Origin of the sequence: Kitasatospora sp. HPM-01-4 (assembly GCF_051374625.1) — a bacterium.
Classification (GTDB): domain Bacteria; phylum Actinomycetota; class Actinomycetes; order Streptomycetales; family Streptomycetaceae; genus Kitasatospora.
On record NZ_JBPQGP010000005.1, the window covers coordinates 7544572 to 7773289 of the forward strand.

General features: G+C 72.9%; 192 protein-coding genes and 3 pseudogenes (2 of these 195 running past the window's edge). 95 read left to right on the plus strand and 100 right to left on the minus strand.

The annotated features are described in order from the left end of the window. A protein-coding gene (locus ACSMTC_RS32700) for an NsdA family TPR-like regulatory protein (protein WP_436563348.1) crosses the window boundary here: on the plus strand, nucleotides 1-724 show its 3' portion. The gene continues 398 nt to the left of window position 1, outside the view; 724 of the gene's 1122 nt are visible here — the last part of the coding sequence; the start codon falls outside the window, past its left edge; its stop codon occupies nucleotides 722-724. Between the two features lie 184 nt (nucleotides 725-908). Here ACSMTC_RS32700 and ACSMTC_RS32705 read toward each other — a convergent pair. Further along, a pseudogene (locus tag ACSMTC_RS32705) lies at nucleotides 909-1330 on the minus strand (IS110 family transposase); the annotation flags it as partial. 230 nt (nucleotides 1331-1560) lie between these two features. Then, complete coding sequence (locus ACSMTC_RS32710; RefSeq protein WP_436563349.1) at nucleotides 1561-3555, minus strand: Ig domain-containing protein; 1995 nt, start codon at nucleotides 3553-3555, stop codon at nucleotides 1561-1563. 906 nt (nucleotides 3556-4461) lie between these two features. On the opposite strand from ACSMTC_RS32710, the gene lanKC reads away from it, so the two are divergent. Both lanKC and ACSMTC_RS32720 read left to right on the plus strand, forming a co-directional pair. After that, on the plus strand, nucleotides 4462-7044 hold the full coding sequence (lanKC, locus tag ACSMTC_RS32715; protein ID WP_436564881.1) for a class III lanthionine synthetase LanKC: 2583 nt from the start codon (nucleotides 4462-4464) through the stop codon (nucleotides 7042-7044). A 132-nt stretch (nucleotides 7045-7176) separates the two neighbouring features. Further along, nucleotides 7177-7314 (plus strand): SapB/AmfS family lanthipeptide, encoded by a 138-nt coding sequence (locus tag ACSMTC_RS32720; RefSeq protein ID WP_436563350.1) that lies wholly within the window; start codon nucleotides 7177-7179, stop codon nucleotides 7312-7314. 222 nt (nucleotides 7315-7536) lie between these two features. Here the strand turns inward: ACSMTC_RS32720 and ACSMTC_RS32725 are convergent, their stop codons facing one another. From ACSMTC_RS32725 to ACSMTC_RS32750, 6 genes are all read right to left on the minus strand, one after another. After that, nucleotides 7537-8196 carry a response regulator gene (locus ACSMTC_RS32725; RefSeq protein ID WP_436563351.1) on the minus strand — a complete coding sequence of 220 codons (660 nt, stop codon included), beginning with the start codon at nucleotides 8194-8196 and terminating at the stop codon, nucleotides 7537-7539. Between the two features lie 79 nt (nucleotides 8197-8275). Then, the gene (locus tag ACSMTC_RS32730; RefSeq protein ID WP_436563352.1) at nucleotides 8276-9868 is read right to left on the minus strand and encodes an ABC transporter permease; all 1593 of its coding nucleotides are present in this window, start codon (nucleotides 9866-9868) and stop codon (nucleotides 8276-8278) included. Further along, nucleotides 9868-10812 (minus strand): ATP-binding cassette domain-containing protein, encoded by a 945-nt coding sequence (locus ACSMTC_RS32735; protein WP_436563353.1) that lies wholly within the window; start codon nucleotides 10810-10812, stop codon nucleotides 9868-9870. The genes ACSMTC_RS32730 and ACSMTC_RS32735 overlap by 1 nt, the downstream gene beginning before the upstream one ends. Before the next feature lie 36 nt (nucleotides 10813-10848). Beyond that, nucleotides 10849-12207: a sensor histidine kinase gene (locus ACSMTC_RS32740; RefSeq protein WP_436563354.1), complete on the minus strand. Its 1359-nt coding sequence runs from the start codon at nucleotides 12205-12207 to the stop codon at nucleotides 10849-10851. A 164-nt stretch (nucleotides 12208-12371) separates the two neighbouring features. After that, nucleotides 12372-13094, minus strand: a complete 723-nt coding sequence (locus ACSMTC_RS32745; protein WP_436563355.1) for a hypothetical protein — start codon at nucleotides 13092-13094, stop codon at nucleotides 12372-12374. A 175-nt stretch (nucleotides 13095-13269) separates the two neighbouring features. Continuing rightward, nucleotides 13270-14166 (minus strand): universal stress protein, encoded by an 897-nt coding sequence (locus ACSMTC_RS32750; RefSeq protein ID WP_436563356.1) that lies wholly within the window; start codon nucleotides 14164-14166, stop codon nucleotides 13270-13272. Between the two features lie 630 nt (nucleotides 14167-14796). On the opposite strand from ACSMTC_RS32750, the gene ACSMTC_RS32755 reads away from it, so the two are divergent. Continuing rightward, nucleotides 14797-15147 (plus strand): SHOCT domain-containing protein, encoded by a 351-nt coding sequence (locus ACSMTC_RS32755; RefSeq protein WP_436563357.1) that lies wholly within the window; start codon nucleotides 14797-14799, stop codon nucleotides 15145-15147. A gap of 70 nt (nucleotides 15148-15217) precedes the next feature. On the opposite strand, the gene ACSMTC_RS32760 is transcribed toward ACSMTC_RS32755, so the two are convergent. Then, nucleotides 15218-16894: a serine/threonine-protein kinase gene (locus ACSMTC_RS32760; RefSeq protein ID WP_436563358.1), complete on the minus strand. Its 1677-nt coding sequence runs from the start codon at nucleotides 16892-16894 to the stop codon at nucleotides 15218-15220. 521 nt (nucleotides 16895-17415) lie between these two features. On the opposite strand from ACSMTC_RS32760, the gene ACSMTC_RS32765 reads away from it, so the two are divergent. From ACSMTC_RS32765 to ACSMTC_RS32800, 8 genes are all read left to right on the plus strand, one after another. Further along, nucleotides 17416-17616, plus strand: a complete 201-nt coding sequence (locus tag ACSMTC_RS32765; protein ID WP_436563359.1) for a hypothetical protein — start codon at nucleotides 17416-17418, stop codon at nucleotides 17614-17616. A 136-nt stretch (nucleotides 17617-17752) separates the two neighbouring features. After that, a complete protein-coding gene (locus ACSMTC_RS32770; RefSeq protein ID WP_436563360.1) occupies nucleotides 17753-19636 on the plus strand; it encodes an alpha/beta fold hydrolase in 1884 nt (627 codons plus the stop codon). Beyond that, a complete protein-coding gene (locus ACSMTC_RS32775) occupies nucleotides 19620-20219 on the plus strand; it encodes a hypothetical protein (RefSeq protein WP_436563361.1) in 600 nt (199 codons plus the stop codon). The genes ACSMTC_RS32770 and ACSMTC_RS32775 overlap by 17 nt, the downstream gene beginning before the upstream one ends. Further along, nucleotides 20216-21712, plus strand: a complete 1497-nt coding sequence (locus tag ACSMTC_RS32780; protein WP_436563362.1) for a phytoene desaturase family protein — start codon at nucleotides 20216-20218, stop codon at nucleotides 21710-21712. Before ACSMTC_RS32775 ends, ACSMTC_RS32780 begins: the two co-directional genes overlap by 4 nt. A 199-nt stretch (nucleotides 21713-21911) precedes the next feature. Next, on the plus strand, nucleotides 21912-23414 hold the full coding sequence (locus ACSMTC_RS32785; protein ID WP_436563363.1) for an MFS transporter: 1503 nt from the start codon (nucleotides 21912-21914) through the stop codon (nucleotides 23412-23414). Continuing rightward, nucleotides 23411-24031: a TetR/AcrR family transcriptional regulator gene (locus ACSMTC_RS32790; RefSeq protein ID WP_436563364.1), complete on the plus strand. Its 621-nt coding sequence runs from the start codon at nucleotides 23411-23413 to the stop codon at nucleotides 24029-24031. Before ACSMTC_RS32785 ends, ACSMTC_RS32790 begins: the two co-directional genes overlap by 4 nt. Before the next feature lie 283 nt (nucleotides 24032-24314). Next, the gene (locus ACSMTC_RS32795) at nucleotides 24315-24722 is read left to right on the plus strand and encodes a universal stress protein (RefSeq protein ID WP_436564882.1); all 408 of its coding nucleotides are present in this window, start codon (nucleotides 24315-24317) and stop codon (nucleotides 24720-24722) included. A 106-nt stretch (nucleotides 24723-24828) separates the two neighbouring features. Continuing rightward, a complete protein-coding gene (locus ACSMTC_RS32800) occupies nucleotides 24829-25509 on the plus strand; it encodes a helix-turn-helix domain-containing protein (RefSeq protein ID WP_436563365.1) in 681 nt (226 codons plus the stop codon). A 113-nt stretch (nucleotides 25510-25622) separates the two neighbouring features. Here ACSMTC_RS32800 and ACSMTC_RS32805 read toward each other — a convergent pair whose 3' ends face one another. The 3 genes from ACSMTC_RS32805 to ACSMTC_RS32815 all read right to left on the minus strand — a co-directional run bounded on the left by ACSMTC_RS32805 (nucleotide 25623) and on the right by ACSMTC_RS32815 (nucleotide 30472). Then, entirely contained in the window at nucleotides 25623-28433 is a 2811-nt protein-coding gene (locus ACSMTC_RS32805) for a SpoIIE family protein phosphatase (RefSeq protein ID WP_436563366.1), read from the minus strand. 101 nt (nucleotides 28434-28534) lie between these two features. After that, entirely contained in the window at nucleotides 28535-29242 is a 708-nt protein-coding gene (locus tag ACSMTC_RS32810) for a YoaK family protein (protein WP_436563367.1), read from the minus strand. A 336-nt stretch (nucleotides 29243-29578) separates the two neighbouring features. Next, nucleotides 29579-30472, minus strand: coding sequence for a sigma-70 family RNA polymerase sigma factor (locus ACSMTC_RS32815; RefSeq protein WP_436563368.1), 894 nt, complete (start codon nucleotides 30470-30472; stop codon nucleotides 29579-29581). Nucleotides 30473-30587: 115 nt separating this feature from the next. Here ACSMTC_RS32815 and ACSMTC_RS32820 point away from each other — a divergent pair, with 115 nt between their 5' ends. Next, nucleotides 30588-31718 (plus strand): alkene reductase, encoded by a 1131-nt coding sequence (locus ACSMTC_RS32820; RefSeq protein WP_436563369.1) that lies wholly within the window; start codon nucleotides 30588-30590, stop codon nucleotides 31716-31718. A gap of 36 nt (nucleotides 31719-31754) precedes the next feature. Here the strand turns inward: ACSMTC_RS32820 and ACSMTC_RS32825 are convergent, their stop codons facing one another. Then, a complete protein-coding gene (locus ACSMTC_RS32825) occupies nucleotides 31755-33164 on the minus strand; it encodes an amidase (protein ID WP_436563370.1) in 1410 nt (469 codons plus the stop codon). A 327-nt stretch (nucleotides 33165-33491) separates the two neighbouring features. Between ACSMTC_RS32825 and ACSMTC_RS32830 the strand changes: the two genes are divergently transcribed. Both ACSMTC_RS32830 and ACSMTC_RS32835 read left to right on the plus strand, forming a co-directional pair. Further along, nucleotides 33492-34322, plus strand: a complete 831-nt coding sequence (locus ACSMTC_RS32830) for a class I SAM-dependent methyltransferase (RefSeq protein ID WP_436563371.1) — start codon at nucleotides 33492-33494, stop codon at nucleotides 34320-34322. Between the two features lie 173 nt (nucleotides 34323-34495). Continuing rightward, nucleotides 34496-35701, plus strand: a complete 1206-nt coding sequence (locus tag ACSMTC_RS32835) for an MFS transporter (protein WP_436563372.1) — start codon at nucleotides 34496-34498, stop codon at nucleotides 35699-35701. On the opposite strand, the gene ACSMTC_RS32840 is transcribed toward ACSMTC_RS32835, so the two are convergent. Continuing rightward, nucleotides 35641-37242: an Nramp family divalent metal transporter gene (locus ACSMTC_RS32840; RefSeq protein WP_436563373.1), complete on the minus strand. Its 1602-nt coding sequence runs from the start codon at nucleotides 37240-37242 to the stop codon at nucleotides 35641-35643. The genes ACSMTC_RS32835 and ACSMTC_RS32840 overlap by 61 nt on opposite strands. Nucleotides 37243-37499: 257 nt before the next feature. Continuing rightward, a complete protein-coding gene (locus tag ACSMTC_RS32845) occupies nucleotides 37500-38780 on the minus strand; it encodes a magnesium transporter MgtE N-terminal domain-containing protein (RefSeq protein ID WP_436563374.1) in 1281 nt (426 codons plus the stop codon). Between the two features lie 39 nt (nucleotides 38781-38819). Between ACSMTC_RS32845 and ACSMTC_RS32850 the strand changes: the two genes are divergently transcribed. After that, nucleotides 38820-39008 (plus strand): hypothetical protein, encoded by a 189-nt coding sequence (locus ACSMTC_RS32850; RefSeq protein WP_436563375.1) that lies wholly within the window; start codon nucleotides 38820-38822, stop codon nucleotides 39006-39008. A 71-nt stretch (nucleotides 39009-39079) separates the two neighbouring features. Here the strand turns inward: ACSMTC_RS32850 and ACSMTC_RS32855 are convergent, their stop codons facing one another. Beyond that, nucleotides 39080-39811 (minus strand): DUF4097 family beta strand repeat-containing protein, encoded by a 732-nt coding sequence (locus ACSMTC_RS32855; protein WP_436563376.1) that lies wholly within the window; start codon nucleotides 39809-39811, stop codon nucleotides 39080-39082. A gap of 226 nt (nucleotides 39812-40037) precedes the next feature. Beyond that, on the minus strand, nucleotides 40038-43307 hold the full coding sequence (locus ACSMTC_RS32860) for a bifunctional cytochrome P450/NADPH--P450 reductase (protein WP_436563377.1): 3270 nt from the start codon (nucleotides 43305-43307) through the stop codon (nucleotides 40038-40040). 230 nt (nucleotides 43308-43537) lie between these two features. Between ACSMTC_RS32860 and ACSMTC_RS32865 the strand changes: the two genes are divergently transcribed. Beyond that, a complete protein-coding gene (locus ACSMTC_RS32865) occupies nucleotides 43538-44266 on the plus strand; it encodes a helix-turn-helix transcriptional regulator (protein ID WP_436563378.1) in 729 nt (242 codons plus the stop codon). Here ACSMTC_RS32865 and ACSMTC_RS32870 read toward each other — a convergent pair. The 4 genes from ACSMTC_RS32870 to ACSMTC_RS32885 all read right to left on the minus strand — a co-directional run bounded on the left by ACSMTC_RS32870 (nucleotide 44255) and on the right by ACSMTC_RS32885 (nucleotide 51099). Further along, nucleotides 44255-47173: an FAD-binding and (Fe-S)-binding domain-containing protein gene (locus tag ACSMTC_RS32870; protein ID WP_436563379.1), complete on the minus strand. Its 2919-nt coding sequence runs from the start codon at nucleotides 47171-47173 to the stop codon at nucleotides 44255-44257. The two genes, ACSMTC_RS32865 and ACSMTC_RS32870, sit on opposite strands and share 12 nt — an antisense overlap. Nucleotides 47174-47424: 251 nt before the next feature. Continuing rightward, nucleotides 47425-48417 carry a glycosyltransferase family 2 protein gene (locus tag ACSMTC_RS32875; RefSeq protein WP_436563380.1) on the minus strand — a complete coding sequence of 331 codons (993 nt, stop codon included), beginning with the start codon at nucleotides 48415-48417 and terminating at the stop codon, nucleotides 47425-47427. Nucleotides 48418-48720: 303 nt separating this feature from the next. Further along, nucleotides 48721-49404 (minus strand): aggregation-promoting factor C-terminal-like domain-containing protein, encoded by a 684-nt coding sequence (locus tag ACSMTC_RS32880; RefSeq protein ID WP_436563381.1) that lies wholly within the window; start codon nucleotides 49402-49404, stop codon nucleotides 48721-48723. 720 nt (nucleotides 49405-50124) lie between these two features. Further along, entirely contained in the window at nucleotides 50125-51099 is a 975-nt protein-coding gene (locus ACSMTC_RS32885; protein ID WP_436563382.1) for a quinone oxidoreductase family protein, read from the minus strand. 105 nt (nucleotides 51100-51204) lie between these two features. On the opposite strand from ACSMTC_RS32885, the gene ACSMTC_RS32890 reads away from it, so the two are divergent. From ACSMTC_RS32890 to ACSMTC_RS32900, 3 genes are all read left to right on the plus strand, one after another. After that, on the plus strand, nucleotides 51205-51810 hold the full coding sequence (locus ACSMTC_RS32890; protein WP_436563383.1) for a TetR/AcrR family transcriptional regulator: 606 nt from the start codon (nucleotides 51205-51207) through the stop codon (nucleotides 51808-51810). A 101-nt stretch (nucleotides 51811-51911) separates the two neighbouring features. After that, on the plus strand, nucleotides 51912-53498 hold the full coding sequence (locus tag ACSMTC_RS32895) for a phosphoribosyltransferase family protein (protein ID WP_436563384.1): 1587 nt from the start codon (nucleotides 51912-51914) through the stop codon (nucleotides 53496-53498). A 120-nt stretch (nucleotides 53499-53618) separates the two neighbouring features. Beyond that, a complete protein-coding gene (locus tag ACSMTC_RS32900) occupies nucleotides 53619-54473 on the plus strand; it encodes an SAM-dependent methyltransferase (protein WP_436563385.1) in 855 nt (284 codons plus the stop codon). Nucleotides 54474-54573: 100 nt separating this feature from the next. Here the strand turns inward: ACSMTC_RS32900 and ACSMTC_RS32905 are convergent, their stop codons facing one another. Together ACSMTC_RS32905 and ACSMTC_RS32910 are read right to left on the minus strand one after the other, a co-directional pair. Continuing rightward, the gene (locus ACSMTC_RS32905; protein WP_436564883.1) at nucleotides 54574-56037 is read right to left on the minus strand and encodes an amino acid permease; all 1464 of its coding nucleotides are present in this window, start codon (nucleotides 56035-56037) and stop codon (nucleotides 54574-54576) included. Between the two features lie 180 nt (nucleotides 56038-56217). Beyond that, nucleotides 56218-56952 carry a (2Fe-2S)-binding protein gene (locus ACSMTC_RS32910; protein WP_436563386.1) on the minus strand — a complete coding sequence of 245 codons (735 nt, stop codon included), beginning with the start codon at nucleotides 56950-56952 and terminating at the stop codon, nucleotides 56218-56220. 132 nt (nucleotides 56953-57084) lie between these two features. On the opposite strand from ACSMTC_RS32910, the gene ACSMTC_RS32915 reads away from it, so the two are divergent. Beyond that, entirely contained in the window at nucleotides 57085-58023 is a 939-nt protein-coding gene (locus ACSMTC_RS32915; RefSeq protein WP_436563387.1) for a pseudouridine-5'-phosphate glycosidase, read from the plus strand. Further along, the gene (locus ACSMTC_RS32920) at nucleotides 58020-58928 is read left to right on the plus strand and encodes a carbohydrate kinase family protein (RefSeq protein ID WP_436563388.1); all 909 of its coding nucleotides are present in this window, start codon (nucleotides 58020-58022) and stop codon (nucleotides 58926-58928) included. The genes ACSMTC_RS32915 and ACSMTC_RS32920 overlap by 4 nt, the downstream gene beginning before the upstream one ends. A 38-nt stretch (nucleotides 58929-58966) precedes the next feature. Here ACSMTC_RS32920 and ACSMTC_RS32925 read toward each other — a convergent pair whose 3' ends face one another. Beyond that, a complete protein-coding gene (locus ACSMTC_RS32925; RefSeq protein WP_436563389.1) occupies nucleotides 58967-59638 on the minus strand; it encodes a thiaminase II/PqqC family protein in 672 nt (223 codons plus the stop codon). A gap of 289 nt (nucleotides 59639-59927) precedes the next feature. Here ACSMTC_RS32925 and ACSMTC_RS32930 point away from each other — a divergent pair, with 289 nt between their 5' ends. Further along, entirely contained in the window at nucleotides 59928-61529 is a 1602-nt protein-coding gene (locus ACSMTC_RS32930; RefSeq protein ID WP_436563390.1) for an N-acyl-D-amino-acid deacylase family protein, read from the plus strand. A gap of 97 nt (nucleotides 61530-61626) precedes the next feature. On the opposite strand, the gene ACSMTC_RS32935 is transcribed toward ACSMTC_RS32930, so the two are convergent. Next, the gene (locus ACSMTC_RS32935) at nucleotides 61627-61944 is read right to left on the minus strand and encodes a hypothetical protein (RefSeq protein WP_436563391.1); all 318 of its coding nucleotides are present in this window, start codon (nucleotides 61942-61944) and stop codon (nucleotides 61627-61629) included. Between the two features lie 100 nt (nucleotides 61945-62044). Further along, nucleotides 62045-63310 (minus strand): Mu transposase domain-containing protein, encoded by a 1266-nt coding sequence (locus ACSMTC_RS32940; protein WP_436563392.1) that lies wholly within the window; start codon nucleotides 63308-63310, stop codon nucleotides 62045-62047. 494 nt (nucleotides 63311-63804) lie between these two features. Between ACSMTC_RS32940 and ACSMTC_RS32945 the strand changes: the two genes are divergently transcribed. Together ACSMTC_RS32945 and ACSMTC_RS32950 are read left to right on the plus strand one after the other, a co-directional pair. Then, entirely contained in the window at nucleotides 63805-64017 is a 213-nt protein-coding gene (locus ACSMTC_RS32945) for a hypothetical protein (RefSeq protein WP_436563393.1), read from the plus strand. Further along, nucleotides 64010-64735 (plus strand): DUF2637 domain-containing protein, encoded by a 726-nt coding sequence (locus ACSMTC_RS32950; protein ID WP_436563394.1) that lies wholly within the window; start codon nucleotides 64010-64012, stop codon nucleotides 64733-64735. Before ACSMTC_RS32945 ends, ACSMTC_RS32950 begins: the two co-directional genes overlap by 8 nt. 86 nt (nucleotides 64736-64821) lie before the next feature. On the opposite strand, the gene ACSMTC_RS32955 is transcribed toward ACSMTC_RS32950, so the two are convergent. Next, a complete protein-coding gene (locus ACSMTC_RS32955) occupies nucleotides 64822-66570 on the minus strand; it encodes a TIGR03767 family metallophosphoesterase (RefSeq protein WP_436563395.1) in 1749 nt (582 codons plus the stop codon). A 511-nt stretch (nucleotides 66571-67081) separates the two neighbouring features. Beyond that, a complete protein-coding gene (locus tag ACSMTC_RS32960) occupies nucleotides 67082-67708 on the minus strand; it encodes a TetR/AcrR family transcriptional regulator (protein ID WP_436563396.1) in 627 nt (208 codons plus the stop codon). Between the two features lie 276 nt (nucleotides 67709-67984). Here ACSMTC_RS32960 and ACSMTC_RS32965 point away from each other — a divergent pair, with 276 nt between their 5' ends. Further along, nucleotides 67985-69598 carry an MFS transporter gene (locus ACSMTC_RS32965; protein ID WP_436563397.1) on the plus strand — a complete coding sequence of 538 codons (1614 nt, stop codon included), beginning with the start codon at nucleotides 67985-67987 and terminating at the stop codon, nucleotides 69596-69598. 151 nt (nucleotides 69599-69749) lie between these two features. Beyond that, a complete protein-coding gene (locus tag ACSMTC_RS32970; RefSeq protein ID WP_436563398.1) occupies nucleotides 69750-69971 on the plus strand; it encodes a delta-aminolevulinic acid dehydratase in 222 nt (73 codons plus the stop codon). On the opposite strand, the gene hemC is transcribed toward ACSMTC_RS32970, so the two are convergent. After that, a complete protein-coding gene (hemC, locus tag ACSMTC_RS32975; RefSeq protein ID WP_436563399.1) occupies nucleotides 69968-70894 on the minus strand; it encodes a hydroxymethylbilane synthase in 927 nt (308 codons plus the stop codon). The genes ACSMTC_RS32970 and hemC overlap by 4 nt on opposite strands. A 230-nt stretch (nucleotides 70895-71124) precedes the next feature. Between hemC and ACSMTC_RS32980 the strand changes: the two genes are divergently transcribed. Next, nucleotides 71125-71268, plus strand: coding sequence for a hypothetical protein (locus ACSMTC_RS32980; protein WP_436563400.1), 144 nt, complete (start codon nucleotides 71125-71127; stop codon nucleotides 71266-71268). Between the two features lie 236 nt (nucleotides 71269-71504). Next, a complete protein-coding gene (locus ACSMTC_RS32985) occupies nucleotides 71505-72218 on the plus strand; it encodes an alpha/beta fold hydrolase (protein ID WP_436563401.1) in 714 nt (237 codons plus the stop codon). A 162-nt stretch (nucleotides 72219-72380) separates the two neighbouring features. On the opposite strand, the gene ACSMTC_RS32990 is transcribed toward ACSMTC_RS32985, so the two are convergent. From ACSMTC_RS32990 to ACSMTC_RS33010, 5 genes are all read right to left on the minus strand, one after another. Beyond that, nucleotides 72381-72983, minus strand: coding sequence for a GNAT family N-acetyltransferase (locus ACSMTC_RS32990; RefSeq protein ID WP_436563402.1), 603 nt, complete (start codon nucleotides 72981-72983; stop codon nucleotides 72381-72383). After that, nucleotides 72973-75090 (minus strand): penicillin acylase family protein, encoded by a 2118-nt coding sequence (locus tag ACSMTC_RS32995; RefSeq protein WP_436563403.1) that lies wholly within the window; start codon nucleotides 75088-75090, stop codon nucleotides 72973-72975. Before ACSMTC_RS32995 ends, ACSMTC_RS32990 begins: the two co-directional genes overlap by 11 nt. 63 nt (nucleotides 75091-75153) lie before the next feature. Next, nucleotides 75154-75933, minus strand: a complete 780-nt coding sequence (locus ACSMTC_RS33000; RefSeq protein ID WP_436564884.1) for an ABC transporter ATP-binding protein — start codon at nucleotides 75931-75933, stop codon at nucleotides 75154-75156. A gap of 83 nt (nucleotides 75934-76016) precedes the next feature. Further along, nucleotides 76017-77114, minus strand: coding sequence for a FecCD family ABC transporter permease (locus ACSMTC_RS33005; protein ID WP_436563404.1), 1098 nt, complete (start codon nucleotides 77112-77114; stop codon nucleotides 76017-76019). After that, entirely contained in the window at nucleotides 77111-78133 is a 1023-nt protein-coding gene (locus ACSMTC_RS33010) for a FecCD family ABC transporter permease (RefSeq protein WP_436564885.1), read from the minus strand. Before ACSMTC_RS33010 ends, ACSMTC_RS33005 begins: the two co-directional genes overlap by 4 nt. 167 nt (nucleotides 78134-78300) lie before the next feature. On the opposite strand from ACSMTC_RS33010, the gene ACSMTC_RS33015 reads away from it, so the two are divergent. From ACSMTC_RS33015 to ACSMTC_RS33045, 7 genes are all read left to right on the plus strand, one after another. After that, the gene (locus ACSMTC_RS33015; protein WP_436563405.1) at nucleotides 78301-79338 is read left to right on the plus strand and encodes an ABC transporter substrate-binding protein; all 1038 of its coding nucleotides are present in this window, start codon (nucleotides 78301-78303) and stop codon (nucleotides 79336-79338) included. Between the two features lie 4 nt (nucleotides 79339-79342). Beyond that, nucleotides 79343-80197, plus strand: coding sequence for a siderophore-interacting protein (locus tag ACSMTC_RS33020; RefSeq protein WP_436563406.1), 855 nt, complete (start codon nucleotides 79343-79345; stop codon nucleotides 80195-80197). Between the two features lie 222 nt (nucleotides 80198-80419). Next, entirely contained in the window at nucleotides 80420-81958 is a 1539-nt protein-coding gene (locus ACSMTC_RS33025; RefSeq protein ID WP_436563407.1) for a pyridoxal phosphate-dependent decarboxylase family protein, read from the plus strand. 42 nt (nucleotides 81959-82000) lie between these two features. Then, nucleotides 82001-83299: a lysine N(6)-hydroxylase/L-ornithine N(5)-oxygenase family protein gene (locus ACSMTC_RS33030; protein WP_436563408.1), complete on the plus strand. Its 1299-nt coding sequence runs from the start codon at nucleotides 82001-82003 to the stop codon at nucleotides 83297-83299. Beyond that, nucleotides 83296-83871, plus strand: a complete 576-nt coding sequence (locus ACSMTC_RS33035) for a GNAT family N-acetyltransferase (protein WP_436563409.1) — start codon at nucleotides 83296-83298, stop codon at nucleotides 83869-83871. The genes ACSMTC_RS33030 and ACSMTC_RS33035 overlap by 4 nt, the downstream gene beginning before the upstream one ends. Nucleotides 83872-83921: 50 nt before the next feature. Next, nucleotides 83922-85721 carry an IucA/IucC family protein gene (locus ACSMTC_RS33040; RefSeq protein ID WP_436564886.1) on the plus strand — a complete coding sequence of 600 codons (1800 nt, stop codon included), beginning with the start codon at nucleotides 83922-83924 and terminating at the stop codon, nucleotides 85719-85721. Beyond that, nucleotides 85718-87232, plus strand: a complete 1515-nt coding sequence (locus ACSMTC_RS33045; RefSeq protein WP_436563410.1) for an MFS transporter — start codon at nucleotides 85718-85720, stop codon at nucleotides 87230-87232. Before ACSMTC_RS33040 ends, ACSMTC_RS33045 begins: the two co-directional genes overlap by 4 nt. A 17-nt stretch (nucleotides 87233-87249) precedes the next feature. On the opposite strand, the gene ACSMTC_RS33050 is transcribed toward ACSMTC_RS33045, so the two are convergent. Further along, nucleotides 87250-88845: an FAD-dependent monooxygenase gene (locus ACSMTC_RS33050; protein ID WP_436563411.1), complete on the minus strand. Its 1596-nt coding sequence runs from the start codon at nucleotides 88843-88845 to the stop codon at nucleotides 87250-87252. Nucleotides 88846-88947: 102 nt separating this feature from the next. On the opposite strand from ACSMTC_RS33050, the gene ACSMTC_RS33055 reads away from it, so the two are divergent. After that, nucleotides 88948-89565, plus strand: coding sequence for a TetR/AcrR family transcriptional regulator (locus ACSMTC_RS33055; RefSeq protein ID WP_436563412.1), 618 nt, complete (start codon nucleotides 88948-88950; stop codon nucleotides 89563-89565). 43 nt (nucleotides 89566-89608) lie between these two features. On the opposite strand, the gene ACSMTC_RS33060 is transcribed toward ACSMTC_RS33055, so the two are convergent. The 6 genes from ACSMTC_RS33060 to ACSMTC_RS33085 all read right to left on the minus strand — a co-directional run bounded on the left by ACSMTC_RS33060 (nucleotide 89609) and on the right by ACSMTC_RS33085 (nucleotide 97039). Further along, the gene (locus ACSMTC_RS33060; RefSeq protein ID WP_436563413.1) at nucleotides 89609-90376 is read right to left on the minus strand and encodes a VOC family protein; all 768 of its coding nucleotides are present in this window, start codon (nucleotides 90374-90376) and stop codon (nucleotides 89609-89611) included. A 261-nt stretch (nucleotides 90377-90637) separates the two neighbouring features. After that, nucleotides 90638-92272: an FAD-dependent monooxygenase gene (locus tag ACSMTC_RS33065; protein ID WP_436563414.1), complete on the minus strand. Its 1635-nt coding sequence runs from the start codon at nucleotides 92270-92272 to the stop codon at nucleotides 90638-90640. Next, complete coding sequence (locus tag ACSMTC_RS33070) at nucleotides 92265-92864, minus strand: PadR family transcriptional regulator (protein ID WP_436563415.1); 600 nt, start codon at nucleotides 92862-92864, stop codon at nucleotides 92265-92267. The genes ACSMTC_RS33065 and ACSMTC_RS33070 overlap by 8 nt, the downstream gene beginning before the upstream one ends. A gap of 278 nt (nucleotides 92865-93142) precedes the next feature. After that, a complete protein-coding gene (locus ACSMTC_RS33075) occupies nucleotides 93143-94156 on the minus strand; it encodes a DUF1259 domain-containing protein (RefSeq protein ID WP_436563416.1) in 1014 nt (337 codons plus the stop codon). A gap of 225 nt (nucleotides 94157-94381) precedes the next feature. Further along, nucleotides 94382-95437, minus strand: a complete 1056-nt coding sequence (locus tag ACSMTC_RS33080; protein ID WP_436563417.1) for a type III polyketide synthase — start codon at nucleotides 95435-95437, stop codon at nucleotides 94382-94384. Between the two features lie 396 nt (nucleotides 95438-95833). Continuing rightward, nucleotides 95834-97039, minus strand: a complete 1206-nt coding sequence (locus ACSMTC_RS33085) for a cytochrome P450 (RefSeq protein WP_436563418.1) — start codon at nucleotides 97037-97039, stop codon at nucleotides 95834-95836. 323 nt (nucleotides 97040-97362) lie between these two features. Between ACSMTC_RS33085 and ACSMTC_RS33090 the strand changes: the two genes are divergently transcribed. Further along, the gene (locus tag ACSMTC_RS33090; RefSeq protein ID WP_436563419.1) at nucleotides 97363-98070 is read left to right on the plus strand and encodes an MBL fold metallo-hydrolase; all 708 of its coding nucleotides are present in this window, start codon (nucleotides 97363-97365) and stop codon (nucleotides 98068-98070) included. A gap of 197 nt (nucleotides 98071-98267) precedes the next feature. On the opposite strand, the gene ACSMTC_RS33095 is transcribed toward ACSMTC_RS33090, so the two are convergent. After that, nucleotides 98268-99287: an LppU/SCO3897 family protein gene (locus ACSMTC_RS33095; RefSeq protein WP_436563420.1), complete on the minus strand. Its 1020-nt coding sequence runs from the start codon at nucleotides 99285-99287 to the stop codon at nucleotides 98268-98270. A 365-nt stretch (nucleotides 99288-99652) separates the two neighbouring features. Here ACSMTC_RS33095 and dacB point away from each other — a divergent pair, with 365 nt between their 5' ends. The 5 genes from dacB to ACSMTC_RS33120 all read left to right on the plus strand — a co-directional run bounded on the left by dacB (nucleotide 99653) and on the right by ACSMTC_RS33120 (nucleotide 106324). Further along, nucleotides 99653-101191, plus strand: coding sequence for a D-alanyl-D-alanine carboxypeptidase/D-alanyl-D-alanine endopeptidase (gene dacB / locus ACSMTC_RS33100; protein ID WP_436563421.1), 1539 nt, complete (start codon nucleotides 99653-99655; stop codon nucleotides 101189-101191). A 115-nt stretch (nucleotides 101192-101306) separates the two neighbouring features. Then, complete coding sequence (locus ACSMTC_RS33105) at nucleotides 101307-102938, plus strand: peptide ABC transporter substrate-binding protein (RefSeq protein ID WP_436563422.1); 1632 nt, start codon at nucleotides 101307-101309, stop codon at nucleotides 102936-102938. 33 nt (nucleotides 102939-102971) lie between these two features. Continuing rightward, nucleotides 102972-103898, plus strand: coding sequence for an ABC transporter permease (locus tag ACSMTC_RS33110; RefSeq protein ID WP_436563423.1), 927 nt, complete (start codon nucleotides 102972-102974; stop codon nucleotides 103896-103898). Then, nucleotides 103891-104913: an ABC transporter permease gene (locus ACSMTC_RS33115; RefSeq protein WP_436563424.1), complete on the plus strand. Its 1023-nt coding sequence runs from the start codon at nucleotides 103891-103893 to the stop codon at nucleotides 104911-104913. The genes ACSMTC_RS33110 and ACSMTC_RS33115 overlap by 8 nt, the downstream gene beginning before the upstream one ends. A gap of 67 nt (nucleotides 104914-104980) precedes the next feature. Then, a complete protein-coding gene (locus ACSMTC_RS33120) occupies nucleotides 104981-106324 on the plus strand; it encodes a M20/M25/M40 family metallo-hydrolase (protein ID WP_436564887.1) in 1344 nt (447 codons plus the stop codon). 104 nt (nucleotides 106325-106428) lie between these two features. On the opposite strand, the gene ACSMTC_RS33125 is transcribed toward ACSMTC_RS33120, so the two are convergent. After that, nucleotides 106429-107166 (minus strand): hypothetical protein, encoded by a 738-nt coding sequence (locus ACSMTC_RS33125; RefSeq protein ID WP_436563425.1) that lies wholly within the window; start codon nucleotides 107164-107166, stop codon nucleotides 106429-106431. Between the two features lie 177 nt (nucleotides 107167-107343). Between ACSMTC_RS33125 and ACSMTC_RS33130 the strand changes: the two genes are divergently transcribed. After that, a complete protein-coding gene (locus tag ACSMTC_RS33130; protein WP_436563426.1) occupies nucleotides 107344-108180 on the plus strand; it encodes a poly-gamma-glutamate hydrolase family protein in 837 nt (278 codons plus the stop codon). 27 nt (nucleotides 108181-108207) lie between these two features. On the opposite strand, the gene ACSMTC_RS33135 is transcribed toward ACSMTC_RS33130, so the two are convergent. Beyond that, a complete protein-coding gene (locus ACSMTC_RS33135; protein ID WP_436563427.1) occupies nucleotides 108208-108939 on the minus strand; it encodes a VC0807 family protein in 732 nt (243 codons plus the stop codon). A 184-nt stretch (nucleotides 108940-109123) separates the two neighbouring features. Between ACSMTC_RS33135 and ACSMTC_RS33140 the strand changes: the two genes are divergently transcribed. Then, nucleotides 109124-110836 carry an FUSC family protein gene (locus ACSMTC_RS33140; RefSeq protein WP_436563428.1) on the plus strand — a complete coding sequence of 571 codons (1713 nt, stop codon included), beginning with the start codon at nucleotides 109124-109126 and terminating at the stop codon, nucleotides 110834-110836. A 107-nt stretch (nucleotides 110837-110943) separates the two neighbouring features. Beyond that, nucleotides 110944-111447: a MarR family winged helix-turn-helix transcriptional regulator gene (locus ACSMTC_RS33145; RefSeq protein ID WP_436563429.1), complete on the plus strand. Its 504-nt coding sequence runs from the start codon at nucleotides 110944-110946 to the stop codon at nucleotides 111445-111447. A 71-nt stretch (nucleotides 111448-111518) separates the two neighbouring features. Here the strand turns inward: ACSMTC_RS33145 and ACSMTC_RS33150 are convergent, their stop codons facing one another. Then, entirely contained in the window at nucleotides 111519-112226 is a 708-nt protein-coding gene (locus tag ACSMTC_RS33150; RefSeq protein ID WP_436563430.1) for an RraA family protein, read from the minus strand. 298 nt (nucleotides 112227-112524) lie between these two features. Between ACSMTC_RS33150 and ACSMTC_RS33155 the strand changes: the two genes are divergently transcribed. Next, a complete protein-coding gene (locus tag ACSMTC_RS33155; RefSeq protein ID WP_436563431.1) occupies nucleotides 112525-113037 on the plus strand; it encodes a mycothiol transferase in 513 nt (170 codons plus the stop codon). A gap of 102 nt (nucleotides 113038-113139) precedes the next feature. Continuing rightward, nucleotides 113140-113904, plus strand: coding sequence for a serine hydrolase (locus tag ACSMTC_RS33160; protein WP_436563432.1), 765 nt, complete (start codon nucleotides 113140-113142; stop codon nucleotides 113902-113904). Between the two features lie 63 nt (nucleotides 113905-113967). On the opposite strand, the gene ACSMTC_RS33165 is transcribed toward ACSMTC_RS33160, so the two are convergent. Continuing rightward, entirely contained in the window at nucleotides 113968-114930 is a 963-nt protein-coding gene (locus ACSMTC_RS33165; RefSeq protein ID WP_436563433.1) for a D-2-hydroxyacid dehydrogenase family protein, read from the minus strand. Between the two features lie 334 nt (nucleotides 114931-115264). Here ACSMTC_RS33165 and ACSMTC_RS33170 point away from each other — a divergent pair, with 334 nt between their 5' ends. Both ACSMTC_RS33170 and ACSMTC_RS33175 read left to right on the plus strand, forming a co-directional pair. Beyond that, nucleotides 115265-117484, plus strand: coding sequence for an NADP-dependent isocitrate dehydrogenase (locus ACSMTC_RS33170; RefSeq protein WP_436563434.1), 2220 nt, complete (start codon nucleotides 115265-115267; stop codon nucleotides 117482-117484). 123 nt (nucleotides 117485-117607) lie between these two features. Beyond that, nucleotides 117608-118546: a patatin-like phospholipase family protein gene (locus ACSMTC_RS33175; protein WP_436563435.1), complete on the plus strand. Its 939-nt coding sequence runs from the start codon at nucleotides 117608-117610 to the stop codon at nucleotides 118544-118546. Between the two features lie 83 nt (nucleotides 118547-118629). Here ACSMTC_RS33175 and ACSMTC_RS33180 read toward each other — a convergent pair whose 3' ends face one another. After that, a complete protein-coding gene (locus ACSMTC_RS33180; RefSeq protein WP_436563436.1) occupies nucleotides 118630-120495 on the minus strand; it encodes a hypothetical protein in 1866 nt (621 codons plus the stop codon). Between the two features lie 109 nt (nucleotides 120496-120604). Here ACSMTC_RS33180 and ACSMTC_RS33185 point away from each other — a divergent pair, with 109 nt between their 5' ends. Continuing rightward, nucleotides 120605-120793, plus strand: coding sequence for a hypothetical protein (locus ACSMTC_RS33185; RefSeq protein WP_436563437.1), 189 nt, complete (start codon nucleotides 120605-120607; stop codon nucleotides 120791-120793). 177 nt (nucleotides 120794-120970) lie between these two features. Here ACSMTC_RS33185 and ACSMTC_RS33190 read toward each other — a convergent pair whose 3' ends face one another. Further along, nucleotides 120971-121756 (minus strand): HAD family acid phosphatase, encoded by a 786-nt coding sequence (locus ACSMTC_RS33190; protein WP_436563438.1) that lies wholly within the window; start codon nucleotides 121754-121756, stop codon nucleotides 120971-120973. 434 nt (nucleotides 121757-122190) lie between these two features. Between ACSMTC_RS33190 and ACSMTC_RS33195 the strand changes: the two genes are divergently transcribed. Next, nucleotides 122191-123372: a PP2C family protein-serine/threonine phosphatase gene (locus ACSMTC_RS33195; protein ID WP_436563439.1), complete on the plus strand. Its 1182-nt coding sequence runs from the start codon at nucleotides 122191-122193 to the stop codon at nucleotides 123370-123372. Between the two features lie 53 nt (nucleotides 123373-123425). Here the strand turns inward: ACSMTC_RS33195 and ACSMTC_RS33200 are convergent, their stop codons facing one another. Together ACSMTC_RS33200 and ACSMTC_RS33205 are read right to left on the minus strand one after the other, a co-directional pair. Beyond that, nucleotides 123426-125063 (minus strand): amidohydrolase, encoded by a 1638-nt coding sequence (locus ACSMTC_RS33200; RefSeq protein ID WP_436563440.1) that lies wholly within the window; start codon nucleotides 125061-125063, stop codon nucleotides 123426-123428. A 51-nt stretch (nucleotides 125064-125114) separates the two neighbouring features. After that, nucleotides 125115-126611 carry an APC family permease gene (locus ACSMTC_RS33205; protein WP_436563441.1) on the minus strand — a complete coding sequence of 499 codons (1497 nt, stop codon included), beginning with the start codon at nucleotides 126609-126611 and terminating at the stop codon, nucleotides 125115-125117. 149 nt (nucleotides 126612-126760) lie between these two features. Between ACSMTC_RS33205 and ACSMTC_RS33210 the strand changes: the two genes are divergently transcribed. Beyond that, complete coding sequence (locus ACSMTC_RS33210; protein ID WP_436563442.1) at nucleotides 126761-127474, plus strand: TetR/AcrR family transcriptional regulator; 714 nt, start codon at nucleotides 126761-126763, stop codon at nucleotides 127472-127474. A gap of 261 nt (nucleotides 127475-127735) precedes the next feature. Beyond that, nucleotides 127736-129703: a glycoside hydrolase family 5 protein gene (locus tag ACSMTC_RS33215; RefSeq protein ID WP_436563443.1), complete on the plus strand. Its 1968-nt coding sequence runs from the start codon at nucleotides 127736-127738 to the stop codon at nucleotides 129701-129703. A gap of 109 nt (nucleotides 129704-129812) precedes the next feature. Here ACSMTC_RS33215 and ACSMTC_RS33220 read toward each other — a convergent pair whose 3' ends face one another. Further along, complete coding sequence (locus ACSMTC_RS33220) at nucleotides 129813-131162, minus strand: N-acetylmuramoyl-L-alanine amidase (protein WP_436563444.1); 1350 nt, start codon at nucleotides 131160-131162, stop codon at nucleotides 129813-129815. 168 nt (nucleotides 131163-131330) lie between these two features. On the opposite strand from ACSMTC_RS33220, the gene ACSMTC_RS33225 reads away from it, so the two are divergent. Beyond that, nucleotides 131331-131918 (plus strand): replication initiator, encoded by a 588-nt coding sequence (locus ACSMTC_RS33225; protein ID WP_436563445.1) that lies wholly within the window; start codon nucleotides 131331-131333, stop codon nucleotides 131916-131918. Between the two features lie 457 nt (nucleotides 131919-132375). Here the strand turns inward: ACSMTC_RS33225 and ACSMTC_RS33230 are convergent, their stop codons facing one another. From ACSMTC_RS33230 to ACSMTC_RS33245, 4 genes are all read right to left on the minus strand, one after another. Continuing rightward, a complete protein-coding gene (locus tag ACSMTC_RS33230) occupies nucleotides 132376-133779 on the minus strand; it encodes an IS1380 family transposase (RefSeq protein ID WP_436563446.1) in 1404 nt (467 codons plus the stop codon). 121 nt (nucleotides 133780-133900) lie between these two features. After that, nucleotides 133901-135313, minus strand: coding sequence for an alkaline phosphatase family protein (locus tag ACSMTC_RS33235; protein WP_436563447.1), 1413 nt, complete (start codon nucleotides 135311-135313; stop codon nucleotides 133901-133903). Further along, nucleotides 135313-136038, minus strand: a complete 726-nt coding sequence (locus ACSMTC_RS33240; RefSeq protein ID WP_436563448.1) for a hypothetical protein — start codon at nucleotides 136036-136038, stop codon at nucleotides 135313-135315. The genes ACSMTC_RS33235 and ACSMTC_RS33240 overlap by 1 nt, the downstream gene beginning before the upstream one ends. A gap of 71 nt (nucleotides 136039-136109) precedes the next feature. Next, on the minus strand, nucleotides 136110-136949 hold the full coding sequence (locus ACSMTC_RS33245) for an AfsR/SARP family transcriptional regulator (protein WP_436563449.1): 840 nt from the start codon (nucleotides 136947-136949) through the stop codon (nucleotides 136110-136112). Between the two features lie 267 nt (nucleotides 136950-137216). On the opposite strand from ACSMTC_RS33245, the gene ACSMTC_RS33250 reads away from it, so the two are divergent. Beyond that, nucleotides 137217-140678, plus strand: coding sequence for a patatin-like protein (locus ACSMTC_RS33250; RefSeq protein ID WP_436563450.1), 3462 nt, complete (start codon nucleotides 137217-137219; stop codon nucleotides 140676-140678). Between the two features lie 54 nt (nucleotides 140679-140732). Here the strand turns inward: ACSMTC_RS33250 and ACSMTC_RS33255 are convergent, their stop codons facing one another. Next, nucleotides 140733-141329: a TlpA family protein disulfide reductase gene (locus tag ACSMTC_RS33255; RefSeq protein ID WP_436563451.1), complete on the minus strand. Its 597-nt coding sequence runs from the start codon at nucleotides 141327-141329 to the stop codon at nucleotides 140733-140735. 369 nt (nucleotides 141330-141698) lie between these two features. Between ACSMTC_RS33255 and ACSMTC_RS33260 the strand changes: the two genes are divergently transcribed. Further along, nucleotides 141699-142001, plus strand: a complete 303-nt coding sequence (locus ACSMTC_RS33260) for a hypothetical protein (protein WP_436563452.1) — start codon at nucleotides 141699-141701, stop codon at nucleotides 141999-142001. 133 nt (nucleotides 142002-142134) lie between these two features. Here ACSMTC_RS33260 and ACSMTC_RS33265 read toward each other — a convergent pair whose 3' ends face one another. Next, nucleotides 142135-142977 carry an IS5 family transposase gene (locus ACSMTC_RS33265; RefSeq protein WP_436557603.1) on the minus strand — a complete coding sequence of 281 codons (843 nt, stop codon included), beginning with the start codon at nucleotides 142975-142977 and terminating at the stop codon, nucleotides 142135-142137. Nucleotides 142978-143086: 109 nt separating this feature from the next. On the opposite strand from ACSMTC_RS33265, the gene ACSMTC_RS33270 reads away from it, so the two are divergent. Beyond that, on the plus strand, nucleotides 143087-143401 hold the full coding sequence (locus tag ACSMTC_RS33270) for an ArsR/SmtB family transcription factor (RefSeq protein WP_436563453.1): 315 nt from the start codon (nucleotides 143087-143089) through the stop codon (nucleotides 143399-143401). A 28-nt stretch (nucleotides 143402-143429) separates the two neighbouring features. Here ACSMTC_RS33270 and ACSMTC_RS33275 read toward each other — a convergent pair whose 3' ends face one another. The 3 genes from ACSMTC_RS33275 to rpmG all read right to left on the minus strand — a co-directional run bounded on the left by ACSMTC_RS33275 (nucleotide 143430) and on the right by rpmG (nucleotide 145255). Then, nucleotides 143430-144719 (minus strand): GTP-binding protein, encoded by a 1290-nt coding sequence (locus ACSMTC_RS33275; protein WP_436563454.1) that lies wholly within the window; start codon nucleotides 144717-144719, stop codon nucleotides 143430-143432. Nucleotides 144720-144808: 89 nt separating this feature from the next. Continuing rightward, on the minus strand, nucleotides 144809-145060 hold the full coding sequence (locus tag ACSMTC_RS33280; RefSeq protein WP_436563455.1) for a type B 50S ribosomal protein L31: 252 nt from the start codon (nucleotides 145058-145060) through the stop codon (nucleotides 144809-144811). A 30-nt stretch (nucleotides 145061-145090) separates the two neighbouring features. Beyond that, nucleotides 145091-145255 carry a 50S ribosomal protein L33 gene (rpmG, locus tag ACSMTC_RS33285; RefSeq protein ID WP_436563456.1) on the minus strand — a complete coding sequence of 55 codons (165 nt, stop codon included), beginning with the start codon at nucleotides 145253-145255 and terminating at the stop codon, nucleotides 145091-145093. A gap of 149 nt (nucleotides 145256-145404) precedes the next feature. Between rpmG and rpmB the strand changes: the two genes are divergently transcribed. From rpmB to ACSMTC_RS33315, 6 genes are all read left to right on the plus strand, one after another. Continuing rightward, on the plus strand, nucleotides 145405-145641 hold the full coding sequence (gene rpmB, locus ACSMTC_RS33290; RefSeq protein ID WP_436563457.1) for a 50S ribosomal protein L28: 237 nt from the start codon (nucleotides 145405-145407) through the stop codon (nucleotides 145639-145641). After that, nucleotides 145641-145946: a 30S ribosomal protein S14 gene (rpsN, locus tag ACSMTC_RS33295; RefSeq protein WP_436563458.1), complete on the plus strand. Its 306-nt coding sequence runs from the start codon at nucleotides 145641-145643 to the stop codon at nucleotides 145944-145946. The genes rpmB and rpsN overlap by 1 nt, the downstream gene beginning before the upstream one ends. A 10-nt stretch (nucleotides 145947-145956) precedes the next feature. Beyond that, nucleotides 145957-147153, plus strand: coding sequence for a CobW family GTP-binding protein (locus ACSMTC_RS33300; protein WP_436563459.1), 1197 nt, complete (start codon nucleotides 145957-145959; stop codon nucleotides 147151-147153). 58 nt (nucleotides 147154-147211) lie between these two features. Next, a complete protein-coding gene (gene rpsR, locus ACSMTC_RS33305; protein ID WP_436563460.1) occupies nucleotides 147212-147454 on the plus strand; it encodes a 30S ribosomal protein S18 in 243 nt (80 codons plus the stop codon). A 42-nt stretch (nucleotides 147455-147496) separates the two neighbouring features. Beyond that, nucleotides 147497-147661, plus strand: coding sequence for a 50S ribosomal protein L32 (rpmF, locus tag ACSMTC_RS33310; protein ID WP_436563461.1), 165 nt, complete (start codon nucleotides 147497-147499; stop codon nucleotides 147659-147661). Between the two features lie 71 nt (nucleotides 147662-147732). After that, the gene (locus ACSMTC_RS33315; protein ID WP_436563462.1) at nucleotides 147733-148275 is read left to right on the plus strand and encodes an MOSC domain-containing protein; all 543 of its coding nucleotides are present in this window, start codon (nucleotides 147733-147735) and stop codon (nucleotides 148273-148275) included. Between the two features lie 106 nt (nucleotides 148276-148381). On the opposite strand, the gene ACSMTC_RS33320 is transcribed toward ACSMTC_RS33315, so the two are convergent. After that, nucleotides 148382-149716: a hypothetical protein gene (locus ACSMTC_RS33320; protein ID WP_436563463.1), complete on the minus strand. Its 1335-nt coding sequence runs from the start codon at nucleotides 149714-149716 to the stop codon at nucleotides 148382-148384. A gap of 360 nt (nucleotides 149717-150076) precedes the next feature. Between ACSMTC_RS33320 and ACSMTC_RS33325 the strand changes: the two genes are divergently transcribed. After that, on the plus strand, nucleotides 150077-150571 hold the full coding sequence (locus ACSMTC_RS33325) for an SRPBCC family protein (RefSeq protein WP_436563464.1): 495 nt from the start codon (nucleotides 150077-150079) through the stop codon (nucleotides 150569-150571). Between the two features lie 191 nt (nucleotides 150572-150762). On the opposite strand, the gene ACSMTC_RS33330 is transcribed toward ACSMTC_RS33325, so the two are convergent. The 3 genes from ACSMTC_RS33330 to ACSMTC_RS33340 all read right to left on the minus strand — a co-directional run bounded on the left by ACSMTC_RS33330 (nucleotide 150763) and on the right by ACSMTC_RS33340 (nucleotide 155600). Further along, entirely contained in the window at nucleotides 150763-151812 is a 1050-nt protein-coding gene (locus ACSMTC_RS33330; protein WP_436563465.1) for a TIGR03617 family F420-dependent LLM class oxidoreductase, read from the minus strand. 288 nt (nucleotides 151813-152100) lie between these two features. Continuing rightward, a complete protein-coding gene (locus ACSMTC_RS33335) occupies nucleotides 152101-154839 on the minus strand; it encodes an FtsX-like permease family protein (protein WP_436563466.1) in 2739 nt (912 codons plus the stop codon). Next, nucleotides 154836-155600 (minus strand): ABC transporter ATP-binding protein, encoded by a 765-nt coding sequence (locus tag ACSMTC_RS33340; protein WP_436563467.1) that lies wholly within the window; start codon nucleotides 155598-155600, stop codon nucleotides 154836-154838. Before ACSMTC_RS33340 ends, ACSMTC_RS33335 begins: the two co-directional genes overlap by 4 nt. A 284-nt stretch (nucleotides 155601-155884) precedes the next feature. On the opposite strand from ACSMTC_RS33340, the gene ACSMTC_RS33345 reads away from it, so the two are divergent. Beyond that, complete coding sequence (locus tag ACSMTC_RS33345) at nucleotides 155885-156295, plus strand: DUF3052 domain-containing protein (RefSeq protein ID WP_436563468.1); 411 nt, start codon at nucleotides 155885-155887, stop codon at nucleotides 156293-156295. Nucleotides 156296-156474: 179 nt separating this feature from the next. Here ACSMTC_RS33345 and ACSMTC_RS33350 read toward each other — a convergent pair whose 3' ends face one another. The 9 genes from ACSMTC_RS33350 to ACSMTC_RS33390 form a co-directional block, all read right to left on the minus strand. After that, nucleotides 156475-157812, minus strand: coding sequence for a hypothetical protein (locus ACSMTC_RS33350; RefSeq protein WP_436563469.1), 1338 nt, complete (start codon nucleotides 157810-157812; stop codon nucleotides 156475-156477). Between the two features lie 100 nt (nucleotides 157813-157912). Continuing rightward, nucleotides 157913-158371 carry a cupin domain-containing protein gene (locus ACSMTC_RS33355; RefSeq protein WP_436563470.1) on the minus strand — a complete coding sequence of 153 codons (459 nt, stop codon included), beginning with the start codon at nucleotides 158369-158371 and terminating at the stop codon, nucleotides 157913-157915. Nucleotides 158372-158588: 217 nt separating this feature from the next. Further along, nucleotides 158589-159035, minus strand: coding sequence for a Pycsar system effector family protein (locus tag ACSMTC_RS33360; RefSeq protein ID WP_436563471.1), 447 nt, complete (start codon nucleotides 159033-159035; stop codon nucleotides 158589-158591). Between the two features lie 182 nt (nucleotides 159036-159217). Beyond that, nucleotides 159218-160186: a hypothetical protein gene (locus ACSMTC_RS33365; protein WP_436563472.1), complete on the minus strand. Its 969-nt coding sequence runs from the start codon at nucleotides 160184-160186 to the stop codon at nucleotides 159218-159220. Next, on the minus strand, nucleotides 160170-162389 hold the full coding sequence (locus ACSMTC_RS33370) for a hypothetical protein (RefSeq protein WP_436563473.1): 2220 nt from the start codon (nucleotides 162387-162389) through the stop codon (nucleotides 160170-160172). The genes ACSMTC_RS33365 and ACSMTC_RS33370 overlap by 17 nt, the downstream gene beginning before the upstream one ends. Further along, a complete protein-coding gene (locus tag ACSMTC_RS33375) occupies nucleotides 162386-163330 on the minus strand; it encodes a hypothetical protein (protein ID WP_436563474.1) in 945 nt (314 codons plus the stop codon). Before ACSMTC_RS33375 ends, ACSMTC_RS33370 begins: the two co-directional genes overlap by 4 nt. A gap of 117 nt (nucleotides 163331-163447) precedes the next feature. Beyond that, nucleotides 163448-164140: a Crp/Fnr family transcriptional regulator gene (locus ACSMTC_RS33380; protein ID WP_436563475.1), complete on the minus strand. Its 693-nt coding sequence runs from the start codon at nucleotides 164138-164140 to the stop codon at nucleotides 163448-163450. A 125-nt stretch (nucleotides 164141-164265) separates the two neighbouring features. Further along, nucleotides 164266-164742: a (2Fe-2S)-binding protein gene (locus ACSMTC_RS33385; protein ID WP_436563476.1), complete on the minus strand. Its 477-nt coding sequence runs from the start codon at nucleotides 164740-164742 to the stop codon at nucleotides 164266-164268. A 19-nt stretch (nucleotides 164743-164761) separates the two neighbouring features. Continuing rightward, nucleotides 164762-167065 carry a molybdopterin cofactor-binding domain-containing protein gene (locus tag ACSMTC_RS33390; protein ID WP_436563477.1) on the minus strand — a complete coding sequence of 768 codons (2304 nt, stop codon included), beginning with the start codon at nucleotides 167063-167065 and terminating at the stop codon, nucleotides 164762-164764. Nucleotides 167066-167677: 612 nt separating this feature from the next. Here ACSMTC_RS33390 and ACSMTC_RS33395 point away from each other — a divergent pair. Together ACSMTC_RS33395 and ACSMTC_RS33400 are read left to right on the plus strand one after the other, a co-directional pair. After that, a complete protein-coding gene (locus ACSMTC_RS33395; RefSeq protein ID WP_436563478.1) occupies nucleotides 167678-168460 on the plus strand; it encodes a maleylpyruvate isomerase family mycothiol-dependent enzyme in 783 nt (260 codons plus the stop codon). A 202-nt stretch (nucleotides 168461-168662) separates the two neighbouring features. Continuing rightward, nucleotides 168663-168824: pseudogene (locus tag ACSMTC_RS33400) on the plus strand (IS982 family transposase); the annotation flags it as partial. Between the two features lie 18 nt (nucleotides 168825-168842). Here the strand turns inward: ACSMTC_RS33400 and ACSMTC_RS33405 are convergent. Then, on the minus strand, nucleotides 168843-169343 hold the full coding sequence (locus ACSMTC_RS33405; RefSeq protein WP_436563479.1) for an HIT family protein: 501 nt from the start codon (nucleotides 169341-169343) through the stop codon (nucleotides 168843-168845). Then, nucleotides 169340-169672 carry a nucleoside triphosphate pyrophosphohydrolase family protein gene (locus ACSMTC_RS33410; protein WP_436563480.1) on the minus strand — a complete coding sequence of 111 codons (333 nt, stop codon included), beginning with the start codon at nucleotides 169670-169672 and terminating at the stop codon, nucleotides 169340-169342. Before ACSMTC_RS33410 ends, ACSMTC_RS33405 begins: the two co-directional genes overlap by 4 nt. A 425-nt stretch (nucleotides 169673-170097) precedes the next feature. Here ACSMTC_RS33410 and ACSMTC_RS33415 point away from each other — a divergent pair, with 425 nt between their 5' ends. The 4 genes from ACSMTC_RS33415 to ACSMTC_RS33430 all read left to right on the plus strand — a co-directional run bounded on the left by ACSMTC_RS33415 (nucleotide 170098) and on the right by ACSMTC_RS33430 (nucleotide 174883). Continuing rightward, on the plus strand, nucleotides 170098-171726 hold the full coding sequence (locus ACSMTC_RS33415) for a glycoside hydrolase family 18 protein (protein WP_436563481.1): 1629 nt from the start codon (nucleotides 170098-170100) through the stop codon (nucleotides 171724-171726). Nucleotides 171727-171955: 229 nt separating this feature from the next. After that, nucleotides 171956-172381, plus strand: coding sequence for a hypothetical protein (locus tag ACSMTC_RS33420; RefSeq protein WP_436563482.1), 426 nt, complete (start codon nucleotides 171956-171958; stop codon nucleotides 172379-172381). Nucleotides 172382-172484: 103 nt separating this feature from the next. Beyond that, nucleotides 172485-173420 carry a hypothetical protein gene (locus tag ACSMTC_RS33425; RefSeq protein WP_436563483.1) on the plus strand — a complete coding sequence of 312 codons (936 nt, stop codon included), beginning with the start codon at nucleotides 172485-172487 and terminating at the stop codon, nucleotides 173418-173420. Between the two features lie 170 nt (nucleotides 173421-173590). After that, complete coding sequence (locus ACSMTC_RS33430; protein WP_436563484.1) at nucleotides 173591-174883, plus strand: permease; 1293 nt, start codon at nucleotides 173591-173593, stop codon at nucleotides 174881-174883. Between the two features lie 68 nt (nucleotides 174884-174951). Here the strand turns inward: ACSMTC_RS33430 and ACSMTC_RS33435 are convergent, their stop codons facing one another. Continuing rightward, complete coding sequence (locus ACSMTC_RS33435; protein ID WP_436563485.1) at nucleotides 174952-176208, minus strand: APC family permease; 1257 nt, start codon at nucleotides 176206-176208, stop codon at nucleotides 174952-174954. Between the two features lie 304 nt (nucleotides 176209-176512). Here ACSMTC_RS33435 and ACSMTC_RS33440 point away from each other — a divergent pair, with 304 nt between their 5' ends. The 3 genes and pseudogenes from ACSMTC_RS33440 to ACSMTC_RS33450 all read left to right on the plus strand — a co-directional run. Continuing rightward, nucleotides 176513-177226 (plus strand): VIT1/CCC1 transporter family protein, encoded by a 714-nt coding sequence (locus tag ACSMTC_RS33440; RefSeq protein WP_436563486.1) that lies wholly within the window; start codon nucleotides 176513-176515, stop codon nucleotides 177224-177226. Between the two features lie 363 nt (nucleotides 177227-177589). Beyond that, the gene (locus tag ACSMTC_RS33445) at nucleotides 177590-178033 is read left to right on the plus strand and encodes a hypothetical protein (protein WP_436563487.1); all 444 of its coding nucleotides are present in this window, start codon (nucleotides 177590-177592) and stop codon (nucleotides 178031-178033) included. 93 nt (nucleotides 178034-178126) lie between these two features. Next, nucleotides 178127-178246, plus strand: a pseudogene (locus ACSMTC_RS33450) (threonine aldolase); the annotation flags it as partial. Between the two features lie 39 nt (nucleotides 178247-178285). Here ACSMTC_RS33450 and ACSMTC_RS33455 read toward each other — a convergent pair. Continuing rightward, nucleotides 178286-179014 carry a hypothetical protein gene (locus tag ACSMTC_RS33455; protein ID WP_436563488.1) on the minus strand — a complete coding sequence of 243 codons (729 nt, stop codon included), beginning with the start codon at nucleotides 179012-179014 and terminating at the stop codon, nucleotides 178286-178288. Nucleotides 179015-179333: 319 nt separating this feature from the next. Here ACSMTC_RS33455 and ACSMTC_RS33460 point away from each other — a divergent pair, with 319 nt between their 5' ends. The 5 genes from ACSMTC_RS33460 to ACSMTC_RS33480 are packed head-to-tail and all read left to right on the plus strand — an operon-like array spanning nucleotide 179334 to nucleotide 183686. Next, complete coding sequence (locus ACSMTC_RS33460) at nucleotides 179334-180311, plus strand: metal ABC transporter solute-binding protein, Zn/Mn family (RefSeq protein WP_436563489.1); 978 nt, start codon at nucleotides 179334-179336, stop codon at nucleotides 180309-180311. Nucleotides 180312-180337: 26 nt separating this feature from the next. Further along, nucleotides 180338-181324, plus strand: coding sequence for a metal ABC transporter ATP-binding protein (locus ACSMTC_RS33465; protein ID WP_436563490.1), 987 nt, complete (start codon nucleotides 180338-180340; stop codon nucleotides 181322-181324). Next, the gene (locus ACSMTC_RS33470; RefSeq protein ID WP_436563491.1) at nucleotides 181311-182222 is read left to right on the plus strand and encodes a metal ABC transporter permease; all 912 of its coding nucleotides are present in this window, start codon (nucleotides 181311-181313) and stop codon (nucleotides 182220-182222) included. Before ACSMTC_RS33465 ends, ACSMTC_RS33470 begins: the two co-directional genes overlap by 14 nt. After that, nucleotides 182219-183166 (plus strand): metal ABC transporter permease, encoded by a 948-nt coding sequence (locus ACSMTC_RS33475; protein WP_436563492.1) that lies wholly within the window; start codon nucleotides 182219-182221, stop codon nucleotides 183164-183166. Before ACSMTC_RS33470 ends, ACSMTC_RS33475 begins: the two co-directional genes overlap by 4 nt. A 28-nt stretch (nucleotides 183167-183194) precedes the next feature. Continuing rightward, nucleotides 183195-183686 carry a Fur family transcriptional regulator gene (locus ACSMTC_RS33480; RefSeq protein ID WP_436563493.1) on the plus strand — a complete coding sequence of 164 codons (492 nt, stop codon included), beginning with the start codon at nucleotides 183195-183197 and terminating at the stop codon, nucleotides 183684-183686. Nucleotides 183687-183828: 142 nt separating this feature from the next. Here the strand turns inward: ACSMTC_RS33480 and ACSMTC_RS33485 are convergent, their stop codons facing one another. Further along, nucleotides 183829-184137 carry an AzlD domain-containing protein gene (locus tag ACSMTC_RS33485; RefSeq protein WP_436563494.1) on the minus strand — a complete coding sequence of 103 codons (309 nt, stop codon included), beginning with the start codon at nucleotides 184135-184137 and terminating at the stop codon, nucleotides 183829-183831. Next, complete coding sequence (locus ACSMTC_RS33490; RefSeq protein WP_436563495.1) at nucleotides 184137-184823, minus strand: AzlC family ABC transporter permease; 687 nt, start codon at nucleotides 184821-184823, stop codon at nucleotides 184137-184139. The genes ACSMTC_RS33485 and ACSMTC_RS33490 overlap by 1 nt, the downstream gene beginning before the upstream one ends. A gap of 66 nt (nucleotides 184824-184889) precedes the next feature. Here ACSMTC_RS33490 and ACSMTC_RS33495 point away from each other — a divergent pair, with 66 nt between their 5' ends. After that, nucleotides 184890-185453: a helix-turn-helix domain-containing protein gene (locus ACSMTC_RS33495; protein WP_436563496.1), complete on the plus strand. Its 564-nt coding sequence runs from the start codon at nucleotides 184890-184892 to the stop codon at nucleotides 185451-185453. A gap of 105 nt (nucleotides 185454-185558) precedes the next feature. Here ACSMTC_RS33495 and ACSMTC_RS33500 read toward each other — a convergent pair whose 3' ends face one another. Beyond that, nucleotides 185559-186488, minus strand: coding sequence for a LysR family transcriptional regulator (locus tag ACSMTC_RS33500; RefSeq protein ID WP_436563497.1), 930 nt, complete (start codon nucleotides 186486-186488; stop codon nucleotides 185559-185561). A 231-nt stretch (nucleotides 186489-186719) separates the two neighbouring features. On the opposite strand from ACSMTC_RS33500, the gene ACSMTC_RS33505 reads away from it, so the two are divergent. The 3 genes from ACSMTC_RS33505 (at nucleotide 186720) to ACSMTC_RS33515 (ending at nucleotide 191672) form a co-directional block, all read left to right on the plus strand. After that, on the plus strand, nucleotides 186720-189446 hold the full coding sequence (locus ACSMTC_RS33505; RefSeq protein ID WP_436563498.1) for an AAA family ATPase: 2727 nt from the start codon (nucleotides 186720-186722) through the stop codon (nucleotides 189444-189446). A 161-nt stretch (nucleotides 189447-189607) separates the two neighbouring features. Continuing rightward, the gene (locus ACSMTC_RS33510; protein WP_436563499.1) at nucleotides 189608-190567 is read left to right on the plus strand and encodes an AraC-like ligand-binding domain-containing protein; all 960 of its coding nucleotides are present in this window, start codon (nucleotides 189608-189610) and stop codon (nucleotides 190565-190567) included. Nucleotides 190568-190631: 64 nt separating this feature from the next. Further along, nucleotides 190632-191672: an AraC-like ligand-binding domain-containing protein gene (locus ACSMTC_RS33515; protein ID WP_436563500.1), complete on the plus strand. Its 1041-nt coding sequence runs from the start codon at nucleotides 190632-190634 to the stop codon at nucleotides 191670-191672. Nucleotides 191673-191791: 119 nt separating this feature from the next. On the opposite strand, the gene ACSMTC_RS33520 is transcribed toward ACSMTC_RS33515, so the two are convergent. The 9 genes from ACSMTC_RS33520 to ACSMTC_RS33560 form a co-directional block, all read right to left on the minus strand. Continuing rightward, on the minus strand, nucleotides 191792-192715 hold the full coding sequence (locus tag ACSMTC_RS33520) for a glyoxalase (protein ID WP_436563501.1): 924 nt from the start codon (nucleotides 192713-192715) through the stop codon (nucleotides 191792-191794). A gap of 104 nt (nucleotides 192716-192819) precedes the next feature. Then, nucleotides 192820-193545, minus strand: coding sequence for a YoaK family protein (locus ACSMTC_RS33525; protein ID WP_436563502.1), 726 nt, complete (start codon nucleotides 193543-193545; stop codon nucleotides 192820-192822). Beyond that, nucleotides 193526-194050, minus strand: coding sequence for a DoxX family protein (locus tag ACSMTC_RS33530; RefSeq protein ID WP_436563503.1), 525 nt, complete (start codon nucleotides 194048-194050; stop codon nucleotides 193526-193528). Before ACSMTC_RS33530 ends, ACSMTC_RS33525 begins: the two co-directional genes overlap by 20 nt. A 52-nt stretch (nucleotides 194051-194102) precedes the next feature. Continuing rightward, the gene (locus ACSMTC_RS33535; protein ID WP_436563504.1) at nucleotides 194103-194765 is read right to left on the minus strand and encodes a hydrolase; all 663 of its coding nucleotides are present in this window, start codon (nucleotides 194763-194765) and stop codon (nucleotides 194103-194105) included. Nucleotides 194766-194998: 233 nt separating this feature from the next. Further along, entirely contained in the window at nucleotides 194999-196873 is a 1875-nt protein-coding gene (locus ACSMTC_RS33540) for an amidohydrolase (RefSeq protein WP_436564888.1), read from the minus strand. Nucleotides 196874-197213: 340 nt separating this feature from the next. Continuing rightward, on the minus strand, nucleotides 197214-197783 hold the full coding sequence (locus ACSMTC_RS33545; RefSeq protein ID WP_436563505.1) for a (2Fe-2S)-binding protein: 570 nt from the start codon (nucleotides 197781-197783) through the stop codon (nucleotides 197214-197216). After that, nucleotides 197780-198712, minus strand: coding sequence for an FAD binding domain-containing protein (locus ACSMTC_RS33550; protein ID WP_436563506.1), 933 nt, complete (start codon nucleotides 198710-198712; stop codon nucleotides 197780-197782). The genes ACSMTC_RS33545 and ACSMTC_RS33550 overlap by 4 nt, the downstream gene beginning before the upstream one ends. Continuing rightward, entirely contained in the window at nucleotides 198709-201018 is a 2310-nt protein-coding gene (locus tag ACSMTC_RS33555; RefSeq protein WP_436563507.1) for a xanthine dehydrogenase family protein molybdopterin-binding subunit, read from the minus strand. Before ACSMTC_RS33555 ends, ACSMTC_RS33550 begins: the two co-directional genes overlap by 4 nt. A gap of 217 nt (nucleotides 201019-201235) precedes the next feature. After that, entirely contained in the window at nucleotides 201236-201919 is a 684-nt protein-coding gene (locus tag ACSMTC_RS33560; RefSeq protein WP_436563508.1) for a TetR/AcrR family transcriptional regulator, read from the minus strand. A gap of 59 nt (nucleotides 201920-201978) precedes the next feature. On the opposite strand from ACSMTC_RS33560, the gene ACSMTC_RS33565 reads away from it, so the two are divergent. Next, the gene (locus ACSMTC_RS33565) at nucleotides 201979-202866 is read left to right on the plus strand and encodes an SDR family NAD(P)-dependent oxidoreductase (RefSeq protein ID WP_436563509.1); all 888 of its coding nucleotides are present in this window, start codon (nucleotides 201979-201981) and stop codon (nucleotides 202864-202866) included. Between the two features lie 174 nt (nucleotides 202867-203040). Here the strand turns inward: ACSMTC_RS33565 and ACSMTC_RS33570 are convergent, their stop codons facing one another. The 3 genes from ACSMTC_RS33570 to tnpA all read right to left on the minus strand — a co-directional run bounded on the left by ACSMTC_RS33570 (nucleotide 203041) and on the right by tnpA (nucleotide 204858). After that, entirely contained in the window at nucleotides 203041-203886 is an 846-nt protein-coding gene (locus ACSMTC_RS33570; RefSeq protein WP_436563510.1) for a fumarylacetoacetate hydrolase family protein, read from the minus strand. Nucleotides 203887-204115: 229 nt separating this feature from the next. Beyond that, nucleotides 204116-204322 (minus strand): hypothetical protein, encoded by a 207-nt coding sequence (locus ACSMTC_RS33575; RefSeq protein ID WP_436563511.1) that lies wholly within the window; start codon nucleotides 204320-204322, stop codon nucleotides 204116-204118. A 107-nt stretch (nucleotides 204323-204429) separates the two neighbouring features. Next, nucleotides 204430-204858 (minus strand): IS200/IS605 family transposase, encoded by a 429-nt coding sequence (tnpA, locus tag ACSMTC_RS33580; RefSeq protein ID WP_436563512.1) that lies wholly within the window; start codon nucleotides 204856-204858, stop codon nucleotides 204430-204432. A 51-nt stretch (nucleotides 204859-204909) separates the two neighbouring features. On the opposite strand from tnpA, the gene ACSMTC_RS33585 reads away from it, so the two are divergent. After that, nucleotides 204910-206106 (plus strand): RNA-guided endonuclease InsQ/TnpB family protein, encoded by a 1197-nt coding sequence (locus ACSMTC_RS33585; RefSeq protein ID WP_436563513.1) that lies wholly within the window; start codon nucleotides 204910-204912, stop codon nucleotides 206104-206106. Between the two features lie 72 nt (nucleotides 206107-206178). Beyond that, nucleotides 206179-206703 (plus strand): LysR family substrate-binding domain-containing protein, encoded by a 525-nt coding sequence (locus ACSMTC_RS33590; RefSeq protein ID WP_436563514.1) that lies wholly within the window; start codon nucleotides 206179-206181, stop codon nucleotides 206701-206703. Between the two features lie 252 nt (nucleotides 206704-206955). On the opposite strand, the gene ACSMTC_RS33595 is transcribed toward ACSMTC_RS33590, so the two are convergent. From ACSMTC_RS33595 to ACSMTC_RS33605, 3 genes are all read right to left on the minus strand, one after another. Further along, nucleotides 206956-207261 carry a GNAT family N-acetyltransferase gene (locus tag ACSMTC_RS33595; RefSeq protein ID WP_436563515.1) on the minus strand — a complete coding sequence of 102 codons (306 nt, stop codon included), beginning with the start codon at nucleotides 207259-207261 and terminating at the stop codon, nucleotides 206956-206958. Between the two features lie 184 nt (nucleotides 207262-207445). Next, on the minus strand, nucleotides 207446-208795 hold the full coding sequence (locus ACSMTC_RS33600; protein WP_436563516.1) for a cytochrome P450: 1350 nt from the start codon (nucleotides 208793-208795) through the stop codon (nucleotides 207446-207448). Continuing rightward, the gene (locus ACSMTC_RS33605) at nucleotides 208795-209790 is read right to left on the minus strand and encodes a terpene synthase family protein (RefSeq protein ID WP_436563517.1); all 996 of its coding nucleotides are present in this window, start codon (nucleotides 209788-209790) and stop codon (nucleotides 208795-208797) included. Before ACSMTC_RS33605 ends, ACSMTC_RS33600 begins: the two co-directional genes overlap by 1 nt. 269 nt (nucleotides 209791-210059) lie before the next feature. On the opposite strand from ACSMTC_RS33605, the gene ACSMTC_RS33610 reads away from it, so the two are divergent. Then, complete coding sequence (locus ACSMTC_RS33610; protein WP_436563518.1) at nucleotides 210060-210662, plus strand: GNAT family N-acetyltransferase; 603 nt, start codon at nucleotides 210060-210062, stop codon at nucleotides 210660-210662. A gap of 221 nt (nucleotides 210663-210883) precedes the next feature. After that, nucleotides 210884-212608: a serine/threonine protein kinase gene (locus ACSMTC_RS33615; RefSeq protein WP_436563519.1), complete on the plus strand. Its 1725-nt coding sequence runs from the start codon at nucleotides 210884-210886 to the stop codon at nucleotides 212606-212608. Between the two features lie 42 nt (nucleotides 212609-212650). Here the strand turns inward: ACSMTC_RS33615 and ACSMTC_RS33620 are convergent, their stop codons facing one another. Both ACSMTC_RS33620 and ACSMTC_RS33625 read right to left on the minus strand, forming a co-directional pair. Then, nucleotides 212651-215581 (minus strand): AfsR/SARP family transcriptional regulator, encoded by a 2931-nt coding sequence (locus ACSMTC_RS33620; protein WP_436563520.1) that lies wholly within the window; start codon nucleotides 215579-215581, stop codon nucleotides 212651-212653. Nucleotides 215582-215799: 218 nt separating this feature from the next. Then, nucleotides 215800-218334: a collagenase gene (locus ACSMTC_RS33625; protein WP_436563521.1), complete on the minus strand. Its 2535-nt coding sequence runs from the start codon at nucleotides 218332-218334 to the stop codon at nucleotides 215800-215802. A 243-nt stretch (nucleotides 218335-218577) separates the two neighbouring features. On the opposite strand from ACSMTC_RS33625, the gene cpt reads away from it, so the two are divergent. The 6 genes from cpt (at nucleotide 218578) to tsaD (ending at nucleotide 226390) form a co-directional block, all read left to right on the plus strand. Beyond that, nucleotides 218578-219135 (plus strand): chloramphenicol phosphotransferase CPT, encoded by a 558-nt coding sequence (cpt, locus tag ACSMTC_RS33630; RefSeq protein ID WP_436563522.1) that lies wholly within the window; start codon nucleotides 218578-218580, stop codon nucleotides 219133-219135. A 282-nt stretch (nucleotides 219136-219417) separates the two neighbouring features. Next, nucleotides 219418-222162 (plus strand): CHAT domain-containing protein, encoded by a 2745-nt coding sequence (locus ACSMTC_RS33635; protein ID WP_436563523.1) that lies wholly within the window; start codon nucleotides 219418-219420, stop codon nucleotides 222160-222162. 51 nt (nucleotides 222163-222213) lie between these two features. Next, nucleotides 222214-222639, plus strand: coding sequence for a helix-turn-helix domain-containing protein (locus ACSMTC_RS33640; protein WP_436563524.1), 426 nt, complete (start codon nucleotides 222214-222216; stop codon nucleotides 222637-222639). Between the two features lie 67 nt (nucleotides 222640-222706). Further along, complete coding sequence (locus ACSMTC_RS33645; protein ID WP_436563525.1) at nucleotides 222707-223678, plus strand: hypothetical protein; 972 nt, start codon at nucleotides 222707-222709, stop codon at nucleotides 223676-223678. Between the two features lie 284 nt (nucleotides 223679-223962). Further along, complete coding sequence (locus ACSMTC_RS33650; RefSeq protein WP_436563526.1) at nucleotides 223963-225102, plus strand: ferritin-like domain-containing protein; 1140 nt, start codon at nucleotides 223963-223965, stop codon at nucleotides 225100-225102. Between the two features lie 229 nt (nucleotides 225103-225331). Continuing rightward, nucleotides 225332-226390: a tRNA (adenosine(37)-N6)-threonylcarbamoyltransferase complex transferase subunit TsaD gene (gene tsaD / locus ACSMTC_RS33655; protein WP_436564889.1), complete on the plus strand. Its 1059-nt coding sequence runs from the start codon at nucleotides 225332-225334 to the stop codon at nucleotides 226388-226390. A gap of 189 nt (nucleotides 226391-226579) precedes the next feature. Here the strand turns inward: tsaD and ACSMTC_RS33660 are convergent, their stop codons facing one another. The 3 genes from ACSMTC_RS33660 to ACSMTC_RS33670 form a co-directional block, all read right to left on the minus strand. After that, nucleotides 226580-226804, minus strand: coding sequence for a ferredoxin (locus ACSMTC_RS33660; RefSeq protein ID WP_436563527.1), 225 nt, complete (start codon nucleotides 226802-226804; stop codon nucleotides 226580-226582). A 26-nt stretch (nucleotides 226805-226830) separates the two neighbouring features. Then, nucleotides 226831-228072 (minus strand): cytochrome P450, encoded by a 1242-nt coding sequence (locus tag ACSMTC_RS33665; protein ID WP_436563528.1) that lies wholly within the window; start codon nucleotides 228070-228072, stop codon nucleotides 226831-226833. A 163-nt stretch (nucleotides 228073-228235) separates the two neighbouring features. Then, on the minus strand, nucleotides 228236-228718 hold the 3' portion of the coding sequence (locus ACSMTC_RS33670) for a TetR/AcrR family transcriptional regulator (protein WP_436563529.1). It continues 132 nt past the right edge of the window; 483 of the gene's 615 nt are visible here — the last part of the coding sequence; its start codon lies beyond the right edge, outside the window; it ends in the stop codon at nucleotides 228236-228238.

The following is a 228718-nucleotide window of genomic DNA, read 5'->3' on the forward strand; positions in this document are numbered from 1 at the left end:
CGAGCTCGCCCGGGTCGTCGGCTGGGCCGCGCTGGACATGGGCCAGCACGACGCCGCGCAGCGGCACTTCATCCAGGCCCTCGCGCTCGCCCGCGCGGCCGGCGACACCGAGGTCGGCAGCCACGTGATGTCCACGATGGCGCTGCAGGCCATGCTGCGCGGCTACCCGAGCGAGGCCATCGACATGGTCCAGGGCGGCTACGAGCGCGCGAAGGGGTCGGCGAGCCCGCGGGTGCTGGCGTTCGCGAAGATGGTCGAGGCCCGGGCACACGGCCGGTCACGGGACCCGCGGGCGGCGTCGCGCGCCCTGTCGGAGGCGGAGACGCTCCTCGGCCGCGCACGGCCCGGCGACGATCCGGAGTGGATCAGCTACATGAGCCACACCCGGCTCGCATCGGATGCGGTCGAGGTGTGGCGGGACCTCGGCAACCCGAAGGCGGCGTTCACGTGGAATCGGCACGCCGACGCGATGCCTGAGGGCTCGTTCGCCCGCTCGGTCGGGCTGCGCCTCACGGTGCTCGGGACGGTGCACCTGCAGGGCGGCAATCTCCTGGAAGGCATCGCGATGGGACACCGGGCGGTCGACATCCTCGCGCGGGTGCAGTCGACACGGGCGCGGGACTACGTGCGGGACTACACGACGGAGTTGCGGCGCTGGCCGAAGGAGCCGGCGGTTCGGGACCTGCTGCAGCGGGCACGCACGGAGCTGGCCATGGCCAGCTGAGCGGCCAGGCACGCCGACCTGAGGTCAGCCGGTCCAGATGGTGTCGCGCTGCCCACCCGGAAGAGTTTCGGCCGAAACTCTTCCGAGTGGGCAGCGCGCGATCGGATCATCAGGCGGTCGGCCTGCTGGGACGCCGTGACGATCTTCAAGAAACCTTTGGCGAGCTCAAGCGATCAGTGCATCACTGCCGGATGCTCCTATAGACTCGCACCGCCTCGACCACGCCGTCGCGGCTCTTGGGGATGCCGGTGGCTCGACCGGAGGCCACGGCTGTAGCGGCGGCGCAGGCGTCGATCGGGTCGGACTTGCCCTTCATCCGACGGGTCTTGCGGTCGGGCCGGTCGACGTCCACGACCGTGACACCGGCCGCAGTCAGCACCCGGGCGAGCTCGGCACCGTAGGCACCGCTGCCTTCGACGCCGACCGCGGTCACCTTGCCGTGCGAGCGCATCCAGTCCAGCAGGGCCCGATAGCCGACGATCGTGGCGGGAAAATCTGGTCGGCCAGGTGTCGGCCGAGCCGATCGATCACGGCCGCGTGGTGAGTCAGGCCGTGGGCGTCGACTCCGCCGGTGATCTCCGGGCTGTCATGCGTCATGCTGGTCATGTCCGTCCTTGCCGCTTGTCCGAGCCGAGGGCGGCACGCGCCGGTCGGGCGGGTGGACAAGACAGTGACGGGGCCTCTGGGCCAAGCTCCTGTGAAGTCACAAGCGTCCGTCCGGCCGCGTGCGTGGCGGTCCTGCCGACGAGCCGACAAATCCCAAACAGGACAGTCAGTGACGTCAGTCAGTAGGCGAGTCAGGCTCATCAGCAGGACCACCAGTCACATCTTCACTGTCAGTAGAGCTTCACCGAGGCGTCGTCGATCAGGAAGGCGGTCCTGCCGCTGGTCGAGTGCGCGACCAGCTTGATGCCCACCGTGGAGCCGAACTCAGGGGCCACGTAGGGGGTCAGGTCGAACCTCTGGAGCCGGTAGCCGTCGGTGGCGTCGAGGTTGCTCCAGGTCCGCACGGTGGCGAGGTGGTTGCCGCTCCACTGGTCGTAGAGCTCCAGGGAGAGGGTGTCGACCGGGGTGCCGGCGGGCGCCGAGGCGCCCTGGGCGCTGCCCGTGATGTCCAGCCAGAAGGAGAGGTACTCCTTGCTGTACCCGGGGGTGGTCTCCACCCACTGGGTGATCGAGTCGTCGTTCGCGGTGCTTTGGCCCAGCCAGGCGTAGCCGGTCCCGCTGTGCGGCCGGTGCGCGCTGGACGGGGTGACCACGTTGTAGCCCGAGGGGTTCCAGGCACCGTGGTCGGCGGTTCCGTTCTCGAAGCCCGGGTCGGTCAGCTGCTCGATCGCGCTGCAGCCGAGCTGCGGGCCGGCGAAGAAGCCGGCCCTGAAGGTGCGGCTCTGGGTGTTGCCCCGGTCGTCCCTGCCGGTGACCGTGATGCTCCGCCAGCCGGTCGCATGCGTGGTGCCGGTGATGTGGCCGGTGGCGGCATCGATCCGCAGGCCGGCGGGAAGTCCCCTGGCGCTGTAGGTGATCGGGCGGCCGGCGCTGTCCGAGGCGAGCACGGGGATGTCGACCGGACCGCCGCTCGGGACGGTCTGCTCGCACGGCTGGGTCACCAGCAGCGGTGCGTTGGCGAAGAGCGGGCCGTCACCCGTGCACAGGTGGTCGTAGTTGGACCACATCGTCTGCACCGGGAAACTGCCGGTCGACAGCTGCAGGTTGAACATCCCGCCGTTGGAACCGACCGGGATCCAGGAGCACTTGTCGCCGATCTCCTGGCCGGTGGCGTCCGTCCAGGCACCCGAGGCGTTCTGGTCGGTGATGGTCTCGGCGTACTCGTGGCCGCCGATGATGCCGTAGCCGTCCAGGCGGCCGCGCGGGCCCGGGTTGATCCAGTTGGTGCCGCACGGGCCGACGTCGGTCAGGTACGGCATCAGGGTGTAGGCCAGGGTGCCGGCCGGGCTCCGCATGAAGGTGTGCCAGGCGCAGTAGCCGAGTTCCTTCCACTTGTCGGAGTCCTCGCCCTGCGGGGTGTTGATGACGTACTGGACGTCGCGGTTCTGGTTCGGGTCGGTGTTGCCGAAGTGCCTGGAGGCGGCGAGCGCTTCGGCCGCGATCTGCGGCTCGGTGGCGGCCTGGGGGGACGGCGCCGAGTTGTCCACCCAGACACCGGCCAGGGTCTGGCCCGCGGCCGGCATGCCGACGTGGTTGGCGTCGGCCGGGCAGTAGTCGGAGCCGGGGGCGATGCCCTCGCAGTACTGCGTCATCACCTTGGACCAGGTGTCGGTGCTGCTGCCGAGGCCCTTGAAGAACTCCTGCTGGTAGGGCGCGGCCCGGTCCGGGTCACCGGAGAGTGTGACGTCGCCGGTGGCCGGGTCGGTGCCCGGGGTGCCCCACTGGCTGCCCCAGTAGATCAGGTAGACCCTGGGCCGGCCGGTGGTGACGCCGATGGAGTCCTGGCCGCCCCGGTAGGTCATCTGCAGGTCGTAGTTGTTGTGCGGGACGGCCCTGCCGCTCCCGCCGTCGGCGGTGGCGTTCTGTGGGCCGGTGCCGCCGCCTCCGTGGGCCTTCGCGGCCTGCTGGCGGGCGAAGGTGGTGGCGTTGGGCATCGCGTGCGGGTGGGTGGCGCCGAGTTGCACCCAGGTGCCGTCGATCTGCTGCCAGCCCTGGTCGGCCGGGTGGGTGTCCGTGCCGGAGCTCGCGCTCGGGGGCGTCATGGGCTTCGGCTCGGGCCGCGCGGCGGCGGTGCCGGCCAGGCCGGCGGTGGCGACGCCGAATGCCAGGCCGGTCAGCAGCAGATTTCGCAGTGCCGATCCGGCGCGTAAGCGTGCTGTGGGCACAGGGATCTGACTCTCTGTGAGGGGCGTGGGGACGGCGGCGGTCGTCGATGGGGCGTCCGGGGTCGGACAGGACGGCTCGCCGTGTGAAATAACACATGTCACCCATCACATGGGTCAAGAGCAACGACTGATGTTTCATGTTCGGTTCCGTTGGATGCTGTGAACCCGGCGGCCGTCACCCCGTCTTCGTGCGGCCGCTGAACGGCTCTCGCGCCGCGCCGAGTCGACGGTGCGTCGGGTGGTCCGGCGCTTCGCGGGCGATCCGGGGTCGCCGCCTGGGGGTGCCCTGCGGGCGCAGAAGCGGTGCAGGTAGCTCGTTACCGGCGCGCGCGTCAGGTTGCGCGCCGGGTCTCAGGCTTGCGCGCCGGTTGGAGGGCGTCGGTGTCGGTGCCGGGGGTGTGGCTGTGAGGGGCGGTATCCGGTCATGTAGGCCAAGCCTCGCCGGGTCCGAGGTGGGAAGCGGATACCGCCAACCGGGTGAACGGCCCGGGGCGGGCGGGTGGCGGCCGGAGCGGTGCACGCCCGCCCTGGTATCGCCGGTCCGGTTCCGTCGTGTGTCCGTCCGACCTGCGTTCTCCTGCTCGAACCCGGGCCGATCGGCGACGGAACGGAATCATCCGCATACATCAGGTGATCTTCGCTGGTCCCGGGCGGCGCCGGCCGTCCAGCGGAACGTGCCGGTGGGATATTCAGCCAACCATCTCGAAGTCCCTGGCCCCCCACGGGGATACCGCTGCAGACTCTCCACAGGTCGCTCACCAGTCGGCCCCAGCGGCGCCCGGTAACGGCCGCAGTCTTCCGCATCTCGCCCTTTTTCGCAGGCATCCCCTCGCCCGGCACTGCCGTGCGCCCCCACGCGGCGCAGGCTCTCCGCCGCTCCGCGCCCTCTGGAGGGTTCCGTTGGACATGCGCTACGAGGCGTACTCCTACGCCGACCAGCTCTTCTACGAGTCGCCGGTGAGGTGGGCCGCGCTGGAGGAGTTCCCCGCCACGACGGAGCCGGCGCCGCCCGGCTGGGTGCGCACCGCCAGGGACATCTGGGTCGGCTGCCAGCCGGCCGGCCTCCAACTGCCGGAGCAGGGCTGGAAGATCCACGTCTCGGCGAGAATCGACAACGCCGAGCGGATCCTGGACGTCGTACGGGCGTACTGCTTCGAGAACCGGGTGGCGTTCAAGTTCCTGCGCAGTCCGGCCCTGGTGCGGACACAGAACGCGAAGTACGCCTCACGCGGATCGAGCGGGAAGTTCCTGACGCTCTACCCGGTCGGCGACGAAGCGCTGGAGCGATGTCTGCTCGAACTCGACGCCGCGCTCGACGGCGCGCCCGGCCCGTACATCCTGAGCGACCTGCGGTGGCGGAAGGGACCGCTGCACCTGCGGTACGGCGGCTTCACCGAGCAGTTCTGCCGCTCGGAGACCGGCGAGCTGGTGCTCGCCTTCCGCGAGCCGTCGGGCAGACTGCGCCCGGACGTGCGGCGGGCCGTCTTCGAAGTCCCGGAGTGGGCACCGGTACCCGCCGTGCTCACCCAGGCCCTCGCCGACTCGGCACAGACCAGCGTGGACGCCTTCCCCTACACGGTGGAGCGGGCGCTGCACTTCTCCAACGGCGGCGGGATCTACCTCGCCCGCCCCGCCGAGGGCGGGGAGCAGGTGGTGCTCAAGGAGGCCAGGCCGTACGCCGGACTGGACCAGCGCGGCGAGGACGCCGTCCAGCGCCTGGGCCGCGAGTACGAGGCGCTGCGCCGCCTCGAAGGCGTGGACGCCGTCCCGGCCGTCCTCGGCCGGCTCACCGCCTGGGAGCACCACTTCCTGGTGCAGGAGTACGTGGAGGGCGAGCCGCTGAACCGCTGGCTGGCGCGGAACTACCCGCTGGTCCACCCCGATCCGGACGCCGGGGTCATCGCCGAGTACCGCGAGAAGGCGCTGCGGATCCTCGACGGCGTGGCGCAGGGCCTGCGGGCGATCCACGAGCGGGGTGTGGTCTTCGGCGACCTCCATCCGCGCAACCTGATCGTCCGTCCGGACGGCCGGGTCGCCTTCGTCGACTTCGAACTCGCCTCACCCGTCGACGAGTTCCTCAGGCCCGCACTCGGGGCGGCGGGCTTCGCCGCACCCGCCGGACTGACCGGCTTCGCCGTGGACGAGCACGCGCTGGCCGCGCTGCGCCTGTGGATCTTCATGCCGCTGGTGCAGCTCACCGTCCTCAGCCCCGGCAAGGGGGACGCGCTGGTCCGCGCCGCCCGGCAGCGGTTCGCACTGCCGCCGCAGGCGCTGCCGAACCCTCCCGCCGCACCGGGAGTGCGCAGCGCCGAGCCCTCCGGCGAGGCGTTCGAGGAGCTGCTCAGCGGCGACCCGGCGGCATGGCCGCGCCTGCGCGGGGAACTCGCCGCCGCGATCACGGCCAGCGCCACCCCGACCCGCACCGACCGCCTCTTCCCGGGCGACCCTAACCAGTTCACCCACGACGGGCTCGGCCTGTCCTACGGCGCGGCGGGCGTGCTGTGGGCCCTGCACGCCACGGGCGCGGCCGTCGACCCCGGGCACACCGAGTGGCTGCTGGACGCGGTGGCCCGGGAGGCCTGCCGGCCAGGGCTGTTCATCGGCGCCCACGGAGTGGCGTACGTCCTGGACCAGCTCGGGCGGCGGCCGGAGGCACTCGACCTGCTGGACCGGCTGGGCAAGGACGACCCGGACGGCTACGGCGCGGACCTGTCCGGCGGCCTGGCCGGAATCGGCCTGACGCTGCTCCACTTCGCTGACGCGACCCAAGACCGGGACCTGCGTGCCGCCGCGGTCGACGCCGCCGAGCGCGCCGTGGCGAGGCTCGGCCTGCACGGGCCCGACGGCGGCAGCGCGCCCGCGGGGGCCCGCGTCGGCCTCATGCACGGCGCCAGCGGAACCGCGTTGCTGCTGCTGCGCCTGTACCAGGACTCCGGTGAAGGCGCCCTGCTCGATCTTGCCGGACAGGCCCTCGACCGCGACCTGTCCCGCTGCGTGCCGTCCGCGGACGGCACCCTCCAGGTGGACGACGGCCCCCGGGTGCTGCCCTATCTGGAGTCCGGCAGCGCGGGCATCGCCGCAGTCCTCCAGGAGTACCTGCGGCACCGGCCCGATCCCGTGCTGTCGGAGCAGCTGGAGAAGATCCGCGCCGCCGCCGAGCCCGAGTTCATCGTCCAGTCGGGCCTGTTCAACGGCCGGGCCGGCCTGATCGCGCTGCTGCGGCTGCTGCAGGGGGAGGGCGAGGCGCACGCGGGACTGATCCGGCGCCACATCCGGCGGCTGGCCTGGCACGTCATCCCGTACCAGGGCCACCCCGCCTTCCCCGGCGAGCAGTTGCTGCGGCTGTCGATGGACCTGGCCACCGGCACGGCCGGTGTGCTGGCCGCCCTCGGGACGGCCTTCGCCGGTACCCCCGCCCTGCCGTTCTGGCCCACGGCCGGGCTCGCCCAGGACCGGCCCGCCACCTCGCCGGCCGGCAACCGGAGCTGACCTCTCGCCCCACCCGCCCGGCGCGCCTTCGCGCCGCCGGCGGCCCACCACCGCGGCCGGGAGAACCCGCCGCCCACGAGTTCCGGCACCGCGCCGGATGAACCGCACCGCAACCCCCGAATGGAGTGCATCATGTCGATCCTTAGCCTGCAGGCGCTGGAGACCCCCGAGGAGACCGCCGAGGAGACCGTCGAGTGCGGGGCGAACCCCAGCACGCTGAGCGCCCTCAACTGCGGCGTCAGCACCGTCAGCACCCTCGTCTGCCTCTGAGTATGCGGTCGACCGCACGGCATACCGGCGGTTGACACCCGGTAGGCGGCCGGCCCGGGACCGTACGGGCCGGCTCGCCGCGGGTGACTCCGGGCCCCGGCCTCGCGGCCGGGGCCCGGTCGTCGTCCGCGCCGGCCGGCCCGCGGGGCCGAAGGCCGGGCTCACCCCGAGAACAGCGCGGCCGAGGACGGACCGGACCGCGTCCGCCCCCGGGCCTCGGGGCTACCGCCCGGCATAGCCCATCTCCCAGGCGTGCACCGCGATCCCGACCCGGTTCCGGACGCCCAACTTGCGCTGGATGCTGGCGACATGGGTCTTGACGGTGCCCGCCGAGATGAACAGCTGGGCGGCGATGTCGGCATTGGTCCGGCCCGCCGCGACCTGGCCGGCGATCTCGATCTCCCGCTCGGTCAGCGCTCCGCCCGGCGAGGTCCGGCGGGCGGCGGACGCCCGGCCGGGCGTGAGGTGGCTCAGCAGTCTCACCGTGACCGACGGGCTGATCAGGCTGTCCCCGGCCACCGCCGCGCGGACCGCCTCCACCAGCAGGGCCGGCCCAGAGCGCTTCAGCAGGAAGCCGGACGCGCCGTGGCGCAGCGCCGGGTAGACGTACTCGTCGAGGTCGAAGGTGGTCAGCACGACGACCCGGACGGGATCCACGGCGGTCGGCCCGGCCAGCCTGCGGGTCACCTCCAGGCCGTCCAGCCGGGGCATCCGGATGTCCACCAGGGCGACGTCCGGCCTTAGCCGGCCGGCCAGTTCGAGTGCTGCGGCGCCGTCGGCCGCCTCGCCGACGACCTCGATGTCCGGCTGGGTCTCCAGGATGCGGCGTACCCCTCGGCGGACCATCTCCTGATCGTCGGCGATCAGCACACGTATCGTCACAGGAGGGGAGTCTGCCATGGCCCGCAGGGGCCGTCGGGCCGCAGCGGCCGACCGGCGTCCGCGGTGGACCGTCCGAAGGTCAGCGGCGGACCGTCCGGCGGGTGGTGGCGGCGACGAGGGCGACGGTCAGCAGGGCGGCGGTCAGCGCGGTGACGGCCAGCGGACCCGGCCCGGCGAGGTGGCCGTGCCGCCGGACCACACCCATGTAGTCGAGCGCCGCCGTGCCGTTGACCACCAGGTACCAGAGCGGGAGGTAGAGCATCTGGAAGAGCCGGTGGGTGCGGCCGACCAGGCCGAGGGCGAGGGCGAGGGCGGGCACGAACAGCGCCCCGGCGAGCCAGCCGGCCAGCGCCGGCCAGTCCGCGGCCAGCGTCATCCGGAGCGCCGGGCCGGCGCCGGTCAGTGCGCTGAGCACCACCCCGGCCGCCCACTCCGCCAGCACCCGGCCGCGCGCCGCCGGGTACGCGCCGAGCAGCGTGTCGACGCCGTACTCCACCCGCTGGGTGCCGAGCCGCGACCAGAGCAGCACCGGCAGCAGCCAGGCGACCGGGAGTAGCGCGGCCCTGCCACCCGCCGCGTACGGCAGGGCGAAGGCGGCCGGCACCAGCGCCGCGAACAGCGGCCACCACCAGCGCGGCAGGCCCTGGAGCAGGATGCGCACCTCGCCCGCCAGCAGCCGGCCGAAGCTCCGGCCGGGGACCAGGGCGGTGGGCGGCAGCGGGGTCAGGGGGGTGTACGCCGGCCCGGACCGGCGGGGCGTGGGTTCGGCGACCTGCTCCGGGGCGGGGTCGGTGCGCCGGGCGGGCACGGCGCCGCGCGAGGGGTCGAAGCGGTGGAACCAGAGTGCCGGCAGCACGGCCAGCACCACCGCGCCGAGGACGAGCAGCAGCCGGTCGCCGACGAAGGCCGGGTCCACCGCCGGACCGTTCCAGCGGACGGTCTGCAGCGGGTGGGCGTGGGCGGTCAGGCCGAGGCTGAAGTCGGCCGGGCCCAGGTCCAGGTGGCGGGCGGTCAGGGCGTCGCGCATGGCGTCGGCGAACGGCCGCACCCCGAGCCCGCCGAGCGGAGCCTTCGGCGACTGGCCGCCGAGCGCCACCGCCAGCGCCACGAAGAACCACAGCACGTTCCCCAGGCCGCCGCGCAGTCCGGGGACCGTCTCGAACAGCAGCGCCGCACCGGCCGTGACCGCCAGCAGTGGCAGCGTGACCAGCACGTACGGGGTCAGCAGCGCGACCGGATCGAGGCCGGTCGACTCACCCCGGGTCAGCTGCAGCACCACCGCGGTGCCGGCCAGCACGGCCGCCATCGAGCCCAGGACCAGCAGGTTGCCGAGGAACTTGGCGGCCAGATAGCCGGAGGAGCGCAGCGGGGTGGTGGCCAGCAGCCGGCCGACCCCGGTGCTCTCGTCACGGGCCACGGCGCCGCGCACGGCGTAGAAGCCGGCCAGGGTCAGCCAGAGCGCGCCGGCCAGTGCGGTCGACCAGCCGACGTACGCGCTGTCGTAGACGCCCCGGTAGTCGCCGACGTTGAGTACCGACCAGTGGCTGCCGACGGCCGGAACCGTCAGGTAGCCGAGGCCGACGGCGGCCAGCAGCGTCATCGCGTAGGCGGGCCGGCGGGCCCGGTAGCGGAAGTCGCCGAGGGCCAGCGTCAGCAGTGCGCGGGGTGTCATCACCGCACCGTCCAAGTGCCGTTGTCCACAGGCTGGTTGACGACGGCGAGATAGGTGTCCTCCAGGCCGGGGGCCACCTGCACCGCACCCGGGTACGGCTGCACGGGTGCGATCAGCCGTACCCGGACGCCGTCGGCGGTGCGCACCTGGCGGCTCACCGGGTGGCCGGCCTGGACGGCGGCGACCCCGGCCGGATCGACCTCGACCTCCCAGACCCGGCCGGCCTGCTCGCGCAGCAGCTGGTCGGGGGTGCCCCGGCGCCGCAGCCGGCCCTGGGCCATGATCGCGATGTCCCCGGCCACCGACTCGATGTCGGAGACGATGTGCGTGGAGAAGATCACCACACGGTCCGTCGCGAGGGTGCTGAGCAGGTTGCGGACCCGGACCCGTTCCTCCGGGTCGAGCCCGGCGGTCGGCTCGTCGACGATCACCACCCGGGGATCGGCCAGCAGGGCCTGGGCGATGCCCACCCGGCGCAGCATGCCGCCGGAGTAGGCGCGCAGCGGGCGCCGGACGGCCTCGGTGAGGTTGACCAGTTCGAGCAGCTCGTCGATCCGGGTCCGGGCCGCCCGGGCCGCGACGCCCTTGGCGGCGGCCAGGTAGCCGAGGAACTCGCGTGAGGTGAGGTTCGGGTAGACCCCGAAGTCCTGCGGGAGGTAGCCGAGCGAGCGGCGGAGCAGGTCGGGGCGGGCCAGCGCGTCCTCGCCCGCGAAGCGCAGCTGCCCGGAGGTCGGACGGGTGACGGTCGAGGCGATGCCCAGCAGTGAGGACTTGCCCGCGCCGTTGGGGCCGAGCAGGCCCAGCATGCCGGGGCCGAGCCGCAGCGTGACACCGTCGACGGCCCGCTTGCCGCCGCGGTAGACCTTGGTGATGTCGGACAGTTCGAGCGCGGTACCCGTCGCGGTGGGCGAAGGCTGCCGCGCGGTGGTGATGGGGTGAGGCATGCCCCTCAGCCTGGTCCGCCGCGGGCGTCCTGCCATCTACCGTTCGGCAGATATCGGCGACCGGTCTCCCCGGGCGGCCGTCCGCAGCGGAAGGACACAGCCGACCTGCCAGCCCGTCCGCTGAGGCCCGGTGGCCCGGCCCGGCGTGGCCGGCCGGACCCCGGTGTGGCCGGCCTGGTCGGCCTGGTCGGCCTGACCTGCCGCAGTCCGAGCCGCGGGACCGGCCGCGAAGGTGCCGCCGAGGGCGGAGATCCGTTCCGCCACGGCAGCCAGTCCGGTACCGCCGCCGCTGCGCGGGCGGTGGGTGAGCGCGCCGGGGCCGCCGTCGTCGGTGACGCTCACCGCGATCGCGGCACCGCCGTCGGCGCCGGTGGCCCGCCCGACCCGGACGGCCACCCGCCGCGAACCGGCGGCGTGCCGGCGGACGTTGGTCAACGCCTCCAGGACCACGGCGTACACGGCACCCTCGATCTCGCGAGGGAGCGAGCCGGCCAGCCCGGTGCCGAGGTCGAGGCTCGCGTGCGTGGTGCCGGTGGTGGAGAACCGGCCCGTCAGGTCGGCCAGGTCGGCCAGCCCGTAGACGCGGGTGGGCGGCGGTTCCTCCGCCGCCGTGCCCGTCGCGCCCTCCGCGCTCTGCGTGCCGGTCCCGTCAGCCGGTTCGCGCAGCGCCCTCACGGTGTCGTCCATCGCGTCCAGGGCACGCAGTCCGGCCTCCTCCAGCCGTCGGAGCAGCGCGCGTGTCTCCGCCGGGTCGTCGCCGGAGAGCTGGGCGGCCTGCGCCTCCAGCACGATGCCGGTGATCTCATGGGCGACGAAGTCGTGCAGATCGCGGGCGACTTCGAGGCGCTGCTCGCGCCGGGCCCGCGCCACCGCGCGCACCCGCCGCCCGTCCAGGGACCGCAGATAGGCGCCGATCCCGGCCGCACAGGCGACGCCCAGCAGGGACAGGGCGACCGCGACCACCGACGGCCCGGGACGCGGATCGGGTGCCCTGAGCGTGAACCGCAGCGGAAGCACGGCGGCCGCCGCCCCGGTGAGCAGCGCGAGCGCGGCCACCCGGCGGTTCGGCACCCGCCGGATCACCCGTGCGAGCAGTATCAGCAGGGCGGTCCACTCGAACGGCAGCCAGACCAGCTCCAGACCGGACTGCCCGATGTACCCCAGGTCGATCAGCAGCGACACCGCGGCGATCGCACCCGCCACCGCGGCCAGCCGCACCCGCCCCGCCGGCCAGGGCAGCAGCGCGCCGGCCACCGTCACGCCGCACGCCGCCGCGAGCGGCAGCGCGCCGAGCGGGGCGGCCACCGCGGGCAGCAGCATCGTCAGGGCGGCCGCACCGCTCCAGAAGCGGCGGTGGCGCCGCCAGCGGCGGGCTGACGGGAAGTCACTGCGCATGGGCCCGAGCCTAGACCGACCGGTCCCGAACGGCTGCGGTGGCCGGCGCCAGCCAGGACCCCCGTGGATTCAACTCTCGTCCGGGGTGGACAAGTTGACTGCCATGCGATGCCTGCTCGCCGTGCGGCTGCGGGATGGTCGCCGGGGTGCCGCCGGCTCGGCCGTCAGTCGGAGTCGACCGGCCCGTCGGAGGCGCCGCCGTCCTTGATGCCGAGCTTGGCCTCCGCGGTCGTCCAGTCCGTGGCGATGGCCTGCTGGGCCGCGGCGAGTGTCGTCTGCCCCTTGCAGATGGCCGTGTGCAGGTGGGTCTCGACGCTGTCCTTCGGGTTGTTGGGACCCTTGCCCGGGACATGGCCGGGCGACGGCGGCTCGACCCAGAGATTTCTCGGGTCGTTCGGGTCGCCGCCGAGCTGAAGGCTGATCAGGTGGTCGTACTCAGCGTCGCCCATCGGCCCGGTGTACCCGTACGACTGGGCGTTGGCGGCCTTCTCCTTGTTGGTTATGTTAACCGGTGGCCGGATCGTGGAGGTGTACCCACCCGGCTTGCATATCGTCTCCTTGATGTTCGCCTGCGTGACGGCGGGGCTGACCGCGCCCGGGGTGCACGACGGATCCGGCAGCGGCTGGCCGTCCTTGGTGTACCGGTAGTGGCACCGGCCCGCCGCGGGCTGCGCGGCGACCGCGTACGTCGTCTGCGGCCCGGCCCCGACCGCGATCCGTCCCGCGGCCTGGGTGCCCGGGGCGCTCCCGGGCACCGAGGCCGAGGTCGGGGGCGGCGCGGTGTGGCTACCGGACTTGGTGCCGTGCCCGGAGTCCGAGGAGCATCCGGCGGTGGTGAACAACACGAGAGCGGCGGCGGCCAGGGCGGTGCGGCCCGGATACCTCATCAGTCCTCCATGGGAACGTTTGACTTTCGGTCAGCAGTGCGCGGCGATTCTGCCAGGCGCTCTCCCATGGGGCCGCAGGCGGTCTTCCGCACACGGCCGCGGTGTTGTCCGAGGTCGTGCCGCGGTCAGCCGGGGGCGTGGTGTGGACGGATGGGCCGGCTCCGGTGGCGGGTCGTCAGCCGCGCGGGACGATCGCGACCGGGCAGCGCGCATGGTGGATCACGGCGTGCGCGACCGGGCCCAGACGCGGTCCGATCGGCGCGCGCCGCGAGCGGCGGCCGATCACCAGGAGCCCGGCCTGCGGGGTCTCCTCCAGCAGGGTGACCGCGGCGCTGCCGAGCGCCACGGCCGTCACGACCTCCACCTTCGGATACCGCTGGCGCCAGGGCGCCAGCTGACGTTCGAGCGTGTCGTGCTCGATCATCGCCAGGTCCTTCTCCACGCCGCCGATGGAGCCGAAGGCCAGGTACTCGGTGCCGCTCGGCGGGCCCCAGGCACGGACCACCCGCAGCGGCGCCGAACGGACCGAGGCGGCCTCGAAGGCGAAACCCAGCGCCTCGTCGTTCGGATGCCCGGTGTCCAGGCCGAGCGCGACCTCGCGGTACGGGGCGTCGGCCGGGGCCAGGGGCCCGGGGGCCGCCGGGTGCTCGTCGGTCGCGGTGGTGCCCGCCCGGACGAGCACCACCGGGCAGGCGGCCCTGGCCAGCACCTCCTGGCTCACCGAACCGACCAGGAACCCGCGGAGCGCGCCGAGGCCGCGCGAGCCGAGCACGAGCATCGCGGCGTTCCGGCCGGCCGCCTCCAGTACGTCGGCCGGCACACCTCCGGGGATGTGAGCGGCGGTCACCTCCAAGCCGGGGAGCAGCGCGCGGAGTTCGACCTCCCGCTGGGCCAGCTGCTGCTTGCCCCACCGCTTCGCCTCCTCGCTGCCCAGCGGCTGGCCGGGCTGCCACGGCCAGGCCTGGAGCAGCTCCAGCGGCAGCCTGCGGCGCTGCGCCTCCCGGGCCGCCCAGTCGACGGCGGCCGCACTCTCCGGCGACCCGTCATAGCCGACGACGATGGGTCCGGTCACGATCTCCTCCAGAGTTCCTGCGACGGCCGGGCCGTACGGCCCAAGCCGCCGTCCCGGGGACGGAAGGCCGACGGCAGCCGGTTGGGGCGGTCGGCCAGGTCCATGGTGTCGACGGTGCGGCCCGTGACGGTGGAGGCGCTGCGGCCGTGGCACCCGGCCGGGTGGCCGCCGAGGAGCGGACAACGTCCGAAGGCCCTCCCGGGCAGGGCGGAGCGGGCCGGGCTCGCGCGGGTATCCGGACTCCTCCACTCGCCCCGCTCCGGCCGAGCGGGCCATGCGGTGGTCCGGCGCGCCGCGCTCAGCGGTTCGGCGCGCAGTGCTCCGTACCCGCCGTTCGGCGGATCAGGACCCGCTCGCCGGAGCGCGGGACGACGGCGGTCCGGCCCGGTTCGCGGTCGATCCGGTCGCGCGGGGCCTGCGATCCTGCCCGGCCTCCGGCCGGGAGGCGCCCCCCGGCCAGCCGTGTACCAGGTGGGTGGTGCTCGGCGGAGGGGCGGTGCGCACCTGCTCGATCGGGCCCGCCCCATGGGGCCGGACTCCTGTGGTCGGACGGCCCGAGCACCCTCGGCGAATCAGTCGCACGATGGGGGTGGGGCATTCACCCACCGCGCACGAGCGAGGAGGCCCGCGATGACGTACTGGTACGGCCACGGCCCACACCTTCTGGGGTTCGGTGTGATGGTCGTCGGCATGCTGCTCGTGTGGGCGCTCCTGGTCCTCGGCATCGTCGCCCTGATCCGCTATCTCGGCCGCAGCGCGCAGCACCGCCCCGACGCCTGGACCCAGGCCCCGCCGACCACCCGGCCCGGGCCGGAGCAGCTGCTCGCCGAACGCTTCGCCAGGGGCGAGATCGACGCCGACGAGTACCGCCGCCGCCTGGAGGTCCTGCGCTCCGACGTGGGGCCGACCGGTTCGCCCGGGCGGCCTGGATCAACCGGTCCGACCGGCCCGCCCGGATCGACCGGGCCGACCCCTGGCTGACCGAACCACCCGGCGGCGGCCGTGGCCGCCTCCGGGGGTGTCCGGATACCCCGGGGAAGGGGGTGCCGGGTCAACTACCGGCCCGGTAGCGGTCGATGGAGACCTTGACGGGGCCGTCGTCGGTGGTGGTCGAGAGTACCCGGACGATCGCGACGTCATGGTCGGCCTGGGAACGGACGCAGAAGGACCGGCCCGAGGGCAGGGCGCTGAACGGCAGCCGGGTGACCGGCTGGGTCTCGATGCCCGTGATGCAGCCGGCGAGGGTGAGCCGGTCGTCCCGGGCTATGTAGGCGTCGTTGTTGTCCGGGAGGGCGAACTCGGCGGCGGTGCGGCCGAGGTACCAGGTGGCGGTGTCCGCGGGCAGGACCCTGCCGGTCTTGAGGTCGAACTCGTAGGTGTGGTCCGGCGTGGTCAGCTCGACTCCGCTGTAGTCCTCGGCGTAGCCCGGTACTTCGGCGGGATCGCTGTCCGGGGAGGTGGCCGAGTCGCCGGGGGAGGGCTGCGCGGGAGCGTCCGCGGAGTCGCTGGCGTCACTGCCGGTGTCGGCCGGGTCGAGCAGGTAGTACGCGCCGCCGGCACCGAGCAGCAGTGCCGCGGCGGCGGTCAGCGCGATCCGGCGGCCGCCCCTGCGCCTGGGCCGGCCCGGCTCGGCAGGGGGTGTCTTGGGGGTGGCGGCCGGCTGCGGGGCGGCCGCGAGGGTCGGCGCCCCGGCGATGGCCTGCGCGGCGTCGAGGACGGTGGGCGCGGCGTCGAGGACGGTGGGCGATGCGTGCTGGACGGTGGGCGCGGCGTCGAGGACGGTGGGCGATGCGTGCTGGACGGTGGGTGGGGCCGGGTGGTGGGCGAGCTCGGTGCTGACCTGCCGGGGCAGCCAGTCCTCGGTGAACAGGAGCTGCCCGGCGAGCGCGGGGTGGCTGCGCGCGGCCTCGATCACCTGGGCGGCGGTCGGCCGGTGCTCCGGGCGCTTGGCCAGGCAGTGCCCGAGCAGCGGGTGCAGCGAGGCCGGGACCCCGGTGAGATCGGGCTCCTCGTGCACCGCCCGGTACAGGGAGACGGAGGCCGGACCACTGCCGAACGGCGGTGTGCCGCTGGCGATGTGGACGGCCAGCGCACCCAGGGCGAAGATGTCGGTCGCGGGGGTCGCCGGTTCGCCCATGGCCTGTTCGGGAGCCATGAAGCCGGGCGATCCGATCTGGAGGCCGGTGCCGGTGAGCGCGCTGGCGTCGGCGGCCCGGGCGATGCCGAAGTCGATCACGCGCGGGCCGTCGGCGGCGATCAGGACGTTGGCGGGCTTCAGGTCGCGGTGCACCACTCCGGCGTCGTGGATCACCTGGAGCGCCTCGGCGACACCGGCCATCAGCAGCAGCACCGTCCGCTCCGGGAGGGGGCCGTGCCGCTGCACCACCTGCTGCAGCGAGGGGCCGGGCACGTACGCGGTGGCCAGCCACGGGGTGGCCGCGTCGACACCGGCGTCCACGACCTGGGCGGTGTAGAGCCCGTGGATCCGCCGGGCGTTGGCGACCTCCTGGGCGAACCGGCGGCGGAACTCGGCGTCCTCCGCGAGTTCCGGGCGCACCACCTTGAGTGCGATGGGCCGTCCGCCCGGCGTGTGGGCCAGGTAGACCCGGCCCATACCTCCCGAGCCCAGCTTGGCGGTCAGGCGGTAGCCGCCGACCTCGGACGGGTCGTCCGCGGAGAGCGGCTGGAAGGCCGGCGGCGGCGAGGCCTGGGGTATGGGTGTGTACATGCGCTTGCTTCCTCGGCGGGCCGGACATCGTACGGCGGGCTGACCGGCTCCTCAGGGCACCCCGAAAGGCAGTCACATGGTGTGACCGACCGCTGATGGCCTCAAGCAGTGTAGGGCGGTCGGTGGTGACGCTCCGCGCCGGACCGTAGCACCGGCTGACGGAGCCGGGGAAGTCGAGCCGTGGTCAGGCCGGCTCCGGCGGAACCTCGGGGACGTCCCGACGGGCTGCCGTCCGCCGCCCACTGCCCACGGCCTGCGGTCCGCCGCCCGTTGCCTTCCGTCCGTCGTGGAGGCTTCCCGGGCGGCCGACCCTTCGGATCATCAGCCAAAATAAATGGCAAGAGTCACTCCATTCACACTAGTTGACACCCTGTCCGGCCCGTTCGCATACTCGACGCAGGCCGGATCCGGGGCGGGGGTGCTCCGGCGTCCATGGCGGACCTTGTGTCGCGCGTCCGCGTCCGACCGGCCGCACGTACCGATCCGTATCGTCGAAAAATGCGAATGCGAGGTAATTGATCATGTCCATGCTCCTGGAGAAGGTGAACAGCGACCCGGCGCTGGCGGCGCTTCCGATCGACACCGCCGTGGCCCAGCACGGTGCGGCGGTCTCGCCGGTGCTGACCACGCCGGCCGGCCTGCTGGTGATCGCCGCCAACGTGGGGCTCGCCGCGGCGGGGATCGGCCTCACGATGGCCCTGGGCCACTTCCAGAACAAGTGACGCGGACCGCGGGCCGGTGCGCGGATCACCCTGCCCCGGCCCGCGGCATCCCGGCACGGTGGTAGTCGCAGGCAGCGGCTCGGCCCGGTGTGCGCCGGGCGGGAGCCGGAAGTGGAACCGAGGAGTCGCTACGGTCATGCGCCGTCCCGTAATGAACCAACGCCCGCGCCTGGCAACGGCGTTCGACCGCTCACGGGCACTGACCGCGATGGAGCGGATCAGCGCCGTGACGCATCTGGTGTCGAGCCTGGAGTACCTGGCCAAGGAGAGCGACCGCGAGGCCGGCGGCCTCAACAACTGGGCCGTCACCCGCCGGGCGGTCAAGGTGAAGTCCCCGCTGCTGGGAAGGGTGCTCGACGTCGTGGGCCGGCCGGGCACCACTCGTGCCCTGCACGCGACGCGGGTGGCGGCCGCGGCCTCGCTGTGGCTTCCGCTGCCGCGCCGGGCCAGGGCGGTGGCCGACACGGTGCTCGTCGGCACCGAACTCGCCCTGCATCCCCGGCAGATCTTCGGCAGCGACGGCGCGGACCAGCTCTCCTTCCTGGTGCAGTCGCTGGCGGCGGTGGCCCGCGCCGGCGAGCGGCGGCCCCGGCTGGTGGACGCCTGCCTGTGGGCGGTGGCGCTGCAGTCCGTGATGTCGTACACCGTGTCGGGTCTGGCCAAACTCCCCAGCCTCACCTGGCGCAGCGGCGACGCGCTGCCCGGGGTCACCCGTACGCTGACCTACGGCGACCGGCGGGTCTGGCAGTTCCTCAACGGCCACCCCCGGGTCAACCGGGCGCTGGCGCACGCGGTCCTGGCGCTGGAGACCGGGTTTCCCGCCGTGTTCCTGCGCGGTGGCCGGCCGGCTCCGCTGATGGTCGCCTCGGTGGGCGCCTTCCACCTGGTCAACGCCCGGGTCATGGGCCTCGGCCGGTTCTTCTGGGCCTTCTGCTCGACCTACCCCGCCGTGCTGTACGCGACCGGGCCGAAGGTCAGGGCCGCCCCGGACGGGCGGGTGGAGCGGCGCAGCGACGCCCTGCCCGTCGCCTTCGCGGCTCTGGCGGCGGCGGGCTTCGCCGCGGCGCAGGCCGCCCGGGCCCGGGGACGGCGCACGGTGGACCGGGGGCTGGGCGGTGAACGGCTGATGACCACCACTGCGGGCAGCACCCTGTCGTACCGCCGTACCGGGGGTGCCGCGCGAGCGGCTGATCCGGTCCTGGTGCTGGAGAGCGGACTCGGCACCTCACCCGCGCACTGGGCCTGGCTGGCCGGTGAGCTGGGCGGTCGCTGGGAGACCGTCAGCTACCAGCGCGCCGGGTACGGCCCGAGCCGCCCGGCCGACGGTGCCGGGTTCAGCTCGGCCGGCGCGGCCGCCGACCTCGCCGACCTCGCGCTGCACGCCGCGGGCGACCGCCCGATCGTCCTGGTCGGGCACTCGGTCGGGGGGTACCTGGCACTGCTGGCCGCCGAGCGGCTCGGCGAGCGAGTCCAGGCCGTGGTCCTGCTGGACACCAGCCACCCCGCCGAGTTGCAGCGGTCGCCGAACCAGGCGCTGGGCGCCAGGCAGCTCTCCGACGTACTGGCCCTGCTGCCCGAGTCGCTGCGAGCCGGGTTCGGACCGCTGCTGGAGCGGCCGGACTGGCTGCCGCAACTCCCCGAGCAGGAGCGTACGTTCGCTCTCGCGCACTACCGGGACACGCGTACCTGGGCGACGGCCCGGCGTGAATGGCAGGCCGTACGGCAGGAGTTCACCCACTTCGACGGCCGCATGCCGAGGACGGACGCACCGCTGCTGGTGCTCACGGCCGGCCGCACGGCCGCCAAGCTGCCCGAACACGCGGACCTGCACCGTGAGCTGGCCGAATCGGCGGCGCTCTCCGAGCTGCATCTGATCCACGAGGCCGACCACGACGGAATTCTGACGGGGCGTCAGACAAGCCGGGAAGCCGCCGGACTGGTCACCGCCTTCCTTGACCGGCTCTCCCACGGCGGCGGAACCCATCGGACGGAGGCGACGACACATGCCCGCATCTCGTGACGGGAGGGCACTGGCGCTGGAGGGGGCCGTCATCGGCACCCTCGCGGTCTGGCTCGGCGCCACCCTGATCAGCCAGCACCCCAACCGGGTGTTCGACCGCATCCGCGCCAGGGACCGGTTCGGCCTGGTCATCCCCAACTGGCGCTTCTTCGCCCCCGAACCGGCGCGGCAGGACATGCACCTGCTGCACCGGGTGCTGACCGCGGACGGGGAGCAGAGTGCCTGGTCCGAGACCAACCGGATCAGCGAACGCAGCTGGCGCCAGGCGGTGTGGTTCCCCGAACGGCGGCGCGACAAGGCCCTGTTCGACCTCTCCTCGCAACTGCTGCCGATGCTCGGCTCGGCCGAGCTCGACCTGCACTCCGTCCCCGCCTACCGGGTGCTGAGGGAGTTCGTCGAGGCCGAGGTGCGGCGGGAGCACACCGGTGGCGCGTGCCCGCGCGGGTTCCAGTTCGTCCTCGCCAGGGGCAGCGGCTACGACGAGAGCGGTGCCCCGGAGTACCTGCTGGTCTCGCCGTTCCATCCGCTGGAGGACGGCGGGCGGACCGGCGCGGCGAGCGGCGAGCCGGGCGGGACGCGGTGACCGGCGCGCGGCCCCGGGCGGGCGGTCGCGGAGCCGTCGACGCGGTCGTCGTCGGCTCCGGGCCGAACGGCCTGGCGGCCGCGCTGCTGCTGGCCCGGGCCGGACTCGAGGTCCAGGTCCACGAGGCCGCAACGACTGTGGGGGGCGGCAGCCGCACGGCCGAGACACTGCCGGGCTTCCGGTTCGACGTGTGCTCGGCGGTCCATCCGATGGCGCTCGCCTCGCCCTTCTTCCGCGCCTTCGACCTGGCCGCGCACGGGGTCGGGATGCTGCAGCCCGAGGTCGCCTACGCGCACCCGCTGGACGGCGGACGCGCCGGTATCGCCTGGCGCGACCTCGACCGCACGGCGGACGGGCTGGGCCCGGACGGCCCGGCATGGCGGGCCCTGGTCGGGCCGCTGGCCCGGCGGTGGCGGGGTACGGTCGCGGCCGCGCTCTCGGACTTCCGCACCGTGCCCGGCGATCTGCTCACCGCGGGGCGGCTGGGCCTGCGGGCCATGGAACAGGGATCCGCGCTGTGGGGGGCGAGGTTCGCGGGGGAGGTCGCGCCCGCCATGTTCAGCGGCGTCGCCGCCCACGCCCTGGTACCGCCGCGCGCCCCGGCCCCGGCCGGCGTCGCCCTGGTGCTGGCCTCGCTCGCGCACGCGGTCGGCTGGCCGCTGCCCCGCGGCGGCAGTCAGGCGATCGCGGATGCGCTGGCGGCGGCCATCCGGCACGGCGGCGGCGTCATCCTCACCGGTCAGCCGGTCGAGCACCTCGACCAGTTGCCCAGGGCCCGCGCCGTGCTGCTGGACCTCGGCCCGCACGGCCTGCTGCGACTCGCCGCCGGACGGCTCCCGGCCCGCTACGCGCGGCAGTTGCGCGGCTTCCGCTACGGCTCGGCGGCCTGCAAGGTGGACTACGCCCTCTCCGGGCCGGTCCCGTGGGCCGCGCCCGGCTGCGAACTGGCCGGCACCCTGCACCTGGTGGGCAGCCGCGGGGAGGCCGTGGCCGCGGAACGGGCCGTCGCGTCCGGGCGGCATGCGGAACGCCCGTACGTGCTGGCGGTCCAACCGGGGGTCGTGGACCCCGGCAGGGCGCCGGCGGGCCGGCACACGCTCTCCACCTACGCCCATGTGCCGCGCGGTTCCCGGCAGGACGTCGGCGACGCCGTCACCGCGCAGATCGAGCGGTTCGCGCCGGGCTTCCGCGACCTGGTGCTGGCCCGGCACGTCACCACCGCGGCCGAGGCCGAGCGGTACAACCCCAACAACGTCGGCGGTGACATCGCGGCCGGCGCGCTGACCCTGCGCCAGTCCGTGCTTCGACCGGTGGCCCGCCGGGACCCGTACCGCACCCCGCTCCCCGGGGTGTACCTGTGCTCGGCCTCGACGCCGCCGGGGCCGGGCGTGCACGGCATGTGCGGCCTGCACGCCGCCCGGCGCGCCCTGCGCGACGTCTTCGGCATCACCGCCGACCCGCTGGAGCTGCTGCGCGGCCCGGCCGCCGGCTGAACTCCGGTGCCGGAAGCGGCCGACGCCCGAACGGGCGTCGGCCGCTTCCGCGTCGCCCCGGCTCTTCGCCCCGGACCGGATGCGGAGCGCGCCCGCCCGGCTGTCGACCGCGGTGGCTTCCGGCTGATGGCGCGAGTATGTCATCATCTGATGACATCACCTGATGACAAATGATCTCCGACAAGGGAGGGCGCATCCCATGCACACCCCGACGGGGCGGTCGGCGCGTCGGCAGCGGGCCCTGGTACCGGTCCTGGTCTTCCTCGGCATGGTGGTGGCGGTGATCAGCAGCCTCGGTGCCCCGCTGATCCCGACCATCGCCACCACCGATCACGTCTCACTCGCCGAGGCCCAGTGGTCGCTGACCATCACGATGCTGGTCGGGGCGGTCTCCACACCGGTGCTCGGCCGCCTGGGCGACGGCCCGGGGCGCCGTACGGTCACGCTCGCCGCCGCCGCCGTGGTGGTCGTCGGCAGCGTGCTGGCCGCGCTGCCGCTCGGCTTCGGGTGGCTGGTGGCGGGGCGCGCACTGCAGGGCGTCGGGCTCGGACTGACCCCGCTGGCCATCGCCACCGCGCGGGACAGCCTGCCCGCCGCGGCCTCCCGTTCGGCGGTCGCGCTGCTCTCGATCACCACCGTCGCCGGCGTCGGCCTCGGCTACCCGCTCACCGGGCTGATCGCCCAGTCCTTCGGCATCCACGCGGGCTTCTGGTTCGGTGCCGTGATCAGCGCCCTGGCCTTGGTGCTGGCCGCCCTGGTCCTGCCCCCGACCACCGACCGCGAACGGCACCCGCTGGACACGCTCGGCGCGGTGCTGCTCGGCCTGGCCCTGGCCGGGCTGCTGCTGGTGCTCAGCGAAGGGGAGACCTGGGGCTGGTCCAGCGGCCGGCTGTGGGTGCTGGCGGCCGCCTCGGTACTGCTGCTCGCCGGCTGGATCCGGCACGAGCTGCGCACCGCCCACCCGCTGGTGGAGCTGCGCACCCTGACCAACCGGGTGGTGCTCACCGCCGACGTGGCCGGCCTGGTCGCGGGCGTCGGGATGTACCTGCTGATGTCGCTGGTGATCCGCTATGTGCAGACCCCCACCGGTACCGGCTACGGCCTGGGTGCCTCGGTGGTGGTCGCGGGCCTGGTGCTGCTGCCGTTCTCGGTGGTCAGCGTGATGTCCAGCAAGGTGGTCCCGGTGCTGATACGGCGCACCTCGACCGCCGTGGTGCTGCCGCTGGGCTGCGCGGTCTCGCTGGTTTCGGTGCTGCTCTTCCTGGTCGCCCGCGACCGCCTGTGGGAACTCCTGGTGGTGATGGCGATCGCCGGGCTGGGCGTCGGCTGCACCTTCGCGGTGATGCCGGGACTGATCGTCGGCTCGGTGCCCGCCCGTGAGGTCGGCAGCGCGGTCAGCTTCAACCAGGTGCTGCGCTACGTCGGCTACTCCACCGGCAGTGCGCTCTGCGGCGCCGTGCTCCAGGCGCACACCGCGCCGGGGCAGCTGCTGCCCACGGACGGCGGCTACCGGGATGCCGCGCTGATCGGCTGCGCGGTGTGGGTGGTGATCGGGCTGGTTACCATCGTCCTGCCGCGGCGCAGCGCCCCGGTTGCCGGCCGGGCCGGCGTGGACGAGGAGCTGATGGTGGACGAGAGCATCGCCGACATCGCGCCGGGCGAGGCCGAGGTGCCCCTCCTGGGTGCCCGGGCCGAGCGGTGACCGAGACGGGGGCCCCGGCCGGCGGGTCGGCCCCGGACGACGGTACGCCGCCCGCGCCGCCCCGGCGCCGGGACGCCGCCCGCAGCCGGGAGCTCCTGGTCCAGGCGGCGATGGAGCTCTTCGCCGACCGCGGCTTCGAGCGCACCACCACCCGGGAGATCGGTGAACGGGCGGGTGTGGACCCGGCGTTGATCGCCCGGTACTTCGGCAGCAAGATGCAGCTCTACCTGGCCGCGGTGCGGGTCGAGGTGGGTGACGCGGTGCCGGCCGACCTGCTGGACGAGGACCGGCTGCGCGGCCTGCTGGAGCGGTTCTCCCGGCGCGGCCCCGGCCCGTCCTTCCAGGCCGCGGTGCTGCCCGGCGACAACACCGAGGTGCAGCAGGCCGCCCGCACCCACCTCCACGAGCGACTGGTGCACCCGCTGTGCGAGCGGTTCACCGACGAGCAGGCGGACCGGCCGCAGCTTCGGGCCGAGCTGGCGGCGGCGGCCTTCGCCGGGGTGGTCCTGGCCCGCTCCAGCGGGGCGTTCCCCGAGCTGGCCGAGGCGGAGCCGGAGGAGCTGCTGCCGATGCTGCACGACCTGCTGGCCGCGAGCCGCCCGGCACAGTCACGGTGAGGCGCCGGGCGCGGTGAGGCGCCCGACACAGTGATGTGCCGGGCCCGGTGAGGCGCCGCGCCCGGTGATGTGCCTGCCACGGTGACGCCACGGTGGTCTGCCCGCCCCGGCGGCGCCGGATCGACACCGGACGGGCGGCACCGCTCGCGGATCCGGCGCCGGGGGAGCAGCGTGGAAGGTGATCGCGAGTGCGGTGAGGTGGTGCGCTGTGGACCGGAACGAATCGGCTGCCCGGGAATCGGCCGCCCGTGACCCGGCTGCCCCTGCCCCCGCTCCCCGCGTCGTGGTCGGCGTCGACGGTTCGCCGTCGTCGGGTGCCGCGCTGCGCTGGGCGGTCCGGCAGGCCGCGCTGATCGGTGGGACCGTGGAGGCCGTGAGCGCCTGGGAGCCGCCGGTGGCGTACGGCTGGAACGCGCCGGTGGTCGACACCAGTCTCGACGAGGAGAACGCCCGTCGGCTGCTCACCACGGAGCTGCGCGAGGTGCTCGGGGACCGGTGCCCGGTGGAGCTGAAGCCGCGCCTGGTGCTCGGAAACCCGGCCGCCGTACTGCTCGACGCGGCGGTCGGCGCCGAACTGCTGGTGGTGGGCAGCCGGGGGCGCGGCGGCTTCGCCCGGGCGCTGCTGGGTTCGGTGAGCCAGCAGTGCGCACTGCACGCGACCTGTCCGGTGGTGATCGTCCGCCCGGACTGAGCCCGATCGCGACTGAGCCCGATCGCGGACCGAGCCCGGCCGACCGGAGCGGACCCGAGCGCCCACCGCCCCGAACGCGTCCCGGCACAGAGGGAGAGAAGCCACGGTGAACGAGAACGCCGAGCCCGCAGCGGCCGCCGTCCGGCATCCGGATCCGCGCGCCATCGCGCAGCGCATCGCCGATCGAAGGCGCCAACTCAATCTCACCGAGGAGGAGTTGGCGAATCACGCCGCGATGTCGACCGGCTACCTGCGGCATCTGATCGAGTGGGGGCCCGAGTTCGACCGCGGTGGCTTCCTCCGGATCGCCGCCGCACTGCGGTGGACCTACCGGGAGCTGGTCCAGGGGCGGAGCGACCCCCCGCCCGGGCAGACCGGGCCGGCGCCGCGCCCGGTCCTCATCCACCTCACCGAGCCCGAGTGCTGGGAGAAGCTCGGCACCCACGGCATCGGCCGGGTCGCCCTGCCGGTCCAGCCCGGCCCGGAGGTGTTCCCCGTCAACTACACCGTCGACGCCGGAACCGTCGTCTACCGTACGGACCCGCGGGGCGCCGCGGCCGCGGGCGAGGCCTCGGCGCTGTCCTTCGAAGCGGACCGCATCGACGACCGCCTGAGCCGGGGGTGGAGCGTACTGATCACCGGTACGGCCGAGCGCATCGTGGATCCCCAGGTGGTGGAGCGCCTCGCGCAGCTGCCCGGTGCCGAGTCATGGGCCGGCGGGAGTCGCCCGCTGTGGATCCGGATCCGGCCGGAACAGATCACCGGCCGGCGCATCGGGACCATGTGAGCGGCGCCGGGTGCGGCCGTGCTCGGGGAGCTCCGGGCCTTGAGTTCCATCGGCCGGGCTCGGGCGGTGCGTGACCACGGGCCCGCCGGCGCAACCGCCGGGCGGACGGCCCGCTACCGCTGGGGAACCGCCTCGGGCACCTCCCGGGGCAGCGCCTGCGAGGCCCAGATGACCTTGCCGGTGGCGGTGTAGCGGGTGCCCCAGTGCTCGGCGAACTGGGCGACCAGGAACAGTCCGCGGCCCCCTTCGTCCGTGCTGGCCGCGTAGCGGAGATGGGGTGAGGTGCTGCTGGTGTCCGAGACCTCGCAGGTCAGCTGGCGGTCGCGGAGCAGGCGCACCTGGATCGGGCCGCCGGCGTAGCGGATGGCGTTGGTGGTCAGTTCGCTGAGGATGAGCTCGGTGTTGAAGGCCAGATCCGCCAGGTCCCACTCGTCCAGCTGCCTGGTGACGGCGGCCCGGGTGCGGGCGACCGCGGCCGGGTCGGTCGGTACGTCCCAGCTGGCCACCCGGTCGTCGGCCAGCACCCGGGTGCGGGCGACCAGCAGGGCGATGTCGTCGCCCGGCTCGGCGGGCAGCAGGGCGTCCAGGACCGCGTCGCAGGTCTCGGCCGGCGGCCGGCCGGGGGCGGCCAGGGCCCGGCGCAGCAGCTCCAGCCCGGTGTCGATGTCACGGTCGCGGCTCTCGACCAGTCCGTCGGTGTAGAGCACCAGCTGGCTTCCCTCGGGCAGCCGCAGGTGCCCGGTCTCGAAGGGCAGGCCGGCCAGGCCGAGCGGTGGTCCGGCCGGCAGGTCGGGGAACTCCGCGGTGCCGTCCGGGTGGACCAGGGCGGGCGGGAGGTGGCCGGCCCTGGCCAGGACGCACTCCCCGGAGACCGCGTCGTAGACCGCGTACAGGCAGGTGGCGCCGGTGATCGCGGTGTGGCCGCCGACGGCCGCCTCGTCCTGGTCGATCCGGTGGACCAACTCGTCCATGTGCCCGAGGAGTTCGTCGGGCGGCAGGTCCAGGGCGGAGAAGTTGTGGACCGCCGTCCGCAGCCGTCCCATGGTGGCGGCGGCGTGTACGCCGTGGCCGACCACGTCGCCCACGACCAGCGCCACCCGGGCGCCCGGAAGCGGGATGACGTCGAACCAGTCGCCCCCCACCTCGGCGTGCGCCGGAAGGTAGCGGTAGGCGATGTCCAGGGCGTCCTGCGCGGGCAGGCCGCGCGGCAGCAGGCTGCGCTGCAGGGCGACGGCCATGGCGTGCTCGCGGGTGTAGCGGCGGGCGTTGTCGACGCACAGCGCGGCCCTGGCGCCGAGCTCCTCGGCCACCGACAGATCGTCCTGTTCGAACGGTTCGGGCTTGGTCGAGCGCCAGAAGTTGGCCATGCCCATGATGATGCCCCGCGCCTTGAGCGGAACGGTGATCAGCGAGTGGATGCCGTAGGCCATGATCTGCTCGGTCAGTACCGGATCCTGGGCCCGCCAGCCGGACTCCCGCACCAGGTCGGGTGCGAGCACGGCGTGTCCGCTGCGGAAACCCCGAGCCTGCGGGGTGGACGGCTTGAACGTGATCAGGTCGCCGACCCGGTACAGGGGTGCGTCCGGGTGGATGCCGTGGACCGCCGTGCGCCGCATGTCCGCGTCCGGGCCGGTCGGCTCCTCACCGCGCAGTACGGGATCCGCCAGATCGACGGTGGCGAAGTCGGCGAAGCGGGGAACGGCGAACTCCGTCAGCTCCTCGGCGGTCCGCACCACATCCAGGGTGGTGCCGATCGCCGCGCCCGCGTCGTACAGCAGCCGCAGGCGCCGCCGTGCCTCGTCCGCCCTGCCGGAGAGCAGCCGCAGTTCCGTGGTGTCCCGCAGGGTCGCCACGAAGCCGGGCGGGCCCCCGTCGAGGTCGGTGGGTCTCAGGTTGACGGCCAGCAGCCGGTCCCCGGCCGGGTGCACCTGGTCGGTGGCGGTGTCCCCGGAGGCCAGCAGCGCGGCGGTGCGCGGGTCGAGCCCGAGGTCGGTGACGGCGCGGCCCTCGGCGTCCGGGGGCAGGGCCAGCAGGCGGCGCGCCTCGTCGTTGGCGAGGGTGAGCCGGCGGTCGCCGTCGACGATCAGCACGCCCTCGCGGACGGCGTGCAGCACCGCGTCATGGTGCTCGTACATCCGGGTGATCCCGGAGGGCCCGAGACCGTGGGTCTGCCGCCGCAGCCGCCTGCTCACCAGCGCCGCGCCGCCGGTGGCCAGGGCCAGTGCGGCCCCTGCCGAGCCGAGCAGCAGCGGCAGTTGGCGGTCGGCCACCCCGCTCACCGAGCTGATCGTGATGCCGGCGGAGACCAGCCCCGCGACCGAGCCGCCGGGCCTGGTGACGGGAACCACCGAGCGCACGGACGGTCCCAGGGTCCCCGCGTAGGTCTCGGTGACGGTCCCGCCGGCGACGGCCGGCGCGATGGTGCCGATGTAGTGCTTCCCGATCTCGCTGGGGTTCGGATGGGTGAGGCGGATCCCGTCCGGTGTCATGACGACGATGAAGTCCACCCCCGACGCCCGCCGGGCCGCCTCGGCCCGTGGCTGCAGGACGGCGCTCGGATCGGGCGCGGCCAGCGCGGCCAGTATCCCTGGTGAGTGGGCGAAGGTCTGGGCGACCGCCAGCGACCTGTTGCGGGCCTCCTGGGTGCTGTCCCGCCGGGCCTGCACCAGAAGCTCCACCACCGCGGCGACGATCAGCAGCAGCACGATCGCCACCTGCAGGACGAACACCTGACCGGCGATGCTGTGCACCCCCGACGCCCGGGTCCTACGCCCCGCGGTCGAAGCGGCGCCGTCGGGCCCGCCCCGCGACCGCCGCGTGTCCACGGAGACACCGCCCGGCCGTTGGCGCGCGCGCCGACGGCTTGGCCACAGGCCGGCGAAAGAAGGGGCCGACTGGGCCCATCGGCCCAGAAATCGGACCATATCCTCATTTAAGCACTGCCTCTGAGTGCCGCCCTCCCGGTGCTCCGGGCCCGACCGGGGCGAAGGCGTGCCCGGCGAGTTCCCACCCCGGCGCGCGGGCGTCAGCCGGCGGCATCCGCCGGTTTTGGAGGGTGCAGCCAGGGGCTGCGGGAGTAGAGCAGCGCCACCACGGCGGTGCACCCGGCCACGGCGAGCAGGACCGGGCCGGGCCCGCCGGCCAGTGACGCGGCGCCCGCCAGCCCGCCCGCGAACATGCCCGCGACGGTCGCCACCCGCTGGACGCCGGTCAGAGCGGTGGGGCCGGTCCCGGGCGGGTGGGTGCCGGCGATCAGCCTGACCAGGGAGGCCTGGACCAGGGTGGTCGGCATCTCCGGGACCCTGGTCTGCAGCACGATCCGGTTGCGCCAGCCCATGGCGAGCGTGATCAGGACGGATGCGACGACGGCGTCCGAGGCGCGCGGGAAGCCGGTGCCGGCGGTGGCGACGGAGTACGCGCCGGCCGTGGTGACCACCGCGGACTCCACCAGCAGGCCCACGGCGAACCAGCGCCGCCCCTGCCGCAGACGGCGGGCGATCACCAGATGCGCGCCGACCGCACCGAGGACGAACCCCGCGAGCGCCATTCCCGGGCGGGCGACGGGCAGGTGCCCGGGGCCGGCGACACCGAAGGCGAGCAGCAGCAGGTTGCCGGTGGCCAGGGCCGCGAAGGCGTGCCCGAGGGCGAGGAAGCTGACGGCGTCGATCACACCACTGGTCACGGTCAGGGCGGTGAGCACCGCGGTGACGCGGACCTCGATCCGGACGGGCATGGCGCTCCTCGCTGCGCACGGCGGACGGCGGGGCAGGACGGCAGGCAGGACGGCGGGGCGGACGACGCGGCGGACCACAGCGCGGGCCCGCCGCGTCCTCGCGTCCTCCAGGCTGGCCTGCCCGGGCCGTGGCGGCGAGGACAACACACCGCCCCGCGGGCGGCGGCGTCCCGACCGGTCACGGCAGCGGGTACGGCTCCGGGCCGCCCGGGAGTGCCGGGGTGCGGCCCGGCCGTCGGAGCCCGCCCGCCGCCGCGGGGAGCCGGCGACCGGCCGCCGGCTCTCCGCTCGGCCCGGGCAGGCCGGCTTCGCGACTGCCGGACACCCCCCGGGGCGTCAGGCGCCGAGGACGGCCAGGTCCAGCAGCCGGAGGCGGGCGGGGTCGGCGATCACCTCGTACGCGTTGATCCGCTCGCCGTCGACCGTGAACGTGAGGGCGAGGAGCAGCCGTCCGCGCGGGGCCACGACGACGCCCACCGCCCCGTTCACGAGGGCGGGTTCGGCGAACCGCGAGCGGCGGCCGAAGACCACCGTCTGCTCCGCCACGGTGCGCGCGCCGGTGGCCGTGGTCGCGACGCCCGGCGGCAGAGCGGCCCGGTCCGCGCGGCGGACGACGTCCGGGGCCAGGACCGCCAGGAGGGCGTCCAGGTCGCCGGCGCGGGCGGCGGCGAGGAAGGCCTCGACGACCCGTCGCTGGCGGGCGAGGTCGGCGGCGGGAACGGCGGTGGTACCGCGCACCTTCCGGCGGGCCCGGCTGGCGAGCTTCTTCGCCGTCACCGGTGTGCGCTCCACGATGGGAGCGATCTGCTCGAACGGCACCGCGAAGGTGTCGTGCAGGACGAAGGCGATCCGCTCGGCCGGGGCCAGGCGGTCGAGGACCACCAGCATCGCCCGGCCGACCGAGTCGCGCAGCACCGCTTCCTGTTCCGGGTCGCCCGGGCCTCCGGTGTCGCGGTCGTCCCAGAGGTGGTCGGGGATCCGCTGCCCGACCGGTTCCTCACGTCGTGACGTGCGCGAGCGCAGCATGTCGAGGCAGACCCGGGAGACGACCGTCCGCAGCCAGGCGGGCAGGTTCTCGATGCCGTCGGCGTCGGTGCGGCAGAGCCGCAGCCAGGCCTCCTGGACGGCGTCGTCCGCCTCGCTGAGCGAGCCGAGCATCCGGTACGCGGCCGTCCTCAGGAGGCCCCGACTCGCCTCGAACCGCTCCGCCAGCCGGTCCTGCTCGTCCATCGGTCACCTTTCGCCGTCGGGATCCGTCGACTCTATGACGCGCCCGACCGGGCCGAGGTGACTGCGGCCCGCTCAGGGTCCGCCCGGCGGCCTTGACGACGAGGAGACACCAGCCATGACCATCACCGTGCCGACCGCCCTCGACCAGCCGCTGCTGCGACCGGTGGACCTGGGAGACCTCCACCTCCCCAACCGGGTGGTGATGGCGCCGACCACGCGGGCCCGCGCGGCCAACGAGGGGCTGGTGCCGACCGGGATGCACGCCGCCCACTACGGCCAGCGCGCCAGCGCCGGACTGATCATCACCGAGGCGACCTGGGTCAGCGAGCAGGCCATCGGTTTCGTCAACGTCCCGGGTGTCTACAGCGCGGAGCAGGTGGCCGGGTGGCGGCGGGTCACCGATGTCGTGCACGCCCTCGGCGGCCGCATCGTGCTGCAGCTCTGGCACACCGGCGCCGCCTCGCACCCCGACCACCTCGGCGGACGGCTGCCCGCCGGGCCGTCGGCGGTCAACCCCCGGGTGAAGGCCTTCACCCCCGGCGGATTCAAGGAGACCGTCACTCCCCGGGAGATGACCGAGGCCGACATCGCGGCGGCGGTCGCCGACTACGGTGCCGCGGCCGAGAACGCCCGACGCGCGGGGTTCGACGGCGTCGAGGTCGGCGCCCACGGCTCGTTCCTGATCGCGCAGTTCCTGAACCCGCGGCTGAACCGCAGGACCGACCGGTACGGCGGCGACCGCACCGGCCGGCAGCGGCTGCTCCTCGAGATCGTCGACGCGGTCGCCGCGCCGTGGGACGGACGTCGGGTGGGCGTCCGCCTGGGGCCGTACCTGGTCCCGGGGGAGCTGTTCCGGCCCGACGAGGAGATGCTCGCCGACTACGACGAGCTCGTGACGGAGCTCAACGACCACCCCGTGGCCTACCTGCACCTGCGCGGACGGGACCTCGCCGGGCAGGACGCCGCCCCCGACTTCGCCGCGATCGAACGCTACCGACGGCGGTTCCACGGTCCCCTGATCGCGAACAACGGCTTCGACCGGGAGTCCGCGAACGCCGTCATCGAGGCCGGGCTCGCCGACGCCGTGTCCTTCGCCACCCACTTCATCGCCAACCCCGACCTCGTCACCCGGTTCGCCCTGGGGCGGGCCCTGGCGGTCTCGAACCGTGACACCTACTACTCCGGCGGAGCCAACGGCTACCTCGACTACCCCGTCAGCGGCTGGGCGGACGGTGCCGAGGCGTGATGCCGGGGCCGGTGGCGCCGGTGCCGACGGCCCCGGTCAGGGGCGCGGCTCGACGGGCGTGAGCACCCCGAGCCGCGCCTCGATCGCGGCCGCCGCCCGGAGGCACAGGTCCTCGCGGTACATCGCGCCGATCACCTGCACCCCCAGCGGCAGCCCGCCCGCGACGCCGACGGGCACCCCGACCGACGGCACTCCGACGAAGGTGGCCGCCCGGCACAGCCGGGCCGCCGCGAAGGTCCGGATGTTGTCCTCGACGCTGCGCAGCAGGGTCCCGGGCGCGGGCGGCAGCCCGGTGTACGAGGAGCCGAGCAGCAGCGGGAAGCGTTCGAGGAGCTCCGCCCAGTCGCGCTGGATACCGAGGCGCAGGCCGGGCAGCGCGACGTACTCGGCGAGGCCGACGGGCGGGGCCTCCTCCAGCGAGTACTCGACGTGCCGGGCGCTGTCGTCGGTGAGCAGCTGCCGGACAGCCGGCCAGACCAGGCTGAACTCGGTGTAGGTCAGCGCGCGGTAGCCGGCCACGGCCTCCCGCAGCCGGGGCACCTCGACCTGTTCGACCCGGTAGCCGGCGTCCGCCAGCGCGGCGGCCGCCGCGTCGATCCCGGCGAGCACCTCGGGGTCCGGCTCGGGTCCGTCCGGATCGACCACCACGCCGACCCGTACCGGTGCCGTGGGCGGCGGGCCGTCGAGCGGGACCGGGACCGAGCGCGGGTCCTGCGGGTCGCGGCCGGCCAGCACCTCGTAGGCGGCGCGCAGATCCGCCACGGTCCGGGCGACCGGCCCGTCCACCGGGAGCAACTGGGTGGCGAGGGTGGGCTCCTGAGGACCGATCCGGTGGTCCATCGGGAACCTGCCGTAACCGGGCCTGAGCGTGGCCACGCCGTTGAACGCGGCCGGGATGAGCAGCGAGCCGCCGGAGTCGTTGCCGAGCCCGAGCGGCGCCATGCCGGTGGCCACCGCCACGGCGTCGCCCCCGCTGGTACCGCCCGGGGTCCGGGCCGGATCCCAGGGGTTGCGGGTGTCCCCGTACAGGGTGCTGACGGTGTGCAGGCCGCCAAGTGTCATGTCGGGCAGGTTGGTTCGCCCGACCGGGATCGCGCCCGCCGCGCGCAGCCGCCGTACGGGCGGGGCGTCCGCGGCGGGCACGAAGTCCCGGAAGCGCGGAACGCCGAAGGTGGTCGCCGAGCCGGCGACGTGGATGTTCTCCTTCACAGTGAACGGGACCCCGGCGAGCGGGCCCAGGGGCTCACCCGCCGCGCGGCGGCGGTCGGTCTCGGCGGCAGCCCGGCGGGCGCCGTCGGCCAGCGGGTTGGTCACGGCGTTGACGGCCGGGTTCACCGCGGCGATCCGCTCCAGGTGGGCCTCGGTCACCTCCAGGGCGCTGACCTCGCCGTCGGCGACGGCCGTCGCGAGCGCCGTCGCACTCAGTCTCCACAGTTCGGTGTCCATGTCCGCTTCCACTCTCCTCGCTCGGGCAGGATTGCATGCGATTACGTATATGGATACAGATCTGTATCTGAATGCGCAATCGAATATGGAACCACCGGTCACAGGAGGCCGCGAAGAGGCGGGAAGTGGCCGGGAAGGCCTCGGCGGTGCATTGACACCCGGCCGGAAAGACCCCAGACTCCTCGGGCCGACCCGCCGTGACGCGGCGTGGCCCGGCGGCACGGGAGAGACCCGGAGGCGGCCCGGGGGAGTCGCGAGGTCCGGGACGACGTCCCCGGCATCGGCCGAGGTAGCGGCCGGGCCGGGCTTCCCGCAACGGAGGTGGCGATGAGTCAGGCCGACGGCGGTACGAGGTACGGAGCGGGTGAGCCGGCCGCCCTCGACAGGTACAGCAGCGGGGTGCTCAGCCATGAGCGGCCGACCGAGCTGGAGCGGCTGCGGGCGCTGGAGCGGATGTCGGACGCCTGGACTCGGCAGACTTTCGCGGACCGTGGACTGCGTCCCGACTGGCGGTGTCTGGAGCTGGGCGCCGGGGCGGGAAGCGTCGCCCGCTGGCTGGCCGGACAGTGCCCGGACGGCCGGGTCGTGGCCCTCGACGTCGACACCCGCTTTCTCGACGCCGGATGGGCGAAGAACCTGGAGGTGGTGGAGGGGGACCTGCGGGAGACCGAGTTCCCGCCCGGCTCCTTCGATCTGATCCACGCCCGCGCACTGATGATGCATCTGCCGCAGCCCGAACGGATCATCGCCAGGGTGGCGCGCTGGCTGGCCCCCGGCGGCTGGCTGGTCCTGGAGGATCCGGTCAACTTCACCACCGACTCCTCGCCGTACCCGGCCTGGCAGCGCATCATGCGCGCCCTGGAGGACGCGCTCTCCGCCCAGGGAACCGATCTGACCTGGGCGCGCAGGCGGCAGACGGCGGCCCTGGCGGACGCCGGACTGACCGAACTCGGCCTGGCCCTGCAGCCGTTGATCGTCGGTGACGGCGGCGCCGCCGACGCCTTCATGCGGCTCTTCTTCGAGCAGGTCGGCCCCGGCCTGGTCGGACAGAACCGGCTCACCGCCGACCAACTCGCCGAAGGGCTGGCGCTGTTGGACGATCCCCGGTTCCTGGACGTCACCCACACCTATCTGGTCGGCTGGGGGCGCCGCCCCTGAGCCATGGATGCCGTGGACAGCGGCGTGCACCGAACCGTCCATCAACTCGCTTCAACATAAGGAGCGTTGGCGGATGACAGACTCGCGCTGACCGGTGGGCCTGGAGCGTTCGCCGACTTGTGGGTACGTTGGGCCGGACACGGTCGGCCACCAGGGCGGGGGGAAGAGGTCACATGGCCACGGCACAGCCGGCTCGGTGGCGCGGACCGGCGGTGCTCGCGGGCCTGATGCTGGCGGCGTTCACCTTCAACACCACGGAGAACCTGCCGATCGGGCTGCTCAAGCTGATCTCGGCGGACCTCGGGGTGTCGCTGCCGGCGGTCGGATACCTGGTCACCGGCTACGGACTGACGGTCGCCGTGGTCTCACTGCCGATCGCCCACGTCACCCGGGCGATGCCGCGCCGCCATGTGCTCAGCGGGCTGCTCGCCGCGCTGGTGCTCTCCAGTCTGCTCGCCGCGGCGGTCTCCTGCTACTGGCTGCTGCTGGCCGCCCGGCTGGTCACCGCGCTCGCCCAGGCGCTGTTCTGGGCGGTGATGGGACCGGTCGCGGTCGGCCTGTTCCCGCCTGCGGCAAGGGGGCGGGTGATCGGCGTACTGTCGGTCGCCGGCTCGCTGGCCCTGGTCCTCGGTGTGCCCGCGGGCAGCTGGTTGGGCCGGCGGACCACCTGGCAGCTCCCGCTCGTGGTACTGGCCGGACTCGGCCTGCTCTCCCTGCTCACCGTCGCCCTGCTGCTGCCGACCTCCCGCCCCGAGGACGGGCACGCCGCCCACGGAGCCGCCCCCGACACCCGCCGGTTCGCGATCGTGCTGGCGACCACCGCCCTGTCCGTCACCGGCGCGTTCACCGGCTACACCTACCTGGTGGCCTTCCTCGGTGCGGTGAGCGGCTTCTCCGACACCGCGATCAGCGCACTGCTGCTGCTCTCCGGCGTCGCGGGCGTGATCGGAGTGAGTGCCACGGGCCCGCTGCTGGACCGCTTCCCGCGCGGCACCCTGATCGCCCCGGTCGCCACCCAGGCGGCGGGAATGCTGGGCCTGTACACGGCCGGAGGCTCCAAGCCGGTCGCGGTCGCGGCCCTGGCACTGGTCGGCGGCTCGCTCGGACCGGTCTTCACCGCCACCCAGAACCAGGTGCTGCGCTGCGCCCCCGGCCGTACCGAGATCGCGCTCGCGGCCAACTCCGGTGCGTACAACGCCGGGATCGCGGCCGGCGCCCTGCTCGGCGCGCTGGTCCTGCACGGCACGTCGGTACGGCCCACCTTCCTGGTGGGCGGGCTGCTCACCCTCGCGGCACTCGCGGTGCTGCTGGTCGGCGGTCAGCCGCTGCCGAGGCGGACGGCCTTCACCAGGAGCAGGACGGCGCTCAGGACGAGGTAGCCGCGCAGGGCGAGCATGCCCAGGCGCAGCCCCGGGGACCAGTGGACCGGCTTGAGCAGGGCCAGCGGCGGCATCCGCCAGGCGAGTTTCTCGGGAGCGGAGAGTACGGGTACCGGCGCCCGCCGGGCGTCCGGCCGGCGCCGGCCCGCCAGCCACAGGGCACCGGCCGCCGCGGCCAGCCCCGTGACCAGGATGACGGCCAGCCAGACGGTCAGTGCCTTGACGTCGACGGCGGGGAAGAGCGTGGTGAGCATGAGGGTTCCGGAGAGCAGCAGCAGAACGGCGATGATCAGCGTGGCGATGAGGTTGAGCCAGCGCGGGTTGACCCAGGGGCCGAGCACCTCGGGGTCGTTGCAGAGCAGCAGCAGGAAGACGCTGGCGGAGGGCAGCAGCAGCCCGGCCAGGGCCTGCACGGCCTCGGTGATCACACCCAGCGGTGCGCCGGGGATGAGCACGATCGCGGCGGCCAGCAGCACCATCAGGCTGTAGGAGGCGTAGAACTGCTTGGCCTCGCCGAAGCCGCGGTGCAGCGAGTGGCGCAGGTTGAACACGTCGCCGAAGGCGTAGCTGGTGGAGAGGGTGACGGCCGCCGCGCCGATGATGCTGGCGTCCAGCAGTACGACGGCGAACATCACGGCGAGGGCCTGGCTGTGCTGTTCCAGGGCGCGGGCGACGCCTGCCGCGTCGGTGAAGTTCCCCGCGAAGGGCGTCCCGCGGGCGGCGAAGTCGGCGATCATGACCAGTGCCGCGGCGCCGGTCACCACCACGATCGAGCCGATCACGGTGTCGGCGCGCTCGTAGTTGACGAAGCGCGGCGTGATGCGCTTGTCGATGACGTTGGACTGCTGGAAGAACAGCTGCCAGGGCGCCACCGTGGTGCCGACGACCGCGATGATGAGCAGGACGGCGTCGCTGGTGATGCCGCCCTGGATGCCCGGGACCACGAAGGAGCGGGCGGCGCGGCCCCACTGGGGCTCCGCGAGCAGGGTGAGCGGAACGAGCAGCAGGCTGATCGCGATGAGTGCGAACATCGCCCGCTCCCAGCGGCGGAACGAGCCGCTCGCGGTGACGGCGATCAGCAGCAGCGCGGCGATCGGCACCACGAGGTACTTGGAGGCGCCCAGGTAGGCGGAGGCCAGCGAGATTCCGATGAACTCGGTCACGAGGGTGAGGAAGTTGAGCACGAAGAGGTCGCCGACGCTGAACCAGCCCCAGAACCGGCCGAAGCGCTCGTTGATCAGCCGGGCGTGGCCGACGCCGGTGACCGCGCCGAGCCGTACCACCATCTCCTGGTTGACGATCAGCACCGGGATGAGCAGGAGCAGTACCCACAGCAGCGAGTAGCCGAAGTTCTGGCCGGCCTGGGCGTAGGTGGCGATGCCGCCCGCGTCGTTGTCGCCGACCATCACGATGATGCCGGGGCCGACGATCGCCAGCAGGGTCAGCAGCCTGGCCCTGAGGCCGGGGCGCTCCTCGACGTGCCCCCTGGGGACGCGCCCGAACGCGCCCTCGATGTCGCCGAGATGGGCCTCGTCGAGCACGGCGCTGGAACGCCGGGCGGGGGTCGGCCTGGGCCGGGGGCGGGGCGCGGCCCCGGGAGCGGGCGGCGGTGCCGGTTCCGGTTCTGGTTCCGGTTCCGGGGAGTGCGTCGAGGACGGTGCGGGAGAGGGGGCCGAGGACGGTGGCGACGGGGGTGAGGAGGGTGTCGAGGACGGTACCGGCCGGGGGGAGGCCGGCGGGACGCCCGGGACGGGGCGGCCCGGTTGCTCCGGTTGCTCCGGTCTCTTCGCGGGGCCGGTCATGCGTCCGCGGCCGTGTCGTCGGCCGTCCGGCGGCCCGGGTGCGGCGCGGGCTCGCGGCGGCGCCAGTCCTCGGGGATCACGGTCTCCAGGATGTCGTCGACCGTGATGACGCCGAGGATGCGGTCCCGCTCGTCCACCACGGGCACGGTCAGCAGGTTGTAGTCGGTCATCAGCAGGGCGACGTCCTCGACGTCGGTCTCAGGGAGCACCCGGACCGGCTCGGTGATCATGACCTGGTCCAGGAGGGCGTCCGGGGCGCTCTGCAGCAGGGCCACCAGGGTCGCGGTGCCGATCAACCGGGCGGCGCCCTCGGCCTGTTCGACCAGGTGGACGCTGGTGATCGCCTCCGGCTGCAGGGTGCGCGCGGCGCGCACCGACTCCAGCGCCTGGGCGACGGTGGCGGCCGGGGACGCGGTGACGAAGTCCAGCGCCATCAGCCCGCCCGCGCTGGACGGGTTGAAGCCCATCAGCGTGAGGACCTTGGCGCGCTGGCCGGCGGGCAGTGCGTCCAGTACCGGCTGACGGCGGCGCTGCGGCAGGTCGTTGATGGCGTCGGCGGCGTCGTCCGCGCGCATCCGGGAGAGCACCGCCGCGATCTGGGCGTCGTCCTTCTCCGCGAGCAGACGGGTCTGCGAGTCGGGTTCCAGCTCCTCGAAGACGTCCGCCTCCAGCTCGGGGTCGGAGTGTACGGTCTCCAGGATCTCCTCCGACTCGGTGCGGTTGGCCTCCTCCAGCAGGTCCGCGAGATCGGCCGCCTTGAGCCGGCCGAGCCGTCCGAACGGGCCGCGCACCCGGGCCGATTGAGCGTGTCCGATGAGCGGCTCGAAGGCCTTCCAGTCCCGCCAGTGCGGCTGTGACCGGCCGGGCCAGAACCCGCGGGGGCGGTGCGGATGCGTGTCCAGGCGGTCCACCACCCAGCCGTCCGGGCGCTCGCGGAGCTCCAGGTCGTGGGCGCGGACCAGTTCGACGTCGGCCACGTCGACCACCCGGTGCCCGAGCACGTCCGCACGCAGCAGCACCTCGCCCTCGCGCCGCTCGAACGGCCTCAAGTCAACGAGTTCGCTCAGGAGTTGGGTCCTCCCGCCGTCGAAGGTGGCCACCTGCTCGATCGGCAGGAACACCTCGCGCCGGCCGATCCGGACGACCAGACCCGTCACCAGCGGGTAGTCGCGGCCCCGCAGCCGGACGATCACATCGGACAGGCGGCCCACCACCTCGCCGCCGCGCCCCACCAGCGGGCGGTGCAGCAGTTGGGAGAACGAGACGAGACGATCCACAGCGCGAAGCTAGCGGAGCCCGCTTCGCCGGAGCCGTGCGTGCCGCCGCTACGCCGGGGCTTCACCCGGACGGAGCAGTCGGGGCTGCTGCACCTGCACCACAACCGCCTGCTGGGCATCGACCGGGATGCCGGGAAGCAGGCCCAGGCCATCGCCGCGGCGCGGTGGAGGAACACCGGGGGCGCCGACTGGGCCGAGGCTGAGCCCGCCCGGCGCCCTTCGGGGTGATCCGCCGCGGCGGGCCCGCGCCCAGGGGTCATCACCGGCGTCCCCCGGCGGGCGGCCGGCCACCACCGAGGTCAGGAGGATTTGACGGTGATATCGCCGTTGCTGGTGGTCAGGTCGAGCTGGTACGTACCCGCCGGGTCGTCGGTGACGCCGATGTGCCTGCCGCCGGCGTTGGTCTTCGTGGACACCTTGTAGCGTGCGGCCGGTACGGTGAGGTCGATCTTGCCGTTGGACGTCTTCGCCTGGACGTTCTGCGGTACGGCGGGGGCGAGGTCGATGGCCCCGTTGGAGGTCTGGACCTGGATCCGCCCGCCCTTGAGGCCGCGTCCGCTGATCCGGCCGTTGCTGGTCCGCACGTTGACCGGTCCCGAGACGCCGTCCAGCTCGACGCCGCCGGAGTCGGTGGTCACCGTCACCTCGCCCACCCCGGACAGGCTGATCGAACCGGCCGACGTCCCCCCGGTCACCGGGACGCCCGCCGGGACGTCGACGGTGTACGACACCGAGCAGTGGTCACCGCAGCCGTTGAGCACCAGGACGCCGTCCTCGATGCGGTAGGTCGCCCCCGTGGGCCTGTCGCCCCGGTACTCGACCTTCCGGTGGATGGGGAGGCCGCCCCCGCCGTCGCGGCCGTGCAGGACGACGCTGCCGGCCCCCATGTCCAGCCGCACGGACGTGATCTTCTCCCGCAGCGAGCCGTCGTCCTCGAAGGTCTGCCCTGGCAGAGCGTCGCAGGCACTCAGCCCGGCGGTGGCGATCGCGGCCACTGCCAGGATCCCGGGATAGCGAAGCCGCTGGCGCATGAACGTCCCCCATGGTCTGAAGAGAGGCCGGCCCTGAGTCCCCGGGCCGGTGCCCCATGAAGCTACCCGGCATGCCGTGCCCTCGACCATGGGGGAATCCCCCGATTTCGGCCTCAGGGTTCCCCCTCCAGGACGCCGTGTCAGGCCATGTGAAAGGGCCTGGCCGACGGCGGTGCCTGCGGCGCACCGGGGTGGTGCGCCGCAGGCGGAGGGGGTGCGGCATGGGTCAGCCGCCGTACACGTCCTCGACGTAGCGGCCCTGGGCGATCAGCGTCCGCAGCCAGTCCTGGGCGCCCGCGCGGTCGGCGCCGGGGGTGCGCTCCAGGTACAGGGCCTGGAAGGCGTCCCGGACGCCGGGTGCCATCCGGGCGCCGTCGCCGCAGACGTAGACCTGGGCGCCGGCGTCCAGCAGTTCCCAGACCCGGTCGGCGTCGGCGGCCAGCCGGTCCTGGACGAAGCGCCGGCCGTCGGCGGGGGCCGCACTGAAGGCGGGGCGCATGGAGACGGCCCCCTCCTGCTCGGCCGCGTGCAGTTCGGTGGCGTACAGGTAGTCGGCCTCCGGTGCGTCGCAGCCGAAGTAGCAGACGGCCGGGGGGAGTTGGACACCGTTGGCGAGGTGGGTGCGGCGGTCGGCGATGGCGCCGCGGAACGGGGCCAGGCCGGTGCCGGCGGCGATCATGATCACCGGGGTGCCGGCGCCGTGGTCGATCCGGAAGGCCTCGCGGCACGGCTGGATCCGGGCGTGCACGGTGTCGCCGGGCCGTACGGTGCTCAGGTAGCCGGAGCCGGTGCCGCGGTAGGTGCCGCGGCCGGAGCGCGCGGGAGCCTGGAGCACCGAGACCATCAGGTCGACGTGGTGCGGGTCGGCGCTCGGCGAGGACGAGACCGAGTAGTGCCGGGGCCGGATCGGGGGCAGCAGCTCCAGCAGCACCGGCCAGCCCAGCGCCCCGGCCAGGGCCGGGAAGTCCTCGATGAGGTCCAGCAGGCTGCGGTGGTCGGCCTCGCGCGCGCCGGCGTCCTCGGCGAGCGCGCGCAGGGCGGCCCGCTCGGGCGGGCAGGGGTTCGACTCGGCCAGCACGGACAGCTGTTCCGCGGTCGGGCGGTCCTGCAGCTCGACGTGGTGGGTGAGGAGTTGACGAACCGTCAGTGGACGGTCGACCGCGAGGCCGTCCCGGCGCGGGCGGTGCTGGACGATGCTGAGGACGGTGTCCGGATCGGCCCGCAGCAGCCGGGCCGCGCGTTCGACCAGGGCGGGGTCGTTGGCGGGGAGCACGGTGAGGTGGTCCCCGGTCCGGTAGCCGGTCCCCTCGGGCAGGGCGAGGCGGACCAGCCGCTTGACCCGGGGGTAGTCCGCGCGGGTGAGGCTGCCGGTCTCGGTGACGGTCATCGCGGTCATGCCGTGGCGGGCGGCCAGTGCGTCGAGGGCGCCGCCGGTGACCTCGGTGACGGTGTAGACGGGGTCGTCCTGCTCGGCCCGCGGGCCTGTGCCCACCGAGTCGGGGTCGCCGTACTGCCGCAGCAGCGCGGTGCGCAGCGCGGCGGTGAACTCCTTCACGCTGCCGGTCAGATCGCCAGAGGCGTCGGCCTCGGCCCGGTCCAGCAGCCGGGTCGCGCCGAGGGCGGCGAGGCGGTCGTCGATGAGGGTGGGGACGCGCTGGTAGGTCGCGGACCAGTTGCGGTCGCCGACACCGAGGACGGCGTAGCAGACGCCCCGCGCGGCACCCGGCTCGGCGCTCTCCAGCCACCGTACGAAGGCGGCGGCGTCATCGGTGGGCTGGCCGTTGTAGGAGGCGGCGGTGATGATGACGGGCCGGTCGGTGGGCAGCCCGGCCCGGTGGTCGTCCAGCGGAGCGGTGGCGGTGTCGAAGCCGAGCCCGGCCGCGTCGTCGGCGAGGGCTTCGGCGAAGCCGCGGCAGGTGCCGTAGTTGGAGCCGTGCAGCAGCAGCGCACCGGTGCCCCGGCGGGCCCGGGTGGGCAGTCCGGCGGAGAGGTCCGGCGCGCCCTCGGCGAGGACGGCGGCCCTGGGTGCGCGGTCGGTGCGCGGAAGCAGGGTGAGGGTGAAGCCGTTCGGCTTGATGGTCAGCGACTGCTTGAGGGTGAGCCGGTAGTCGGCGTGGTCGATCAGCCGGTACCGGTGGACCAGCATGCCGAGCAGCATGGTGGCCTCGTGCAGCGCGAACTGCCGTCCGATGCAGGCGCGTTCTCCGGTTCCGAACGGCTTGAACGCGTGCGGGGAGCGGGCCGCCTCGACCTCGGGGTCGAACCGGGCGGGGTCGAACAGCTCCGGGTTGTCGCCCCAGGCGGGGTCCCGGTGCAGCATCGGGACGATCACGCCGACGGTCTGCCCGGCGCGCACCGGGATCCGCCCGCCCAGCAGGGTGTCCTGGCGGGCGGTGCGGCCGAACCCGGGGGCCGCCGGCCACAGTCGCAGGGTCTCGTTCAGCACCTGGCGGGTGTGGCGCAGCCGGCCGATGTCCTCGAAGGTCGGATCCAACTCATCGGTGTCGCCCCACAGTTCGTCCACCTCGCGCTGCACCGCCCGCAGCGCGGACGGGTGCTTGGCCAGGTGGTGCAGGGCGAAGGCAAGGGTGCCCGAGGTGGTCTCGTGCCCGGCGATCAGGAAGGTGATCACCTGGTTGCGGATGTTCGCGAGATCCAGCGTGGTGCCGTCGCCCGGGTGCTTCGCGGTGAGCATCAGACCGAGCAGGTCCCGCTGCCCCTCGCTGCCGGACGGCTGCGCCCCGCCGCCTGAGGTGCGGGCGGCGATGACCTCGTCGACCACCGAGGCGAGGTAGTCGGCGTCGGTGCGCATCGCCTCGTCGCGCTCGCGGTGGTCGAGGGCGGGGTCACGGGTGAGCCGGGTCATCGCCCAGTCCAGGCAGCGGACCATGGAGGCGACGAACGGGTGCGGCTCGTCCCGCTCGAAGGAGCCGAAGTCGAAGCCGAACCCGGCCAGCCCGATGGTGTCCAGGGTCATCCGGGTCATGTCCTCCGCCACGTCCACCGGAGTGCCGTCCGCGGTGTGGCGGTCCCAGGAGGCGAGGAGTCTGTGGGCGACCTCCAGCATCACCGGGTGGTAGGTGCGCATCGACCCCAGCGCGAAGGCCGGCATCAGGATGTCGTGCGCCTTGGCCCAGTTGGGTTCGTCGTTGTACGCCGTGAACAGGCCGTCGCCGGTGAACTCGCGGACGTTCTCCAGCGCCGGACCGACCGCCTTGGTGAACCGCCGCTCGTCCGCCAGCTCCGTCACCAGATCCAGACCGCTCACGAAGAGGGTGTCGCGGCCGTGCAGGCGCTGCACGAAGGCCGGACCGTGGCGCCGGGCCAGCTCCATGTGCCGCACGACCGGGGTGTCGGTCAGAGCGGCGGCGGAGAGGTCGATGACGGGGACGTCGATGACGGGGACGTCGAGGACGGGAACGTCGAGGACGGGAACATCGATGACGGGAACATCGTCACCGCCGCCGGCCCGCGGTGTCAGCAGGATCTCGGTCATGGGTGAACTGCCCTCCGGGGTCGGGGAATCCGGGCTCTCGCCGCCAGGGTCCAGGCGACTTCCTCCACCTTGACGCAGCGGGGGTACCGCGCGGATCGCCCGTACTACATGATTGTGTAGTGGCCGCCGGAGCGTCGGGCTTGCGCCGTCCGGCCCCCGGGTGTAGCAGCAGCGGTAGGAGCCCCCGGGCGTGGCAGGAACAGGGACTGTGGCAGGAACAGGGACACGGTATGGACCCCCAAGGACGATCGGACTCCCGAGCGCAGTGCCCGGGCGGGCCGGACGGCGGCGACTCCCCGACTCCGGAGCGTGACCAGGCGCGTGATCAGGCGGTCGTCTGGCGCAACTGGGCCCTGCAGCTCTTCGACCACCTGCCGATACCGACCGCCCTCTGCGACCCCTACGGCACGGTACTGCTGGCCAACCCCGCGATGGCCGCGGAGTGGGGCATCCTGCCCAGCCGCCTGACCGGGCGCAACGCGCTGGACCTCTTCAACCTCAAGACCCCGACCCGGCTGCACCCGATCGCCGATGCGGTACGGCTGCGCCGCAGGTCGCGCTACCCCATCGAGGTCTCCTGGTCCACCGGTACGGGTGCCGAGCGGCACGGGGAGCTCACCGTCGACCTGGTCAGCGACACCCCGGACGCCCCTCCGCACCTGCTCCTGCTGCTGCGGGTGCTGGACGAACCCGAACCACCCGCCACCGCCACCGCCCGGGTCAGCCCCGTGGAGGCGAGGATCCTCGCCCTGGTCGCGGGCGGCGCCACCAACACACAGATCGCCACCGCGGTGGGGCTGACCGTGGACGGGGTCAACTACCACCTGGGCCGCCTCTCCCGCCGCTGGAGCGCGGCCAACCGCACCGCCCTGGTCGCGCGGGCCTATGTGACGGGCGTCCTCGCTCCGGGCGTCTGGCCACCGGAACCCGCCGACCGCGCGTCCGTGTCACCGGCCTGAGGCGCCGGTACCCGGCTGCCCCGACTGCTCGCGGACGGCCCGGCGCAGCAGCTGGGCCAGGTGGATCGCCCGGCGCCCGCCCGAGAGCTGGGCGATCTGGGTGCGGCAGCTGAAGCCGTCCGCGAGCAGGACGGTGTCGGGAGCGGCGGCCCGGACGGCCGGGAGCAGGACGCGCTCGGCTGCCGCGACGGAGACCTCGTAGTGGCCGCGTTCGAAGCCGAAGTTGCCCGCCAGGCCGCAGCAGCCGGAGTCCGGGACCTGGTTGGCCAGGCCGATCCGGGCCTCGATCCGGCGGTCGGCGGCCGTGCCGAGGACGGCGTGCTGGTGGCAGTGCACCTGGGTGAGGCCCTGCGACTTCTCCTGCAGGAGGGGGAGTTCGACCCGGCTCTGGTCGAGGAACTCGGCGAGTGTGCGGACCCGGCCGGGGACGTCGCCGGCCGCCGCGCCGAGCAGTCTGGGCAGTTCCTCGCGGAGTGCGGCCGTGCAGCTCGGCTCGAGGCCGATCACCGGCAGCCCCGGGGGCAGTGCCCGCAGACTGCGCCGCATCACCGCGCGGGCGACGCCGAGCTGGCCGGTGGAGACCCAGGTGAGCCCGCAGCAGACCGGGCCCTGGGGGAGGCGGACCGCGAAGCCCAGGTGTTCGAGGACCTCGACGGCGGCCTTGGCCGGTTCGGGGTCCAGCAGGTTGGTGAAGGTGTCCGGCCAGAGCAGGACCGGTGCCGCGCCACGCCGGGTGCGGCGTACCCGGTGGCGGAACCAGTGCTCGAAGCTCTCGCCCGGCAGGGTGGGCAGTGCGCGCCGGGGGTCGATGCCGCCGAGGCGCTTGAGGACGGCCGACAGCCCCGGTGAGCCGAGCAGGCGCCCCGCGAGGTCCGGGGCGAGGGCGGTGGCGCGCAGGGTGAGCGGCAGCCAGCCCATCGAGTAGTGCGAGGCGGGTCGCGGCCGGTTTCTGTAGTGCTGGTGCAGGAACTCGCTCTTGTAGGTCGCCATGTCGACATGGACCGGGCAGTCGGCGGCGCAGCCCTTGCAGCTCAGGCAGAGGTCGAGCGCCTCCCGGACCTCCTCGGAGCGCCAGCCGCGCGTCACCGCACCGTCCGACCCGGGCACGGCTCCGCGCAGCATCTCGGCGAGCAGTCGCGCCCGGCCCCTGGTGGAGTGCCGCTCCTCCTCGGTGACCATGTAACTCGGGCACATCACACCGCTCCTGGTGTCCACGCACCTGGCGACCCCGACACAGCGGTGCACGGCCTTGAGCAGGCTGCCGTCGTCCTGCGGGTAGGGGAGGGCGAGCGGCAGGTCGCGGCCGGTGAAGCGCAGGTCGGCGTCGAGCGGACGCGGGTCGACCAGGACACCGGGGTTGAGCAGGTTCGCCGGGTCCCAGATCCGCTTGAACCTCCCGAAAAGACCGATCACTTCGGCCGGGTACATCCGGGACAGCAGCTCCGCGCGGGCCTGCCCGTCGCCGTGCTCACCGGAGAGCGAACCGCCGTGCGCCACCACCAGTTCGGCCGCCTCCGTCATGAACTCCCGGAACTCGGGCAGCCGCCCGGGCTCGGTGAGCGGGAAGTCCAGCCGCATGTGGATGCAGCCCTCGCCGAAGTGCCCGTACGGGACGCCCCGCAGGCCGTGCCGGCGCAGCAGGGCGCGCAGTTCGCGCAGGTACCCGCCGAGCCGCTCCACCGGGACCGCCGAGTCCTCCCAGCCGGGCCACGCCTGACTGCCGCCGGGCAGCCGGGTGACGATCCCCGCACCCGCCTCCCGTACGCCCCACAGCTGGCGCTGCTCACCCGGGTCGATGACCACGGTGACCGCGGCGGACCGCTCGCGGCGGACCGCCTGGGCCAACTCCCGTGCGCGGTCCAGGGCTTCGGGCTCACTCGGGCCGCCGGTCTCCAGGAAGAGCCAGCACTCACCCGCCGGAAGCCGGTCCAGCGCGGGCGGGCGGGGACCGGCGGCCAGCAGCGCGGCGATCAGGTCGGCGGCCATGCCCTCGACGGTGAGCGGGCGCAGCGGCAGCAGGGCGGGTACGGCGTCGGCGGCCGCGGTCTCGTCCGGGTACCCGGCGATGACCAGGGCCCGGGCGGCGGGTGCCTCCACCAGCCGTACCGTGGCGCCGAGCAGCAGTGCCAGGCTGCCCTCGCTGCCGGTGAAGGCGCGGGCGAGATCGTGACCGTGCTCGGGCAGCAGGGCGTCCAGCGCATAGCCGGAGGTGCGGCGGGGGAGGTCCGGCATGCCCTGGCGGATCGTGCCGAGACCGGCGGCGGTGAGGTCCTGGAGGGCGCGGTGAAGTTCGCCCTCGCGGCCGGGGCGTTCGCGCAGCCGGGAGCGCTCGGCGGGGGAGAGCGGTCCGGTGACGGTGAGTCCGGTGCCGTCGGCCAGCAGCAGGTCGAGCGAGTGCAGATTGTCCGAGGTGCGCCCCCAGGCCACCGAGTGGGCGCCGCAGGAGTTGTTGCCGATCATGCCGCCGAGCGTGCAGCGGCTGTGCGTGGACGGGTCGGGCCCGAACCGCAGCCCGTACGGGCGGGCCGCCGCCTGCAGTTCGTCCAGCACCGCCCCGGGCTCGACCCGGGCGGTGCGGGCCTGAGGGTCGACGGCGAGCACCCGGTTGACGTGCCGCCGGAAGTCCAGCACCACCGCCCCCGGCCCGATCGCCTGCCCGCCGACACTGGTACCCGCGCCACGCGGCACCAGCGGCACCCCGAACTCACGGCAGAGCGCCAGCGCGGCCCGGACGTCGTCGGCGTCGGCGGGCTTGACCACGCCGAGCGGAAGGTGCCGGTAGTTGGAGGCGTCGTGGCTGTAAACCGTGCGTTCGGCCGCGCCGAAGCGCACCTCGCCGCGGACGGCCCCGCGGAGCTCTTCCCGCAGCGCCCGGGCGAGAGGGTCGGAAGCAGAAGTGGTCGCCATAGCGGGATCATCGCAGCGGCGGCCCCGAACGGGCAGAGGGCGCCACGGCGACCGGCCGACTTGCCGTCGGCTCCGCTGCTCCGGTCGCGCCGCGCCCTCGACGCGAACGCGTCGAGGTCCACGGTGCTCGTGGCGCCCTGTCAGCCCATCGTGCGTGCATGGCTCTACCGCCGCCGAAAGCGCGCCCGCTCCGGTCTGCGACCCCGGCCGCCCACTGCCCCCGGATGGGGCGGCCGGGGTCGCGGGCCGGATCAGGAGCGGGCGACGGCGTTGCGGGCGATCTGGGAGAGCTTGGCCACCTCGAAGGCGGCGTACGCGCCGCTGGAGAGCAGCGAGAACTTGATGCCCTCGCGCCCGTCCGGGCGGCGGTAGCCCTCGGGCAGGTACGAGCGGTAGTACTCGTTGGCGCGGTGGAAGAACTGCGGGCGCTCGGCGCGCGGGACGCAGCCGCCGAGGTCGAAGACGAACAGGAAGTTGCGGATCATCCGGGTGAACAGGAACGGCCGGGCGGCGGCGAACTCCTGGTGCTCGCCGAGGAGTTCGAAGCTCCGTCCGTACTGGTCGAAGATGTCGAAGTGGCTGCTGCCGGGCGATCCGGTCGGGTGGAGGGTGTGCCTGCGGCGGATCCGCACGCACTCCTGATCCAGTGCCGCGACCCGCTTCGCGGCGAGGAGCGACTGGTGCACCACGGGGATCTCCTCGTAGTGGCCGTCGGGGAAGCTCGGCAGGGCGGCGTCCCGGCGCAGCAGGCGGTCCCAGACCAGCGGCGGCGCACCGAAGACCTCCGGGCGGTCCTGCGGTGCGAAGACCTCGGTCCCGGCCGAGGCCAGGACCCTCGCCGCGCCGCCCGGCCAGACCCGGTCCCGGTACTCGCGCGAGTGTCCGAACAGCAGGACGTCCACCTCGCCGGTCTCGGCCAGCCGGTCGGCCAGCGCCTGCATCGCGTCCGGCTGCACCACATGGTCGCTGTCCAGGAAGAGCAGGTACTCGCCCTTGGCGTGCGCAGCCCCCGCGTTGCGGCTGCGTCCGACGCCGACGGCGGCGTCCAGCCGCAGCACGGTCACCCGGGTGTCGCGCATCTCGTACGCCTCGGTGAGGCGCTCGGGGGCGTCCGGGGACTTGTCGACGACCAGTACGACCTCGAAGTCGCGGAAGGACTGGGAGAGGAGCGAGTCCAGACAGTCCTTCAACTGTTGCTGTTGATCGTAGGCGGGGAGCACTACGGAGATCAGTGGGGAGGGCATGGGCGGGAGGCTAAAGGCGTGTACACGTCCGAGCAAGGGTCAAAATGGCCCTGAAAGTGCCCAATACCGGTCAAAGCACGGCTGGTGTACGCGATATCTTCACCAGACTGCCACGGGTTTCTGCGAACCTGAGAGCCAGTCAGCAACGTACGCGCGAGGCGGACATCCCGGGGTCACGCACATGGTCGAGGGGTGGCGCGCGCGGGAGGAGGGCCCGTTCCGGTCGTGGTCTCCGCTGTCACCGTGCGCGTGAACGCGTGTGCTCGGGTGTGTGTGGGCGAGGGGAGTCAGCGGTGCCCGGGCTCAGTACGCGTGGTGGACCTGCCAGAAGGACCAGGCGTCGCAGGGGCTGCCGTAGACCTCGTTCATGTAGCCCAGACCCCACTTGATCTGGGTCGCCGGGTTGGTGCGCCAGTCGGCGCCGGCCGAGGCCATCTTCGAGGCGGGCAGGGCCTGCACCAGGCCGTAGGCGCCCGAACTCGGGTTGGTGGCAGTGACGTCCCAGCTGCTTTCGCGGGTCACGATGTTCTCGAAGCACTGGAGCTGGCTCGCCGGGACGATCTGCGCGGCGATCTGCCGAGGGGTCCCGGAGTAGGTGCCGTCCAGGGTGGCCCGCTGCTGGGAGCGCGAGGCGGCGTCGGCCTGGGCCCTGGCCTCCGCGTCGGCCTGTGCCTGCGCTTGTGCCTGTGCCTGGGCCTGCGCCTTCGCCTGGGCGTCCGCGGCGGCCTTGGCCTGGGCGTCCGCCTGAGCCTGCGCCTGCGCCTGGGCTCCGGCGGGCTGCTGGTTCCGGGCGGCCTCGCCGGTGGTGGCGGGGGTCGGCGCCGCGGCCGAGGCGGGGGTGGTGTCCTGCGGCAGGGCCAGTGCGAGGGTGGCGGAGCCTGCGACGGCGAGAGTGGCGACGCCGGTGATGACGGCGTTGCGGCGGTTCCTGCCGAGCTGCGAAAGCTGCGAGAGCTGGGGGAGCTGCGGGAGCTTCGGGCGCTGCATGGAGGAACTGACCTCTTCCGTCGGGCTGGAACCATGGGTGGGCACACCCGTGTGCGGGCACACGGGTGTCGCGAAGCGCGCTCGGGGAGAACGGCCCGCGTACCGTGCCGGACGGCCTCGCACCCGGCGGGGCGGCGGAGCGGCGGGCGGCGCGACGGGTCGATCCGGGGGCGGACCGGCCACGCTGCGTTGCGACCGGGACATTCTTTGCAGAGGCTTCCGGGTGTTTCAACGCCCACCACTACTACTGGCGGTCGTAGAACGGCGGAACGTCCGGTGGACGGCCGGGCGCGATCGCCGGCGTGCCCGGAGTCCGCACAGCCGGAACCCGGTGGCTGTCCCAGTCCGTGATCACGGCTCTGACCAGTGGAGTTCCCGAGGTCCGACCGCTCGGGCGGTGCTCCGGCGGATGGTCGGACCGCGCCGCCGGTGGCCTGGCAACTATCGAGGGCAGTAGTCGGTGCAGTGGGTGTGGGCGGCCTCACAGGCGGCGCGCCGCCGTGCTGGCGCAACGTGATCGGCCGATTGCGGACAGCGGGCCACCAGGGGGCCCGCCGAGCGCGGAGTGCGTGGCAGGCGGCACCGGCGGCGGTGGTCCCGATGCCAGGGCGTCCAGCCGGAGCGGATCCCGGTCGACCGCTCCGGACGGCGGCATGGATGGCGGCCCGGGCCCCTTCCGGGTTCGTGGGCCGTGGAGGGGTCCGGGCCGCTCGGGGAGGATCAGGGGAGGAGCAGTATCCGGCCGAGCTGGGACCGGTCCTCCAGCAGGCGGTGGGCCGTGACCGCCTCGGTGAGCGGAAGCCGGGCGTGAACGGTCGTGCGCAGCTTCCCGCTCACCGTGTACCCGGTGACCTCGGCGACCTCCCGCCGGGCCTGTTCGGGGTCGGCCGCGCGCCAGGCCAGCAGGGAGAACCCGGTCACGGTCCGCAGGCCGAAGATGCCGGTGACCGGAACGTCGGCGAACTCGCCGCCCGCGACCCCGTACACCACCAGGCGGCCGAAGGGGGCGAGCAGATCGAGGCTCTGGCGCAGGACGTCGCCGCCGACGGGGTCGAGGGCGACGTCCACCCCGCGCGGTGCGGCCTTGCGGACCTGGTCGGCCCAGTCCTCGTCGGTGTAGTTCACGGCGACGTCGGCGCCGAGCTCACGGGCGAAGCGCAGTTTCGCCGCCGAACTCGCCGTGGCGATGACGGTGCCTGCACCGAGCACCCTGGCGAGCTGCACCGCCAGGTGGCCGATACCGCCGGCGGCGGCGTGCACGAGGACGGTCTCGCCGGGCGAGAGCCGGCCGCTGCGCAGTGCCCGCAGGGCCACGGGGGCGCCCAGGGGCAGCATGCTGGCCGCGCCGAGGTCGAGCCCGTCGGGCACCGGGGCGAGCCAGGCCGCATCGGCGACCACGTAGTCGGCGAAGGCGTCCTCGGCCAGCGCGGCGACCCGCCGGCCGGTCAGGCCGGCATCGACACCGGCTCCGACGCTCTGCACCGGGCCCACCACGTCGCCGGTGAGCTTGCCGGGCAGCGGACGACGGAAGATCTCGCCGCTGGACGGCCCCTTGCGGATCTGGACGTCGACGAAGTTGGCGCCGATCGCCTCGGCGCGGATGAGCACCTGGCCCGGCCCTGGAGCGGGGATGTCGGCCTCTTCCATGACGAGGACCTCCGGGCCCCCGTACTCGTAGTAGCGCACGCGTCGCATCATGCCTCCATGCCCGAAGGTAAACTTGACCAGCGGTCAGGTTCTGTGGAGCGACCGTACTGGACCGCCGGTCCAGTTGTCTATGAGAAGGCGGAACGAGAACCCATGACCCAGGCCCGACCCGAACGCGCCGACGCGGCGCGCAACCGGCGAGCGATCCTGCTGGCGACCGAGGAGCTTCTGACGAGGCTCCCTCCCGAGCAGATCTCGATGGAGCGGATCGCCGCCGCGGCCGGCGTCGGCAAGGGCACCGTGTTCCACCGCTTCGGTAGCCGGATGGGCCTGATGACGGCACTGATGGAGGAGCGGGCGCTCGCCCTGAGCGAGGCCGTCACGGCGGGCCCGCCGCCGCTGGGCCCGGGCGCGCCGCCACGGGAGCGCCTGCTCGCGTTCCTGGACGGTGTCATCGAGGTGGTCAGCCGGAACAAGGGGCTGCTGGCCGCGCTCGGCCACGCCGCCGCGGCGGCCCCCCGGAGCGAGGAGGACCCGCAGGACCCCCGCCCCGTCCACCGGCTCTGGCACGGCCATATCAGCGCGCTGATCGCTCAGGCCCGCCCCGACCTGGACGCCGACCTCCTCGCCCACCTGCTGCTCGGGTCCCTGGGCGGCGAGGCCGTCCTGCGGCTGCTGGCACAGGGCGAAGGAAAGCGTGTCGCCGCCTCGCTGCACCTGCTGACCGCGGCCGTGCTCGACTCCCCGCCGGCCGGCTGAGCCGCGTAAACGGAGCATGCCCGCGCGGAGCGCGCCTGCGCCGGTGGGAGCCGGGAGGCGCAGGCTGTAAGGGGGAGAGCGAGCGGATCGGAGGTCGGGCCGTGTACTTCACCGATCGACGGGACGCCGGCCGGCAGCTGGCCGCCCGGCTGACGCGGCTGCGCGGCCAGGACGCGGTGGTGGTCGGTCTGCCGCGCGGCGGTGTGCCGGTGGCGGCCGAGGTCGCCGAGGCGCTGGACGTGCCGCTGGACATCTGTGTGATCAGGAAGCTGGGCGCGCCGTTCCAGCCCGAACTCGGCCTCGGCGCGATCGGCGAGGGCGGTGTGCGGGTGCTCAACCGGGAGGTGATGCGGCTCGCCGGGGTCACGGAGGAGCAGCTGGCGCCGGTCGAGGAACGCGAGCGCGCCGAACTTGCCCGCCGGGTGGCCCGCTACCGCGAGGACCGCACCGCGATCCCGCTCACCGGGCGGACCGTGGTGGTGGTCGACGACGGTGTGGCCACCGGCTCCACCGCACGCGCGGCCTGCCAGATCGTCCGGCGCCTGGGCGCCGGACGGGTGGTGCTCGCGGTGCCGGTGGCGCCGACGGACTGGGTGGCCCGGCTGGGCGAGGACGCCGACGAACTGGTGGCCGTCCGTACGCCGACGGCCTTCTACGCGATCGGGCAGTTCTACCAGGACTTCGAGCAGACCTCCGACCGGGAGGTCGCCGTCTGCCTGGACCGTGCCGCCCGGCGGACGGCGGCCGCCGAGGAGGAGGTCCCGGCGACGCGCCACGAGCCCTCCGGGCGAGGTCCGGCCGGGCACTTCGGTGGCCCCGAGAGTGAGGCCGACGATCCTCCGGCGGCCCGCCACGGCCACTTCAGGATCGGAGTGCACAGGAGCGCGCGCGGGCACTCGGGCGGCGGCGACCCGGCGGGCCAGAGCGGGGATCCGGCGGACCAAGGCGGCGGCGACCCGGCGGGCCAGAGCGGGGATCCGGCGGGCCAGGGCGGCGGCGACCCGGCGGACCTGCTCGGCTCGCCCGGACAGCGGGAGGTCGAACTTCCGCTGGGCGGCGGCCGGTTGGGCGGAACGCTGACGCTGCCGCCCGAGGCCGGAGCGGCGGTGGTGCTGTTCGCGCACGGCAGCGGCAGCAGCCGGCACAGCCCGCGCAACCGCTTCGTCGCCGAGCGGCTCCAGCGCGTCGGACTGGCGACCCTGCTGTTCGACCTGCTGACCGAGGTCGAGGCCGCCGACCGTGCCAAGGTCTTCGACATCGAGCTGCTGGCCGGGCGGCTGACCGAGGCCACCCGCTGGCTGCGGGCCCAGCCCGGGGCCGAGCGGCGGCCGATCGGGTACTTCGGCGCCAGCACCGGCGCGGCTGCCGCACTGGTCGCCGCCGCCGAGCCCGGGGCGGCGATCGGCGCGGTGGTCTCCCGGGGCGGCCGGCCCGACCTGGCCGGCGGCCGGCTGCCCGAGGTGGCGGCTCCCACGCTGCTCATCGTCGGCGGCGACGACCAGCTGGTACTGGAGCTGAACCGGGAGGCGCAGCTGAGGCTCCGCTGTGAGAACCGGCTGTCGGTGGTGCCCGGCGCCACCCATCTCTTCGAGGAGCCGGGCACCCTGGGCGCCGCGGCCGACCTGGCCGCCGACTGGTTCGCGGAGCATCTGCCGAAGGGTGCGGGTCGGACGGCCGACGGGCCCTGAGGTCCCGCAAGCACCGTGCGGACACGAATTGATCATGGATGCCACTCGGCCTCCCGGACGGCCGACCGGGCCGTTAGGCTGTGCCCCGCTGTAGGCGAAGTCATCCGGAGGTGGGTCGATTTGTCGGAACGTCAGGGTGCGCAGCGCGATCTGATCGCGGTCGGGCGTGGATTCGACAACTGGGAGCCGCCGGAGATCGACACCTCGGTGCCGCACTCGGCGCGGATGTACGACTACTGGCTCGGCGGCAAGACCCACTTCGGGCCGGACCGCGCCCTGGGCGAGGTCATCGAGCAGGCCATCCCCTCCATCAAGACCATGGCCAGGGAGAACCGGACCTTCCTCGGCCGGGCCGTGCGCCACCTGGCGCGCGAGGCCGGGATCCGGCAGTTCCTGGACATCGGCACCGGCATCCCGACCGGTGGCAACACCCATGAGGTGGCCCAGGCCGAGGTGCCTGACAGCCGTGTGGTGTACGTCGACAACGACCCGATCGTGCTCGCCCACGCCCGTGCCCTGATGGTGAGCGACGGACCGGGCGAGACCGCCTACATCCACGCCGACCTGCGGCAGCCCGAGGCGATCCTGGCCCACCCCGCGCTGACCGGGACCCTGGACCTCGACGAGCCGGTCGGCCTGATGCTGGTCGCCATCCTGATGCTGCTGCGCGACGAGGAGGACCCCAAGGGCAAGGTCGCCGCCCTGCTGGACGCGCTGCCCTCCGGCAGCCATGTGGTGATCACCCACCCGACCGGCGACTGGGACCCCGAGGCGATGAGGACCGTGGCCGCCAAGGCGGCGGAGAGCCGGATGACGATTGTCCCGCGCACCCGTGCCCAGGTCGAGGAGTTCTTCGGCGGCTGGGAGCTGCTGGAGCCCGGCGTCACCCCGGTGATGGCCTGGCGGCCGGACGGCGAGCCGCCGGCCGACCCGTACGGCGCGTACTACTGGGCGGGCGTGGCCCGCAAGCCGTGATCCGGTAGCAGTCTCCGCCCGCGCCCCGGTGCCGGGCGCCCATACGACGGCTTCGCCCGCTGCCCTCGGGGGCAGCGGGCGAAGCGGGGGCTGAGGCGGATCAGCTCTCGGCAGGGGCCTCGACGGCGGCGGCCTTGCGGCGCCGGCCGACCACGAACGAGGCGGCGAGCACCACGGCGGCGGCGGCCAGGGAGAGGATCATCTGGGTGAGACCGTCGGGGCTGGTGCACATGTAGATCATCACGAAGGCGATCATCCCGATGGTGACCCAGGTCAGGTACGGGTAGAGCCACATCCGCACCGCGAGCTTCTCGGGCGACTCGCGCTCCAGGATCCGGCGCAGCCGCAGCTGGGAGGCGGCGATCACCAGCCAGACGAACAGCGCCACCGCACCCGAGGAGTTCAGCAGGAACTGGAACACGGTGTCCGGCCACATGTAGTTGAAGAACACCGCGAAGAAGCCGAAGACGGTGGACACCAGGATCGCCGTGCGCGGCACGCCCCGGCCGCTGACCTTGGAGAAGGCGCGCGGCGCGTCACCGCGCTGGCTGAGCGAGAAGGCCATCCGCGAGGCGGTGTACAGGCCGGAGTTGAGGCAGGAGAGCACCGCGGTGAGGACGATCACGTCCATCACCCGGCCCGCGCCCGGGATGCCCACGTGGTCGAGGACGGCGACGTACGGGCTGCCCTTGACGGCGTCGGAGTTCCAGGGGATCAGGGTGACCACGATGGCGATCGAGCCCAGGTAGAAGACGGCGATACGCCAGATCACGCTGTTGGTGGCCTTGCGGACGGCGGTCTTGGGGTCGGGGGTCTCGCCCGCCGCGAGGGTGACGATCTCGCTGCCCATGAAGGCGAACACCACGGTGAGCATGCCGGTGAAGACCGCGCCGATGCCGTGCGGCAGGAAGCCGCCGTTACCGGTCAGGTTGGTCATGCCCGGAGAGTGCGTCCCCGGCAGGACCCCGAAGATCGCCAAGGCCCCGACCACGATGAAGGCCATGATCGCGACGACCTTGATGCCCGCGAACCAGAACTCGAACTCGCCGTAGGAGGAGACGGAGGAGAGGTTGGTCGCGGTGAGCACGGCCATCACTATCAGAGCGAACGCCCATTGCGGCACCCCCGGCATCCAGCCGTTGAGGATCTTGGCACCGGCGGTGGCCTCGACGGCGAGCACCACCACCCAGAAGAACCAGTAGAGCCAGCCGATCGAGAACCCGGCCCACCGGCCGAGCGCCCGGTCCGCGTAGGCGGAGAACGAACCGCTCTGCGGGTCCGCGACCGCCATCTCTCCGAGCATCCGCATGACCATCACGACCAGGACGCCGGCCAGCAGGTAGGAGAGGAGGATGCCGGGGCCGGTGGACGCGATACCGGCGCCCGAGCCGACGAACAGACCGGCGCCGATCACACCGCCGATCGCGATCATCGAGAGGTGCCGGTTCTTCAGGCCTGCCTGAAGATGACCGTGGCCTCCGCCGTGGCTGCCCGGGTTTGCCGGGCCGTGGCCTGTTGCGCCTGTCTGCTGCTGGGGCACCTTGGTCACCTTGGTGGTTTCCATGCTCATCAGGTGTGACTGCCTTCCCAACACGCGGGCTCTCGGTCTGTGATGACAGAGGTGGGGACAGGATCCGCGCGTTGGGTCGAAACGTAGCTACTAAAACCGAACAACGGAAGCTTTGCGCACAAATTGTTGCCTCGGTGGGCACAGAAACTTTACGTAATTGAGCGAGGCGAGAGGTTACCGACGCGTTGCGTGTGGCGTGCGCGCCGGCGGCGTACGGAAGACGCAGTCGCCGCACAGACCGCCGCCCGGGGCGCGGTAGTAGAGACAGCAGGTGGAGCGGCGGTACGCCGTCCCGTGCAGCGTGCCCGTGCCGGCCAGCGGAGCCCGGCCGAGCAGCTCGGCCGCCAGCGGCCAGGCGGTGCGCTCCGCGTCCGGGCGGTGCGCGAGGAGCTGGCGTACCGCGCCGACCAGGGCGGACGCGGCGTTGCCCCACAGCAGGCGCTCGGAGACGGGGGTCGCGGTCGCCGTACGGACGGTGGCGGCCAGCGGAGCGAGCACCGTGGCGACCACGGTGTGATGAAGCACACCCGCGAGGTCCGGGGCGGGGACGGGGCCGGGCAGGCGGAGCTCGAGCATGCCCCGCGACGGGTACCGCCAGTAGGCGCGATCGGGGTCGAGGTCCGGTACCGAGCCGGTGAGCCGGGCCGTTCCCAGCGCCACCGACCAGAAGCGGGCGGCGAGGCCGAGCTGGGCGATCGAGGCGGCGACCCGCGGTTCCGCGGTGCCCAGCCGCGCGGCCACGACCGCGATCCGCTGGGCCATGAACCCCTCCGGTCCGCCCGCGTACAGCTCGCGCAACGGTCTGAAGTCCGCCGGCCGGTCGCTCGCGGAGTCGGCTTCGACGGCGAAGTACGGCCCTGCGGCGCTGACTTCGCGGTACACCTCGGCGGCAGACGGTTCCTGGGACACGGCCGTCAGCCTAGGGCGCCCGGCGGCGCTCCGCCGTATTGGGCGGTGCCGATCGCGGCCGTGTCGGGGAGTGCGCGCACTTGGCGGAACCGGACGGGTTTGAACCGGCCGGTGGCACGCCAGGATTCGGGAATGACGGAATCCTCACTGCCTGTGATCCAGGTCTCAGACGAGGTACGGGAGGCCCTGGACCACCGCGCGCCCGTGGTGGCGCTGGAGTCCACGATCATCGCCCACGGTCTGCCCAGGCCCCGTAACCTGCGGGCGGCAACCGAGTTGGAGCAGCTGGTCAGGTCGGCCGGTGCCGTCCCCGCGACCGTCGCGGTGCTGGACGGGGTGCCGCGCGTCGGACTGGCGAAGGACGAGCTCGAACGGATCGCGAGCGACCGCTCGCTGCGCAAGCTGGGCTTCCGCGACCTCGCGCCGGCGGTCGCGAGCGGGGCGAGCGGGGCCACCACGGTCTCGGGGACGGCCTTCCTGGCCGCCCGCGCGGGGATCCGGGTGTTCGCCACCGGCGGGCTCGGCGGGGTCCACCGCCGCTGGACCACCACCCAGGACGAGTCCGCCGACCTCGCCCTGCTGGCGCGCACCAGGATCACCGTGGTCTGTGCCGGAGTGAAGTCCGTGCTGGACGTGCCCGCCACGCTGGAGCGGCTGGAGACACTGGGCGTCGCCGTCCTCGGCTACCGTACGGCCGAGTTCCCCGGCTTCTACCTGACCGGCTCGGGCCGGCCGGTGGACTGGACGGTGCACGAGCCCGCCGAGGTGGCGGCCGTGATGCGGGCCCAGGACGCGCTGGGCGGACTCGACTCGGCGGTGATCGTGGCCAACCCGGTGCCGGCGGGCGAACAGCTCGACCCGGCCCTGCACGACCGGGTGCTGGCGGAGGGGCTGGCGGCGGCCGACCGGGAGGGGATCGACGGCCAGGCCATCACGCCGTTCCTGCTCTCCTACCTGGCCGAGCACACCGGCGGCGCCTCGCTGGAGGCCAACCTGGCGGCGGTGCGCGGCAACGTCCGGCTCGGCGCGGAGATCGCCGTCCGCTGGGCCGGGCAGGGGGCCGGGCGATGAGCGCGCGGGAGCCGGGCGGCGCCCTGCTGGTGATCGGGGACGTGGTCACCGACGTCGTCGCCCTGCACGCCAACGCGCTCGCCCCGGACACCGACACCGCCGCCAGGATCGCCTTCCGGCCCGGCGGATCAGGAGCCAACACGGCGGCCTGGGCGGCCGGTTCGGGGGCCGAGGTGCGACTGCTCGCCCGGGTCGGCGCCAACTCGGCCGACTGGCACCGGGACGAGCTGAGCGCCGCCGGGGTCACCCCGCACCTGGTGGTGGACCACGAGGCCGCCACGGCGGTGGTGATCTCGCTGGTCGACGCCGCCGCCGAACGGACCCTGGTCACCGACGGCGGTGCCGCCGTCCGGCTCGGCAGCTCCGACTGGGACGCCGAGCTGCTGGACGGCGTGGCCCGTCTCCACCTCTCCGGCTACCTCTACTTCACCGAGCCGGGACGGAAGTTGGCGGACGCGGCCCGGACGGACGCCCGTGCGGCGGGCATCCCGGTGAGCGTGGATCCGGCGTCCACCGGCTTCATCGAACTGCTCGGCCTGCCCGCCTTCCTGGCCGCCGTCGGCGGCACCGAGCTGGTGCTGCCCAACCTCGCGGAGGCCCGGCTGCTCTCCGGGGCGTCCGATCCGGTGTCCGCCGCAGAGCGGCTCAGCGCGCTCCACGGCGAGGCGGTGGTGACCCTCGGCGCCGCCGGCGCGCTGGCCGCCCGCCGGGGAGCCCTGCTCGCCCGGGTGCCCGGCGTCGCCGCCCAGGCCGTGGACAGCACGGGTGCGGGCGACGCGTTCGCCGGCGGCTTCCTCGCCGCCCGGCTCGCCGGTGCCGATCTGGTGGAGGCCACGGCGGCCGGCTGCCGCACCGGTGCCGCCGCCGTCGAGGTCCTCGGCGGCCGCCCGCCGCTGCCCGGCTGACCGGGTGCACCGGCCCCGGACGGCGCGGGGCGGGTGGCTCAGCCCGCCGGGTGCGCGTCGGCGAGGGTGTTCCAGAACATCAGCTCGTACGCCTGGAGTTGGCGCCCGTAGCGGCGGCCGCGGTCGATCCGCTCGGCGTTGAGACCGGTCGCGGCGAGCACCTCGACGGTCTGGTCCTCCGACTCCGGTGCGGGCGAGGCGAAGAAGTCGAAGAACGCGCAGGCCTCGTCGGGGAAGTCGTAGTGGCCGCGCAGCGCCTGCGCCATGGTGGCGCAGTAGCCGCCCCAGGCGGCGAAGTTGGCGGCGAGCGCCAGCACGGTCCCGGCCGGCTCGCCGTTGAGGGCCAGCCAGGCGAGGTAGGCGGGGTAGGCCTGGCAGCCGGGGATCGGTTCCCTGGCCGCCGCGCCGTTGGGTGTCAGACCGCAGCGCCTGGCGAACGGGCCGAGCGCGCGCAGTGCCTGGCTCTCACCCTCGGCGATCCCGGCGAACCAGGTGCCCGCCGGGCCGTCGGCGCAGCGCGAGGCCAGTACCAGCAGGCTGCGGCGGTCGCTGGTGATGATCCGGTGCTGCTGTGCGGCGAGTTCGGCCAGTACCGCGACCGGGGCCCGGCCTTCGGCGATCAGCGGGACCAGCCGGTTCTCCCGCTCGGCCGGTGCGAGTTCGCGGCGGACGGTCTGCAGCACTTCACGTGCCTGCGTGCTGGCGCTCATCGGATGCCCTCCTCGGCGGTGACGGTGTGTCAGGTCGTCGTCACGGACCAGGGTAGGCAGAGACCGGTGCGGAGTCCGGCAGGCGGCACCCCTGAGCGTGCCCGGACTGTGGTCCGCGGGCCCTCACCGAGCCCGGTCAGGATCGTCAGCGCCCGGAACGGACTCCGGCTCACCGCCGCACTCGAGTCGGCCGACCGTGATTGACCGCTTGTCGGGGTGGTGCTAGAACGATCCTCGCACGGTAGGCAACGGGGGTTGCGCACAGTGCGATCCGGCAACCGGAGTGGCGATGGCAGAGCTGGTGATCCGCGGTGCGACCGTCATCGACGGGACCGGCGCGCCCGGGCGGCGCGCCGACCTCACCGTCACGGGCGGGCGGATCGACGAGATCGGCCGGGGGCTGTCCGGGCGCACCGTGCTCGACGCCACCGGCCTGGTCCTGTGCCCCGGTTTCATCGACATGCACGCCCACTCCGACCTCGCACTGCTCACCGAACCGGGCCATCTGCCCAAGGTCAGCCAGGGCGTCACCTGTGAGGTGCTCGGCCAGGACGGACTCTCCTACGCCCCCGTGGACGACACCACACTCGACCAGGTCCGGCAGGCCATCGCCGGATGGAACGGCAACCCGCCCGACTTCGACTGGAGTTGGCGCAGCGTCGGCGAGTACCTCGACCGCCTCGACGAGGGCATCGCGGTCAACGCCTGCTACCTCGTCCCGCAGGGCTCGGTACGGATGCTCGCCATGGGCTGGGACCGCCGCCCCGCCACCGAGGCCGAACTGGGGCGCCAGCGCGAGCTGGTGGCCACCGCCCTGCGCGAAGGCGCCGTAGGGATGTCCAGCGGACTCACGTACGCGCCCGGGATGTACGCCGACACCGCCGAACTCACCGCGCTGTGCGAGGTGGTGGCCGCGCACGACGGCTACTACTCGCCGCACCAGCGCTCCTACGGCGCGGGCGCGCTGGACGCCTACGCCGAGATGATCGACATCGCGCTGCGCTCAGGCTGCCCGCTGCACCTGGCCCACGCCACCATGAACTTCGGCGTCAACCGGGGCCGGGCCGGGGACCTGCCGGCCCTGCTCGACCGGGCCCTCGCCGCAGGCTGCGACCTCACCCTGGACAGCTACCCCTACCTCGCGGGCTCCACCACCCTGGTCGCCCTGCTGCCCGGCTGGGCCGCGGCCGGCGGACCCGCCGCGATCCGCGGCAGGCTCGACGACCCCGGCGAACTGGCCCTGATCCGGCACGACCTGGAGCAGCGCGGCTCCGACGGCTGCCACGGAGTCCCGGTGGACTGGCAGAGCATCGAGATCTCGGGATCGCGCGACCAGGAGGCCGTCGGACACACCGTCGCCGAACTCGCCGCGGCCCGCGGACAGCGCCCGTTCGACCTCTACCGCACCCTGCTGATCGCGGACGAGCTGAGCACCACGATCCTCCAGCACGTCGGGCACGAGGAGAACGTCCGGGCGATCATGCGCCACCCCGCGCACACCGGCGGCAGCGACGGGCTGCTCGCCGCGGCCAGACCGCACCCCCGTGCCTGGGGCACCTTCCCCCGCTACCTCGGCCGCTACGTACGCGAACTCGGCGTCCTCGGACTCGAGGAGTGCATCGCCCACCTGACCGGCCGCCCGGCCCGGCGGCTGCGCCTCGCCGACCGCGGACTGATCAGACCGGGTCACCACGCCGACCTGGTGCTCTTCGACCCCGCCACGGTCGCCGACACCGCCACCTTCGCCGACCCGTGCCGACAGGCCACCGGCATACCCCACGTCTTCGTCGGCGGTACCCGGGTGATGGCCGACGGCCGGCCCACCGGAGCGCTCCCCGGCCGCGCGCTGCGCCGCACCGCCCGGGGAACGGCGACGGTGGGCCCGCGCTGATCCACGGGACGGCCGTCACGGGGCGGGCTCCGGCCCGGGGCGCTCCTCGCCCGGGGCCGCGGCCCGCCGGGAGGCGTGGCTCACCTGACGGCGTGGCTCACCTGAGGGCGTGGCTCGGTGCGAGGTGGGCGGCCTGGTCGGGCATCGGCAGATCCCGGCCTTCCAGCTCCAGGTAGCAGGTCGGCAGGTGCAGGCCCGGCTCGGGGCGGTCCAGGCGGACCGAGAAGGGCCGGGTGGGGAAGTCGGGCAGCTCGCCGGAGAGCCGGCGCGGCAGCCGGCCGGTGCCGCGTTCGCGCAGGAAACCGACCTCCTTGCCGTCCACCAGCAGCTCGGTCTCGGTGAGTCGGCCGGAACGCACGTTCACGGTGATCGAGTGACCGTGCTCGTCCCGGTGGAAACTGTGGCGGCGACGCATGGCGCACTCCCTCGCAGGCCGTCGGCACCCCTCGCTCCAGTCTAGGACGCCGGTCCGGTGCCGGTCCGGCGGCGGCCCCTGCCCGTGCCGCCGGTCCGGCTCAGCACCGTGGCCCGGCGTGCGCCCGGCCCGGACGGCGTTCGCGCAGTGCGGCGGCCTCGGCCAGTGCCTCCGGGGACAGTGGACGGAGGCCGTCGCCGCGCCGGCAGGGCGGGGTGTCGGTACGGGAGGCGCGGACCGGGCGCTCCAGGACGATGGCGTTCCCACGACCGGTCAGCGTCAGACCGGCGCCCTGCGGTGCGAGCGGGTGGCGGGCGATGACCGCTCCGCTCGCCGTCGTGATCGACAGGAACGGTTCGTCAAGGCGGCGGCAGACCTGCACCACCGCGCCCGACAGGTCGGCGGGCACCGGATAGTAGTTGCCGCGGAACGACACCTGTCCCTGTGAAGTGACGGTTCTGCTGGTGCGGAGCCGGACCGGGAAGGGCGTGTCGGGCAGCTCCAGCAGCGCGCGGGCCGGCGGGTCGGCCTCGCCGGCCGGCCGGTGACGGGTGTCCATCCGGCGCGCGAGCCGGTCGAGGGCCTCCTGCGCGGCCCAGAGGCCGGTCCCCTCCGGCATCGCGCGCCACCAGCGCCGGACGGCGCGGTGGCAGGGACTCTCCACCCCGTCGGCCCGGCCGGGCCGACCGGCCGGGCCGAACTCGACCCCGACGCCGTAGTACCTGGCCACTTCGGCGAACGCCTGCGTCACCCGGCCGGTCGTCGGGCAGCAGACGGAGGGCGTCCGGTCGATGCGCCAGCGTCCCGCGGTGCCGCCCAGATGTCTCATCACCTGGTCCAAGGCCTCGACCAGTTGGGGGAGTTCGGTGCTCTCCGCCAGGACCCCGCGCCAGTGGCCCAGGCGGGTCAGTGAGCCCGTCAGCATCAGGGCATGGCTCCCGCAGTCCCAGTCCTGGGGCGGGCCGGGCAGTCTCAGCAGCTCGAGCCGGAGCTCCTCCTCCGCCGGCCGGGAGGCAGCGCCGCCCTGGGACCGGTCGGGGCGGCAGAGCCCGCAGGGCGGCCGGACCTCGTGCTTGCGCAGTGCGCGGGTGAAGGTCGAGTAGCCACCCGGATAGCCCAGCGCGGCCACCTCGTCGTACAGCACGGACGCCGGCAGGTGCGGGTCGTCCGTCAGGCGCTGCCGGGAGTACGGCAGGAACCGGGAGCACTCGTCCTGGACGGGGCTGCGGACCCCCGCGATCCGGTCCCCGTCGAGGTACGACCTCACCGTCTTGCGGTCGCGCCCCAGGTGCCGGGCGATCGCCGAGATGGACCACCCCTGACGACGCAGTTCCTGTACATCCGAGTATTCCTCTCTGGTGAGCATCCGCCGCCCCTCACGAGCCCGACCGCATCCACGCGCGGGTTCTCAAATGCCGATGAGCCCCACGCGGCCGCAAATGTTACACGATGCCGGAAAGATCGAATAAGGGGAAACCGCTGCTCCGTCCGTGGGGGTGGAGCTGGGGAATTTCAGTGAGCAGCTTGCCGGTGGCACGGCTTGCGCCACCCCTCGCGCCACTGGGGAAGTTCAGCGAGCGATCACTGATCGTAATATGAACCAGTGCGCCATTCGGGGAGAGCGACTCCTGGGCGAACGCCGGTTTCTCCGACAGTTCGACCGTGCTCTCCTGAGGAATTTTGCCGGAGCCGGAAATGTCGTCGGTGCGGGCTGCTCCGGGTAGTTTCGCCGAGCAACGAGAATGCTGAATATGGAACGACGCCCATCTGTCGCAACCGCGCTCCCGGTGGCCGTTCGTTGACGGGGGCATGAGTTCAATGCGCCGGCCAATGGCCGTACCACTGCCGCAGCATGATCCGGTGACCAGTCTCGGAAAGTGGCTCTTCGTCCCCGACCGGAGCAATTTCGCGGGAGACGTGCGGACCGGCTACCTGTCGTGCAATGGCGAGCGGGTCGTCCTGCAGGACTGCTCCCGCCTGCTGGCCGACTTCGTGCGGAAGATCCGCCGCATCGAGGAGGACTTCATCGCGCGCTGCGGTGTCGACTCTGGTATGGCCGGCCGCCATGTATGACCCGATGGGCGAGTTCTTCCCCTCCTATGGGGCCACCGTGTACTGCGGCCCGGAGGAGCATCCCAGGGTCGCCGGCTACGAGCAGGGCGGCTGGTACGGCGGGGCCGCCCCGGCCGGCGACGCGGGGCCCTCGTACCCGACCGTCGAGGCGCTGGGCAGCTGGGATCCCGAAGGCCTGTTCGTTCCCCACCCCCGGTTCCCCGCCGACGAGTTCACGACGGCCGGCACCGAGACCGCCGCCGCGCCGGTGCCGCGCCACCGGCGGCGGGAGCAGCCCGCGGCGACCTGGTCGCAGATCCTCAGCTCGCTGTTCGGAGTGCTCACGGCGGTGACGGTGACCGCGATGTGCCTGCTCGGCTGGGTGCTCTCCTACCACCCGCTGCAGGACCTGGCGGACTCCCGGGTGCCGCACGGGCTCTCCCAGCTGTGGCCGCTGATCGTCTACGGTCCGTGGGTGGTGGGCTGTCTGTCGGTCCTGCGGGCCGCCCTGGAGGGACGCCGGCCCGTGCACTCCTGGGTCGTGGTGGTCGTGTTCTCCGTCGTCGCGACGGCGCTGTGCATCGCGGACGTCTCGCAGACGGCTCCCGATGTGATCGTTGCGGGACTGCCCCCGATCACCGCGCTGGTCTCCCTGCACCAGCTCGTCCGCCAGCTCACCTCGGGCAAGGGGGCGCACCGGCCCACCTACCGCCGGCTGACGCACAAGTCGCCGCGGTGAGAGCCGGGTTGGGCCGTCCGGCGAAGGCGCCGCCGGCCCGGGAGTGCGGAGCCCGGGCCGGCGGCGTACTCGTGTCCGGCCGGGGGTCAGCCGGTCGGCTTGGTGAGCAGCAGCTCGGTGTTGTGGTCGACCGGGGAGCCGAGCTTAGCGGCCGGGTGCGCGTACGGGTCGTTGTACGACAGCTCGCGGTAGAGGGCGGCGAGGCCCGCGTCCGAGGTGTCGTTGAAGTCGGTCCGGTACGGGGCGGCGGACTCGATCAGCGTGGTGAACAGCGAGACGGTGCCGTCGCCGTTGTCGGCGACCTCGATGATGCGGGCGTGCTGGGGGAAGTCCACGTGCGAGGCGGTGTTGATCTCCCAGAAGGCGCGCTCGGGGACCGCGTGGCCGTGCGGGGTGATCTTGTTCTCGTGGGTGTGGCCGTTCACCCAGGCGAGCACGTTCGGGTAGCGCTGGAGCAGCGCGACCAGCTCGTTGCCGTCGTGCCGCTTCTCGAAGATGTTGCGCGGGTCCAGGAGCAGGTTGCCCATGGTGCTGCTGGTGTGGTGGCTGAAGATGAGGATCAGGTCGTTTCCGTTGCCGCCGCGCACGGTGCGCCCGTCGGTGTCGTACCAGTGGCCGCTGTGCGCCTGCAGGGTCTGCTCCAGCCAGCGCAGCTGGGCGGTGCCGATCGAACCGTCCGCGAAACCGGCCTGGTTGGTGGTGTCCAGGCTGATGCCCAGGACCCCGTCGGCGATGCGGAAGGTGTAGTAGAGCTTGCCGCTGCTCACCGTGTCCGCCGTGAAGCCGTGGCCGTGCGGGCCGGGGCCGTCGACGGCGGGGTCGAGGTGCGCCTGGGCGAACTCCTTGAGGGTGAACGGGCGGCGGCGCTCGTCCGGGGTGATCTCACGGACGAAGTCACTGTCGGTGAACAGCCGGCCCAGTAGCAGCGCCGCACCGGCCGGGTCGCGTCGCAGCGCCTCCAGGATCTTCGCGGCGTCCGCGTCGTCGCAGCCTTCGAGCTTGTGGTGGCCGGTGTACAGCGAGTTGAGCAGGCCGAGGTCAGGCAGGGTGCCCTCAAGGCTGTCGTCGTGATTGCCGACCGTGCTGTACCACGGGATGTTGAGTCCGGGAGCGTTGAATGAACGGCCCGTCGCGCCGAGGAATCCCGGGATCTGCGGGAAGCCCTTGGCCTTGTAGTCGTCGAGGAAGGAGCTCTCGGGGTTCCAGTAAATGGAGCTGCCCGAGTTCTGCACACCCTCGTAGCGCGACGGGTCACCGGAGTTGGGGGTGATCCGGCCGCCGCTGAGGACGTTCAGGTACCAGTCGAGCTCTATGTGCTCGTGGTTGTCGGTGTTGTCGCCGGTGGTCATCACCAGGCTGAGTGGCCTGCCCGTGTACGGGCCCGCGGAAATCGAGTTGACCCGCTCGACCAGTGAGGAGGCACCGCGTACGGTCAGCGTCTCGTGCGGGCGGTGCGCGCTGTCGTTCCACCGGGCCAGGTACTCGAAGCGGAACGGCGACTCGGTGTCCATCACGTGCATGTCGGTGAACTGGACGAACCCGGCGAGCGCGGTGCGCCGGTCGTCGCGCCCGTTCCGCGGGGCGGCCAGCTCGCCGCGGACCACCAGCGGCCAGCCGGGCCCGGCGGTCAGGCGCTGGTAGCCCGAGCCTCCGGTGGGGGTGGCGACCTGTTCGAGGGTCGTTCCCTCCACCCGTACGGCGCGGGCCGCGGTCGCCGCCAGTGCGCGGTCGCGCTCGGCCGCCGAGGCGAACGTCCCACCGGCCAGGGACAGCGCGGCCCCCGCGGCGGTGGCGGAGACCCCGCCGACGAAGGCCCGTCTGGTCATTGCACGCATGGAAACCCCTCCTGACGGCCCGGCAGCGCCAGCGGGCACTCCCGGATCCACTCGAACGACTGGCCGATCGGGATCGACCGGGGCGGATATTACCGGCAGGTAAGAGTCTGATGAAGTCCCACGGTGGAACGTGGCAGAAACGTTTGGCGACGACCGTGAGTGGGGGTGGTGTGGCCACCGGGCGGCGGATCGGGGACGGATGACGGAATTTCACCCGAACGAATGGTTTGTCAATGATGTGCCCGGCCGTGCGGACCTGGCGGACCTGGCGGACCGTCGGGAGGGGCTGAGCGGGGCCCGTCTGACCGGCGGGCCGGTCGGGGTGGCTTCGAGCGGGCAGCCGTGTGTGCGGACGACCAGCCGCGGTCTTCGCCGAATGACTATGGCGAAGTCACCGGGCCCGGCAGGCGCGAGGGACGGGTGCTCCCGGCGGCCTTCGAGGCGTCGGTGCTCCGCCCGAGCCGCGACCGGTCCTCCGGGTGTTCCCGGGCGCGCCTGCCGGTGAACGTCGTTACGGGCATGAGGAGTTGAGCCCGCGCACCACGGCGGCGGCGCGGTCGGGGGACACGCCCGCCGCGATCAGGGAGACGGTGGCGGCCTCTGTTCCGTCGTCCTGCCACTCGCCGAGGTTGACGCTCTGCAGCAGTGAGAAGGTCAGGCCCTGCAGGGCGTCGGAGAGGACCGGCGCGGGCAGGTGGCGGTGGAATACCCCGGTTGCCTGACCCTGCGCCAGGACGGCGGTGCAGTGCGCGGAGGCGGGGGCGAGCAGTTCGGCGAAGCGCTCCTCGCCCAGGTCGCGGCGGGCGAGCGAGAGCAGCATCCGGTAGCGGTCGCCGATCGGCCAGAGCGCCAGCAGGAACCGCGCGTATGCCTCTTCCGGCCCGGAGGCGGGACGTTCGGTGGCGGCCAGCGCCTCCCGCAGGGCCGTCGAGGCCTCCTCGGCGAGTGCGTCGAGAAGTGCGGCACGGCCGGGGAAGTGGCCGTAGACGGTACGGCGGACCACTCCCGCCGCGCGGGCGATCTCGTCCAGCGTGGCGTCGGGACGGGCGCCGAGCTCGCGCCGGGCGACCTCGAGGATGCGTGCCCGGTTGGAGCGGGCGTGGCTCCGCTGGGGAGTGCCGTCGGCGGGATCCGCCATGCCAGGGACCTCTCAGGGGGAGACGCGGTGGGGTCAGGACTCACCCTATGCGATCGGGCATCGACGGCCGCGGCATTATTTGCACATCGATGTGCAAGTAGCTAATCTGCACATGAGCGGGCAAGAAACTCGGATGCGGGGCCTGCCCCCTCATGCCCGCCTCCGGCGGCGCTCGCCCCCTCCGCGTCATCTCGCCGTGCTCATCGCGTGCGCGTCCGCTTCGCCCGCGTTCGCCTTCTCCCGTGTCAGCCCCATCCCTCCTGAAGGAGCGGACCCATGCCTGTCTTCGCCGCCACTCCCGTCGACCGGATGAGCGGCCCCTATCCACGCCGCTGGTGGGCCCTGCTGGTGCTCTGCCTCAGCCTGCTGATCGTGGTGATGGCCAACACCTCGCTGATCGTCGCCGCCCCCGGCATGACCCGGGACCTGGGTCTGGACAGCAGTCAGCTGCAGTGGGTGATCGACGGCTACACGGTCCCGTACGCCGCGCTGATGCTGCTGCTCGGCGCGGTCGGCGACCGGTACAGCCGCCGGGGCGGACTGCTCGCCGGGCTGGTCGTCTTCGCCGGCGGCGCGGTGCTGGGCTCCGTGGCCCACAGCGCGAACGCGGTGATCGCCGCCCGCGCGATCATGGGCGTCGGCGCGGCCACCATCATGCCCGCCACTCTCTCGCTGCTGGTCGCGACCTTCCCCCGGGCCGAACGGGCCCGCGCGATCACCGCCTGGACCGCCACCTCGGGGCTCGCGGTGGCGGTCGGCCCGCTGGTGGCGGGCTGGCTGCTGGAGGACCACGCCTGGGGCGCCACCTTCCTGATCAACATCCCGATCGCGGTCGTCGCCCTGGTCGCCGCCCTCTTCCTGGTGCCGCCGTCCCGTGCCGAGCGGCAGGGCCGGCTCGACCTCGTCGGCGGACTGCTGTCGATCGTCACCGTGGGCTCGCTGGTCTACGCCATCATCGAGGGCCCGCACTTCGGCTGGGGCACCGGACCGGTCACCGCGGCCGTGGTCGCCGGGATCGGCCTGATCCTGTTCACCGCCTGGGAGTTGCGGCACCCGCAGCCGCTGGTGAACGTGCGGATGTTCCGGATCCGCTCGTTCAGCGGCTCGATGCTCGCCGTGATGATGTTCTTCCTCGGCACCTTCGGCGCCCTCTACTACGCCACCCAGCACCTGCAGTTCGTGCTCGGCTACGCCCCGCTGGCCACCGGGGTACGGCTGCTGCCGCTGGCCGGTGCGGTCTTCGTGGGCGCGGCGCTGACCGGCCTGGCCACGCCCCGGCTGGGGATGAAGCCGATGGTGGTGGCGGGCATGGCGATCGGCACGGCGGGAGTGCTGCTGCTCACCCGGATCGACGCCGGTTCGACCTACACCGACTTCCTGCCCGCCTTCCTGCTGCTCGGCTTCGCCATCGGCCTGAGCGTCGCCCCCTGCACCGACACCATCATGGGCCTGTTCCCGGAGCGTGAACTCGGCGTCGGCGGTGGCCTCAACGACACCGCCCTCGAACTCGGCGGCTCCCTCGGCATCGCGGTGCTCGGCTCGATCCTGGCCACCTCCTACCGTGGCAACCTCACGGCAGCCGTGGGCGGTCACCTGCCGCCCGCCGCCCTGCACATCGCCCAGGACTCGATCGGCGGAGCCCTCGCGGTCGCCCAGAAGGTCGCCACCGACCCCGCGGGCGGCCCGCAGGCGGCCGGGCAGCTCGTCGCCGCCGCCCACCGCTCCTTCGCGGACGCCGTCGCCCACACCAGCCTGATCGGCGGGATCGTGATGGCGGTCGGGGCGGTCCTGGTACTGCTGATCCTGCCCGGGCGGGGGAGCGGCCCCCGGCCGGAGCACGGGCCGGAGGCGGAGCCGACGGTGGAGCGGGTACCGGCCGCCTCGGCGTGACCGCCCGGCGCGACTGGTCGGGGCTAACCAGCCAGCCGCAGTGACGGCCTGTCAGCGGCAACTGGCTGCCGGGAGTGGTCAACGTCCGTAGTGCGAGGCGAGTTACGCTCCGCACTGCGGACGGCCGCACTCGGCACGGTTGGAGCCCGGGATGCTGTCAGTGGACATCCTCACGGCCCTGAAGTGCCGCACTCCGGCGCCGCTGATGCCGTTCTCCGTCTCCGGCGAGTACATGCGCCTCGCACCGCTCGACCCGGCCACCGGGAGGCGGGACTTCCGCCCCTTGGCGGAGCTGTTCACCATGCTCAAGCGGGCCGGGGCCGAGCGGATCATCACCTACGCGGCCCTCGATCCGGCCCGCCTGCGCGCCTAAGCGGCGGGCCGGACCTCCGCCAGGATGCCCTCCGCGCCCTGGTCCAGCAGGAGGCCGGCCACCTGCACGCCCAGCTTCTCCGGCTCGCTCAGCGGGCCGGAGAGCCGGGCCTCCACCTGCCGCCCGCCGTCCACGGAGGTGACCTGCCCGTGCAGGGTCAGTACATCGCCGTCGGCCTTGCCGAACGCGCCGACCGGCACCGAGCACCCACCGTGGAGTTCGGCCAGCATCGCCCGCTCGGCCCGCACCTCCGCGTCGGTCACCGGGTCGCCGGACCCGGCCAGGATCCGGCGGGCCAGCTCGTTGTCCTCCCGGATCTGGATGCCCAGGGCGCCCTGGCCGGGCGACGGGGGGAACAGCTCGATCGGCAGGATCTCGCTGATCTCCTCGCCACGGCCGAGCCGCTTGATCCCGGCGGCTGCCAGGACCACGGCGTCCAGCTGCTGTGTCCTGAGCTTGCCGAGCCTGGTCGGGACGTTCCCCCGGATCTCCACCGGTGCCAGGTCCGGGCGGACGTGCAGCAACTGGGCGATCCGGCGCGCCGCCGAGGTGCCGATCCTGCCGCCGTGCGGGAGGCCGGCCAGCGTGGAGCCGCACAGCGCGTCGTGCACGTCGGCACGGGTGGGCGGGGGCAGGAGGATCAGGCCGGGCGGGTTCGCGGTCGGCAGGTCCTTGAGCGAGTGCACGATCACATCGACCTCGCCGGAGACCAGTGCGTTCACCTGGTTCACGGAGAAGGCCGAGCCGCCGCCTCGCTCCGACACGTCCCGGAGAGCCGACCTGCGGTCCTGGTCGCCCGCTTCCGTGATCACCCGCTGGCGGAAGACCACGTCGGGAAAGCGCTCCCGCAGCGGCGCCAGGAACTCCCTGACCTGGGCCCGCGCCAGGTGACTGGCCCGCGACCCCACCACCAGTGTGCTCATATGCCAACTCCCAGCATCTGACGAGGTGTTGACCGCATGCTACCCGCATCGAACACGCCCGTTTTCCGACGGTTTGTCGGGACCTTGGAAGGAGCCTTTCGTGCTGGACACCACCCGGACCATCCGCATCGGCGCCCGCACCTCCCCGTTGTCGCTGGCTCAGGTCTCCCGGGTCACGAGGATGCAGGCACGCCCGCGCGTTCGAGGACGGCCGCCTCGCCCTGCGGGTCATGGTCCTCACCCCCGACGGCGCGACCGTGCTGACCGCCGGCCGTACCAGCGACCAGCTCACCCCGGCGGCCGTCGGCGGGGCTGTCGCCGAAGCGCTGATCCGCGACGGCGCCCGCGAACTGATCGACTCCATCGACCATTGACCGCCGCCGGAGGGCAGCCTGCTGTCGGGGCCGGTTCGGGTCGATCCGGGCCCGCACGGGCAGGGGCGTGATGTTCTCCGGGTGTTCCAGGGTCTTGCGAAGGCGCCGGATCCCGTCGTGCTGGGCGGCGAGCCGCGACAGCGCGAGGGTCTGGAACCCGGTCAGCTCCGCGATCCGCGCGTCCCGGCGCGTCAGGCGCTCGCGCAGATCGGCGTTGTCGGCCTAGGTTGGGCGGTATGACTGATCGTTACGAGGTCGTGATCGGTGACGGGCTACGGCTGGCCTACCAGGTGTCCGGGCCGTTGGGGGCGCCGGTGTTGGTGCTGCTGCACGCGCTGGGGGAGGAGGCGGCGGGGTGGGACGAGGTGGCGCCCGAGTTCGCGCGGTACTTCCGGGTGTACGCGCTCGACCTGCGGGGGCACGGGCGGAGTGATCAGCCGGGGGAGTACTCCTTCGAGTTGATGCGCGAGGACGTGCTCGGGTTCCTGGACTGGCTGGGTCTCGACCGGGTGGATCTGGTCGGGCACTCGATGGGCGGGGTGGTGGCCTATCTGCTGGCCCAGGGGCACGGCGAGCGGATCCGGCGGCTGGTGCTGGAGGACGTGCCCCCGCCGCATCCGCGTGAGCCGTCCACCCCGGCGAAGCCCGAGGAGCCGACTGCCTTCGACTGGGCGGCGGTCCTGGCGATCAGGGGCCAGGTGGACGACCCCGACCCGGTGTGGTTGGCGCGGATGGCGGAGATCGAGGTGCCCACCCTGGTGGTGGCGGGCGGGTCCCGCAGCCATGTGCCGCAGGACGGGATCGCGGAGCTGGCCCGGCGAATCCCGGACTGCCGGATCGTCACTCTGGAGGCCGGGCACATGGTGCACAACACCATGCCCGAGGAGTTCACCGAGGTGGTCCTGGAGTTCCTGCGGCCGGCCGTGGCGGGTGGCGCGGCCGGCAGCTGAGGGAGAGTCCCGGCAACCCCGGACGGGCGTCCGCTTCGGCGCACCCGGCAACCGCCCCGCCGGTACGGCCGGTTGTCGAGCCCGCTGCGCGGTCTCAGGCGCGTGCGCCGGGACCCGCACCGCCGACCGCACCGCCGGACCACGCACCAGCCGCATCGCCGGTCAGCCCCTGCCGGGGGAGCCGTTCCGGTTGAGGAAGTCGTTCCGGTCGAGGAAGGCCAGCCGGGCGCGCTTCTCGGGGAGTTGGATCTCGGGTCCGAGGGTGAAACCGGTCCGGACCAGCCGGGCGAGGGCCTTCTCGTTACGGGCGTCGGGTTCCGCGACGATCCGCAGCCGGTCCGGGTCGGCCAGTACGAAGCCGAGGAAGGCCGACAGCAGCGCGCCGGTCCAGCCCGGTACCGGGTCGCCGGTGACCGGGCCGATCATCAGGTGGATGCCGAAGTCCCCGGGCCGGACCTGGTAGCACTCGCCGACCGGGTCGTGCTCCGGCCGGTACGTCTGGAACAGCGCGGTGGGCCGGTCGTCGAGGTGGATCAGGTAGGCGTGGTGGGTGGTCAGCGAGTCCACGTACTCGTAGATCTCCCGCACCCGTTCGCGGTCGGTGTCGAGCATGCCCCAGAAGCGGGCCCGTTCCTGGGTGACCCAGCTGTGGATCACCTCGGCGTCGGCCGCGGGATCGAGCGGGAGGACGCGGACGGTGCCGAAGCCGTCGAGGGTCTGCTCGTGGACGGCCTCGCGGCGGCGGGCGGCGGGCTCAGTGGTCATGGGATTCCTTGGTCAGCAGGGCGAAGTCGGTGATCACGGGGACGAGTCCACCGCGCAGCCAGAGCGGCAACTGGTCGCGGTGGTGGGGGCTTTCGGGTCTGCCCGACGCGCCGAGCGGAACCACCCAGAGGCTGTCCTCGCGCCGGGCCAGGTCCCAGACGTAACGGGCGGCGGGCCCTCGGGCGCTGCGGTCGGTGACCCCGGGGACGCTCGATGTGGAGAGTACGCAGTCGTGGTCGCCGGCCAGGGCGGGCCAGGTGTCGTCCGCCGGGTCGCCGGGGAGCGCCTGCCACGGTGCGAGCCGGTGGAGTCCACCCCAGGGGACGGCCGGATCACCGGCGGCGGACACCTCCTCGACGGCCTCGCGGACGAGCCGGGACCGGTCGACACCGGGCAGCTGGTCGCTGGTCAGCAGCGTCTCCAGGCCGTACGCCACGCGCGGGACCAGCGCGAGCCACGGCAGGAAGACCTCCGGGAAGGCTGCCGGTCCGGCCAGCTCGGCGAGGGCGGGGTGGGCGGCCAGTCTGCGCACAACAGCGCTTCGGAGCAGTGAATATGACGTTGCGTCATAACTGTCCGCGGCCATGTGCCGGTCCCAGGCCAGGAGGCGCTCCCGCAGGCGTGCGGCCTCGGGGCCGAGGTCGGTGAGGGTGGCCAGCAGGTCGAGCAGGGGCCGGGCCGAAGCGAGGTGGGTGTCGGTGTGGATGCCCGCCATGTCCGTGCCCGACCAGGTGGCCCGCCCCTCGAGCAGGTGGCGGATCCGCTCGGCCCGGTGCGGTGGGGCGAACTCGACGCCCAGCGGCCCGGCGAGGCCGCGCTGGTTCGCCATCACCGCGACGCCGTCAACGTCCTGGCGCGGCATCGGCCCGTACCAGCCGTGCCACTCGTGGCCGGGCCGCCAGGCGTCCACCACGCGCAGGCTGTTGTCCGGGTGCCGCAGCGGGACCGCGCCCGCGACCCGGTGCAGCAGTCCGCCCTCGGTGTCGGCCGCCTGGACGACGTTGACGGGCTCCGTCCACCGGTCGAGGGCCCGGTCCACATCGGCCACGGTGCCCGCCCTCAGCAGTGCCGGCAGCGCGGCGAAGCCCAGGTCCGCGCGGACCCGGGGCGGGTAGCGCAGGCTGATCGCCTCCCCGGTGCCGGTGCCGGTGTCGGTGTCGCCGTCGGCCCCGGTTCCGTCGGCGCCGTCGTCGTCGGGGTCCGGAGCGCCGATGACGACCGGGCCGCGCTCGGTCTCGACGATCCGGACCCGGACCGGGTCGGCGTCCGCCACCTCGATGGTCTCGATGTGGGTCGTCGCGGGCCGCCAGCCGTCCGGGCCGAGGGCCTCGATCCGGTCGCCGCTGCGCCGGAGCCGTTCGCGGTAGAGGTCCTGGTAGTCGGCCATCGCGTTGGTGATCGCCCAGGCGACCTTGCCGGTGTGGCCGAAGTGCGCGATGCCGGGCACGCCCGGGACGGCCAGGCCGACCACGTCGAACTCCGGGCAGACCAGGTGGATCTGCTGGTAGATGCCCGGGGCCTCGATGAAGCGGTGCGGGTCGCCCGCGATCAGTGCCTCGCCGGTCGTGGTCCGGCTTCCGGGGACCAGCCAGCCGTTGCTGCCGGAGGTGGCGGGGCCGTCGGTGGCGAACAGGCCGACCGCCTGGACGCCGAGGCGGCGGGCGACCAGGTCGCGCCAGAGCTTGGCCGGGAAACCGGCGAACAGGATGTGGTGCGAGAGCCAGACCGCGAGCGGGGTCCAGGGCTGCCACTGCCCGGGCCGCACGCCGGCCCTGGCGAACTCGGTTGTCCGGTCGGCCTGTTGGGGCAGGGCGGAGTTGACGCCGTCGACGTAGGCCCGTACCCAGGCGGCGGTGTCCGCGTCGAGGGCGTCGAAGCAGCCGCGGGCGGTGTCCGCCAGCCGGGCCTGGCGGGCGAAGCGGTCCCAGGGCACGGCCTCCGGGCCGAGGAAGGCGGCGGAGGTGCCCTGCGCGCGGTGGCGCTCGACCTCCAGCTGCCAGGCGCGGTCGGTGGCGGCGTTCCGGCCCTGGGCGTGGGCGAGTTCGAGCGGGCTGCCGGCGCGCAGGTGGGGGATGCCCCAGGGGTCGCGGTAGACCTCGATGCTCACGGTTCTCCTGACGGTGGTGCGACTGTGGTGGTGGCCGGTGGACTGCTCGCGCTGCGAGACGCCCTAGGCGGTCTGCGCGGCGGCCCTCGCCCGGGCTGCCGGGATGACCAGCGGGGTGCCGGTCTCCGGGTCGTCGATGACGCGGCAGGGGAGGCGGAAGACCTCCTCGACCAGGTCGGCGGTGACGACGTCGGCCGGGGCTCCGGAGGCGACCACCCGGCCGGCGCGCATGGCGATCAGGTGGGTGGCGTACCGCGCGGCGTGGTTGAGGTCGTGCAGGACGGCGACGAGCGTGCGGCCCTGTTCCTCGTGCAGGCGGGCGCAGAGGTCGAGGATCTCGATCTGGTGGGCGATGTCCAGGTAGGTGGTGGGTTCGTCCAGGAGCAGCAGCGGGGTCCGCTGGGCGAGCGCCATCGCGATCCAGACGCGCTGGCGCTGTCCGCCGGAGAGCTCGTCCACCGTGCGGTCGGCCAGTTCGGCGACGCCGGTGGAGGCCATCGACTCCTCGACGACGCGTTCGTCCTCCCTGGACCACTGGCGCAGCAGGCCCTGGTGCGGGTAGCGCCCGCGGGCGACCAGTTCGGACACCGTGATGCCGTCGGGCGCGACGGAGGACTGGGGGAGCAGGCCGAGGGTCCGGGCGACCTGCCTGGCGGGCAGGGTGTGGATGTCCTGTCCGTCCAGCAGCACGGTTCCGGCGGCGGGCCTGAGGGTGCGGGAGAGCGCGCGCAGCAGGGTGGACTTGCCGCAGGCGTTGGGGCCGACGATGACGGTGAAGGACCGGTCGGGGATGGTGACGGTGAGGTTCTCGGCGATGACCCGCTGCTCGTAGCGGAGAGTCATCGCCCGGCCCGTCAGCCGGTCCGAGGTCGGTGTCGGGTCGTGCTCCACGACAGGTGCTCCATTCCGGTGCGTAGGTGTGCCGCTCATATCCGCCCCGCCTTGCGCCGGGCGGCGAGCAGCCAGATCAGGTAACCGCCGCCGAGGACACCGGTCACCACGCCGACGGGCAGCTGACGTCCGGTGAACAGCTGCTGTGCGGCCAGGTCCGCGCCGGCCAGCAGGGCCGCGCCGACGCACATCGAGGCGAGCAGGGCCGGCCCGGGTGTCCTGGTCAGCCGCCGGGCGACCTGGGGCGCGGTGAGTGCGACGAAGGAGACCGGCCCGGCGGCGGCCGCGGCGAGGGAGGCGAGGACGACGGCGGCCGCCAGCAGGAGCAGGCGCAGCCGTTCGACCGGTACGCCGACTCCGGCGGCCGCGTCGTCGCCCAGCTCGATCATCCGCAGGGCGCGTCCGCAGCCGAGGAGTACCACGGGGGCCAGCACCGCGAGCGCGGTCAGTACGGGCAGTGCGTTGTCCCAGCCGCGGCCGTCGAGGCTTCCGGTGAGCCACAGTACGCCCCGTGCGGCGTCCATGAGTTGGGCGCGGGTGAGCAGGTAGCCGTTGACGCCGGTGAGGATGGCGGCGCTGCCGATGCCGACCAGGACCAGGCGGCCGCCGTTGACGCCGCCGCGCCAGGCGAGGGCGTAGATCACGGCGCCGGTGGCGATGCCGCCGGTCACCGCGCCGGTGGCCAGGGCGAGGCTGCTGCCGCCGGCCACCACCACGACGAGTGCCCCGGTGGCGGCACCCTGGGTGAAGCCGAGGATGTCGGGGCTGCCCAGCGGGTTGCGGACCAGGGACTGGAACAGCGCTCCGGCGAGCGCCAGCGCCGCACCGACCGCGAGGGCGGTGACCACCCGGGGGAGCCGGAGTTGGTTGACGATGAAGTCCTGGGCGGGTGAGCCGCGGCCGACGAGGGTGCCGAGCACCTCGGCCGGGCTCATCGGGTAGTCGCCGCTGCCGAGGGTGACCACGCCGAGGGTGAGTGCCAGCAGGGCGGCCAGCGCCCCGACGGCCAGCGCCCGGGGGCGGTAGCGCAGGGAGACGGTGTCGCCGATCCGCAGCACGTTCGTCCTGCCCTCCCGGCCCCCGCGCGTCGGGTGCGGGCCGGTCGCCCGGCCGACGGTGACGGGTCGACTCATGCTCGGGCCACCTTTCCGCACCGGGCGAAGTAGAGGAAGAACGGGCCGCCGAGAACGGCGGTGACGATGCCGACCTGGAGTTCGCCGGGCCTGCCGAGCACCCGGCCGAGCACGTCGGCGCCGAGCAGCAGGACGGGTGCCAGCAGGGCGCAGTAGGGGAGCAGCCAGCGCAGGTCGGGGCCGGTGAGGGCGCGCACCAGATGAGGGACCATCAGTCCGACGAAGACGATCGGGCCGCAGGCGGCGGTGGCCGATCCGCAGAGCAGGGTGACGGCCAGGATCGCGGCCGCCCGGGTCAGCGCGGGCCGGGCGCCGAGGGCGCGGGCCGAGTCGTCACCGAGGGCCATGGCGTTGAGCGGCCGGGCCAGGGCGAGGGCGAGCAGCACTCCGGCGGCGACGAAGGGCAGCAGCCTGAGGATGGTGGCCGGCCCCGCACCGGCGAGCGAGCCGACCGTCCAGAAGCGCATCTGCTCGAGTGAGGCCGTGTCGAGCAGCATGGCGCCGCTGACGAAGGAGTAGAGCATCGCGTTCAGCGCCGATCCCGCGAGGGCGAGCCGGGCGGGGGTGGCGCCGCGTCCGCCGCCGACCGCGTAGACCAGGACGGAGACCAGGCCGGCGCCGGCCAGGGCGAACCACACATAGCCGGTGAAGCCGGTCACGCCGAGGAGGGCGGTCGCGGCGGCGACGGCGGCGGAGGCGCCCGCGTTGATGCCGAGCAGGCCCGGATCGGCGAGCGGATTGCGGGTCAGCGCCTGCATGATGCCGCCGGCCAGGCCGAGGGCGGTGCCGGCCAGCAGGCCGAGCAGGGTGCGTGGCAGGCGCATCCGGTGGACGGCGGTGTAGCCGGGGGAGTCGCTGTCGAAGAGTCCGTGCCAGACCTCGCCGGGGGTGAGCGCTCTGGCGCCGAAGGCGATGCTCAGCAGCAGGACCAGGAGCAGGACGAGCAGGCAGCCGAGCAGTCCGGCCGCCCGGGCCGCGTCGCGCCTGCCGGGTGGTCGCCCGCGAGGTGGCTGCGGGATCTCCGGGTCCCGGTGGACCTGAAGTGGCGTGGTGGCAGACACAGGAGGGCTCCGGGGCGGACGGGGAGGCGGTCGGGCGCTCCCGTTGGGCGAGTACTTAGGTTAGGTTAACCTAATCCTGCCGTCTGGTTCTGACCGTATTTCAATCACACGAGCGAGAGTCCGTCATGTCGCGTTCCACCATCTCCGCCCCCTTCTCCCGCCGTGGCCTGCTGGCCGCGGGCGGCGCCGCCGCCGTCGGTGCGCTGCTCACCGCCTGTGGCGGGAAGGGGAGTTCGAGCCCGGCCGACTCGGCCGAGGCGAAGGGCGGCCCCTGGTCGTTCACCGACGACCGGAAGAAGGAGGTCACCGCCAAGAGCACCCCCACTCGCATCGTGGCCTTCACCGGCACGGCGGCGGCCCTGGTCGACTTCGGCATCGACCGCCAGATCGTCGGTGTCTTCGGTGAGACCAGGCTGGCGGACGGCAAGCCCGACCCGCAGGCCGGGGACCTGGACGTGGACAAGGTGGCGATCCTCGGCAACGTCTGGGGCGAGTTCAGCATCGAGAAGTACGCGAGCCTGCGCCCCGAGCTGCTGGTGACCCACATGTACAACCCGGACGCGCTCTGGTACGTCCCGGACGAGAGCAAGGACAAGATCCTCCAGCTGGCTCCGAGCGTGGCCGTCACCACCGCCCGGGTGCCGATGACCGAGCCGATCAAGCGCTACGCCGAGCTCGCGGCCTCACTCGGTGCGGACCTGAACGCCCGGAAGGTCACCGACGCCAAGGCGCGGTTCGAGGCGGCGGCGGAGCGGGTGCGGAAGGCGGCCAAGGCGAACGGCGGTATCAAGGTGCTGGCCGCGTCCGGCAGTTCGGACGTCCTCTACGCCTCCAACCCGAAGGTCAGCACCGACCTGATGTACTTCGCCGAGCTCGGTGTGGAGCTGGTCGTCCCCGACCGGCTGGACGAAGGCGGCTACTTCGAGAGCCTCAGCTGGGAGAACGCGGGCAAGTACCCGGCGGACCTGATCCTGCTGGACAACCGCAACACCGCGCTGCAGCCCGCCGACCTCGCGGCCAAGCCCGCCTGGTCCCAGCTGCCCGCCGTCAGGGCGGGGCAGATCACCCCGTGGAACTCCGTGCCCAGGTTCTCCTACGCCGGAGCCGCGCCGCTGCTGGAGAGCCTGGCCAAGGCCGTTGAGAGCGCCAGGAAGGTGAGTTGACGACATGACGAACGAACCCGCTCCGGTGGCCGTGCAGTTCAGGCTCTTCGAAGCCCAGGTGGTGCGGTCCCTCCGCCTCGGGCCGACGATGAGGCGGATCACCTTCGGCGGTGAGCAGCTGAAGGACCTCGCCTCGGGCGGCCGGGACCAGAGCTTCTCGCTCTTCCTGCCGCGCCCGGGGCAGAGCGCGCCGGTGGTGCCGGCGGAGTTCGGCGAGCGGTGGTACGCCGACTGGCGGGCCATCGACCCGGCGGAGCGGGCGGTGATGCGCTCGTACACCATCCGCGCACACCGCCCTGAACTCGCCGAGGTGGACGTGGACTTCGCGCTCCACGGCAGCGGGGAGGCGGACGCCGGCGCAGTGGGCGGCCCCGCCTCCGGCTGGGCCGCCCGGGCGGTGCCCGGCGACCGGGTCTGCCTGCTGGGCCCGGCGGTGGCGGACAACCGCAGCGTCGGGTTCCGCCCGCCGCCCGGCACCGACTGGGTGCTGCTCGCGGCCGACGAGACCGCGCTGCCCGCCGTCGGCGCGATCCTGGACTGGCTGCCCGCCGGCACCAGGGCCAGGGTGTGGATCGAGGTCCCGCATCCGCAGGACGTCCAGGACCTGCCCAGTGCGGGCGAGGTGGAGATCACCTGGCTGATCCGCGACGGCCGGCAGCCGCTGCCGGCCGCGATCCGGGCGGCCGAACTCCCGGAGGGTTCGCCGTACGCGTGGATCGCCGGGGAGTCCGGCCTGGTGAAGGCGGTGCGCCGCTACCTGGTGGGCGAGTTGGGGATCGACCGGCGGCTCGTCAACTTCTCCGGCTACTGGCGCCGGGGAGCCAGTGAGGAGGACCTCCGGGCCGAGGCGCAGTCCTGAAGCCCGTCCGGTGGGTCCTTCCGGGGGCGCGAAGGGATCCGCCGGACGGGCGCCGGCTTTTCCAGGGGCGCCGTACGGTCAACTCCGCTGCACAAGCAGACGGTTGACCGTGCGGCGCCCCTCAGCGTTTCTCTGACTGGTCGTCATAAGCATGGTCTGACCTCGGTAAAAATTAGGATAGGCTTACCTAAGTAATGACACAGCGACCGCTGAGGACTGCCCATGAGTTTCCACGGACACCCCGTCGAGGTCCGGCCGGCAGGTGCCAGGGAGTACCTGTTCAACGACCGTACGGTGGAGGGATACCGGCACTCGCTCACCGCCGGGATCGACCGGGTGGCCGCCCGCATCGCCCGCACCGAGCGCCCCTTCAGCGGAACCACCCCCGACCGGCTCGCACCCGAGATATCGGCCATCGACCTGGAGAAGCCGCTGAACGACCCCGCCGCCGCCCTCACCGAACTCGAGGACGTCTATCTGCGGGACGCCGTCTACTTCCACCACCCGCGCTACCTGGCGCACCTCAACTGCCCGGTGGTCATTCCGGCCCTGCTCGGCGAGGCGGTCCTCAGCGCCGTCAACTCCTCGCTCGACACCTGGGACCAGAGCGCGGGCGGGACGCTGATCGAACGCCGCCTGATCGACTGGACCGCCGAGCGGATCGGCCTCGGCCCGGACGCCGACGGCGTGTTCACCAGCGGCGGCAGCCAGTCCAACCTCCAGGCCCTGCTGCTCGCCCGCGAGGAGGCCTGCGCCCGGGCCGCCGCCGGCACCCCGACTCCGCCCACCAGGGCCGAGATCCTCCCGAAGCTGCGCATCCTCGCCTCCGAGGCCGGTCACTTCAGCGTCCAGAAGTCCGCGAAGCTCCTCGGCCTCGGCCCCGACGCCGTCATCCCGGTGGCCACCGACCGGGACCGCCGGATGCGCCCCGCCGTCCTCGCCCGCGAACTCGACCGCTGCCGCCGCGAGGGCCTGCCGGTGATGGCCGTGGTCGCCACCGCCGGCACCACCGACTTCGGCTCCATCGACCCGCTGCCGCAGATCGCCGACCTGTGCGTCGCCGCCGGCGCCTGGATGCACGTGGACGCCGCGTACGGCTGCGGACTGCTCGCCTCCCGGACCAGGAGGCACCTGCTGGACGGGATCGAGCGGGCCGACTCGGTGACCGTCGACTACCACAAGTCCTTCTTCCAGCCGGTCTCCTCCAGCGCCCTGCTGGTCCGCGACGCCGCCGCGCTGCGCCATGCGACCTACCACGCCGACTACCTCAACCCGGCCCGGATGGCCGAACAGCGGATCCCCAACCAGGTCGACAAGAGCCTGCAGACCACCCGCCGCTTCGACGCGCTCAAGCTCTGGCTCACCCTGCGCGTCATGGGGGCCGACGCGATCGGCGAACTCTTCGACGAGGTGGTCGACCGCGCCGGGCAGGCCTGGGAGCTGCTGACCGAGGACCCGCGCTTCGAGGTGGTCACCAGGTCCCAGCTGAGCACCGTGGTCTTCCGCTACCTGCCGCAGGACGGCCCGGGCCGCGAACTCGCCGACGAGGCCAACCTGTTCGCCCGTGAGGCGCTGGCCGCCTCCGGCGCCGCGGTGGTCGCCGGAACCAAGGTCGACGGCCGGCACTACCTGAAGTTCACCCTGCTCAACCCGGAGACCACGCTCGCGGACATCGCCCACGTCCTCGACCTGCTGGCCGGCCATGCCGAGCGCTACCTGAGCGAGCAGGCCGCCCCCGAGCTCTGCCGCCAGGCCGGCTGAACCCTCCTCCTCCACCCCTCGACGCCCACACGGGAGACACCCATGACCACCTACGACTTCATCGGGATCGGGCTCGGCCCCTACAACCTGGGCCTGGCCTGCCTGACCGAACCGGTCGACGAGCTGAACGGCCTGTTCCTGGAGAGCAGGCCGGACTTCGACTGGCACCCCGGCATGCTGCTGGAATCCGCCACCCTGCAGACGCCGTTCATGGCCGACCTGGTCACCCTGGCCGACCCGACCTCGCCGTACTCCTTCCTCAACTACCTCAAGGAGTCCGGCCGGCTGTACCCCTTCTACATCCGCGAGATGTTCTACCCGGTGCGCGGCGAGTACAACGAGTACTGCCGCTGGGCCGCCGCCAGGCTGCGCAGCGTCCGCTTCGGCCAGGAGGTGACCTCGGTCGAGTACGACCAGGGCGAGGGCGTCTACGTCGTCCACGCGGTCAAGCCCGGTGGCACCGAGGCGACTTCGTACCGCGCCAGGCACCTGGTACTGGGCACCGGCACCCCGCCGTACCTGCCCGAGGCCTGCCGGGACCTCGGCGGCGACGCCATCCACAACTCCGGCTACCTGGAGGGCAAGGCGACCCTGCAGGCCAAGGAGAGCATCACCGTCGTCGGCAGCGGCCAGAGCGCGGCCGAGATCTACTACGACCTGCTGGCCGAGATGGACGCCCACGGCTACCGGCTCGACTGGGTGACCAGGTCCCCGCGGTTCTTCCCGCTGGAGTACACCAAGCTCACCCTGGAGATGACCTCCCCCGAGTACGTGGACTACTTCCACGCCCTTCCGGAGGACACCCGCTACCGGCTCGAGTCCGAGCAGAAGGGCCTGTTCAAGGGCATCGACGCGGACCTGATCAACGGCATCTACGACCTGCTCTACCAGAAGAGCGTCAAGGGCCCGGTCGCCACCCGGCTGATGACCAACACCGCCCTGCACAAAGCCGGTTACGACGCCGCGGCCGGTCTCTACACCCTCGGGCTGCGCCACGAGGAGCAGGGCCGGGACTTCGAGCTCGCCACCCACGGACTGGTGCTGGCCACCGGCTACCGCTACCGGACCCCGGCCTTCCTGGAGCCGGTGCGCGACCGGATCCGCTGGGACGGGCGCGGCCGTTTCGACGTCGCCCGCAACTACAGCATCGACACCACGGGCCGGGGGATCTTCCTGCAGAACGCCGGCACCCACGCCCACAGCGTCACCTCGCCCGACCTGGGCATGGGCCCGTACCGCAACTCCTGGATCATCCGGGAGATGCTGGGCCGCGAGGTCTACCCGGTCGAGAAGTCCATCGCCTTCCAGGAGTTCGGCGCACCCCAGGGGCTGGTCGCATGAGCAGGATCCTCTTCTCCCGCACCGACCCGCGGCTCGGCACCATGGCGGTGCGCCCGCTGGACGCCGACGGCGACGCCGAACTGCTGCACAGCTGGGTGACCCACCCCAAGGCGGCCTTCTGGATGATGCAGGACGCCGATGTCACCGAGGTCCGCGGTGAGTACCGGAAGATCGCCGAACACCCGCACCACGACGCCTACCTGGGCCTGGTCGAGGGCGAACCGGCCTTCCTGGTCGAGCGCTACGACCCCGCGCGGCTCGAACTCGTCGGCCTCTACGACGCCCGGCCGGGCGACGTCGGCATGCACTTCCTCTGCGCGCCCTCCGACACCCCGGTGCACGGCTTCACCCGGGCCGTGATCACCACCGTGATGGCCTTCGTCCTGGACGACCCGGCCGCCCGCCGCGTCGTGGTCGAGCCGGACATCCGCAACACCGCGGTGCACGCGCTCAACGCCGCCGTCGGCTTCGAGGTGGTCGGCCCGATCGCCAAGCCCGAGAAGGAGGCGCTGCTCAGCGTCTGCAGCCGCGAGCAGTTCCTCGCCGCCATCCAAGGAGCAACCCAGTGCTGAACCCGGCCGGGGCAAGCCCCCGTACCCCCGACACCGCAGACGCCGCAGCCATCCCCGACACCGTCGAAGCCGTCGAAGCGGTCGCCCATCTGACACCGGAGCGCTGGGCGCTGGCCAACCGGCTGCTGGTCCGCAAGGCGCTCGCCGAGTTCTCCCACGAGCGGCTGCTCACCCCCGAGGCGCGGCCGGACGGGCACTACGCCGTCCGCAGTGACGACGGCACGGTCGAGTACCGCTTCACCGCCCGGCTGTTCGCCCTGGACCACTGGCAGATCGACGCCGACTCCATCACCCGCCACCGCGACGGCACCGAACTCCCGCCGGACGCGGCCGACTTCTGCATCGAGCTGCGCGAGACCCTCGGCCTCACCGCGCGGATCCTGCCCGTGTACCTGGAGGAGATCGCCGCCACCCTGGCCTCCACCGCCTACAAGCTCGGCAAGCCGAAGACCGGTGCCGCCGAACTCGCCAAGGCGGACTTCCAGGCGATCGAGACGGGGATGACCGAGGGGCACCCGGGCTTCGTCGCCAACAACGGCCGGATCGGCTTCGGCGTGGACGAGTACCGCGCCTACGCCCCCGAGGCCGCCAAGCCGGTCCGGCTGATCTGGCTTGCCGCGCACCGCGACCACTCCACCTTCACCTCCTGCACGGACCTCGACTACGACACCCTGATCCGCTCGGAGCTGGGCGAGGAACTGCTCGGCCGCTTCGCCGGCACCATGACGGCCCTCGGCCTCGACCCGGCCGAGTACCACCTGCTGCCGGTCCACCCCTGGCAGTGGTGGAACAAGCTCTCGGTGACCTTCGCCGCGGAAGTCGCCCAGCGCCGACTGGTCTGCCTCGGCCCCGGCGAGGACGAGTACCTGGCCCAGCAGTCGATCCGCACCTTCTTCAACACCACCGACCCGTCGAAGCACTATGTGAAGACCGCGCTGTCGGTCCTCAACATGGGCTTCATGCGCGGACTCTCGGCCGCCTACATGGAGGCGACCCCCGCCATCAACGACTGGCTCGCCGACCTGATAGCCGGCGACCCGGTCCTGCGCGCCACCGGACTGACGGTGATCCGCGAGCGGGCGGCCATCGGCTACCGGCACCCGCAGTTCGAGGCCGCCACCGACCGGTACTCCCCGTACCGCAAGATGCTCGCCGCGCTCTGGCGCGAGAGCCCCGTCCCCACGCTGCGGCCGGGGCAGCGGCTCGCCACCATGGCCTCGCTGCTGCACACCGACCACGAGGGCCGCTCGCTGGCCGCCGCACTCATCGAACTATCCGGCCTCACCCCCGAGTTGTGGCTGCGTCGCTATCTCGACGCCTACCTCACCCCGCTGCTGCACAGCTTCTACGCCCACGACCTGGCCTTCATGCCGCACGGCGAGAACGTCATCCTGGTCCTCGACGGCGACGGCACGGTCCAGCGGGCGGTCTTCAAGGACATCGCCGAGGAGATCGTGGTGATGAACCCGGAGGCCGAACTGCCCCCGCAGGTCGGGCGCATCCGGGCCGAGGTCCCCGAGCACATGAAGCTGCTGTCCGTCTTCACCGACGTCTTCGACTGCTTCTTCCGCTACCTGAACGCCATCCTGGCGAGCGAGGGCACCCTGGACGAGGACACCTTCTGGCGCACCGTCGCCGAGTGCGTCGCCGACTACCGCGACTCGGTCCCGCACCTGGCCGAACGCTTCACCAGGTACGACCCGTTCGCCGAGGAGTTCCCGCTCTCCTGCCTCAACCGGCTGCAACTGCGCGACAACCAGCAGATGGTGGACCTGGCCGACCCGTCCGGCGCCCTCCAGCTGGTCGGCACCCTGCGCAACCCCATCGCACGATTCGCCCCCGCGCCGTGACCCTGACGGACCAGGCCACCACCGGGTCGCCGGCCGAGACCCGGCTGCCGACCCGGTGGCTGATCCTCGCGGTCATCTGCCTCGCCCAGTTCGCGGCGGTGCTCGACAACACCGTCCTGAACGTCGCGATCCCCTCGCTCACCCGGGACCTCGGCGCGGCCACCAGCGACGTCCAGTGGATCGTCAACGCCTACTCGCTGGTCCAGGCCGGACTGCTGCTCGCCGCGGGCAGCGCCGCCGACCGCTACGGCCGCCGAAGGCTGCTGCTGGCAGGCCTCGCCGTCTTCGGCGCCGGCTCACTGGCCGCCGGACTCTCCCACACCACCGGGCAGTTGACTGCCGCCAGAGCCGGCATGGGCATCGGCGGCGCACTGCTGCTCACCACCACCCTCGCCGTGGTGGTCCAGGTCTTCGACGCCGCCGAACGCCCCCGGGCGATCGGCGTCTGGGGCGCGGTCAACGCGCTGGGCTTCGCGGCGGGTCCACCGGTCGGCGGGCTGATGCTGGCGCACTTCTGGTGGGGCGCACTCTTCCTGGTCAACCTCCCGGTGGTGCTGCTCGGCATCCTGGCCGTCCGGCTGCTGGTGCCCGAGTCCAGGGCCCCGGGCGGCGGTCCGCCCGACCTGCCCGGCGTACTGCTGTCCACCACCGGTATGACGGCCGTGGTCCTCGCGATCACCGGCGGCCCGGAAGCCGGCTGGACCTCGGCCCGGGTGCTGCTGCCGGCCGCCGGCGGGCTGCTCGTCCTGGGCGCCTTCGCGCTCTGGGAACACCGCGCCCGCCACCCCATGCTGGACCCGCACTTCTTCCGGAGCCGCCGGTTCACCGGCGCCGTGGTGGGGGTGGTCCTGATCACCTTCGGCAGTGCGGGGGTGCTCTTCCTGCTCACCCAGCAGCTCCAGTTCGTCCGCGGCTACTCGCCGTTGGCGGCCGGGCTGCACCTCGCCCCGTTCGCGCTCACCGTGGTCGTCCTCAACTTCACCGGCCTCTCGGCGCGGGTGGTCGGCCGGCTGGGGCACCCGCTCGCCATCGCCTGCGGTATGGCCCTGCTCGCGGGCGGGTTCGCGATCGTCGCACTCCTCGCCTCCGACGGCTACGGCACCCTGCTGGTCGGTCTGATCCTCATGGGGGCCGGCTGCGCCTTCGCCAACCCGGCCATCGTCGAGGCCGTGCTGAGCGCCATCCCGCCGGACCGGGCCGGCGCCGGGGCCGGCATCGACGGCACCATGGCCGAGGTCGGCAACAGCCTCGGCGTCGCCGTCCTGGGAGCCGTCCTGAACGCCCGCTTCGCCGCCCTGCTCCCCGCCACGGCGGCCGGTGCCGGCTCCCTCCCGGCCGCGCTGGCGGCCGCGGGCACGGACGGGGACCGCACCGCGATCCTGGACGCCTTCGCCGCCGGGATCTCCGCCAGCCAACTCGTCGGCGCGGTCGCGGTGTTGGCGGGCGGGATCCTGGCGGCGGTGCTGCTGCGCCGAGCGGAGCGGCGGGAGGCCGACGGATCAGTCGGCTGACGGATCCGGCGGCCGGGTCAGACCCTGGCCGCCGGCCGGCGACCGGCCGCGGTGAGACCGTCGAGGTAGGCCGTGACCGGCTCGGGTCCGACCGGGCCGCCGGTCAGGCCGACGAACCCGTCCGGACGCACCAGGACCACGGCGTCGCCGCTGACCCCGTACGCGCGCCGGGCGTGCCCCTCGACGTCCACCAGATCGGCGCCCGCATGGCCGCCCACCGTGACCACCCGCGTGCCGGGGACGGCGGAAGCCTGCGGAGCCGGCCGGTCGCCGAAGCTGAGCAGGGTGAAGTGCGGCCCGCGCAAGAGGTCGAACAGCCGGAGTGGCTCCCCCTGCGCGGTGCGGCAGGGAGCGTCGGGGGCGCGGTCGCCGGCGCGGATGCCGGTGGAGTCGTCGAGGTCGCACCCGAGCGGGCCTCCCCGGTAGTTGACGGTCAGTCCGGAGAGGTCGGTGCCCGGGGCGATACCGGTTTTGTCGACGAACTGCCTGGTCAGGGCTGCGCCGCCACCGGCGGTGAAGAGCGCCCGGTGCTGGGCCGAGGAGGCGGTCAGCACCGCGCGGGCGACGGGCAGCCGCTCGGCCTGGTAGCTGTCGAGCAGGGTGTCGGGGGCTCCGCGCAGCGCGGCGGCCAGCTTCCAGCCGAGGTTGTGCGCGTCCTGGATGCCGGTGTTCATGCCCTGCCCGCCGGCCGCGGAGTGGCAGTGGGCGGCGTCCCCGGCGAGGAAGACCCGGCCGCTGCGGTACCGCTCGACCATCCGGACGGTCGGCCGCCAGACGCTCGACCAGACCAGGTCGTGGAGCCGGACCCCGGGCAGGGCCGCCCGCTCGGCGAAGATCCGCCGGAAGTTCTCCAGCGAGGGCTCGGGGAGCCTGCCGTCCCCGTCCGGTACGACCGCGGCACTGATCCCCCAGGTGCCGTCGCAGGTCTGCGGGACCAGGACCAGCGCACCCACGCCGAACTCCCGGTCCTGCCAGGCGTGCAGGCAGTGCGGGTCCAGGCCGTCGACGCGCAGTGAGCCCATCAGGAAGCGCTCCTCGTCCCAGGTCTCGCCGAGGAACGGGAGGCCGGCGGACCTGCGGACGGTGCTGCGGCCGCCGTCGCAGCCCACCAGATAGCGGGCACTGATCCGCTCGGTCCGGTCCCCCCGCCGCACGGTGGCGACGACCCGCTCGGCGTCCTGGGTGAAGCCGGTCAGCGCGGTGCCGAGTTCCACCCGGACCCCGAAGCCGGCCAGGCGGTCGCGCAGCACGGCCTCGGTGTGGTGCTGCGCCAGCATCACCAGGCCCAGGTACGGGCGGTCGGGCAGCGGGGTGTTGCTCGGTGCCGGGTCGACCTCGCTGACCAGCCGGCTGCCCTCGTAGGTGCGCAGCCTGAGGTTGACCTCGGCGCGGGCGTAGATCTCGTCCACCACGCCGAGGTCGTCGAAGACCTCCAGCGTCCGGGAGTTGACGCCCCTGCCGCGGACCCCGCGGTCGCGGAAGGCCGGCTCGCTCTCGATGACCCGGCAGCTGACGCCCGATCGGGCGAGTCCCAGAGCCAGGGTGAGACCCACCGGCCCGGCGCCGACGACCAGGACGTCCGTTGCGGCCGCTGACGGCCGGGTGCTGCTCATGATGTGTTCCCCCATCTGACTCGCCAATAAGATACGGCGCGTTTCTTATCCTCGACGGTAGACTCTCCGAATAAGAAACGCAACGTATCTACGGGAATCGCGATGACCAGACCAGCGACGGGCGGATCAGTGCCTCCGGGCCGCAGCACGCGCCGACGGGGTGACGACCTTGAGCAGGCGATCCTCGACGCCGTCTTCGCGGAGGTGACCGAACACGGCTACACCAGGCTCACCATGGAGGGCGTGGCGGCCCGGGCCCGGACCAGCAAACCGGTCCTCTACCGCCGCTGGCCGACCAAGGCCGAGCTGGTGATCGCCGTGCTCGGCCGGGGCCTGCCCACCGGCGACGAGCAGCCACCCGACACCGGCACCCTGCGGTCCGACCTGGTCACCGTGCTGCTGCGGGTGGTGCACCGCTTCGACGGCCTGCCGGGCGAGGCCGTCCACGGCTTTCTGCTCGATGTGCTGCGCGACCCCGAACTGCGCCGGCGGCTCTGGAGCGGGATCGTCCCGGACGGACCGGTGGACACCCTGGCCTTCCTGATGGGACGGGCCGCGGAGCGCGGTGAGATCAACGGCGACCGGCTCAACCCCCGGGTGACCGCCCTCCCGCTGAGCCTGCTCCGCGACGAGTTCCTGATCCACGGGGGTCCGCCGGACGACCGGGCCATCGAGGAGATCGTCGACGATGTCGTCCTGCCGCTGCTTCGGGGCAGGTGACGCGGCCCTTCGCCGCCGCCAGGGGTACGAGGGCCCTCGGCGGTCAGCCCTTGGGGGCGGCGATGAGGCAGAAGCTCGCACCGACGTTGTCCCGGCCGACCGCCATCCGGCCGTACGGGGTGCCGACCGGCTCGACCAGGATCCGGCCGCCGAGCTCGATGATCCGCGCGCAGCTCTGGTCGGTGTCCGCGGCCGCGAAGTAGGTGTTCCAGAACGACGGGGTCCCCTCCGGGATGGCCGGGGGCTGCGCGCCGATGCCGCCCGCCGGATGCCCGGCGACCTTGATGACGCTGTAGTCCAGGTCGGGCAGCGGCTCGTACTCGTAGCCGAAGACCTGCCGGTAGAAGGCCCGCGCGGTGGCCGGGTCGGTGGAGAGGTTCTCGTTCCAGGTGAAGGCCCCCGGCTCGTTGGCGAGACCGGAGCCGCCGTGCGAACGCCCCTGCCACAGGCCGAAGGGTGCGCCGGCCGGGTCGACGGCGATGGCCATCCGGCCCTGGTCCGTCACGTCCGTCGGCTCCAGCCGGACGGTGCCGCCCGCCTCCCGGATCCTGGCGGTGACCTGGTCGACGTCATCGGCGGCGAGATAGGTCAGCCACGCGGCCCCGGTCTCCTGCCCGGGCTGCCCGGGGGCGATCCCGGCGACGCGGATGCCGTGGCGGGTGGCCAGCTGATAGCCGCCGCCCTCCTCGCCGGTGTCCTGGTACGTCCAGCCGAACAGCTCGCCGTAGAAGTCCTTGCTCGCGGTGACATCCGGTGTCGTGAGGTCGGCCCAGCAGGGGACACCCTCGCGGTAGGTGGTGATCCTGGACATGGCGTGCGTCCTTACGGCCGAGGTTCCCGGAACGCGTCTTCGCGCCCCCTCAGCCAGCGTCGGCCCGCTGGAAGGCACCCCGCAACCGCTGGGCACCCGCGCCGGAGTCCCCTCCTACCCGCCCTCCGCCCAGAGCACCACCGCGCGGGCCGCCGCCTCCCGCAGCGCGTCGCCGTCCAGCTCGAACCGGGACTCCGCCCGGGCCGTCGGCGCCCCGCCTTCCCGGTCGGGCCGGATGAGCGGGGCGCCGGTCGGGTGGGATCAGCCGGTGCCGGCCGTGGGGCCGCCGGGGGTGGCGGCGGATGCCGTGCTCTCGGCGGGACCGAACCAGTCGCACAGAGCCTCGCGCAGCTGCTCGGCCGCGGCCCGAGGGGACGAGCGGGAGGTGCCCACCCAGGCGGCGTGGCCGTCCGGGCGGACCAGCACCGCGAGCGCGTCCGGCAGGCTGCCGGGCCGTGCCGACCCGACCGTCACCCGGTCCGCCCAGGGCGCGGCCGTCTCGCGCAGCAGGCGGGCGCCGTCTCCGTCGTCCACCAGTAGTGCTCCGCCACCCGTCCGTGCCAGCAGCGGCAGCAGAGCGTCGTGCTCCAGTGGGACGTCCGGCACCATCCGCCCCTCCCAGCGGTGGCCGCGGGCGCCGTGCACCGGGTAGCGGGTGCCGACCCCGGTGATCGCCTCGGCCAGGTGGCCGGCGGTCTCCTCGCTCTCCGCCAGTTCGGCGAGCAGGTCGGCCACCGGCGCCAGCCGCTCGTCCTCGGTGGCGAGCGCCGCCTGGGCACGGGTGTTGCGCAGGAGCCTGGCGCCGGCCGCGTGCCGCTCGCTGTGATAGGTGTCCAGGAGCCGGTCGGGGGCCTGCCCGTGGGCCACCAGGGCGAGCTTCCAGCCGAGGTTCATCGCATCGTCGATCGCCGCGTTGACGCCGATGGCACCGGCGGGCGGATGGATGTGCGCGGCGTCGCCCGCCAGCAGCACCCGGCCGTGGCGCAGCCGTTCGGCCAGCCGCGCCGCGTCGCCGAACCTGGTCAGCCAGCGGGTCTCGGCGATCTCCACCGGTCGGCCCAGTGCCCCTTCCAGCGCCTGCCGGAACCGGGCCGGTGTCACCGGCTCGTCCCGGTCCTCCGGCGGCTCGGGGTCGGCGGTGATCAGCCGTACGTAGCCGGGGCGCGGGATGGCGAACACCGAGCCGCCCGGGCCCGCCGTCACCCCGAACGGGATCGCCTGCGGATCGGCCAGGACCACGTCCCCGAGCAGGGTGAAGCGGCGTGCGGGTGTGCCAGGAAAGGCGATGCCGGCGAGCCTGCGCACCGTGCTGCGGCCGCCGTCACAGCCGACCAGCCAGCGGGAGCGCAGCCGCAGCGGCCCGTCCGGGGATTCCACCTCGGCGGACGCCCCGCCGTCGTCCTGGCACAGCCCGGTGAGCCGGTGCCCGCGCAGGATGCGGACGCCCAGTTCCACGGCCCGCTCGGCGAGCAGCTCCTCCACCCTGGTCTGCGGGATCCCCAGCACATAGGGGTGCCGGGTGCGCATGGCGGCCAGGTCGAGCCGGGCCGCTCCCGTGAACATCGTGGAGGGGACGGTCGGGCCCTCGGCCAGGAAGCGGTCCGCCAGACCGCGGCGGTCCAGCAGTTCCAGGCTGCGGGCGTTGAGGTTGAAGCCGCGGCAGAAACCGGGCGGGGCGGGGTGCCGTTCGAGCACCACGGCGGACACCCCGGCCAGCCCCAGCTCGCAGGCCAGCATCAGTCCGGCCGGTCCGGCTCCCGCCACCAGCACGGCCGCGTCCTCGGCGGGCGCCTGCGGCGGGGCGATCCGGGCGGACGCCGGTGCGCCGGCGGATATCGGTGCGTCAGCCGGGGGCCGCCCGGCCCGCGCCGGCGCGTGCGCTCGCGGCTCAGGCATCGGGGGAGACCTCCGGCCACTCCAGGGTGCCCCGCTCGATCTCCTCGGCGGTCTGCCGCACCCATCGCAGCTCCGCGTCGGCCATCGCCCGGGCGTACTCCGCCTCGATCACGAACAGCCGGGGCGCCCCGTGCCGCTCCGTGGCCTCCCGGTACGCCTTCTCGCCCGCCGCGATCCGGGCTTCCAGAGCCGCCGCCCGCTCGCGCAGCGCCTGCGCCGCCCGCTGCCGCCCCAGCGCGCCCAGATAGCTGACGGCGGACAGGAACCTCGGATACTCCTGGGACGGCTCGCGGATCAACTCGTCCAGCCAGTCAGTGAATTGACGCTTCCCCTCCGATGTGTGCCGGTACACGGTGCGGGCCGGACGCCCGCCCACCTGCTCGGTGTCGGTGGCCTCGATCCAGCCGTCGCGGGCCAGTGCCCGCACCGTGTCGTACAGCGATCCCGTGGTCACCTTGAAGGCCTGGTCCAGCTGTCGCTCGCGCAGTGCGGTCGCCATCGCGTGCGGGTGCATCGGCTGCTCCAGCAGCAGGCCGAGCACCGCGAGGGCCAGGGGGTTGGCGGGTCGTTTGCCGGTCATCTCACTCCACATGGTCCGACCCGGGCTCTATGAGCTCGGAAACAAGTGATCGGTTCCAATCACTCGGATCCGAGTATGCCAGTGTCGCAGCGGAACGTCCGGCGAACCGCTCAGGAGTGCGTCGGGGGCGGGAGTGGGGTGACGTGGGGTCGCGCGCCCGCCCGGGACTCCCGGCTCCGCGGGTCGCAGGGCGGCGTCAGGGCCGGGTGGCGGGTGTGGAGCGGGCGCGGGCGGGCGCGCGACCGGGTCGGACCCGGTCCCCGGTGTGCGGAAGGGCCGCGGCCCGAGGCTCAGCCGGAGGCCGGGGCTACGTTGGTGGCGGCGATGGCGGGACGGATCGCCTTGGCCAGCGTGACGGCGTCGCCCACCGCCCAGACGTGGGTGAAGAAGAGCCGTGGTTCGTCCGTCAGGCCGTGGTTGTGGAGTTCGACGATCTCGATCCCCCCGTGCCGCAGGGCCGCGAGCACCTTCTGGACCTCGGAGGCGATCATGACGAGGTCTCCGTTGACCGCGGCCTTGCCTCCGCCCAGCGGCTGGAAGTTGAAGGCCGAGGTCGCGCCGAGACCGGGGGGAAGGATCCGGCCGTCGTCGACGATGGTCTCGCGGCGAACGAAGACACAGGTGTAGACGTCGCCGCCGTTCGTGCCCTTGGCGCCCAGTGCGGCATCGATCCCGGCGGTGTCCATGGCGAGGGGTTTCGGCGGGGCGGCGGGCACGATGTGCGGCGGGGTGGCGGTGCGGTCGAGCGCCGTGCGCAGGGAGTGCGCCAGGGCCCCGGCGTCGTGGCCGTGGCCGCAGACATGGGTCCACCAGACCTCGGGGGTGTGCGACAGCAGGTGCTTGTGGATGGCGGTCTGTGCGATTCCCTGGGCCTGCAGGGCGTCGGTCATCCCCTGCAGCTCGCCCTCGGTCACCACCAGATCGCCCATCATCATGGTGCTGCCGTCGTCGTACCGGACGAAGGACACGTGTGAGCCCAGGGCCAGCCCGGAGGAGATGGGGATGCCACGGGAGGTCAGATGCAGATCCCCGCGCGGGAAGGGCGTGTGGTGGTAGGTCCCGCGGATGAGGTTCCCCGGTCTGCCGAGGGCCGTCACGACCGGTCGCCAGTGCTCCTCGGTGGTGGGTACCGGCTTGAACTGCCGTACGTTGCCCATGTTGTGGCCCCTGGGCGGCGGGGCGCAGGCGCCGGCCGCCGCCCCCAGGCCTGCCAGCACCGGGGCCATCCCGGCCGTGGTCAACAGCTGCCGCCGCGGCACCCCGGGCCGTGCGGACTTCTTCCGGTCCCTGTCGCCAGTCGTCACACGCACACCTCCAGGGGCCGATGCAAACACAGGAAGCGGCTCTCGCGGCGTAGCCACGGCGGTGGGAGGGTCGGCGACCCTCCCAAGCGCCCAGCGTTAACTGACGAATAGTCAGATCGGTTATGGCACAGCCGAGGGAACGGGATGCCGGGCCGACCGGTGTCCCGTTCCCTCGGCCGGGATGCCCCGCCGGTGGCGGCCGTGCGGAGGAGTGGTGCCGCGCCGTCAGCCTTCCGGGACGGTCCAGGTGCCCAGGGACATCTCGGCGGTGATGCCCGGGCCGAAACCGGCCAGCAGGCCGTGGTGGCCGTCGAGCGCCGACTGCTCGTCGAACATCCGGCCGAGGGCGTCCAGGACCACCGCGCTGGCGATGTTGCCGTACTCGGTGAGGGTGGCCCGGCTGAAGCGGAACGCCTCGGACGGCACCTCCAGGAAGCGGCTCAGGTCGTCCAGGATTCGCGGGCCGCCCGCGTGGATGATGTAGAAGTCCAGCTTGCCGGCGTTCCACTGGTGCTGCTCGGCCAGTGTGCGCAGGGCCGGGCTGAGCGGCTCCATCGTGCCCGGCACCCGCTTGTCCAGCTGGAAGTGGAAGCCGGTGGAGCGGACCGCGTAGGAGATCCAGTCCTCGGTGTTCGGGATCAGGTACGAGCCGTTGCGTTCCAGGCGCATCCCGGTGCCGCCCGAGCCACGGACCACGGCGGCGGCGATTCCGTCGCCGAACAGGCCGTTGGACAGCAGCGACCCCACGCCCAGGTCGGTGGGCTGGTAGCAGAGCGAGCAGAACTCGCAGGCCACGATCAGCACATTGGAGTCGGGGTACGCCGAGCAGAAGTCATGGGCCCGGTTCACGGCCGCACCGCCGGCGGCGCAGCCGAGCTGGGCGATCGGCAGCTGCCGGGTGTCCGACCGGAAGCCCATCTTGTTGATCAGCCATGCCGTCAGCGACGGCATCATGAAGCCGGTGCAGGACACGTACACGATCAAGTCGATCTGCCGCGGCTCCAGTTGGGCCTGTTCAAGTGCGTCGGCAACCACCGCCGGTACCCGGGCCTTGGACTCCGCCTCGAAGACGGTGCTCCGCTCGTCCAGTCCCGGGTGCTTCAGCACCGTCTCGATGGGCTGGATCAGATGCCGCTTCCGTACTCCGGTGTTCTTGATAAGACGTAGCGCGAGCTCCAGTTGCGGGTGGTCGTGGTGCAGTCTCCGAGCCAGGTCGAGGGTCTCCTCGTTGGTGATGACATGGTCGGGAACAGCTATCGCCGGTTTGCACAGAACTGCCATGGGGATTTCCTCCTGACGGTCGGTGGTCCCCGTTCGATCCTGGGGGGATCGGGGAGGGGACTCACCAGTCGGCGGCAGCCGCTGCGGACCGGACGCGCGAGGCTGGCGCGGCGGTGGGGATCACCAGAGGGCAGACGGGCCGACAGTTGAGGATCGGTTGCTCGCTGTGCGGGCGGTCGTGCCGGCCACGAGTCGGGCCAGGTCAACCCAATCTAGGGGAGGCGGGGTCGTTCCGCATGTCGAACGGCCGGTCGGGCCGGGGCCCGCGGCAGGTCGGTCGGCGGTGCGACGGAACGACCCGCGCACCCCGAGGATGCACGGGTCGTTCCGGGGCGCCTGACGCGGAAGCGTGGTCAACTCCGGGCGGCCGCGGCGGCAGTTGTCACCGCGCAGGAGTCACCAGGAGACCGGCAGCGCGAGCGGATAGCGCCAGATCGAGGTGGTGTTCCACTGCAGTTCCTCGGCGGGCTTCGTCAGGGCGATCCGGGGGAAGCGCTCCAGCAGCGTCGCGAAGGCGACTTCGAGCTCGGTGATGGCGAGCGGTGCGCCGAGGCAGTGGTGCGCGCCCCAGCCGAAGGTCATATGGGACGGAGTGGTCCGGTCCAGGTCCAGCTCGTCGGGCCGGTCGAACTTGCGGCCGTCCCGGTTGGCGGTCAGGTAGGAGACGTGCACGATGTCGCCCGCGCTGATGGTCACCCCGCTCAGCTCCACGTCCTCCAGGGCCACCCGGGGGATGCCGACGCCCTTGCGGAAGGGGATGAAGCGGAGCATCTCCTGGAGCACCTGGGGGAGCATCCCCGGTCGCTCGCGCAGCACGGCGAGCACGTCGGGCCGGGTGAGGAGGGTGTAGGAGAGGTTGCCGAGCTCGTACGTCGTGGTGTCCTGGCCGGTGATCAGCAGGACCATGGCCATGACGGTCAGTTCCTTGTCGTCGAGGACCTCGTCGCCGTCGCGGGCCGTGGCCAGCGCGCTGATCAGATCCTCGCCGGGGTTCCGGCGCCGCTCGGCCGTCAGGTCGGTGAAGTACGCCCTCAGGTCGGCCTTGGCGCGCACGGCGTCCGGCTTGTTGTCCAGGCTGACGTCCATCATCGTCCGGGCGTTGGCGCGCAGCCACGCGCTGTCGGCCTCGGGGATCTCCAGGACCTCGCAGATGGTGATCAGGGGCAGTGGGTGGGCCAGGTGCTCCATGAGGTCGGCCGGTGAGCCGTGGTCCCTCATCCGGTCCAGCAGGTCGTTCACCACGAGCTGGGTGCGGGCCCGCATGCGCTCGATCTGGTCGGGCGCGAAGCCCTTGGACACCAGGCTGCGCAGGCGGCTGCTGGCCGGCGGGTCCATGACGTTGATCGCCTCGGCCTGGACGATCGGCTCGGGGGTCATTCGAGGGAAGTCCCGGCCGACGACGGCGTGGCGGCTGAAGCGCCGGTCGGTGGTCACCGTGCGTACATCGTCGTAGCCGGTGACGAGCCAGGCCTCGCCCTCGCCGTAGGGCAGGCGGATGCGGGAGACCGGCGCGTCGTTCATCAGCTGCCTGAGCGTCGGGTCGAAGTCGAGCGCCTCGGCGAAGTCGAATGGGCAGTTGCGTGCGCTGGAGCCGGTGGACATGCGGACCTCCGGGTCTGGGCCGTGCGGGCTGGATCGGGGGGACGGATGAGAGGGACGGGATGGACGGGGCACCGGTACCCGATCGGTCGGCCGCGCACACCGGAGGATGTCCAAGGGCGCCGGTAATTCATCCGTGCTGATCAGTGCATCTGCTCCGGGGCCTCAGTGCATCTGCTCCGGGGCCGAGGGGCCGGAGAAGAGGAGTGGGCGGCGTCCGGCTTCCCGGCCTTCCCTCCCGAGGAATTGCGAACGGTGTTTGCGGATAGCGCCTCCGCGGCGCTATGTTCCTCTGCGAACATCGTTCGCATATACGAGGAGGACCCATGTCCGGCCAGACGGGCGAGCGGCTCGCCCCAGGCGTGCTCCGCGTCGCCACCACCAAGCGCGACAACGCCTTCCTCGTGGACGGCGACGACGGGCTGACCCTCGTCGACGTCGGCTGGGCGGGTGCCCCCAAGGTGCTGCTCGACGCCCTGGCCGGGCAGGGCCGCAAGCCCACCGACATCCGGCGTATCGTCATCACCCACGCGCACCCCGACCACGTCCAGGGCGCCGCCGAGCTGCGCCGCCTGACGGGAGCGAAGCTCCTCGTCCACCAGGCCGACCGGGCCTGGCTGGAGGCCGGCCGGGTCCCCGCGACGGGCCGTTCCGGAGCGTTCGGGCGGCTGATCGACCGGCTGCCCAGGCTCCACTGGGACCCGGTCGGCCCGGACGGGATCCTCGAGGACGGCGAACTCATCGAAGGCTCGGACGGCCTGCGCGTCATCCACACCCCCGGGCACAGCCCCGGTCACATCTGCCTGCTCCACGAGTCCACCCGCACGGTCCTGCTCGGTGACGCGGTCTTCCGCCGCGGGCGGCTGGAGCTGGGGCCGGCCGCCCTGGCCGCCGATCCGTCGCTGCGTGCGGACAGCCTCGGGCGCATCCCGCGCGATGTGGCGGGCGTCGGCTTCGCGCACGGTGACCCGCTCACCGGAGCGGGCGCAGCGACCTTCCACGCCTTCCTGGAGCGGCTGAACGGGGGCCGGTGAACACCGGCGGACCGCCTGACGGGAATCCATCGAACGCGTCCGCGGGGATGGGAAGTGGGGGCCCGGGCGGCCGGCGCCGTCGGCGGGCCCGCACCCGGGGCGCGTTTTGACCGGGCGCGCGCCGGTGCGGGACATGCCGCGGCCCCGGCTGCCCTCCGGTCGAAGGACCGTGGAGCGGCAGCCGGGGCCACGGGCCGTCAGGAGCTGCTGGAGGTGGCGGGCTTGAGGGACTTCAGGCAGAGGACGTAGTCGTTGTCGGTCTCCTGGTGGACGAAGGAGGTCCCGGAGTCCGGGTACGACGCACAGGCCGTGTGGTCGTCGGTGGTGCCGCTGACCCGCGCCTCCACCTTGTACTCGGCGCTCGGGTCGGAGCAGGAGACCACCTGGATGGCCGGGCTGCTGTCGGTGCCGGCGTTGTGCACGCAGTCGCCGGTCCGCGCCTGGAGCTTGAGCGGAGTGGGCATCGGCGGGGCGCTGTAGCCGCCGCTGCCGTAACCACCGCCGCTGTAGCCGCTGGTGGTGCTGTCCTTGGTGGCGTAGTCGGCGAAGGCGCCGATCATCAGGATGGCGAAGGCCAGCACGAACGACAGCACCGGCACCAGCAGCATGAAGATCGCCGGGCGCCTGGTCAGCGGGACACCCGGGTTGAGCTGCGGCCCGAGCGGCCCGGGCGCGGCCGGCGGCAGTGCCTTGATCTTGTTGTAGGCGCTGAGGTTACGCAGCAGCGTGATGATGTTGATGATGCCCGAGCAGTAGCTCCACCACCCCTGGACCAGCGAACGGGCCGACATGTCGCGGACCATGGCGATGCCGCAGGTGTGGCAGTACGGGCCGGGCTGGCGGAGGAACCGCATGATCACGATGATGCCCTGGTGGCCCCGGACGGTGACGTCCACCGCCGGGAACCCGCCGCAGAAGCGGCAGACGGGACCGCCGGGCGGCGGCGCGGCGTAGCCGGGTGCGCCGTACGGCGCCGGCTGCTGCGGCGGAGCCCCGTAGGGGCCGGGCTGCTGTGGCGGAGCTCCGTACGGCCCGGGCTGCTGCGGGTAGGCCGCGGGCGGCGGGGCGGCCGGGTAGCCGTAGCCACCGGCGGGTGGCGGCGGCGGAGCGGCGGGGTAGCCGTAGCCGCCGGCGGGTGGCTGCGGCGGGCCGAAGCCGGGGGCCGGCGGCGGGGGCGCGGAGTCGTAGGGGCCGGACGGAGGGTAGGGCGAGGTCAAGTTTTCGTTCCTGTTGGATGGTGATGGTGCGAAGGTCGTGCGGTCGGGCGGATGTGCTCAGCGGAGGGCCGGCTGCGGCCCGGTGACGGAGGGGGACGGATCGGGCTGCCCGAGTGATGACGCCCCGGGCGGATCCGGCGGTGGCGGCGTGGCCACGGTGTTCCCCCGATGCGGTGACTTGGGACTAGAGGTGCTGACGTACCTTAGCGACTCGACGGCGGGTCAGTCAGAACGGCCGCCCTCCCGGCCCGGGACGCCCGGGCGTACTCCATGCGGGGGAATTCCGGTGGCGGGCGTGTCACCGGCCGCGGCAGCGGCCGTTCGGCGCCAAGGTGGTGGTCGCCCAACCGCCCTGTGGAGGTCCTGTGCGTACCCATCCGGTCCGGCGGCTGTGCGTGCCGCTCGCCGCCGTACTCGTCGCCCTGCCGCTCACCGGCTCGGGGCCGCTGGCCGAGGGCAGAGTGCGGACGGCGGCGCGGGCCGGGCTCACCGCCGAGCTTGACCGGCTGTTCGAGGACCCGCGGCTGACCGGGGCACAGGCCTCCGCCCTGGTCACCGACACCGCCACCGGCGAGGTGCTCTACCGGCGCTCACCCGGCGCGCTGCTGCTGCCCGCCTCCGCCCTCAAGACCGTCACGGCGGCCGCCGCGCTCGACCTGCTGGGCCCGGACCACCGCTTCGGCACCGATGTGCTCGCGGCCGGCCGCCGCACCGGCGGCAGGCTGGAGGGGGACCTGGTGCTGCGTGGCGGGGGAGACCCCAGCCTGCTGCCCGCCGACCTGGACGAGCTCGCCCGCCGGGTGGCCGGATCCGGCATCACCACCGTCTCCGGCGGTCTGCTGGCCGACGCCTCCCGCTACGACGGCGTGCCGCTCGGCCCCAACTGGGCCTGGGACGACCAGGCGGCCTACTACAGCCCGCAGATCTCCGCACTCACCCTGACCACCGACACCGACTACGACCCGGGCACCGTCCGGCTCACCCTGACACCCGGTCGGCCGGGCCGGCCCGCGGCGGTGAAGCTGACACCCCCCGAGGCCCCGGTGCGGCTGAGCGGCCGGATCGACACCGGCGCGGCGGGCAGCGGCCGCACCGCGGAGGTGGACAGACGGCCGGGGAGCAACGAGCTCCTGCTGACCGGCAGCGTCCCGGCGGACGGCGGCACCAGCCAGGAGTGGGTCGCCGTGGAGGACCCGGCCCAGGTGGCCGCCACCGTCTTCACCGCCGACCTCGCCCGCCACGGCGTACAGGTCCAGGGCCCGGTACGGGCGGGCCGCGCACCGGCGGACGCCACGGCACTGGCACACCACGACTCGGCGCCGCTCTCCGCGCTGCTGGTGCCCTTCCTCAAACTCAGCAACAACGGCATCGCCGAACACCTGGTCAAGGAGATCGGCCGCGTCCGCGCGGGAGCGGGCAGCTGGGCCGCCGGACTGGACCGGATCGCCGACTTCACCCACCGGAGCGGTCTCGACGTCACCCCCGCCCGCCAGGCCGACGGCTCAGGACTCTCCCGGCACAACCTGATGACCGCCCAACGGCTCTCCAGGCTCCTGGAGTTCGCCCGCACCCGGCCCTGGTTCAGGACCTGGTACGACGCCCTGCCGGTGGCCGGCGACCCGCGCCGGATGGTCGGCGGCACCCTCGCGACCAGGCTGCGCGGCACACCGGCCGAGGGCCGGCTGCACGCCAAGACCGGCTCGATGACCGGCGTGGACGCCCTGGCCGGCTACCTCGACCGGCCGGACGGACACACCCTCGCCTTCACCGTCCTGCTCAACAACTTCGCCGGGGCCAGCCCCCGCCCGGTCATCGACGCCTTCGTCCTCAGCCTCCTCGGCCAACACGCCGCCCCCGCGCCCGACACCGGCCGGCGCACCCGAAGCCCCCACGACTGGGACTGACGAGGTCGCCGCGCGGGGGAGTCGCGCGGTCGGCGGACGGGAAGTCTGTACCGAACCGCCGGGTCGTCCGCGAACCCGTCCACCACGTGGCCGCTCTCACCGGGAACGGAGCCCCATGAAGACGACGCCGCACCACCGGACCGTCCGCACCGCGGCCCTGCTGGCCCTCCTCACGCTCCTCCTGCCCGCTGCGCCCGGCTGCGCCCGCTCCACCGACACCGACGACAGCCCCGTCCCGCAGGTGCCCGGCGGGGCGTTCTCGGTCGGCCTCACCGAACCCGACCACCTCACCCCCGGCCGCACCACCAGCAGCTACGCGATCCAGGTCCTCCAGGGCCTGTTCGACACCCCGGTCACCCTCGACCCGGACGACGGCCACGTCCGCCCGCTGGCCGCGAGCTCGGTGGAGTCGGCCGACCAGCGGGTGTGGACCCTCAAGTTCCGCCCGGGCGCGACCTTCCACGACGGCGAGCCGGTCACCGCGCAGAGCTTCGCCGACTCCTGGAACGCCGCCGCCTACGGGCCCAACGGCTGGGAAGCCAACTCCTACTTCGCCCAGATCGACGGCTACGCCGCCCTCAACCCCGCCCGCGGACAGCGGCCCGCCACCGACCGGCTCTCCGGGCTGCGGGTCCTGGACCCGGCCACCCTCCAGGTCACCCTCAGCGCCCCGTTCAGCCAGTTCCCGATGCTGCTGGCCTTCCCCGCCTTCGCACCGCTGCCCAGGGCCGCGTTCACCGACCCGGACGGCTTCGACCGGCACCCGATCGGCAACGGCCCGTTCGCGATGGACGGCAACTGGCAGCACAACCAGCGCATCGACCTGGTACGCGCCGCCTCCTACACCGGCAGCCGCCCGGCGATGGCCGACGCCGTGCACTTCAAGATCTTCACCAGCAAGGACACCGCCTTCACCGAACTGAGGGCAGGCCACCTCGACTTCCTGAGCACCGTCCCGGCCGCCCGCGCCTACGAGGCCAAACGCACCTTCGGGAGGCGCTACTCGGTCCGGCCCAGCGGCACCATGGACTACCTCGGCCTGCCGCTGTGGGACCCCCGCTACGCCAACCCCGAACTGCGCCGGGCCATTTCGATGGCCATCGACCGCAAGGGCATCACCCGGGCCATCTACAACGAGGTGCACATCCCGGCCGACTCGATCGTCGCCGCCATGATCCCGGGCCACCGCCCGGGTGCCTGCGGCGAGACCTGCACCTACCAGCCCACGAGGGCCAAGGAACTCTTCGACCACGCCGGGGGATTCACCGGCCCGATGGAGCTCTACTTCGCCAACTCCGACCCCACGTACGAACAGTGGATGACCGCCATCGCCAACGAACTCCGCCAGAACCTCGGCATCCGGGACGTCACCTTCCACAAGATGGCCGCCGCCGACCTCGGCACGGTCCTCAACAGCCACAAGACCACCGGCCCCTACCGGCAGAACTGGGTCATGGACTACCCGAGCATGCAGAACTACCTGGCCGGCCTCTACAACCACGACAACCGCATGGGCTGGCACAACCCGCGCTTCGACGACCTGCTCGCCCGGGGCGACGCCGCCCCGACCCGGCAGCAGAGCACCGCCTACTACCAGCAGGCCGAGGACGTCGCCCTCGCCGAACGGCCGCTGATCCCGCTGTGGAACTGGCAGGACCAGTCCGCCTGGAGCAGCCGGATCGGCGACCTCGTGATCGACCCCTACGCCGGCGGACTGCACCTGGACCGGGTGACCGTACGCCACTGACCACGACACCGGCACTAGAGAAACGGAGGTCCGATGGGACGGTTCATCGCCCGCCGCCTGCTGTACGCCGTACCCGTACTGCTGGCCACCACCTTCCTGATCCACGCGCTGGTCTTCGTCCTGCCCGGCGACCCGATCCAGGGCCTGGCCGGCGACCGCCAAGTGCCGCCCGCCGTCCTCGCCGAACTGCACCACCGCTACCACCTGGACGACCCGCTGGTCGTGCAGTACGCCAAGTACCTCGGCGGACTGCTCACCGGAGACCTCGGCCGGACCTTCACCGGCGAACCGGTCGCCGACGTCCTCGCCGGACGCTGGCAGGTGACGCTCCGACTCGGGCTCACCGCCTGGCTGCTGGAGACCGTCCTGGGAATCGCACTCGGCGTCTGGGCCGGGCTGCGCCGGGGCGGCTGGGCCGACCGGCTCGTCCTGGCCGGCACCACCCTGGCGATCGCCGTCCCCGTCTACATCGTCGGCTACCTGGCCCAGCTGGTCCTCGGCGTCCGGCTCGGCTGGTTCCCGGTCTCCGGCGACCAGGACGGCTGGCCCGCCGCCTACGTGCTGCCCGGCCTGGTGCTGGCCTCGTTCGGGGCCGGCTACGTCGCCCGGCTGACCCGCTCCTCGCTGCTGGAGAACCTGCGCGCCGACTACGTCCGCACCGCCGAGGCCAAGGGGCTGAGCCGCCGCCGGGTGGTGGTCCTGCACACCCTGCGCAACTCGCTGATCCCGGTGGTGACCTTCCTCGGCGTCGAACTGGGCTCGCTGATGGCCGGAGCCGTGGTCACCGAGTACATCTTCAACCTCCCCGGGATCGGCCAGCTGGTGTTCCAGTCCATCCAGCTGCGCGAGGGACCGACGGTGGTGGGCGTCACCACGGCCCTGGTCCTGGTCTTCTGCCTGGCCAACCTGGCGGTGGACGTCCTGTACGGCGTACTCGACCCGAGGATCCGCCATGAGTAGGCCCGACACGGACGCCGCCGGCCCCGCACGCCGCCGACCCGCCGCCTTCGCAGCCCACCGTCCCGCTGGAGCGTCCATGGCCGACGACACCCCCGGCACCGCCCGCACCGACGACCTCCTGCTGCCCCCCGCCACCCCGCCCGCACCGGGAGGCCGGAAAGCCTCCGGCTCCCTGAGCGCCGACGCCTGGCGCGACCTGCGCGCCCGCCCACTGGTGGCCCTCTGCGCGGGCGTGGTGCTCCTGATCGTCCTGATGGCCGCCGTACCCGACCCTTTCATCGCCCTGCTGACCCACGACAGCGGACGCTGCGAGCTCGCCGACTCCCGGGTCGGCCCCAGCCTCGACCACCCCTTCGGATTCGACCTGCAGGGCTGCGACTACCTCGCCCAGGTGGTCAGGGGCAGCCGTCCGTCACTGCTCATCGGCCTGGCGGTGACCTGCGGGGCGCTGCTGCTGTCCGTGCTGCTCGGGCTGCTCGCGGGCTTCTACGGCGGCTGGATCGACTCCCTGCTGTCCCGGGTCACCGACGTGTTCTTCGGGCTGCCGTTCATCCTCGGCGCCACCGTCGTCCTGGTCGCCTTCCCCTCGCACGGGCTGGGCGCCATGACACTCGTCCTGGTCGGCCTCGGCTGGACCACCATGACCCGGGTGATGCGCGCCCAGGTGATCGGTCTGAAGGACTCCGACTACGTGCACGCCGCCCGCTCCACCGGGGCCGGCCCGCTGCGCCTGATGCTCCGCCACATCCTGCCCAACGCCCTGACACCGGTCGTGGTGGTGGCCATGCTGAACATCGGGAACGTCATCTCCGGGGAGGCGACCCTGGACTTCCTCGGCGTCGGACTGCAGTACCCCGCGCTCTCCTGGGGGCTGCAACTCAACGCCGCGCAGAGCTACTTCCTCGACTTCCCGCACCTGCTGCTCTTCCCGGCGCTGTTCCTGTCCGCCACCGTGCTGAGCTTCATCCTGCTGGGCGACGCGGTCCGCGACGCCTACGACCCGAAGCTGCGCTGACGCCGTGCCCGCCCGCCGCCGCACCCGAAAGAAGGCCTCGATGACCCTCACCCCGCCTCCCTCGGTCCTGGGGGACACCCCGGCCCCCGAGGACCCGCTCGCCGCCACCGACGTGGTCCGGATCTGCCGGGACCTGCTGCGGATCGACACCACCAACCCCGGCGACGACAGCGGACCGGGCGAGCGCGTGGCCGCCGAGTACGTCGCCGCCCAGCTCGCCGAGGCCGGGATCGAGCCGCTGCTCACCGAGTCGGCACCGCGCCGGACCAGTGTGCTGGCCCGCCTCGCGGGCACCGACCCCGGCCGCGCACCGCTGCTCGTCCACGGCCACCTGGACACCGTGCCGTTCGACGCCGCCGACTGGATGAGGCACCCGCTCTCCGGTGAGCTGCACGACGGCTGCCTGTGGGGCCGTGGAGCGGTGGACATGAAGGGCGCCGTCGCCACGACGATCGCCCTCGTACGCTCCTGGGCCAGGACCGGCCGCCGTCCGCGCCGGGACCTCGTGCTCGCCTTCCTCGCCGACGAGGAGACCACCGGTGAGCTCGGCTCGCGCTTCGTCGTCTCGCGGCACCGGGAGTACTTCGCGGACTGCGCCGAGGCCATCGGGGAGTCCGGGGGCTACTCCGTCCCGGTCCGGCCGCAGTCCGGCGACGGAGCCGAACTGCGGCTCTACCCCATCGCGTTGGGCGAGCGCGGCACCGCCTGGATGCAGCTCACCGCCACCGGCCCGGCCGGGCACGGCTCCCGGGCCGCCGCCGACAACGCCGTCGCCACCCTGGTCCACGCCCTGTCCCGGCTGGCCGCGCACTCCTGGCCCACCCGGCTGATCCCGGCGGTCGAGGCCCTGCTCGGCGAGCTCGAACGCATCCTGGGCACCACCATCGACCGCGACCGGCTGGAGGCGGAGGCCGTCCGCCTCGGCCGGGCGGGCGAACTCTTCGCCCCCACCGTCCGCAACTGCGCCAACCCCACCGTGCTGCAGGCCGGCAACAAGATCAACGTCATGCCGGGCATCGCCCGGGCACAGGTGGACGGCCGCTTCCTCCCCGGCACCCGGGAGGAGTACCTGGCCACCGTGGCCGAGCTCCTCGGCCCCAGGGTGACAACGGAGTTCATCAACCTGGAGGACGCCGCCGCCGGTGACCACACCGGCCCGGTCTTCGCCGCGATGGCCGCCGCCCTGCGGGCCGAGGACCCGGCCGGACACCCCGTCCCGTACCTGATGTCCGGCGGGACCGACGCCAAGACCTTCGCCCCGCTGGGCATCGACTGCTACGGCTTCGCGCCGCTGCGCCTCGACTCCACCCTGCACTACCAGCGGATGTTCCACGGCGTGGACGAGCGCGTGCCGGTGGACGGCCTCGGCTTCGGGCTCCGCGTCCTGGACCGCTTCCTGGGGTCGTACTGACGTACCGTCGGCTTTCCGCCCGGGCACCTCGGTTGACACGAGTTGCGATGTTCAACGAGCCGTGAGGCCCGGAGTGCGTCCAGCCGGCCCCGGCGGACTCGGGTCTAAAGATGCCGCATCCACAGGTTGGTCTCGGCGTAGACCCCCTGGTCACTCCCGCAGTCGATCTCGAGGAGGTCCAGCGCGTCCGGAACGACGTAGGTCCCGGTCTGCGGGAAGGCCATACCCGTCCACTTCTCCCACTCGGCAACGGTTCCGGGGACGACCATGGAACGCGGAGCGGGGGCGAGGATCGTCGCCCCGAGGCGCTGGTGGGTACGGATCCATGGATCGAGGTGAAGACCGTCGCCACGCGTCCAGCGGGCGAAATCCTCCATCGACGCCAGGGGGTACTTCGCCTTGAGGGCCGGCCGCACCGGTGCGATCACACGTCGCAGCCCGGCGTCGACAGCACGATCGCGTAGTGCGGTGATCACCTTCCCGGCCAGTCCGCCGCGTGTGCGATCGGACCGCACGGTGACGGCCATGATGCAGAGGGTGTCAGGCCTGACCGAGTTCTCATGCTCCGTCACCGCACGGACCAGGGCGCCGTCATAGCCGTCCGGGAGCGTGGCGACATCGCCGTCCCAGCGCAGGGCCACCGCCCTCCCATCGGCCACCACCGCTCCGTCCTCCAGGAGCAGCACGTCGAACGTCGGAAAGTAACTCCCGGCCTGGTGACGGTAGTTGTTCGAGATCGGGTCGTGCAGGACGAACGTCGGCCAGCCGCCTCTGAGGGCGGCCTTGGCCTGCTCGTGGAGATCGGGGTGCTCGCCGGTGGTGACGATCTCGGTCATGGGCATCCGTGGATCATAGAGGACCGGTTTACGCCCTGTACCGGCCTGGTACGGCTCTGCGACTGGTGCGGCCGTCAACGCGGGGCGGCCGGCTCGCACCGCCCGACTGCCCGGCCGAGTTCGCGGGGGCTCGCCGGTGAACCTGATTGTCAGAAGGGTCGGTCCCTGCCATGCTCGTTGTACATGATCCTCAATCGCCGCACACTGATCACAGCGCTGGCGGCGGCACCGGTGCTGAGCACCACCTCCGGTGCCGTGGGAAGTTCTCCGGCCAGGGCCGCGGGTGACGTCTACGCCTCAAACACCGCCCTGTACGCGGACATAGACCTGGTTGAGGGAGTGGACTACGGCCGGCGGTACCGTCGGCACCCGCTCGACGGCGTCGGCTCGACCGGCCGTTCGGCCCTGGCGCGGACCACCGTGATCGCCCCGCACGGCGGCGGTATCGAGCCCGGCACCTCCGAACTCTGCCTGGCGATAGCCGGATACCATCCGGCGGATCTGGCACCCACCCCCGCTGCGGGGCCGGTGCACGACTACTGGATGTTCGAGGGCCTGCGCTCGGCCGGGAACGCCGCGCTGCACGTCACCGCGACGCACTGCGACGACACGGCCGCCCGGTCGCTCTGCGGCGGCAGTCTCAACGTGCTGTCGCTGCACGGCTGCAGGCCCTCGCGGGCCGGTCTGGCACCCGAAGCCCGGGCGGTGCTGGTGGGAGGGCTCAACACCACCCTGCGGCAGTACCTGATGGAGGAGTTCGCCGCGGTCGGCATCCGGGCGGTGACGGCCTCGGGGGACGAGGAGATCGCCGGTCTCTCTCCGGCGAACATCTGCAACCGCACCCTGCTCGGGATGGGTGCCCAGTTGGAGATCAGCACCGAGCTGCGCGCCGCGATGTTCGCGGCCGGGAAGAACACCACGGCGGACCGTGCCGCCGGCACCCTGCCGCTGTTCTGGTCCTTCGTGCACGCGGCGCGCACCGCGATCGAGCGGGTGGAGACCGGTCAACGGGTGCTCTGACGGCGGGAAGTGGCCGGGCCGCCGTGCTCAGGCGGCCCGCAGCCGCCGTCGGTACCACGCCGTCCACGTCAACAGCACTGCGAGTACCGCCAGTTCGACGGCGGTGGAGAGCCCGGCCACCATCGTGACCGGCAGTGTCCAGAGCAGTGCCAGCCGTGCCAGCGCCTCGGCGAGCAGCGCGGCGCCCCACACCGCGCTCAGCAGCCGCACCCCGCGCCGCTCCCTCGCGGTGGCCGGTGCGCGCCCTGGGTGCAGGCGCCGGGCGAAGTACCCGAGCGCGGGTGTGCGGGTGGCGCAGCTGGCCAGGAACACCAGCCCGGCCAGTCCGCTGGTGGCGGGGTCGCGGGCGAGCAGCATCCGCTCGTCGTGGGCCAGCAGCGCGATGGCGAGCATCAGCGCGTACGTGCCGAGCATCAGCCCGGCCAGCGCGTCGATGCGCCGTCTGCGCACGGAGGTCCCCAGCAGCCAGGTGCCGGCGACCGCGGTGGCGGCGAACAGTGAGGTGGTGATGGTGCACCCGGCCGCCTGGGTGGCGTAGAAGGTGGCGGGTGAGAGTGCGGTGTCACAGGCCAGGCCGATGATCCTGGCCCTGGCCGCGGGCGATCGCCCGCCCGCGCGGTCGGGTGCCGTCGATCCGGAGCCGGTGTTCCCCGCTCCGGCGCTCTGCGGCGCCCGCCCGTCGTTCGTCGCCTCCGGCTTCGGTGCGCCCTCCGGTGCGGGAGACGTTCCGGCGCTGCCCACGGTCTGCTGAGTAGCCATGACCCTGAGGCTAGGAACGGGGCCGCGGGGAGGGATCGGCCCACGGGGGGAGAGCCGTGTGGAGAAGCCGCCCGGCGTGCTCTCCACCCGTGGTGGGAGACCGTCCGCCGGGGGATCTCGCGAGGGGTTGCGCCGTGCGCCGACCATATGTTTTACGAGTAAATCAGTTGCTAATCTTCTTGGTATGGCCGCACAGTCTCCGACCGCCCGACCGGTCCGCCGCTTCCCCCTGCCACCGCTGCGCCAAGTGCTCGGGCTGGGCGCACCGGCGGACATCTGGCACAAGCCCGCGGTCAGCGCCGTCGTCACCCTGGCGGCCCTGAACTTCACCCTGCTCGCGCTCGGCCGGCTCGACCTCGCGCTCTACACCTCGGCCGGCGGCCTCTGCGCCCTCTACGGCCACGGGCTCCCGTACGCCGCCCGGGCCCGCACCCTCGCCCAGGTGGCCGCGGGCACGTTCCTCAGCACGGCCGTCGCACTCACCGCCGCCTCGCTCACCCGGTCCGCCGCCGTCCTGGTCGCGGTCAGCGCCGTCCTCGCCGCACTCCACAAGCTCGCCTGCGACGCGGCCCGGATCGGCCCGCCCGGCAACATCATCGTGACCTTCACCAGCGCCAGCTGCGCCTTCGTACCGCAGCGCCCCGCCGAGCTGCCCGGCCACCTGGCGCTCACCGCCCTCGGCGCCGCCGTGGCCTGGCTGGTCTGCATGGCCCCGGCCCCGGTCCGGCCGCTCGGACCCGAGCGGATCCTCACCGCACGCGCCCTCCAGGCCGCCGTGCGCCTCCTGCTGAGCGAACCCGCCCGGCGCCCCGCCGCCCGGACGGCGCTCGCCGCCGCCGTCAACGCCGCCCGCCACACCCTCGCGCTCAGCTCGGCCGCCGCCGCCGCCGGCACCGGGCCGCGCCGTCAGGCCGTGGCCGACCTGGAACGCCTGCTCGTCCGCAGCGAATCCGCGCTGGCCTCCGCCGGGCCGCACCCGGCCGCCGACACCGCCTCCGGAACCGCCGCCGACACCGCCGCGCAGTACCAGCGCTGGGCCCGCGACCTGCGGAGCAACCGCCCACTGCCCACCCTCGACCTCACCGCCGCCGAGGCCGCCGAACTGCGCGGCACGGCCGACGAGGCAGCGGCGGCCGCACACCGCCCACCCCGGTGGCACGCACTGCGCCCGGGCTCGCCGCTGCTGCCGATCGGACTCAGGGTCGCGCTCGGCTGCGCCGCCGCCGGATGGGCTTCGACGGCCCTGGGGGTCGGACGGCCCGCATGGGCGGTGGTCACCGCCGCCTCGGTCTTCCAGGCCAGCGCCGCCATGTCCTGGCAGCGCGCGATCCAGCGGGTACTGGGCAACCTGCTAGGGCTGCTCCTGTTCACCGCGCTGCTGCCCGTCTCCCGCTCGGGGCAGCTCGCCCTGATACTGCTCGGCCTGGCCTGCCAGTTCGGGGCGGAGGCGACGATCGCCCGCAACTACTGGCTGGCGAGCACCTTCGTGACGCCGATGGCCCTGCTGATGACCGAGTTCGCCCACTACCAGCCCGCCCGGACCCTGGTGGCCGACCGCTGGCTGGACACCTGCCTCGGCGCCCTGCTGGGCCTCGCCGCCTGCCTCCTGGTCACCAACCGCCGCACCGCCACCCGCCTCGACCTCGCCCTCGCCGAGCTCCTCGCCGCCACCGGGGCGGCCCGCACCGCCGCCCACCCGCCGGCCGCCGCCGAGGCCCGCCACCGGCTCTCCCGCGCACTGGTGGAACTCCGCGAGGCCGCCGACACCGCCTCCGGCGAATGGTGGCAGCGGGCGCTGCCCCAGACCCGGATCGCCGCCGCCGAGCAGGAGGGCCACCGGCAACTGGCCGCCATGCTCGACCGGCGCGCCTGCCGGCCCGCTCCGGCCTGCCCCTAGGATCGAGGTCCGGCCACCGGACCCGCCGCACCCGCGCACGGGCCGGCCCGGAACCGAGCACCGGCCCGGACAGCGACCGCCCGGTGCGGCAGAGGGGAGCACCGTACGTGGAGGACGCCGTCGCGGGCGTACTGCGGCAGTGGCAACAGGCCTTTCCCGGCCTGGACACCGAACCGGTCGCGGTCATCGGCCGGATCAACCGCTGCGCCGCCCTGCTGCAGCAGGGCAGCACCGGTCCGCTCACCCGCGAAGAGCTCACCCGTCCCGAGTTCGACATCCTCGGCGCGCTGCGCCGGACGGGCCGTGAGCTGACGCCCACCCAGCTGGCCCGGGAGACCTTCGCCTCGGGCGCCGCGGTCACCAAACGGCTGCGGCAGCTGGAGGGACGCGGCCTGGTCGCCCGCCGCACCGACGAGCGCGACCGCCGCGTCTCGCACCTCTCGCTCACCACCGCCGGCCGCGGTCTCGTCGACCGGATCTACCCCGAACTCCTGGCCTACGACCGGGCGTTGCTCTCAGGCCTGACCGCGGGCGAACGCGAGGACCTGGCCAGGGCGCTGGGCCGCCTGCTGCTCGTCCTGGAAGGCAGCAGCGGCAGCACCCCGCTCTGACGGCCGGTACGCGGGAACCCGGCCCGGGACGGACCGGGCCGCCCGCTCGTCCCGCCGACCGTGCGCCGGGGCTACTCCTCGATCGCCCCGCCCACGGACCGCAGGTGGTCCCGGAAGGTCAGCGAGGGGTTCTCCCCGCGGGCGACGAGGTAGGCGTCGAACCCGAGCTGGCTGCGCAGCGAGGCACCCGAGTGGATCCGTTCGGCCTGCTGCCGCTCGGTGTCGCGGATCGACTCCGCGAGAGCGATGAGCTCCTCGGCGTGGGCGGCCGGTACGAAGAGCACACCGTCGTCGTCGCCGAGCACCAGGTCCTCACGGCTCACCGTCCACTCGCCGACGGTGGCGGACTCCAGTACGTCCTTGGGCCGGTCGTCGAGGCGCTGCGGGCCGGTCGGGAGCGCACCCAGGCTGAACACCGGCAGCCTGAGCGCCCGGATGTCGGCGGTGTCGCGGTGCAGCCCCCAGATCACGATCCCGTCCAGCCCGGCGCTCCTGGCCTCCAGGACCACCAGGTCTCCCACGCACGCCTCGTCCAGCCGCCCGCCGTTGTCGACGACCAGGACGTCGCCGGGCGCGGCCCCCTCGAAGGCCTCCAGGAAGACGTCGACGCTGCCGACGTGCCGGGTCGGACACGCCCGCCCGGCCACCCGTCCGCCGGGCACCACGGCGTGCAGGCCCGACGGCGCGCAGCGCACCGGGATCCGGGTGCGGATGCAGGCGTCCGCCACATGAGCGGTGGTCAGCGTCGCGAACCGCCGCCGGAGCTCCTGGTGGTCCATACCGAGTCGTCCTCTCTCGCCGTGTGATCCTCCCGTGCAGGCTTCATTGTGCTGGGCGCCCGGGCCGTGCGGAACCGCCGTGCCGGAACGGGCGGGACGAGACCGGTCACGGCTGCTCGCGGCCCGGTCACGGCTCCCGGCGCGAACCGCCGGCCATCGCCCTGAGCGTGCGGCCGGAGCAGGCGCGCCGCCCGGTTCGCCGCCCCGTCATTCCGGCCCACGGGACCGCCGGGGCGGCACAATCGGAGCGTCGCACCGTCGGCCGGCGGTGCCCCCAGCACCGAGTACGGAGGCCAGGATGACCAGTGCGACGGACCTGTTGGCCGATGCCTTCGACCGAGTCCGGGAGGCCGTCCACGAGGCGGTCAAAGGGCTCACCGCCGCCCAGCTGACCGAGCGCCCGGACGAGAAGGCCAACAGCATCGCCTGGCTGGTCTGGCATCTGACGCGCGTCCAGGACGACCATCTCGCGGACGCCGCCGGCACCGAGCAGCTGTGGACCGCCGACGGCTGGTACGACCGGTTCGCGCTGCCGTTCCCGGTCTCAGCGACCGGCTACGGCCAAAGCTCCGACGAGGTGGCCGCGGTTCGGGTCAACTCCCGCAAGCTGCTGACCGATTACCACGACGCCGTGCACCAGCGCACCGTCGCCTTCGTCGGCGGACTGCGAGACGCGGACCTGCGCCGGGTGGTGGACGAGGCCTGGACCCCGCCGGTCACCCTGGCCGTCCGGCTGGTGAGCGTGATCTCCGACGGTCTGCAGCACGCCGGTCAGGCGGGCTATCTGCGCGGCCTGGTGCGCCGACGGTAGTGCCCGCGCCGGTCCGGGGGACAGCGCGGGCGCCGGGATGGGATCCTGCTTGCCCGAAGGCAGGCGAACGAGCCCGCGGGCGAGGGCGGATCGGAGTGGGGCATGCTGTCTGTTGTCGCGGGACCGTGGCGCGGGGCGCCGGTCGTGCTGCGGAACGCCGAGGTGCCGCACGACGCGGCGAGCACCATGAAGATGGCCGTGCTGGCGGCCGTCCACCGCAGCGGTCTCGACCTGGACGCCGCCGTACCGGTGGTCAACGAGTTCACCTCGGTGGTGGGCGGCAGCTACGCCAACGACCCGGAGTACGACAGCGATCCCGAGCCGTGGCGGCTGCTGGCACAGGGCGGTTCTGAACCGCCCACCGCCCCGCTGCGCTGGCTCGCCGAGCGGATGATCACGCACTCCTCGAACCTGGCCACCAACATCTGTCTGGCGCAGGTGGGCCGGGAAGCCGTGGCCGAGGCGTGGCGGCGGGCGGACGCCACCCGCAGTGCGAGCCCCCGCGGTATCGAGGACTACGCCGCCCGCGCGGCCGGCGTGCACAACCGGGTCACCGCGCTCGACCTGGTGCGGATGCTGGAGTCGCTGGAGCCCGAACCGCTCGCGCTGCTGGAGCGCAACGCCTGGCGGGTGGACCTGGCGGCCGGACTTCCCCCGGGCACCCGGATCGCCTTCAAGAACGGCTGGATCCGGGGCGCGCGGCACAGCGCCGGCGTCGTCCACCCCGAGGACTGCGCGCCGTACACGCTCGCGGTCTGCTACACCGGCCCGCTGGCCTCGGGGCACGACGAACTCGACCCGGCCGCCGGGATGCTGGCGCGGATCTCGGCCCGGGTCTGGGAGCGGCGGCACCAGCTGGTGCGGTGACCCCGCGGGACGGCCGCTGCGCCGTGTGGTCCGGAGCCCGCACGAAGTCGTCCGCGGGCGGGTTCAGACGGTCAGGGTGCGGATCGGGGCGCCGGCGAGGTAGGCGCCGATGTCGGCGACCGCCTCGGTGAAGTAGGTGCGGTAGTTGGCGTGGGTGACGTAGCCCAGGTGGGGAGTGGCCAGCACGTTGGGGAGGGTGCGCAGCGGGTCGTCGGCCGGGAGCGGCTCGATGTCGAAGACGTCCAGGCCGGCGCCGGCGATGCGGTGCTCGGACAGGGTCGCGACCAGTGCGGTGCGGTCGACGATGGCCGCCCGCGAGGTGTTGACCAGGTAGGCCGAGGGGCGCATCAGGGCGAGTTCGGGGCCCGAGACCAGGCCCCTGGTCCGGTCGCCGAGCACCAGGTGGACCGAGACGAAGTCGCTGGTCTCCAGCAGCTCCTCCTTGGAGGAGGCCAGTCGGACGCCGACCTGCCCGCAGCGGTCCTCGGTCAGGTGCTGACTCCAGGCGACCACGTCCATCCCGAACGCCCGGCCGACGGCGGCCACCTTGCTGCCGATCTTGCCGAGGCCGAGCAGGCCGAGCGTGCGGCCGTACAGGTCGGTGCCGACCGTGCTCTGCCACGGGCCGCCGGTGCGCAGCGCGGTGCTCTCGGCGGTGAGGCTGCGGGCCAGGCCCAGGATCAGCGCCCAGGTCAGCTCGACCGGTGGTGTGGAGGAACTCGCCGTGCCGCAGACCGTCACACCGTGCGCCGCCGCCGCGGCCAGGTCGATCGAGGCGTTGCGCATACCGCTGGTGATCAGCAGCCTCAGCCGGGGGAGCCGGGCGAGGAGCGAGGCGGGGAAGGGTGTCCGCTCCCGCATGACGACCACGATCTCGCAGTCGCCGATGGCTGCCACCAGTTCGTCCTGATCCTCGAAGTGCCGCCGGTGGCTGGTCACTTCGACCGCCTCGGCGACCTGGGACCAGTCGGCCATGGACAGCGCCACGCCCTGGTAGTCGTCGAGAACCGCACAACGGATCGTCATCCCGCACCCCTCTGGCCCCGGCCCCGTGCCGGTGGTCGGTCCTCCGGACGGCCGCCGGTCATCGTAGCTTCCACCCCCGGACGGCGGAGGGGATCCGGTCCGGTGCCGGCTGAGAGGGCGAAGATGCGCTCGCGGCGTGGTGGGAAGCGGCGGGCGGCGCGGTTCGCGGCGGCGGCCTACGGTGGAGGTTCAGGCCGTCTGCCCGGGCGATCGGTGGCCGGGAGCGCGTCGCCACCGGCATGGACCGCCGCCGACGCCCGGGGGTGGGTGTCGGAGAGGGGCGATCACGAGATATCTTGATATCAAGACGTTGTAGCCGTGAAGCGGAGCACCGATGACTGACTCGACCATCATCTACACGCACACCGACGAGGCCCCTGCCCTGGCCACGTACTCGTTCCTGCCGGTGGTCCAGGCGTACGCCGCGACGGCGGGCGTCCGTGTGGAAACCCGTGACATCTCTCTGGCCGGGCGCATCATCGCGAGCTTCCCGGAGCGTCTGGAGGAGGGCCAGCGCATCGGTGACGCCCTCGCCGAGCTCGGGGAGCTCGCCAAGACGCCCGAGGCCAACATCATCAAGCTGCCGAACATCTCGGCCTCCATCCCGCAGCTCAAGGCCGCGGTCGCCGAGCTGCAGGCGCAGGGCTACGCGCTGCCGGACTACCCGGACGACCCGCAGACCGACGAGGAGCGCGAGATCCGCGCCCGTTACGACAAGGTCAAGGGCAGCGCCGTCAACCCGGTGCTGCGCGAGGGCAACTCCGACCGGCGCGCCCCCGGCTCGGTGAAGAACTACGCCAAGAAGCACCCGCACCGCATGGGTGCCTGGACGGCCGACTCCAAGACCAACGTCGCCACCATGGGCGCCGACGACTTCCGCTCCACCGAGAAGTCCGCGGTCGTCGCCGAGGCCGGTTCGCTGCGCATCGAGCTGGCGGCCGAGGACGGCAGCACCACCGTGCTGCGCGAGTCGGTGCCGGTGCTGGCCGGTGAGGTCGTCGACGCCTCCGTGATGCGCGTCGCCGCGCTGCGCGAGTTCCTGGCCGCCCAGGTCGCCCGCGCCAAGGCCGAGGGTGTGCTGTTCTCGGTCCACCTGAAGGCCACCATGATGAAGGTCTCCGACCCGATCGTCTTCGGCCACGTGGTCCGCGCCTTCTTCCCGAAGACCTTCGCCGCCTACGGCGAGGTGCTCGCCGCCGCCGGCCTGAGCCCGAACGACGGCCTCGGCGCCATCCTCAACGGCCTGGGCGCGCTGCCCCAGGGCGAGGAGATCAAGGCGTCCTTCGACGCCGAGCTGGCCGAGGGCCCGGCGCTGGCCATGGTCGACTCCGACCGCGGCATCACCAACCTGCACGTCCCGAGCGACGTCATCGTCGACGCCTCCATGCCGGCCATGATCCGCACCTCCGGCCACATGTGGGGCCCGGACGGCCAGGAGGCCGACACCCTCGCCGTCCTCCCGGACAGCAGCTACTCCGGCGTCTACCAGGCCGTCATCGAGGACTGCCGTGCCCACGGCGCCTTCGACCCGGCCGCGATGGGCTCGGTGCCGAACGTCGGTCTGATGGCGCAGAAGGCCGAGGAGTACGGCAGCCACGACAAGACCTTCGAGATCAAGGCCGCCGGTACGGTCCGGGTCGTCGACGCCGAGGGCAACGTCGTCCTGGAGCAGCCGGTCAACGCCGGTGACATCTTCCGGATGTGCCAGACCAAGGACCTGCCGATCCAGGACTGGGTCAAGCTCGCCGTCACCCGCGCCCGCGCCACCGGCGACCCGGCCGTGTTCTGGCTGGACGAGGACCGTGCGCACGACGCCGCCCTGATCGAGAAGGTCAAGGCGTACCTGCCGCAGCACGACACCGAGGGCCTGCAGATCGAGATCAAGTCGCCGGTCGAGGCGACCAAGTTCTCCCTGGAGCGCATCCGCCGCGGCGAGAACGCCATCTCGGTCACCGGCAACGTGCTGCGTGACTACCTGACCGACCTGTTCCCGATCCTGGAGCTCGGCACCAGCGCCAAGATGCTCTCGATCGTCCCGCTGATGAACGGCGGCGGCCTGTTCGAGACCGGCGCCGGCGGCTCCGCGCCCAAGCACGTCCAGCAGCTGGTCAAGGAGAACTACCTGCGCTGGGACAGCCTGGGCGAGTTCTTCGCCCTCGCGGCCAGCTTCGAGCACCTGGCGCAGACCACGGGCAACGCGCGCGCCCAGGTCCTCGCCGACACGCTCGACCGCGCCACCGGCACCTTCCTCGACGAGAACAAGTCGCCGAGCCGCCGCCTGGGCGGCATCGACAACCGCGGCAGCCACTTCTTCCTGTCCCTCTACTGGGCCCAGGAGCTGGCCAAGCAGACCGAGGACGTCCAGCTGGCCGAGGCCTTCGCGCCGCTCGCCAAGACCCTGTCCGAGCAGGAGCAGGCCATCGTCGCCGAGCTGATCGCGGTCCAGGGCTCGCCGGCCGAGATCGGCGGCTACTACCAGCCCGACCCGGCCAAGGCCGCGGCCGTGATGCGTCCGTCGCAGATCTTCAACGAGGCTCTCGCGACCCTCGCCTGATCCGCGTCGCAGTACCGAAGGGGAGGCCCCCGGACCCGTCCACGCGGACGGGCCCCGGGGGCCTCTCCCGTCGCACCGCCCGGTAGTGTCGCGGCCGACAACGGTTCGGACGAGGGGGACGACATGGCGAAGGTGACGGACGGGGACGACGCGCGCGGGGCGGCCCGGCTGCCGGATACGGGGGCTGCTACCGCGTACCCGCCCGCCGGGGCGTACCGGCGAGCGGTCGTGCTCGGCGCCGGGGGAGTGGTCGGCATCGCCTGGATGGCCGGGCTCGCCGACGGCCTGCGCGCCGCCGGGGTGGACCTGGCCGAGGCCGAGCTCACCGTCGGCACCTCGGCGGGCGCGGTGGTCGGCACCCTGCTGGCCACCGGCCAGGACCCGGCCCGCCTCGCCACCCCGCTGCGGCCCGACGACCCCGGCGCCAGGCCCACCCGGGTGGACGGGCGCCGCATGGGCGAGGTCTTCGCCGTGCTCGGCGGGGCCGAGGCCGACCCCACCGGGGCTCGCTGCCACGCGGGCCGGATCGCGCTCGCCGCCGACACCGGTCCCGAGGAGGCGCACCTCGCCCGGATGGGCGCCCTGGCCGGTGCGTCCCAGTGGCCGGACCGGAGGCTGCTCATCACCGCGACGGACACCGCGACCGGAGAGCAGAAGGTCTTCGACCGGGCCGGCGGCGCACCGCTGGTCCCGGCCGTGGCGGCGAGCACCGCCTTCCCGGCCGTCTACCCGCCGATCACCGTCGGCGACCGCCGGTACATGGACGGCAGTCTGCACTCCGGAACCAACGCCGGTCTGGCCCGGGGCGCCCGCGCACTGGTCGTCATCGAGCCGCTGGCGCACATGTTCCCGCGTGAACCGCTCGCCCGGGAACTCGCCGAGGCCGGGGCGGAGGCGGTGGTGACGATCGGCCCCGACCAGGAGACGATCCGGGTCTTCGGCCACGACCAGCACGACCGGACGGCCTGGGAACCCGCCTACCGCGCCGGGCTCCGCCAGGCCGCCGAGCAGGCGCGGCGGGTCGGCGCCGTATGGCAGGAGTCCCCGGCACCGATCGGCTGAGCGGCCGGGCCGCCGACGTCTGCCGGGGACCCGCCCCGGCAGACGGTGCCCGGCGCGTCGTCGGCGGTCGGGTGGCCCGTCCGTCAGCCGTGCCCAGGCCGGGGTGGGGAAGGGCGGTCGCGACGCCAGACCACGAGGCGGTTGGCCGGGTCGAACCGGACGACCCGCCAGTCACGCGGTGCCCCGGGCCAGACGGCGGAGGGCGGACCGTGACGCGGGGCGGGCAGCACGGCCACGTTCGCCTCGGACGGCGGGGGCTGCCGGGTGAAGTCCACGTACCAGACCCGGCCCCGGTAGATCTCGAAGGCCTGCGCGCACTGCATCGCGCGGGGCAGGGAACCGCTCAGCGCGACCAGGTCGTCGGGCCGCAGACCGGCCGCACGGGGGAACCCGGTGACCGCCCAACGAGGTTCGAGCCCCGGCTGGGAGACCAGGACGGTGATCACGCAGGTCGCCGTGACCGCCCAGAGGGCCAGCGCCGCGGTGACGTACGGAACGGCACGCCGGCCCAGCGCGGCGACCGGTCCGACGCAGAGGGCCAGCACGGCGAGTGCCGCCGCGGTGGTGCGCAGCAGGTGGAAGGAGTGCCAGTCGCCGGCGAGGAACGAGGAGTCCGGCAGGGCCCACAGCAGGAACTGCTCGGTACGAAGCCGCTGGCCGGCCAGCATCAGCACGCCCGCTCCGCACCCCCCGGTCAGTGCGGCGGCGGCCGCCGCGAGGTGGAGCAGGGGCCGTCGTGGCAGCCGGTGCAGCGCCGCGCAACCGACCAGGAACAGCGCGGGGGCGAAGAGCGAGAGATAACGGGCGTAGACGTTGTAGTCGAGGCGGTGGTCCTCCGGCAGGGCGGTGGCCGCACCGCCCGCGACCAGCACCGGGGTGGTCAGCAGCGCAGAGGCCACCACCCGCTCTGCCAGCGGAACCTGACGATTCATCAGCAGAGCCGCACACGCCGCGATCCCGGCCCCGCCGATGCCCCAGGTCGAGACGGCGAGATACCAGAGCTGGCCCAGCACCCGGCCGCCGGTGCGGCCCAGCAGGCCGGAGTTCAGCAGACCGGCCAGCGCCTGCGACCCGACCGAGGACGGCGGGGCGTCGGAGAACCGGCCCTGCAGGTAGCGGGCCAGCAGCACGGCGGCGGCCGCCGAGACGCCGAGGGCCGCACCCGCGAGCAGCGCCGCCGCCCGCGCGGTCCAGCCGCGCACCAGGGCGAGGAGCACCACCCCGGCTGTCACCACGGCGAGCACCACGCCCCGGTCGTGCACCGACATCGCATAGCCTGCCAGCAGGCCGAAACCCACACCGCCGGCCGCCCGTCGCCGGAGCGGGCCGTCGCGGAGCAGGGAGTGCAGACAGAGCAGCCAGCCGAGCAGCAGGGCGGGCAGGATCGCGTCGGTCAGCGCGAACTGCGAGTAGAACACCGCCGGCGGCAGCAGGGACGCGGTGCCCGCGACGGCGAGCGCCGGTAAGCCCACGACTCCCATCCGCCGAAGCGCGAGCAGGCCCAGCGGCAGTACCGAGGTGGCGACCAGCGCGTTCACCACCAGCACGAGCCGGTACGCCGCCACCGGATCGTGCGCGAGCGCCAGGGCCGGCGCGACCAGCAGCGAGTAGCCCCCGGGCACGACCACTCCGGCCGGGCTGGCCGTGGCCCGGCCGCCGGCGAGCACCCGGGCGAGTACCAGGTACGCGTCCTCGTCCGGGTGGACCCTGGGCACCGCCCGGTGTCTGACCAGGAACAGGCGGAGGCCGACCTCGCTCAGACACAGCGCCGCAACGGCCCACCGCCGTACCGCCGGACGCCCGGTCCGCCACAGCCTTCCGTGGACTCCGGCGCCCTGGGATCGGTCGGGGGTCTCGATGGCGGCAACCGGCACGGCGAACCTCGACAGTCTGGCGGGGAGGGCTGCGGGCAGCACCGCGCGGGGGGTCTGTCCGGCGGATCTCTCCATCGGACAGGACCCAGTCGGACCGCATCGGCTCACCGCCCGTTCGTCACCGGCTACCAACGCCCCGGCTCGGCGAGCGGATGCGGGCCGGTGGCCTTGGTCAGCCTTCCGGGTGACAGGGTGCGGCTCGCAAGGGCCCGGAAGGTCTTCGGCGAACCCCTCGCAGCGCAACACCGCACTCGGCCGGTACCTGGCCCGCCGGGACGGGCCCGGCTGCTACCGCACCGTCCCGGTCGTCGCCGACCGGACCGACCGGACCGACCCGGCCGTGGAGGACCTGCGCGGCCAGTCCGCCCCGTGAACCATCCCAGTGCCGCGTACCGTTGGAGCACCCCCGATGAACGCACCCCGGGCCCGCCGCGAAGGTCTGCGCGTCAAGGAGATCGCCGACGGCCCGAAGGAGCGGGGGCTTCGATTCCCGGCCCCGCCCGGTGCGTTGAGCGTCCGGGCGGGGCGGGTGGAACCGGTTGACGCTACGTCAGGGCAGGTAGTACATCGGGTTGGGGAGCTTGTACGTCCTCTCGGCGTGGCCACCCGACAGATCGCTGTACTGGTCGCCGAAGTTGGCGACGATCCGGTAGCCCAGGCTCTCGATGTGCGCCCGGGTGGCCGACTTGTACTGGATCACCGTGCAGGTCTTGCCGCAGGGCAGGTACGACGGCGGGTTCTCCGGGTTCTTCAGGAACATGTGAGGTTGGTCCGGGGCCGGGAACCCGACGGCGGTGAGGTTGGCCGCGGTGGCGGCGCGCTGCGTCTCGGGGCGCCCGGTGACGTAGAAGACGGTGTAACCGTGCTTGGAGGCCCAGGTGGCCAGGGTGTTCATCCCGAACACGGCCGGCATGGTCTTGGTGGCGATGTACTGCGCGTTGCTCGCCGGGTTGTAGACGAAGGTGGTCTCCAACTCGTAGTTGTACGTGGACAGCGAGGTGTCGTCCACGTCGAGCACGATCGCCTTCCTGGTGCCGCGCTCGTGCGCGGCCTTGCTCTCCAGGTACTTCTGCGCCTTGTTCTCGATGCCCTTGACCTGGACGGCGTAGTTGCTGTCCGGCGAAGCCCAGTGCTCGCCCTTGGCGTCCACGGTGTCGCCGTAGTACGCCTTGATCTTGGTGACCTCGTCGGTCATGTTGGTGATCTGACGGTCGGTCTTCGGGGCCGGGGAGTCGGCGACCGCGAAGCCGCCGCCGGCCACCGCGCCGCCCACGACCACGCCGACCGCGAGGGTGGCGAGGGTCCTGGAACGGCTGTTGAGGGTGTTTCGGGCCATAGGGCTTCCTGCTCCTTCTACCGCCGGGCCGCGACGGCCTGGGGCGCCTGTCGCTGGTCTTCCGGTGCGGTGTCCCAGAACCTACTGGTGGGTAACTCAGCTGGTCAAGGCGGCACATACGGGCCGTCTACGCGCGTGGTCGCGGACACCGCGCACACCGTACGTGCACGCCGCACAAGCCCGCTGTGAGCGTACGCCGCACGCGCCGCCGCCGCGCGTCCCGCGGTGAGGGCGGGAGGGTGGAGCCATCTTGTCGGACTGTCTGCGGCATGCCGCTTTCGGCGTAATCGCCGCAACGCACCGCATGGCCGGGTCAGGCTGTGAGTCTTGATCACGGTCGGCTGGGGAGCCCGTGTGTGCAGGTTGTGTGAGTGGACCTTCTGCCAGGATCCGCGGGAGTTCCAGTCGCTTCCGTCGCGACCCCGGAGCCCGCGGTGAGGCGCCCGTCCGCTCGCCGCCCGGCGCCACGGCTGAGCGCCGCCGGCCTGGAGGTGCCCGCGCCGCCCGCCTGGATGCGCTGGCTGCCCGCCGTCTACGTCGCGGCCGTCCTGGTCCTGGAACCCGTGACCCCGGTGCGGTGGCCGGTGAGCTTCCTGCTCATCGCCCTTCCGCTGGTCGCCGCCTTCACCCGCGGCCCGGTCGGCGTCGCCGCGATCACGGTCTTCGCCGTCGGCTTCGAAGCCGTGCTGGCGGGCACCCCCTGCTGCGCCGGCCGCGTCTCGCACGACCTGGGGGAGCGTCACTACGTCGCCGCCTACATCTCCACCGCGCTGGTCGGCCTGCTCGGCGCGGTCCTGGCCACCCATCGAAGGCGCCAGGAGGCCCATCTCGTCAACGCCAACTCGGTCGCCGAGGCGCTGATGCGCACCCTGCTGCGGCCGGTGCCGCCCCGGGTGGGCCGCGTGCTCGCGGCCGGCCTCTACCGCCCCGCCGTGGTCGGCAGCCTGGTCGGCGGCGACCTCTTCGACATCTGCGCCACCCCGGCCGGCGAACGCGCGATCATCGGCGACGTCCGCGGCAAGGGACTGCCCGCCGTGGGCACCGTCGCCGACATCCTCGGCAGCTTCCGCCAGGTGGCGTTCGAGGCCGGTGATCTGCTTCAGCTGGCCGCCGGTATGGAACGCCGGATCGCGCGCGAGGTGGAGGCGATCCCCGACGCCGAACTGTTCGTCACCGCGGCCCTGATCGAGTACGACCACCGCGCCCGCCGGGTGACGATCGTCAACCACGGCCACATCGAGCCGGTCCTGATCTCCGGTGGCGAGGTGCGGGCGCTCACCGGACCGCCCGCCCTCCCGTTCGGCCTGGGCGCCCTGGCCGCCGAACGCCCCACCGCCCACACCCATCGGCTCGACCACGGCGACGTGCTGCTGCTCTGCACCGACGGACTGATCGAAGCCCGCGACCCGGCCGGATCCTTCTACCCGCTCCTCGACCGGCTGCGCCACCGGTTCGGCGGCGGACCGGCCCCGAGTCCCGCCGAGGTCATCGACTTCCTCGACACCGACCTGCCCCGCCACGCCCGCGTCCTCCACGATGACGTCGCCATCCTCGCCATCGCCCCGGACGGATCCGCACCGCCGGACGGATCCGCCGTGCCGGACGCCCGGTTGTGACGTCGGCCCGGTGCGCGACCCCGGCCCTGCGGAGTCGCGCACCAGGCCCTCGGTCAGTCCGCCGAGTGCACCAGGGTGCCGCCGACGTAGGTCCGCAGGACGCGGGCCGCGGCGATCTCCTCGGCCGGGGCGGTGAGGATGTCCCGGTCGAGGACGACCAGGTCGGCGAGGTGGCCCGGGCGGAGGCTGCCGGCGTCGTCATGGCCGTTGACGTGGGCGGAGCCGGCCGTGTAGGCGGTCAGGGCGGAGACCAGGTCGAGCCGCTGCCCGGGCAGGAAGACCCGCCCGTCGGTGGCCCCGGGCTCCATCCGGTTGACGGCCACGTGCAGACCGGCGAGCGGGTCGGGGCTGCTCACCGGCCAGTCGCTGCCCGCCGCGAGGGTGGCGCCGGCGCGCAGCAGGTCGCCGAAGGGGTACTGCCAGGCGGCGCGCTCGGGGCCGAGGAAGGGGATGGTGAGCTCGTCCATCTGCGGTTCGTGGGCGGCCCAGAGCGGCTGGATGTTGGCGATGGCACCGATCCGGGCGAAGCGCGGGACGTCCTCGGGGTGGACGACCTGGAGGTGGGCGAGGTGGTGCCGCCTGTCGCGGCGGCCGTTGGCGGTGCGGGCGGCCTCGACGGCGTCCAGGGCCTCGCGTACGGCGCGGTCGCCGAGGGCGTGGAAGTGCACCTGGAAGTCCAGTGCGTCCAGCGCGGTGACGTACTCGCACAGGGCCGCGGGATCGACGAAGCTCAGCCCGGTGTTGGCGGTGGCGCATCCGCAGCCGTCCAGGTAGGGGCTGGTCATGGCGGCGGTGAAGTTCTCGGCGATGCCGTCCTGCATGATCTTCACCGAACCGGCCCGGAACCGTCCGTGACTCAACTCGCCGCGCCGCTCTGCCAGTTCGGGGATCTGCTCGGCGCCGCGGTCGCGGTCCCACCAGAGTGCCCCGGTGACCCGGGCGGTGAGGGTGCCGGCCCGGGCGGCCGTGACGTAGGCGTCGGACGGGTCGGGCTGGCCGTTGAACTCGCCGAGCAGGGCGTCCTGCCAGCCGGTGATGCCGAGCGAGTGCAGCAGGGACTGCGCGCGCAGGAGTCCGGCCAGCCGGTCGGCGGCGGTGACGGGTGGGAGCAGGCGGGCGACCAGACCGGTGGCGCCCTCCTGGAGGACACCGCTCGGGGTGCCGTCGCTCTCGCGCTCGATCCGGCCGTCGGACGGATCGGGGGTGTCCCGGGTGAGTCCGGCCAGCTCCAGGGCGCGGGTGTTGGCCCAGGCGCCGTGGTGGTCGCGGTTGAGCAGGTAGACCGGGCGGTCCGGCACGACGGAGTCGAGCAACTGCCGGGTGGGCAGACCGCCTTCGAAGCTCTCCAGCGACCAGCCGCTGCCGGTGATCCAGGACCGGTCCGGGTGGGTGTCGGCGTACTCGCGCAGGCGGCGCAGGTAGTCGTCGACGCCGACGGTGCCGCTGAGGTCGCAGTCGGCCAGCTCGGTGCCGCCGAAGACGGCGTGGATGTGCGAGTCCTGGAAGCCGGGCAGCAGCAACCTGCCGGTGAGGTCGACGACTTCGGTCTTCGGTCCGATCAGCTCGTGGATCTCGTCGTGGCCGACGGCGGTGATCCGTTCGCCGGTGACGGCCAGGCTGCTCGCCCGGGTGCGAGCGGGGTCGCCGGTGTACACGGGGCCATGGGTGAAGACCAGGTCGGCCTTGGTCATGGGTGGTGCTCCAGACGGGTCTAGGTGGGTCGGGTCGGGGACGGGTGCGGGTCAGGGATCGGCGCGGTCCGGCCCGGCCGAGAAGTAGGGCGAGTGGCGGCGCCGGTGGGCCCAGACGGCCACCGGCAGGCCGGAGCCGACCATCAGCACCGGCACGAGCAGCTCGAACCAGCCGTTGTCGGCGGCGAGTTCGAAGTGGTCGGCGGAGTCGTAGAAGCTCCAGGCCAGGTAGCCGCCGACGGTGAGCAGCACGAGCGCGCCCAGCACCGGGCCGACCACCGCCCGCAGGCCCTCCAGCGGGGAGCCGCGCAGCAGGTGGCGGAAGTGTACGGCGGCGGCGATGGCGGTGAGCGCGTAGTAGAGGGCGACGACGATGCCGATCGCGTTGACGGCGGCGGAGATCAGGTCGCTGACCGTGGGGATGACCAGCGAGAGCACGGCGAGTGCGGCGGAGATCGCGGTGATCAGCAGGGTGCCGGCGGCCGGGGTCGAGTGCCGGGGGTGCAGCCGGGTCCAGACCGGTCCGAGCACACGGTCGCGGCCCATCGCGTACAGGCCCCGGGCGGTCGGGATGACGGCGGCCTGCAGCGAGGCGACCGCGGAGAACATCAGGGCGATCAACGGCAGGGCGGCGAGCGGCTGGTGGGCGAGCCTGGTGCCGAAGTAGGCGAGGCCCTGCGCGCCGTTGTCGGCCAACTCGTGCGGCGTCAGGACCCGCTGGAAGGCGGTGCCGGCGAGCAGGAAGAGCAGCAGCATCACGACCAGCGCGATGACGCCGCCGCGGGAGGCGTCCCGGGGGTCGCGGACCTCCTCACCGACGCTGAAGACGGACTCGAAACCCCAGTAGCAGAACACCGCGAGGACCATGCCCTGGGCGAGAGCGCTCGCCGAGGGGATGTCGAAGGGGTTGTACCACTGGAGCGAGAACGGCTGGTCGCCGGCGAACAGGCCGTAGCCGCAGAAGGCGAGCAGCACACCGTACTCGAAGACCAGCAGGTACTTCTGCAGACGGGCCGCGAGGTCCAGACCGCGTACCGCGACCAGCGCGGCCGCGAACAGCACGACCAGCCCGAGGAGGGTGCACTGGAGGGTGGAGTCCGGGTCGAGGCGCAGGCCGGCGACGCTGCGGACGGTCGCCTGGCCGAGCAGTTGGATGATCGCCGAGCCGGTCACCGTGGTGGTGTAGGCCATGAAGACGACGGTACCGACGGTGTTGACCCAGCCGGTGAGGAAACCCAGCCAGGGGCTGAGGATGCGGCCGACCCAGCGGTAGCTGCTGCCGGCGTCGGGCTCGACCCGGTTGAGCCGTCCGTAACCGCCGGCGATGGCCAGCACGGGCAGGAAGGCGAGCAGCATGACCGCCGGCAGGTGGAGGCCGACCACACCGGCGATCAGACCGAGTCCGATGCCGATGCTGCTGGTGGCCGCGGTGCTGGAGGCGGCGATCGCCACCCCGTCGACCAGTCCGATCGACTTGCGCATGGTGAGGGAGGAGGTCTGAGCCGCTGCTCTCGGACCGGTACCGGGGTCCTTGACCGTCGATGCCAATGGATTGCCGCCTTGGGTGTGGGGGAGGGGGCTGCTCGGGCGTGGGGGAGGGAGCCCTGTGGGGTGGGCGAGGAGACCGGAGGGGCCGTAGCAGGTCATGAAACCGGCGCCCCCTTCCCACGTCAATGGCGTTGTCATAAGCTCCGGCCATGGCTGAGCGAGTGGTCCCGGAGCCGGAGCGGCGGCGCAGGCGGCCGACCAAGCAGGGCACCGTGCTCTCCGGGCAGGTGATCGTCGAGACGGCGCTGCGGCTGGTCGGGCAGCACGGCGCCCAGGCACTGACGGTCCGGCGGCTGGGGGCCGCGCTCGGCGCCGACCCGAGCGCGGTCTACCGGTACTTCCACAGCACCGACGACCTGCTACTGGCCATCGCCGACGAACTGGTGGGCCGCGCCCAGGCGGGCTGGCGGCCCACCGGGGACTGGCGCGCCGACCTGCGCGACCTCGGCCTGCGGATCCACGCCGCCTACCGTGCCCACCCGCAGGCGGCCCTGCTGGCCGCGCACCGGACGACCGGGCGCGACAACGAGATCCGGGCGGTGGAGGCGGTCCTGGGTGTGCTGCGCTCGGCGGGGTTCCCGGACGAGGAGGCGGTGCGGATCTACCACGCCTTCGTCGACCAGGGCCTGGCCTTCGCCGCCCTCGACGCGGCCACGCTGGCGCTGCCCGCCGCCGCACAGTCGGCCGACCTGGGGGTCTGGCACGAACGCTACGGCCACCTGGACGCACACACGCACCCCAACATCGCGGCCACCGCGCGGCTGCTGGAGGCGGACATGCGGCGCAGCGGCTACCCGTTCGCGCTGGAGCTGCTGCTCGACGCGGCGGCGGCGAGGCTGACGGGCGGCAGCCAGGCGGGCTGACGGGCAGGCACCAGGGCGGGCTGACGGGCTGATGGGCCGACGGGCTGACGGGCCGACGGGGCACTCGTGAACGGGCGGCGTTTCGGCGCCGGCCTCGCCGGATCTCAAGTCCAGGACGGCAAACGTATGACGAATAGTCAGAACACCGTGTTCGAGCCGTTCCCTGACCATGGCAGGATGCGTACGGTTCGAAGGGCCCCTGGCAGTGCGCCCTTCGACGTCAACCCTCATGACCCCGCTCCCCAAGGGAGAAGTGAAGCAGTGACTGACCGTAGGACAGGCCCGGCCACCAGGGGCGTCCTCACCCGTACGCTGGCGGTCGCCGGCGCCGCGCTCACCCTGGTCGTCGGGACGGCCACCGGCGGTGCGGCGGCCGCTCCCGCGTCCGCACCGGCCGCGGCGCCCAAGGTACGAGCGATGACCGGTGCCCAGCTCAGCGCCTCCTGGAGTGGACCGCTCAGCACCAGGGGCCGCTTCATCGTGGACGCGAACGGCGACCGGTTCAAGCTGATGTCCGGCAACTGGGAAGGCGCCCAGGGCACTTGGACCGGCAGCGGCGACGCCGCCGACCCGGCGAACCACGCGCACGGCGAGCCCTCCCACGACATGCCGCTGGGCCTGGACCGTGCCCCGATGGCGCGGATCCTGGCCGGGTTCCACAGCCTCGGCATCAACAGCATCCGGCTGCCGTTCTCCAACGCGATGGTCCACAACACCACCCCGGTGCCGGACGCGGCCGTCGCCGCCAACCCGCAGCTGCGCGGCGACACCCCGCTGCAGGTGTACGACGCGGTGGTCTCGGCCCTCACCGCGGACGGCTTCGCGGTGATCCTCAACAACCACACCACCACGTCCCGTTGGTGCTGCGGCCTGGACGGCAACGAGCGCTGGAACAGCGGCCAGTCCACGGCGCAGTGGGAGGCCGACTGGCTGTTCATGGTGAAGCGCTACCAGGACAACAAGCGCGTCGTCGGCGCCGACCTGCGCAACGAGGTGCGCCGCGACACCTTCGACGACCCCAACTGGGGCTGGGGCGACAGCCACGACGAGAACGCCGCCTTCGAGGAGGCCGGCAACCGGATCCTCGAGGCCGACCCGGACATGCTCGTCATCATGGAGGGCATCAACTGGTACGGCATACCGCTGAACGGACTTCCGCACGGGCGGCCGATGCTGACGCCGGTCCAGAACCTCTCCAACACCCTGATCCGCTCCGACAAGCTGGTCTACGCGGCGCACTTCTACGCGTACACCGGACCGGCCAACAGCGGTGCGGGCAGCGGCCTCGGGGCCACCAGTGACCCGCGCTACGAGGACTTCACGCCCGCCCAGCTCGCCCAGGTGGTGAACCAGGAGGCGCTCTTCGTCACCCAGTCCGGGCAGCACTTCACCGCCCCGGTGTGGGTCAGTGAGTTCGGCGCGGCCGGCCGCGGCTCGACCGACGCCAAGGAGCAGGCCTGGTTCGGTACCTTCACCGACATCCTGGCCGCCAACGACACCGACTTCGCGATCTGGCCGCTGGTCGGCTGGACCAGGAACGGTGCTCCGCTGGACAACTGGGCGCTGCTCGACTACGACACCGACGGCACCCAGCTCAGCATCGACGACTCGGGCGACTGGCGGGCCGCCGACTGGAACAAGCTGGTCACCGCCCCGAGCCTGACCGGACCGGTCGCGCGGAGCGCCCGCTGGAACATGCTCAACCTCGACCACACCGACTACAACGTCTCCGCCCGGATGCTCGCACAGCCCGACTGGGACTCCGGCGCGCGCAAGGGCGACTGCCCGGACGGCCAGCGGGTGGCCGGGCTCGGCCGCGGCGACAGCCGCGGGCTGTGCACGGACTCCGGCGAGCCGCAGCAGTCCGGCGCCGCCTACGTGCCGGTCACCGACGAGCGCTATGTGACGGAAGGCGACTGGGCCCCCGGCTACAACAAGCTGCAGTGCCCGGACAACTCCTTCGCGGTCGGCTACAGCGTGCGCGGCAACGCGATGTCCGCGCTGCTGTGCGCCCCGTCGGCCACGGCACTGGCGACCACCGGCCGCAACGTGTGGTTCGACCACGGCGACAACCGGCCCGCCACCGGCGGCTCGGTGGCCAGCGACTGGGCACCCGGCTACTACAAGGGCCAGTGTGCCGACGACGAGTACGTCGCGGGTGTCGCCTTCACCTGGAAGTGGAACCACGGCGGGGTGCCCGACGCCCTGCTGTGCCGACCGCTGAGCTGACCCGCCCGCGCCGGGCCGGCCTCCGTCCCCCGGAGCGCCGGCCGGCCGGGCCTGCGGCCGCTCGCGCGCGGTCGGGCGCCACGCGGACCGGAGCGCCCGACCGCCCGCCTCAGCCGACCTGGACGACGTCCACCTCGTCGGCCTTCACGAAGCCGAGCCGGTGGCCGATCTGCACGGTCACGTACTCGGTGCCGCCCGGAAAGTACGTGTGGTCGTAGGGGAGTGAGGAGTCGATGGTCGGCGCGTAGTAGTACCCGGCGGGCGCCTCGCCGCCGCCCGGGTAGGACTGGCCGGCCTTGATGGTGTACGGGAGCGGCGTGCCGGTGTGCGGTTCGGTGAAGTCGGCCGGGTAGTCGGAGGCTTCCGGGTACGCCACCCCGTACACCTGGACCTCGCCGCGCCCGGCCTTGGGCCGTACGACGGTTCCGGCGGTCGGGGTGGTGGTGCGGGTGCCCTCGGGGCTCTGGAACCAGGCTTTCCGGCCGTACCACCAGATGGCGGTCCAGCCGGGACGGCGCTCGGCGACGACGGCCTGCTGAGTGGCGCTCACCTTGTCGCCCCAGTCGCCCGCGCAGTCGGTGCCCGCCTCGCCCGGCGGGTGGAGCGCCGGGTCGGCGAACAGCGGTGCGGCGGTGGAGGGTTCGGTGTACAGCGGGACGGCGCTGCTGGCCTGGCGGGGCAGGTCGACGTTCTTCTCGCAGTCGCGGAAGGCCTGCGGGTTCTGCCTGAAGACGGGGCTGACGGTGACGAGCGGGCTGTCACTGCGGGCGGTCGGGACGGTGGGCCGCCCGAGCAGGGTCATGAAGTGCTCCCAGTCCCAGTACGGTCCCGGGTCCCAGTGCATCGCCTTGGTACCCGCGGTGGCGGTGGGCGGCACGTTGTCGTGGCCGAGGATGTGCTGCCGGTCGAGCGGGATGCCGTACTCGGCGGCGAGATGGCGGACCAGGGCGGCCGTCGACCGGTACATCCGAGGCGTGAACCACCTGGCGCCGGCCGTCGCGTACCCCTCCTGCTCGATGCCGACGGAGTGGGCGTTCAGGTACGAGTTGCCGCTGTGCCAGGCCATGTCCTCGGTACGCACCATCTGGACCGTGTGGCCGTCGCGGGAGCGGACCACGAAGTGCGCGGAGGCGGCCCTGGCCGGGTTCTGGAAGATCCCCAGGGTGGCCGTGAACCTCTCCTCGGTGTCGTGCAGCACGATGTACCTGATCTCGTTGGTGCGCGGCCGGTCGGAGATGTCGTAGTTGCCGTACGCCCGCTTGTCGGCCGGGGCGCCGTTCTGCTGGTAGGCGGCCGGGACCCAGTCGCAGTCGAGGAGGAACGGGCAGTCGGTGCGCTGCCCCGCCGCGCTCGCCGCGCCCGCCGCGCCCGGGAAGACCACGGGGCCGAGCGGGGCGAGGCACAGGGCGACGGCGGCGCTGAGGGCGAGTGCGGTTCCGATCCGGTGCTTGGTCGTCATGACAGCCGTCCTGGCGGGGAGTTGAGAGCACTTCCGGCTCGGCACTGCCGGGGCCAGGACGGATTCTAGGTGTGGAGGGGCCGGGTCGGAACCAGCCCGGCGCCCTCCATCGCTCTTCACCAGGAATGACGGCTGCTCGCGGCGTATCGAGGAGCCGGATCGGGTGCGGTGCTCTTCAACGCCCATGCCTCCGCCCTGTGGGCGCGCTTCACGATCTACCTTCGCCGTGAGATCGCCGCCCGGCTCGGCTTGGCCCAGAAGGCGGCCCACGCAGTGCTGCGTGTCTCCTTCGCCAAGGTCGCCGAGTACCAGCGACGCGGCCTCGTCCACTTCCACGCCGTCATCCGCCTCGACGGCCCGGGCGGCAGCACCCAGCCCCCGCCCCCGTCCGCCACCGTGACCATGCTTGCCGACGCCATCCGGGCCGCCGCCCGCGTCTCGATCAGCACCGTCTCGGACGCCGTCGGGGAATGCGAACTCGCCTGGGGCGAACAGCTCGACGTTCGCGAGATCGCCGCCTTCGGCACCGACACTGAGCTGACCGATCACGCGGTCGCCGCCTACGTGGCCAAGTACGCCACCAAGTCCGCCGACGCCTCCGGCGCTCTCGACCGCGCCCTGTTCTGCCGCCCCTGCCAGGGACACGGCATGACCCTGGTCGCACACGGAATCCCGGTCACGTGCACCGCCTGCACCGGCACCGGACAGGCCCGACCCCTAAAACGCGCCCTCCACCGACACGGGGCCGCAGCATGACCAGGAACCCAGCCGCGTCCGGACGCGAGGTCGCGCAACGTCTGACCCCCGCCAAGGCGGCGAGGTCGCCCCGCTGATTGACCCCGCCCGGCAGCACGCCGCACCGCTCCATGCCCTCATCAGTGGGGCGAAGGGATGACCGGCAGCCGTGCCCACGGCCTGCCCTCCGGCACTCGCCCGGACCCTGGAGACGGCCCACCCACCAACACCGCGACCCAACTCGGACTACCACCCCACCGACAACCGCCAATCGACAAGCGCACTTCCGGCACCGACATCATCATGAGCCGGCACTCGGCCTAGCCTCCGCCTTTCAGTTGGGCTCGCCTGAACCGGGTCGATGGTGTTGGTGACGGGTCGTGGCCGTGTGCGGATGTGGGGGCATGCCGAAGATCCGACGCGTGGCCGGTGTCTCCAATGTCCTCGGGTCGTGGGCGGACGGGGACGGGCGGGTCGGTCAGGTGATGGGATGGGGCAGGGCCTGTAGCCGGGTGAAGGCGATCGCAAGGTTGTGGCGCCAGGGCCAGGTGGCGGCGATCCGCAGGTGCAGTCGGCGGGCTCCGCGGGTGATGCGGGCGGCGGTGTGCAGCAGCCGGTAGCGGAGCTTCTTCGGCTCGGCGGTGGCCAAGTCCCCTTCCAGAAGCAGGGCTTGGGTCCAGGCGAGCAGGTCGATGGCCGTCAGGGACAGCTCCAGCCATGCGGCGTTGATCTGGAAGTGGCGGGAGGGGAAGCGGCCGAATCCGGTGGTCTTGCCGCAGCGGATGCGGTCTTCGACGCGGGCGTGTGCACGGTGGCGGACCTCCAGCAGCTGAAGGGAGCCCTGGCCGTAGGGGGTGTCGGTGAGTAAGACCTGGTGGCGCATGCCCTCGTCCAGGTCGAACAGCGTGAGCTGGGCTCCGGGGTGAGGGCGCTCGCGGCGGACGGTGATCCGGGTGCCCTCGGGCAGGCCCGGCAGGTCGACCAGGCCGGTCAGCTCGGCAACCTGGGCGCCTTCGCGAAGTGAGCCGTCCTGTTCGAGAGCGGGATGCCAGAGGTGGTCGGGCAGGTGGCGGATCGCCCGGCGGACGGGTTCGGTGATGGACCATCCGACGGAGAAGGAGGCGTGGATCCCGCGCGAGCGCAGGGCCCGGATGTGGGCCAGGAACGCCTTCGCGGATCCGGCGCTGTCGGCGCGGATGAGGATCTCGGTGCCGTGGCGGTGGGCGTCGGGGATCTGGGCGAGCGCGGCGTCGAGCACGCTGATGTGGTCGGCGGCGGTGTTGGCCGCGGCGTTTCCCGGCCGCAGCACCCCGGCCAGGGCCTCGCCGGTGTTGTCGAGGAAGCACAGCAGCGGGTGGTAGCCGAAGCCGTGCTTGTAGGTGGGGGCGGCGTGTTCCTTCTCGGAGTGGCAGGTGACGAGGGTGGCGTCGATGTCCAGGACCAGGCCTGGCAGTTCACGTCCGCCCGCCTTCGAGGCGGGAATGCCGTCCCGGGTCTCGCCGGCCTGCAGCCAGGCGACCTCCCGGGCGGCGGCGCGGGCCGCCCGCAACGCTGCGAGCGCGGCCGGGTCGATGCCGGCCAGCAGCCGCCGGGCAGTCGGGGTGGAGGCGACCGAGCCGAAGACTTCCGGCTGATCACGCAGCAAGGTCAGGTCGGTGATCGTCTCGCCGCCGTCAGCGAGCATCACCGCCAGATCGACCGCGATCCGGCCCGGATCGTGGCCTGTGCCACGCGGACGCAGGCGGCGCAGGGCCTCGCCGAAGGCGTGGGTGAGGCCGACGGCGTCGGCGAGATCGGCCAACAGACGGGCCCCTGCATGGCTGACCACCCCGCGCCCGTCGGTGGAGACGACAAGCCGGGGTCGCGACCCGGTAGTGTGCACGTAGAGAGTGCCTTCCCGCTGGGCTGACAGAGACCTTCGACAAGCCTCATCTTCCCAGCGCAGAAGGCACTTTCGCGTTCCCGCTCATGATCTGGACACCACCGCAAGTGAAACGCGCAGGCTAGCCGCTCCGGGAGTGGGCCTGGATGAAGTCGGCGTACGCCTGGGAGGTGAACCGTGTGGGCAGGCTCCGTTCGAGCACGGGAGTCTGACCGGGGAGCAGCTGGCGGGCGACGAGGTCGGCGTACACCTGCTGGAGGTGGGAGACCTCGCCCGCCGCCGGGTTGTGCGCCGCCGCGGTCGGTGCGGTGACGTCGGCGAGGACGTCGTCGGTGCGTGGTGCGGGAAGGGTGAGTGCGGCTCCGACGTCACCGGCGGCTCCGTCGCGGGCGGTGAGCGCCGGCAGCGACCAGCGCCGCTCCAGGGTGCGGAGGATGCTGGTGTGGTCGAGCGGTGTCGCGCCGTCGGGTACCCGGAACACGGTGCCGGGCGCGATCAGCGGGGAGACCAGCACGGTGGGCACCCGGACGCCGAGGCGGTCGAAGCCGAATCCGAACTCGCCGATGGTGCCGTCCCCGGGCGGTGTGCAGGGGGCCGGCGGCGGGACGTGGTCGTAGCAGCCTCCGTGCTCGTCGTAGGTGATGACGAGCAGGGTCCGCTCCCAGCCGGGGCCGTCGCGCAGGATCCGGTAGACCTCCTGGAGGAGCTGTTCGCCCAACGCCACGTCGTAGACGGGGTGTTCGCTGTTGCCGGTGGACTGCCAGCTGGGTTCCAGGAAGGTGAACGGCGGCAGACCGTCGGCCTGGGCGGCCGACCGGAAGTCGGTGAAGACGCCGAAGTGGTCGGTGGACGCGTTGTGGATGTCGGGGAAGTTGCCACTGGTCAGCGGCATGTTCTGGTAGCCGTACACCCGCCAGTCCACGCCGTGCCCGTCGAGCAGGCCGAAGATGCTGGGACAGGTGAAGCTGTGGGCGTGGTCGTCCAGGTGCCCCTGGCTGGTGGCGGCGCAGGCGAACGCCCGGTTCGGCATGGTCTCGGTCGGGACCGAGCTGAACCAGTGGTCGCACACCGCGTAGCCGCGCGCCAGGGCGGATAGGACGGGCAGGGTCTCGGGGGCGAAGCAGGCCATGATGTCGTCGGCCACGGTGCCCGGGAGGACGGTCTGCCGGGGGTCCTTCCTGCGCAGCACCAGGGTGTCGGCGAAGTTCGTCACGAAGCCCTGCATGGTCGCCACCGGCGGCGACGGCGGGTCGAGGCTGCCGAAGAGCTGCGCATTGGTCGGTCGGTACCCCTCGCCCGGGTTGGCGCCGGGCATGAAGTACGGGTGCGCGTCGGTGGCTTCGATCCGGCGGACCTTGACATCCTGTCCGTCCGGGTCGGGGTTGGACTCGTCGCCGGTCAGCCCGGCGTACTCCTGCCCGGCGTCGGAGACGTTGTTCGGGTAGAGGAACCCCAGCATGTGGTCGAACGAACGATTCTCCAGCATCAGCACCACGAGGTGGTCCACCGCCGACAGCCGGTCATCGCCAGGCATCAGGACCTCCGCTTGCTGGGCAGCCACTGGTCGCGGGGCAGGCGGCGCCGCTCACGGCGACTGCCGACCCGCGGCCGGTCGGCGTAGGCGGGGGTGTCCGAACCGGTCTGCTGGGTCCAGCCGGTACCGGCCGAGATGTCGAAGACGCCGATGTAGCCGCCGGGCAGCAGTTCGAGCGGTTTCTTGATGAAGCCACCGTGGTCGAACTGGCCGTCGTCGCCGGTGCGGTTGGGCTGGAACCAGGCCGGGCGGACGAAGTCGCTGACCGGGATGTCGCCGATCTTGTACGAGTAGGCGTCGGCCTCGGGGGCGTCGCACACCTCCATCGCGTACAGCCTGCCGGTGGTGCCGCTCGGCTGGTCGAACACCACGAGGTCGATGTCGGGATCGCCCAGCATCTCCAGGAGCTCGTGACTGGCCGTCACCGTCCACTGCTGGCCGTACTGCTTGTCGGTACCGGCGAACACCTTCCCGATCGGCAGGAAGTTCGACGTCAGGTCGTGGTAGCCCAGAGCACCGGCCTGGTCGGAGTTGTCCAGTACCACGAGCCACCAGGCGTCGTCGGAGAGCGCCGACGGCGCCACGAAGGAGAGCTCGGCATCTGCTCCCCACACCGGGGCGAAGTCGCGGGTGACCTGGGTCTGCAGTGCCGGGACCGCCGCCTTGACCTCGTCATCGCTGACCGTGGTGGACTCGTTGGCCACTTCGATCTTGACATTGGGCATGGCTCCTCCAACTACGCGCAGGATTCCTCCGGCCGTGCGCAGGCCACTTCACCCTGCGGAACAGGCCACTTTCACTCTGAGCGGCCCGCGTGACCGCGGTGTGACGGCGGCGCGACCGCGTGCGCCACCAGCCGGTGCAGCCACGGTGTCGGATGGAGGCCCAACTCCCGGCGGAGCAACTGCTCGTAGTGCCTGAGGTCCCGCACGGCCTCTGACGGGTTGCCCTCGGCCAGATGCGCCCGGATCAGGCAGGCCCGGCTGCTCTCCCGCAGCGGATCGGCGAGGACCGCCGCGTGGGCGGCCGCCACCGCCTCACCGTGCCGCCGGGCGGAGCTGAACCGCTCGGCGAGGACCTCCAGGGCGTGCAGCCGCAGCTGGCGCCACTCCTCGGCGTCGGGCAGCAGCCAGTCCTCGTACCAGCCGGGCAGCAGTTCGGCGGACAGTTCGGCGACGACGGTCAGACCGGGGCCGTACGCCGGGCCCGGTGTGCTGCCGTCCAGCACCTGGCGGGCGAGCGAGGTGGCCTGATGGAGGTCGACGGTGGTCTCCGCCGCCAGGCCGACCTCGGTCGGACTGATCTCCAGGGCCCGCCGCCCTCTGCTTCCCAGCCGGCACAGCGCGGCCCGCAGGTCCGCGTACGCGCAGTGCTCGGCCGCGTCCGGCCAGAGCGTTCCGGCGATCAGGCGCCGAGGTACGGGCGCCCGGCAGCGGCGGAGCGCGACGAATGCCAGCACACGCTCGGAACCCACCGGAACACTGACCGGCTCCTGGCCGACCTGGAGGGAGAAACCGCCGAGCAGCCCGATGCGCACGGGGGCCCGGGATGGGTACGCCCGCACCGCACTGGCGAAGGCGCCGGACCGGGTCTGCGCCCGGGCAGCCACCCGGGCGCCTTCATGTCCCCGGTCCATGGGTTGTCCGTGGTCCATGGGCGAGACCTCCGCCACGGGGACGGCAGCGGTTGGACGTGCCGCCCCTGCCCTGCAAGCCATCCTCCGCCCGCCACCCGGCCGTGTCGAATCGCCGGGGCGGCCCCGCCCGTGCGATTCGACACGGCCGTTCCGGCCCCGGCCCGAAGCACGGCGGGGAGGGGCCGAATGCCCGCCGGAGCAGCGGCCGGGTCCGCGCCGGACGACACTGCTCGCGGCAGGTCCGATCGGCGAGCTGATGGAGACGTTGTGGCGAACACTACGAACGGGGACGCGGAGCCGGCGGGCAGCGCCGCGGGGGACCCCGACTTCGACCGCCAGGAGATCCGGCTGGCCGTGGTGCTGAACGGCGGTGTGAGCCTGGCGGTGTGGATGAGCGGGGTGACGCTGGAGCTGCACCACCTCGCGCGGGCCCGCCGTTGGAACCCGGCGGCCTATCGCCCGCTCCTCGACCTGCTGCAGGCAGACGCACGGGTGGACGTCATCGCCGGGACCTCGGCGGGCGGGATCAACGGGGCGTTCCTCGCGCTGGGGCTCGCCCACGACCGCGACCTCACCGCCATGCGGGACCTGTGGCGTGCCGACGGCAGCATGGAGAAGCTGCTGCGCAGCCCGCTCCGGAAGGACCCGCCGTCCCTGCTGATGGGGGACGAGTACTTCCTGCCCGCGCTCACCGACGCGCTGGAGCGGGTGCTCGCCTCCCCGCCGCCCGGCGGACCGTCCGGGAACACCGGGGCGGAGCCGGTCGAGCTCATTCTCACCGGCACCCTCTGGGAGGGCCGGACGACCTCGTTCACCGACGACATGGGAACCGGGATCACCGAGGTGGACCACGACGCGACCTTCAGGTTCGCCACGCCGCTCGACGGCACCGGTGCCCTAGGCGACCTGGCCGACGGCACGGTGGTGGAGCAGCTGGCGAACGCGGCCCGGTGCACCTCCTCGTTCCCGGGCGCGTTCGAGCCGCACTGGGTCGGGGTGACCGGTCCCCGGGCGGCCGGCGGAGCGTGGCCGTCCACCGCCGGCGGTACCGACTTCGGGCAGTCGCAGTACGTCCTCGACGGCGGGGTACTGCTCAACAAGCCGATCCGACCGGCGCTGGAAGCGGTCTACCGGCAGTCCGTCGGAGTCCAGGTACGCCGGGTGCTCGCCTACGTCGTGCCGGACCCGGCCGAGACCACGGCCCTGCCCGCCGACGTGCCGACGCCCGAGAACCTCCCGCACGCCCGGGACGCGCTGCTCGGAGCGCTCACCCGGCTGCGCTCGACCGACTCGGTGTCGCGCGAGCTCACCGAGATCCGGACCCGCAACGAGGCGGTGCACCTGCGGCGCCGCGCCAGGGACCGGCTGGCGGCCGCGATGGCGGGCAGCGCCGAGGACCTGTCCGAGCGGGCCTGGGAGGGCTATGTCGAGGTCCGGGTCGGCAACGCCGCCCGGATCATCGCGGGCCTCATCGAGGCCGGCCAGACGACGGGCGAGCAGGGGTGGAGCCGGCGCGAGCTGGCCGACCGGCTGGAAGGGCTGCTGCTCGCCAAGCGGGGGGAGGAAGGCTCGTTCATCCCGGCGGACCCCTTGGACACCGCACTGACCCGGACGGGCGAGGACTGGGACTGGGGCCTGACGACCGTCGAGCGGCTGGCGGACATGGCCGTCGACGTCCTGCGGCGAGCGGTCCTGCTCTCTCCGATGGGATCCCCACAGCGCCGGGAGATCGTCCGCGCCCGCAGCGGGCTGAGCCGCACCCTGGAGGACATCCGCCAGGACCGGCGGGCGCTGGACGAGTACTGGGCGGGCGCCCCCGGGCGCACCACCCTGACGGCGCCGGACGGCCGGGTGCACCGGTTCACGCGGATGCCGGTCCGCGAGCCGGACGGGCTCGGCGCGGCGGGAGGCGAGGACGGACTCGGCACGGCGGGAGGCCGGGACGGGCTCGGCGAGGCGGGAGGCCGGGACGGGCTCGGACGGTGGCTCGACCAGGTCCTCGACGGGTGGGTGCACCTGCGCTCGCGGGACGGGAGCGCCGACCGCAGGCAGCGCCAGTACCGGCAGGCATGCGCGCTGGCCGCGCACCTGCGGGCCTGCCGCGGGGCCATCGCCGACGTGATCGGGATCCCGCAGGCACTCGAGTCCCAGTACCTGGAGAGCCGACGGCTGGCGGCCCTGCACGACTACCTGTTCGGTCCGGAGCGGGAACCGGTACCGGGCCCGGCTCCACATCTGCTGCGGCGGATGCTCCGGCTCGACGTCGTGCAGCTGGCCTTCTCGGGCGCGAGCCAGGAGGTGGAGCAGGAAGTGGAACTGGTCCAGTTCTCCTCGACGAGCCCGCAGCTGCTGACCGGCAAGCAGCTGCACCACTTCGGTGCGTTCTACCGCCAGTCGTGGCGGGTCAACGACTGGCTGCACGGACGGATGGACGGTGCGGCGCACATCGTGCGGATGCTGCTCTCACCCGACCGGCTGCGGCAGTGCGCCGCCGTGCCCGCGGCGGACGGACCGGCTTCGGCCGAGCGGACCGCCGAGCTGCGGCGGCGGCAGGTGGAGGACCTGCTCGGTCTCATCCGGGAGTGCGCCCTCGCCACCGGTCCCGAGGGCGCCGCCGACCGCGAATGGCTCGCGAAGCGATGGGAGCTGGAGGACGAGAAGGAGTGCCGGCTCTTCGTCGAGAGCATCGTCACCGTGGTGCCCCGCTGCGCACCGAGGGCGCCGCACGCTCCATCCGCACCCGGTGGGGCCTGTGTACCGGGCACACCGGGCCTGCCGGCCGCGCCGCAAGCGCCGAACACCCCTGCGGCTCCGGCCGGTTCGGCCGATCCGCCGCAGGGCGGCGGCGCGTCGGACGACGCCCTGGCCACGACCGGGGCGGGCGCGGTGCCGGGGCCGGCGGCGGCCGGGTTGCAGGCCTGCGTCCGCGCGGTCAGGCGGTCGGTGCAGACCGCCATCCTCCGGGAGGAGATCGACGCGCTGGCGGAGTCGATCCGGGGGGAGGCCGCCGAGGACCGCACCGAGGCCGGACGGATCTGGCTGGATCGCCACCACGCCAGGAAGCGCGAGGCCGGCGGTGTGCTCAGGACGGACGACCTCTGGGAGCTCTGGCAGGCCGCGGAGGGGATCGGCCGCGACCGGATCCCGGGCGACGTGGGCAGCGACACCTTCGCGCGGACGGCCGCCCACGCCGCGGCGGTCGCCGCGAACACCGCGACCGCGGCGAAGCCGGGGCGGCCCGCCGCCGCGAGCGCCCCGGGCCCGCGCGGGATCAAGGCGGTGGGCGTGATCCTCGCCGCCTTCCGGGGCTACACCCTGGCGGTCTGGGGAATGGTCCTCTTCCTCACCCGCCGGAGCCGGAGCGGCACCCGAGCGGTGGAACTCGCCGTCGCCGCCGGCGGGGTGCTCCTCGCGTGCGCCCTCTTCGTACCCGGCCTGCCCATGGTGTTCACGCTCGCCGGGGTGCTCCTGCTGCTGGCCGGGGCCTCGGCGGCGGCGCTGCTGACCAGAGGAGCCCGCGGTGTGGGAGGACGCCTCGCGGCCCTCGCCGCGCTCGTCGCCGCCGCGCTCGGCTATCTCACCTGGGAGTGGGTGCACCGCTCACACGTGGACGCGGAGAGCGTGCTGATCAGGATCGGGGTGGGCGCGCTCGTCGTACTGGCCGGGTGGTGGGTGGCCCGGTCCCAGCGGGAGCCGGGGAACTCCCGCCGTCGGCGGGAGCGTTCCTGAGGGCGGCCTTCTCCGTCGCGGCCACACCGGTGAGGGCCGCCCGGGCAACACCTCTCAGCGCTCCGCCAGGACCGGCCTGAGCATGGCCTCCAGGTCGTCAGCGGAGATCGCCTTCAACGATCTTGCGGCCACGTTTCCCTGACGGTCGATCACGAGTGTGCTCGGTATGCTCTGCGGATCGAGGCTGCCCTTGGGGAACTTGAGGATCTGGGTGCCGTCCGGGTCGTAGATGCTCGGGAAGGTGATCCCCTTCTGCTTCTCGAAGGCGACGGCGACGGCCCGGTCGGTCTCCCTGGTGTTGATCCCGAGGAAGCGGACGCCCTGACCCTGGTACTTGCGGTGGACCTGCTCCAGGCCCGCGGCCTCGGCGCGGCAACCGTCGCACCACGAGGCCCAGATGTTGACCACGACGGTCTCGCCCCGGTAGTCGGAGAGCGCGGTCGGCCTGCCCTCCAGGTCCTTCCCCGCGAGCGCCGGGGCCGGCCTGCGGGAGGCTGGAGGTACGGCGTCCAGGCCGTTCTCGCCGCTCACGAAGCCGGTCTGCGCGTCACCGCCGGCTGATCCGGTCGAGCCGCAACCGAGGAGTGTGAGCAGGGCGGCCGCGCAGGCGAGGAGGGCGGCCGGGCGGCGAAGGCGAGGAGTCTGTGGCATACACGGGATTCTCGCAAGGCGAACTGACGCCGTGTCAGCGAGGGGGCGCCTCGTGCCTCGGCCTGGCTAGGCCTCCGGAAGCGGTTCGGCGGCGTAGCCTCTTCGCCGAGGTGGCAGGGTGGCCGGCGCCGGGAGCCGGGGTCCTCAGTGCCTCGGCGGGTCCGTCGGGGATGCGTATGGGGTCCCGGGCGGGCTCGCGCTCGCGGCCGGCCCGTGAGGCAGCTCCGCCCGGCTCGCACGGGCTTTCCTGGCGAGACATGCAGGCATAGATATATGCTGATACCTGACATGTACTGGGCAGTAGCCGCGCCTTCGCCAGGACGTGTGCCTCGTGGTCGGCGCGGCGTCGCACAGGAGAGGGAGTTCCCGATGTCCGCCGCAACGCTGCACAACACCCATACCGAGCACTCGCACGTGCATGGAGAGGGCTGCGGTCACGTCGCCATCCCGCACGGTGACCACGTCGACTACGCGCACGACAGTCACATCCACCGGATGCACGGCGATCACGTCGACGAGTGTTCGGCCGACGGGCACACCGTCCACGGGGAACACGGCCACCAGCACGGGGCGGACTGCGGCCATGTGGCCGTGCCGCACGGCGACCATGTCGACTACGTCCACGACGGGCACCGCCACGCCATGCACGAAGGCCACTGGGACGACCACTGACGATCACTGAAGAGCGCTGACGCCCGAGGGCGGGCCGGACGAACTCGGGCCCGCCCTCGGGCGGTTCCCCGCATCGCGAGAGCAACTGACTTCCATTCCCACGTACTAAGAGGCTGCGCAGATAGGCGGCTGGTCATGGGCGGCGTCGGGGGCGGGTGTCCCAGCGGTGGGTGGTCCAGGCTCGGCGGATCAGACTGCGGACGGTGATGACGGTGTCAGCGAGGTCGAAGAAGGCTTCGATGACGCTGGTGCGGCGCTCGTAGCAGCGGGCGAGGCGGTGGAAGGCGTTCTGCCAGGCGTGGGTGCGCTCGACATGCCATCGCCGGGTGGCCTGGACCGGCGCCTTGGTCCCCTTGCGCGCGATCTGACCGCACAGCTTCCGCTCGTCGAGCACGGCACGGGACTTGTCCGAGTCGTAGCCGGCGTCGAGGTGGACGGTGATCTCGTCGGGCAACGGCCCAAGTCCCTCCAGGAGATCGAGAGTTGGCGCCAGGAGCGGCGAGTCGTGGCGGTTGGCGCCGGCCAGGACGCGGCCGAGCGGGATGCCGTAGCCATCGGTCATCCCGGACCGTTTCATGCCCTGCTTGCCCCGGTCGACGGGTGAGCGTCCGGCCGCTTCGCCGCCGCCGGGGGCCTTGGTGATGGCGCCGTCCACGGCAATCTGGTCGAGGACGAGGCCGACGACGCGGTCATAGGCCTGGAGGGCGATCTGCTTCAGGCGGGCGAACAGGCCCAGGCCGATCCACTCGTCGCGGCGGCCTCGGATCGTGGCGGCCGAGCAGGTCGAGTCCGCTATCGCCTCGTAGGAGCAACCGAACCGCAGGACTTGGAGCAGCTTGTCGAAGACGATCCGGTCGCTGATCCGGCGTCGGTGGCAGCCCAGCGGGTGGGCTGGATCGAACTGTGGCCGCTGCGGCAGCAGGGCGGCGAATTGGTCCCAGAGCGGTTCGGTCAGCCAGAATGGCAGCACAGGCACAGGTCTCCCCAATGATCACAGAGCGTCGCAACTCCATGATCAAGGAACCTGTGCCTGTCTCGTCCGCCGACTGGTCCCACCAACCGCCTATCTGCGCAGCCTCTAAGGTGTGGGTGTGGTAGCGGGCCGGACGCACGGCGAACCGCAGGCGGAGCTGCAGGCCGCCAGCGAGTTGCTGCGTGCGCTGGCCGCCCCGGTCCGCCTGGGGATCGTGCGCGAGCTCGCCGCCGGCCACCGCCGGGTCCATGAACTGGTGGACGCCCTCGGCGTGAGCCAGCCGCTGGTCTCCCAGCACCTGCGGGTGCTGCGCACCGCGCGGATCGTCACCGCCCGCCGCAGGTCACGCGAGATCGAGTACTCCCTCACCGACGAGCACATCGCGCACATCGTCCTGGACGCGATCCGGCACGCCGGGGAATCCTGAGGGCACCGGGTGGTGCTGCCGGGGCCGGTCAGCGGGCGGCCGCGAGCGGCGCGGTGGAGCGGGCCTCCCGTCCTGCCGGTGCGGTGGGGCCGAGCCCGTCGTGGCCGTGTTCGATGGTGCCGTGCTCGTCGTGTCCGTGCTCGACGGGGCAGTACGCCTCCCAGGCCGGGAACGGGTCGCGGTAGGCCGTCCGGGCCTCCGCCCCGGTCGCCAGCTCGGATTCCGTCAACAGGCATTCACCGAGCGCGAGTTGCAGCCGGTCGCGATCGAGGCGGGTGCCGATGAAGACCAGCTCCTGGCCCTGCGCGATCGCCTCGGAGGAGTCCGCCGGGGCGGACCGCATGCCCGAGGGTTCGAAGCGGGCGACCACACCGGCCTGGGACCACAGCCCGGTGATGTCGGGGCGGGAGGCCAGCCGGAAGAAGCCCTTGGAGCGCAGGACGGTGCCGAACTCGCCGCTGTCCAGCCGGTGGTTGACGAAGTGCCAGAGGCGTTCGGGGTGGAAGGGCCGGTCGGAGCGGTACACCAGGCTGGAGATGCCGTACTCCTCGGTCTCGGGCACGTGGTCGCCGTTGAGTTCGGCGACCCAGCCGGGCGCCTCCTGGGCGCGGGCGACGTCGAAGCGGCCGGTGCCGAGGACCTCGGCGGGCGGTACCCGTCCGAAGGACGAACGCAGGATGCGGGCGGCCGGGTTGAGCCGGCTGAGAGCGGCCGCCAGTCGGTCGGCCAGCCCGGTGGTGATCAGGTCGGTCTTGTTGAGGACGATGACGTCGGCGAACTCCACCTGGTCCATCAGCAGGTCGCTGATGGTCCGTTCGTCGTTCTCGTACTGGTCCAGGCCGCGCTCGGCGAGACCGTCGCCGGTGTGCAGTTCGGGGAGGAAGTTCACGGCGTCCACGACGGTGACCATGGTGTCCAGCCGGGCGGTGTCGCCGAGAGTCGCGCCGTCGTCGCGGGTGAAGGCGAAGGTGGCCGCGACCGGCATCGGTTCGGAGATGCCGCTGGACTCGATGAGCAGGTAGTCGAAGCGGCCGGCCAGGGCGAGCCGGTGGACCTCCTCCAGCAGGTCGTCGCGCAGGGTGCAGCAGATGCAGCCGTTGGTCAGCTCCACCAGCCGCTCCTCGGTGCGCGAGAGCGCGCCGCCGTCGCGTACCAGGGCGGCGTCGATGTTGATCTCGCTCATGTCGTTGACGATCACTGCGACGCGCAGGCCGTCCCGGTTGTGCAACAGATGGTTGAGCAGGGTGGTCTTGCCCGCGCCCAGGAAGCCGGACAGGACGGTGACGGGCAGCTGTGCGGGCGGGGTGCGCTCGGCCATGAGCGGGTCTCCTCGGGGTGCGGGCGGCCTGCTCCGGACGGCCCTTCCGTCGTCCGGAGCAGGTGGTGCGGGGGATGCTGCTGCGGATGTCAGCCGAGGCCGGTGCCGTAGCGGCGCTGGAAGCGCTCGACGCGGCCGGCGACGTCCACGACGCGGGATTTGCCGGTGTAGAAGGGGTGGCTGGCGGAGGAGATCTCGACGTCGATGACGGGGTAGGTGTTGCCGTCCTCCCAGTCGATGGTGTTGCTGCTGGTGACGGTGGAGCGAGTGAGGAAGGCGAGGCCGCCGGCCTTGTCGCGGAAGACGACCGGACGGTACTCGGGGTGGATGCCTGGCTTCATCGTGAAGTCTCCTGTCGTGGTGTCGGGATGTCAGCGCTCTTCGCGGAACGGCACGTGCTGCCGCGCGACCGGGTCGTACTTGCGCAGGACGAGCCGGTCCGGGTCGTTGCGGCGGTTCTTGCGGGTCACGTAGGTGTAGCCGGTGCCGGCGGTGGACCGGAGCTTGATGATCGGGCGCAGTTCGTTGCGGGCCATGGACTCCTCCTCGGGTCGGTGAGGACTCTAGCAAAATGAAATCCGTTTTCATCTAGGGTAGTGTGGACACCTGTCCGGCGGGGGTGCCCGAACCCATCCCGCCGCGAGGGACCGTCCTGCCCGCACGCGCCACCCGAGAAGGAGCCCCCATGTCGGCCCACTGCCAACTGACCGGCCGCAAGCCGGGGTTCGGCAACGCGATCTCGCACTCGCACCGCCGAACCAGCCGCCGCTTCGACCCCAACATCCAGCGCAAGCGCTACTGGCTGCCCAGTGAGGGCCGCTATGTGCGGCTCACGCTCAGCGCCGCCGGTATCAGGACCATCGACACGATCGGCATCGAGGCCGCCGTCGCCCGCATCTGCGCCCGGGGGGAGAGGATCTGATGGCCAAGCAGAGCAAGATCGCCAAGAATGAGCAGCGCCGCGCCGTCGTCGCCCGGTACGCCGAGCGCCGCGCCGAGCTGAAGCGGATCATCGCCCAGCCCGCCAGCACTCCCGGGGAACGCGCCGCCGCGCAGCGGGAACTGGCCCGCCAGCCGCGCGACGCCAGCGCCACCCGGCTGCGCAACCGGGACAGCGTCGACGGCCGCCCGCGCGGCTACCAGCGCGCCTTCGGCCTCTCCCGGATCAACCTGCGCACCCTCGCCCACGCCGGACAGCTGCCCGGCGTCCGCAAGGCCAGCTGGTAGGGAGGGCGAGATGCCGGACACCTCCGACGAAGTGAAGCTCCCGGTGGTCGTGGTCGCCGGGCTGCACGAGAGCGAACGCCGAAAGGCCGTGGCCGAGTTGCTCGACGGCGGCATGGACGCCGTGGTGCTCCACCACGATCTGCGGGACGCCTCCCTGGGCATGGCCCACCGCGAACTCCGCGACACGGAGAGCCGGTTCGGGCGGGCCACGGTCCCGCTCACCAACGACTGCCCGTGCTGCGCCCTGCGCGTGGATCTGCTGCCCGAACTGCTGCGGATCGCCGAGGCCGGTCAACACGGCCTGGCGATCGTGGAGTTGTGGGGCGGCAGCGATCCGCACCCGGCCGTCGAGCTGATCGCCGGCGGCGAGGTCGGTGACCGCTGCATGCACGAGGTGGTCGAACTCGCCGGTGTGGTCACGGCGGTTGACCCGCTGAGGGTGATCGGCGGGCTCTCCGTCTCGGATGAACTCCGTGAGCTGGGCCTGCACACGGCGGCGCGGGACGAGCGCACGACGGCCGAGGCGCTCGCCCACCAGATCGAGTACGCCACCGTGCTGGCCGTACCGCGCGCCACCCGTGACGCCGATGCCTTCGAACGGCGGGCCGGGCTCTCGATGCTCGGCCAGCTGCACCCCACCGCCCGCAGGGCCCGGCTCGGCACCGGCGAGCTGCTCCGCGCGGCGCTCGGCGGCTTCGACGTGGCCGCCGCCCGGGACCGGGTCAACCCGGCCATCTCGCTGCTGCCGCAGGAGCACGACGAGGCGGGGGTGGCCACCATGGTCTGGGAACGGCGGCGCCCGCTGCACCCGACCCGGCTCTACGAGGCGCTGGAACTGCTCGTCCCCGCCGCCCAGCGCAGCCGCGGCCGGTTCTGGATCGCCAACCGGCCCGACCTGATGCTCGCCTGGGACGCCGCCGGGGCCAACCTGGCGGTCGAGGAGTGCGGACCCTGGCTCGCCACGCTGCCCGACTCGGTGTGGGAGCTCTACCCGCCGGCCCGCCGTGCCGCCGCGGCCCTGGACTGGCACCCGCTGCACGGTGACCGGGTCCAGCAGCTCAGCTTCACCGCCGAGGGTCTGGACGCGGACGGCATCGTCGAGCTGCTCGACTCCTGCCTGCTCGACGACGACGAACTCGCGGCCGGGGAGCCGGGTTGGCGGGCCCTCCCGGACGCCTTCGAGGAACTGCTCAACCCGGTGTCCTGACCGCCGTGGACCGAAAAAAAGCGGACCGAGAGAAGCGGACCGAGAGAAGGAGCCAGAGATGGCCAAGCGCCCCGGGGAACGACGCCCCACCCGCAACCGACCGAACCCCCTGAACGAAGCGGGCATCACCTACATCGACTACAAGGACACCAACCTGCTGCGGAAGTTCATCTCCGACCGGGGCAAGATCCGAAGCCGGAGGGTCACCCGGCTCACCGTCCAGCAGCAGCGCGCGATGGCGCGCGCCATCAAGAACGCCCGGGAGACGGCCCTGCTGCCGTACTCCTCCACCACCCGCTGACGCCTGCCGACCTGACACTCACTCACTTTTCGGAGAACCGCCATGGCCGTCCCCAAGCGCAAGACCTCCCGCAGCAACACCAGGCACCGCCGGGCCCAGTGGAAGGCCGCGCCCCCGCAGCTCGTCCCGGTCACCATCGAAGGACGTGAGCACCTCGTCCCGCGCAACCTGGTCAAGGCGTACCAGCGAGGACTGATCAAACCCTGAGGCACCGGGCGGCGTTGGTGCGGCGGCGCGTAGGCTCTGGGCGGACAGTCACGACGTCGGAGGGGACCGGGATGAGCGCAACCGTAACGGCCGTCAGCAGCAACAGCGAGTACTCGTTCTCCAAGCCGAACCGGGGCAGCATCACGCTGCTCGCCGGACTCGGGGTCGAGGGGGACGTGCACGCCGGGGTGACGGTCAAGCACCGCTCACGAGTCGCGCAGGACCCCACCCAGCCGAACCTGCGCCAGGTCCACCTCATCCACGAGGAGCTCTTCGCCGAAGTCGGCCGGAACGGATTCGAGGTGTCCCCCGGCGAACTCGGGGAGAACATCACCACCAGCGGCATCCGGTTGCTCGACCTGCCGGTCGGCACGCTGCTGCACCTCGGTGGGGAAGCGGTCGTGGAGGTCACCGGCCTGCGCAACCCCTGCCTGCAGATAGACGGGTTCCAGGACGGGCTGCTGAAGCAGGTGGTCGGCCGCGACGAGAGTGGCGCCGTCGTGCGCAAGGCCGGAGTCATGGCCATCGTCCTCAGGGGCGGGGAGGTCCGGCCCGGTGACGCGATCCGGGTCGAACTCCCGGCCGAGCCCCACCGACCTCTCGAGCGGGTCTGACCGGCCTCCTGGCCGGCGCGGAGCGGACCGGTCGGCACCGGGCCGGTCGCGCCCCGGCCGGTGGCGGTCCCGCGCGCGACGCTCCGCACGCGGGACCGCCGGCCGACTACTTGCCGACCGTGACGGTGGCGGTGGCGGTGGAGGCGGTCAGCTGGACGTCACCGGCGTACGAGACCTGGTAGGTGACGGTGCCGGTGCCGCACGGGGCGTCCGTGATGCTGAACGAGCCGTCGGCGGCCGTGGTGACGTCGGGCAGGCTGACGCCGGAGGGGTCGTCCGAGTCGACCCGGGTCACGTGTACGGTCTGGCCGCCGGTGTACGGAGAGGTCCCGCCGAGGGAACCGGTCAGGGTGATCGCCGACCCGGGGTCGGCGTCGGCCGGTCCGGTGAGGGAGAGGCTGGACGCGGTCTGCTCGGGGTTCGGCATGATGTTGAGGACCGGGTTGGCGCCCGTCGGCGCGGAGGTGACCGCGAACAGCTCGGCGCCGTCCGGGGTGACGGCCAGCCCCGCGGGGGCGAGGGTGCCGGAGGCGAAGCCGAAGGACTTGAGCGGGCTGGAGCCGCCGGGGGCGAAGACGTAGACGGAGGAGCTCGAGTTCGGGTTGTAGACCCCGCCCAGCACCGTACCGTCCGCGGTGATGGAGACCGAGTTCGGGTAGTTGCTGCTGTTGTACTGCCCGGTCTGGGTCAGGTCGGAGACCTTGTACACCTGCTGGCTGTACGGGTATCCGCTGGCCGTCACCACGCTCGAGCCGTCGGGGGTGATCTGCAGGTCGACCAGGTTGCTCGCGGACATGACGGACTTCGGTGCGACGAGCGCGGTGGCGCTGCCGCTGGAGACGTCGTAGCTGGCCAGCTGGATCGGGCTCATGCCCGGCAGGCCGGCGACGAGTTCGCCGTTCGGGTTGGCGGCGAGCAGCGGGGCCGAGTACCAGAAGCCCGGGGCGGCGGCGAGGGTGACGGCGGCCGGGTCGGCGCCGGGATCGATCGAGCCGATACCGCCCTTGCCGGCGGCACCGTAGCCGAACCAGATCTTGCCCGCGGTGTAGGCGACGGACTCCGGGTGGGTGCCGGCGCCGGTGGCGTAACGGGCGGTCTCGGCAAGGGTGGTGGTGTCGATGGCCGAGACGGCGTCACCGTCGGCCAGCGCGGCGTAGACCGTGCTGCCGTCCGGGGCCAGCGCCAGGCCGGTGGCGCCGGACTCGTTGGCGATGGTCGTGACGGTCTGTCCGCTGAAGTCGGTGACCAGGATGCTGCCGTAGCCGGATCCGCTGCTGATGAAGAGGTGCTGATGGGCGGCGTCGACCAGCATGTGAGAGTAGTGCGCGAGCGGCACGGTGATGCCTGCGGAGGCTGCCTGGGCCGGGGCGGCGGTCAGACCGGCCGACGCGGCGAGCACGGCGGCGATCGCTATCGACGTGGTCCGCGAGATGTTGCGCATGGGACTCCGGCTTCCGTGTGGGAAAAGCGGTGATGGACGCTCAGATGCGAGCGCCGAGCAGATTGGACCACGCGGTTCCGACAACGGGGTGATCCATCGCCACCGTCCACGGATCGGACATCCGCCGTCCATGTGCCGGATGCTCACCGTTGCCCGCCGGGCGGCCCGGCGGTGGCGCGGGCACTCCACCGCCGTCACCGGAGAGCCGACGGGGCCGGCTCCGACCGCCCCCCGGCTGACGGCGGATGTGACGCGGTCTGCACGGATGCTTGTTACTGGCCGGTAGCGGACCGTCGGTCGGGACGGATACGGTGGGCGACGCCAGAACGGTGTTGCGGGAGGACGACGATGGTGCGGTTGGTGGACGGTCCGACGATCGAGGCGAACGTGCATGTGGCCGCGCCGCCGGACCGGGTCTGGGCCCTGGTCAGCGACATCACCACGCCCACCGGGCTCGGCGGTGAGCTCTACGAGGCCGAGTGGCTGGACGGCGCCACCGGGCCGGCCCTCGGGGCGACCTTCGTCGGCCGCAACCGGAACGAGCTGCTGGGCAGTTGGGAGACCATCTCACGGATCTCCGAGCTCCAGCCGGAGCGGGTGTTCGGCTGGGAGGTCCGGGGGCGCAAGGGCGACTTCAGCCGGCCCATCGCCCGCTGGCGCTTCGAGCTGGAGCCCGAGGACGGCGGCACCCGGCTGCGCCAGTCGGCCACCCTCGGGCAGGGCGGCTCGTACCTGAGCCAGGCGATCGACGCCCGGCCCGAGCACGAGGAGGAGATCATGGCCCGCCGGATGGGCATGCTGGAACAGGGCATCCGGTCGACCCTCGAGGGCGTCAGGAAGCTCGCCGAATCCTGAGCACCTCCCCGCCGGGTGTCAGAGCTCAAGCCGGGAGCGGTGGTCGGGGTTCCCGGCGGATCGCGCGGCGGGCTGCGGGGGCCGGGGTGACACCCTTGAGCCGGCCACCTGGCGCGAGCGTGTCCGCCCGGCGTCGCGGGAAGGCCGGCACCGGCCGGCCGGGGCCGGCGCCGCTCCGGCACCCCGCAGGCTCAGCCGAGTGCGCGGACGGCGTCCAGGACGTCCAGGCCCAGCTCCGGGTCGGCGCCGTCCGGCAGACTGACGGAGAGCCGGGTGACCAGGCCGGCGTAGCGGCGGTGGATCTCCCGGGCGACGTCCTCCACGGGGCCGGCGACGGCGAAGGTGTCGAACACCTCGTCGTCGATCAGCCCGGCCATCTCCTGCCAGCGTCCGCGGACCGACAGGCGGTGCAGCTCCTCCTGCAGGTCCTCCCAGCCGTGCTGGGCCAGCACCGGGCGGTAGGCGGGTGTGGAGGCGTAGAAGGCCAGCCGCTCGCGCACCCCGGCCAGACTTCCGCGCAGCTCCTCCTCGGTCCGGCCGGTGGCGGTGAGCACGCTGCCCGCGATCTCGAACGGCCGGGTGGTCCAGGCGGAACCCTCGGCCTCGGCCCGGGCGCGGGCCTCGGTCAGTTCGGGCAGCACCCGTCCGGTCAGGTAGCCGACCGAGGTGAAGGGGTGGCTGAGGAAGCCGTCGGCGACCGCGCCCGCGGTGCGGACCATCAGCGGTCCGACTCCGGCCAGCAGGATCCGGGGCACGTCGGAGCCGACCGGGTCGGGGGAGAAGACCGGGGTCATCAGGGTGTGCGTGAAGAAGTCGCCCCGGAACCGCAGCCGTTCGCCGGTCTGCCAGCTGTGCCAGATCGCCCGCACCGCGTGGACGTACTCGCGCATCCGCGCGGCCGGCCGGTCCCAGGGCATCCCGAAGCGCTTCTCGATGTGCGGCTTGACCTGCGAGCCGAGGCCGATGACGGCCCGTCCGCCGGAGGCCGCGTGCAGCCCCCAGGCCTGGTAGGCCAGCGTCATCGGGGTACGGGCGAAGGCGACCGCGACACCGGTGGCCAGCTCGATCGTGCTGGTGCGGTCGGCCGCGCGGGCCAGCTGCAGGAACGGGTCGTACGCCGTCTCGGAGACCACCAGCCGGTCCATGCCCCGGCGCTCGGCCCGCTCGGCGGCGTCGAGGATCCCCGCCGGGTGCCCGGAGGCGGGCGCGTCGAGTCGGAAGGTGGCGGGCGGGCGGTCCATGGAACGGCTCCTGACGGGGCGAGTGGTGGCTGTGCCCCGGTAGCTTCCCACGCCGGTTGGGACCGTGGCGGCCGCGGCCGAGGACGGCCCGGGGCCGCCGCGTCCGCCCCGCGGACCGGCTCCGGCAGGCTCGGCCGAGCCGTTCGCGTCCATCGGGCGGGCACCGCGAAGGGCGGCCGGGCGGAGCGTGGGAAGCGGTCGCCGTGAGTGCCCTCGGGACCGGCGGGGCGGGCACCACTGCGCCCCGGAGCGCCGACAACGGCTCCGGGGCGCGGTGGTGAGGGCGGATCAGCCGGTGCGGCGCGCCAGCGGCAGCCGGGAGTGGGTGGTGGCCGCGGCCGCCAGGCCGGCGAGCAGCGGGAGGGCCACCAGCGTGAGCAGCAGCTGGGTCCACGGCACGGCGATCGGCAGGTGCGGTGCGTGCGCGCCGGCCTCGTGGGCGCGGCGCAGCGCGACGGCGGGGACGAACCCACAGGCCGTACCGAGCCCGGCCCCGAGGAGCGCGATGGTGCCGCACTGCAGGCCCGACAGCATCCGGCGGAGGCGGGGCGGTGCGCCGACGGCGGCCAGGGTGGCCTGGTCCGGGCGGGATTCGGCGGCGGCCAGACCGGTGGCGATACCGGCCGCGCCGAGCACCACGAGGGCCGCGAAGCCGCTGAGGGCGAGTGTGGCCAGATCGCTCCTCGGCTGGTAGCCGCGCTCGACCCTGAGTTCGGCGAAGGATTCGATCCGGTCGACGGCGGCCGCGGCCTGCTGCTGGAGCCGGGGCGCCGGCGGGGCGCCGGGCAGCCAGATGGAGGTGGTGATACCGGTGTCCAGGCCGAGCCGTCGGACCGTGTCGGGGCTCACCATGCCGGTCCCGTAGTGGGCGGCGACCGGGTTGTCGATCAGCACGGCGGGCACCTCGGCGTCCTTGTCGCCGGGCCGGGGCGGGGTGCCCGGCGGCCGTGGTGCGCTGCCGCCCTGGCCGGCCGCGTAGAGGGCGGCCTTCCCGTCCTTGACGTAGCCCGGGTCGAAGACGACCGCCTGACCGTTGGCCAGTGCCGTTTCGGCGCCTCGGTCGTGCAGGCCGAAGAGGTTGTGCAGCACGGTCGAGTCGCCGACCAGCACCGGGACCGGCCGCGCGGAGCCGTTCGCGGGGGAGAGCATGACGAGACTGCTGCAGCCGGCGCAGAAGTGGTACTCCGCCTGGTACACGTCGGCGCGCTGGCCCAGGCCGGGGAGCTCCCGGGTGACCGCGGACTGCAGCTGCGGCGCCAGCGGGCTGCCCGGGGTGACGTCGAGCAGTACCGCGCCACCGGGTGCCATGGCACGGTACTCCCTCCTGGCCTCGGCGTCGCTGCTCGCGGTGTAGACGCTGACCGCGACGGCTCCGGCGACGGCCGCCATCACGGCGGCGATGGCCGGGGCGGTGCGTCCGCGCTGGCGGGCCGCGTCGCGCAGGGTGAGCCTCGGGCCGAGCGGGAGGTGGCGGGCGAGCCGGCCCAGCAGGCCGACCAGCAGCGGGGTACAGGCGAGCATGCCCAGTTCGGCGGTGACCGAGCCGCCGAGGACGGCGAGGGTCCGTGCGTCGAAACCGCCGGCCACGGGCAGGCCGGGCTCGCCGCTGCCCGCGCCGAGCAGGGCCACCGCGCTGCCGGCGACCACCAGCACCGCGCCCAGCGCGCCGAACCACTTGCTCGGCGCCTTGACGGTGACCCGGTCCCCGAGTGCCGCGACCACGTCCTGACGGCTCGCCTGGACGGCGGGCAGGAGGGCGGCGAGCAGTGCGGTGGCGAGGCCGATCGCGGCCACCGCGAGCAGGTCGAGCGGGCGTACCCCGAAGTGCCCGAAGCGGCTGCCGGCCGCGCCCTCGATCCACGGGCGGAGCGCGGCGACCAGGCCGATGCCGACCAGCACGCCGACCAGCGCGCCGGTCACCCCGAGCACCAGCCCGCCGCTCAGCACCACCGCGCGCACCTGGGCGCGGTCGCCGCCGCCGGCCGCGAGCAGCGCGAGCTGGCGGCGCGAGCGCCGGGCCCCCACCGCGAACGCGGGGCCGGCCAGCAGCGCGGTCTCCAGCAGCGCCATCCCGGCGACGGTGGCCACGACGACCGTGCGGGAGCCGATGCCCGCGAGGTCCAGGGACACCTTCTGGCTGCGGTAGAAGGGAACGGCCGAGCGGGCGGGTGGGTCCAGGGCCACGGTGCGTGCGGTGACGGTGAGGCCGTAGCGGTTGAACTCCTGGACCTTGGCCCAGTCGAGCCGTGCTCCGGCGGGCAGCCGCACCAGCCAGCTCGGCCGGTCGGCGCCGGCGTCCGCCTGGGACCGCTGCTGCGGGTCCCTGGCCCGCAGGTCGTCCAGCGGCGCGATCACCTCGCCGGGACGGCCGATCAGGGCCACCTTCGCCAGGTCGCCCGGGTACTCCGCGACGGCGGTCAGCGTGTACGGGCGGCCCTCCAGGCCCTTGAACGCGGTGGTGTCCCCGAGGGCCAGCCCCGACTGGTCGAGGAACGCCTGGGTGGCCGCGATCTCGTACCGGGCGTGCGGGGCACGGCCCTTGACGATGTCGATCTTCCCCGACCACAGCGGGTCGGTGAGGTCGGCCTCGGCGGTCGAGGTGAACAGCAGGCCGGTCCGGGACCGGGCGCTCGCCTCCGGCCCGGGCCGGGCCGGGGCCAGCACACTGCCCGGCGGCAGCAGGCCGGCGGCCAGTACGGCCGGATCGGTGCCGGTGCTCCTGGTCTGCTCGGGTGTGGGGGCCTGACCGGGCTGGGCGCCGAGGACGGCGGTTCCGTCGTCGGCGTTCGGGGCCTGCAGCACCGTGTGGCCCGGCGCGAGGGAGCTGACCAGCGCGTCCGCGGTGCCCAGGGAACGCTCGACCCGCTCCTGCGGGGTGAGCTGGGCACTGCGGTAGACCACGTCCGCCCCGGCGACACCGAGGACGGGCAACGCGATCATGGCGACGATCAGGGCGCTGCGGCCCTTGGCGCGCAGGGCGTCGCGGCGGGCGATCCGGACGGCGACCCGCCAGGAGGCGAACTTCACCGCGCCACCTCGATCCGCGCGGCGAAGGCCGCCAGATCCTCGGCGCTCCGCCGATCGGTCTCGTCGACCACACGGCCGTCGCGCAGGAAGAGCACCCGGTCCGCCCAGGCGGCGTGCCGGGCCTCGTGAGTGACCATCATGGCGGCCGCGCCCGCGTCGCAGCGGGCCCGCAGCACGGCCAGTACGGCTTGCCCGGTGGTGGAGTCCAGTGCTCCGGTGGGCTCGTCGGCCAGCACCAGGCGGCGCTCGCCGATCAGCGCCCGGGCGATCGCCACCCGCTGGCGCTGGCCGCCGGACATGTCGTCGGGGAACCGGTCGGCCAACTCACCGATGCCCATCTCCCGCAGCGCCGCCAGCGCCTCGCGCCGTGCGGTCCGGGCGGACACCCCGTCAAGCTCGCGCGGCAGCATGACGTTCTCGGCCGCGGTCAGTGCGGGGATCAGGTTGTAGTCCTGGAACACGTAACCGACCGACCGCCGCCGCACCTGGGCCAACTGGCGGCGCGACAGCTCGCCCAGCGAGCGTCCTTCCACCAGCACCCGCCCCTCGCTCGGACCGGCCAGCCCGCCGGCCAGCGTCAGCAGCGTGGACTTACCGGACCCCGACGGGCCCATCACCGCGACGAACTCCCCTGGGCGGACCCGCAGGTCCACCTCGCGCAACGCCTGTACCTCGGCGGCACCGCTGCCGTGCACCCGGCCGGTTCCCTCCAGCTGGAGCACGGCTTCAGCCGGGCCGCCCGTCGATCGGGCCTGTGACACGGTTCCCCCTCTGTTCGGGATGTGACGCCGCTTCGGACGTCTGCATACCTGGTATGTATACCCGGTATGCTGGTCCGGCTCAAGCGCGGCCGCCGCGGTGAGGGGGCGGCCGGTGGTGAGAGGGGGTGGTCAGCGCGTTCACCGGCCCGTAGGGCCGCTCTGCGCGGAGGCGCCCGTGTGATCCGCGACGCGGCCTCGATCGGGTAAATCAGTACGGACACCGTACGTGTCTGATTGGCTACCGTGAGGAGCGCATCGGGCGTTCCCGGAGCGAAAGGACAGTGATGACGGCTGCGGAAGAACGGACCAACCCGGCGGCCCGACTCGGCTTCGAGCCAGGCCAGGTGGTCCAGGAGATCGGGTACGACGACGACGTCGACCAGGAGCTCCGCGAGGGGATCGAGTCGGTCATCGGCCAGGACCTGGTCGACGAGGACTACGACGATGTGGCCGACGTCGTTCTGCTGTGGTGGCGCGACGGGGACGGCGATCTCACCGACGCCCTGGTCGACGCCATCGGGCTGCTCGACGACGGTGGCCAGATCTGGCTCCTCACCCTGAAGAGCGGTCGGGACGGCTACGTCGAGCCCAGCGAGATCGGCGACGCCGCCCAGACCGTCGGCCTCTCGCAGAGCAGGTCCGTCAGCGTCGGCCCGGACTGGAACGGCAACCGCCTCGTCGCCCCCAGGAGGTGACGGTCGGCGTCCCCGGCGTCCCGGCCCGTCGGGAAGACGGGCCGGGACGCCGGCCTGTCGGCTGCGGAGCGAGACCGGCGAGGGGTCGGGGTGCCCTCAGGGGAGTGGGAACCCGTGCCCGCCCGGTGCGCCGGCCCGGCCGGGCCGCCCCGGGCGCGGATCCCGGACGGTGCCGGGGCCTATCTGCTCCACGCGGTGGGTGGTGTGTAGGCGGGGCCGTTGAGGTCGGCGAGGCGGTCCTCGGCGGCGGCAGCGGCACGGGGGCGGCCGGTGGTCCGCAGGAGCTCGGCGAGCCGCCTGCCGGTCTCGGGGAGTGACGGCTCCTCGTCCGTGGTCCGCTGCCAGCAGTGCAGCGCGTTGCGGACGGCCAGCTGGACCTGGGAGGTTCCGGGGCCGGTCCAGGTGAGCCGGTGTTCGGCGCACGCCAACCAGCGCTCGGTGGCCTGGGCGACCGCTCCTGCGGCGACGGCCAGGGTGGCCTGTACCTCCAGTACGTCGCCCATCGCCGGCGACTTTGGGCCGGCCGTCTGCACGATGGCGCGTTCCCACCGGGCGGTGAGGTCGGCCGCCGTGCGGTGGTCCCCGCCGCGTATCGCCTCGGCGATGGCCGGCCGTGGGTCGGCGGCGGAATCGGCGACCGGCTCCGCGACCGGCTCCGCGGCCGGTTCCGCGGCTGGCGAGGCGGACGGTTCGGCGGCCGACGAGGTGGGCGGCGGGGCGGATGGCGGGGCGGATGGCGGAGCGGGCGACGGGATGGGTGGCGCGGGTGGAGCGGGCGGCGCCGTCGTGGCGGTGGCCGGGGCCGGTGTGGCCGGGTGGGGCCGCGGTCCGTCCACGGTGCCTTCGGACCGGTCGGGTCGGGGGCCGATCACGATGCTGCCGGGCGGAAGGCCCGCGTGGCCTGCCGCGAGCGGGTGGAGCTGGGCCAGGTGCTGGCGGTCCGGGGTGCTCCGCAGCAGGTGCGAGAGGGCCGCGGTGTAGGCGGGTGGCTGCCAGGGGCCGCGCCGGGCGGGCGGGCCGACCACGCCGAACCGGGCGATCCGCGGCGGCAGCGCGAGATCGGCGGGCTGGAGCGGCAGGCAGCCGTTGTCGGCGAGCAGGTCGAGCACCACGGCGGTGGTATCGGGCCGACGGGCCGCCAGCTCCCGTGCCAGCCAGGCCCAGGGGAGCGCCGTGTAGCGGATCGTGGTGTCCGTGGTGTCGGCGAGCGCGAGGTGGACCTGGTGCTGCCGGTCGTCTCTGACGAGCAGGCCGCACAGGTAGAGCAGCAGCGGACCCGGCACGGCGGCCGCGGCCCGGATCCGGGCCAGTACGGCCTGCGGACCACTGGGGTTGACGAGGGGGACGACCTCGACCGGCTGGTGCCAGCCGGGCATGAGCGTCTGAGCGGGTATCGCGGCGAACTCGCCGACGGCGGCCTCCGGGTCGAGCAGCCGGCGGCGGGATCCGACCGGGGCGGCGGCCAGCAGCAGTACCTGGCCGCGGGTGGTGTCCCGGTCCTCCCCGTTGATCGTCATGGCGCCCACCGTAGTGCTCGGCGGCACCGGCACCACAGCGGGCACCGTTCTCAGGAGCGGCCCTGGCCCCGTCGCCGGGGCGGGGCGGGCTGCCGACCGCTCAACCGAGGTCGGTGGCCGGGGTGGTGGCGTAGCGGCTCATCACCTCGGCGATCGTCTCGGAGGTCAGCGGCCGGCCGTCGGCGACGACGTCGCGCAGGTCCCGGAAGTACTGCACGTACAGGTCCGGGGTGAACGTGGTGAGCATCACGGCCGGCTGGTCGCCCGGGTTGGCGAAGGCGTGGGGAGCGCCGGGCGGGACCATGACCAGCGTGCCCGCGGGTGCGTCGTGGACCGTCGTCCCGACGGTGAAGCGGACGACGCCCGACACCACGTAGAAGCCTTCGTCGTGCCGGGCGTGCCGGTGCTGCAACGGGCCTTCGGTACGGGGAGCGAGGGTGACCTCGCCGATCCCGATGCGGTGCGCGGTCGTTCCGCCGTCCTCCAGGATGCGCATCCTGGTCGCGCCCAGTTCGATGATCTCGCCGCCGTCGGGGGCGACGATGGAGATCTCGCTCATGCTCGACTCCCATGGTGTCGGTGACCGGTCGTGAGCGCGGGCGGCTCACCCGCCACGGCCCATGGTGCACGTGCGACCGGGAAATACCGTCAAACCGCCCGTTTCCGGCCCGTGTTCACTCGTTGTGCGTCGCCCGGCGGCTCGGCACACGAAGGCCCCGACCGCGTCGCGGTCGAGGTCTTCGCCGGACCGCGGTCACGGGAGTCCCCCCGGGCCCTCACATCGACTGCAGGGCGGCGGCGAACTGGGGGAGCGCGAGGAGCAGCAGAGCGGTCCCCGTCTCGATCCAGCGGTACTTGACGCGGATGATCTCGCTGGTCCCGGACAGGGAGGACAGCAGCGGGCCGGTCGGGTCGCCTCCGGCCCGCTCGAAGGCGCGGCTCAGCCGTTCCCCGCCCGCCTCCGGCGGGATGTGTTCGAAGTAGCTGGGACCGGCCGGACCCTGGCGCCTGCCCCGGCGGCGCCTCGGGGCGATGGCGCACACGAAGCAGATGACGGCCAGCAGGGCGCTGACGACGGCGGTCCACCGCAGTGCGTGGACCTCCCAGGGCTGGGCGCCGTTCCCGGTCAGGGGGAGGAAGACGCCGAGGGCCGCTCCGGTGAAGCCCAGGAGTACGGCGGCCTTGGTGTCCGCCCGCGTGAGCTCCGCGCTGTTGGCGGCCATGAGGCGCTCCATCGCCGCCACGGTCCCCGCGTTCGCTGCGGCCGGACGGCGGACGCTCTCCCCGCGGCGGCAGAGCGCCCCGTACGGCGGCCGACGACGGGGGTACGAGGAGGCCCGCCGGGGCCTGGCGGCCCCGCGCCGGGGTGTCGCCCGCACCGTGCCCCGGCGCGCGACCGCCCGCATCACCTCGGCCTCCCGTTGGCCACACCGCCGGCCCAGCCGTTGGCCTGGGAGCGGGCCTTCTCCCAACTCACCCCGGGCCCCTGCTGCCCGGGTACCTGCCGTCCGAGCGCGACCAGCCGGTCGCGCATCAGCTGGGAGAGCTCCTGCTGCTCCTGTGCCGTCAGCCTGCCCAGCAGACCGGCCATCTCGTCCTGCCACGTGGTCGTACCCCGGATCAGGCCGGAGTGGTCCACCGCCCAGTTCAGCACCTCGCTGACCTGGTCCGGGTGTCTGACCAGCCAGAGCGCCGCGAGTGACACCGGACCTTCCTGGACCGCCCGCCTGCAGAAGTCGTACTCCTCGCGGCTCCTGTCGCTCCAGGAGTAGGGCAGGCCGGTGCCGCCGGGCTCTCCCAGCCGCAGTTCGGTGTCGTTCTCCCGTGCGGAGACGTCCGTGACGCGGTAGGTGAGGCCGCAGTCGTGCAACTGGTGGGGTGCGGTCAGGTGCTGTACCAACTCGGGGGCGCCGAGGCTGTGTCCGGCCCTCGCGTACTCGTCCCTGAGGCGACGCAGGCGCCGGTCGAGGTCCTTGCGCACGGGGAACCAGCCGTGCGTGGTCCGTGTCCGCACGACCTGTGCCGCGTCGTGGACCCACCACAGCACCTGGACGTCCACCGATTCGGTGCCGTACGAGGTCGGGAAGGCGACGGCTCGTGTTCCCGGTCGTTCGTCGAGGTGGACCAGGAAGGCGCCGTCGTAGCCGAGCAGTCCGGCGCGGATCCCCGCTCCCTGCTCCGCCGGACCCGTCGCGAGGTCTTCCACGGGAAGCACATCGCGGCGGCGCCGGTTGCCCGGCAGGTGGTAGAGCCCGTTCCGGTCCCGCAGCACGAGGGCACGATCACGCCGCCCGGACCAGCGGTGCAGCAGGATCTCCTGCCAGGGGGCGCGCGCGGCACGGGTGTAGACGGGCTGGTCATTCTCGGCGGTCATCGGATCCTCCGTGCGGATGGGTGGGGTTGAACGGCTGCGGCTCGCCCGCCCGCCAGGCCTCCAGCGCGTGGTGTGCGATGTGCCGTCCGGCCAGTTCGGGGTTGTCGTCCCGGTCGATCTCGACGAAGAGGCGCAGGACGCCGTGCCGCATCTCCTGGGCGAGGGCGATGAGCAGCGTCTCCAGGGCCGCGCGGAGCCGTTCGTTCCAGGCGGCCGTCCGGCACCACCCGAGCAACGGGTCCCGTATCCCGTCGAAGTGCCGGTCGTCGTTGAGTGACCGGCGGACGAGATCGACGACCTTCTCGGTGAACTCGCCGGCGTTGAGCAGCTGTTCCTCGAACCAGGAGGACTGCGGCAGCAGAGCCGGGAAGGTCCGGAGGGCCAGCTTCGCCTCGGGGCCCGAGCGGTCCGCCCATTCGGCGATCCGGCGGAAGACGGTCGGCTGGTTGCCCGCCGCGAAGAGATCTTCCAACGCCTGGCGTACTGCCGCGGCGACTTGGCGCTCGTCTCCGTCGTCTCCGCGGTAGGAGCGCCGCAGCAGGGACATCGCCGGATCCGGCCGGGACGCCCCGAAGTCCGTCCCGCAGGCGTACGCGACCGTCGAGCGCCGCCGCCAGCCGGCCTGCCCGCTCCACGTGGTGAGATGGTGTTTCACCTCGCTCGCCAGGACCGGGTCCTCAGCCGCGATGCCCAGGGCGTAGGCGGCGGTCCTGCGGCTGCGCGTGTGGTCGGAGCCGGCCAGCTCGTGGATGTGCCGCAGTGCCCGGCGGCCGCCGCCCCAGCCGGCGGCCATTCCCATGAAGCGGCCCACGGGCTCGGCCAGCTCGGTGTCCCGGACCGGAACGTTGTCCAGCCACTCCGTCAGCAGACCGGACAGCTGGCCGTACTGTCGCCACACGTGCCTGAGCACCGTCTCCGCCTGCCGGTGCCGGGTGAAGCGCACCGGCTCCACCGCGTAGCTGTAGCGAGAGCCCGCCCGGATCTCGCTGGGCGCGCACTGCGCACGCACCGTGCGCAGAAGGTCGTCCAGCGACCGGCGGAACATGAACCGGGGGTTCGGCCGTGGGGGTCCCGGCCGGCCGTGGCCGCCGTCCTGGCCCTCGCCCTCCGGCAGGACGGAGTCCAGGCGTCCGTCGGCCAGCGTGAGGAGCCGTTCCGCCTCCTCCCTGACGATCCGGTGGTCGAGCCCCTCGAACACGCAGGTCGCCAGGAGGAAGGCGAGCCCGTCGGCGTCGTCGTGCAGGTTCTTCAGCAGGTCCGGTGCCTCCCCCTCCGCCAGGAAGCTCAGGCGCTGGCGGAGACCGGCGGGATCCGGACCGTCCTCGCCGGCCTCGCTCACCGCGGTGACCAGCTCGGCGACCTGGGCGGGGAGAAGTTCGGGGGTCAGCAACTCCTCCAGCAGGCCCGCGTCCAGCCGGGCGAGCAGCCGGGCACGCTGCGCCGCACCGGGTACGGCGGCCTCGAGGCGCGCGTCGAAGACCGCGCGGGGCCGCGGGGGTACGCATCTGACCGGGGACACATGGAGGTCGCGGGACAGGCCGCGGACGAGTTCGGGGTCGTCGGGCAGCACGATCACCATACGGGCGTCGGCCTCGGTTAGCAGGCGGCGGAGGTTGGCGATGACCGCCGGCCCGAGGGGGTAGTGGGGGAACAGCCCGTAGACGAGGTATCCGCGGGTCCCCGCGTGGGTGGGACGCCACAGGGACAGGTCCTCGTCGCTGTCGAGCGCTCGCAGGTCCATGCTGTGGCCGCTGTGGCGGTACAGCAGGTTCAGGGCCGCCGTGCGGCGTCCGGTGCCGGGCTCTCCGGTGAGGAAGAGGATGCCGGTACCGAGCTCCCTCAACGCCGCGGGGAACCAGTCGGGTTCCGCGAATCCGGCCCGGGCGTCCAGGATCTCCAGCGGGGAGATGGGGCCCTCGTGCGCCTCCACGCGCCGACCGCCCTGACCGGCCGCGGAGTCACCGTTCCTCACATGCTGGTCTCCGTGTACGGAGCCGGTGTTGATGTTGCCGTGCGGGGCGTAGATGACATAGCGCCGGCCACCGGGCGTCCGGACGCCGGACAGTCCGTCGAAGTCCTCGTCGAAGTCCTCAGGGCCGAAGTCGTCCTCGCCCGAAGCCGCTTCGCGGTGAGGGGAACCGCCCCGGAGCCGGGGTTCACCCTCGGCCTCCGCGCCGGCCGGCGACCACTGGTCGGCGTTCACCGGCGGTACTCGTTCTTGTCGCCGTGGACCGTGTCGCCCATGGTGCCGTGGACGGTACCGGCCTTGTTGCCCGCGACGTAGTCGCCGCCACCGCCGAGGTCCACGTTGCTGACGCTCTGACCGCCGTGCACGGTACCGGTGTTCAGGTTTCCCCGCTCGGCCCTGTTCACCACCGACGGACGGGTCGGGCGGTCCTCGGACCGACCGGCGGTGTCGGCCTGCCCGCGCCGGACCTCGTGGTCCTCGACGACCCGGTCGCCCAGGACACGGCGGTCGTAGAGACTGCCCGAGGGCTCGGGCACGTACAGCCAGGCCCGCTGGTCGAACCGCTTGCCCTCCACGGTCGCCGGCACCTCGATGAAGTGGTCCGGGTGCCGCCCCGTGTAACCGCCCGCCACCGCGTCCTGGTAGCAGCGGTCGGAGAGGATGGCGGCGACATGGGTGATGTTCTCGTTGGAGGCGGCCAGCATCGCCTTGACCGGACGGGAGTCGAGCAGCCGGTGGGTGTCGTTGCGCGGAGTGCCGTTGCCGTCGAACTCCCCGCCCGAGTCGGGAAGCGGCCCGATATGGAGGCTGACCCGGAGCCGGATGCGTACGGCCCCCACGGAGTGCACGTTGAACTCGGTGAGCACGTCCTGGAGGGTGTGCAGCCAGGGGTGGATCATGAACGGCATCCACGCCGGATCGAAGCCGAAGACGTACCCGTCGCCGGTGGACGCGGGGAACCTCCGGTGGTTCCACACCTCCTCGACCCCCGCACGTTCGAGCGCCCGCTCGAGAAGTTGCGGAACGGCCTGGCTGATCACTCCGTGCTCGATGGCGGGGTACCCGGTGAAGTCCTTGGCGTCGACGGCCACGATCCCCCGGTAGGGCGGGAGGTGCCGGCTGCGGCTGTGGGGCAGGGCACTGGCTTCGGGCAGGGGGTGGTGGAAATGCGACAACTGAGCCTCCCCGGCTTGTCGTGTGGGCTGTGTGATCCAAGCTTCGCGGGGGTGCGGGTCACGGTGTGCTCGATCAGTGCGGAACAGCGGTGACGGGCGTCACAGAGGCCGAAGGCGTCAACCCCGGAGGGTCGCCGCCGCCAGCCGCAGGGCGGGCAGATCGTCGATGACGATGTGCTTCCGCCCGGTACGCACCTGAAGGGGGCCGAGTTCGGAGAGGCCCGCGGTGACCGTGTTGCGAGACACCCCGAGGTACTGGGCCAGTTCGTCGCGGGTCAGGGCGAACTCGACCCGCCGCCCCGGCGGGGCCTCGGGACCGGCGGAGACATCGGCCAGGGCCACGAGCGCGGCCGCCAGGCGGGCCACGACGTCACCGCCGCCGCGGGCGAGGTCCGACTCCCGCAGCTTGCCGAGGGCGTACCGCACCAGGACGGGAAACAGGTCGTGGTCCGCGACGAACCGCAGGAACACCGCCTTGCCCAGGACCGCGACCGTGCAGGGCGAGATCGCCTCGACGCTGGCCGAACGCAGCCCGTCGTCCAGAACCGCCACCTCGCCCAGCGCCTCTCCCGGACCGCGGAACGCCAGCAGCGTGAGATCGCCGCTCCGCTCCCGTCGGATGACCTTGGCCACGCCGCTCCGCAGCGCGAGCACGTGGGTTCCCGGCTCTCCCTGCCGCAGCAGCGTGCTGCCGATGGGGTGCGGGCGCTCGAAGGCCTCGTCCAGCATGCGGGCCCAGAGCTCATCGCCGATGAGGTGACGCAGGGTCTGGCCCAACGGGCCAGGCGCACCTTCGGCGTGATCGCTCATAGGACGACTCTAGAACACGGTGTACCGTCCCTGCTCCTCGTCGGACACACCGTCAGGCGGCGGAGCGGGGAAGCGGTGCGGCACCGGGGAGGGGCCCCGGTCCGGGCCCCTCGCCCGGGACGCCGTCAGAGCTCCTTGGCCGCGGCCGTGATCGCCTCGCGGATGCGGTAGTAGGTGCCGCAGCGGCAGATGTTGCGGATCTCGTCGAAGTCGGCCTCGCCGATCTCGTGGCCGGCGGCGCGGGCCTGGCGGACCTTGGCGACGGCGGCCATGATCTGGCCCGGCTGGCAGTAGCCGCACTGGGCGACGTCATAGGCCAGCCAGGCCTCCTGCATGGGGTGCAGGTCCTTGCCGACGGTCGCGGGCAGGCCCTCGATGGTGGTGATCTCGTCGGTCGGCTGGACCGCGCCGACCGGAACCGAACAGGGGTTGAAGGCCTTGCCGTTGATGTGGCTGGTGCAGGCCTGGCAGACACCCAGCCCGCAGCCGTACTTGGGGCCGGTGACGCCGAGGACGTCGCGCAGCACCCAGAGCAGCCGCACGTCGTCGGCGACGTCCACCGAGACCGGGGACCCGTTCAGGATGAAGGTGTGTCGGGGCACTTGGTTTGCTCCTGGCGGGCTAGTAGGCGCGGGTGAGGCCGTCGGTCGGGGAGGCGGGAACCGGGGGTGAGGTGGGAAGCGGGGTGAAGCCGAGCGGATCGGCGTGGTTGATCGGGAAGCTGGTCGGCATGGTGCCGGTGGCCCGGCCGTACGCGCAGGCGACCGCCGCCATCGCCCCGGCGACCGCCAACTCGCCGGCCCCGCCGGGGACCCCGGTGGTGGGCGGCATCACGATGATCTGCAGCTCGGGCGGCGTGTTCCACTGCCGGGTGTAGAAGTAGTTGTCCCAACTGCCTTCCAGGAAGTGCCCGTTCTGCAGGTGCAGGCCGGAGGAGAGGGCCACGGCGATACCGTCCATGATGCCGCCCATCATCTGCGCCTCCAGGCCGCGCGGGTTGACCGCCAGCCCGACGTCCACCGCGCAGACCACCTTGGTCACCCGGGGCCCGGTGTACGCGTCCGGGACCTTCCGGCCGACCGTGGCGGGTGTGCAGTCGATCTCGGCCAGCACCGCGACGAAGCCGTGGTACTCCGGGTGCAGCGCGATGCCCTGGGCGGTGCCCGGCGGCATGCCGCGTCCCCAGGAACCGGCCTCGGCCACCTGGTCCAGCACCGCCTTGGCCCGGTCGTCCTTGAGGAACCTCCGGCGGAACTGATAGGCGTCCTGGCCCATCGCCGCCGCCAGCTGGTCGACGATCAGCTCCTGCGCAGTGCGCACGTTGGGCGAGTAGATGCCGCGCATGCTGCCGGTGTTGAAGCCGTGGTCGACCTCCTTCAGCAGCTGGGTGGTGACGCCGAACTCGTAGGGGGTCTGCTGGGTGAGGCCGAACATCACGTCGGAGAAGGCGGTGCTGGCGATCGGCAGCTTGTCGACCATGGAGGTGATGATCTCGCCCAGGCCGTGGCCGAAGTCGGTCCAGACCGAGGTGTGCCGCTGCTCGCAGCTGACCACGTTGCCCGCCGAGTAGGTGGCCCGCACCCGGGAGACGGACATCGGATGGGTGCGGCCCTGGCGGAAGTCGTCGGTGCGGTGCCACATCAGCTTGACCGGCTTGCCGATCGCCTTGGAAACCAGGGCCGCCTCCAGCGCCGCGTCGTGGAAGAGCTTGCGGCCGAACGAGCCGCCGCCCTGGGTCACGTGCACGGTGACCGCGGTGGGCAGCAGGCCGAGCGCGGCGGCGATGGTCTCCTTGGCCACGATCGGCGACTTCAGCGAACCCCAGATCTCGGCCCGGTCGGAACGGACGTCGGCGATCGCGCAGTTGGGCTCCAGCGCGCTGTTGCTGGCGAAGTGGAAGGTGAACCGGGCGTCGATCGCCTTGGTGAGCAACGGCAGCGGCGGTACCACCAGCGGGAGTTCGGCGTCCTGCAGCTCCTTCAGCACGCTGGCGTCGCTGGCGCCCTCCACGGTGCCAGGACCCCAACTGACCTGCAGCGCCCGCACCGCGTCGATGCACTGGCCGAAGGTCTGGCCGCGCACCGCCACACCGCTGGGCACGGTCACCACATCGGTGATCCCCGGCATCGCCTGGACCGCCGCCAGGTTCTGCACCGACCGGACGGTGCCGTTGATCGTCGGCGGGCGGCAGATCATGGTCGGCAGCGCCCCCGGGACGTTCAGGTCCATGGTGAACTGCTTGCGTCCGGTCACCGCGTCCAGCGCGTCGACCCGGTTCTGCGGGGTGCCGATCACGCTGAACTTTCCGGCCGGCTTGAGCGTGACCGAGACCGCCAGCGTGCTCTGGCTCGCCGCGGCCGCCGCCAGCTGACCGTAGCCGATGCTGGCACCGCTCGCCGCGGTCACCACACCGGCACTGGTGGTCAGCGTCGAGACCGGCACGCCCAACTGCGCTGCGGCGGCCGCGAGCAGGCGCCGGCGCGCGACGGCGGCGGCCACCCGGATCGGGGTGTAGGTCGAGATGGTGGTGTTCGATCCGCCGGTCAGCTGGTTGAAGAGCAGCTCCGGGCGGGCATCGGCGAGGCCGACCCGCACCCGGTCCAGCGGCAGGTCCAGCTCCTCGGCGATCAGCATCGCGCTGGAGGTCGTGACTCCCTGGCCCACCTCGGCCCGGGGCAGCGCGAAGGAGGCGGTGCCGTCGGAGTTCAGCTGGATGCCGATCAGGCCGGAGGTCGGCAGGGCCGCGTCCGTGAGCAGGTCGTTGAGGTCGTACACCTCGGCCGGCTCGGGCAGCGACGGGATCGCCGCCTGCGCCTTCTCCGGCGCGGCCAGCTCCCCCAGCTGGGCCGCCACGGTGAGCGTGGAGGCCGCCACCACATAGCCCAGGAACCTGCGCCGCCCCAGCATGTGATCCTGATCGCCCATCAGTTCTCCTCTCCCCGGCGATACTGCGAGGCGGAGCCTGCCATACCGCTGGGCGAAACCGCACACCGCCCCACCTCGGAGCGCCGCACCCCGCCCGGCGGCCGTCGCACGACCCCGGCCCGCACGGGTCGCCCCGACCGCGCCCCGACCCGGCCTCTGGCGTGCGGGCCTACCAAAGCACAGTGTTACGCCAACGCGGCGGGCTGAGCGGCCGCACGCCCGACGGCGGCGAACCGGCCCATGAACTCGGTGACTTCCTCGTGGCCTTGGTGACAAAACGGGGCCTTGGCGCTGATCCGGAGGCATTGCTGTTGCCGGTCAAGTCCGGCGAAGGCAGCAGGGGATGAGCATCAGCAGCAGACGGTGTACAGCCGCTTCCGGACCCGGGAGTCGGACGGGACCTGGGAGCGGCTATCCGCCGCGATCTTGGCCGGGACCGAGGCCGAGGCGGTCGGAGCGATCGAGTGGATCGTGGTTCTGTCGCCCGGGACCGGGGCTCGGCTGTGGCGTGGCGGAAGCCCGAGCGTGGGCTCGCCTGGGCCGGAGTTCCCCGCCTTATCGGCTGGGAAAACCGCTGTCGGGCGAATGGATCAAGGTGGTAGAACTACCGCCGTGCACAAGACTCCGGAGTTTTCCGACCTGCTGCGGCTGATCGACGATCGTGCAATCGCCTTCCGCGCCGCGATCGCCGCCGCGCCCAGCCTCGACCTGCCCGTGCCGACCTGCCCCGGGTGGACGCTGTTCGACCTGGTGCAGCACATCGGCGAGGGCCGCCGTCGCTGGGCCGCCACCGTCGCCGCCGGGCCGGACGCCACGTCCAGGACCCCGGCCCAGGGTGACGCGGTCGCGCCGCAGGAGCGCGAGGCCGTGCTGGCCTGGCTGGCCGCCTCGACCGAGCTGTTGCTGGCGGCCCTGCGGGAGGCCGGTCCGGACCAGGGCTGCTTCACCGGCTGGGGTGTCACGCAGACGCCGCACACTGCCGGTGGCGTCGCCCGGCACCAGGTCCAGGAGATCGCGGTGCACACGTACGATGCCCAGCTCACCGTGGGCGAGGCGGCCTCACTGCCTGTCGAGGTGGCGCTCGACGGTGTCGAGGAGAGCCTGTTCATCGCCAGCTTCACGAGGAGTGCCTGGCCGCACAAGCCCACCGCCTTCGACTTGCACGCCACTGAGGGCCGCTCCTGGCGCCTCACGGTCGACGGCGACGGTGCACGGACCACCCGGCTGCCCGCTACCGGCGAGGCCCCGGAAGCGGCAGGCCTCTCCATTCGCGGCACGGCCAGTGATCTGGTCCTCTGGCGGTACGACCGCATTTCGGTGGACTCCCTGGAACTCGACGGGGACCCGGAGCTGCTCGACCTGCTCTTCGCCTGGGAACCGGAGGACTGGGCGTGACGACACGCCACCGCGTACGAACCTGCCGCTGACATCGGGAACGGACTCGCATCGAACGGATGATCGATTCCGAGGGTTGGCTGCGCGCATGAGACGAGGGAGTCCACAGTCAGGTTGTGACGCCAGACATGGACTCCCTCGCGACCGCACTCCACGTCAGGACCGACGACCTGCTGACGGGTTCGCCGCAGCTCGCCCCGTGACCTTCAAGGGCCAACTCGACCTCGAACGCCGCCGCGGCCGTACCCCCGGTGGCGTGATGGTCCGCATGCTTCAGCGAATCCTCGCGCTGACCGCCGCCATCTGGCACAACGAGCACACCGGCCAGCCCGTCAGGCGGTCGCTGACTGCCTATGACCACTGACGGCTTCAAATCGATCATCTAGCCACCGGAGATGGCAGCCCGGAGCTGTTCGGCCAGAGCCGCGGTCGTTTCCTCGTCGACGTCAAGGAGTCCCGCCGTCTCCCACAGCAGGGCGTTCGTCTGCTGCCGCTCGTACGGCACACCGGGCGGCAGGGCGGCCACATGCCAGTGCACGTGAGCGTTTCCCTGGTTGCTGCCAAGGCTGTAGACGTAGATCCGTTCGGTCGGCACCACCTGGCGAAGTCCGGTGGCGACCTTGTGGACCACCGCTTGGAGTGCCAGGTAGGCCGTCTCGGTGAAGCCGCCCACGGGGTCCTCGATGTGGAGCTTGGGCGCGACGAGCAGTTTGCCGAGCAGTGTGGGGTGCTTGTCGAGGAAGGCGACATGCCGGTCGTCCTCGTACACGGTCTCGTGTCGGTAGCCGGGGGCGCCGGCCAGCATCCGGCAGATGAAGCAGGGTCCGGTGCGCGAGCGGTGCGAGTACGCGGCTTCGTCGAACGGGATGCGCTTGGACGTCACTCCGTGACTCCCCTCAGTCGGCTGCTGATCGACTGCTCCAGGTGGTCCGTGGTCGCGGTGAAGGCGGCCGCGAGGTCGATGCCGTACAGTTCGGCGATCACGGTCACGGACCAGAGGCAGTCCGCGAGTTCATGGGCCAGGTCGCCGCCGTCCGGTGCGGGCCGCACGCCTTCGGCCGCCTGGGTGAGCTTGGCGAGGTCGCCGACGTCGCCGACGAACCCGAGGACGAAGTCCTCCCGGGACCAGGTGCGGCCGCGTTCGGTCCGGTTCAGCCGGTCGTACAGGCCGTGCACGCGCATCGCCCGGCCGGTGATCTCGTTCAGATCCATGGCTCGATCCCTCCACCGTCGACACCGGAGGCCGTCCGGTGTCGAATCGGAATCCTTCGGTACTCGGCGTGGGTTTCAACGGTGGTGCTGGGTGCGACACCCGCGATCGAAAACAGACCCGGGTGCCGCGAGAAGTCTCCCACGGATGGCCCCGCCGGACGGCAGGCCGACGCCTGCGACGGCGTTGCCAGTGAGCCCGTCAGGGCCCACCGCTCAAGCGATCCGCCCGGCACGGAAACGCAGGGACCGAGTGGCATTCCTGGGCCGATCCGTCGCCATGGCGAGAAATCAGGTTGGCTTAAGGATCGGTGTATTGACGCAGCACATTGGTCTCTACCAATGTGGGGGTGTCGCGGCATGCCCCCCACATCGTCCCTGGCAGCGCACCCCCCGTGCCGCTGCCGCACACCGAGGAGGACCCGCCCATGAGGCGCGTCGCCCTGCCCGCCTTCGTGACCACCGCCCTGTTGGCCGGAGCCGTGCTGCCACTCTCCCTGCCGGCGGCCGCCCAGGCCGACGCCGGCGTCTCCGGGCTGGTCGCCACCGCCTCCTCGCCGCAGAGCTGGTCGAACGGCTTCGAGCTGGACTTCACGATCACCAACCACACCAACACCACGGTGAACTCCTGGTCGCTCACCTTCGACCTGCCTGCGGGCGAGAGCATCGGCGGCAATGCCTGGAACGGCACGCTGACCAGCAGCAACGGCCACTACACCATCACCTCGCCGAGCTGGGCCGCACCGCTTGCCCCCGGCGCCTCGGCCCCCGTGGTCGGGATGGACGTGAGCAGCAGCGGCACCCCGGCCCTGCCCGTCAACTGCCTTATCAACAACCAGTCCTGTGCCGGCGGCCCGGTGGACACCACCCCGCCCACCGTGCCCACCGGTGTCACGGTCTCCGGCACCGGCCCGGGCGCCGTCACGCTGGGCTGGAACCCCTCGACCGACAACGTCGGGGTGGCCGGCTACCACGTCTACGAGGGCAGTACGGTGGTCGCCTCGACCACCACCGGCACCAGCGCCACGGTGAGCGGCCTGCTGGCCGGCAGCAGCCACACCTTCACCGTCACCGCCTATGACGCGGCCGGCAACGAGTCCGCGCAGTCCGCCTCCGTCACCGGGGTGGCCGGCAGCGGCACCTCTCCCGGAGTGGCCGCGCCCTTCGTCGACCTGGGCGCCTACCCGACCCCCAGCCTCACCCAGATCGCGGCCGCCACCGGCCTCAAGCAGTTCTCGCTGGGCTTCATCGTCAACGGCACCACCGCGTGCACGGCCAGCTGGTTCAACGCCTACGACCCCGGAACCGCCTGGAACAAGGCCGACTTCGACGCCTTCCGGGCCACCGGCGGCGACATCCGCCCGTCCTTCGGTGGCGCCAACGGCACCGAGCTGGCCCAGTCCTGCACCGATGTGCCGAGTCTGACCACCCAGTACCAGAAGGTGGTCGACGCCTACGGGCTGGACCGGATCGACTTCGACATCGAGGGCGCCGCGGTCTCCGACCACGCCTCGGTCGACCGCCGCTCGGCCGCGATCGCCGCGGTACAGGCCGCCCAGCGGGCCAAGGGCCGCGACCTCAAGGTCTCCCTGACCCTGCCGGTCCTGCCCAGCGGCCTGACCAGCGACGGCGTCTACGTCCTGCAGTCCGCCAAGGCGGCCGGTGCGGCGGTGGACGGAGTCAATGTGATGGCGATGGACTTCGGCGACACCGAGGCCCCCAACCCGTCGGGCAAGATGGGGACTTATGCGATCCAGTCCGCCCAGTCGACGCGGGCGCAGATCGCCCAGGTGTGGCCGAACCTGACCACCGCGCAGACCTGGGCGATGGTCGGCGTCACCCCGATGCTGGGGCAGAACGACAACGCCGACGAGGTGTTCGGCACGGCCGACGCGCAGCAGCTGCTCACCTTCGCCCAGCAGAACCACCTCGGCGAGCTCTCCTTCTGGGAGGTCACCCGGGACGCCAACGCCTGCACCGGTGCGCTGTTCAAGTGCACCAACATTCCGCAGGCGCCGTACCAGTTCTCCAAGCTCTGGGCCGGGTACACCGGCTGAGGCCCGTCCGGGTCGGGGTCCGGCCCCTGGTGCACCGTCGTGCGCCGGGGGCCGGACCCTTTTGCGCCCGCTGAGGTCGGGGGCGCGCCGGGCGCCGGCGGTGGTCGCCGCCCTGTGCCGGATGCACTGCGCATACACCCCAAGGGGGTATAGGGTATGGTGCACACTGAACTCGCATCGGATCGACGACCGCCCGGCTGGGCGCGGAAGGACGGGAACGGCAGTGGTCATGGGACGCGCACGACGACCGGGTGTCACCCGGCTGCTCGCGGTGTGTGCGGTCCTGCTCGGACTGTTCCTGATGCACGGCTCGCCGACGTCCGCCCTCGGTGAGTGCCATGGAGGGATGGCCGCCTCGGCGCCGATGCCGGACGGGCACGCCATGGCCGGGCCCGTTCTTGCGGGCGACCCCGCAAAGCCGTTCGCGCATACCGGTGCCATGCCGCAGGCGGGCGGATCGGAGTGCGTCTCCACACCGGCGCGCGACCGCCTTCCCGCGCCTGCGACGGGATCGGTGGCGGGCGCCGTCATCCTGGCGTTCTCGGCCGGGCTCCTGCGGGCGGGCCGCCCGCCCGGCCGTTCGTCGCATCGCCGCCGGGGCCCGCCGGCCGGCGGGCGGGGGTTGCTGCTGCAGGTGTGCGTCGCGCGGACCTGACAGGGGTGCCGCCGTGTCCCGGTCACTCGACCGGACCGGTTCCGCTCCCTTATTCATCCGTGCGCCCTCCTTCGGCGTGCCCTCACGGGAAAGAGACCCGCTGATGTCCACCTCCGCTCGCCCGACCGCCCGTCGCCGTGTCCTCGCGGCTGCCGGTGCCACCGCCGTCCTCGCCCTGACACTCGCCGCCTGCGGCTCCTCCGCCCACTCCGGCATGCCGGGCACGGACCACGGCGCGATGGCCATGCCCAGTGCGTCCGCCTCCGGACCGACGGCCTCCGCGCCCGGCATGGACGGCATGCCCGGCATGGACGGCATGGCGATGGGTGACGGCCTCGCCTCCGAGAAGGACGGCTACCGCCTCGACCCGCAGACCGGCAGCCTCCCGGCGGGCCAGGCGGCGAGCTACCGGTTCACCGTCACGGGCCCCGACGGCAAGCCCGTGACCGGCTTCGCCGTCGACCAGACCAAGCGGCTGCACTTCTACGCGATCCGCTCCGATCTCACCGGCTACCAGCACCTGCACCCGAGCATGGCCGCCGACGGCACCTGGACCGCCGACCTGGCCGCGCTGCAGCCCGGCACCTGGCGGCTGTACGCCTCGTTCACCCCGGACAGCGGCAGCGGCAAGGGCAAGGACTTCGTGCTCAGCCGTACCGTCACCGTCCCCGGCGCCGCCGGCACCACGCCGCTGCCCGCCGCCGCCATGAGTACCACGGTCGACGGCTACACCCTCGACCTCCAGGGCGAGCTCATGGCGGGCATGGCCCACCCGCTCACCCTCAGCATCGGCAAGGGCGGACAGCCGGTCACCGACCTCCAGCCCTACCTCGACACCTACGCCCACATCAGCGCCTTCCATGAGGGCGACCAGGCGTTCGCCCACCTCCACCCCGAGACCACGGTCAACGGCGACCACGGCGGGCCGACGCTGAACTTCCACGCCGAACTGGCCAAGCCCGGCAACTGGCGGGTCTTCGTGCAGTTCCAGACGGGCGGTCAGTTGCACACCGCGGCCCTCACGCTGCACGTGAACTGAGCCGGCGGCCGGGGGTGCCGCTTCGGCGGCACCCCCGGCTGGACCGATTTCCTGCCGATCGCCTCTGTACGACGTCGTGGCGCGTCCGGCGCTCGAAACACCCGGCCGGAATACCCTGTGGGGGTATACGGTTCGATTGGGCACTGGCATCCGGGGGAAGGCGGAGCACCATGCACGCGATCCTGCACGCACTGTCCATCACCGGGTCGATGACCTGGGAGATCACCTGGGCGCTGATCCTCGGGTTCGCGCTCTCGGCCGTGGTCCAGGCGGTGGTGCGCAAGTCGACCATCGTCCGGCTGCTCGGCGACGACCGGCCGCGTACGCTCGCGCTCGCCTCGGCGCTGGGGGCGGCCTCGTCGTCGTGCTCGTACGCGGCGGTGGCGCTGGCCCGTTCGCTCTTCCGCAAAGGCGCGAACTTCACCGCCGCGATGGCCTTCGAGATCGCCTCGACCAACCTCGTGGTGGAACTCGGTGTCATCCTGGCACTGCTGATGGGCTGGCAGTTCACGGCAGCGGAGTTCGTCGGCGGCCCGATCATGATCGTCGTGCTCGCCGTCCTCTTCCGCCTCTTCCTGCGCGAGCGGCTGCTGCGGGCGGCGCGCGAGCAGGCGGAGCAGGGGCTGGCCGGCTCCATGGAGGGGCACGCGGCGATGGACATGTCCGTCCGGCGCGGCGGCTCGTTCGCCCGGCGGTTGCTGTCGCGCGAGGGCTTCACCTCGGTCGCGCACGTGTTCGTCATGGAGTGGGCGGCCATCCTCAGGGACCTGGTGGTCGGCCTGCTGATCGCCGGTGCGATCGCCGCGTGGGTGCCGGACTCCTTCTGGCAGGCGTTCTTCTTCACCCACCACCCGCTCGCCGCCAAGTTCTGGGGCCCGCTGATCGGCCCGCTGGTGGCGGTGGTCTCGTTCGTCTGCTCCATCGGCAACGTGCCGCTCGCGGTCGTGCTGTGGAAGGGCGGCATCAGCTTCGGCGGCGTCATCGCCTTCATCTTCGCCGACCTGCTGATCCTGCCGATCCTCAACATCTACCGGAAGTACTACGGCGCGAGGACGGCCGCCTTCCTCTTCGCCACCTTCTACGCCGCCATGGTGATCGCCGGCTACCTGGTGGAGTTCGCCTTCGGAGGCCTGGGTCTGATCCCGGACCAGCGCCACGCAGGGCTCCCCATGGAAGGGATCTCCTGGAACTACACCACCTGGCTCAACATCGCCTTCCTGCTCCTGGCCGCGGCTCTCCTCGTCCGCTTCTTCCGTACCGGAGGCACCGAGATGCTCCGCATGATGGGTGGTTCGCCCGACAACCACCACGCAGGACATGGGAGTTCAGAGAATCATCACCACGCGGAGCACCAGGGGCACGGGGACCACAAGGGGCACGGCCCGCTCACTGACGGCGGACACGGCGGCCGCGGCGAACACCAGGATCCCGGCACCGAAGAACACCACCACCCGCACCACTGACGGCGAGACCCGGTCCGGCCCGGCGGCGCACCGCCGGGCCGGACCGGCGCCACGGTGCGGACGGCGGCTCAGGTACGGGTGATGACCCGGCGTATGCCGTAGACGGCCGCACCGAGAGCGAGTACCGCGCCGCCCCAGAGCACCGAGGCCGGCGGGAGGGAGAAGGCCAGGACCGCGCAGCCGACCGCTCCCACGACGGGCACGACCCTGACGGGCCGGCCCTCCTCGGGGGTGAGGGTCCAGGCGGAGGCGTTGGCGACGGCGTAGTAGGCCAGCACGCCGAACGAGGAGAAGCCGATCGCTCCGCGGACGTCGGTGGTGGCGGCCAGGAGCGCGACCACCAGGCCGACCGCGAGTTCGGCGCGGTGGGGAACCTGGAAACGCGGATGGACGGCGGCCAGCGCGTTCGGCAGGTGGCGGTCGCGAGCCATGGCCAGGGTGGTGCGCGACACCCCGAGGATCAGCGCGAGCAGCGAGCCGAGCGCCGCGACGGCCGCCCCCACCTGCACGACGGGCGTCAGACCCGGGACACCCGCGGCGCGCACCGCCTCCGCCAGCGGCGCGCTCGTACGGGCGAGCCGGTCCGGCCCGAGCACCGCCAGAGCGGCGACCGCCACGGCCGTGTACACGACCAGGGTGATTCCGAGGGCGATCGGAATGGCCCGGGGGATCGTGCGTTTCGGGTCGCGTACCTCCTCGCCGAGGGTGGCGATCCGGGCGTAGCCGGCGAACGCGAAGAACAGGAGTCCGGCGGCCTGCAGCACCCCGCCGAGGGTGGCGTCCGCGTCGACGTCGAGCCGGGCGGTCTCGGCGGCGCCGCCGGTCAGGCAGACCGTGACGACCACGGCGAGCACCGCCAGCACGATGCCGACGATCAGCCGGGTGAGCCAGGCCGACTTCTGCACACCGGTGTAGTTCACCGCGGTCAGGGCCACCACCGCCGCCACCGCCACCGCGTGCGCCTGGGCGGGCCACACGTAGGAGCCCACGGTCAGGGCCATCGCGGCGCAGGAGGCGGTCTTGCCGACCACGAATCCCCAGCCGGCCAGGTAGCCCCAGAACTCGCCGAGCCGTTCGCGGCCGTAGACGTAGGTGCCGCCGGACTGCGGGTAGCGGGCGGCGAGCCTGGCGGAGGAGGTGGCGTTGCAGTAGGCCACCACCGCGGCCGCCGCGAGTCCCGGCAGCAGTCCGGAGCCGGCGGCCCGTGCGGCAGGGGCCAGTGCGGCGAAGATCCCGGCGCCGATCATCGATCCGAGGCCGATCACCACGGCGTCGAACACACCGAGCCGCCGTCTCAGCTCCCCGGACTCGGCTGCTGTCTTCACCGTTCACTCCTCGCCCCGGCGTCGCACCGGGCTCTTGGACCTCATTCGACAGCGGGGCACGATATCCGACCCCGGCATCGAACCGGCGAACTTCCCCGCCCGACCCGGCGCAGGTCGGCCTTGAGCGGTGCGAGGGGTGTCCGGCGGGTTCACGGCCAGCGAGCCGGCTAGCCGGGTGCTTCCGGCCGCCCGGGCGCAGCCGGGAGGGCCCCCGCACCGCCCACGAACGGCCGACCGGATACGACACCCGGGCGAGGTCTGCCGAGACTGTGACCATGAGGACTCTGCGGAAGCATCGCGGCCGATGACCTTCCCGGACCGGCGCGGTCCCCACCCGGAAGGCCATGCCGCGGGTCGGGCCGGCTGGCTGCGTGCCGCCGTCCTCGGCGCCAACGACGGGCTGGTCTCCGTCGCCAGCATCATGGTCGGCATCGCGGCCAGCGGAGCGAGTACCTCCGCCGTGGTCACCGGCGGTCTCGCCGGGCTGTCCGCGGGGGCGATGGCGATGGCCGCCGGGGAGTACGTCTCCGTCAGCTCGCAGGTCGACGTCGAGAGCGCCGACCGCGCCAAGGAGGCCAAGGAACTCGCCGAAGCCCCGGAGGCCGAGCTCGCCGAGCTCACCGCCATCTACGTGAGCCGCGGCGTCCCGCCCGCGCTGGCCCGGCAGGTCGCCCAGGCCCTGCACGAGGCCGACCCGCTCCAGGCCCATCTGCGCGACGAACTCGGCCACAGCGAACACACCGCGGCCAATCCGATCCAGGCCGCCCTCGCCTCCGCCGCCAGCTTCCTCACCGGCGGAGCCGTCCCCTTCCTCGGCCTCCTCGCCGCCACTGAGACCGCACGCCTGTGGCTGATCGTCGTCGTCACCCTCTGCGGTCTGGCCGCCGCCGGCGTGCTGGCCGCCCGTGCGGCCGGCACAGGTCTGCTGCGCCCGGCTCTGCGGGTGGTTCTCGGCGGCGGCCTCGCCATGGCCGTCACCGCGGCCGTCGGCCAACTCGCCCACGTCTCGGGAGTCTGACGGCCGCTGTTTTCAAGCGCGAACCGGCCTCCTGTCCCGTTGCGGCCGGGGGACCCGCCGGAGGCCGCCCGCCGGACCACGCCGACCATGCCGTTCACCGGCCGATGGCGGCAGTGCCCCGACGTACCGCTCGGCGCCACCGCTCTGGCGCAGGACTGTCCACAGCCACGACGGGTCGGTGGCCGGGCGCGGGGCGGATCGGGCGTGAGGTGGATCGGGCGTGAGGTGGATCGGGCGAGGAAACTCAGAGGGCTTTCAGAGGAATTCGGTGATGCCCAGTCAAGTGGACTGACAGCACACTGGCTTGGCCAGTGCATGGCGCACACCTCGCTGAATCCGCCCTCCCCCTTCCCAGGAGGAATCATGCCCACGCTCCCCGCTGCCCGTACCGGGGCGGCCGCCCTCGCGGCGGCGCTCTGCCTTGCCGTGTCCTGGATCCACGTGCAGGACCAGGGAGGTTTCCCGGGTGACAAGACCCCGACCTACGTCGGCATCGGGTACTACCTGCTGGAGGCGGCCGGTGTGGTGGCCGCGGTACTGCTCCTCACGGCTCGGCGGGCGGCTGTGCCCACCTGGCTGCTGGCGGCCGGGGTCGGGATCGGACCGCTGGTGGGGTTCGTGCTCTCGCGCGGACCCGGGCTGCCCGACTACGCGGACGACAAGGGCAACTGGACCGAGCCGCTCGGGCTGGTGAGCCTCGCGGTCGAGGCGGCGCTGCTGGTCGTGGCCTTCACCGTACTGCGGTCGGCGAGCAGGACCCGGCCGGCCCGGGCCGCCGGGGCCGGGGTCTCCGGCACGCGCGGGTAGCGCCCTTCGGCATACGCGGCTGGCGCCGTACCGCCCAACGGTGATCGCCGGTGTCAGCCGATTCGCGCCGGTGGCCTTCGGCTGCGAAGACCGTTCGGCCGGTCACTTGACGAGATATCGGCGCTCGCGGACAGCGTCTACGTCTCGTTCTACAAGGACCTCGGCGGCATCAGTGGTGCCGCGCTCGCAGGTCTGGACACCGTCCTCCCCGAGCGGCCCTTCTTCACCCGCCACACCGCGACCCTCGCCCCGTCAGACCGTTCCGCCGGGAGCCGCGGGGCAGTCCTGCAGCGTGCACAGGGACCGGTAGACCTGCTTGGCGATGGCGGTGGCGCCGTCCCGGTCGGGGGTGGCAGGCGTGGCCTCGAACACCAGGATCACCGTGTCCCCGGCCAGGACCTGGACCATCACACTGGCGTCGCCCACCTTGTCCAGTGTCGGAGAGGCAAGGCCGTTGCTGTCCGCGATCCCCGGAACGGTGAAGAACTCGGAAGCGGACTTGGCCTGTTGGGCGGCCCGCTCGGCAAGGAGATAGCTCCTGGCACCGGTGGAGCCGGCATACCTGACGAGGCGGACGTCCACGACAACCCCGTCGGGCTGCTCCCAGTTCCGGCGCGCGGCGAACTCCAGGCCCCGGCGGGTCTCCCGCGGGCGGGCGATCTTCTGGGCGTCCGCGGGCAGCATGCCGATGTACTGGTCGAACGTCAGCAGCCCGACCGGACCGGTCGAGCTGATCCACGGCCTGCCGTCGGAGGGTATCGGCGGCAGGGCGGCCTGCAACTCGTCCTGGGTCGGATGCGCGGACTGCGCCGCCGCGCTGAGGGAGCCGGCCGAAGCCGAAGCCGAGGCCGTCGAGGGCGCCGCCGAGGGCCTGGCCGGGGTTGATCGAGCGTCGGTCGGCGCGGCCCCGCCGCCGCAGCCCGAGGTGAGGAGTATGCAGCCGGCGGCCGCTGCCGTGAGCAGGCGCGCTTTTCGGGACATGAGGTGAGCTCTCCAGGAAGGTGATCGCGGTGCGGACAGAAGTGTGCCACCGGGCTGCGACATGAGCGGTCTTCGAAGGTCCTCAACACCGGTGCCGCGGCTGCCCGCTCGCCCCGGCGGCGTCGGACGGCAGATCTCGGCGGCGGGTGGGACGGGCCCCGGTGGGAGGCTGTGAGCCGGTCAAAGTTTGGCAATGATTTTCATCTCATCGCAAAACCGGCTGGTTATGAAAACCGTTGCCATCTATGGTCTGGTGCTGTCCACCGAAGCCGGGCCCTGTCGTGGGGGCAGGGCCCGCAGGTTCGAGGAGTAGCCCGTCATGAGCGCCACCCTGTCCGGCAAGATCGGTCGTCGCCCGCTGAGATTCACCCTGAGTGCCGCCGTCGCGGTCGCCGCGCTGGCCGCCACCAGCGCGTGCTCCACCGCCTCGAAGGCACCCGCCTCCGATGCGGCCTCCTCCTCGGCCGGAGGGAGTTCGAAGGTGATCCGGGTCGCGGCCGCGGAGAACTTCTGGGGCAGCATCGCCAGCCAACTGGGCGGCGACCACACCAAGGTGACCAGCCTCATCACCAATCCGGACACCGACCCGCACTCCTACGAGCCGACCACCGCCGACGGCCGGACGGTGGCGAGCGCCGACTACGTGATCACCAACGGGATCGGGTACGACGCCTGGTCGGACAAGCTGCTGGCCGCCGACCCGGCGCCGAGCCGTACCGCGCTCAAGGTGGGCGACCTGCTGGGCAAGAAGGAGGGCGACAACCCGCACCAGTGGTACTCGGCGGACAGCGTCCACAAGGTGATCGACCGGATCACCGCCGACTACAAGAAGATCGACCCGGCCGACGCGGCCTACTTCGACGACCGGAAGACCGCTTTCGAGACCAGGACGCTGGCCCGGTACAGCCAGTTGGAAGCCGACATCAAGGCGAAGTACGCGGGAACCCCGATCGGCGCCTCGGAGTCCATCGTGACCCCGCTGTCCGAGACGCTCGGCCTGAGGATGCTGACCCCCGAGACCTTCCTGGACGCGGAGAGCGAGGGCACCGACCCGACCGCCGCCGACAAGGCCGCCATCGACCGGCAGATCGGCGGCAAGCAGATCAAGGTCTACGTCTACAACACCCAGAACTCCAACCCCGACGTGGTCGCCCAGGTCAACGCCGCCAAGGCACAGGGCATACCGGTCGCCCAGGTCACCGAGACCCTCGCCCCCGCGAACGCCACCTTCCAGGACTGGCAGGGCAAGGAACTGCAGGGCATCGAGGACGCACTGAGGCAGGCGACGGGCAAGTGACCGTCAACCCGACCGAAGAGCTTCGCGTGAACGCGAGCCGCATCGAATCCGGCGAGCAGCCGGTGCTGTCGCTGCGCGGTGCCGCCGTGCGGGTGGGCGGGCGGACCCTGTGGTCGGGCGTCGATCTGACCGTCGGCGCCGGGGAGTTCACCGCGATCCTCGGCCCCAACGGGGTCGGCAAGTCCACCTTGGTCAAGATGCTGCTCGGCGTCCTGCCGGCCGCGGCGGGCGAGGTGCGGGTCCTCGGCGGCGCGCCCGGCGAGCGCAGCACGGCCGTCGGCTACCTGCCGCAGCGGCGCAACTTCGACGCGAGCGTACGCATCCGGGGCGTCGACGTCGTCCGGCTCGGCCTCGACGGGGACCGCTGGGGCATCCCACTGCCCGTCCTGGGCGGGGCCAGGCGCAGGGCAGCCCGGGAGCGCGTCGCGGAAGTCGTCGAGCTGGTCGGCGCGAGCGCCTACGCGCAGCGCCCGATAGGACAGTGCTCGGGCGGGGAGCAGCAGCGGCTGCTGATCGCCCAGGCGCTGGTGCGACGCCCCCGACTGCTGCTGCTGGACGAGCCGTTGGACAGCCTCGACCTGCCCAACCAGAGCGCCGTGGCGGCCCTGCTGGGTCGGATCTGCCACCAGGAGGGAGTGTCGGTGGTGATGGTCGCCCACGACGTCAACCCGATACTCCACCACCTGGACCGGGTCGTCTACATCGCCGAGGGCGGCGCGGTCACCGGAAGTCCGGAGGACGTGATCACCTCCGAGACCCTGACCCGCCTGTACCGCACACCCGTCGAGGTGCTCCGCACCTCGGCCGGCCGGCTGGTGGTGGTCGGGCAACCCGAGGCACCGGCGCTGCACACCGACCGGCACACCGGCCGGCAGGTCGGCCGACAGACCGGCCGGCACACCGACGGGCGCACCGACCGGCGTGCCAGCCGGCACAGCGACGGGCACACCGGTCGGCACGTCGGCCGACAGGCCGGTCGGCGCGGCAAGGGAGGTCATGATGCTGCCGGCTGACGCCTCCGCACCTGTCTTCTCCTGGAACCTCGTCGGCGACTTCCGGGACATGTGGTCCTACCTGTCCATGGTGAACGCCTTCCGGGCCGGCCTGGTGGTCTCGGTGGTCTGCGCGGTGGTCGGCTGGTTCATGGTGCTGCGCCGGCAGACCTTCGCCGGGCACACCCTGTCGGTGGCCGCCTTCCCCGGGGCCTCGCTGGCGACGCTGGCGGGCTTCAGCCTCTCGCTCGGCTACTTCGGGTTCTGCCTCGCCGCCGCACTCGTGATAGCGGCGCTGGGGCGCCGGGGTGGGGCGGGCGGGGCGGAGGAGTCCGCCGTCACCGGTACGGTCCAGGCGTTCGCGCTGGCCTGCGGATACCTGTTCATCAGCCTGTACAAGGGCCTGCTCGAGGGTCCGACGGCGCTGCTGTTCGGCGACTTCCTGGGCATCACCACTCAGCAGGTGACCCTCCTGGCCATCGTCGGAGCGCTGGTGCTCGCCGTCCTCGCGGTGATCGGACGCCCGCTGCTGCTCGCCTCCGTCGACCCCGAGGTGGCCGCCGGGCGCGGGGTTCCGGTACGGCTGCTGTCGGTACTGTTCCTGCTGCTGCTGGGCGCGGCGACCGCCGAGGCGAGCCAGATCACCGGCACCCTGCTGGTCTTCGCGCTGATGGTGGTACCCGCCGCCACCGCGGGGCAGCTCACCGCCCGGCCGGGACGGAGCCTGCTGCTGTCCGTGCTGCTCGGCCTGACGGCCTGCTGGGGCGGGCTGATCGCCGCCTACTACCAGCCCTACCCGCTCGGGTTCTTCGTGACGGGCTTCGCCTTCGCCGGCTACGTCCTGGCCCATCTGCTGAGGCTGCTAAGGGAGTTGCCCGGCAGGGCAGGAGCACCCGGTCCGATCGGAGGAGTGGCATGAGTGCCGTCCTGACCCAGCCGTTCTTCCAGCACGCGCTGCTGGCGGGGACGTTCATCGCGCTGGCATCCGGCCTGGTCGGCTACTTCCTGGTGCTGCGCGCCCAGATCTTCACCGGCGACGTACTCAGCCACGTCGCCTTCACCGGCGCCATGGCCGCGCTCGCGGGCGGCCTGGACCTGCGGCTCGGGCTGTTCGCCGCCACCATCGGTGTCGGCCTGCTGCTCGGCGGACTCGGGCGCCGCGGCCGCCCGGACGACGTGGTGATCGGCAGCGCCTTCGCCTGGATCCTCGGCCTCGGCGCGTTCTTCCTCACCGTGTACACCACCTCCCGCAGCGCGGCCCAGGGCGGCGCGGGCACCTCGGTGCTCTTCGGCTCCATCTTCGGTCTGCACGGCAGCCAGACCACCGTCGCCGTCGCCATCGCGGGCGCGATCAGCGTTCTCATCCCGCTGATCGCCAGGCCACTGCTCTTCGCCACCGTCGACGAGGCCGTCGCCGCCGCCCGCGGCGTACCGGTACGAGCGCTCGGCTTCGTCTTCCTCGCCCTGGTCGGCGCCTGCGCGGGGGAGGCCACCCAGGCGGTGGGCTCACTGCTGCTGCTCGGCCTGCTCGCCGCACCGGCGGGCGCGGCGATCCGGCTCACCGACCGACCGCTGCGCGCCCTGGCCCTGTCCGGAGCCCTCGCGGTCGCGGAGATGTGGGCGGGCCTGCTGCTCAGCGCCGAACTGCCCGAGCTGCCACCCAGTTTCGCCATCATGGCTGCGGCGAGCGCCGTCTACGCCGGCACCTTCCTCATCCGTCCGAACCGCGACCGTGTCCGTACGAGTGGTGACCATCCGAGCCGTGACCGTACGGGCCATGAACGTCCGAACGGCGACTCTTCGAACGGCGACCGTCCGAACGGCGACTCCCCGGACCGCGCCGCGAGTCCGGCGCCCGCCTGAGCCGCGCGGCCACGACGGGGACACGACCGTGACCGACGCGAAGCTCAGCACGCTGGCGGCCGCCTTCCGCCGGGCCGCCGACCGCCGCAAGGAGCGAGGTGAACACTTCAGGGGAGACGAGTCGCTGGGCCGGCTGACCCCGCAGCGGGCCGAGGTCCTCCAGGCCCTCGCCGACTGCGAGGACTTCGTCAGCGCCCAGCTCCTGCACGCCGGTCTGCTCGCCATCGGCTCACGCGTGGGCCTGAGCACCGTCTACCGCACCCTGACGGTCCTCGCCGCCGTCGGCCGGGCCGACGTCGTCCGCGACAGCAACGGCGAACGCCTCTTCCGCTACCGGCCCGGCACCGACCACCGGCACTACCTGATCTGCCGCGAGTGCGGTCTCAGCCGGCCGGTGGACGCCGCCCCGGTCGAGGCCTGGGCCGACCGCATCGCCGAGACGTCCGGCTTCGCCGACGTCCATCACACCGTCGAGCTGACCGGCACCTGCGCCGCCTGTGCCGCGACGAGTACCCACTGAACAGCCGTACCCACTCCGGGTGGGGCCTCGGGGCCGGTGCGGCTCGGCCGGTGCATCCGGCGGGTACCGGCCCGGTCGGCGCGTCATCAGGGCCGGGTGCCCACGCTGCGGTTGCCCACAGTGCGGCTCCGCCGACGGTCCGTCAGGCCACTCCGCAGAGGCGCAGCACGGCCGTGGTGCCCGCGGCCGCCACGACGACCAGGGGGAAGGGTGCGCGCCGCCAGGCGAGGACACCGGCGATCAGAACGCCTGCCGGGCGGGCCCAGCCGGCGAAGCCCTGCTTCTCGGTGAGCGCGGCGGTGGCGACCAGGGCGACGAGCAGGACGGTGGCGGCGACGGTGAGCAGCCGTTGGAGGGGCTCGGGGAACTTCACCCGCTGCCCGATCGTGGGCCCGGCCAGCCGGAAGGCCAGCGTTCCGGCGGCCAGCAGCGCGATGGCGATCAGGGGCATCAGCGCACCTCCCCGGAGAGGACGGTCCGGCCCGCGAGCGCGAGCCCGGCGAGGGACAGCAGGACGGGTACACCGGCGGGCAGCAGCGGTGTGGCGACGAGTGCGAGCACCGTGCCGAGCAGGGCGGCGTCCCGGGTGCGCCGGTCCTTGAGCGCGGGCAGCACCAGGGCGAGCAGGACGGCGGGGAAGGCTGCGTCGAGCCCCAGGGCGCCGGTGTCGCCGATCGCGCTGCCGGCGAAGGCGCCGAGCACGACGGCGATGTTCCAGGCGGCGAAGAGGGTGAGCCCGCAGGTCCAGTAGACGGCGCGGCGGGTCTGCTTCTCCCGCTGCTGCAGGGTGAACGCCGCCGATTCGTCGGTCAGCAGGTGCGCGCCCAACAGCCGCTTCCAGCGCGGGCCTTCGAGCACCTCGCCGACCGCGAAACCGAAGGGCAGCATGCGGGCGTTGAGCACCAGACCCGCCGCCACGGCCGCGACCCAGCCGCCGCCCGCGAGCACCACGCCGACGGCGGCGAACTGGCTGCCACCGGCGAAGACCAGTACCGACAGGGCGATCGGAATCCAGGCCGGCAGCCCGCCGGATACGGCGATCGCGCCGAAGGAGGCGCCGACGACGGCGTCGGCGAGGCAGACCAGGGCGATGTCACGGAGAATGCGGCGATCAAGTGTTCGCCATGACGAACTCATGTCCAGTAGAGTGAACCCAGAAGATTCGTTCGTCAAGGCGAACACTCGGACTTCTGGAGCGAACAGATGGAGAACGGTTCCCCAGTGGACCTCATCGCCGTGATCGCGGCCTCGATCCGCCGCGAACGCGAGCGGGTCGGCCTCAGCATGACCGAGCTCGCCAAACGCGCCGGGATCGCCAAATCCACGCTCTCCCAACTGGAGTCGGGCAGCGGAAATCCCAGCGTCGAGACACTCTGGGCCCTGGGAGCCGCCCTCGGTGTGCCCTTCAGCCGGCTGGTCGACCCGCCCAGGCCGACGGTGCGGGTGATCCGCGCGGGCGAGGGGCCGATCACCCGCTCCGAGCAGTCCGCCTACGCCGCCACCCTGCTCGCCTCCTGCCCGCCCGGCGCTCGCCGCGACCTCTACCGCATCGACACCCAGCCCGGCGAACCCCGGCTCTCCCAACCCCACAACCCGGGCAGCATCGAACACGTCGTCCTCAGCACCGGCCGCGCCCTGGCCGGCCCCGTGGACTCACCCGTCGAACTCGCCCCGGGCGACTACGTCACATTCCCCGGCGACGCCCCGCACATCTTCAAGGCCCTGGAGCCGAACACCAGTGCCGTGATCGTGATGGAGCACATCTAGGGCAGGGTGATCGCCGCGTGCGCCATGCCGGTCGCCTTCGGTGGGCGCGGAGCTGGGGCAGTGCGGAGGGCAGCCGTCGGGAAGCGCCCGCCCCGCGGCCGTGCGTCACGGGTCCGGGACGGTGACGGTGCCGAGGGCCGCGGCCCGCAGGGCGGCCGCGAGGCGGACGACGGGTTCGGCGGGCGGCTGGGGGAGCCGGGCCAGCAGCAGGCGCCGCAGCTCCTGCGGGCCGCCGCGTACCGGCAGGACGCGCACGCCGGGTGGTGCGGCGGCGGCCATCGCACAGGACACGGTGGTCAGTCCGCAGCCCGCGGCGACAAGGGACAGCTTCGCCAGCCAGTCCCGGGCCGTGTGCGCGATCTCGGGCCGTTCGTCCAGGCCCGGCCACACCCCGAGCAGCCGGTCCGCGCCGGACGGGGAACCGACGATCCACCGCTGTCCGCGCAGGTCGGCCACGTCGACGAAGTCCCCGCGGGCCAGCGGGTGCGCCGCGGGAACGGCCAGACAGAGGGCGCGTTCGGTGAGCGTCTGCAGCACCAGCGGAGGCGACTCGGTGTCCGGCGCGCGGAACGGCGGCGCCGACGCCAGCAAGGCGAGATCGATGCTGCCCGCCCGCAGGGCCCGCACCAGCGCCGGGGTGCCCCCTTCCCGGCTGACGACGTGTACGCCCGGGTGGCTGCGCCGCAGTGCGGCGAGGGCGTGCGGCACCAGGGTGGTACCCGCGCTGGGAACCCAGCCGAGGCGCACCGTCCCACCCTGCTCGGGCAGACCGGACAGCTCGCGGGCGGTCGCGTCGATCTCGTCGAGCACCACCGTCGCGCGGCGCATGACGACCCGTCCGGCCGCGGTCAGCCGTACGCCGTCGCGCCGGCGCTCCAGCAGCTCCGCGCCCGCGGCCCGCTCGATCGAGGCGATCTGCCGGGACACCGCCGACTGCGTGTACCCCAGCGACGCCGCGGCCGCGGTGAAGGTCCCCTGCTCGGCCACCGCGCGGAACACCCGCAGCGCGGTCAGCGACACATCCGTGAAGTCCATGAGGCTTACGCATACCAGCCAGGCGACAGTTTCGCCGGACTCATGCCGGACTCGTTGGAACGGGCATCCCCGCCGTCGCCCGTGCGAACGATCCCCGCACCGCCCTCGTCACGGGCCCCCGGGCACGCTGCGCGTTTGAAGCCGTACCGACAGTCGTACCGGCAGGTCCTGACGGGGGATAATCTTGGGTGCCCGGGGGAGCGGGCCCTGCCGACCCGAGGAGAACGAAGCGTGGCGGAAGACAGGCGGATTCCGGTCCTGGTCGGACGGCGGCAGGAGACGGCGCTGCTGACCGCCGCCCTGGTCCAGGCCGAGGACGGCGCGAGCGGTACCACGGTGCTGCTGCGCGGCGACGCCGGCGTCGGCAAGAGCACGCTGCTGGCCTGGATGGAGCGTGCGGCACGCGAGCGCGGATTCACCGTCCTGCGGGCGGTCGGCGCCGAGGCGGAGACGGACCTCGCGTTCGGGGCCCTCCACCAGGCCTTCTGGTCGCTGCTCCAGCGGTCCGGCGCCTTGTCGGCCCACCAGCGGCACGCCCTGGAGAGCGCGCTCGGTGTCCGGTCCGGCACGCCGAGCGGGTTCGCCGTCGGTGCCGCCGCCCTGGCACTGCTGGACGAGGCGGTACGGACCGCCCCCGTGCTGCTCCTCCTGGACGACCTGCACTGGGTCGACTCGTCGAGCGCGACCGTCTTCGCCTTCCTCCAACGGCGCTGTGCCGAACTGCCGTTGGTGATCGTCGGTGCCAGCCGCCCGGGCGGCCCGGCCGCCCAGACGTGGTCGGCCGAGGCCGTCGACGTACGGGCCCTGCCCCGGCCGGACGCGGCCCTGCTGCTGGGCACCCGCTATCCCGATCTGGCGGCGACCACCCGGGACCGGGTCCTGGCGGAGGCGGACGGCAATCCCCTGGCGCTGGTGGAGCTGCCGCTGCAGCTGGCGGCCGCCCAGCAGCGGGGGTTCGCTCCGCTGCCGGAGCGGTTGCCGCTGGGGCGGAAGCTGGAGCAGATGTTCGCCGAGCGGCTGGGCGCGATGACGCCGGAGGTCGGCCGCCTCCTCCTGCTGGGAGCCCTGGCCTCCGGCACGGACTTCAACGGCGGGGTGTGGCTGCGCGCCGTCGCGGACGAGGACGTGCGGGCACCCCTGGAGCGGATCGAGGCGGACGGCCTGGCCCGGCTCGACGCCGCCGGACAGCTGGTGTTCCGGCACCCTCTGGTCCGTACCGCGGTGGTCTCGGCGGCCTCCGATGCCGCGCGCCGTGAGGCCCACAGTGCCCTGGCCGAGGCCCTCGCACCGGACGACCCCCGGCGGCTGGTCCACGAGGCGTCGGCGGCGCTGCTGCCGGACGAGGACCTCGCGGCACGCCTGCAGGAGGTCGGCCGAGACCTCGCCGGCCGCGGCGGTGACGCGGAGGGCGCACTCCTGCTCGAACGCGCCGCCGTCCTCTCCACCAACTCCTGCGACCGCGCCCGCCGGCTCACCTGGGCCGCGGTGATGGCGGCCCGCGGCGGGCAGCTGCGCCACACCGCGGGCCTGGTGGAGGAGCTGAAGGCGAGCACGGTTCCGCAGGACATCGCCCCGCTGTTCGCGTACGCGGTGGTCTACGCCGACCAGAGTCACCACGTCGACTTCGAATCCTCCACCGCGCTGCTGCCGGGGGCCCTCGACGCGCTGACGGCGCCGGGCGCCGACACCTTCGGCGGGCTGGTGGAGCAGGTCTACTTCAAGCTGCTGCTCGCCGCCACCTACACGGACGACCCCTGCGCGTGGCGGGCTCTGGAGCGGCACCGGGGGAGCGTCTCCGAGGCGGGCCGGCTCTGCCTGCGGGCGTGGACCGATCCGGGCCCGGACGTGGCCGACGCGCTGCGGACGGTGGCCGACGGCATGACGCAGGAACAGGAGGCGGGCGCGGCCTGGCTCCTGCTGTGGACCGCCTCGGCGCTCGACTGCCCCGAGGGCGACCTGTGGCAGCGCTTCAACGGGCTGTACGGCTACGCCACCCAGGGCTCGGTGGCGAAGGCCAAGTGCAACCAGGACTTCCTGCTCGGCCACTGGGACCAGGCGGCCGTCTGCCTGCGCGAGGCCGAGATAGCGGACGAACTCGGCTACCACACCAACGCCCTGATGTTCCGTCAGTACTACGCCCACTTCCTGGCCGGGCGGGGCGACGAGGCCGGGCTGCGGGAGATCGAGCAGGCCGTCAGGCCGACCGCCACGCGTGCCCGGATGCGGTTCGTCCTCGACCGCCTGACCCACCTGCGCGGCCTGACCGCGCTCGCCCACCGGCGCTACGAGGAGGCGTACGCGCACTTCTGTGAGCTCACCCCGCCCGGCCGGCTGTCCAGCGGCCCGCCCTGGCACCACGCGCTGGTCTTCGACCTGGTGACGGCCGCCGTGCACACCGGCCGGCAGGAGGAGGCACGGGCGCACATCGCGGCGGGGCGGGCCGCACGCTCCGCGGAGATCTCCGGCCGGCACGCCTTCCTGCTCGCGGCCGCCACCGCCCTGGCCGCCGAGGACGAGGAGGCCGAGGCCGCCTACCGTGCCGCGTACGCCGTACCGGGAGCAGAGCGGTGGGCGTTCGACCTCGCCCGGCTGCGGCTCGCCCACGGCTCATGGCTCCGCCGGCGCCACCGGCCCGGGGGCCGGGAGGTGCTGCGCGCGGCGCACCACGTGTTCCGCCGTCTCCAGGCGGACCCCTGGGCGCAGCAGTGCGAGGAGGAACTGCGGGCCGCGGGCGACCCCGTGGCCCCGTCGGCGGGCGGACCGGCCGCGCAGTCGTCCGGGCTGACCGGCCAGGAGCTGCGCATAGCCCGCCTGGCCGCTACCGGCCTGACCAACAAGGAGATCGGTCAGCGCCTCCAGCTGTCGCCCCGTACCGTCGGTGCGCACCTCTACAAGATCTTCCCGAAGCTCGGCATCACCTCGCGGGCCGCGCTCGCCCACGCCCTCGGCACCCGCTGACCTTCCAGGACGCCCGGCCAGGCCGGTCGGCGGGTGCGGGGCCGGGGCCCGCGGCCGCACCGCCGCGACGCGGCAGTCAGATGACCTAACGGGCCGCACCGCCCATGGACCAGGCTGACTGCGGAGGGCTTCGGTGGAAGGGCGGTCGGATGGTCTCGCAGGTGACGAGCGCGTCGGTTCCGGACGACGAGAAGGCGGCGTTCTGGAGCGGGGCGATGTCGCGGACGCTGGTGCCGGTGGAGGTGGCCCCGCTCAGCGGGCGGCCGCTGGACGGGCACCTGGTGTCGCACCGGCTCGGGTACGTGCGGATCTCGACACTGGAGGCGGACCCCGCCCGCCTCTCGCGTACGGCGGCGCTGATCGCCCAGGACCATGGTGCCGAGCCGCAGGTCGGAGTCGGGGTGCAGGTGTCGGGCCGGGCCGTGCTGGAGCAGGACGGGCGCCGGGCCCAGGTGCCGCCGGGCGGGCTCGTCCTGTACGACACGGCGCGCCCGTACTCCGTCGACTACCCGGAGCGCTTCCACACCCATCTGTTCCACGTGCCGCGCCGTCTGCTGGCCGTGCCGGAGCGCGACCTGCGGTACGCGTCGGGGACGGCCGTCAGCCTCGCGGAGGGGTGCGCGCCGGTGCTGCTGCCCTTCCTCGGCGTCCTGGCCGCGTCCGCGCACTCCTACTCCGCGCCCGTCGGCGACCGGCTGGCCGGCAGCGTCGCCGACCTGCTGAGCGCGCTCGTCACCCAGCTGGCCGCCGGACGGGCGGCGGACGGGCCGGGCAGCCCGAACGAGCACCTGGTCCGGCGGGTGAGCGAGTACATCGACCACCACCTGAGCGATCCGGAGCTGACGCCCGAGAGGATCGCTCGTGCCCACCACGTCTCCGTGCGGTACCTGCACCGGTCCTTCGAGAGCGAGGGCGTGACGGTGAGCCGGCTCGTCCAGCGGCGCCGTCTGGAGGCGTGCGCCCGCGAGCTGGGCCGGCGCGGACGTACGGCGCCGACCGTGTCGGCCGTGGCCCAGCGGTGGGGCTTCGTCAGCCCGGCGCACTTCAGCCGGACCTTCCGGGCCGCGTACGGCGTCGCACCGCGCGAGTGGCGCGCGCTCCGGTCGGACGATGCCGGCTGACGAGCCGTCGAACCGCCCGCCGAAGCCCGTCGAGCCCCGCCCGTCAACCGTCCGAGGAGTGCCGATGTCCGTCGTTCTCGACACCGCCGGGGTACCGTCCGCCGACCGCGCCGAGTACTGGCACGAGGCCGTCGCCCGTACCTTCATCCCGCTGGACGTGTCCCTGCTCGAAGGCGCGCCCGCTCCCGGGACCATCACCAGCCACCGTCTGGGCGAGCTGCAGGTCTCCGTGGTGCGGGCCGGTCCGCAACGGGTCGAGCGCAGCGCGGGGCTGATCGCGCGCGGCGGGGAGGACCACCTCACGCTGGCGCTCCAGCACCGGGGCACCGCCCGGCTGGTCCAGGACGGCTGCCAGGTGGAGCTGCGGCCCGGTACCTTCGCGATCTCCGACGCCGGGCGGCCGTTCGCCAAGGAACTGCCGGAGCCCTTCGTCTTCACGGCCTTCCACTGGCCGCGGTCGGCCGTGGGTGTCTCCGAGGAGGACCTGCGGGTGCTCACCGCGACGGCCTTCGACACCGGCGACGGCACCGCCGGGCTGGTGGCCGCCTACCTGGAGCGCCTCTCCCGGTCGGCCGACTCGCTGGACCCGCACCTGGCCGCCCGGCTCGCCACCACGGCCCTGGACCTGCTCGCGGTGCTCGCCCACGAGCTCCGGGGCCGGTCCGCCCCGGAGCCGCCCGAGGCGGCGCTCGCCACCCTGGCGCGGGTGAAGGACCACATCCTGCGCCACCTGGGCGACCCGGACCTCTCGCCGGAACGGATCGCGGCCGCCCACCACATGTCGGTGCGGTACCTGCACAAGCTCTTCCGGTTCGAGGGCGTGACGGTGGTCCGCTGGATCCAGCGCCAGCGTCTGGACATGTGCCGACGGGACCTCGCCCGCCCGACGGCGGGCCGGGCGACCGTGGCCGCGGTCGCGGGCCGGTGGGGGTTCGTGAGCGCCAGTCACTTCAGCCGGGCGTTCCGGGCCGCCTACGGGGTCTCCCCGCGCGAGTGGCAGGCCGGCGCAGGGGTGGGCCCCACGCCGGGCCCCGTGCACGTGCCGCTTCCCGGCGGCCGACGGCGGCAGGGCGCCTCCCCGTCCGGGTACGGCGTCGCGGTGTGACCCACCGGGGGAACGTCGGCTGCCGGCCCGTCGCACAACCGGCCGGTGGGCCGTCGGGCGGCAATTCGCCCAACGGCCCACCGGCCGACTTGTTGTGACGAGACGTCAGTTATCGCCGATCACCGCTCGGCATGGATCTCCGCGACGTAGCCGCCCGGGAACTGCACGACCGCGCTGTCCCGGCCGCCCACGGAGACCGGCCCCCACAGCACCGACGCGCCGGAGGCCTTCGCCCGGTCCAGGGTGGCGCCGAGGTCGGTCACGCCGTAGCCGGTCAGCTCCCGGCCGAACGGGTAGGGCAGCCGGCCGTCCGTCACCGTGATCGTCGTGGTGCCGAAGCCGGAGGTGAGGCGGATGAGCCGGTACGTCGTCCCCGGAAGGCCGATGGCGGCACCGTCGGCCCTCCGGTCGTCGGAGACGATCCGGCCCCCGGTGAAGGGGAGGTAGCTCCGCAGGAAGGCGCCGACCGCGTCCGGTGACAGATAGAGCCGGTTCTCCGGCACGCTGGCCAGGGCCGGGTACGACGGCGGGGTGGTGTGCACGTAGAGCTGGGCGCTGATCCCGCCGGGGAACTGGATGACCGTGTCCCGGCCGATCGGATCGGCGAACGGCGCCACGGTCACGGCCGCCCCGTCGGCCCGGGCGGCCCCGACCGCCCGGTCGAGGTCGGTCACCAGCCAGCCGGTGCGCTCGGTGCCGAACGGGTACGGGACGGGCGTGGTGAAGTCGAACACCGACAGCGTGCCGACCGGCGACAGCACCAGCTCGGACAGCGTCCGGCTGGGCGTCGGGGTCACCTGGGTGGAGACCGGCCCGATCGTGGTGCCACCGAAGGTGGACACCCAACTGGCCACGAACGCCTGCTCCGTACCCGGCGTGACGTACACGTGGGTGGAGTCGTACTGCGGGCCGACGGCGAGCTGCCGGTGCGAGCCCGGCGTCCTCGCCGGGGCGGTCTGGGCCACCGAGGCGGTGGGGACCGCCGTCAGCGCGGCGATCGCCGCCACCAACGGAACCGCCCGTCGGGCGAAGCCCTGGATCATTTGGAGGGACCTCCCGGTCGTCGTTCGCGCCCGGGGCGGCTGTGCCGGCCGCCGGGCGCAGGTCTGTCGCTGGTCGGAGAAATGGATCGGTGGTGCGGAGCCGCTCACGCCGTCGGCGGGGCCCAGTGGGCGTCGGGCGCCGAGACCCGGTGGGCGGTCAGCGCGGTGGCCAGGAGCAGCAGCGAGGCCAGTCCCAGGGCCACCACGAGCCGTCCGTGCAGCATCAGCGCCGCGCCCGCGAAGCCGCCGAGCAGCATCGCCAGCGCGGAGAGGATCCGGCGCCCCGGACGCGGCGCCGCGCCCCCGGCCGGCGTCGAGTCCGCGGCGAGGCCGGTCAGGGTGAGGGTGAGCACGGTGGTGGTGAGGTCGGGTACCCCGAGCCGCCGGGCCACCGCGTTCTGCAGGCCCATGCCCAGGCCCAGCAGCACGATCAGGGCGTAACGGGCGGCGCCGTCGGTGACCGCGGCGGTGACGGCGGCCCCGACCGTCAGGACGGTCTGGACGCCGGTGGCCAGGGCCAGCAGGCGTCCGCGGTGGTCCGCCAGCCGGCTGCCGAGCCGCCCGCCGGCGAGCGCGCCGGCCAGGAAGGCCGTCAGTGAGACAGCCGAGGCCGGGGCCGACAGCCCCGAGGCCCCCGCCAGGGCGAACCCCAGGAAGACCACGTTGCCGGTCATGTTCGCCACGAACACATGCCCGAGGCCGAGATAGCTCACCGCGTCGACGACACCGGTGGCCATCGTCAGCAGCAGCATCAGCGGCGGCAGCGGGCCATGACGGTCCGTGCGCGGCGGGACCAGGGTCCGGAGGGCGTCAGTCAGCAGGGCGCGCACCGGCCGCCGCCTCCTCCCGCACCGGCGGACGGTGGAGGACCGCCCGGGTGAGCAGCGCGCCGGCCATGCCGAGCACGGCGGTCGTGACGGACAGCCAGATGGGCCAGGCGGTCAGACCGACGGCGTGGTCGACGGACCACCGGCCCGGGCCGGTGAGCGAGAGTGACCCGGCGATGACGACCAGCACGAGCGGGTACTCGTAGCCGTCGTCCTGCACCCAGAGCCCGTGCGGCAGTTTGACGGTCATCGCCACCGTCATCACGCCGATGGCGACCATGGCCGCCAGTGGTGTGAGCGCGCCCAGGGCCAGGAACAGGCCCGAACCGATCTGCCCGGCGCCCGCGGCGAGGGCGGTGAGCGGCCCGCCGCGGAACCCGTCGTGCCGGAACTCCTCCGTCCCGCCCGCGAGGCCGTGGCCCCCGAGGCGGTAGCTCACCTTCTGTACCCCGTGCCCGGCGATGAGCAAGCCCACCACCAGCCGGAGGATCAGCAGTCCGGTATCCATCGTGTCCTGTTCCTGGTCCCTGTTCCTGATGCGGTGTCGGCGTGCGGGCGGTTCAGCCCGCGGCGTGGGCGCCTATGACGGTCTGTGCGTAGACGACGCCCAGGCCGTACGCGCCGGCGTGCTCCTTGACGATCTCCATGACGGCACCGTAGGTCTCCGTACGGGCCCAGTCGCGCTGGAGCTCCAGCAGTACCTGCAGCCAGGTGACCGGCACCGCGCCGGCCTGCGTCATCCGCTGGACGGCGTGCTCGTGGGCCTGCGGGGAGACACCGCCGGAGGCGTCGGCGACGACGTAGACCTCGTAGCCCTGGGCGATCATGGACAGCACCGGCATCACTAGGCAGACCTCGGTCCACAGGCCGGCGATGACGACCTTGCCGCGCCCGGTGGCCTTGACCGCCTCGACCAGGGCCGGGTCCTCCCAGGCGTTCATCGAGGTGCGGTCGATGATCTCCGCGTCGGGGAAGACCGCTCCCAGCTGCGGCAGGATCGGGCCGGAGAAGGACTCGGAGGCGACGGTGGTCAGCACCGCGGGCACCTCGAAGGCCTTGGCGGCCTTGGCCAGGCCGACGGTGGCGTTGATGATCGCGACCCGGTCGCCGCTGCCGGTGCCGAAGAACATCTGCGGCTGGTGGTCCACGAACAGCACCACGGCGTTGTCCGGAGTCAGCAGGTCGGGGCTCGGGGTGGCGCTGACCTGGGTGGTGTCGACCATGACGGGTTTCCTTCGGTTTCTCGGTGGGTTCTCCTCGCGGTGATCCGCGGGAGAGGTCGGGACGGTTGCCCTGGACCGGGCCGGCAACAGGGGCCGCGGCGTCGCGTGCCGGTCGGTCCCGGACGGCGAGGCGCGGCTCACGAGCGGTTCGCCTCACGAGCGGCGCGGCTCACGAGCGGCGCGGCTCACGAGCGGCGCGGCCCAGAAGCGGTTCGCCTCACGAGCGGTTCGCCTCAGAAGTGGAAGCAGGGGTCGGACGGTCGGTGGTGTCCGGAGGCCAGGCCACGTCCGACGCGCCACCGCAGGTGCTGCTTCGACTCGGCGGCGGCCTGCCCGAGCAGCTCCGCCTGGCGGGAGCCCGCGCCTGCGGCCCGGCCGGAGGCCTGGTAGCCGCCGAAGTGGGCGACCGGGCTCCAGTCGGGGCTGACCGGCGGGAGCTCCTCGTCCATTTCCTCGTACTCGGCCGCGGCGTGCACGATCCGGCCGCCGACGACCGTCAGCAGGGACTCGATGTGCGGGATCTCCGGCTCGGGAACGGTGAAGTAGTCCTCGGACAGGACGGCCAGGTCGCCATAACACCCCGGTCGCAGAACGCCCTTGACGTCCTGTTCCCCGGTGAGTGCCGCGCCCGCCGTGGTGTACATCGCGAGCGCGGTCTGGCGGTCCACCCGGTTCTGCGGCGGCCGCAGCGCCAGGCCGCCGACCGTGCGGCCGGAGACCAGCCAGTGCAGGGCGACCCAGGGGTTGTAGGAGGACACCCGGGTGGCGTCGGTGCCCGCGGCGACGGTCAGTCCGCGGTCCAGCATCGCGCGGATCGGCGGGGCCTGTGCGGCCGTGCCGAGGCCGTACCGGCGGGTGAACGCCTCGCCCTGGAAGGACAGCCGGTTCTGCACGGAGAGCGAGCCGCCGAGCGCCGCGATGCGGTCGAGGCTGTCCGGGGAGACGGTCTCCGCGTGGTCGAAGAGCCACCGGTTCCCGCCGGGGAACAGCCCCTCGGCGGCGAGCTTCTCGAACACCGCCAGGTCGCGCCGGATCGTCTCGTCGTAGGTCGCGTGCAGCCTGAAGCCCCAGCCGTTCTCCATGAGCAGCCGGACGGCCTTCTCGAACTCGCCCTCGTAGTTGTCGAGTTCGGGGCGTGGCTCGGCGAAGTTCTCGAAGTCGGCGGCGGCCCAGGTCAGGTTCTCGCCGGCGCCGTTCAGCCGTAGCCACTCGTCGCCGTCCCCGGGGCGGACCGTCTCGATCCAGCGGGTGAGATCGTCGAGCTCCTGGCCGGGGGTCTGCGGGAACAGGTGGTAGGCGATGCGCAGCGAGAGCCGGCCCTCCCGGGCGAGCTCGATCACCGTGCCGTAGTTCTCGGGGAAGCTCTGGAACCCGCCGGCGGCGTCGATCGCGGAGGTCAGCCCGAAGCGGTTCAGTTCGCGCAGGAAGTGCAGGGTGGACGTCTTGCGGTCCTCGCCCTCCAGTGTCGGGGCCTTGGCGAGTGTGGAGTAGAGGACCAGGGCGCTCGGGGCGGCCAGCAGCATGCCGTTGGGCTCGCCACCCCGGCCCCGGACTATCTGGCCGCCCTTCGGGTCGGGGGTGTTCCTGGTGTAGCCGACGGCCCGCAGCGCCGCGCGGTTGAGGATCGCCGACTGGTAGAGGTGGAGGACGAACACCGGGGTGTCGGGCGCGGCCTCGTTCAGTTCGGCCGGTGTCGGGAGCCGGCGCTCGGCGAACTGCTCGGCCGACCAGCCGCCGACGACCCGCACCCACTGCCCCTTGGGGGTGCGGGCGGCCTGTTCCCGCAGCATCGCCAGGGCGTCGCGCAGCGAGGTCACGCCGTTCCAGCGCAGCTCCAGAACGTAGTTGAGGCCGCCCCGGATCACGTGCAGGTGCGAGTCGTTGAGCCCGGGCACGACGCGCCGGCCGAGCGCGTCCACCACGGTGGTGGACGGTCCGATGAGCGGGGCGACGTCCGCGTCGTCCCCCACGGCCGTGACCAGGCCGTCGCGGATGGCGAGGGCGCCGGCCTGCGGCCTGCGGACGTCTCCGGTGTAGATCTTCGCGTTGCGGACGACGACGTCGGCGACGTCCTCGACGGCGCGGGGGACCAGCCCGCCGACCGGCATTGCAGGCACCTCGACAGCCTCCTGTGACGGGATCGGGTCGCCGCGCGGTGCGGCGGCGACTGGGGGCGGTCGAGCGGGCCGGGGGTTAGCGAGCCGGCCCGCTCGGCCGACTGACAGGACGTTAGGCCGACCACCGGTCCTGGAGTTGGCCCACAGTGCACCGCCTCCGTTCCGCCAGTGCACACCGGAGCGACGGCGTAGCGGTCCGTGCCCCGGAGGGCCTTTCCCGAGCCGTGTGGCCAACGACGGCTGTACGGAGAGGTCGGCGGCTATCTGTCGAGTAACAACCTTTTCCAGTAGAACAGTTGACTGTCCATCGGGTCGGCCGCCGTCACCGCCTTCAGTCGTGTGTGCGTCCCGGGCAAGCGTCCGGTGCGTCCGGTTCCGGCGCGGTGACGGAGCCGCCCGGGCCCGGCCGCGTACCGTCGTTCGTCGTGGAGTCCGCCTGCTCGCGTGCGGCTCGCATGATCGCGCGGCGGATGGGTTCGTAGCCGGTGCACCGGCAGATGTTGGAGCCGACCAGAGCGTCGACGCGCTCAGGGTCGTCGCCGATGGCGGGATCGGCCGCCAGCGCCCCGGCGGCCACCATGAGGAACCCCGGGGTGCAGAAGCCGCACTGCAGGGCATGTTCGGCGGAGAACGCGCGCTGGAGCGGGTGGGGTTCACCGTCGGGCCCGGCGAGCCCCTCCACGGTCCGCACCGAGCCGCCGTCGCACTGCACGGCGAGCATGAGGCAGGAACGGGCCGCCACGCCGTCCACCAGTACCGTGCACGCCCCGCACACGCCGTGCTCGCAGCCCAGGTGAGTGCCGGTCAGTCGGCAGTCCTCCCGTAGTACGTCGGCCAGGACGCGGCGGGGCTCCACGTCGAGCCGGTACGCCTGGCCGTTGACGGTGAGAGTGATCCTCATGCGTGCCCTCCCTCGGACCCGGCGGCGCGCGACCGCTGGTCCAGCGCCGCCTGGCACAGCGTCCTGGCGACCAGGACCGCGATGACGTGCCGCTTGTACTCGACGTCGGCGTACGGCTCCGCCACGGGCGCGGCGTCCCGCTCCGCGGCGATCCGGCCCGCCCGGGCGAACGGATGGCCGCCGGGCAGCCGGTAGCCGTCCACGGGCGCCGTGGCCTCGGCGCCGATCAGCGCCCGCTCGGCCGCCAGGGCCCGTACCGGCCGGTCGGCGCAGTTGGCCAGGCCGATCCGCGCTTCACCGATCACCCCGTCGCGCACGGTCAGCGTGGCGGCGACGGCCACCTGGGCGAAGCAGAAGTGCGTGCGCCGATGCTCGGTGAAGCCGACTCCGGTGTCGTCGTCGAGCAGCGGGAACCGCACCGCGGTGAGAAGCTCCCCGGGCCGGCGCGCGGACTGGTGCGGACCGTGGAAGTAGTCGCGGGCCGCGACCGTGCGCCCGCCCTCCAGGGAGTGCAGCTCGATGCCGGCGTCCAGGGCGGCGCCGATGGCACACCACTCCGAGGCGGGGTGCGCCCAGGCGAAGCTGCCCACCATCGTGCCGCGGGAACGGATGGGCGGATGGGCGATGTTGACCACTGCGCGTGCGAACAGCGCGCCGAGCGGGCCGGGCACGGACCGCGCCGACTCGAAGGCGTCGTGACGGACCAGAGCGCCCACCCGCAGCGTGTCGCCGTCGGTGTCCATCCGGTCGAGCCCGGCGACGCGGTTGATGTCGACCACCAGCTCGGGGCGGACGCGTTGCAGGCGCATCTCAAGGAGCAGGCTCTGCCCGCCGGCGAGCACCTGGGCCTTCCCGCGGGCGGCGCCGAGCACCTCGACGGCCTCGGGCACCGTGCTCGGCACGGCATAGTCGAAGGCGGCGGGCTTCACCGGACCTCCTCCAGCTTCGGGGCGCGGGCCGCCCGCCAGACCACATCCGGGGTGAGCGGCATCTGCAACAGGTCGGGGTCGGCGATCCGCAGGGCGTCGGCCACGGCGTTGACGATCGCGGCCGGAGTGCCGATGCACCCCGACTCGCCCGCACCCTTCGCGCCCAGCGGCGTGCTCGGGCTCGGTGTGCAGGTGTCCCTGATCTCGATGGGCGGAACCTCGGTGAACGTCGGCAGCAGATAGTCCAGCAGACCCGAGGCCAGCATCGGCACACCGTCGTCGTAAGGGATTCCTTCGTACAGTGCCTGGCCGATGCCCTGGACCGCCGACCCGAGGGCCTGTCCGCGCACGATCGTGGGATTGAGCACCACTCCGCAGTCGTCCACGGCCACCACCCGCAACAGGCGCACGGTGCCCAGCTCCGGATCGACCTCGGCCACCGCCGCGTGGGCGCCGAACGGGAAGGCCATTCCCGCCTCGAACCGGTCGTCGACCCTCAACGGCCCTGTGGCCTTCACCAGTTCGGCCAGGTCCATGGTCACCGAAGCGTCCTTGAGCAGGTGTACGGCGCCGTCGGACCACCCGACGTCACCGAGCGGCACCTCCCACAGCCTCGCGGCCCGCTTCCGCGCCTGGTCGATGAGCAGCCGCGAGGCGTGCTGCAGCATCGCGCCGGCCACCTGGGCGGAACGGCTGGCGAAGGAGCCCAGACCCTCGGGCTGCTGCTCGGTGTCCCCCTCGACCAGCCGGACCCGCGCCTCGTCCACTCCCAGGGTTCTGGCGACCAGAGCGGAGAAGACGGTCTCGTGTCCCTGACCGCTGGGGGCCGTGCCGCACCGGGCGGTGACCGTGCCGTCCGCCTCGGCCTCGATGCCGCCGAACTCGTGGAGTCCGCCCGGCTCGCCGCCGGAGCGCTCCACGTAGCAGGACAGGCCGATGCCCAGTGGCCGCGCGTCCGGATCCGCCCGCCGCCGGGCCTGTTCGGCCCGCCACCCGCCGTAGTCCAGCGTCTCCAGTGCCAGATCGAGCGCGGCGGCGTAGTTCCCGCTGTCGTAGCGCCGGCCGGTGGGCGTCAGGTACGGGAAGCTCCCGGGCGGGATGAAGTTGCGCCGTCGCAGTTCCGCCGGGTCCATTCCCAGCCGACGGGCCATCACATCCATCGCCCGTTCCAGCGCGATCGTCGCCTCGGGCCGGCCGGCGCCGCGGTAGGGATACGTCACCATCGTGTTGGTCAGTACCGAGCGGACGGTCGCGTGCACCTTGGGGGTGGCGTACGGGCCCGTCGCCATCCAGGCGGTCTGCATCGGCAGCCCCGCCCCGAGGTGGGGATAGGCACCCACGTCGGCGTCGATCGTCAACTCGTAGGCGAGCAGACGCCCGTCGGCGTCGGCGGCGAGCCGGACCCGCTGGTCCTGCCCCCGGCCCCGGGTCGCGACCAGCATGGACTCCAGCCGGTCCTCGATCCACCGCACGGGCCGGCCCAGCTTCACCGCCAGGAAGGCGACCACGACGAACTCCGGGAACGCCGCGCTCTTCGACCCGAACGCCCCGCCGGTGTCCGGAACCACCACGCGTACCCGGTCGGCCGGCCACCCGAGCAGCGCCGCCAGTTCACGCCGCAGCCGGTGCGGCATCTGATGGCCCGACCACACCGTCAGCCGGTCCGCCTCGGGCACGGCGAGGATCGTCCGGCACTCCATCGGCGTGGGCATGAGCAGTTGCTGGCGGTAGCGGCCCTCCACCACCGCCGCCGCGCCCCGCCAGACCGATTCCTCGATCGGCTTCCCGGCCTCCCCACGGAAGGCGGTGTTGCTCAGACCGTCGAACAGCCGGACGGAATCGTCCGCCGCGGCGGACGGCGTCACCACCGCGGGCAGCGGATCGATCCGGAAGGACACCGCGGCCGCACCGTCCTCGGCCCGGTAGCGGTCCTCTCCCAGGACCACCGCCACCGCCTCGCCCGCGTACCGCACCCGGTCCTTCACCAGGGCCGGCCACTCACGGCCGGCCACGGCCTCCTCCGTGGACAGCCCGGCCAGCAGGGTGTACGGAACCGGAGGAAGATCCCGCAGGTGGGATGCCGCCTGGACGCACGAGGGCAGCTCCGCCAGGTCCGCGGCGGACCAGGCCCCCACGACCCCCGGCACGTCACGGGCGGCGGCGCAGTCCACCTCACGCACCGTGCCGTGGCCGACGTCGCTTCGCACGAACACCGCGTCCAGGCAACCGGGAACCTCGATATCGGCGACATAGCGGCCTCGGCCGGTGAGTAACCGTCCGTCCTCGCGCCTGGTCCACTGCTCCACGACTGCACCTCTGCGCCTCGTAGTACCCGGGGGGATCGACCGTGGACTCGCCACGTGCGAGCGCGACACCCCGTACCGGAGCGGGTGCCCGAGCGCGCTCGAAGGAGTTCACCGTACGGGCCACCCGGCGTGGCGAACCGGGCAACACACGGGTCGGTGCACTCCGGGGACAGACCTGTGCGTCATGGGGCACGGTCCGGCGCTGCCCGGGGTCGGCTCAGTGGCCGCGCCCGGACGCGTCAGGGCTCTGCCCGGCGCACATCCCTTTCAGCAGTGCGGTCAGGATGCGCGTCAGCTGGGGTTCGACGTCGACCAGGGCGTGCGCCAACTCGGGGTGGGTCTCGTAGAGCGCGCGCAGACGGGTGCCGGGCGCGGCCATCTGCCACAGCGCCCCGGCCATGCTCGTGGCCGTCGCGATCACGTCCGTGGCCTGGCGCTCGGTGATCCCGAGCAGCTCGTGCAGCACGGCCGCCATCGAGGCGACCTCGGCCAGTGCGACCTTCTTGAACGCGTGGGCGGAGTCGAGCGAGACGTTGCGCTCCAGGTTCAGCGGTGCCTGCGCGAGCAGGTCGCAGAAGAACGGCCGCGCCACCAGCGACCGGGCGACGACGGCGGCGACCGCCTCGGGAGCGCCGTCGGAGAGGTCCCCGAGCCGCGCGCGGAGCGCCGCCGACCACTCCTGCCAGCCCTCGGCCGTGAGCATCAGGAAGATCTGCTCCCGGGTCTCGAAGTACCGCAGCATCGCGGACTTGTGCATGCCGACGGCGGCCGCGATGTCCGTGAGGGTGACCTCGCGCACGCTGTGTTCGGTGCCGAGCGAGTGGGCGGCGTCGAGAATCGCCCGCTCGCGCTGTTGCTTCGCCGCCGCGCTGCGAGCGCGCTGGGGACCGCCCTGCTTCATGACAGCAAACTTAACACGACCGGGTTGCACTAATAACGAAACGGTGTTTTGCTATCGGCATGGACACACAGCAGACCTGGTTCATCACCGGCTCCTCCCGCGGCTTCGGCCGCCACCTCGCGATCGCGGCCCTGGAGGCCGGCGACAACGTCGTCGCCACGGCCCGCAAGCCGGAGCAACTGGACGATCTCGTTCAGCGGTACGGTGACCGCGTTCTCCCCGTCGCCCTCGACGTCACCGACCGGCCGGCCGCCGTGGCCGCCCTTCAGAAGGGCGCCGACCGCTTCGGCGGGATCGACGTGGTGGTCAACAACGCCGGATACGCCAACCTCTCGGCGGTCGAGCACACGACCGAGGACGACTTCCGCCGACAGTTCGACACCAACTTCTGGGGCGTCTACAACGTCTCGACGGCGGCGCTCCCGATCCTCAAGGCGCAGGGGGCCGGCACGATCGTGCAGTTCTCCTCCATCGGCGGCCGGGTCGGCGGCACGCCCGGCCTCGGGTCGTACCAGGCGGCCAAGTTCGCCGTCGACGGCTTCACCCGCGTGCTGGCGGCGGAGACCGAGCCGTTCGGCATCAGGTACCTGGTCGTGGAGCCGGGCGGGTTCGCCACGGACTGGGCCGGGGCCTCGATGCGGATCCCCGAGGTCGTGCCCGAGTACGCCGGGACGGTCGGGGAGATGGTGCGCGCGTTGAGCGGCCCCGTGAGCTTCGCGGGCGACCCGAAGCGCGCCGGCGAGATCCTGGTCCGGGTCGTCAGGCACCCGAACCCGCCCTCGCATCTGATCCTCGGGGCCGGTGCCGTCCGGATGGCGCAGACCTATTCGCGCGGCCAGCTGGAGGAGGCCGCCGCATGGGAGCCGGTGAGTCGGTCGGCCGACTTCGACCAGGACTACCCGGCGGACCTCGTCGACCACGCACCGGAGGCCGGGGCGAGGCAGTGAAGCGGTTCACGGACACGGTGGCGCCGCCCGGCACCGGTGCCGGCGGCTGAACGGGCGCACGCCGAGGCGGCGGCGGTGTCGCGGACCCCCATGGTGACGGAGGACAGGCGGTGCAAGGCCATACAGGACCCCATGCTCGTGGTGTTCCTGAACGGTGGCGGAGCGATGCGCTGGTCAGGCGTGGAAGATCTGCCGGAGTTCGCCGATGCCCTCGATGCGGCTGACGAGTTCGTCGCCGTCGGTGAGGAAGCGCTGAGGAGTTCGGCCGAGGCCGACACCGGCCGGGGTGCCGGTGAAGATGACGTCGCCGGGCCGCAGCGGGAGGATGGCGGAGAGCTTGGCGATGAGCGCGGGCACGGAGAAGATCAGGTCCCGGGTGCGGCCCTTCTGGACGCTCTCCCCGTTGATCGTGCAGCCGAGCTCCAGGTCGTCCGGGTCGGCGAGTTCGTCCGGGGTGACCAGGCACGGACCCATCGGGGCGAAGCCGGGGAAGGACTTGCCGAGGCCGAACTGCGGTGCGGGGCCGGTCATCTGGGTGATCCGCTCGGACAGGTCCTGGCCGACGGTCAGGCCGGCGACGTGCTCCCAGGCGGATTCGGCGTCCACCTGCCGGGCCTCGGCGCCGATGACGGCGACGAGTTCGACCTCCCAGTCGGTGTGGCCGCCCTCGGGCAGGCGGACCCGGGTGACCGGGCCCGTGATGCTGGAGGCGAACTTGGTGAACACCGGTGGCAGTGTGTCCGGGACGGTGAAGCCCGACTCGGCCGCGTGGGCGCGGTAGTTGAGGCCAACGGCGAGGAGCTGCCCGGGCCGCGGGGCCGGGGAGCCCAGTTCGGCGGCGTCGAAGGGGGTGCCCCCCGGAAGCTCCGCGTGGTCGGCCCAGGCCCGGAACCGTGCCCAGCGGGAGTAGACCTGCTGCGGGTCGCTGGAGAAGAGGCCGCCGCTGGCCTGTTCGACGTCGACGGCGAGGGCGTCGCCGGTCAGCAGGACCAGTCGGTTGTCGAGGTTGGCGATGCGCATGGGGATGGCTCCTTCGCAGGTGGACCAGACCGGCGGGGTGGTCCTGTGACCGATGCCGGGCAGTGCCTTGCCGTGGACCTCGAAGCCTACGGCGGGGGCGGCCGCCGCGTGGCACGACCGGCGGATACCCGCCGGCCGTCCTCGGTCCTGGGAGCGTGCTCACGCGGCAGCGGCCACGGGGCGACCGCGTGTGGTCCTGTGTCCTCCTCGGGGGCTGTCCGACGGAGGGTCAGGCGACGGGCAGCCATTCCGGGCGGCAGGCGCCGCGCGGGAGGAGGATGTGCCGGTAGGCGCCGGGGGTGTCCGACATCTTCACCTGGTCGGTGATGCCCTGGTAGTGGCCGAGCGGGGTCTCGGCGGTGAAGACCTCGGGGTCGGGGTAGGCGTGGAGTCCACCGCTGCCGGCGGTCCGGCGTGCGTAGGCCTGGTCGAACACGCCCATCCCTGATCTTGCAGGGTATCCCCGGCTTTAGCCGGGGAGGGAATGCATCCTTGGCTCGGAGCCGCGAAGCGGCGGAGTTCGCTGCGGCTCCGGGGTGGCGGTCAGATAGGCCGCTTCTGTCCTTCGATGTACTGGCGGACGATGCTGAGAGGTGCGCCGCCGCAGGACCCGGCGAAGTAGGACCGGGACCAGAAGACGGAGCCCAGGCCGATACGGTTGATGCGGCCCGTGTATTCGGCGCGTAGGTATCGGGAGCTGACGCCCTTGAGGGAGTTGATCAGCTTGGACAGGGCGATCTTCGGCGGGTAGTGCACCAGCAGGTGCACGTGGTCCGCCTCGCCGTTGAACTCCCTGAGCTCGGTCTCGAAGTCGGCGCACACGTTCCGCATGATCTCTTCGCAGCGCCGCAGCATCTCGTCATCGAAGACATCCTTCCGGTACTTTGTGACGAACACCAAGTGAGCGTGCAGGTTGTGGGTGACGTGCCGTCCAGTGCGGATATCGGGGTTCGGTTCCCAGCGCGGTGACATACACCAACGGTAGTAGAATCCTGCAAGCCGGCCAGGGCGGGGGTGGGTCGGATGATCCGTGCGTACAAGTTCCTCATCAGGCCCACCGTGGGCCAGGAACAGCAGCTTTCCGCTATGTTGCGCGACCACTGCGGGCTGTATAACGCTGCCCTTCAGGAGCGGCGGGACGCCTACCGGCACGCCTCCAGGACGACCGTCCGATACGGGCAGCAGTCCGCGCAGCTCAAGGAGATCCGGGCGTTGGACGCGGACCAGGGCCGGTGGTCGTTCTCCTCGCAGCAGGCGACGTTGCGCCGCCTGGACAAGGCGTTCGCGGGATTCTTCCGCCGGATCAAGGCCGGTGAGAAGCCGGGCTATCCGCGTTTTCGCTCACATAAGCGGTTCGACACCGTGGAGTGGCCCGCTGACGGCGACGGCTGCCGCTGGGACTCCACCCCGCACGACCCGGTGACCCGCGTCCGCCTGCAAGGCGTCGGGCACGTCCGCGTGCACCGGCACCGGCCGGTGGCCGGGAAAGTCAAGACCGTCAGCGTCAAGCGGGAAGGCCGACGCTGGTACGTCATCCTCACCGCCGACCAGGCCCGGCCCGAGCTGTTGGAGCCGACCGGCTCCGTGGTCGGCATCGACATGGGCATAGCCAACTTCCTAGCCGACTCCAACGGCGGGTTCATGCCCAACCCGCGCCACGGGCAGAAGGCCGCCGCGAAGCTGGAGAAGGCTCAGCAGGCCCTTTCCCGAGGCAAGCGCGGCAGCAAGCGCCGCCGCAAGGCCGTCGAGACCGTGGCCCGGCTGCACCGCAAGGTCCGTCGTCAGCGCCTCGACCACGCCCACAAGACCGCCCTCGGCCTCATCCGCGAACACGACTTCATCGCGCACGAAGACCTCAAGATCCGCAACATGAGCAAGGCCCCCGCGCCGAAGCCCGACCCCGACCAGCCGGGCAACTACCTACCCAACGGGGCCAGCGCGAAGGCTGGACTCAACCGCTCGATCTCGGATGCCGGATGGGGGGTGTTCCTGACGATCCTCACCGCCAAGGCAGAATGCGCCGGACGGGAGGTGATGGCCGTGGACCCCCGCAACACCTCTCGCACCTGCCCGTCCTGCGGGCACGTCGCGGCAGAGAACCGGCCCGCCCAGGACACCTTCCACTGCGTCAACTGCAGCCACACGGCGCACGCTGACACCGTGGGAGCCGTCAACGTTCTACGGGCCGGGCTGGCCCGTCGCAACGCCCGGAAGGGTTAGCGAGAAGCCCCCGGCTTCAGCCGGGGGAGGAGTCACGGAGAGGATCCACAGGGCGACGCGGGAGAGGGAGACGTGGACCCGGTAGCTGCCGCCGTCGGTGGCGCGGCGCCGCAGCGCCTGCGGGTGGGCCCCCACCGCCTGTGCCGCGACCCGTCGTCCCTGTCGGCCGATCTCGTCAGCCACGACTTCGCGGTCGAGCGCATCTGTGCCGCCCTGCCGCGCGATCACCGGCTGGCCGCGGCGGACGAGGTCGGCCTGGACGAGCTGAGCGGCGACGACTTCGTCATGCCCGACGCCGTGGCGCTTCCGGGGCTGTCCGCGCAGCTGCAACTCGCCTGCCACGATGCGGGGTTCATGCCACGGTGCCGGGCGGTCGCCGACGACCTCACCGGTCTGTTCAGCTATGTGGCCTCCGGGCTCTGCGTCAGCCTGCTGCCCGCAGGCCTGGCTGGCTTCGCGGCGGGCGACGTCGCCTTCGTCGCCTTGCGGGGGGACTCGCCGTATCTGGAGACCCGCGTGGTGGGGGTGCACCGTCCGGGGGTGGACGCCGCCGTCCTCCGCCTGTTGGAGATGATCAGCCGGCGCATGGCCGGGTGACTCCGCGGGAGTCGGGCCTCGTCTGGTGCACCCAGGCTCGGGACCGGTCCTCGATCCACCGGAGGCCGAGCGGCGGGACGGCCGGGCGGAGGCCGCGCGGGAGCGGTGACCGGGTGGCCGTCCCGGTCCCACGCGGCCTCCGGATCCCGAACGCTGAACGTCGATTCACGGCCTGCCTCGTGAAGGCCGAACTCCGGCCGTCGCCCTCGGAGTTCGATGTCGGTCGGGGCCGCCGAGCCGGTGTGCGGTGGTTCAGAGGCCGAACCGGGCGCGGTGGGAGGCGGGGACCAGGTCGGCGTACTCGGGGTGCTTGGTGATCCAGCCGCGGATGAAGGGGCAGTAGGGCAGGACGGCGAGTCCCTGCTCGCGTGCGGTGTCCAGGGCGGTGCGCGCCAGCCGGCTGCCCAGTCCGCGGCCCTCGAACCGGGGGTCGATCTCGGTGTGGATGAAGGCGATCTCGTTGTCGGAGCGGTGGTACTCGGCGAATCCGGCGAGCTCTCCGTTGTCGTGGATCTCGAACCGGGACTTCTCTGCGTTGTCGGTGGTGAGCTGCTCCATGGTTCCTCTTCTCCTGCCGGGCACGGCTGATCGCCTCGGGAGCGGTCATGGGCACCGGGGTGATGCCGTCAGCAGCATAGTTGAAGGATCAACATTTGTCTGCCGGCTGCAGGCCTCGGCTGGCGGCTCCGGCGGTCGGGCGAGCACCGGAGCCGTGTCCCTCGACGTGGATGTGCCGTTTCCCTCATCGTGGTTCGGCGATGAGCTGCGGGCCCCGCGGGCGGAGCGTGGCCGAACCAGCGGCCTCCCGGAGGCCGCCGGGCGAGGCCGGTCGCAGCCGCCAGCGGGCCAGGACGGTCGCGGCGACGATGAGCATCTCGGTCCAGGCGAAGGACTCACCGACGCATTTGTGGTGGCCCGCGCCGAAGGGGAGGAACAGTCTGCGTGAAGCGTGGTCCCCGGGCTGTCGCCAGCGGTCAGGATCGAAGCGCAGGGGGTCGGGGAAGAGTCGCGGGGACCGGTGCAGTGCGGTCGGGCTGAAGAGGATCTCCGTCCCCGGGGGCAGGTGCGCGTCCGCGTACCGGAGCGGGGCCACCGCCCGTCGCATCAGGATCCAGTTGGGGGTGTGGAGCCGGAGGGTCTCGCTGAGCGCGTGCCCCGTGCGCTCCAGGCGCGGCAGGTCGCTCCAGGGCACGGCGCCGTCGGCGGCGACGGTGCGCACCTCCTCGCTCAACTCCTCCTGCAGCCCGGGGTGTTCGGCGAGTTCGTGGAAGAGCCAGGAGAGCGCGGTGGCGGTGGTCTCGATGCCGGCCAGGAGCAGCGAGACCGCCTCGTCCCGCACCTGGGCGGCTTCCATGGCGAGGCCCGTCTCCTCGTCCCGGGCGGCCAGCAGCAGGGCCGGCAGCATGCCTTCCGGGCCCTGGCGGCGGACGCCCTGCGCGACGATCTCGTCCACCACCGCACGCAGCTCCCGGACCGCCGAGTCGAACCGCCGGTTGGCCGGGACGGGCAGCTTCTCCAGCAGGGCCGAGGGGTAGAGCGCCCGCCGTACGAAGCCTGTCAGGACCACGGGCACGGATCGGTTGATCCGGGCTTTCTGGGCATCGCTCAGGTGGGTGGCGAACAGCGACTCCACCACGATGTCCCGGGAGACCGCGTGCATCCGCTCGGCGATCGGTACCGGCCGCCCCGGCTCCCAGCGGGACACCGCAGTCGCCGCCTGACGTGCCGCCAGTGCGGCGTATCCGCGGATGCTGTCGAGATGGAAGGCCGGCTGGACCAGGCGTCGCTGGCGGAGGTGGAACGCGCCTTCGGAGGTGAACAGCCCGTTCCCCAGCAGCCCGCGGGCCTTGTCGAAGACGAAGCCCTTCTCGGTCTTCGGGGCGTCCTGGACGAGCAGCCGGTGGACGAGCTCGGGCGTGGTGAGTACGTGAACCGGCCGCCGCCACAGGTGGATCCGCACCACCGGGCCGTAGTCGGCCAGTGACTGGAGGAAGGGCACGGGCCGGGTCAGCAGCGGCACCAGGTGCCCGAGCGGCGGCAGTCGGCCCGCGGCGCACGGGATCCTGCCGCGAGGGCCTTCGTCTTCGGTCATCATCGCCCCGCCGCAGGTGCCGCGGCGTCGAACCGCGAACTGCCGCGGGACCATTCGATGTGCCCCCGCAGCCACAGACCCAGACTGCGGGCGTAGGCCGCGGTCGCGGCGCTGCCGCCCGTGGCGATGGCCCGGCTCAGCTCGACAAAGGAGTTCATCTCGGCATCGCGTACGGCGACGGCCAGCTTCCGGGCCTCGGCCGACGGGCAGTGGTGGTGCCGGGCGAGGACCTCGACCAGGTTGTGGCGACCCTGGCCGTCGGCCTTCTCCTTGGCGTGGGAGTACAGGTCGTTGTCCCAGCTCACCAGGTTCGCGGTGATGTCCCTGAGCCTGCGCAACGCGGGACCGTCCGCCTCCGCGGGTGGCGCTTCGTAGCCCGCGGCGATGTCGACGAGGGCGAGGCAGGTGTACGTCGCCCCGGCGTGCCGGCGCATGGCCATGTACTCGGCGGGCCCCGGTACCACCCCCGCCTCGCGGTTCGCGGCCTCCCACACCTGGGCGAAGAGGTAGTCGCGGACCGTGCACTCCCATCGGAACAGCTGCGACGGCGAGGCCTGCGCACCCACCCGGTCCCGGATCTCCCGCAGGGCCACCGCGTAGGCACTGGCCGGTCCGCTCACCCCGGCCGCGGGCGGCTCGGCGTCGAGCACCCGCGCCAGCAGGGCGGTGGTCCGCGCCAACGGGCCCGGCCTGCTGCCGCGTTCAAGGTCCTCGCAGTACCCGTCGTCGAAGGCGAACAGCCAGACGTACCAGTCGGAGAGCAGCCGCAGCATCTCGGCGTCCACCTCCGGATTGGTCCGCGCCGCCAGGTGGCCGCTGCGCTGACGCCGGATCCGTTCCGCCTGCCGCGGTTGCCCGTCCAGCAGCCGGTGCCGTGTCAGCCAGGCCAGGCTCCGCTGGTCGGCCTGCTCGGCATGGGGGTTCACCAGGGAGGGGAAAGGGCACCACAACTCGCCGGTGGCCTCGCCCGGTTGCTCGTCTTGGAGATCGACCACGGATCTGCCAGCCTTGTCTCGGTAGGTCGCAGCCGGATTCCGTCTCCCGGCGACGGACGCGGAAGCACGGGGGAGGACGGCCTGCAGGGGATGTCGAAGCTAATCCACCCGGAACGGTGCGGTGGACTCTGCGCGCACCCGCCGTTGACCCTCGGCGCACCACTCGTCGCCGGGCCCTGCCCGGAATCCCGGGTACGCCGCAGACGGCCGCGGCGCGGAACCGGAATATTCGCTGGCGGGCACGGGCGTACGAGCGGTACGAAGGCAGGATGACCATCAGCGAAACCCCCGCCGAGGCCCTCACCGACCCGCGCATCCTGCGCCCCGCCGTCCTCGACCTCGGCGACGCCCTGCTGCGCCCGTGGGGCCGAGCCCTCGACGTGCCCGGCGGCATCGTCCCCGCCCTCGTCGCGGCGTCGGCGGACCCGGACATAGCCCGATGGAACCCGCTCAGCACCATCGATCCGGCGGCCGCCGAGGCCTATCTCGACCGCGCGGCCGCCCGCTGGGCCGACGGCGGCACGGCCGCCTTCGCCATCACCGACAGCGTCGACGGCACCCTCTGCGGCAACGCCTTCCTGCAGTGGAGCAACCGGGCCGACGGCATCGCCATGGTCGGCTACTGGCTGCTCGCCGCCGCCCGCGGCCGGGGGCTCGCCACCCGCGCCACCACCGCCGTCACCCGCTGGGCCGTCGAGACCGCCGACGCCCGCCGCATCGAGCTCTACCACGCCGTCCGCAACGAAGCCTCCTGCGGGGTCGCCACCCGCGCCGGTTTCCCGTACGAGGGCACCCTTCGGGCCTCCTACCGCTACACCGACGGCTACCAGGACGAGCACCTGCACGCCCGCCTGGCCACCGACCCGGAGTGAGGGCGGCGGGCCGGCCACGTACCTGCCGGACGGGTCGTCCACCGGGTGCCGATGTCGCGTCAACGGCTCGGCGCTGACGCGGGCGAGGTGGTGGGGGAGGAGGCGGACCCTCGTTTATCTGACGGCAAGTCAGAAGTTATCGGCCGCTGTCACGCTCATCGGAGCGTACCTCAGACGGGGGACGGCCGGGGTGCGCCCGCGGATCTGATTCAGGGAGAACCATGCGTGGTACCGCGCTCGGCGACCGCTACCGGCTGCTGGACTGGCTGGGCGGTGGATCGATGGGCGACGTGTGGCTCGCCGAGGACGAGGTCCTCGGCCGCCGGGTGGCGGTCAAGGTCCTGAAGCCCGCCCTGCTGGACGAGCCGGGATTCGCCGAACGCTTCCATGCCGAGGCCCGTGTCATGGCGGGACTGCGGCATCCCGGCATCGTCGGCGTCCACGACTTCGGGCACAGCGCCGAGGACGGGAAGCGCTCGGTCGCGTACCTGGTCATGGAGCTGATCGACGGGGAACCACTGAGCACCGTGCTGGAGCGCCGCGACCGCCTGCCGGTGGCGGAGGCCCTCCGGACGGCTCTCCAGGTGCTGGAGGCGCTGGAGGTCGCGCACGAGTCCGGAGTCGTCCACCGGGACATCAAACCGGCCAACCTGATGGTCCGCGGCGACCAGGTGGTGATCGCGGACTTCGGCATCGCCCGGCCCGGGTGCAACGCCCGGCTGACCGTACCGGGGATGGTGCTCGGCACCGCCGCGTACCAGGCGCCGGAGCAGGCCTCCACCGGGACGGTCGCCGCCTCGGCGGACCTCTACGCAGTCGGCGTGGTCCTCTACGAATGCCTCTCCGGGAGCCTGCCCTTCGACGGGGAGACCGCCCTCGAGGTGATCCTCAAGCACCTGACGGAACCCGCGCCGCCGCTTCCCGCCCAGGTGCCCGAGCCGGTGCGGGCGCTCGTCGAGCGGGCGATGGCCAAGGAGCCCGGCGAGCGCTGGCCCGACGCGGCGGCCATGGCCGCGGCGGTACGGGAGGCCCTGGCACTGGTCGGAACCGACGCACCGCCGGCCACGGGCGCGATCCGGCCGGTCGCCGGGCGTAAGCCGCGTGCGGGCCTCCGCCGGCGCGCGCTGCTCGCGGTGGCGGTGGTGCTAGTGTCCTGCTTCACCTGGGCTGCCGGGGCGACGGTGTTCCGGCAGGGCCGGGAGGACCTGTCGACCGGCGACACGATCGGCGCCGAGACGACGATGGACCTCATGCGGCCCGTCAAGCCCGGGCAGGTGGGTGTCGGCCGTCCGCTCGGCGGGCTGCCGTCGGCGCGGGAGACGACTCCGGCGCCGTCCGCCAGCCCCGGTGCGGGCGAGAGCGCCGCGCCCATCGCGGGGCCCGCGTCCGGCGCACCGCGTACCTCCGCCGCGCCCTTGCGGCCGGGCCCGTCCGCCCCGACCTCCGCGGCCCCGTCCCCGTCCTCGCCCGAGCCCACAGCCTCCGTGGCGGCCAGCGCCCCGGCCACGGCGCAGCCGAAGCCCACGCCGCCGCCGAAGCCGGAGCCGCAGCTCCCAGCCGTGGCGCAGTTCACCACCGGTGGTGTCGCGCTGGACAACTCCTACTCCACCGACAAGGACGGGAACCTGGTCGGCACCTACACCGTCAACGGCACCCCGGCCCAGCTGTGGCGGCTGGAGAAGTTCTCCGAGGGGAGGTACTTCCTGCGCAACGGCTCCAGCGGCTACACCAAGGTGCTGGATCTGGACCTGGCCACCGGGAGGATCCAGATCTGGACGAACCCGCCGGGCGCCGAGAACCAGCTCTGGTCCTTCGTGCCGGTCACAGGTGGCTACCAGATCGTCAACTCCTACACCAAGCAGTGCCTGACGTCCGGCGGGCTCGCCGAGTGGGCCTTCGTGCAGTCCTGCTCGAAGGCGGACAACCAGGTGTGGACCATCTCCTGAAGTCTCAGGCCGGCGGCCAGGACGGCCATTGCCGACGAAGCCTCAGGCCGGCAGCCAGGACGGCCATTGCCGACGGGGCCGGTCGGCGGACCGGCCGGGTCCGATCAGGGCGTGCAGCCGGTCGGCTTCGGGGGAGCCGATGGCGGCCAGGATGTCGTGAGCCTCCGACCAGCAGGCCTGGGCCGAGCCGGGGGTGGCGTCGCGGTCGGCCAGCGCGTCGCCGAGCGCCGCCAGGGCCAGCCCCCGCCCCCTGCGGTCGCCGTCGAGCGTCAGGACCTCGACCGCCCGCCCGGCCGCCTCCACCGCCTCGGCGCTCCGGCCGAGGGCACGCAGCGACTCGGTGAGCCGCAGGAGCGTACGGCCCGTCCGGCGGCGGTCGTCCGGTCGCAGCAGGGCGAGGGCACCGCGGTGGTGGTCCAGGGCCTGCTCGAACTCACCGCGGTCGTGGGCGATCGTCCCCAACGAGTCGAGGGCGAGCGCCTGGAGCTCGCGGTCGGCGAGCTCATGGCAGATCGCCAGGGACTGGTCGATGACGCGGATCGCGGCCTCGAACCTGCCGAGCTCGGCGAACGCGCCGGCCAGGTTGAGCAGCTCGCCCGCCACCGAGCGGCGGTCGCCGAGCCGCTCCCACACCGAGACCGCCGCCGTGAAGCCCTCTACCGCGTCGCCCGGCCTGCCGACCTGGACGAAACAGGCGGCCAGTGAGGCGTGGGCGAGGGCGAGCAGAGGCCTCGGCATGTCGTGGGCGGTGCACAGATCGCGGGCTCTGAGCAGCTCGGCCAGGGCGGAGGGTTCGGATCCGACCTCGGTCAGCAGCCGTCCGAGCACTAGCCGGGCCCTGGTCTCGGCGGTACGACAGCCCTGCTGGATGGCGGCCTGCAGCAGGACCTTGGCCGCATGACCCAGCGGCCGGGTCGCCTGGCCGGTTTCGTACAGCAGGCTGCAGCCGAGCAGCAGTTCGGCCATCAGATCGAGGCGGGTCGGCTCGGGGAGCCTGGCGTACTGACTGACCAGTGCGCCGATGCCGAGGTACTCGCCGCGGGCGGCCGCGCGGGAGTCGGGAGTGTGCGGTGCTTCGGTGGTGGGCAGCGCCGCGCGGGCGGCCGACGGGCCCAGCGCGGCCGTGGTCTCGGTGTGGTGATGGACCGCCAGCCGGACGAGGGTGGCGGCTCGGCAGTCCTCGACGCTCTCCGAGTCCTGGGTGAGCCGCTGGGCGAAGGCGCGCAGCAGGTCGTGGTGCCGGTAGCGATCCGGCGCCACGGTCTCCAGCATCGAGCAGTCGACCAGCGACTCGGCCAGCTCCTCGGCCTCGTACCGGGGCAGGTCGAGCACCGCCGCGACCGCGGCCGGTGACAGGTCGGGCGCATCGGGCACCGCCAACAGCCGGAACGCGCGCGCCTGTTCGGCGTCCAGCTGGTCGTAGCCGAAACGGAAGGCCGACTCGACGGCGAGGTCCCCGGTGCGCAGCACGTCCAGGCGGTAGCGGCTCTCGGACAGTTTGTCGAGCAGCCGGGCCACGGTCCAACTCGGACGGCAGGCCAGCCGGGCGGCGAGGATGCGTACGGCCAGCGGGAGGTGGCCGCAGAGCCGGACGAGCTCCCCTGCCGCGTCCGCTTCGGCCAGGAGCCTTTCCCGGCCGACCACTCGGCCGAGCAGGTCGACGGCCTCCTCCGGGGCGAAGACGGACAGCTCGGTGAAGTGCGCGTTGTGGAGTGAACCCAGCCTGGCCCGGCTGGTGATGAGCACGGCGCTGCCGGGGCCGCCCGGCAGTAGCGGCCTGACCTGCTCCGCGTCCCGGGCGTTGTCGAGCACGACCAGCACCCGTCGGCCGGAGAGCAGTGAGCGGAACTGGGCGGAGCGCTCGGCGAGTTTGGGTGGCAGGCCTTCCGTCGGCACGCCGAGGGAACGCAGGAAGGCGCCCAACGCCTCCTCGGGCCGGGTCGGACGGCCGTCGGCCCCGTGCAGGTCGAGGTAGAGCTGGCCGTCGGGGAAGTCGGCGGCGAGCCCGTGCGCGACATGGACGGCCAGCGCGGTCTTGCCCACGCCGCCCAGGCCCGCGACGGCCGCCACGGGCATGCTGTGGGGAGCGAGCAGGACGGTCCGCAGTGCCTCGATCTCCGCCTCGCGGCCGGTGAAGTCGGTGACGTCGGCCGGGACTTGGGTCGGCCGTACCGGCGCCTGGTACGGCGAGGCGGCCTCCTCGGCGCTGGGCCGGGGCGGGGCGGGCGCCACCAGGGTGGCGTCGGCCGCCAGGATCCGGCGCTGCAACTCGCGCAGGCCGGGCCCCGGGGTGACGCCGAGTTCCGCCCGCAGCCGCCGGTCCGCCGCGCGGTACACGTTCAGGGCCTCGGCCTGCCGGCCGGTCCGGTAGAGGGCGAGCATCAGCAGCTCGCTGAGCCGCTCCCGGAGCGGGTGTTCGGCCGCGATGGCGGCCAGCTCGGCCACGGTCTCGCCGGACAGCCCGGCCTCGACCTCGGCCTCCAGGCACAACTCCAGCAGGGCCACCCGGCGTTCGGTCCACTCGCCGCGCTGCCGCTCGGCGTAGGGGCCGGGGAGTCCGGGCATCGGTTCGCCGTGCCAGAGGGCCAGCGCGGAGCGGAGCGTGGTGGCGGCCTGAGCGTACTCCCCGGCGCCGAGGCGCCGCTTCGCCTTGCCGATCAGCTCCTCGCAACGATCCGTGTCCAGCCGTCCCGGTTCGACCGTGAGCACATAGCCCCCGCCGAGCGAGGTCAGCGCGGCGGGCCCGAGGATCCGGCGCAGACGGTGGACGTACGTCCGGATCACGCCTGTGGCCTTGGCGGGTGGCTCCTCGCCCCACAGGTCGTCGATGAGCTGCTGGGCCGACACCGGATGATTGGCGCGGAGCAGCAGTGAGAGCAGCATGCCGCGCTGCTGGGGCGGCCCGAGCGCGAGCTCCCCCTCGCCCCGCCACCCCCGTACCGGCCCGAGCACGGCGAACCGCAACCCGCCCACCAGTCGTCCCCCTCTGTCCACAAACCAACGACCAGGCACATGGTACCGATCGCATGGCCCCTGACCAGGGGTTGACGCCTCCGACGGGGCCGGACCGGTACTTCGCCCCTGAGGGTTTGGGGCTCACCACGGCGGCGAGCGGTGGCGCGGACCGCCGGGCCGGCCGTCACGCGGCCCGGAGCCGAAGCCCCGGGCCGCGTGACGGCTGATCAGGGAACTCAGTACCGGGTGCTGATGGTGACGCCGCTGAAGTCGGTCTGGGCGTACAGGCTGATGTACCGGTAGCCCGCCGTGGAGTTGGTGACGGTGAGGCTCTGGGTGGTGCCGTTGTGGAGCGATCCGTTGGAGTAGGCGCTCGGCGAGGCCCAGGTGTCGGGGTTGTAGAGCAGGTAGGCGGTGCCGGTGCCGCCGGTGCTGTCGATGTTCAGCGTGGTGGTGCCGGCCGGCAGGTAGATGTAGTAGTAGTCCAGGTTGCCCGCGGTCGCGGACTGGCCGGTCCGCTCGCAGTTGCGGTCCAGTACCTGGGTGTTGGTGGAGGTGCAGGGGGTGACGCCGCCGCTGCCGCCGGAGCCGCTGACCGTGACGGACTGGGTGACGGTCGCGGTCTTGCCGTTGCTGTCGGTCACGGTGAGGCTGACGTTGTAGGTGCCGGCCGTGGTGTAGGTCTTGGACGGGCTCTGGCTGGTCGAGTCGGTGCCGTCGCCGAAGTTCCAGGCCCAGGAGGAGATGCTGCCGCCGCCGGACTCGGTGGACTGGTCGGTGAACTGCACGGTCAGGCCGGAGGGGGCGGCGGTGAACGCGGCGGTCGGGGAGCCGCCCACCACGCAGGCGCCGGCGGCGCAGGCGTCCAGCCAGCTGTTGAAGTCGGCGTCGTAGGCGGTGCCGATCGAGTTGTAGACCGCGTAGCCGCCGGTGTAGTCACCGGTGCGGAAGTGGCTCAGCATGTTCTGGATGACGTCCGGGTGCTTCTCGACCATGTAGCGGACGGCCAGGTAGCCCCACGGGTAGGTGCGGGTGGTGTCGCTGTTCGCGTAGGTGTTCTGGAAGAGCGTGCTGAGCGCGTAGGTGTGCTTGGGTGCCTCGGCCACCGCGCCGGTGTCGGTCACGTTCCGGTAGGTGTAGGAGACGTACTCGGCGACGCCCTCGATCCACCAGACGTCCGGCACGGTGGTCTGCTGGGTGAAGTCGCCCTTCAGGTCGTAGCGGCCGTCGAGGGCGTGGGTGTACTCGTGGTTGAGGTTCCAGATGCCCGCGGTGAAGCCGTCGTCGCCGTTCTGGTAGGTCAGCGAGATCGGCTGGTTGTCGGGGGCGGTCGGGTCACCGATCAGCGTGATGCCGCCGTTGTTGGTGCTCACGCCGTAGATCCCGCCCGCGTAGGTCTGGTAGTCCAGCGGGCTGGCGAAGACCACCATCTGCAGCGAGTTCTCGTACTGGCCGGGGATCGGGCCGTTGTCCTTGACCAGGTTGTGGACGAAGCCGTCCTGGTTCTCCAGGCTGGTGCAGACGGCGCTCAGGTCGGCGGCGGTCAGGCTCTGCGCCAGGATGCTGTGGGTCGAGTCGCAGGTGTGACTGACCGGCAGCGCCGCGGCCTTGAGCTTGGCGGGCAGGTTGCAGACGTCGTAGTAGGAGCAGTCGGACTGGTCGTAGTAGCCGGCCATGCCGGCGACGCCGACCCAGAGCGGGGCGGTCGGGCCGGTGATCGAGGAGGCGTCCAGCAGGCCCTTGGCCAGCGGGCGGACGGTCTCCAGCAGCGCCGCGTGCTCCATGAAGCGGGACATCTCCAGCCCGGCGTTGGAGTCCAGGAAGGAGTCGCCGCCGCCCAGCAGGTCCTTGTGGTTCAGCGCGAAGCCGTCCAGCGCGGTGATGATGCTCGGGTCGGCGGTGACCGCGCTGACGAAGTCCGGGTTCTGGTGGCCGCGGAACAGCGGGGTGAACACGTTGTTGACGTAGTTCACCATGTACCAGGAGGAGTTGTACGAGTCGCTGTAGGCGTTCAGCACCTGCTTGTAGGTGTTCAGGTAGTGCGCCTGCAGGTCGGCGCTGTCGGTGAGGATCATCGCCTCACCCATCACCTGGCCGTTGGCGTCGCTGTCGTCGTTCAGGTGTGAGCTCGCCACCAGGGTGTCGAGGGCCGACTGCACCGCACCGGTCAGCGAGGAGTCGTAGCTGCCGACGTCCGCCGAGTCGTAGTACTGCACGTAGTAGCCGGCCTGCAGGAAGTACTCCAACTGCCAGATGCCGGTGGAGTTGTCGCCCGCGTAGGAGGCCGCGGCGCTCCGGACACCGTTGGCCACGGCGGTCATCTGGCTCTCCTTGAACACCCCGGCGGCGTTGCTGCCGGTGAGCTGGAAGAGCGTGTTGAGGCAGGTCTGGTCGGTGCCCTCGATGAAGGAGACCAGGTCGGTGCCGGTCCGGCCGCTGAAGTCGGCGGGGGTGCAGGAGGTGGCGGCCCGGGCGGAGCCGGCCCGGGTGGCGGCGAGCCGTGGCGCGGGTGCCTTCGGGGCGGCGGACTGCGGGGAGCGCGGCGGGAGCTGGGCCGGCGCGAGGCGCTGGTTCTGGGTGGCGGCGGTGGTGCTCGCGCCGAGCGCGATACCGGTGGGAGGTATCGCACGACCGGTTGTCGCCTGGCTGACCTGGCGGCCGGCCTTCGCCGTGGGGGCGGCGAAGGCCGGGGCGGCGGCGAAACCGGCGACGGCCGTACTCGCGGCGGCGAGGACGGCCATGATTTTCGGCAGCCGGAATGGCTGACGCATCGTCACTCCTTGGTGGGGGTCGAGTGGATGCGCCTCGGTGAGGGATGGGGCGAGGCGTGTGACGAACCGTCTCACGCGGCCATCCGCGGATCAATAAGGTATGACATAGCACATGGCGTGGTTGTGCCATATCACCGGGCCGTGGTAGTCCACCGCTCGTCGCGGGCACGCTCGACGCCCTGGCCCGCGGGCAGCGCGCGAAACCGGGTGCGCCGCGCGCGGCGATCGTGGTCGGATGGCCGCATGGCCTTCAGCGTGATCGTGCTCAACGGCGGTTCCAGCACCGGCAAGACCACCCTGGTCAGGGCCCTGCAGGAGGTGCTGCCGCAGCCCTGGCTGCGGATCGGCGTGGACACCTTCGTCGAGGCGCTGCCGCCCGCCTTGCAGGACTCGGAGGACGGCTTGGAGGTCGCGGCGGACGGCGTGGTGAAGGTCGGTGCCGAGTTCCGCGAGCTGGAGGCGGTCTGGATGACCGGCGTCGCGGCGATGGTGCGGGCCGGCGCCAAGGTGGTGGTCGACGAGGTCTTCCTCGGCGGCGCCGCCTCCCAGCAGCGCTGGGCGCGGGTGCTGGCCGGCCTCGAGGTGTTCTGGGTGGGCGTCCGCTGCGACCCGGCCACCGCCGCCGCCCGCGAACTGGCCCGGGGCGACCGGCCGCCGGGGATGGCGGCCGGCCAGGCCGGGCTGGTCCACCAGGGTGTGCACTACGACCTGGAGGTGGACACCACCGAGGGCGCCCCGGCCGCCGTGGCCCGGAGCATCGCGAAGCGGGCGGGGCTGCTCACTGAGCGGTCGCCGACCTGAGAGTGCGGGTCACGAGGCCGGCGTGGGCCGGCTGTGCCAGTTCGGGCGCCGATGAGGCGGCCCCGGACCTCGTCTCGACCGGGTAGCCGGTGGCCGTCGTGCGACGGTGGCGCGGGCGACACGGGCGATCCCCTTCAGCAAGGCTGCTCCGAAGATCATCCTGCCCCGTAAGCCGGCGTGTCGGCGTCCTTCGGCCTGCCGTCTGATCGAACTAGGATCAGCTGGAAGGAAGTTGGCTACAATCCAGGCACGGCCGGTGCATTGGGCGGTAGGGGAGTGGGTGTGACCTGGCGTGAGCATGAGCAGCGAGCCCAGGAGCTGCTGTGGGAGGGGGAGGTCGAGGGCGCCGCGGAGGCGTACTGCACTGCCCTGCGCATCGCCGGGGCGGTGCCGCTAGGCGCCACCGACGGCGAGGAGACCGTGGCCCGGGTCCGGCTGGTGCGCAGCGTGGCCAGAGTGCTCACGACGGTCGGCCGCTTCGAGCCCGCCAGGGACGCCCTGCGCACGTACCTGGGCCAGGTCCCCGCCGGACATCCGGAGGCACGCCGGTGCGTCTCGCTGCTGCTGGCCGGTCTGGCGTCGGTCCAGCGTGAACTGGGTGACAACGCCGGGGCATTGGAGGCGCTCACTCGCGCCCTCGCCCCGGCGCGTGCGACGGCGGCTCAGCCCTCAGCGGAGGACATCGAGGCCCTGGCCCATGTGCTCCTGGACCGCGGGCTGGCCCTCAAGGACCTGGGACGCATCGGAGAGGCCGATCGCGACCTGACCGAGGCCCGGCAGCTCGCCGAGCGGATCGGCCATCACTCCCTCCTCGGCCACGCCCGGACCGGGCTCGGACTGCTGGCCGTCCTGCTCAACGATCTTCCGGCGGCGGAGCGTCACTACCTCGCCGCCCACCGTGCCTACCAGGCCGTCCCGGATGGCGAGAACATATCCGTCGTCCTGCACAACCTGGGCGTGCTCTACGAGCGGCAGCGGCACTACCGGGACGCGGCGCGGCACTTCGAGCAGGCGCTCGCGTTGGACCGCCGACTCGACTCGCCCGTGGGCATCGCTGACAACCTGTCCGCGCTGGGTGGGCTGGCCCAGGTCTTCGACCGCCCCGCGGAGGCAGCGCGGCTGCACAGGAAGGCCCTTGAGCTCTACCGCGGGACGGGCCACCTCCGAGGTGTGATCACCACACTCGTCGATCTCGCCATCTGCGTCCGGCAGGAGGGTCCGGGAGCCGCCCCGGACGGGGACGGGCAGCCGAGCGTCGACCATCTGCTCGCCGAGGCGCTGCGCCTGGCCGAGCAGGTGGGTGACCCGAGGGACATCGCCGATGTGCAGTTCGTGCAAGGCGACTCGTTCCTGCTCGCCGGACGGACCGATGACGCCTTCGCCCGCTATCTCGCCGCGGCACGCGTGCAGTCCCGCCTTCGTTCGGGGATGAGCGAGGACGAGGCCCTCAAGTACTTCGACGAGTCGCGCGGCGACGAGATACTGGACCGCCTGGTCCGGCTCTCCGCAGGAAAGGACAACGCGCGGGCGCTGCTCTCCGCCGACGCGGCCAAGGGCCGCGAGCTGGTCCGCAGGATGGCCGAGTCCGGTGGCCGCCCCGGCCGCGCCTCGGTGGAGGACCTGTCCACCGTCGACCCCGAACTCGCGCTCTTCCGGGAGGAGGTCGATCCCTGGTACGGAGGCATCAGAGCGCTCCTGGCCGCAAGGGAGCTCCCGGCGGATCCTCGTACCGGCGAGGACGCCACCACCTCCCCCGGCCGCTTCCTGATCGAGTACCACATCGCGGACGACACGGCGGTGGTGTTCGGTTGCGGCCCCGACGACACGGTTCCCCGCGCCACATCGGTGCCCATCACACGCGACCGGTTCCGCGAAGCCGTCCGTCGCTGGTTCGGCGGTGATGGTGACGGCGTCGGCCCGCGCGGGGCCGACCGCGGGGTGTGGCTGGAGATGATGGCGCCGCTGGTCGCCCCGATCTCGGAGTGGACCGTCCCCGGACAGCCGATCGTCGTCATCCCCCATGACGCCCTGCACGGTGTCCCCCTGCACGCGGTGCCGGTACAGGGCATGCCGCTGGGACTCCGCAATCCGCTGAGCTATGCGCCGAGCGCGACGGTGCTGTGCCACATCGCCGCGCGTGCGACCACCACTCCGAGTACGGGCGCCGGACCTGCCCTCGTCGTGGATGCCTCCGGGCACGACCGTTCGCTGGTGTTCGCCCGCGAGCAGGCCCGCACGGCGGCCGAAGCCCTCTCCGGTGACCGTACCGTCACCCTCCTGCCGGATGCGCCGAGCCGAGGAGACGTCCTCCGCGCGCTGCGCCGCTCCGGCGGGCCCGGCATCGTCCACATCGCCGGGCACGGCACCTTCGACGCCCAGCAGCCGATGATGTCAGGAATCCCGTTGGGTGGAAGGAGTCTGACGGCCCGTGACATCGCCCGGCTCGAGCTGCGCTGCACCCTGGTCACGGTCGGTGCCTGCTCCAGCGGCGTCGCCCTGCGTCGCCCGGGCGACGAACTCATCGGTCTGGCGAGGGCGTTGCTCATCGCGGGCGCGGACGCCCTCCTGGTCAGCCTGTGGCGGGTGGACCAGCTCTCAACGGCACTGCTGCTCCAGGAGTTCTACCGGGCCTGGCTGCACGACCGGGCACCGAAGGCGGAGGCGCTGCGCAGGGCCCAGCTCCACGTGGCCGACCTCACCGCAGCCGAGGTCCTCGCCTACGCACGCAGGGCCCGCGAGCGCAGCCACGGGGACAGCCCCGACGACGTCCATACGCGGGCCGCCCTGGCGTTGGCCGCGGGCGAAGTCGCCTGTGCTGCACGCGATTTCGCGCTGGCCGAGACTCTTGCGGCCGAGGCCGAGGCCGGAGCCGGACCGCTGCTGCCGGCCGAGCGCCGACGGGCCGAGCGGCTGGCTCTGCAGGCCGCGATCGGCGCGGCCCAAGGCACTCCTCCCGACCCTGAGCGGCGGATCTTCCGGCACCCGCGGCACTGGGCGGCTTTCATGTTGGTCGGGTTGGGCGACTGACCCGGCCGTTCCACGGAGCTCGTGAGTGAGGAAGAGGAAGGTGACAGCGGCATGGAGTGGGATGCGGCCGTGGGCGAGCTGATGCAGCCGCTCGAGGGGACTCGGGTCGGCCTGGACCCGACGCGCCCGCCCGGGGCGCCGGCGCTGGTGGCGTGCGGGCCGGCACTGAGCTTGGACAGCCTGCTCGCGGACCTGCGCGTACTGCGGCTACTGGGCGAGAGCCTCGCAGGGGTGACCGTGGTCGAGGACGGACATCCCGTGGGCATCGTCCCGGCGGACGCGCTGCGTGCCCACCTGCTCGAGTTCCTGCCCGACACCGGACTGCTCGGTCCGGAGTCCCTCGACGGCGACCTACGCGCGCCTCAGGCCATGGAGCTGGTCTGCGCCGACTGCGGGGAGGTGAACCGCGTCCTGCTGTTCGTACGCGGCAGCACGATGTGCTGGCGGGGGCATGTGCTGACGGTCGACTGGGGTTGATCCGGACGCGGCACCGCAGGAGGAGGACGGGCAGGGCGGACCGGGACACAGGCAGGGGTACCACCACATGCTGACCTCGACGCTGGACAAGCTGGGCGGCCATCTGGGCCGCCGTTTCCTGCTCGCCGTCTGGCTGCCCATCGTGGCGCTGGCGAGTTCCCTCGGCTGTCTCGCCGTGACCTGGTGGGGCTGGGCCCATGCCGTGGCCTGGTGGTCGCGGCGCGAGGCCGACGCCCGGGCGGGCCTCGTCCTGGCCGCGCTCGCACTCTCGGTGCTCGCGGGCTTCATATGGTCGGCCCGCCTGCCCGGCGCGGTACGCCTGCTGTCCGGATACTGGCCGCGGTATCCACCGCTGCGATGGATCCTCACCCGCCGGCTGGACCACTACCAGAGGCTGCACGCGGAGATGAGCCGCGATCCACGGCGTCTGGCGGAACTGGCCCGGCTGCTGCCCATGCACGAGGACGACGTCATGCCGACCCGGTTCGGCAACATCCAGCGCGCCGCGGAGACCTATTCCGTCCACCGCTACGGGATCGACGGCGTCCTGGCATTGCCTCGGCTGTACACCGTGCTCCCGTCCCCCTTCGCTGCCCAACTCGCGCTCACCGCAGGCGATGTGGAGTTCATGGTGACACTCTGCGTCCTGGGGCCCGTGGCGGCCGTGATCGGGGTGGTGTTCAGCGCGGTGCTCCTACCCTGGTACGCCTGGCTCGGCTGTCTGCTGTCCGCCCTGCTGCTGGCCCGCGTCGGCTACCGGGGTGCGGTGCGGACCGCACTCGTCCACGCGGAGCTCGTCCGGACGGCCTTCGACGTGCACCGGCGGAAACTGATCGAGGCCATCGGCCTGCAGCAGCCGACCAGTTGGGCCGAAGAACTGCTCCAGTGGGAGGCCCTTGGAGGGCTGTGGCTGCAGGGGGCACCCCAGGGGCCTGCCGGAGCCCGCGCACTGCGCTATCCCCAGCAGTCCTCCGGACCCTGTCCGCTCTGCCATCCACCGTCCCCCGGAACGCCGGGACCGACGGGGCCGACGCCATGACGCTGCCCGGCCTCACCCGCCGCTCGTCCGGTGCACAGTACCCGGCGGATCTCCGCTTCCGAACGGGCCGCACCGCGTGAGCCGCAGGAGCCCCGCGATGCTTCAGGTGTGGAGGCATCCGTACTGGTCTGCTGTGCCGGTCGGGGTCATGTGGCTGAGGGCGCGGTGCCCGCAGCGGCGGGGTGCGCGGGCTGTGCGGGGCTCCGCTGTTAGCTTCGCGGGCGTACGGCTGGTTCGGGCGGGTGCCTCGGCGCGGGTCGACGCATCCGGGGACGGAGGCAGTGGTGAGCGACGTGACCGGAGGCGACAGAGGTGGTCCGGCGCTGAGTCGGCGCGGCTTCCTCGCCACCACCGGGTTGGCGGCGGCCGGCCCGGCCGTGGGCAGCGGTACCGCGCGCGCGGCCGGCCCGAGCACCGGGGCGGGCGAGGCGGCCCGTCTGCTGGCAGTGCCCGAGGACACTCGTGGCGTCCGCTGGATCAGGAGCGCGCTGCAGGTGGCCGTCGCTCTGGAGCTGGCCACCATCCCGCCCTACCTGTGCGCCTGGTGGTCGATCAGGGACCGTCGTACCGAGGCGGCCCGGCTGATCCGGGGTGTCATCGGCGACGAGATGTACCACATGGGGCTGGCCTGCAACCTGCTGGTCGCGGTGGGCGGCCGGCCCCGGATCGCCACCGCCGTCCCGGACTATCCCGGCCCGCTCCCCGGCGGGGTCCGGCCCGGACTGACCGTCTACCTGTCCGGGCTCACCAGGACCTATGTGCACGACGTCATGATGGCCATCGAGAGGCCCGAGAGCCCGCTCGCACGCCAGGCGGCCGGGCCTGTGACCATCGGCGCGTTCTACACCGCCGTCCTGGCCGCCTTCCACGACGTCCGCCCCAGCCTGTCCCCGGACGGCCAGCTGAGCAGGCGGGTAGGGGCCGACCTGCTCGAACCGGTCACCAGCCTGGACGACGTCGAACGGGCCATCGAGACCGTCAAGGAGCAGGGTGAGGGCACCTCATGCTCCCCCGACACCCCCTCGGGGCACGACACCCCGGCCCACTACTACGCGTTCGGCGAGATCTACCACGGACGGCGGCTGCGTGCGGTCGACGGCTGCTGGGAGTTCACCGGCGCCCCGGTCCCCCTGCCCGAGGTCAGACCGATGGGCGTTGTCCCGGCCGGTGGCTGGCCCTCCCCGCCCTCCCGGGTGCGACGGTTGCTCACTCGGTTCGACCAGTCCTTCGGCACCGTCGTGCGCGACCTCCAGGACGCCTGGTCGTACGGCGGCAACCCCGCGCTCGACCGCGCGGTGAAGGCCATGAGGGCCCTGGAGGAGCCCGCCCTGGAGCTGATGGACATCCCCCTGCCCGACCACAGCGGCACCTACGGCCCCCAGTTCCGGATCAGCCCTCGAGGGCCGCACCACAGACCGGTGTGAGCGGCCGCCGTCCTTCCCGGTCCAGGGGTCCCGCCGCGGCGGTACTGGCGTCAGGTGCTCCACAACGTCACCTGCCTGGTCGGCACCATCGTCTGCGGCACTGGGCTTCGACACCGCTACCGGGCCACCACAGGCATGCGGTAACCGGCGCGGGCTCTCCTGTTACTGCACAATATGTGCAACTGCAAAACCTAAGCAGAAGTGAGGTGGGCTGGTGTCCGGGTCGCCGGTGGTGCTGGGGATCGAGTCGTCGTGTGACGAGACCGAGGCCGGGCTGGTGCGCGACGGTGTCCTGCTCGGGCAGGCGGTGGCGTCCAGCATGGACGAGCACGTCCGGTTCGGGGGAGTGGTGCCGGAGATCGCCGCCCGGGCCCACGTCCACGCGGTGGCACCGGTGGTCCGTGAGGCGCTGGACCGGGCCGGGCTCACGCTCGCCGATGTCGGCGCTGTCGCCGTGACCACCGGTCCGGGACTCTCCGGCGCCCTGCAGGTCGGGGTGGCCGCCGCCAAGGGCTACGCCTTCTCGCTCGGTGTGCCGCTGTACGGGGTGCACCACCTGGCCGGGCACGTGGCCGCCGCGACGCTGGAGGGCGGCCCGCTGCCGAACCCGTGCATCGTGCTGATCGTCTCCGGCGGCCACACCTCGCTCCTGCTGGTGCGCGACCTGGCCCGCGACGTGATCGTCCACCTCGGCGACACCCTGGACGACGCGGCGGGCGAGTGCTTCGACAAGGTCGCCCGCGTCCTCGGCCTGCCCTACCCCGGTGGGCCCGCGATCGACCGGGCCGCACGCGACGGAGACGCGCGCGCGGTGCGCTTCCCACGCCCGCTGAGCGGGCCGAACGACCCCCCGTACGCGTTCTCCTTCTCCGGGCTGAAGAGCGCCGCCGCCCGCTGGGCCGAGGCCCAGCGCGCCGCCGGTCACGAGCCGCACGTGCCCGACGCGGCCGCCGCGCTGCAGGAGGCCATCGCCGACGTCCTGACCCGTAAGGCCGTCCGCGCCTGCACCGACCACGGCATCGACACCCTGGTGGTGGTCGGCGGGGTGGCCGCCAACTCCCGTATCCGCGCCCTCACCGAGCAGCGCTGCGCCGCGGCCGGCATCACCCTGCGGGTGCCGCCGCTGCGGCTGTGCACCGACAACGGAGCGATGATCGCGGCTATCGGGGACCTGCTGGTGCGGTCCGGCGCCGCACCCGCCCCGCTGGACGTCTCGATCGACCCGTCCGCTCCCCTGGAGTACGCCGCGCTGACCCCGCTCGCCGCCCCGTCGCTGCGCGTCGCGTGACTGCCGCCGACGTGACACGACCGGGCCCGGCCGAGATGCCCGGCCGGGCTCCCGCTCGGTCCACGCGGCCGCCTTCGCCCGGCCACCCGGGAACGGACGCGCCCGCAGAGCCGACGAACACCTCTGCCGGCCCGTGCGCAGGCGTGCCGGGCACGGGCGGGCGCCCGGGTACGGAGGGCCGGTACCCGGTCAGGTGTGTCGGTCCGCAGGGTCCGCACCGTCGGCGACGATGCGGATGACCGCGTTGGGACACAGGGCTTCGGCGAGTCGGGCCGCGTCGTGCAGCCTGGCGGGCGGCTGGTCGTCGAGGACGATGACGGTGCCGTCGTCGTCCGACTGGTCGAAGAGGTCGGGTGCGCTCAGCACGCACTGCCCGGCGCCGCGGCAGCGGCTGCGGTCGATCTGGATCCTCATGGTGTGACCACCTGATTCGTCCGGTTTCAGACGTCCCAGGCCAACGGGAGGGCGTGGACGCCGTAGATGAACATGTCGTCCCGCATCGGGACCCGCGTTCGGGGGTCGGCCAGGCGCAGGGTGGGGAACCGCCGCAGGAGGGCGGGGAAGGCGATCTGCATCTCCACACGGGCCAGCTGCTGGCCCAGGCACTGGTGGATGCCGTGTCCGAAGGCGACGTGCTGGGAGGGGGCGCGGGTGAGGTCGAGTTCGTCGGGGTGGGGGAAGTGCCCGGGGTCGCGGTTGGCAGCGGGCAGTGAGGCGACCACGGTCTGGCCGGCGCGGATGTGCCGCCCCGCGATGACGACGTCCTCACGGGCGACCCGGACGGTGCCGAACTGCACGATGGTCAGGTAGCGCAGGAGCTCTTCCACCGCGCGGTCGATGACCTCGGGCTGCTCGCGCAGCGCCCGGAGCTGGGCGGGGTGGGAGAGCAGGGTGTAGGTGCCCAGTGCCAGCATGTTGGCCGTGGTTTCGTGGCCGGCGGCCAGCAGCAGCCGGCCGATGCCGGCCACTTCCCGGTCGGTCAGCGGGTTCGCCGACTCGTCCTGGTCCGCGCTCTTGGCCATCAGGGTGCTGAGCAGCGCGTCGTCGGGGTGCCGGCGCTTGTCGGCCACCAGCTGGATCAGGTAGTCGGTGAGGGCGTCGAGCGCGGCGAGTGAGGCGTCCCGGTCCACGCCGACACTCAGCACGGTCGAGGTCCAGCGCTGGAAGTCGGCGTGGTCCTCGTACGGGACGCCGAGCAGCTCGCAGATGACCAGTGAGGGCACGGGCTTGGCGAAGGCAGGCACCAGGTCGACGGGCGGGCCGGTGCGTTCCATGGCGTCGAGGTGGTCGGCGACGATCTGCTCGATTCGCGGGGCCAGGGCGCGCATCCGCCGTACCGTGAAGTAGCCGGTGAGCATGCGCCGGTAGCGGGTGTGCTCGGGCGGATCCGTCGAGATCAGCTGTCCGGCGCGCGAGTCGGGGTCCTCGCGGCGGATCGGCAGGCCCCGCACGGGAAAGGACGCGATGGTGCGGTCCGAGCTGAAACGGTCGTCCGCGAGCACTGCCCGGACATCCTCGTGGCGGGTCAGGAGCCAGCCGGTCTTGCCGTCGGGGAAGGCGAGGGCGCTGACGGGATCGTGTTCGCGCAGCCGCCCGTACTCCGGCGGGGGGTCGAACGGGCAGCTGCGGCTTCGCGGCAGGGGGGCGGCTGCGGGGGGCGATGCGGGGATGGGTGCGCTCATGGAAGTGACCTCCATTCGGCGTTCGGCTCAGTGCCCCGCCGGCGCAGGCTGTCGCTCCGGTCGACGGTCCGACCGTCCGGTGGGCTCTCGTGCCTTCCAAGCCAGGATAGTACGAAGTCGTTCTATGTGAAGTCGTTCTACGTGGAGGCGTGCGTTCACCGGATCACGGCTGTGGGTGCATGAGCGGCACCACGATGCCGTCCACGATCCGGTCCACCAGCGCGCGGTCGGGCCGCTCGTCGAATGCGAGCACCCGCATCACCAGCAGCGCGAAAGGAAGCTGGAGCAGGAGCTCCTCGTCGACCCCCGCGGGGATCTGCCCCCGGTCCCGCGCCCGCTCCGCCGCGATCCCCGCCGCCTCCAGCAGGGGGCGGCTCAGTCGCTCCCTGCGCAGACGGGCAAGCTCCGGGTCGCTGCGACTGGCCTCCAGCACCGCCAGCATCAGCCCCCGGTCCCGCTCCGTCCAACCCTCCTGCCACTCGTACAGCAGCCGGCGCAGATCCTCGGCGAACGACCCGGTGTCCGGCACCGCCATCACCGGGCGGTGCTCCTGGAGAGCGGTCACCACCAACTCGGCCTTGGAGGGCCACCGCTGGTACAGCGTCGCCTTGCTCGCCCTGGCCCGCTGCGCGACCAGGTCCATGGT

Coding starts and splice junctions, on each gene's coding strand:
- lanKC (WP_436564881.1), top strand. CDS start 4,462: ATGCGCTACGAGGCGTACTCCTACGCCGACCAGCTCTTCTACGAGTCG.
- ACSMTC_RS32720 (WP_436563350.1), top strand. CDS start 7,177: ATGTCGATCCTTAGCCTGCAGGCGCTGGAGACCCCCGAGGAGACCGCC.
- ACSMTC_RS32730 (WP_436563352.1), bottom strand. CDS start 9,868: ATGACACCCCGCGCACTGCTGACGCTGGCCCTCGGCGACTTCCGCTAC.
- ACSMTC_RS32735 (WP_436563353.1), bottom strand. CDS start 10,812: ATGCCTCACCCCATCACCACCGCGCGGCAGCCTTCGCCCACCGCGACG.
- ACSMTC_RS32740 (WP_436563354.1), bottom strand. CDS start 12,207: ATGCGCAGTGACTTCCCGTCAGCCCGCCGCTGGCGGCGCCACCGCCGC.
- ACSMTC_RS32745 (WP_436563355.1), bottom strand. CDS start 13,094: ATGAGGTATCCGGGCCGCACCGCCCTGGCCGCCGCCGCTCTCGTGTTG.
- ACSMTC_RS32755 (WP_436563357.1), top strand. CDS start 14,797: ATGACGTACTGGTACGGCCACGGCCCACACCTTCTGGGGTTCGGTGTG.
- ACSMTC_RS32760 (WP_436563358.1), bottom strand. CDS start 16,894: ATGTACACACCCATACCCCAGGCCTCGCCGCCGCCGGCCTTCCAGCCG.
- ACSMTC_RS32765 (WP_436563359.1), top strand. CDS start 17,416: ATGTCCATGCTCCTGGAGAAGGTGAACAGCGACCCGGCGCTGGCGGCG.
- ACSMTC_RS32770 (WP_436563360.1), top strand. CDS start 17,753: ATGCGCCGTCCCGTAATGAACCAACGCCCGCGCCTGGCAACGGCGTTC.
- ACSMTC_RS32775 (WP_436563361.1), top strand. CDS start 19,620: ATGCCCGCATCTCGTGACGGGAGGGCACTGGCGCTGGAGGGGGCCGTC.
- ACSMTC_RS32785 (WP_436563363.1), top strand. CDS start 21,912: ATGCACACCCCGACGGGGCGGTCGGCGCGTCGGCAGCGGGCCCTGGTA.
- ACSMTC_RS32805 (WP_436563366.1), bottom strand. CDS start 28,433: ATGGTCCGATTTCTGGGCCGATGGGCCCAGTCGGCCCCTTCTTTCGCC.
- ACSMTC_RS32810 (WP_436563367.1), bottom strand. CDS start 29,242: ATGCCCGTCCGGATCGAGGTCCGCGTCACCGCGGTGCTCACCGCCCTG.
- ACSMTC_RS32815 (WP_436563368.1), bottom strand. CDS start 30,472: ATGGACGAGCAGGACCGGCTGGCGGAGCGGTTCGAGGCGAGTCGGGGC.
- ACSMTC_RS32820 (WP_436563369.1), top strand. CDS start 30,588: ATGACCATCACCGTGCCGACCGCCCTCGACCAGCCGCTGCTGCGACCG.
- ACSMTC_RS32825 (WP_436563370.1), bottom strand. CDS start 33,164: ATGGACACCGAACTGTGGAGACTGAGTGCGACGGCGCTCGCGACGGCC.
- ACSMTC_RS32830 (WP_436563371.1), top strand. CDS start 33,492: ATGAGTCAGGCCGACGGCGGTACGAGGTACGGAGCGGGTGAGCCGGCC.
- ACSMTC_RS32835 (WP_436563372.1), top strand. CDS start 34,496: ATGGCCACGGCACAGCCGGCTCGGTGGCGCGGACCGGCGGTGCTCGCG.
- ACSMTC_RS32855 (WP_436563376.1), bottom strand. CDS start 39,811: ATGCGCCAGCGGCTTCGCTATCCCGGGATCCTGGCAGTGGCCGCGATC.
- ACSMTC_RS32860 (WP_436563377.1), bottom strand. CDS start 43,307: ATGACCGAGATCCTGCTGACACCGCGGGCCGGCGGCGGTGACGATGTT.
- ACSMTC_RS32865 (WP_436563378.1), top strand. CDS start 43,538: ATGGACCCCCAAGGACGATCGGACTCCCGAGCGCAGTGCCCGGGCGGG.
- ACSMTC_RS32870 (WP_436563379.1), bottom strand. CDS start 47,173: ATGGCGACCACTTCTGCTTCCGACCCTCTCGCCCGGGCGCTGCGGGAA.
- ACSMTC_RS32875 (WP_436563380.1), bottom strand. CDS start 48,417: ATGCCCTCCCCACTGATCTCCGTAGTGCTCCCCGCCTACGATCAACAG.
- ACSMTC_RS32880 (WP_436563381.1), bottom strand. CDS start 49,404: ATGCAGCGCCCGAAGCTCCCGCAGCTCCCCCAGCTCTCGCAGCTTTCG.
- ACSMTC_RS32885 (WP_436563382.1), bottom strand. CDS start 51,099: ATGCGACGCGTGCGCTACTACGAGTACGGGGGCCCGGAGGTCCTCGTC.
- ACSMTC_RS32890 (WP_436563383.1), top strand. CDS start 51,205: ATGACCCAGGCCCGACCCGAACGCGCCGACGCGGCGCGCAACCGGCGA.
- ACSMTC_RS32905 (WP_436564883.1), bottom strand. CDS start 56,037: ATGGAAACCACCAAGGTGACCAAGGTGCCCCAGCAGCAGACAGGCGCA.
- ACSMTC_RS32915 (WP_436563387.1), top strand. CDS start 57,085: ATGACGGAATCCTCACTGCCTGTGATCCAGGTCTCAGACGAGGTACGG.
- ACSMTC_RS32920 (WP_436563388.1), top strand. CDS start 58,020: ATGAGCGCGCGGGAGCCGGGCGGCGCCCTGCTGGTGATCGGGGACGTG.
- ACSMTC_RS32925 (WP_436563389.1), bottom strand. CDS start 59,638: ATGAGCGCCAGCACGCAGGCACGTGAAGTGCTGCAGACCGTCCGCCGC.
- ACSMTC_RS32930 (WP_436563390.1), top strand. CDS start 59,928: ATGGCAGAGCTGGTGATCCGCGGTGCGACCGTCATCGACGGGACCGGC.
- ACSMTC_RS32935 (WP_436563391.1), bottom strand. CDS start 61,944: ATGCGTCGCCGCCACAGTTTCCACCGGGACGAGCACGGTCACTCGATC.
- ACSMTC_RS32940 (WP_436563392.1), bottom strand. CDS start 63,310: ATGCTCACCAGAGAGGAATACTCGGATGTACAGGAACTGCGTCGTCAG.
- ACSMTC_RS32950 (WP_436563394.1), top strand. CDS start 64,010: ATGTATGACCCGATGGGCGAGTTCTTCCCCTCCTATGGGGCCACCGTG.
- ACSMTC_RS32955 (WP_436563395.1), bottom strand. CDS start 66,570: ATGCGTGCAATGACCAGACGGGCCTTCGTCGGCGGGGTCTCCGCCACC.
- ACSMTC_RS32960 (WP_436563396.1), bottom strand. CDS start 67,708: ATGGCGGATCCCGCCGACGGCACTCCCCAGCGGAGCCACGCCCGCTCC.
- ACSMTC_RS32965 (WP_436563397.1), top strand. CDS start 67,985: ATGCCTGTCTTCGCCGCCACTCCCGTCGACCGGATGAGCGGCCCCTAT.
- ACSMTC_RS32970 (WP_436563398.1), top strand. CDS start 69,750: ATGCTGTCAGTGGACATCCTCACGGCCCTGAAGTGCCGCACTCCGGCG.
- hemC (WP_436563399.1), bottom strand. CDS start 70,894: ATGAGCACACTGGTGGTGGGGTCGCGGGCCAGTCACCTGGCGCGGGCC.
- ACSMTC_RS32980 (WP_436563400.1), top strand. CDS start 71,125: ATGGTCCTCACCCCCGACGGCGCGACCGTGCTGACCGCCGGCCGTACC.
- ACSMTC_RS32985 (WP_436563401.1), top strand. CDS start 71,505: ATGACTGATCGTTACGAGGTCGTGATCGGTGACGGGCTACGGCTGGCC.
- ACSMTC_RS32990 (WP_436563402.1), bottom strand. CDS start 72,983: ATGACCACTGAGCCCGCCGCCCGCCGCCGCGAGGCCGTCCACGAGCAG.
- ACSMTC_RS33000 (WP_436564884.1), bottom strand. CDS start 75,933: ATGACTCTCCGCTACGAGCAGCGGGTCATCGCCGAGAACCTCACCGTC.
- ACSMTC_RS33005 (WP_436563404.1), bottom strand. CDS start 77,114: ATGAGTCGACCCGTCACCGTCGGCCGGGCGACCGGCCCGCACCCGACG.
- ACSMTC_RS33015 (WP_436563405.1), top strand. CDS start 78,301: ATGTCGCGTTCCACCATCTCCGCCCCCTTCTCCCGCCGTGGCCTGCTG.
- ACSMTC_RS33020 (WP_436563406.1), top strand. CDS start 79,343: ATGACGAACGAACCCGCTCCGGTGGCCGTGCAGTTCAGGCTCTTCGAA.
- ACSMTC_RS33025 (WP_436563407.1), top strand. CDS start 80,420: ATGAGTTTCCACGGACACCCCGTCGAGGTCCGGCCGGCAGGTGCCAGG.
- ACSMTC_RS33030 (WP_436563408.1), top strand. CDS start 82,001: ATGACCACCTACGACTTCATCGGGATCGGGCTCGGCCCCTACAACCTG.
- ACSMTC_RS33035 (WP_436563409.1), top strand. CDS start 83,296: ATGAGCAGGATCCTCTTCTCCCGCACCGACCCGCGGCTCGGCACCATG.
- ACSMTC_RS33050 (WP_436563411.1), bottom strand. CDS start 88,845: ATGAGCAGCACCCGGCCGTCAGCGGCCGCAACGGACGTCCTGGTCGTC.
- ACSMTC_RS33055 (WP_436563412.1), top strand. CDS start 88,948: ATGACCAGACCAGCGACGGGCGGATCAGTGCCTCCGGGCCGCAGCACG.
- ACSMTC_RS33060 (WP_436563413.1), bottom strand. CDS start 90,376: ATGTCCAGGATCACCACCTACCGCGAGGGTGTCCCCTGCTGGGCCGAC.
- ACSMTC_RS33065 (WP_436563414.1), bottom strand. CDS start 92,272: ATGCCTGAGCCGCGAGCGCACGCGCCGGCGCGGGCCGGGCGGCCCCCG.
- ACSMTC_RS33070 (WP_436563415.1), bottom strand. CDS start 92,864: ATGTGGAGTGAGATGACCGGCAAACGACCCGCCAACCCCCTGGCCCTC.
- ACSMTC_RS33080 (WP_436563417.1), bottom strand. CDS start 95,437: ATGGCAGTTCTGTGCAAACCGGCGATAGCTGTTCCCGACCATGTCATC.
- ACSMTC_RS33085 (WP_436563418.1), bottom strand. CDS start 97,039: ATGTCCACCGGCTCCAGCGCACGCAACTGCCCATTCGACTTCGCCGAG.
- ACSMTC_RS33090 (WP_436563419.1), top strand. CDS start 97,363: ATGTCCGGCCAGACGGGCGAGCGGCTCGCCCCAGGCGTGCTCCGCGTC.
- ACSMTC_RS33105 (WP_436563422.1), top strand. CDS start 101,307: ATGAAGACGACGCCGCACCACCGGACCGTCCGCACCGCGGCCCTGCTG.
- ACSMTC_RS33110 (WP_436563423.1), top strand. CDS start 102,972: ATGGGACGGTTCATCGCCCGCCGCCTGCTGTACGCCGTACCCGTACTG.
- ACSMTC_RS33115 (WP_436563424.1), top strand. CDS start 103,891: ATGAGTAGGCCCGACACGGACGCCGCCGGCCCCGCACGCCGCCGACCC.
- ACSMTC_RS33125 (WP_436563425.1), bottom strand. CDS start 107,166: ATGCCCATGACCGAGATCGTCACCACCGGCGAGCACCCCGATCTCCAC.
- ACSMTC_RS33130 (WP_436563426.1), top strand. CDS start 107,344: ATGATCCTCAATCGCCGCACACTGATCACAGCGCTGGCGGCGGCACCG.
- ACSMTC_RS33135 (WP_436563427.1), bottom strand. CDS start 108,939: ATGGCTACTCAGCAGACCGTGGGCAGCGCCGGAACGTCTCCCGCACCG.
- ACSMTC_RS33140 (WP_436563428.1), top strand. CDS start 109,124: ATGGCCGCACAGTCTCCGACCGCCCGACCGGTCCGCCGCTTCCCCCTG.
- ACSMTC_RS33150 (WP_436563430.1), bottom strand. CDS start 112,226: ATGGACCACCAGGAGCTCCGGCGGCGGTTCGCGACGCTGACCACCGCT.
- ACSMTC_RS33155 (WP_436563431.1), top strand. CDS start 112,525: ATGACCAGTGCGACGGACCTGTTGGCCGATGCCTTCGACCGAGTCCGG.
- ACSMTC_RS33160 (WP_436563432.1), top strand. CDS start 113,140: ATGCTGTCTGTTGTCGCGGGACCGTGGCGCGGGGCGCCGGTCGTGCTG.
- ACSMTC_RS33165 (WP_436563433.1), bottom strand. CDS start 114,930: ATGACGATCCGTTGTGCGGTTCTCGACGACTACCAGGGCGTGGCGCTG.
- ACSMTC_RS33170 (WP_436563434.1), top strand. CDS start 115,265: ATGACTGACTCGACCATCATCTACACGCACACCGACGAGGCCCCTGCC.
- ACSMTC_RS33175 (WP_436563435.1), top strand. CDS start 117,608: ATGGCGAAGGTGACGGACGGGGACGACGCGCGCGGGGCGGCCCGGCTG.
- ACSMTC_RS33180 (WP_436563436.1), bottom strand. CDS start 120,495: ATGGAGAGATCCGCCGGACAGACCCCCCGCGCGGTGCTGCCCGCAGCC.
- ACSMTC_RS33190 (WP_436563438.1), bottom strand. CDS start 121,756: ATGGCCCGAAACACCCTCAACAGCCGTTCCAGGACCCTCGCCACCCTC.
- ACSMTC_RS33200 (WP_436563440.1), bottom strand. CDS start 125,063: ATGACCAAGGCCGACCTGGTCTTCACCCATGGCCCCGTGTACACCGGC.
- ACSMTC_RS33210 (WP_436563442.1), top strand. CDS start 126,761: ATGGCTGAGCGAGTGGTCCCGGAGCCGGAGCGGCGGCGCAGGCGGCCG.
- ACSMTC_RS33220 (WP_436563444.1), bottom strand. CDS start 131,162: ATGACGACCAAGCACCGGATCGGAACCGCACTCGCCCTCAGCGCCGCC.
- ACSMTC_RS33235 (WP_436563447.1), bottom strand. CDS start 135,313: ATGCCTGGCGATGACCGGCTGTCGGCGGTGGACCACCTCGTGGTGCTG.
- ACSMTC_RS33240 (WP_436563448.1), bottom strand. CDS start 136,038: ATGCCCAATGTCAAGATCGAAGTGGCCAACGAGTCCACCACGGTCAGC.
- ACSMTC_RS33245 (WP_436563449.1), bottom strand. CDS start 136,949: ATGGACCGGGGACATGAAGGCGCCCGGGTGGCTGCCCGGGCGCAGACC.
- ACSMTC_RS33255 (WP_436563451.1), bottom strand. CDS start 141,329: ATGCCACAGACTCCTCGCCTTCGCCGCCCGGCCGCCCTCCTCGCCTGC.
- ACSMTC_RS33260 (WP_436563452.1), top strand. CDS start 141,699: ATGTCCGCCGCAACGCTGCACAACACCCATACCGAGCACTCGCACGTG.
- ACSMTC_RS33275 (WP_436563454.1), bottom strand. CDS start 144,719: ATGGCCGAGCGCACCCCGCCCGCACAGCTGCCCGTCACCGTCCTGTCC.
- ACSMTC_RS33280 (WP_436563455.1), bottom strand. CDS start 145,060: ATGAAGCCAGGCATCCACCCCGAGTACCGTCCGGTCGTCTTCCGCGAC.
- rpmG (WP_436563456.1), bottom strand. CDS start 145,255: ATGGCCCGCAACGAACTGCGCCCGATCATCAAGCTCCGGTCCACCGCC.
- rpmB (WP_436563457.1), top strand. CDS start 145,405: ATGTCGGCCCACTGCCAACTGACCGGCCGCAAGCCGGGGTTCGGCAAC.
- rpsN (WP_436563458.1), top strand. CDS start 145,641: ATGGCCAAGCAGAGCAAGATCGCCAAGAATGAGCAGCGCCGCGCCGTC.
- ACSMTC_RS33300 (WP_436563459.1), top strand. CDS start 145,957: ATGCCGGACACCTCCGACGAAGTGAAGCTCCCGGTGGTCGTGGTCGCC.
- rpsR (WP_436563460.1), top strand. CDS start 147,212: ATGGCCAAGCGCCCCGGGGAACGACGCCCCACCCGCAACCGACCGAAC.
- rpmF (WP_436563461.1), top strand. CDS start 147,497: ATGGCCGTCCCCAAGCGCAAGACCTCCCGCAGCAACACCAGGCACCGC.
- ACSMTC_RS33315 (WP_436563462.1), top strand. CDS start 147,733: ATGAGCGCAACCGTAACGGCCGTCAGCAGCAACAGCGAGTACTCGTTC.
- ACSMTC_RS33320 (WP_436563463.1), bottom strand. CDS start 149,716: ATGCGCAACATCTCGCGGACCACGTCGATAGCGATCGCCGCCGTGCTC.
- ACSMTC_RS33330 (WP_436563465.1), bottom strand. CDS start 151,812: ATGGACCGCCCGCCCGCCACCTTCCGACTCGACGCGCCCGCCTCCGGG.
- ACSMTC_RS33345 (WP_436563468.1), top strand. CDS start 155,885: ATGACGGCTGCGGAAGAACGGACCAACCCGGCGGCCCGACTCGGCTTC.
- ACSMTC_RS33350 (WP_436563469.1), bottom strand. CDS start 157,812: ATGACGATCAACGGGGAGGACCGGGACACCACCCGCGGCCAGGTACTG.
- ACSMTC_RS33355 (WP_436563470.1), bottom strand. CDS start 158,371: ATGAGCGAGATCTCCATCGTCGCCCCCGACGGCGGCGAGATCATCGAA.
- ACSMTC_RS33360 (WP_436563471.1), bottom strand. CDS start 159,035: ATGGCCGCCAACAGCGCGGAGCTCACGCGGGCGGACACCAAGGCCGCC.
- ACSMTC_RS33365 (WP_436563472.1), bottom strand. CDS start 160,186: ATGACCGCCGAGAATGACCAGCCCGTCTACACCCGTGCCGCGCGCGCC.
- ACSMTC_RS33380 (WP_436563475.1), bottom strand. CDS start 164,140: ATGAGCGATCACGCCGAAGGTGCGCCTGGCCCGTTGGGCCAGACCCTG.
- ACSMTC_RS33390 (WP_436563477.1), bottom strand. CDS start 167,065: ATGGGCGATCAGGATCACATGCTGGGGCGGCGCAGGTTCCTGGGCTAT.
- ACSMTC_RS33410 (WP_436563480.1), bottom strand. CDS start 169,672: ATGGATCTGAACGAGATCACCGGCCGGGCGATGCGCGTGCACGGCCTG.
- ACSMTC_RS33415 (WP_436563481.1), top strand. CDS start 170,098: ATGAGGCGCGTCGCCCTGCCCGCCTTCGTGACCACCGCCCTGTTGGCC.
- ACSMTC_RS33420 (WP_436563482.1), top strand. CDS start 171,956: ATGGGACGCGCACGACGACCGGGTGTCACCCGGCTGCTCGCGGTGTGT.
- ACSMTC_RS33425 (WP_436563483.1), top strand. CDS start 172,485: ATGTCCACCTCCGCTCGCCCGACCGCCCGTCGCCGTGTCCTCGCGGCT.
- ACSMTC_RS33430 (WP_436563484.1), top strand. CDS start 173,591: ATGCACGCGATCCTGCACGCACTGTCCATCACCGGGTCGATGACCTGG.
- ACSMTC_RS33440 (WP_436563486.1), top strand. CDS start 176,513: ATGACCTTCCCGGACCGGCGCGGTCCCCACCCGGAAGGCCATGCCGCG.
- ACSMTC_RS33445 (WP_436563487.1), top strand. CDS start 177,590: ATGCCCACGCTCCCCGCTGCCCGTACCGGGGCGGCCGCCCTCGCGGCG.
- ACSMTC_RS33455 (WP_436563488.1), bottom strand. CDS start 179,014: ATGTCCCGAAAAGCGCGCCTGCTCACGGCAGCGGCCGCCGGCTGCATA.
- ACSMTC_RS33460 (WP_436563489.1), top strand. CDS start 179,334: ATGAGCGCCACCCTGTCCGGCAAGATCGGTCGTCGCCCGCTGAGATTC.
- ACSMTC_RS33470 (WP_436563491.1), top strand. CDS start 181,311: ATGCTGCCGGCTGACGCCTCCGCACCTGTCTTCTCCTGGAACCTCGTC.
- ACSMTC_RS33475 (WP_436563492.1), top strand. CDS start 182,219: ATGAGTGCCGTCCTGACCCAGCCGTTCTTCCAGCACGCGCTGCTGGCG.
- ACSMTC_RS33485 (WP_436563494.1), bottom strand. CDS start 184,137: ATGCCCCTGATCGCCATCGCGCTGCTGGCCGCCGGAACGCTGGCCTTC.
- ACSMTC_RS33490 (WP_436563495.1), bottom strand. CDS start 184,823: ATGAGTTCGTCATGGCGAACACTTGATCGCCGCATTCTCCGTGACATC.
- ACSMTC_RS33495 (WP_436563496.1), top strand. CDS start 184,890: ATGGAGAACGGTTCCCCAGTGGACCTCATCGCCGTGATCGCGGCCTCG.
- ACSMTC_RS33500 (WP_436563497.1), bottom strand. CDS start 186,488: ATGGACTTCACGGATGTGTCGCTGACCGCGCTGCGGGTGTTCCGCGCG.
- ACSMTC_RS33515 (WP_436563500.1), top strand. CDS start 190,632: ATGTCCGTCGTTCTCGACACCGCCGGGGTACCGTCCGCCGACCGCGCC.
- ACSMTC_RS33520 (WP_436563501.1), bottom strand. CDS start 192,715: ATGATCCAGGGCTTCGCCCGACGGGCGGTTCCGTTGGTGGCGGCGATC.
- ACSMTC_RS33530 (WP_436563503.1), bottom strand. CDS start 194,050: ATGGATACCGGACTGCTGATCCTCCGGCTGGTGGTGGGCTTGCTCATC.
- ACSMTC_RS33535 (WP_436563504.1), bottom strand. CDS start 194,765: ATGGTCGACACCACCCAGGTCAGCGCCACCCCGAGCCCCGACCTGCTG.
- ACSMTC_RS33540 (WP_436564888.1), bottom strand. CDS start 196,873: ATGCCGGTCGGCGGGCTGGTCCCCCGCGCCGTCGAGGACGTCGCCGAC.
- ACSMTC_RS33545 (WP_436563505.1), bottom strand. CDS start 197,783: ATGAGGATCACTCTCACCGTCAACGGCCAGGCGTACCGGCTCGACGTG.
- ACSMTC_RS33560 (WP_436563508.1), bottom strand. CDS start 201,919: ATGAAGCAGGGCGGTCCCCAGCGCGCTCGCAGCGCGGCGGCGAAGCAA.
- ACSMTC_RS33565 (WP_436563509.1), top strand. CDS start 201,979: ATGGACACACAGCAGACCTGGTTCATCACCGGCTCCTCCCGCGGCTTC.
- ACSMTC_RS33570 (WP_436563510.1), bottom strand. CDS start 203,886: ATGCGCATCGCCAACCTCGACAACCGACTGGTCCTGCTGACCGGCGAC.
- tnpA (WP_436563512.1), bottom strand. CDS start 204,858: ATGTCACCGCGCTGGGAACCGAACCCCGATATCCGCACTGGACGGCAC.
- ACSMTC_RS33585 (WP_436563513.1), top strand. CDS start 204,910: ATGATCCGTGCGTACAAGTTCCTCATCAGGCCCACCGTGGGCCAGGAA.
- ACSMTC_RS33595 (WP_436563515.1), bottom strand. CDS start 207,261: ATGGAGCAGCTCACCACCGACAACGCAGAGAAGTCCCGGTTCGAGATC.
- ACSMTC_RS33600 (WP_436563516.1), bottom strand. CDS start 208,795: ATGACCGAAGACGAAGGCCCTCGCGGCAGGATCCCGTGCGCCGCGGGC.
- ACSMTC_RS33610 (WP_436563518.1), top strand. CDS start 210,060: ATGACCATCAGCGAAACCCCCGCCGAGGCCCTCACCGACCCGCGCATC.
- ACSMTC_RS33615 (WP_436563519.1), top strand. CDS start 210,884: ATGCGTGGTACCGCGCTCGGCGACCGCTACCGGCTGCTGGACTGGCTG.
- ACSMTC_RS33625 (WP_436563521.1), bottom strand. CDS start 218,334: ATGCGTCAGCCATTCCGGCTGCCGAAAATCATGGCCGTCCTCGCCGCC.
- cpt (WP_436563522.1), top strand. CDS start 218,578: ATGGCCTTCAGCGTGATCGTGCTCAACGGCGGTTCCAGCACCGGCAAG.
- ACSMTC_RS33640 (WP_436563524.1), top strand. CDS start 222,214: ATGGAGTGGGATGCGGCCGTGGGCGAGCTGATGCAGCCGCTCGAGGGG.
- ACSMTC_RS33645 (WP_436563525.1), top strand. CDS start 222,707: ATGCTGACCTCGACGCTGGACAAGCTGGGCGGCCATCTGGGCCGCCGT.
- ACSMTC_RS33660 (WP_436563527.1), bottom strand. CDS start 226,804: ATGAGGATCCAGATCGACCGCAGCCGCTGCCGCGGCGCCGGGCAGTGC.
- ACSMTC_RS33665 (WP_436563528.1), bottom strand. CDS start 228,072: ATGAGCGCACCCATCCCCGCATCGCCCCCCGCAGCCGCCCCCCTGCCG.